171 protein-coding genes, 3 tRNA genes and 3 pseudogenes (1 of these 177 cut by a window edge) are annotated in these 230,686 nt (G+C 45.9%); 65 read left to right on the forward strand and 112 right to left on the reverse strand.

The window, feature by feature from the left end:
* Nucleotides 1-149: 149 nt before the first annotated feature.
* From ACQRBJ_RS00005 to ACQRBJ_RS00025, 5 genes are all read right to left on the reverse strand, one after another.
* Nucleotides 150-482 (reverse strand): hypothetical protein, encoded by a 333-nt coding sequence (locus ACQRBJ_RS00005; protein ID WP_445302568.1) that lies wholly within the window; start codon nt 480-482, stop codon nt 150-152.
* Nucleotides 483-552: 70 nt separating this feature from the next.
* Complete coding sequence (locus tag ACQRBJ_RS00010) at nt 553-1,506, reverse strand: virulence RhuM family protein (RefSeq protein WP_445302569.1); 954 nt, start codon at nt 1,504-1,506, stop codon at nt 553-555.
* A gap of 186 nt (nt 1,507-1,692) precedes the next feature.
* The gene (locus ACQRBJ_RS00015) at nt 1,693-2,088 is read right to left on the reverse strand and encodes an ASCH domain-containing protein (protein WP_445302570.1); all 396 of its coding nucleotides are present in this window, start codon (nt 2,086-2,088) and stop codon (nt 1,693-1,695) included.
* A complete protein-coding gene (locus tag ACQRBJ_RS00020) occupies nt 2,066-3,421 on the reverse strand; it encodes an N-acetyltransferase (protein WP_445302571.1) in 1,356 nt (451 codons plus the stop codon). Before ACQRBJ_RS00020 ends, ACQRBJ_RS00015 begins: the two co-directional genes overlap by 23 nt.
* A gap of 373 nt (nt 3,422-3,794) precedes the next feature.
* On the reverse strand, nt 3,795-4,217 hold the full coding sequence (locus ACQRBJ_RS00025) for a hypothetical protein (RefSeq protein WP_445302572.1): 423 nt from the start codon (nt 4,215-4,217) through the stop codon (nt 3,795-3,797).
* A gap of 192 nt (nt 4,218-4,409) precedes the next feature.
* Here ACQRBJ_RS00025 and ACQRBJ_RS00030 point away from each other — a divergent pair, with 192 nt between their 5' ends.
* The 3 genes from ACQRBJ_RS00030 to ACQRBJ_RS00040 are packed head-to-tail and all read left to right on the forward strand — an operon-like array spanning nt 4,410 to nt 5,683.
* Nucleotides 4,410-4,964: an HU family DNA-binding protein gene (locus tag ACQRBJ_RS00030; RefSeq protein ID WP_445302573.1), complete on the forward strand. Its 555-nt coding sequence runs from the start codon at nt 4,410-4,412 to the stop codon at nt 4,962-4,964.
* Between the two features lie 36 nt (nt 4,965-5,000).
* The gene (locus tag ACQRBJ_RS00035) at nt 5,001-5,129 is read left to right on the forward strand and encodes a smalltalk protein (protein WP_217762215.1); all 129 of its coding nucleotides are present in this window, start codon (nt 5,001-5,003) and stop codon (nt 5,127-5,129) included.
* A 29-nt stretch (nt 5,130-5,158) separates the two neighbouring features.
* Nucleotides 5,159-5,683, forward strand: a complete 525-nt coding sequence (locus ACQRBJ_RS00040) for an N-acetylmuramoyl-L-alanine amidase (protein WP_445302574.1) — start codon at nt 5,159-5,161, stop codon at nt 5,681-5,683.
* 421 nt (nt 5,684-6,104) lie between these two features.
* Here the strand turns inward: ACQRBJ_RS00040 and ACQRBJ_RS00045 are convergent, their stop codons facing one another.
* The 8 genes from ACQRBJ_RS00045 to ACQRBJ_RS00080 all read right to left on the reverse strand — a co-directional run bounded on the left by ACQRBJ_RS00045 (nt 6,105) and on the right by ACQRBJ_RS00080 (nt 11,851).
* Nucleotides 6,105-6,515: a type II toxin-antitoxin system VapC family toxin gene (locus tag ACQRBJ_RS00045; RefSeq protein WP_445302575.1), complete on the reverse strand. Its 411-nt coding sequence runs from the start codon at nt 6,513-6,515 to the stop codon at nt 6,105-6,107.
* Nucleotides 6,512-6,775 carry a hypothetical protein gene (locus tag ACQRBJ_RS00050; RefSeq protein ID WP_119229824.1) on the reverse strand — a complete coding sequence of 88 codons (264 nt, stop codon included), beginning with the start codon at nt 6,773-6,775 and terminating at the stop codon, nt 6,512-6,514. The genes ACQRBJ_RS00045 and ACQRBJ_RS00050 overlap by 4 nt, the downstream gene beginning before the upstream one ends.
* 510 nt (nt 6,776-7,285) lie before the next feature.
* On the reverse strand, nt 7,286-7,534 hold the full coding sequence (locus tag ACQRBJ_RS00055) for a hypothetical protein (RefSeq protein WP_295409677.1): 249 nt from the start codon (nt 7,532-7,534) through the stop codon (nt 7,286-7,288).
* A gap of 262 nt (nt 7,535-7,796) precedes the next feature.
* Nucleotides 7,797-8,507, reverse strand: a complete 711-nt coding sequence (locus ACQRBJ_RS00060) for a hypothetical protein (protein WP_445302576.1) — start codon at nt 8,505-8,507, stop codon at nt 7,797-7,799.
* A 503-nt stretch (nt 8,508-9,010) separates the two neighbouring features.
* Nucleotides 9,011-10,027, reverse strand: a complete 1,017-nt coding sequence (locus ACQRBJ_RS00065; RefSeq protein ID WP_445302577.1) for a tyrosine-type recombinase/integrase — start codon at nt 10,025-10,027, stop codon at nt 9,011-9,013.
* A 104-nt stretch (nt 10,028-10,131) separates the two neighbouring features.
* Nucleotides 10,132-10,572, reverse strand: coding sequence for a DUF5056 domain-containing protein (locus tag ACQRBJ_RS00070; RefSeq protein WP_445302578.1), 441 nt, complete (start codon nt 10,570-10,572; stop codon nt 10,132-10,134).
* Entirely contained in the window at nt 10,562-11,101 is a 540-nt protein-coding gene (locus ACQRBJ_RS00075; RefSeq protein ID WP_294972380.1) for an RNA polymerase sigma factor, read from the reverse strand. Before ACQRBJ_RS00075 ends, ACQRBJ_RS00070 begins: the two co-directional genes overlap by 11 nt.
* 33 nt (nt 11,102-11,134) lie before the next feature.
* Nucleotides 11,135-11,851, reverse strand: a complete 717-nt coding sequence (locus ACQRBJ_RS00080; protein WP_445302579.1) for a DUF6249 domain-containing protein — start codon at nt 11,849-11,851, stop codon at nt 11,135-11,137.
* Nucleotides 11,852-11,988: 137 nt separating this feature from the next.
* On the opposite strand from ACQRBJ_RS00080, the gene ACQRBJ_RS00085 reads away from it, so the two are divergent.
* Together ACQRBJ_RS00085 and ACQRBJ_RS00090 are read left to right on the forward strand one after the other, a co-directional pair.
* Nucleotides 11,989-13,416, forward strand: a complete 1,428-nt coding sequence (locus tag ACQRBJ_RS00085; protein WP_445302580.1) for a methyltransferase RsmF C-terminal domain-like protein — start codon at nt 11,989-11,991, stop codon at nt 13,414-13,416.
* A 50-nt stretch (nt 13,417-13,466) separates the two neighbouring features.
* Nucleotides 13,467-13,991, forward strand: a complete 525-nt coding sequence (locus ACQRBJ_RS00090) for a dihydrofolate reductase (RefSeq protein WP_295347117.1) — start codon at nt 13,467-13,469, stop codon at nt 13,989-13,991.
* 3 nt (nt 13,992-13,994) lie between these two features.
* Here ACQRBJ_RS00090 and ACQRBJ_RS00095 read toward each other — a convergent pair whose 3' ends face one another.
* From ACQRBJ_RS00095 to ACQRBJ_RS00140, 10 genes are all read right to left on the reverse strand, one after another.
* Nucleotides 13,995-14,504 carry an Lrp/AsnC family transcriptional regulator gene (locus ACQRBJ_RS00095; RefSeq protein WP_153124283.1) on the reverse strand — a complete coding sequence of 170 codons (510 nt, stop codon included), beginning with the start codon at nt 14,502-14,504 and terminating at the stop codon, nt 13,995-13,997.
* 104 nt (nt 14,505-14,608) lie between these two features.
* Nucleotides 14,609-15,073 carry an ExbD/TolR family protein gene (locus tag ACQRBJ_RS00100; protein WP_153124286.1) on the reverse strand — a complete coding sequence of 155 codons (465 nt, stop codon included), beginning with the start codon at nt 15,071-15,073 and terminating at the stop codon, nt 14,609-14,611.
* A complete protein-coding gene (locus ACQRBJ_RS00105) occupies nt 15,070-15,651 on the reverse strand; it encodes an ExbD/TolR family protein (RefSeq protein WP_441931705.1) in 582 nt (193 codons plus the stop codon). Before ACQRBJ_RS00105 ends, ACQRBJ_RS00100 begins: the two co-directional genes overlap by 4 nt.
* Before the next feature lie 48 nt (nt 15,652-15,699).
* The gene (locus ACQRBJ_RS00110; protein WP_294971124.1) at nt 15,700-16,200 is read right to left on the reverse strand and encodes a hypothetical protein; all 501 of its coding nucleotides are present in this window, start codon (nt 16,198-16,200) and stop codon (nt 15,700-15,702) included.
* Nucleotides 16,201-16,212: 12 nt separating this feature from the next.
* Complete coding sequence (locus ACQRBJ_RS00115) at nt 16,213-16,875, reverse strand: MotA/TolQ/ExbB proton channel family protein (protein WP_294971149.1); 663 nt, start codon at nt 16,873-16,875, stop codon at nt 16,213-16,215.
* Between the two features lie 80 nt (nt 16,876-16,955).
* A tRNA-Ser gene (locus tag ACQRBJ_RS00120) sits at nt 16,956-17,043 on the reverse strand.
* A gap of 170 nt (nt 17,044-17,213) precedes the next feature.
* Entirely contained in the window at nt 17,214-19,751 is a 2,538-nt protein-coding gene (locus ACQRBJ_RS00125) for a beta-N-acetylglucosaminidase domain-containing protein (protein WP_445302581.1), read from the reverse strand.
* Between the two features lie 41 nt (nt 19,752-19,792).
* Nucleotides 19,793-20,569, reverse strand: a complete 777-nt coding sequence (locus ACQRBJ_RS00130) for a TatD family hydrolase (RefSeq protein ID WP_297158871.1) — start codon at nt 20,567-20,569, stop codon at nt 19,793-19,795.
* Between the two features lie 19 nt (nt 20,570-20,588).
* Nucleotides 20,589-21,563 carry a polyprenyl synthetase family protein gene (locus tag ACQRBJ_RS00135; RefSeq protein WP_445302582.1) on the reverse strand — a complete coding sequence of 325 codons (975 nt, stop codon included), beginning with the start codon at nt 21,561-21,563 and terminating at the stop codon, nt 20,589-20,591.
* A 68-nt stretch (nt 21,564-21,631) separates the two neighbouring features.
* A complete protein-coding gene (locus tag ACQRBJ_RS00140; protein WP_294971134.1) occupies nt 21,632-22,369 on the reverse strand; it encodes an energy transducer TonB in 738 nt (245 codons plus the stop codon).
* 160 nt (nt 22,370-22,529) lie between these two features.
* On the opposite strand from ACQRBJ_RS00140, the gene porQ reads away from it, so the two are divergent.
* Both porQ and cmk read left to right on the forward strand, forming a co-directional pair.
* Nucleotides 22,530-23,480: a type IX secretion system protein PorQ gene (gene porQ / locus ACQRBJ_RS00145; protein WP_445302583.1), complete on the forward strand. Its 951-nt coding sequence runs from the start codon at nt 22,530-22,532 to the stop codon at nt 23,478-23,480.
* A gap of 27 nt (nt 23,481-23,507) precedes the next feature.
* Complete coding sequence (gene cmk, locus ACQRBJ_RS00150; protein ID WP_217761610.1) at nt 23,508-24,200, forward strand: (d)CMP kinase; 693 nt, start codon at nt 23,508-23,510, stop codon at nt 24,198-24,200.
* Between the two features lie 250 nt (nt 24,201-24,450).
* Here the strand turns inward: cmk and ACQRBJ_RS00155 are convergent, their stop codons facing one another.
* Genes ACQRBJ_RS00155 through ACQRBJ_RS00165 form a run of 3 tightly spaced genes read right to left on the reverse strand, consistent with a single transcriptional unit; the run spans nt 24,451 to nt 31,946 of the window.
* Nucleotides 24,451-25,329 (reverse strand): 4-hydroxy-3-methylbut-2-enyl diphosphate reductase, encoded by an 879-nt coding sequence (locus tag ACQRBJ_RS00155; RefSeq protein ID WP_294971139.1) that lies wholly within the window; start codon nt 25,327-25,329, stop codon nt 24,451-24,453.
* Between the two features lie 48 nt (nt 25,330-25,377).
* A complete protein-coding gene (locus ACQRBJ_RS00160) occupies nt 25,378-26,442 on the reverse strand; it encodes a DUF1573 domain-containing protein (RefSeq protein WP_295347132.1) in 1,065 nt (354 codons plus the stop codon).
* A 41-nt stretch (nt 26,443-26,483) separates the two neighbouring features.
* On the reverse strand, nt 26,484-31,946 hold the full coding sequence (locus ACQRBJ_RS00165; RefSeq protein WP_445302584.1) for an alpha-2-macroglobulin family protein: 5,463 nt from the start codon (nt 31,944-31,946) through the stop codon (nt 26,484-26,486).
* A gap of 158 nt (nt 31,947-32,104) precedes the next feature.
* Here ACQRBJ_RS00165 and ACQRBJ_RS00170 point away from each other — a divergent pair, with 158 nt between their 5' ends.
* From ACQRBJ_RS00170 to ACQRBJ_RS00180, 3 genes are all read left to right on the forward strand, one after another.
* Nucleotides 32,105-34,600, forward strand: coding sequence for a GH36-type glycosyl hydrolase domain-containing protein (locus ACQRBJ_RS00170; RefSeq protein ID WP_294971147.1), 2,496 nt, complete (start codon nt 32,105-32,107; stop codon nt 34,598-34,600).
* Nucleotides 34,601-35,254: 654 nt separating this feature from the next.
* Nucleotides 35,255-35,680 (forward strand): hypothetical protein, encoded by a 426-nt coding sequence (locus ACQRBJ_RS00175; RefSeq protein WP_445302585.1) that lies wholly within the window; start codon nt 35,255-35,257, stop codon nt 35,678-35,680.
* 697 nt (nt 35,681-36,377) lie between these two features.
* Complete coding sequence (locus ACQRBJ_RS00180) at nt 36,378-36,800, forward strand: hypothetical protein (protein ID WP_153124402.1); 423 nt, start codon at nt 36,378-36,380, stop codon at nt 36,798-36,800.
* A 20-nt stretch (nt 36,801-36,820) separates the two neighbouring features.
* Here ACQRBJ_RS00180 and ACQRBJ_RS00185 read toward each other — a convergent pair whose 3' ends face one another.
* The 10 genes from ACQRBJ_RS00185 to ACQRBJ_RS00230 all read right to left on the reverse strand — a co-directional run bounded on the left by ACQRBJ_RS00185 (nt 36,821) and on the right by ACQRBJ_RS00230 (nt 58,376).
* Nucleotides 36,821-39,229, reverse strand: a complete 2,409-nt coding sequence (locus ACQRBJ_RS00185) for a glycosyl hydrolase 115 family protein (protein ID WP_445302586.1) — start codon at nt 39,227-39,229, stop codon at nt 36,821-36,823.
* 385 nt (nt 39,230-39,614) lie between these two features.
* Complete coding sequence (uxuA, locus tag ACQRBJ_RS00190) at nt 39,615-40,886, reverse strand: mannonate dehydratase (RefSeq protein WP_006847799.1); 1,272 nt, start codon at nt 40,884-40,886, stop codon at nt 39,615-39,617.
* Nucleotides 40,887-40,928: 42 nt separating this feature from the next.
* Nucleotides 40,929-42,518, reverse strand: a complete 1,590-nt coding sequence (locus tag ACQRBJ_RS00195) for a mannitol dehydrogenase family protein (protein WP_294970527.1) — start codon at nt 42,516-42,518, stop codon at nt 40,929-40,931.
* 245 nt (nt 42,519-42,763) lie between these two features.
* Nucleotides 42,764-44,179 carry a DNA recombination protein RmuC gene (locus ACQRBJ_RS00200; protein ID WP_445302587.1) on the reverse strand — a complete coding sequence of 472 codons (1,416 nt, stop codon included), beginning with the start codon at nt 44,177-44,179 and terminating at the stop codon, nt 42,764-42,766.
* Nucleotides 44,180-44,370: 191 nt separating this feature from the next.
* Nucleotides 44,371-46,689: a glycoside hydrolase family 3 N-terminal domain-containing protein gene (locus ACQRBJ_RS00205; RefSeq protein ID WP_445302588.1), complete on the reverse strand. Its 2,319-nt coding sequence runs from the start codon at nt 46,687-46,689 to the stop codon at nt 44,371-44,373.
* A gap of 52 nt (nt 46,690-46,741) precedes the next feature.
* Entirely contained in the window at nt 46,742-47,728 is a 987-nt protein-coding gene (locus ACQRBJ_RS00210; RefSeq protein ID WP_445302589.1) for a hypothetical protein, read from the reverse strand.
* A gap of 72 nt (nt 47,729-47,800) precedes the next feature.
* The gene (locus ACQRBJ_RS00215; protein ID WP_294970534.1) at nt 47,801-49,576 is read right to left on the reverse strand and encodes a SusD/RagB family nutrient-binding outer membrane lipoprotein; all 1,776 of its coding nucleotides are present in this window, start codon (nt 49,574-49,576) and stop codon (nt 47,801-47,803) included.
* A 59-nt stretch (nt 49,577-49,635) separates the two neighbouring features.
* Entirely contained in the window at nt 49,636-52,812 is a 3,177-nt protein-coding gene (locus ACQRBJ_RS00220) for a SusC/RagA family TonB-linked outer membrane protein (RefSeq protein WP_445302590.1), read from the reverse strand.
* A gap of 27 nt (nt 52,813-52,839) precedes the next feature.
* A complete protein-coding gene (locus tag ACQRBJ_RS00225; RefSeq protein WP_445302591.1) occupies nt 52,840-54,063 on the reverse strand; it encodes a glycoside hydrolase family 5 protein in 1,224 nt (407 codons plus the stop codon).
* Nucleotides 54,064-54,242: 179 nt separating this feature from the next.
* Nucleotides 54,243-58,376 (reverse strand): ATP-binding protein, encoded by a 4,134-nt coding sequence (locus tag ACQRBJ_RS00230; protein ID WP_445302592.1) that lies wholly within the window; start codon nt 58,374-58,376, stop codon nt 54,243-54,245.
* A 124-nt stretch (nt 58,377-58,500) separates the two neighbouring features.
* Here ACQRBJ_RS00230 and ACQRBJ_RS00235 point away from each other — a divergent pair, with 124 nt between their 5' ends.
* The gene (locus ACQRBJ_RS00235; RefSeq protein WP_445302593.1) at nt 58,501-59,787 is read left to right on the forward strand and encodes a M18 family aminopeptidase; all 1,287 of its coding nucleotides are present in this window, start codon (nt 58,501-58,503) and stop codon (nt 59,785-59,787) included.
* 136 nt (nt 59,788-59,923) lie between these two features.
* Here ACQRBJ_RS00235 and ACQRBJ_RS00240 read toward each other — a convergent pair whose 3' ends face one another.
* Nucleotides 59,924-61,156: a RagB/SusD family nutrient uptake outer membrane protein gene (locus ACQRBJ_RS00240; RefSeq protein WP_445302594.1), complete on the reverse strand. Its 1,233-nt coding sequence runs from the start codon at nt 61,154-61,156 to the stop codon at nt 59,924-59,926.
* A 253-nt stretch (nt 61,157-61,409) separates the two neighbouring features.
* On the opposite strand from ACQRBJ_RS00240, the gene ACQRBJ_RS00245 reads away from it, so the two are divergent.
* Both ACQRBJ_RS00245 and pnuC read left to right on the forward strand, forming a co-directional pair.
* On the forward strand, nt 61,410-63,770 hold the full coding sequence (locus ACQRBJ_RS00245; protein ID WP_445302595.1) for a TonB-dependent receptor: 2,361 nt from the start codon (nt 61,410-61,412) through the stop codon (nt 63,768-63,770).
* 42 nt (nt 63,771-63,812) lie between these two features.
* Nucleotides 63,813-64,415, forward strand: a complete 603-nt coding sequence (pnuC, locus tag ACQRBJ_RS00250; RefSeq protein ID WP_153124425.1) for a nicotinamide riboside transporter PnuC — start codon at nt 63,813-63,815, stop codon at nt 64,413-64,415.
* A 130-nt stretch (nt 64,416-64,545) separates the two neighbouring features.
* On the opposite strand, the gene dnaA is transcribed toward pnuC, so the two are convergent.
* From dnaA to ACQRBJ_RS00275, 5 genes and pseudogenes are all read right to left on the reverse strand, one after another.
* Complete coding sequence (gene dnaA / locus ACQRBJ_RS00255; RefSeq protein WP_294970547.1) at nt 64,546-65,964, reverse strand: chromosomal replication initiator protein DnaA; 1,419 nt, start codon at nt 65,962-65,964, stop codon at nt 64,546-64,548.
* Nucleotides 65,965-66,275: 311 nt separating this feature from the next.
* A complete protein-coding gene (locus ACQRBJ_RS00260) occupies nt 66,276-67,175 on the reverse strand; it encodes an MlaD family protein (RefSeq protein ID WP_294970549.1) in 900 nt (299 codons plus the stop codon).
* A 2-nt stretch (nt 67,176-67,177) separates the two neighbouring features.
* On the reverse strand, nt 67,178-68,431 hold the full coding sequence (locus ACQRBJ_RS00265; protein WP_445302596.1) for an N-acetylmuramoyl-L-alanine amidase: 1,254 nt from the start codon (nt 68,429-68,431) through the stop codon (nt 67,178-67,180).
* Between the two features lie 54 nt (nt 68,432-68,485).
* Nucleotides 68,486-68,863, reverse strand: coding sequence for a dihydroneopterin aldolase (folB, locus tag ACQRBJ_RS00270; RefSeq protein ID WP_295418107.1), 378 nt, complete (start codon nt 68,861-68,863; stop codon nt 68,486-68,488).
* Between the two features lie 91 nt (nt 68,864-68,954).
* Nucleotides 68,955-69,404, reverse strand: a pseudogene (locus ACQRBJ_RS00275) (adenosylcobalamin-dependent ribonucleoside-diphosphate reductase); the annotation flags it as partial.
* Nucleotides 69,405-69,781: 377 nt separating this feature from the next.
* Between ACQRBJ_RS00275 and ACQRBJ_RS00280 the strand changes: the two are divergent.
* On the forward strand, nt 69,782-70,519 hold the full coding sequence (locus ACQRBJ_RS00280) for a nitroreductase family protein (RefSeq protein WP_294970555.1): 738 nt from the start codon (nt 69,782-69,784) through the stop codon (nt 70,517-70,519).
* A gap of 94 nt (nt 70,520-70,613) precedes the next feature.
* Here the strand turns inward: ACQRBJ_RS00280 and ACQRBJ_RS00285 are convergent, their stop codons facing one another.
* The 6 genes from ACQRBJ_RS00285 to ACQRBJ_RS00310 all read right to left on the reverse strand — a co-directional run bounded on the left by ACQRBJ_RS00285 (nt 70,614) and on the right by ACQRBJ_RS00310 (nt 80,719).
* Complete coding sequence (locus tag ACQRBJ_RS00285) at nt 70,614-72,074, reverse strand: MFS transporter (protein WP_445302597.1); 1,461 nt, start codon at nt 72,072-72,074, stop codon at nt 70,614-70,616.
* Between the two features lie 110 nt (nt 72,075-72,184).
* Complete coding sequence (gene kduI / locus ACQRBJ_RS00290) at nt 72,185-73,150, reverse strand: 5-dehydro-4-deoxy-D-glucuronate isomerase (protein ID WP_153124438.1); 966 nt, start codon at nt 73,148-73,150, stop codon at nt 72,185-72,187.
* 124 nt (nt 73,151-73,274) lie between these two features.
* Entirely contained in the window at nt 73,275-74,639 is a 1,365-nt protein-coding gene (locus tag ACQRBJ_RS00295; protein ID WP_295346780.1) for a PTS transporter subunit IIC, read from the reverse strand.
* A gap of 231 nt (nt 74,640-74,870) precedes the next feature.
* Nucleotides 74,871-77,348: a bifunctional UDP-N-acetylmuramoyl-tripeptide:D-alanyl-D-alanine ligase/alanine racemase gene (locus ACQRBJ_RS00300; RefSeq protein ID WP_445302598.1), complete on the reverse strand. Its 2,478-nt coding sequence runs from the start codon at nt 77,346-77,348 to the stop codon at nt 74,871-74,873.
* Between the two features lie 28 nt (nt 77,349-77,376).
* Nucleotides 77,377-78,198 carry a GSCFA domain-containing protein gene (locus ACQRBJ_RS00305; RefSeq protein WP_441931739.1) on the reverse strand — a complete coding sequence of 274 codons (822 nt, stop codon included), beginning with the start codon at nt 78,196-78,198 and terminating at the stop codon, nt 77,377-77,379.
* Between the two features lie 13 nt (nt 78,199-78,211).
* Complete coding sequence (locus tag ACQRBJ_RS00310; RefSeq protein ID WP_295346777.1) at nt 78,212-80,719, reverse strand: YfhO family protein; 2,508 nt, start codon at nt 80,717-80,719, stop codon at nt 78,212-78,214.
* A 200-nt stretch (nt 80,720-80,919) separates the two neighbouring features.
* On the opposite strand from ACQRBJ_RS00310, the gene ACQRBJ_RS00315 reads away from it, so the two are divergent.
* The 5 genes from ACQRBJ_RS00315 (at nt 80,920) to ACQRBJ_RS00335 (ending at nt 85,657) form a co-directional block, all read left to right on the forward strand.
* Nucleotides 80,920-81,597, forward strand: a complete 678-nt coding sequence (locus ACQRBJ_RS00315) for a porin family protein (RefSeq protein WP_295346776.1) — start codon at nt 80,920-80,922, stop codon at nt 81,595-81,597.
* A 135-nt stretch (nt 81,598-81,732) separates the two neighbouring features.
* Entirely contained in the window at nt 81,733-82,431 is a 699-nt protein-coding gene (locus ACQRBJ_RS00320; protein WP_294970829.1) for a 5'-methylthioadenosine/adenosylhomocysteine nucleosidase, read from the forward strand.
* Nucleotides 82,432-82,457: 26 nt separating this feature from the next.
* The gene (locus ACQRBJ_RS00325; RefSeq protein WP_153124453.1) at nt 82,458-82,943 is read left to right on the forward strand and encodes an S-ribosylhomocysteine lyase; all 486 of its coding nucleotides are present in this window, start codon (nt 82,458-82,460) and stop codon (nt 82,941-82,943) included.
* 265 nt (nt 82,944-83,208) lie between these two features.
* Complete coding sequence (locus tag ACQRBJ_RS00330; RefSeq protein WP_445302599.1) at nt 83,209-84,726, forward strand: alpha-L-fucosidase; 1,518 nt, start codon at nt 83,209-83,211, stop codon at nt 84,724-84,726.
* 22 nt (nt 84,727-84,748) lie between these two features.
* On the forward strand, nt 84,749-85,657 hold the full coding sequence (locus ACQRBJ_RS00335; RefSeq protein ID WP_297158094.1) for a hypothetical protein: 909 nt from the start codon (nt 84,749-84,751) through the stop codon (nt 85,655-85,657).
* A 764-nt stretch (nt 85,658-86,421) separates the two neighbouring features.
* Here ACQRBJ_RS00335 and ACQRBJ_RS00340 read toward each other — a convergent pair.
* Both ACQRBJ_RS00340 and typA read right to left on the reverse strand, forming a co-directional pair.
* Nucleotides 86,422-87,384 (reverse strand): bile acid:sodium symporter, encoded by a 963-nt coding sequence (locus ACQRBJ_RS00340; protein ID WP_294970836.1) that lies wholly within the window; start codon nt 87,382-87,384, stop codon nt 86,422-86,424.
* 96 nt (nt 87,385-87,480) lie between these two features.
* The gene (typA, locus tag ACQRBJ_RS00345) at nt 87,481-89,283 is read right to left on the reverse strand and encodes a translational GTPase TypA (RefSeq protein ID WP_294970838.1); all 1,803 of its coding nucleotides are present in this window, start codon (nt 89,281-89,283) and stop codon (nt 87,481-87,483) included.
* Nucleotides 89,284-89,463: 180 nt separating this feature from the next.
* On the opposite strand from typA, the gene rpsO reads away from it, so the two are divergent.
* A complete protein-coding gene (rpsO, locus tag ACQRBJ_RS00350; RefSeq protein WP_022122065.1) occupies nt 89,464-89,733 on the forward strand; it encodes a 30S ribosomal protein S15 in 270 nt (89 codons plus the stop codon).
* Nucleotides 89,734-89,818: 85 nt separating this feature from the next.
* On the opposite strand, the gene folK is transcribed toward rpsO, so the two are convergent.
* From folK to ACQRBJ_RS00405, 11 genes are all read right to left on the reverse strand, one after another.
* The gene (folK, locus tag ACQRBJ_RS00355; protein ID WP_295346773.1) at nt 89,819-90,223 is read right to left on the reverse strand and encodes a 2-amino-4-hydroxy-6-hydroxymethyldihydropteridine diphosphokinase; all 405 of its coding nucleotides are present in this window, start codon (nt 90,221-90,223) and stop codon (nt 89,819-89,821) included.
* Nucleotides 90,224-90,316: 93 nt separating this feature from the next.
* A complete protein-coding gene (queA, locus tag ACQRBJ_RS00360; protein WP_295346772.1) occupies nt 90,317-91,501 on the reverse strand; it encodes a tRNA preQ1(34) S-adenosylmethionine ribosyltransferase-isomerase QueA in 1,185 nt (394 codons plus the stop codon).
* Nucleotides 91,502-91,567: 66 nt separating this feature from the next.
* A complete protein-coding gene (gene truB, locus ACQRBJ_RS00365) occupies nt 91,568-92,284 on the reverse strand; it encodes a tRNA pseudouridine(55) synthase TruB (RefSeq protein ID WP_445302600.1) in 717 nt (238 codons plus the stop codon).
* 10 nt (nt 92,285-92,294) lie between these two features.
* A complete protein-coding gene (locus ACQRBJ_RS00370; protein ID WP_294971909.1) occupies nt 92,295-93,140 on the reverse strand; it encodes an undecaprenyl-diphosphate phosphatase in 846 nt (281 codons plus the stop codon).
* A gap of 39 nt (nt 93,141-93,179) precedes the next feature.
* The gene (locus ACQRBJ_RS00375; RefSeq protein ID WP_153124468.1) at nt 93,180-93,407 is read right to left on the reverse strand and encodes a DUF3098 domain-containing protein; all 228 of its coding nucleotides are present in this window, start codon (nt 93,405-93,407) and stop codon (nt 93,180-93,182) included.
* Between the two features lie 78 nt (nt 93,408-93,485).
* Nucleotides 93,486-94,364: a permease-like cell division protein FtsX gene (locus ACQRBJ_RS00380; protein WP_294971907.1), complete on the reverse strand. Its 879-nt coding sequence runs from the start codon at nt 94,362-94,364 to the stop codon at nt 93,486-93,488.
* A gap of 260 nt (nt 94,365-94,624) precedes the next feature.
* Nucleotides 94,625-95,407, reverse strand: a complete 783-nt coding sequence (gene lpxA / locus ACQRBJ_RS00385; protein WP_445302601.1) for an acyl-ACP--UDP-N-acetylglucosamine O-acyltransferase — start codon at nt 95,405-95,407, stop codon at nt 94,625-94,627.
* A gap of 37 nt (nt 95,408-95,444) precedes the next feature.
* The gene (locus tag ACQRBJ_RS00390; protein WP_294971901.1) at nt 95,445-96,839 is read right to left on the reverse strand and encodes an efflux transporter outer membrane subunit; all 1,395 of its coding nucleotides are present in this window, start codon (nt 96,837-96,839) and stop codon (nt 95,445-95,447) included.
* A gap of 27 nt (nt 96,840-96,866) precedes the next feature.
* Nucleotides 96,867-100,133 (reverse strand): efflux RND transporter permease subunit, encoded by a 3,267-nt coding sequence (locus tag ACQRBJ_RS00395; protein WP_445302602.1) that lies wholly within the window; start codon nt 100,131-100,133, stop codon nt 96,867-96,869.
* A 33-nt stretch (nt 100,134-100,166) separates the two neighbouring features.
* Nucleotides 100,167-101,378, reverse strand: coding sequence for an efflux RND transporter periplasmic adaptor subunit (locus ACQRBJ_RS00400; protein WP_445302603.1), 1,212 nt, complete (start codon nt 101,376-101,378; stop codon nt 100,167-100,169).
* Nucleotides 101,379-101,553: 175 nt separating this feature from the next.
* Nucleotides 101,554-102,996: a CCA tRNA nucleotidyltransferase gene (locus ACQRBJ_RS00405; RefSeq protein WP_441937295.1), complete on the reverse strand. Its 1,443-nt coding sequence runs from the start codon at nt 102,994-102,996 to the stop codon at nt 101,554-101,556.
* Nucleotides 102,997-103,265: 269 nt separating this feature from the next.
* Between ACQRBJ_RS00405 and ACQRBJ_RS00410 the strand changes: the two genes are divergently transcribed.
* The 5 genes from ACQRBJ_RS00410 to ACQRBJ_RS00430 all read left to right on the forward strand — a co-directional run bounded on the left by ACQRBJ_RS00410 (nt 103,266) and on the right by ACQRBJ_RS00430 (nt 108,227).
* Nucleotides 103,266-103,811 (forward strand): DUF1599 domain-containing protein, encoded by a 546-nt coding sequence (locus tag ACQRBJ_RS00410; protein WP_228117710.1) that lies wholly within the window; start codon nt 103,266-103,268, stop codon nt 103,809-103,811.
* A 19-nt stretch (nt 103,812-103,830) separates the two neighbouring features.
* Entirely contained in the window at nt 103,831-105,921 is a 2,091-nt protein-coding gene (locus ACQRBJ_RS00415; RefSeq protein WP_294967858.1) for a BT_3928 family protein, read from the forward strand.
* Nucleotides 105,922-106,025: 104 nt separating this feature from the next.
* Nucleotides 106,026-106,700, forward strand: coding sequence for an SPOR domain-containing protein (locus ACQRBJ_RS00420; protein ID WP_217761832.1), 675 nt, complete (start codon nt 106,026-106,028; stop codon nt 106,698-106,700).
* Nucleotides 106,701-106,788: 88 nt separating this feature from the next.
* A complete protein-coding gene (gene folE / locus ACQRBJ_RS00425) occupies nt 106,789-107,382 on the forward strand; it encodes a GTP cyclohydrolase I FolE (protein WP_294967861.1) in 594 nt (197 codons plus the stop codon).
* Nucleotides 107,383-107,471: 89 nt separating this feature from the next.
* Entirely contained in the window at nt 107,472-108,227 is a 756-nt protein-coding gene (locus tag ACQRBJ_RS00430; RefSeq protein WP_295346767.1) for an exodeoxyribonuclease III, read from the forward strand.
* A 231-nt stretch (nt 108,228-108,458) separates the two neighbouring features.
* On the opposite strand, the gene ACQRBJ_RS00435 is transcribed toward ACQRBJ_RS00430, so the two are convergent.
* Nucleotides 108,459-108,965 (reverse strand): VCBS domain-containing protein, encoded by a 507-nt coding sequence (locus ACQRBJ_RS00435; RefSeq protein ID WP_441931750.1) that lies wholly within the window; start codon nt 108,963-108,965, stop codon nt 108,459-108,461.
* A gap of 396 nt (nt 108,966-109,361) precedes the next feature.
* Between ACQRBJ_RS00435 and ACQRBJ_RS00440 the strand changes: the two genes are divergently transcribed.
* From ACQRBJ_RS00440 to ACQRBJ_RS00460, 5 genes are all read left to right on the forward strand, one after another.
* Entirely contained in the window at nt 109,362-110,588 is a 1,227-nt protein-coding gene (locus ACQRBJ_RS00440) for a zinc-dependent metalloproteinase lipoprotein (RefSeq protein ID WP_294967866.1), read from the forward strand.
* 36 nt (nt 110,589-110,624) lie between these two features.
* Nucleotides 110,625-111,866, forward strand: a complete 1,242-nt coding sequence (locus tag ACQRBJ_RS00445) for a 3-phosphoshikimate 1-carboxyvinyltransferase (protein ID WP_445302604.1) — start codon at nt 110,625-110,627, stop codon at nt 111,864-111,866.
* Nucleotides 111,867-111,948: 82 nt separating this feature from the next.
* Entirely contained in the window at nt 111,949-112,332 is a 384-nt protein-coding gene (locus ACQRBJ_RS00450; RefSeq protein ID WP_264950773.1) for a hypothetical protein, read from the forward strand.
* Between the two features lie 72 nt (nt 112,333-112,404).
* Entirely contained in the window at nt 112,405-113,208 is an 804-nt protein-coding gene (locus ACQRBJ_RS00455; RefSeq protein ID WP_445302605.1) for a metal ABC transporter permease, read from the forward strand.
* 15 nt (nt 113,209-113,223) lie between these two features.
* Nucleotides 113,224-116,403 carry a tetratricopeptide repeat protein gene (locus ACQRBJ_RS00460; protein ID WP_445302606.1) on the forward strand — a complete coding sequence of 1,060 codons (3,180 nt, stop codon included), beginning with the start codon at nt 113,224-113,226 and terminating at the stop codon, nt 116,401-116,403.
* Nucleotides 116,404-116,461: 58 nt separating this feature from the next.
* Here the strand turns inward: ACQRBJ_RS00460 and ACQRBJ_RS00465 are convergent, their stop codons facing one another.
* A complete protein-coding gene (locus ACQRBJ_RS00465) occupies nt 116,462-117,064 on the reverse strand; it encodes a lysine exporter LysO family protein (RefSeq protein WP_294967874.1) in 603 nt (200 codons plus the stop codon).
* On the reverse strand, nt 117,061-117,336 hold the full coding sequence (locus tag ACQRBJ_RS00470; RefSeq protein ID WP_217760773.1) for a LysO family transporter: 276 nt from the start codon (nt 117,334-117,336) through the stop codon (nt 117,061-117,063). The genes ACQRBJ_RS00465 and ACQRBJ_RS00470 overlap by 4 nt, the downstream gene beginning before the upstream one ends.
* Before the next feature lie 189 nt (nt 117,337-117,525).
* On the opposite strand from ACQRBJ_RS00470, the gene ACQRBJ_RS00475 reads away from it, so the two are divergent.
* Together ACQRBJ_RS00475 and tsaE are read left to right on the forward strand one after the other, a co-directional pair.
* Nucleotides 117,526-119,094: a T9SS response regulator signal transducer PorX gene (locus tag ACQRBJ_RS00475; RefSeq protein WP_218417755.1), complete on the forward strand. Its 1,569-nt coding sequence runs from the start codon at nt 117,526-117,528 to the stop codon at nt 119,092-119,094.
* A gap of 69 nt (nt 119,095-119,163) precedes the next feature.
* Nucleotides 119,164-119,574 (forward strand): tRNA (adenosine(37)-N6)-threonylcarbamoyltransferase complex ATPase subunit type 1 TsaE, encoded by a 411-nt coding sequence (gene tsaE / locus ACQRBJ_RS00480; RefSeq protein WP_293629680.1) that lies wholly within the window; start codon nt 119,164-119,166, stop codon nt 119,572-119,574.
* A 271-nt stretch (nt 119,575-119,845) separates the two neighbouring features.
* On the opposite strand, the gene trxA is transcribed toward tsaE, so the two are convergent.
* Together trxA and dnaE are read right to left on the reverse strand one after the other, a co-directional pair.
* Nucleotides 119,846-120,160, reverse strand: coding sequence for a thioredoxin (gene trxA, locus ACQRBJ_RS00485; RefSeq protein WP_294967877.1), 315 nt, complete (start codon nt 120,158-120,160; stop codon nt 119,846-119,848).
* A gap of 50 nt (nt 120,161-120,210) precedes the next feature.
* The gene (dnaE, locus tag ACQRBJ_RS00490; RefSeq protein WP_295346764.1) at nt 120,211-123,921 is read right to left on the reverse strand and encodes a DNA polymerase III subunit alpha; all 3,711 of its coding nucleotides are present in this window, start codon (nt 123,919-123,921) and stop codon (nt 120,211-120,213) included.
* A 165-nt stretch (nt 123,922-124,086) separates the two neighbouring features.
* Between dnaE and ACQRBJ_RS00495 the strand changes: the two genes are divergently transcribed.
* Both ACQRBJ_RS00495 and pssA read left to right on the forward strand, forming a co-directional pair.
* On the forward strand, nt 124,087-124,779 hold the full coding sequence (locus tag ACQRBJ_RS00495) for a phosphatidylserine decarboxylase family protein (protein WP_153124515.1): 693 nt from the start codon (nt 124,087-124,089) through the stop codon (nt 124,777-124,779).
* Nucleotides 124,780-124,782: 3 nt separating this feature from the next.
* Nucleotides 124,783-125,511: a CDP-diacylglycerol--serine O-phosphatidyltransferase gene (pssA, locus tag ACQRBJ_RS00500; protein ID WP_295346763.1), complete on the forward strand. Its 729-nt coding sequence runs from the start codon at nt 124,783-124,785 to the stop codon at nt 125,509-125,511.
* A gap of 79 nt (nt 125,512-125,590) precedes the next feature.
* Here pssA and pyrH read toward each other — a convergent pair whose 3' ends face one another.
* The 3 genes from pyrH to ACQRBJ_RS00515 form a co-directional block, all read right to left on the reverse strand.
* Nucleotides 125,591-126,301: a UMP kinase gene (gene pyrH, locus ACQRBJ_RS00505; protein WP_153124519.1), complete on the reverse strand. Its 711-nt coding sequence runs from the start codon at nt 126,299-126,301 to the stop codon at nt 125,591-125,593.
* Nucleotides 126,302-126,345: 44 nt separating this feature from the next.
* Complete coding sequence (locus ACQRBJ_RS00510) at nt 126,346-127,083, reverse strand: biotin--[acetyl-CoA-carboxylase] ligase (protein ID WP_218416917.1); 738 nt, start codon at nt 127,081-127,083, stop codon at nt 126,346-126,348.
* A gap of 71 nt (nt 127,084-127,154) precedes the next feature.
* Nucleotides 127,155-127,532, reverse strand: a complete 378-nt coding sequence (locus ACQRBJ_RS00515) for a YraN family protein (protein WP_445302607.1) — start codon at nt 127,530-127,532, stop codon at nt 127,155-127,157.
* A 103-nt stretch (nt 127,533-127,635) separates the two neighbouring features.
* Between ACQRBJ_RS00515 and ACQRBJ_RS00520 the strand changes: the two genes are divergently transcribed.
* A complete protein-coding gene (locus ACQRBJ_RS00520) occupies nt 127,636-128,082 on the forward strand; it encodes a nucleoside deaminase (RefSeq protein ID WP_153124525.1) in 447 nt (148 codons plus the stop codon).
* A gap of 92 nt (nt 128,083-128,174) precedes the next feature.
* On the opposite strand, the gene ACQRBJ_RS00525 is transcribed toward ACQRBJ_RS00520, so the two are convergent.
* Both ACQRBJ_RS00525 and rsmI read right to left on the reverse strand, forming a co-directional pair.
* The gene (locus ACQRBJ_RS00525; RefSeq protein WP_294967889.1) at nt 128,175-129,026 is read right to left on the reverse strand and encodes a Cbp1 family collagen-binding glycoprotein adhesin; all 852 of its coding nucleotides are present in this window, start codon (nt 129,024-129,026) and stop codon (nt 128,175-128,177) included.
* A gap of 148 nt (nt 129,027-129,174) precedes the next feature.
* Entirely contained in the window at nt 129,175-129,912 is a 738-nt protein-coding gene (rsmI, locus tag ACQRBJ_RS00530; RefSeq protein ID WP_153124529.1) for a 16S rRNA (cytidine(1402)-2'-O)-methyltransferase, read from the reverse strand.
* A gap of 95 nt (nt 129,913-130,007) precedes the next feature.
* On the opposite strand from rsmI, the gene ACQRBJ_RS00535 reads away from it, so the two are divergent.
* From ACQRBJ_RS00535 to ACQRBJ_RS00550, 4 genes are all read left to right on the forward strand, one after another.
* A complete protein-coding gene (locus ACQRBJ_RS00535; protein ID WP_153124531.1) occupies nt 130,008-130,589 on the forward strand; it encodes a thymidine kinase in 582 nt (193 codons plus the stop codon).
* A gap of 76 nt (nt 130,590-130,665) precedes the next feature.
* Complete coding sequence (locus ACQRBJ_RS00540; protein WP_294967890.1) at nt 130,666-131,874, forward strand: AI-2E family transporter; 1,209 nt, start codon at nt 130,666-130,668, stop codon at nt 131,872-131,874.
* A gap of 66 nt (nt 131,875-131,940) precedes the next feature.
* A tRNA-Lys gene (locus tag ACQRBJ_RS00545) sits at nt 131,941-132,013 on the forward strand.
* Between the two features lie 250 nt (nt 132,014-132,263).
* A complete protein-coding gene (locus ACQRBJ_RS00550; protein ID WP_445302608.1) occupies nt 132,264-132,914 on the forward strand; it encodes a DUF4840 domain-containing protein in 651 nt (216 codons plus the stop codon).
* A gap of 171 nt (nt 132,915-133,085) precedes the next feature.
* Here the strand turns inward: ACQRBJ_RS00550 and xylE are convergent, their stop codons facing one another.
* Complete coding sequence (gene xylE / locus ACQRBJ_RS00555) at nt 133,086-134,537, reverse strand: D-xylose transporter XylE (protein WP_445302609.1); 1,452 nt, start codon at nt 134,535-134,537, stop codon at nt 133,086-133,088.
* A gap of 159 nt (nt 134,538-134,696) precedes the next feature.
* Here xylE and ACQRBJ_RS00560 point away from each other — a divergent pair, with 159 nt between their 5' ends.
* From ACQRBJ_RS00560 to ACQRBJ_RS00575, 4 genes are all read left to right on the forward strand, one after another.
* A complete protein-coding gene (locus ACQRBJ_RS00560) occupies nt 134,697-135,653 on the forward strand; it encodes a methylenetetrahydrofolate reductase (RefSeq protein ID WP_295346759.1) in 957 nt (318 codons plus the stop codon).
* A 39-nt stretch (nt 135,654-135,692) separates the two neighbouring features.
* A complete protein-coding gene (locus ACQRBJ_RS00565; RefSeq protein WP_445302681.1) occupies nt 135,693-136,880 on the forward strand; it encodes an ATP-binding protein in 1,188 nt (395 codons plus the stop codon).
* Nucleotides 136,881-136,971: 91 nt separating this feature from the next.
* Nucleotides 136,972-138,321 (forward strand): regulatory iron-sulfur-containing complex subunit RicT, encoded by a 1,350-nt coding sequence (locus ACQRBJ_RS00570; protein WP_294967898.1) that lies wholly within the window; start codon nt 136,972-136,974, stop codon nt 138,319-138,321.
* Nucleotides 138,318-138,803: a gliding motility lipoprotein GldH gene (locus tag ACQRBJ_RS00575; RefSeq protein ID WP_445302610.1), complete on the forward strand. Its 486-nt coding sequence runs from the start codon at nt 138,318-138,320 to the stop codon at nt 138,801-138,803. The genes ACQRBJ_RS00570 and ACQRBJ_RS00575 overlap by 4 nt, the downstream gene beginning before the upstream one ends.
* Nucleotides 138,804-138,870: 67 nt before the next feature.
* Here the strand turns inward: ACQRBJ_RS00575 and rodA are convergent, their stop codons facing one another.
* The 6 genes from rodA to ACQRBJ_RS00605 form a co-directional block, all read right to left on the reverse strand.
* Nucleotides 138,871-140,334: a rod shape-determining protein RodA gene (gene rodA, locus ACQRBJ_RS00580; RefSeq protein WP_445302611.1), complete on the reverse strand. Its 1,464-nt coding sequence runs from the start codon at nt 140,332-140,334 to the stop codon at nt 138,871-138,873.
* A 33-nt stretch (nt 140,335-140,367) separates the two neighbouring features.
* Nucleotides 140,368-142,218, reverse strand: coding sequence for a penicillin-binding protein 2 (gene mrdA / locus ACQRBJ_RS00585; RefSeq protein ID WP_294967902.1), 1,851 nt, complete (start codon nt 142,216-142,218; stop codon nt 140,368-140,370).
* 17 nt (nt 142,219-142,235) lie between these two features.
* A complete protein-coding gene (gene mreD, locus ACQRBJ_RS00590) occupies nt 142,236-142,733 on the reverse strand; it encodes a rod shape-determining protein MreD (RefSeq protein ID WP_445302612.1) in 498 nt (165 codons plus the stop codon).
* A gap of 54 nt (nt 142,734-142,787) precedes the next feature.
* On the reverse strand, nt 142,788-143,666 hold the full coding sequence (mreC, locus tag ACQRBJ_RS00595; RefSeq protein ID WP_445302613.1) for a rod shape-determining protein MreC: 879 nt from the start codon (nt 143,664-143,666) through the stop codon (nt 142,788-142,790).
* Nucleotides 143,667-143,751: 85 nt separating this feature from the next.
* The gene (locus ACQRBJ_RS00600; RefSeq protein ID WP_006847875.1) at nt 143,752-144,774 is read right to left on the reverse strand and encodes a rod shape-determining protein; all 1,023 of its coding nucleotides are present in this window, start codon (nt 144,772-144,774) and stop codon (nt 143,752-143,754) included.
* A gap of 129 nt (nt 144,775-144,903) precedes the next feature.
* Nucleotides 144,904-145,497: an IMP cyclohydrolase gene (locus ACQRBJ_RS00605; RefSeq protein WP_294967907.1), complete on the reverse strand. Its 594-nt coding sequence runs from the start codon at nt 145,495-145,497 to the stop codon at nt 144,904-144,906.
* Between the two features lie 407 nt (nt 145,498-145,904).
* Between ACQRBJ_RS00605 and clpB the strand changes: the two genes are divergently transcribed.
* Complete coding sequence (clpB, locus tag ACQRBJ_RS00610) at nt 145,905-148,421, forward strand: ATP-dependent chaperone ClpB (protein WP_294967909.1); 2,517 nt, start codon at nt 145,905-145,907, stop codon at nt 148,419-148,421.
* A gap of 74 nt (nt 148,422-148,495) precedes the next feature.
* On the opposite strand, the gene ACQRBJ_RS00615 is transcribed toward clpB, so the two are convergent.
* Nucleotides 148,496-148,672 carry a hypothetical protein gene (locus ACQRBJ_RS00615; RefSeq protein WP_445302614.1) on the reverse strand — a complete coding sequence of 59 codons (177 nt, stop codon included), beginning with the start codon at nt 148,670-148,672 and terminating at the stop codon, nt 148,496-148,498.
* Between the two features lie 439 nt (nt 148,673-149,111).
* On the opposite strand from ACQRBJ_RS00615, the gene hflX reads away from it, so the two are divergent.
* From hflX to ACQRBJ_RS00640, 5 genes and pseudogenes are all read left to right on the forward strand, one after another.
* The gene (hflX, locus tag ACQRBJ_RS00620) at nt 149,112-150,359 is read left to right on the forward strand and encodes a GTPase HflX (protein WP_217760787.1); all 1,248 of its coding nucleotides are present in this window, start codon (nt 149,112-149,114) and stop codon (nt 150,357-150,359) included.
* Between the two features lie 22 nt (nt 150,360-150,381).
* On the forward strand, nt 150,382-152,238 hold the full coding sequence (locus ACQRBJ_RS00625; RefSeq protein ID WP_445302615.1) for a DUF4954 family protein: 1,857 nt from the start codon (nt 150,382-150,384) through the stop codon (nt 152,236-152,238).
* 35 nt (nt 152,239-152,273) lie between these two features.
* Nucleotides 152,274-155,180 (forward strand): M16 family metallopeptidase, encoded by a 2,907-nt coding sequence (locus ACQRBJ_RS00630; protein ID WP_445302616.1) that lies wholly within the window; start codon nt 152,274-152,276, stop codon nt 155,178-155,180.
* A gap of 49 nt (nt 155,181-155,229) precedes the next feature.
* A pseudogene (locus tag ACQRBJ_RS00635) lies at nt 155,230-155,595 on the forward strand (four helix bundle protein).
* A 20-nt stretch (nt 155,596-155,615) separates the two neighbouring features.
* Nucleotides 155,616-157,268 (forward strand): fumarate hydratase, encoded by a 1,653-nt coding sequence (locus ACQRBJ_RS00640; protein ID WP_445302617.1) that lies wholly within the window; start codon nt 155,616-155,618, stop codon nt 157,266-157,268.
* Nucleotides 157,269-157,935: 667 nt separating this feature from the next.
* Here the strand turns inward: ACQRBJ_RS00640 and ACQRBJ_RS00645 are convergent.
* The 8 genes from ACQRBJ_RS00645 to ACQRBJ_RS00680 all read right to left on the reverse strand — a co-directional run bounded on the left by ACQRBJ_RS00645 (nt 157,936) and on the right by ACQRBJ_RS00680 (nt 172,551).
* Nucleotides 157,936-159,756 (reverse strand): HD-GYP domain-containing protein, encoded by a 1,821-nt coding sequence (locus tag ACQRBJ_RS00645; RefSeq protein ID WP_445302618.1) that lies wholly within the window; start codon nt 159,754-159,756, stop codon nt 157,936-157,938.
* 403 nt (nt 159,757-160,159) lie between these two features.
* Entirely contained in the window at nt 160,160-161,050 is an 891-nt protein-coding gene (locus ACQRBJ_RS00650) for a carbohydrate kinase family protein (protein ID WP_294967922.1), read from the reverse strand.
* Between the two features lie 82 nt (nt 161,051-161,132).
* Nucleotides 161,133-162,284, reverse strand: a complete 1,152-nt coding sequence (locus tag ACQRBJ_RS00655) for an MFS transporter (protein WP_294967923.1) — start codon at nt 162,282-162,284, stop codon at nt 161,133-161,135.
* Between the two features lie 165 nt (nt 162,285-162,449).
* Complete coding sequence (locus ACQRBJ_RS00660; protein ID WP_445302619.1) at nt 162,450-164,168, reverse strand: DUF4980 domain-containing protein; 1,719 nt, start codon at nt 164,166-164,168, stop codon at nt 162,450-162,452.
* 44 nt (nt 164,169-164,212) lie between these two features.
* On the reverse strand, nt 164,213-165,949 hold the full coding sequence (locus tag ACQRBJ_RS00665) for a RagB/SusD family nutrient uptake outer membrane protein (protein ID WP_349225535.1): 1,737 nt from the start codon (nt 165,947-165,949) through the stop codon (nt 164,213-164,215).
* A 31-nt stretch (nt 165,950-165,980) separates the two neighbouring features.
* Entirely contained in the window at nt 165,981-169,094 is a 3,114-nt protein-coding gene (locus ACQRBJ_RS00670) for a SusC/RagA family TonB-linked outer membrane protein (protein ID WP_445302620.1), read from the reverse strand.
* 179 nt (nt 169,095-169,273) lie between these two features.
* Nucleotides 169,274-170,779, reverse strand: a complete 1,506-nt coding sequence (locus ACQRBJ_RS00675; protein ID WP_445302621.1) for a substrate-binding domain-containing protein — start codon at nt 170,777-170,779, stop codon at nt 169,274-169,276.
* Between the two features lie 5 nt (nt 170,780-170,784).
* Nucleotides 170,785-172,551, reverse strand: a complete 1,767-nt coding sequence (locus ACQRBJ_RS00680) for an ATP-binding protein (RefSeq protein ID WP_445302622.1) — start codon at nt 172,549-172,551, stop codon at nt 170,785-170,787.
* A gap of 161 nt (nt 172,552-172,712) precedes the next feature.
* On the opposite strand from ACQRBJ_RS00680, the gene ACQRBJ_RS00685 reads away from it, so the two are divergent.
* The 4 genes from ACQRBJ_RS00685 to ACQRBJ_RS00700 all read left to right on the forward strand — a co-directional run bounded on the left by ACQRBJ_RS00685 (nt 172,713) and on the right by ACQRBJ_RS00700 (nt 176,603).
* Nucleotides 172,713-172,865 carry a hypothetical protein gene (locus ACQRBJ_RS00685; protein WP_294967932.1) on the forward strand — a complete coding sequence of 51 codons (153 nt, stop codon included), beginning with the start codon at nt 172,713-172,715 and terminating at the stop codon, nt 172,863-172,865.
* 673 nt (nt 172,866-173,538) lie between these two features.
* On the forward strand, nt 173,539-173,925 hold the full coding sequence (locus ACQRBJ_RS00690; RefSeq protein WP_445302623.1) for a LytTR family DNA-binding domain-containing protein: 387 nt from the start codon (nt 173,539-173,541) through the stop codon (nt 173,923-173,925).
* Nucleotides 173,926-174,037: 112 nt separating this feature from the next.
* Nucleotides 174,038-176,092: a TonB-dependent receptor gene (locus ACQRBJ_RS00695; RefSeq protein WP_445302624.1), complete on the forward strand. Its 2,055-nt coding sequence runs from the start codon at nt 174,038-174,040 to the stop codon at nt 176,090-176,092.
* Nucleotides 176,073-176,603, forward strand: coding sequence for a hypothetical protein (locus tag ACQRBJ_RS00700; protein ID WP_153082304.1), 531 nt, complete (start codon nt 176,073-176,075; stop codon nt 176,601-176,603). Before ACQRBJ_RS00695 ends, ACQRBJ_RS00700 begins: the two co-directional genes overlap by 20 nt.
* Nucleotides 176,604-176,738: 135 nt before the next feature.
* On the opposite strand, the gene ACQRBJ_RS00705 is transcribed toward ACQRBJ_RS00700, so the two are convergent.
* From ACQRBJ_RS00705 to ACQRBJ_RS00715, 3 genes and pseudogenes are all read right to left on the reverse strand, one after another.
* Entirely contained in the window at nt 176,739-177,638 is a 900-nt protein-coding gene (locus tag ACQRBJ_RS00705) for a glycoside hydrolase family 32 protein (protein WP_445302625.1), read from the reverse strand.
* A 61-nt stretch (nt 177,639-177,699) separates the two neighbouring features.
* A complete protein-coding gene (locus tag ACQRBJ_RS00710) occupies nt 177,700-178,902 on the reverse strand; it encodes an ATP-binding protein (protein WP_445302626.1) in 1,203 nt (400 codons plus the stop codon).
* A 351-nt stretch (nt 178,903-179,253) separates the two neighbouring features.
* Nucleotides 179,254-180,907 (reverse strand): annotated as a pseudogene (locus ACQRBJ_RS00715) (TonB-dependent receptor); the annotation flags it as partial.
* Between the two features lie 374 nt (nt 180,908-181,281).
* On the opposite strand from ACQRBJ_RS00715, the gene dinB reads away from it, so the two are divergent.
* Nucleotides 181,282-182,403: a DNA polymerase IV gene (gene dinB, locus ACQRBJ_RS00720; protein WP_294970689.1), complete on the forward strand. Its 1,122-nt coding sequence runs from the start codon at nt 181,282-181,284 to the stop codon at nt 182,401-182,403.
* Between the two features lie 374 nt (nt 182,404-182,777).
* Here dinB and ACQRBJ_RS00725 read toward each other — a convergent pair whose 3' ends face one another.
* Nucleotides 182,778-185,579 carry a substrate-binding domain-containing protein gene (locus tag ACQRBJ_RS00725; protein ID WP_445302627.1) on the reverse strand — a complete coding sequence of 934 codons (2,802 nt, stop codon included), beginning with the start codon at nt 185,577-185,579 and terminating at the stop codon, nt 182,778-182,780.
* Nucleotides 185,580-185,840: 261 nt separating this feature from the next.
* Here ACQRBJ_RS00725 and ACQRBJ_RS00730 point away from each other — a divergent pair, with 261 nt between their 5' ends.
* The gene (locus ACQRBJ_RS00730) at nt 185,841-187,259 is read left to right on the forward strand and encodes an aspartate ammonia-lyase (protein WP_153124573.1); all 1,419 of its coding nucleotides are present in this window, start codon (nt 185,841-185,843) and stop codon (nt 187,257-187,259) included.
* A 116-nt stretch (nt 187,260-187,375) separates the two neighbouring features.
* Here ACQRBJ_RS00730 and ACQRBJ_RS00735 read toward each other — a convergent pair whose 3' ends face one another.
* Both ACQRBJ_RS00735 and ACQRBJ_RS00740 read right to left on the reverse strand, forming a co-directional pair.
* Entirely contained in the window at nt 187,376-188,221 is an 846-nt protein-coding gene (locus ACQRBJ_RS00735) for a helix-turn-helix domain-containing protein (RefSeq protein ID WP_445302628.1), read from the reverse strand.
* Between the two features lie 269 nt (nt 188,222-188,490).
* Nucleotides 188,491-188,564 (reverse strand) — tRNA-Met (locus ACQRBJ_RS00740).
* 258 nt (nt 188,565-188,822) lie between these two features.
* Between ACQRBJ_RS00740 and ACQRBJ_RS00745 the strand changes: the two genes are divergently transcribed.
* From ACQRBJ_RS00745 to ACQRBJ_RS00785, 9 genes are all read left to right on the forward strand, one after another.
* Entirely contained in the window at nt 188,823-190,715 is a 1,893-nt protein-coding gene (locus ACQRBJ_RS00745; protein WP_445302629.1) for an LptF/LptG family permease, read from the forward strand.
* Between the two features lie 21 nt (nt 190,716-190,736).
* Nucleotides 190,737-191,948: a bifunctional 3,4-dihydroxy-2-butanone-4-phosphate synthase/GTP cyclohydrolase II gene (locus ACQRBJ_RS00750; protein ID WP_153124579.1), complete on the forward strand. Its 1,212-nt coding sequence runs from the start codon at nt 190,737-190,739 to the stop codon at nt 191,946-191,948.
* 113 nt (nt 191,949-192,061) lie between these two features.
* Nucleotides 192,062-193,255, forward strand: coding sequence for a pyridoxal phosphate-dependent aminotransferase (locus ACQRBJ_RS00755; RefSeq protein WP_445302630.1), 1,194 nt, complete (start codon nt 192,062-192,064; stop codon nt 193,253-193,255).
* A 251-nt stretch (nt 193,256-193,506) separates the two neighbouring features.
* Nucleotides 193,507-194,343 (forward strand): MotA/TolQ/ExbB proton channel family protein, encoded by an 837-nt coding sequence (locus ACQRBJ_RS00760; protein ID WP_294970700.1) that lies wholly within the window; start codon nt 193,507-193,509, stop codon nt 194,341-194,343.
* Between the two features lie 30 nt (nt 194,344-194,373).
* Entirely contained in the window at nt 194,374-195,018 is a 645-nt protein-coding gene (locus ACQRBJ_RS00765; protein WP_294970702.1) for an ExbD/TolR family protein, read from the forward strand.
* Entirely contained in the window at nt 195,019-195,666 is a 648-nt protein-coding gene (locus ACQRBJ_RS00770; protein WP_293630521.1) for an ExbD/TolR family protein, read from the forward strand.
* Nucleotides 195,667-195,699: 33 nt separating this feature from the next.
* The gene (locus tag ACQRBJ_RS00775; RefSeq protein WP_294970704.1) at nt 195,700-196,548 is read left to right on the forward strand and encodes an energy transducer TonB; all 849 of its coding nucleotides are present in this window, start codon (nt 195,700-195,702) and stop codon (nt 196,546-196,548) included.
* 4 nt (nt 196,549-196,552) lie between these two features.
* Nucleotides 196,553-197,512, forward strand: coding sequence for a PstS family phosphate ABC transporter substrate-binding protein (locus tag ACQRBJ_RS00780; RefSeq protein WP_445302631.1), 960 nt, complete (start codon nt 196,553-196,555; stop codon nt 197,510-197,512).
* A 108-nt stretch (nt 197,513-197,620) separates the two neighbouring features.
* A complete protein-coding gene (locus tag ACQRBJ_RS00785) occupies nt 197,621-199,039 on the forward strand; it encodes a tetratricopeptide repeat protein (RefSeq protein WP_445302632.1) in 1,419 nt (472 codons plus the stop codon).
* Nucleotides 199,040-199,301: 262 nt separating this feature from the next.
* On the opposite strand, the gene ACQRBJ_RS00790 is transcribed toward ACQRBJ_RS00785, so the two are convergent.
* Nucleotides 199,302-199,469 carry a 4Fe-4S binding protein gene (locus tag ACQRBJ_RS00790; protein ID WP_006849139.1) on the reverse strand — a complete coding sequence of 56 codons (168 nt, stop codon included), beginning with the start codon at nt 199,467-199,469 and terminating at the stop codon, nt 199,302-199,304.
* Between the two features lie 197 nt (nt 199,470-199,666).
* Between ACQRBJ_RS00790 and ACQRBJ_RS00795 the strand changes: the two genes are divergently transcribed.
* Nucleotides 199,667-200,413, forward strand: a complete 747-nt coding sequence (locus ACQRBJ_RS00795) for a type IX secretion/gliding motility protein PorT/SprT (protein ID WP_218416888.1) — start codon at nt 199,667-199,669, stop codon at nt 200,411-200,413.
* Nucleotides 200,414-200,504: 91 nt separating this feature from the next.
* Here ACQRBJ_RS00795 and ACQRBJ_RS00800 read toward each other — a convergent pair whose 3' ends face one another.
* The 18 genes from ACQRBJ_RS00800 to ACQRBJ_RS00885 all read right to left on the reverse strand — a co-directional run.
* Complete coding sequence (locus ACQRBJ_RS00800) at nt 200,505-202,643, reverse strand: family 43 glycosylhydrolase (RefSeq protein WP_445302633.1); 2,139 nt, start codon at nt 202,641-202,643, stop codon at nt 200,505-200,507.
* A gap of 118 nt (nt 202,644-202,761) precedes the next feature.
* On the reverse strand, nt 202,762-205,185 hold the full coding sequence (locus tag ACQRBJ_RS00805; RefSeq protein ID WP_445302634.1) for a glycosyl hydrolase family 95 catalytic domain-containing protein: 2,424 nt from the start codon (nt 205,183-205,185) through the stop codon (nt 202,762-202,764).
* Between the two features lie 105 nt (nt 205,186-205,290).
* A complete protein-coding gene (locus tag ACQRBJ_RS00810; protein ID WP_445302635.1) occupies nt 205,291-208,251 on the reverse strand; it encodes a family 43 glycosylhydrolase in 2,961 nt (986 codons plus the stop codon).
* A gap of 94 nt (nt 208,252-208,345) precedes the next feature.
* Nucleotides 208,346-209,677 carry a glycoside hydrolase family 43 protein gene (locus ACQRBJ_RS00815; RefSeq protein WP_445302682.1) on the reverse strand — a complete coding sequence of 444 codons (1,332 nt, stop codon included), beginning with the start codon at nt 209,675-209,677 and terminating at the stop codon, nt 208,346-208,348.
* A 271-nt stretch (nt 209,678-209,948) separates the two neighbouring features.
* Nucleotides 209,949-210,251 (reverse strand): PD-(D/E)XK nuclease domain-containing protein, encoded by a 303-nt coding sequence (locus ACQRBJ_RS00820; RefSeq protein ID WP_294970716.1) that lies wholly within the window; start codon nt 210,249-210,251, stop codon nt 209,949-209,951.
* Nucleotides 210,252-210,295: 44 nt separating this feature from the next.
* The gene (locus ACQRBJ_RS00825; protein ID WP_295346665.1) at nt 210,296-210,787 is read right to left on the reverse strand and encodes a hypothetical protein; all 492 of its coding nucleotides are present in this window, start codon (nt 210,785-210,787) and stop codon (nt 210,296-210,298) included.
* The gene (locus ACQRBJ_RS00830) at nt 210,768-211,334 is read right to left on the reverse strand and encodes an ATP-binding protein (protein WP_294970720.1); all 567 of its coding nucleotides are present in this window, start codon (nt 211,332-211,334) and stop codon (nt 210,768-210,770) included. Before ACQRBJ_RS00830 ends, ACQRBJ_RS00825 begins: the two co-directional genes overlap by 20 nt.
* A gap of 389 nt (nt 211,335-211,723) precedes the next feature.
* Entirely contained in the window at nt 211,724-214,117 is a 2,394-nt protein-coding gene (locus ACQRBJ_RS00835) for a TlpA family protein disulfide reductase (RefSeq protein WP_445302636.1), read from the reverse strand.
* A gap of 56 nt (nt 214,118-214,173) precedes the next feature.
* Nucleotides 214,174-216,780 (reverse strand): xylan 1,4-beta-xylosidase, encoded by a 2,607-nt coding sequence (gene xyl3A, locus ACQRBJ_RS00840; RefSeq protein ID WP_445302637.1) that lies wholly within the window; start codon nt 216,778-216,780, stop codon nt 214,174-214,176.
* A gap of 113 nt (nt 216,781-216,893) precedes the next feature.
* Nucleotides 216,894-219,431: a TIM-barrel domain-containing protein gene (locus ACQRBJ_RS00845; protein ID WP_445302638.1), complete on the reverse strand. Its 2,538-nt coding sequence runs from the start codon at nt 219,429-219,431 to the stop codon at nt 216,894-216,896.
* Nucleotides 219,432-219,613: 182 nt separating this feature from the next.
* Nucleotides 219,614-220,225 carry an HU family DNA-binding protein gene (locus ACQRBJ_RS00850; protein ID WP_441936692.1) on the reverse strand — a complete coding sequence of 204 codons (612 nt, stop codon included), beginning with the start codon at nt 220,223-220,225 and terminating at the stop codon, nt 219,614-219,616.
* Between the two features lie 419 nt (nt 220,226-220,644).
* Nucleotides 220,645-222,135: a family 43 glycosylhydrolase gene (locus tag ACQRBJ_RS00855; RefSeq protein ID WP_445302639.1), complete on the reverse strand. Its 1,491-nt coding sequence runs from the start codon at nt 222,133-222,135 to the stop codon at nt 220,645-220,647.
* 20 nt (nt 222,136-222,155) lie between these two features.
* Nucleotides 222,156-222,860: an acetylxylan esterase gene (locus ACQRBJ_RS00860; protein WP_295348093.1), complete on the reverse strand. Its 705-nt coding sequence runs from the start codon at nt 222,858-222,860 to the stop codon at nt 222,156-222,158.
* Between the two features lie 12 nt (nt 222,861-222,872).
* On the reverse strand, nt 222,873-225,392 hold the full coding sequence (locus tag ACQRBJ_RS00865; protein ID WP_445302640.1) for a glycosyl hydrolase family 8: 2,520 nt from the start codon (nt 225,390-225,392) through the stop codon (nt 222,873-222,875).
* A 112-nt stretch (nt 225,393-225,504) separates the two neighbouring features.
* Nucleotides 225,505-225,711 carry a RagB/SusD family nutrient uptake outer membrane protein gene (locus tag ACQRBJ_RS00870; RefSeq protein WP_445302641.1) on the reverse strand — a complete coding sequence of 69 codons (207 nt, stop codon included), beginning with the start codon at nt 225,709-225,711 and terminating at the stop codon, nt 225,505-225,507.
* 267 nt (nt 225,712-225,978) lie between these two features.
* The gene (locus ACQRBJ_RS00875; protein ID WP_445302683.1) at nt 225,979-227,850 is read right to left on the reverse strand and encodes a sialate O-acetylesterase; all 1,872 of its coding nucleotides are present in this window, start codon (nt 227,848-227,850) and stop codon (nt 225,979-225,981) included.
* A gap of 207 nt (nt 227,851-228,057) precedes the next feature.
* Nucleotides 228,058-229,557, reverse strand: coding sequence for a glycoside hydrolase family 43 protein (locus ACQRBJ_RS00880; protein ID WP_445302642.1), 1,500 nt, complete (start codon nt 229,555-229,557; stop codon nt 228,058-228,060).
* Between the two features lie 633 nt (nt 229,558-230,190).
* Nucleotides 230,191-230,686: the end of a TolB family protein gene (locus ACQRBJ_RS00885; RefSeq protein WP_445302643.1), read on the reverse strand. Its footprint extends 935 nt past the window's final position; only the last 496 of its 1,431 coding nucleotides appear in the window; its start codon lies off the right edge, out of view; the stop codon is at nt 230,191-230,193.

Below are 230,686 nucleotides of genomic sequence, written 5' to 3' on the forward strand. Positions count from 1 at the left end.
AGACATCATCCGGAGTTGCTTGGCAGATGGGGCTTTGATGCCTTTGTTTGCCATATCCAAATAGAAGTTGAGACTGGTGGATAAAGTTTTGGTTAACTCTGATGGCATCAGCATATTCCATTCCTGGTTTTCCAATTGCTATCATAACATTATAATGTTTCCTGTCCCCAGACTGCTACCAGACGGTCTTTCCAGAGTTTCAGAGGACAGTGGGAATTGAGTTCTACATATAATTTATTGACGGCATCTATGAACTTGTCTAGACCTAACTCTACCAACGGATGGAAAGGAAGGTAAGTTGGAGCGAGAGGAGTAACGGAGTTTTCTCCGCCCAACATCAAATAGACATGGGCGTAGTAGGTCTTGCCGGATGGTGTCTTGGTCTTGTAAATGATCTCGACATCGTCTTTATGATAGACAAGGGTGCGGGAGCTACCTAAAGAGAAGGTTGCTCCTGGCTTTGTTGAGAAATAAGATTTCATGATTTTATATTTTGTTCCTCATTGCAGTATCGCTCTGCACTGGTCGTCGCTCGAATGAGGAATATTGTTTTTATTCTACTTTTGATAGGATTACCTCAGGAGAGGTACCCATCAGGGTTATGGCGGAAATCTTATGACCGCCATTGGCATTTAATGAATGACCACAATGATAGAGGCTGTCATCTATGATAAGCCAGCGGTCATGAGACTCGTTACGCCATTTTCTAATATCTATATGATTGTTGGGGAATAGGCGGTCATGCTCCTCCATCAAGCGTTGCATTCCTTGACCTACTCCAACCGTGTAAATTGTAGCTGTTACATTTGACTTACGGACATCAAGTACACTTAGAGTTAGCGATGAAACATAGCCATCTATGATGATTACTCGATGATTGGCAGAACGAACAAGGTTCTCCAAAGCAACTCTTGCAGTATAGAAATCACCTTCGAAGAAGACCATCTCTGCAGGAGGGGTCGAAGTCCGAATAAAGAAATCAAGCTGCTGTTGCTGCTTAGCCTGGACATCCTCAATATGGGTCATACGCTTGTCCATATTCTCCTGTAGGGCTATCAAGTGACGATTCACGGAATAACCTTGGAGAAGATAGTCACGTAAAACAACATTCGCCCAACGTCGGAATTGAATGCCTCTATTAGACTTGACGCGATAACCAACAGATAGAACAACGTCAAGGCTATAAAACTCAACTTGTCTAGTAACCAAACGTCCACCTTCATTTTGAACTATCGCAAATTTTGCGACAGTTGGATTTTTACGATTTTCAATTGTCGCAAAATTTGCGCCTGTTGGGTCAGAAGCTAGCTCTTCATGAAGAGCATTGTTGATATGCTTACCTATAGTCTTGATATCACGACCAAATAACTGCGCCATTTGTTGTCGATTGAGCCAAACCGTATCTTGATCCAGTTTCACCTCCAACCTAATGCTTTCGTCTGGTTGATAGAGTACTATCTGAGATTCATCAGTAGTTGCCTGTATTTTGTTATTGTCGTTTGCCATAATCATACATTTTTATTGCTAATATAGCGACAAAAGTACGATTTAATTTTGTAATCACCAAGGATTTAAGAGAAAATCTTCACTAAATAACTTTTTTCCAACGGGAGGGTCCTTACCCACTTTTGACCTGCTCAGTCTGAGGTGTTAAATCTCACGCAGACTGCGCTGATGACGCAGATATTTGACCTATTTGGTTTGATGAGTAATCTTATCTTCTGCATAGATGAACGACTGAGGGACCTTGAAATTTGGTATCAAAGACTCGGGATTAATTGCTTCCTTATATTCCTTACAATCCTTTATCTTCAATGCTACTGCCTTCTCCCTTCCCTTATAGTACTTATCAAAGAACTTCCTGGTAACGCCAGACTGACGTCTGGTTTCTTTCCAGATGTTCTCAGGGGTATCACAAAGGATTTCGTCTATCTTGAATTCACCGACTATCTTACTAATGGGACGACTGGCGTAAATATATACGGTATCTACCTTTTGCTTGAAGAGAATCTTGCGGTATTCATATTGCTTCTCGCCCGAAAAAATCTTCTCTACAAACTCAGGCTTAATCGATAATATAACGTTCATCTATTTCTCCTAATTCCAATAGTTTATCAAATTGAGCATCGGTAAGTTTAAAGAATCCCCAATAGTTAGGGTTCAGACCGACTTGTTCTTTCATTACTTTATTGATTACCTTTTTGGTGAAGGCTATGTTGTACACCATCTTAACAACAGTGAAGTGGTTCTTTGTGCGATACCAGCCTCTCAATTCTCTTTCGTTGAAAACAGAATAGCGATTGGTATAATTAACGAAAGCATCCTCGTTGGCAAAGTCCTTGATAGTCTTTACCTCGCAGACGGTACAGACTGATGTACATACGCTACGATAGGAGGCTGGTCCTTGATAGTCTGAAGTGCGGTAGATGACAAGTTTATCTCCTTCCTTCAAATCCTTGACTCCTCGCATCCAGCATATATATATCTTATAGATACTGTTGGTCTCCGATACATCCTGTATGAGGTCATACTTCTGTTCTGTTTTCAATATGGAGTCTGGGAACAGTTTTGTATGATATTCCGGATTGATAGAGAGTACATACTTTCCGGAACCTGCCTTCCGGACAAACGGATAGTCAAGCATCAGGTCGTTGACTTGTGTTCTCATGTCCCTAACCAATACATACTCGCTACTACCATCTTTGTGGTTCTTGTCTGCTATATGAGAGAAACCGAATTTTTCGAACATCGTTACCAGCTTCCGCAATTCCTCTGTCGGGAACATGGTGACATAGATTTCATCAACATCTTCAGCAATTGCCTTATCCATGATTTTCTTCATGAATCGCTCACCGCGTGTGGTATGTCGGTCTTCATTGTCCACCTTGAAGGTACCCACCTTCAGGCGTTTCTTGGCAGGAAGCGCTGGGGTAAGGTCGGAAAGTTCCTCTTCCTCTATCTTCAAATAAAGAAAGTCTTTCAACTCGTTATCTACATAATAGCAATAAGCTGTGGCTCCTGCTGCAGCCTTCTTGTTATACCATTCATTAAACTCAGGATAACTGGCTCTCAATGAATCGAAAAAGGAATCATTGAGATCGATATCTGAAAATCGTTGTACTTGTAAGTCCATAGGCCTTCGTCTTAGATTATTCCTTATCTTTTTTTTTATCTCATCTGCCGGTTTCTCCTCCACTTTCTGCTCTGCCTGGCTGGCAGTGGGCGCAATGAGATTGTTTCCTCCATGAATATTGAAGATGACATGAGGATCCTGGCACTCCTTGATTTGATCAATGAGGTCATGATACTCCTTGGGCATCATCTTGCGTAGCAGACAATGCACACGGGAGATGTCGGCAAAGTGGTTCTCATTCATGAACTCCTGTGCCTGTCGTATCATGTACAAATATTTATCCTCCATACTAAACTAACCATCTAGAATCAATAAAAGCCAATTTTCAGCAGCAATTGACCACAATCCGCAAGTTTCGCGAGTTGAAAATTCTATAGTTGTACGACTGTAAAGCTACAGTTGTACGACTATACATGCTATAGTTGTACAACTCTGGAGTTATAGTCGTACAACTATAGGGGTCATAGTCGTACAACTATAGATTTTCAAAAGCCCTAGCATATTTTTCATTTTCGTATACTGTTGACTACCAGCAACTTAACAAACCTTAGCATATTTTCAATTCTACAAATTGAATTTGGATTCATTGAAAATTCTGAAATTATGGAGTGCGTAAAAGTGCCTTTTGTCAGTATTTTTCCTCACGCTACTTCATTGGTGATCATTTCCACTTATACCAAGCTTCATTGATATACTTGCGGATATTACTGATGCCTGTAGTAACCTGAGGAGCCAAGGGCTTTAAGACTTCGATGAACTCCTGCTTCACCATAATATCTTGGTCAACCTTTACATCTGTATCATTCACCATATCCATCACCACCTGAGCCAATTCCTTGGCATTGGTGCATGCAGAGAGCTTGGCTACATATTCTGCTAATGCTTCCACATTATTAATATATAAGGAGAGACGGGTTGTTTCGTGTGAGAGAACAGGCTCTTGACTTTTGGTCTTCGCCTTCATCATCTCCTCTATGTACTTGTCGCCATAAAAGTTTTGCTCAGCCTTGATAGCATTGGGCAGAATCTGGTTGTTACCGCCAGAGATATTAAAGACGATATTTGCCTTATTATTATCTTCCATTGCATTGATTTTTAATAAAAGTGAACGTATAGTGAATGAGTAGTAAACAGATGGTGAACGTCAGTGAAGGCATTTGTTTTCGCCTCGCCAATGCTGTATCTTTGCAGCGTCAATCAGAACAAACGGGATTGCTAATCTCTTTGAACTGACGATGACTGAACTTTATTATTAATTTCTTTAATGTTTTAAATTATGAGTAAAAGCTACAAAGTTGCAAAGAAGACCATTAACATGGGTGACAAGAAGGGGCAGACCGTCTATAGCGTTCGCCCTTACAGTTACGGCACCTTGACTACCGAGGAGGTTGCTAACCAAATTGCTGTGGAGTCAACTGCTACTCCTGCAGACGTAAAGGCAGTGCTTGACCGCTATGCCTACTACGTGAAGGAGAACCTGAAGAAGGGTTACGACATCGAGTTGCTTGGATTCGGCAAGCTCTTCATTCGCTTCATTACCGGCAAAGCCGTAGAAGATGAGAGCAAGGCGAACGCCAAACTCGTCAAGACTCTTGTTCCTGCCTTCCGTCCTTCTTTCACCAAGTTGCAGAACGGTTCTCGTCTCTACAACCTGCTTCCTGTTTCCATAGAACTCGTCAAGTACGGTGAAGAGAAGAAGGACAAGACTACTGACGGTACTACCGATGAGGAGAAGAAGCCTACTACTGGGGATACCACACAAGGTGGTGGCAGTGAGAATACGGGAGGTACCGGTTCTGAGAACGGTGATAGCGGCGATCTTGGACTCTAAGCCGTATTGTTTAACCCTTTAAATTGATCCATGATGATGAATGATTCTAATGGTTCCAAGAAAATTTCTTGGGTACAGATTGTGAATGCCGTCGTGCAAGCTCTGATTGCTGCACTTACGGCATTGGGAGTAAGCTCGTGCGCGAGTGCAATTAATAGTTTATAATGTATAATTTATAATTAAGAATGACTCTTATGATAAAAGATACATTTCCAATGATCATCGGTGAGGAGAAGGTACGCTCAGAGCGTACACTCCTCGCCGGAGTTGAAAACGGCAAATACATGACGTCTGCCGACTCTGTGAGATTTCTGGTGCTGCATTGCTCGGCTACCCGATGCAATCAGGACTATAGTGTTGAACAACTGCGACGTGACCATAAGGCTCGTGGGTTTTATGATATCGGCTATCACTTCTACATCCGAAAGGATGGAACGATAACGCAGCACCGTAAGCTGCTGGAGGTGGGTGCTCATACCCGACCTTATAATAGATGCTCTATCGGCATCTGCTATGAGGGAGGGCTCGATGAGCAAGGCAAGCCTTGCAACACCATGACGGCTGAGCAGGAAACGAGCCTCATTGATCTTTTCAGAAATCTGAAGATTCTCTTTCCGAAAGCGAAGATCGTGGGCCATCGGGATCTGCCCGGGACTACTCCAAAGGAGTGTCCGTGCCTGGATGCTGGCAGCTGGGCTGCTCGACACCATCTTGATTAACTCTTATAACTCCTTTTGGCTGGCATTGCTAGCTAAAAGGAGTTTTTTCTTACTGTTAAAGGTAAGCATCCAACCCCTATAGCAATACAACTCCATCCCCAGTGTTTACTGGAGATACAGAGTATTTTAAAAAATTGGACTTTTCTGATTTTTAAACAGGTTTAACTAAAAGTACCTCTGTCATCAAGGCATAATCCCTTCTTCCAGCTACAATCATGTCAAAGAATCCCCTGAAGAAATTCTTGCTTACGTTCCATATCCGGTATATCACCAATACAGCGTCACCACTATATTACAAATAGTTACACCTATCAGTTTTTGAAAAAAGTTATATTTTGTTCCTCATTGCAGTATCGCTCTGCACTGGTCGTCGTTCGAATGAGGAATATTCAGCATTGTGACAGCAGTAGCTACGCCACCTTTATTGGTTTAAAATATTCAACAACTCAGCAGGAGTATAAACGGGTAAAGAAGAATTCGTAAAATCCTTCTTGTTACGAGTTACAATACAATCTCCCTTAGCTCGCAAAGCTGTGGCATTTTGAGTTGCATCTTCATAATCCTTCCAATCAGAAGAGAGCATTTCAATTACCGTATTGCCTTGCAAGTCCAAAACATCTACAAAATTCGACACCGCCAGAAGAGTTTCTTTTACATCTTGATACTCATACTTGTGTGCTATATACATGGTTGTAACATAAGACAAAGCTGATGTCATCAACTTTATGTCTCCTGTTATTCCAAGGGCAAAGAGTTTATCTGCATCTTCAGAAAAGCCCTCCCGATTTACAACGAAATCTATTAAGATATTCGTATCTATAAAAACTCTCATAATGCATATTTTTTATCAACCAACGCATCTAAGCTATTTTCATCTGCCGGTATCGGCTTGCCACCTTTTGCCTTTAATGTTTTAACATAAGACAAAGCATCATTAAACTCAGCAGTTTCTAATAGTTTTTGCTTAGGTTGTACCTTTTGCAAAAACAAAGAAATCGCCTTTTCTATTGCAGCTGTCACACTAATATTATGTAATTTAGCATAACTTTCTGCACCTTTATATATATTGCTGTCAATTGCTATTGTGTTCATAATTGTATCTCCTTTTTTGTCTGCAAATATAAGGGTTTTCTGTGAAACTACCAAATTTTCGGGGGAGTTTTTACAATTCAGACCAATTACTTGGCTTAGGGCTAAACATCACAATACACAAAATGATTCTGCTTCCTTATCTGCCTTTTTCCTTCTATGTTCATAACGTAAGTTCCTTATTAATTATTGTATTTTTTCGACTCCCCTGTCCCCCTCTTGCGAAGAGGGAGTCCTTACCCTATACCCAAGCCCTAAATCCCTACCATAGGGATTAGGGATGTAACCGCCCTCCGGTGCTCGGAACCGCTACGCTATAAGGTTGGCGGGGCATCAAAGCCCTGCGCCATATTGTGCGGGATGGGACCGCCGAGCTGTTACGGGAGTATTGTCTCCATTGATGAAATAGAAGTTTTTTACAAGTTTTCTACCAGAAACTTGATATAGTCATCATTGACATTGGATATTTCTCCATTATCATAACTACCAGTGTTTATGTTCACTTCCATACGGCTATGCTTCCTTCATTTCCCGAATGAAATCATCAACATCCTGAAGCTTTTTACCTTGCAATTTAGCAAGTTTTACCTCTTGCAAGGCCCGTGACAAGCTTTCCTTGACATAAGCCTTCTGCTTCTCTTCTATAGTCAAAGGTGATTCTTTAATTATAGACGCAGAAACAACTCCACGCAACATCTTAATGGCATTGCGAATACTAGCAGATGGCTGCGTATCATCTATTGTAACTAATATCTGTTCCATATCCTATCTTCTTTTTATTAAAATGATGGTGCAAATATAAGGGTTTTCGGTGAAACTACCAAATTTTTAGGGGAGTTTTTGCTTTGTGCTCTAATGTCCCACAGATTTGGCTTTCCCTTCAGCCGCCGATTTTCAATTCACAGATATCTTAGACCTGTACGGTCTGGGGGATTAAGGTCACGCGGATCTCGCTGATGACGCAGATCTTTGAGTTGTGCGGAATACAATGGTGTTTAATTTTATTTTGTTCCTCATTACTGTACTACTCTTCTACTACCTCAAAATCTTCATTATGGACACCACGGATGGCTACGGCTATTCCACCGAAATCGAAGACTAGCTGGCGGTCACGGTCTATGCGGACAATGTAACCTTCGTAGCCTTTGAATGGACCTGAAAGGACACGCAACTTCACGTGGTCTTTGGCAAAATTCTCAAAAGCATCTCGAAGGAATGTTACCTGCTCCGGATGGGTCTTCATCACATTCATAAAAGGTTGCATGATGGAGTCCTTGATGGAGGCAGGTCGTCTTAAACTGCGATCGTTGACTAAGTGAAATTGGGGAAAATGATCTGCAAGAAATCTTTGTAGGTCAATCACTGTACCTTGCAAGAAGATTAGTCCACTGACAGATTGCTCCCAAATCTTTTTCACTCCTTGTTGCTTTTCCTCATCCTTGTAGGAATAACGAAGGGTTTTATGAATGAAATAAGGTTGTTTGGTATTGTTCTCGTCAGCATTAAACTCTTCCAGCCATTTCTCCATCCCTTTAGCTGCCATGTGAAAAATAAAAAGATAACTCCACGAAGTGGGGTCGGTGGAAGGGTCTTCCTTCTTTTTTATCCGTTTACGTCGGGGTATTCCTTCTACACTCGGATCCGAAAGTCTTTCAGCCCCGATAACGTGGATGCCCTTTGGTAAGCGCTTGCTTACGTCGGCTGTAGAAGGTGAATCCAAGCAATCCTGCGTCATATTCTCGTTCTACTTTATGTTCTTAGCTGCAACCATACATGATAGTTGTAGAAGCTTAGTCAAGTTGTTATTGTTGTGCATAATCTTAATCTCCCATGAGTATTAGTTCATATAATCTTGCACATGTTTATTTACATTTATTGCACATTCTTATTATGAATGAGCAAAACATGCAGAACCAAACCCCAAATCAGCCATTTTGAGGAAGCTACTAATGCAGATTTGCAAAGCATTTATAGCATAATTTGGAAGATTTAAACAAAAAGTGATAAAATTTGACAGAAAATTCAGCAGAATTTCGTATCTTTGCAAATAGTTCTATCATTCATAATAAGAATGGGCGAAGTTGGTTGAACATTTTTCAAAGTGGTTTGGTGGCGAATTCGTGACAGTTTCTTTACAAGGGTTTACACTTTTTATATATAAAGAAAAAGAGTTATCAGAACAGGTCTAAAACAATGACCTGCTCTGATAACTCTTTTCCTATTATTATCTTTTTTGCTCTAAAAACGGGCTGTAATCACCTGTTGGATGATTTTCTTGTTGGCCTCATTGATGGTTGCTACGTCTATTGACTCCAGATAGATTTGGGTGGTCTTATAGGAGTTGTGCCCCATGCCCTCGCTGATGGTGGCTACCGGTATGTTCATGTGCAAGGCTACGCTTGCCCAGGTGTGGCGTGCCACGTATGTGGTCAATGGTATTTTCAAACCTACCATCTCACCGATTCTCTTCAGGTTGTAGTTCGTGTTATGCTCCTTCTTGCGGTATGCGGCGTATGGAGAGGATTCCCTGCCTGTCAAAATGGGTAGCATATACGGTGAATCCTTCGTTTGTTCGGTGTACTTGTCGATGATGGCTTGCATCGGTTTTATCCACTCGATGTTGATATTCTGGTGGGTCTTGCGACGGTTGTAGCTCACCATGCCACATCTCAGGTCGGTCTTCTTCAGGAATGCCATATCCACGAATGCCATCCCTCGCAGATAGAAGCTGAGCAGGAAGAGGTCGCGTGCCTTGTCAAGGGATGAACCTCTCGGCAAGTCCAATTTCTCGATTTTGCGAATGTCCTTTACAGTAATGGCTCGTTTGGCGGTTCTAACGCTGCCTGTCTGCACGTGAGCGAAGATGTCGTTGGGTGGAGCTTGCCCTGCTTCCACCGCCTTGTGGTAGAGAGTGCGGAGGGTTCGCAGATAGAAGGATACGGTGTTTTGCCCAACCCCTCTGTTGAACAGCCATGTCTGGTACATTTCCATCATCTCGCTGGTCATCTGAGAGAAGGTCAGGTCTTCCTGATTTCGGAATTCCATGAATCGGTTGGCTGCATTGGTATAGTTGTTCTTTGTACCAATGCACTGCATCTGCTCCTTCTTGGCTATCTGCTGGCGGAAGAAAGCAAAAACGCTCTGGCTTGGTGGCAGCTGCTGTCGCAGACTGCGCTGGTGGATGAGATGATAACACAATGTGCCTACCTTTCCCGACACTGAGGATGCTCTGAATTTTACTTTTACTTTTGCCATATTGCTTTAATTTTAATGGTAAATTAATGTTTGCTATTTGTTAAAGCAACGGCATGTCCAAGTATATCGTGTATTCGAGCTCCGAAACTTCAGTTTTTATATTCCTATTCCCTGGCATCCGCCAGCTCGTTATATCCCCAAACGATGATGAGGACAACGAAGCCTGCCAGCAGAGTCAAGAGATTCTGCGAATGACCGATGGACTCTGCCACATGCGTAAGAGCACGGGAGCCGGACAGCAGGAAATCTATCTTCATAGAGAAGAGCCAGCCCTGAATCTGTTCCCAGCCCTGACAAACCACAGCAGCAATCACGCCGACAGCCACACAGGCGGCCGTCCACAAATGCTCCAGTCTACGACGCTTAGCCAATGCCTTCTCCTGCTCAAGATCCGGCAAAGCCTGCATCACCCTGTCAGAGAATCCGTCATCAGGAATCCCTGCCATCATATTATCTGCAAAGAAAGCCTGCAAGAACTGCTCGTCTGAGGCGTTCAGCGGCTCGATATCCTGGCTTTTTATCTTATCATTTATCTTATCGGTCATAACCATTATGCTTTAAGTAACTTGCAAGTTTCTGTTTTCCACGAGAGAGATGCGACTTGATGGTACCTTGTGCCATTCCCGTCACGTCTGCAATCTTATCTATAGAGAGTCCATCCATCAGCTGCAGCGTGATGCATGTCCGTTCGTTATCGCTCAATATCTGTAAGGCTTTCATCAAATCCATCTTCAATCCGCTGTTTCCTCCCGGCGCATTCTGTCGGGAAACTGCCGGCGTATCGATGTCTTGCGTCTCCTTATGACTGCGGGTATAATCATACCATACATTATAGGCGATGCGATAAAGCCAAGTGGGGAAGTTGGCTGTACCCTTGAAGCTTGCCAGATGGGTATAAGCCTTCACAAAGGTATCCTGCGCCAAGTCGTCACTCAGCTGCGCATCCCCCAGCGTCTGCCGTAGGAAGAACCCACGAATGGGTGATTGATACTTCTTGACCAGCAGGTCGAACGACTTGCGGTCGTGAAGCATCACCACCTTCGTGACGAGAGAAATATCGGATAACTTTTCCACTATATATATTAACTAATAATTGTTGTTTGATTCTTACACCGGAGTACCATTATATCCTGTGCCCTGATTGTCATGACGGTTTTTCCACCAGTCCTTGATGGCAGGAAGCGAGCCTATCAGGGTCTGTCCCAATCCATAGAAGAAGACCAGGGCTCCGATACCTGCCAGGAAATCAGCTCCCCACCAAGCGAACATGGCGCACAAGCCTGCTCCGAGGAAGGCATTTCTCAATCCCCGCTTCACGAGATACTCATCGCTCTGCTTGTCTATCGGCCGGTCGCTTTCCGGAACATTGATGCCCTTCTCCATTGCCATCTCCGCCAGCTTCATCCGGTCGTTGTGTCTGCGCATCAGATAACGGACGATGAGAAATATGATAATCAACGGAGCGAAGACGAACAACAAGCCGAAGATTACACAAAAGATGATGATGACAGACAGCGCACCGCCACCAAACACCGAACCGATGAAATCGAACGGGTCATCATAGTTGCCCAGACTGTATTTGGAATGATAATCACGGGCATTATCATTGCTTTCATCGTAAACATTATAATCAGCCGTATCCGTACTGGCCGTATCAGAATACGCCTCCAATCCTTCATCCGTTTTATCAGCCGATGCAGCAGTCTTCTTGTCCACCTGCTGTGTGGAAGGTTGATAACGGTGTTTGGGAGCAGAAGATGCCAAAGATAGCTGTGTAGCTCCGATGCTCATGATGAGCGACAATGTCAATAACGCTTTCTTCATATCTATCAATATTTTTATTGTGTTACCTTGTTATTTATTAAATTTTCTATCTCTTAGACGCATCCGTTGCCAATTTAGTTGCAAAGAAACGAAAAATTTCTTATTTTTGCAAACAAATTAAAGAATATACGCATAAAATGAAGACATTACCAGAAGATTTCATCAAATATACACAAGAGTTGATGGGCGAAGAATTGTTCCTGCAGCTGAAGCAGGGCATCACCGAGGGAGAAGCTCCTACCAGCATCCGTCTCAATCCTTTCAAGTGCAAGGAGGGAGAAGATGCGCCGGGCGAACCGATTCCATGGTGTCCTTCTACCGGACGGTATTTATCCTCACGTCCCAACTTCACCTTTGACCCTTGGCTCCATGCCGGAAAGTATTATGTGCAGGAAGCTTCATCCATGTTTGTGGACCTGGTGGTCCGCCAGCTCGTTCACGAACCCGTGATGATGCTCGATCTCTGTGCTGCTCCAGGCGGAAAGTCAACTGCTCTCAGGGCTGCATTGCCTGAAGGAAGTCTGCTCTTCAGCAACGAACCGATGCGCACCCGCTCGCAGATTCTTGCCGAGAACATCCAGAAGTTCGGTCATCCCGACATGATTGTCACCAACAATTATCCACGTGATTACAAGAAGTCGAAGCTTCTGTTTGACGTCATCCTCACCGATGTGCCGTGTTCGGGCGAAGGTATGTTCCGCAAGGACGATGGTGCCATCGAAGAATGGAGTCTGCAGAATGTGGACAACTGCTGGCATCTGCAACGTGAAATCGTGAGCGATATCTGGAACTGTCTGAAACCGGGCGGTATCCTCATCTACTCCACCTGTACCTTCAATGCCCACGAAGACGAGGAGAACATCGCCTGGATTTGTGAGGAACTGGGTGCAGAACCAATTGCCTTAACCGGCATTGATGAGAGCTGGAACATCACCGGCAATCTCATCGGTACAGAAATCCCAGTCTATCGTTTCCTCCCTGGCAAGACCCGTGGAGAAGGCATCTTCCTCGCAGCACTCAGAAAAGAGGGTGAAGCGGAAATGGAGAAAGAAGACAAAAAGAAGAAGAAAGACAAGAACAAGGAGAAAGGAAAAAACAGAGGAAACAAGGGAAAGAGTCAGCTGGTTCCTACAGACTGGCTGAAGTCATCCGACTATGAAACGATAGCCGTAGAGGACAACTTCTATGCCATCCCAAGCCGATGGAAAGCCATCTATGAGGAGGCAGCCAGGAATCTGAAGGTAATACATGCCGGCATCAAACTGGGAACGAGCAAGGGGAAAGACATCATTCCCGACCAGAGTCTCGCCCTCTCCGTGATGCTCAACAAAGAGGTTTTTCCGCAAGTAGAACTGTCGTACGAAGATGCCATCCGCTACCTGCGCAAGGAGGCTGTCAATCTCCCTGCAGAAACCCCTAAGGGCTATGTGCTGGTTACGTACCGCCAAATGCCTCTGGGATGGGAAAAGAACATCGGAAACCGTGCCAACAACCTCTATCCACAAGAATGGAAGATCAAGAGCAGCCATGTGCCGGAGAAACAGTTAATAATTAATAATTTATAATTAACAATTAATAATTATACATTAAACATTATACATTATACATTAAAAAAATGCTCAGCATCATCGCCTGCATATCCAAAGCAAATAGAGCAATCGGCTATCAGAACCGGTTGCTCTATCATATTCAATCCGACATGACCCGCTTTCGCGAGTTAACTACCGGACATGTCATCATCATGGGCAGAAAGACCTATGAATCACTTCCTAACGGTGCACTCCCCCACCGCCGTAACATCGTAGTTTCCAGGAGCAGGAAAGAACTGCCGAACTGCGAGGTTTACGCATCTTTGGAGGAAGCGCTGGCTGCTGTCACAAATGAAACAGGAAAAGAGAAAGCAGAAAGAAATAATACCGTCATAGATAAAGAATGCTTTATCATCGGCGGTGAGAGCATTTATTCCCAAGCCCTTCCGTTTGCCGACAGACTCTATCTCACGATAGTGGATGATGAACCGGAAGCTGCCGACACCTTTTTTCCGGAAATCAACCCGGATGAATGGGAAGTAGCAGAAAAGGAAATGAGGAATGAAAACGACTTATCGTTCACATTCCTCACACTCTATAGAAAGCAATAAAAATTATTCTTCTTCTGTTGCCTCTTCCTCCACAACATCATCAAATCTCTGGATATCTGCCATAGAAAGCTGACGGTTGATAGCCGCATTGAATGAGATGATAGTCTCACTGCGAGACAAGCCCAGAGGCTGCAACTTATCATGAATGATTTCCAGGAGATGGTGGTTGTTGATGGCATAAATCTTGATAAACATATCAAAGCCACCTGTCGTATAATGACATTCTACCACCTCAGGAATCTTCTTGAGTTCTTCTACCACTTGGTCGAACTTTTCAGGTTCTTTCAGGTACAATCCCATGTAAGCACAGGTTTCATAACCAATCTTTTCCGGATCTATAATAAACTGCGAACCCTTGATAATGCCTAGGTTTGATAGTTTAGCTACACGCTGATGAATAGCTGCACCGCTCACATTGCAAGCGCGTGCTACTTCCAAAAATGGAATACGGGCATCTTGAGAAATCAACTTCAAAATCTGCCTGTCTAATGAATCTAATATTTGTTTTGCCATATCTTCTATTAATTTACTTGCAAAGATAGTACAAAATTTTAATAACAGCAACTTTTCTGAATAAAAAAATAATAAATTAATATTATTTTTCCTTTCAGGCCGCATTATTGACCTTTTTCAACAGCAGAATAGCTGATTTTGATGGCTTTTGCCTGTCTCAAAGCCTGCTTCACATCTGTGATGACTCCCATCTTGGTATCCTTATCTGCCTTGATGGAAACTGTCATCAACCGCTGGTCTTCTGCCGACATGCGCTTCTTCTCTGCTGCCATATAGTCCATCACCTCCGGGGCAGTAGCCAGCTTGTCATTCAGCTGAATCTGCGTTTCCTTGCCATATTTACCCTGCAAATCCTTGGTTGGTTTGCCGATATAGATATGGCTTACTGCAGACTTCTTGGTCAATCGGGTCAGATTCTTGCCCTGTGGCACTCTGCATTCCACCTTCAGGGTCACCTGACGCATGTGGGTAACAATCATGAAGAAGAAGAGTACGGAGAATATCAGGTCTGGCAGAGATGAGGTATTCAGTTCAGGCACATCGTGCGATTTCTTGCAGAAACGAATCATGGTTTACCTCCTTTCTCCTCCTGCTCCTCAGCATGGGCGTCGATGCTCTTATCCTGTTGAGTCATAGCGTTGGCATACGACTCCGTGATACGCTGAGGACTGATTTTACGTATCTCTTCCTTCTGCTCATTGGTCAGCAAAGCATAGTTTCTATGATATTTCTTCTGAGCTGCTTCATTACGCAGCTGGTCATAAGCCTCCATCAGCTGGTTTTGCATCTGAAAATAGAGATTGTAATCTGCATCACGGTCGCTCTCGATAGAGATGAGATGCTTCTTCCCCAGGCGATGCACAAAACGGACGGTTTCTTCCTTGAGCTGAGCAACCTTCATCGGCTTGTCGTTTACCAGCAAGGTATCGCCCGCAGTCAGATGAATGGCCATCAGGTTATTCTTGTCAACCACCGACTCCTGCCGTTCCTTTTTCTGAGGTTCCGGTGAAGGAAGTTGGCGCAATAATCCCTTATCCACATCCATCGATGTGGTGACAAGGAAGAATATCAGCAGCATAAACGAAATGTCGGCTGTGGAAGTGGTATTCAACCCCGGGATTTCATGACTTTTCCTTCTTATCAGCATTTTGCTTTTATCTTATAGAACCTAAAATCTTTATCAATTATCAGTCAATTACTTCTTCTTTCTGATATATCGGGTTCCGCCAAAGCAGACGGCACCGATGCCTGCCATCAGCATCAGAAGCGATGTGACGACAAACATATCAGAGAGTTTGAGCCAAATCCAGTCGGCATAGTTTTCACCATTGATGAGCATCGGGTCGGAACCTCCCAACAGGAAGGTAACAACCAGGATTGCCAGCAGGGAAAGCCATGTGATGCGGAAGATGCGGCGCACGGGCACTCCATTCACCACTGCCTCCGATTTCGTTGTGCGATAACCCTTGATCATCGAATAGACTGCCAAGCCCACTCCTCCAATCAGGAATAGCCACATCAGGACGATGAGCACATCCGTAAACAGAGGCGCATTGAAGTCTGGGTTCTCTACGAAAGGCATATCATAGCCCACCAGGAAGAACAATCCGAATACTAGCACCGCCAAGCCTATCAAGAGATAGAAAATGCGCTGAGAGATATTCTCCGATGACTTGTTACTTTGAACTTTAAACATTTCTCTATTCGTTTATTTATTCCTGGCAATAATATCCATTAAAGTTACAGCCGATTCCTCCATCTGGCTAGTAAGATGCTCCACCTTCGAAAGGATGTAGTTATAGAAGACCATGAGAATCAAGGCTACGATGATGCCGAAGATAGTAGTAATCAGCGCTACCTTCATACCCGATGCCACGATGGTAGGGCTGATGTCTCCCGCCTGCTGAATCTGATCGAACGCCATCACCATACCAATCACCGTTCCCAGGAATCCGAGAGATGGAGCCATGGCAATGAAGAGCTTGATCCAGGAGCATCCCTTCTCGAGATTAGCCGCCTGCACCGTGCCATAACCGTTCACGGAGCGCTCAATATCATCCAGCTTCTCATCAATATGCATCAATCCCTGAAAGCAGATAGAAGCCACAGGTCCACGGGTATTGCGACAGAGGTCCTTAGCCCCTTCCACATCTCCCGCAGTCACCTTCTGGTCAATGTCCTGCATCAGCTTCTTGGCATTGATTTCAGAAAGACTGAGATAGATGATTCGCTCGATACAGAAAGCCAATCCCACGATGAGTGCGATGGCAACGAGCGACATAAAGCCAGCGTTACCCTCAATGAATTTCGTTTTAAGAGCTTGATGAAATCCCATGTTCTCCTCCTGTGCCATCATAGGCAGAGAACACATTGCTGTGAAAACTAATATTGCGAAACGCGCAATAGATGTATTTTTCTTCATAATCATATATACCTTATTATATATATAAGCGGAAAGAGGGGGATTCGAACCCCCGAACCGGTTTTGCCGGTTACACGCTTTCCAGGCGTGCCTCTTCAGCCACTCGAGCACCTTTCCTTTATTTCGGAATGCAAAAGTATCAATTTTTATCCGAAATGCCACATATTCGCTTGCTTTTTATATTTCTTTAACGAAAATATAAGAGCGTAAACCCGCTAGGCGTCCCGGCAGATTTGCAATCTGGCGAGACACCTAGCGGACTTCCCCACTTGCGAAAGTTCTGTCCTTTACTTCTCAGGAATAATCTCGAAGATTTCGGCTGAGCCTTCTATCTGAAGCTTGGCTGCCTTCTTCACCAATTCTACCTTGCAGAATGAACTGTCGATGGTGGTAGTGGCAAGAACCTTGCCCTTGGCATTCAACTGACGACAAACCAAAGAACTGCCTGGAGTCAACTTCAGAAGCAGGGTGTAACTCTTTACATCCTTCTCAATACCCATAGTAAGGATGCCCTCGTTGGTGAATGAGGTGCAAGGATTCTCATCGAAACCATACATCGCTGCCTGAAGGTTGGTTGCCTCTACAGGGAAGCTCAAACGCTCTGGAGTGGTTGGATTCACCTCGAAAGTGCGGACAGCGGCCCAGTTGCGCTTGTCTGACTTCAACTTCTTGATACGGATATAACGAGCCTCAACAGGGGTATCGGTCTTCCAGTTGATGATATACTGCTTCTTCAACTCGCCTGTCAGCGCCTTCCATTCCTTTCTGTCTACAGAATACTCCAATACGGTGTTGTCGAAGTAGTCCACATCATCTACAGAGTTGCGCCCCTGAAGGATTCTTACCTCTGAAACTGAACGAACGCAGCCCAGGTCAGCACCAATCCAGTCGCCTGTATTCTGGCCGTTACCCGATGTATAATAGGTAGTAGAATCGTTGTCGAACATCGCCTTGCTCTGGGTAGTTCTCAAGGTAGCATAGGTACCGATACCCTTATAGAAGGCAGGCACCTTGCCGGTCAACTTCTTGAAGAAACCAGATGCCATATCGTCCATAGACTGCTCGTAGAATGGCTGCAATACCATGGTTCCTGACTTATGCTTCTCGTAAGCAGCCACATCTTCCTTGCTCATGCGGTTGTTGACATAGCCATCCCAGAACGCCTGGTCGTTGCCAGCCTTGTATTCCTTGATAAGACTCATGGTCTTCAAACCACGGTCGCCCAACTTGCCAAACTCTGTCAACCATGGGCGAAGTTCCTTCATCAGCAGGGCGTTCTTGCAGTTTGCCTCCATCTGGGCAGGAGCATTCTTCACCTTGACAAACTCATTCTGCAAAGCGTTGAACTGTGCATCTGTGAAGTTGTCGATACGGAAGCTCTTGGTCTCCCATGATTCGATGCGGCGATAACCGGTCTCGGTATCGCAAGAGTGCATGGCGAAGGTGCGATATGCCTCATGTGCTTCCGGGGTGAGATCAACCAGACCACGCTCCCAGTTATCGAGCGGATTATAGTTGGCGATATTCCAGCTATAGTCAGCTACACCATAGAGCGCCAGCTTGGATGCCTCACCATGCTCCATCGGGTTGCTCACGAAACCGCAGAGATCCTTGTTGGTCAGGTCGGTCTGCAATCCGTAGGTAGGACCCTGCATGATGATATGGCGGGCATAATCGGTTACAGGGAAGTTCCACCAGTAGTAAGCTGGGCGCTTGATGCGGGAATTCACCCAGTCGAGCGTCTCGCGGGTCAAGTCGCTACATACCACATCCCCTGTCCAGAATACGTTGATAGAAGGGTCGAGGGTATTTCCGAAGATGGCGAGAGAACCGGTTGGCTTTGGATTCGCCCAGAGACGGGTATAATCGGTAGGACACATCACGAGCGGAGTTACATCGCCCTTAGCCTTCACAAATTCCTTTGCCAGGCGGTTCAGGAGTTCCGACTGCTTTACCGGGTTGGCACCCTCGCCGGAAATATCATCGAAGAAGATAGCGAAAGAACGAACACCAAGGTCGTACATCAGATCGAGCTTGTGAACCAGGTTCTGATAGTCTTCCTCGTTCCACTTGATGTCCTGTCCCGGATGGATAGCCCACACGAAGTCTACTCGGTTGCGGCGACAAGCCTGAACGAGTTCGCTGATGTTCTTAGCCTCTTTCTCAGGATAAGGCAGACGCCAGTTTGGACAACTGTGATATGGGTCATCCTTCGGACCGTAGAGATAGGTGTTCATCTTATTCTTTCCGTAATAGTCGATGAGGGAAAGACGCACCTGATGAGACCAAGGTTCGCCATAGAAGCCTTCTACCACACCACGGTTTGGAAGATCTGGGTAGTCGTTGCAGGTGGTGTAAGGCATCTGTCCCTTTGCCATCTCGCTGTTAACAATCTGGCGCAGAGTCTGCAAACCGTAGAAGGCACCACGCTCGTCGAAACCCACAATCTGGATACCCTTGGCATCAGCCTTCAGGCTGTAAGCACCCGAAACAGGCTTTACGCCAGCCTTGGCAGCGAGTTTTTCACCGAAATCGATAGTCAGGCGAATGCCCTTGGCGTTGGCGGTAAGAAACTTCACGTCATCGGCAAACTTGCCTTTCTTGTCTATCACCTTGACACCTTTCTGCAGATCGAGTCGGTTAGCAGCATCCACATTCAGGAGATGTGGTGTAGGGCTCACGATGAGTCCGTGATGATCCAGTTTCTTACCCGGAATCATGTTTACGTCCTGCTTTTCAGAACGCTGGCCGCTCAGGTCTTGTGCCTGAGTGCCCTGTGCAAATGCAGCCATCAGGAGGGCTGCCATCAACATTTTTCTAGTCATAATGAATAGTTGGTTTAGGATTTATATTTATTAAAGTTTATTTATTTCAAGTGGAATACTCTTTCCACGGTTTCATTGGTTTGCTTGGCAAACTCTTCTTCGCTCACGTTGTAGGCTTTCGCCAAGGTTTTAAGAACTTCTACTACGAAGGCGCTCTCATTGCGCTTTCCGCGATATGGAACGGGAGCCATGTATGGAGAGTCGGTTTCCAAAACAATGCGGTTCATCGGAACCACGGCTGGAAGGTCTTCACGCAGATGACTGCTCTTGAAGGTAGAGACTCCACCGATGCCCAGCACGAAGTTGTCGAACGAGAGGAGTTCCTCGGCTTCCTTCTGATTGCCGGTAAAGCAATGGAACACGCCGCCCGGAAGGTCTTTCTGATACTGTCTGAGCAGATGTACCATCTCGTTCTGCGCCTTGCGGCAATGAATCATCAATGGCAAGCGGGTATCTACCGACCACTTCACCTGCTCTTCGAAAGCCTCCAGCTGCTCATGTTCGAACTCACGGCTCCAATAGTAATCCAATCCGATTTCGCCAATGGCGATAAAGTCGGAAAATTGCATCTTCCGGAGTTCTGCCAGCTGCTCCTTCCAGTCTTCCTTCACCTCCTCAGGGTGCAAGCCAATCATGGGATAGGCGTAGCCCGGATATTCCCGGCTCAAAGCCAGGACTGCGTGCGTGGTCTTCAAGTCGATGGCAGGCAAGAACACCTTGCCTACCCCCGCTTCACTGGCACGAGCGAAAGCCTCCGCCCTATCCTCATCAAATTCCTCCGCATCAAAATGCGTATGCGTATCTATTACTTTGAACATTGAACTTTGAACTAAATGATTAGTACTGGCGCTTCATCATTTTCTGTGCATACTTTGCCAACTCCTCCTTGCGCTCAGCAGGCACATTCACTGCATCCAGATACTTCCTGCTCTGCTCGAAGTAATAAGCTATCTTGTCCTGAGCCATCTTGTCAATACCAATCTCGTTGTAAAGACGGGTAACGGCAGCTACCTTTTCCTTGCGGTCGAATTCCTTGGCATCCACCCACTTCTGGAGTTCTGCACGCTGAGCGTCGTTGGCATGGTTGAAGGCATTGATGAGCATGAAGGTCTTCTTGTTGGAAGTGATATCGCCACCAATCTCCTTACCGAACACCTTGGTATCGCCATAGACATCGAGGAAATCATCCTGCAACTGGAAAGCCAGGCCAATCTGCTCACCAAACTTATACAGGTTCTCGGCATCTTCCTCAGAAGCATCAGCCAGAACAGCACCAATCTTCAGAGCACAAGCCAGGAGTACGCTGGTCTTGAGACGGATCATCTCGATATACTCCTCTTCCTTCACATCGTTGCGTGTCTCAAACTCCATATCATACTGCTGTCCCTCTCCTATTTCGAGAGCGGTGGTGGTGAAGAGTTTCAACACCTTGGCAAGATGCTTTTCGTCACACTGTGCCATGCGCTCATAGGCAAGAACCAGCATGCTGTCGCCCGAGAGGATGGCTGTATTGGCATTCCACTTCTTGTGAACGGTCTCGTGACCACGGCGCAGGTCGGCATGGTCCATCAGGTCATCATGGAGCAAGGTATAGTTGTGATAAGTCTCCAGGGCGATGGCATTCATCAGGATTTTCTCCGGGTCGTTCTTGAAGATGTTGTAACCCAGGAGCATCAGGGTTGGACGGATGCGCTTGCCCCCCATAGAGAGCACATACTTTATCGGCTCATATAGCGAATATGGTTTACGGTCGTATGGCAAGTTCTCCAAGAACTCGTTCACCATGTTTAAAATTTCATCAGCTGTCTTCATAATAATGTATAATTTATAATGAACAATTTATAATTTATAATGAATAATTTACAAAATAATTTATAATCCTATAACTGGAATACCACCGGAACGGCAATCATGGTACGGCATACCTTGTTTCTATCCATTCCCGGTTTCCATTTCGGCATCATCTTCATCACCCTGAGAGCCTCTGCATCGAGCACCGGATCTACCGAAGTGCTCACTCTCGTATCTGCTATACTGCCGTCCTTGTTCACGATGAAGGTGATGACAACGGTTCCCTGCACCTTGTTTTTCTGCGCTGCAGAAGGATATTTCAGGTTCTTGGTGAGCCATTGCATGAATGCCGACCATCCGCCCGGAAATTCCGGAATTTTCTGCACCACTGTAAATTTGATGGGTTCTTCTGGCGTATTGTCAGAATTATCAATCGCAGTCTCAGGTGCAGCTTCCTTCACATCGGCACCTTCCACCGCTCCCGAACCGTCACCGATAACCAGTTTGCTGGTAGTGGTACTGAGTTTATCGGGCGATTTAACCATCTGCTGTTCGGTAGGTTTCACCTCCTGCGTGATGGCTTCTGATGCAGGTGCCTTCGACATCGCCTCAGCACTCACCATGTCCTTCTGGTCGGGTGGTGTCTGCATATCCAGGTCTTGTGCCAGATCCTCAAAGTTCTCAGCCCAGTCATCTCCTCCCTGAGGTCCCTTCTGATATTGAAGTGCCACGAAGAGGAAGGTAAAAGCCAGAAGAAGCCCAAGCAGGAAAAAGGTGACCCGCTTGTCGTCCAACTGTACTTTCTTCGATTTTTTAATTTCCAACATTCTTCTATTTCTATCTAGTCTGCAGCCCCACTTCCCCATTTTTAGGAGCAGAAACTGCAATATTTCACTATCAATTCCGTTCTTTTCTACGAAAACAATGCAAATTTACTGTATATTCTTGAAAAAAGCTGTATCTTTGCCAAAGATTTATAGAATTTAAATGAAAAAAATAGTTTTTTCCCTCGTATTGACGCTTTTTGCGGCTTTTATGAACGCTCAGGAGAGCCAAACGAGTTATAACTTTCTGCGCTTACCGGTCAGTGCACATGCCGCAGCCCTCGGAGGCGATAACATCACCTTGATAGAAGATGATGAAGCCCTCGTATTCCATAATCCGGCGCTGCTGTCGTCGGTGAGCGATAAGACCATCAACCTCAACTACATGAATTACATGTCGGGGGTGAACGTGGCATCAGCTTCCTTCAACCGCATCGTGAAGGAAAAGGCATCATGGGCGGTGTCGGCTCAATACATCGACTATGGCAAGATGAAACAGACGGATGAGAACAACATCGAGATGGGCGAATTCTCGGCAAAGGACATTGCGCTTGCGGGCCATTTCTCCTATATGCTTGCCCAGAATCTCGCAGGTGGTATCTCTGCCAGATTCATCACCTCCTATATCGGTGATTACAACTCCATCGCCATGGGCGTAGACCTGGGTTTGAACTATTACGACCCAGAGCAGGACCTTTCTATCTCTGCCGTTGCCAAGAACCTGGGTGGACAGCTCAAGGCGTATGATGAGGAATATGAGAAGATGCCGATAGACCTGCAGGTGGGAGCCACCAAACGGTTTGAGAACACCCCGTTCCGCATTTCTGCCACCCTGGTGAATCTGAACCATTGGGACAGCGGACTGAAAAACCATCTTGTGGTAGGAGCAGAACTCCTCCTGGGCGAGAGTCTGTGGCTGGGAGCAGGATATAATGCCCGCCGTGCTGACGAGATGACGATTTCTACAGGCGAGGAGAACGAGGAGAGCAGTCATGGAGCCGGATGGTCATTCGGTGGAGGCATCAACCTGGAGCGCTTCCAGCTGAATGTGGCCTATGGCAAATATCACGTCAGCTGCAATAGTCTGGTGCTGAGCGTGAATTATAAATTGTAAATTATAAATTATAAATCAGTTCGAAATATGAAGAAGATAACAATAGCAATTGATGGTTATTCATCATGTGGCAAGAGTACCATGGCTAAGGACCTTGCCAAGGAGATTGGATATGTGTATGTAGATACAGGCGCCATGTACCGTTCTGTTACGCTCTACGCCTTGAGAAACAAGCTGTTTGATGCAGAGGGCAATGTCAAGGTAGATGAGCTGGAGAAGAAGATGCCTGAAATCCACATCTCGTTCAAGTTTAATGAAGCTACCGGTCGCCCGGACTGTTATCTCAATGGCGAACTCGTAGAGAAGGAGATTCGCTCATTGGAGGTTTCCAGCCACGTGAGTCCGATTGCCGCCATCCCATTCGTCAGAGAGGCTTTGGTGGCACAGCAGAAGAAGATGGGTGAAGACAAGGGCATCGTGATGGACGGCCGCGACATCGGCACCACCGTTTTCCCTGACGCAGAACTCAAGATATTCGTCACCGCCAGCTCCCAGGTGAGAGCACAGCGCCGATATGATGAGCTGCAGGAGAAGGGAATGCCAGCTGATTTCGAGGACATCCTGAAGAACGTAGAAGAGCGCGACTACATCGATACCCATCGAGAGACTTCTCCGCTGCGCCAGGCAGAAGATGCCATCGTTCTCGACAACAGCCAGCTGACCATCCCTCAGCAGAAGGCATGGCTCATGGAACAGTATCAGAAAGCCATCAAGGCATAGGTGTTTGCAAAAATTAGTTAAAAAAGAATAATTTAACGAGAAAATAGAATTATTCATTGACACTACCTTGCAAAAAAAGCAATGATTTATTATCTTTGCAACACTATTTAAAGGTAGTAATGATATAGATTATAAATTTTGAGTTAATTACTGTTTTTTGAAGGTGGTAAGTCTTCGGGAGAAGATTTACCACTTGTTTTGTTTTTATACATTCCAGAATTCCAAGAGATTACCCCTGAATTCAAAGAGATTACCCCTTGAATTCATTGATAATCTTTTCCTTACATTCTTCCATCAGCCATTTGGGAGTACTTGTGGCACCACAGATGCCCACAGTATTGACGCCCTGGAACCATGCCATGTCTATTTCGTCAGCACTCTCTATCTGATAGCTGTTGTCATTCACGCTCTTGCATTCCTTGAAGAGTACCTTACCGTTGCTACTCTTTCTGCCGCTCACGAAGAGCACCACATCATGCCTGCTGGCAAAGATGGCGATATTCGGCATGCGGTTAGCCACCTGTCGGCAGATGGTATCAAAGCTCTTGAAGGTAGCACCTTCCACGATATGCGCCTGACAGTATTCGATGATGCGATGGAACTCTTCCAGGCTCTTGGTGGTCTGAGAATAGAGATAGATGTCCTTGGAGAAATCCAGCCTTCCTATCTCCCTCAGATGTTCCACATCCTCCAGCTTCTCTACCACGAGCGCGTGACTCTCGGTCTGTCCTACCAAACCCAGAACTTCGGCATGTCCCTTCTTTCCGAAGATGACAATCTGCGCCTCCGGATTGTTGACATACTGCTTCTTGATGCGTCGCTGCAACTGCAGTACCACAGGGCAGGTGGCATCAATGATTTCAATGTTGTTGCGCTCGGCAAGGGCATAGGTCTCAGGTGGTTCTCCATGGGCACGAAGCAATACCTTCACGCCATGCAGTTCCTCCATCTGCTCGTGGTCGATGGTGATGAGTCCTGCTTCATGCAGTCGTTCCACCTCCATACCGTTATGCACGATATCTCCCAGGCAGTAGAGTTTACTGCCTTTCTCCAACTCTTCTTCAGCTTTCTTGATGGCAGTGGTCACACCAAAGCAGAAACCACTGCCGTTATCTATTTCTATCTGCACTTTTTTTAATTTATAATTTATAATGTATAATTATTCATTGTACATTATTCATTGTACATTAATCTTCACTACCACCTTTGCCTGGTCAGGATCATTCGTAATCATGAGGATACGAGGGGTCTTCACACGCGAATTCTTCAGTTCGGCAGCCACTGCCGTCACCTTCATCTTCACGGTTTCTCCCGGCTGAATCTTGCTCTTCTTCAAACTTACCTGCAAGCCCATGGTAAACATCTGCATGCTTCTGATGTCGAGTTCCGACTTACCCTTGTTGGTGAGGGTGATAAGTCCCTTCAGCTTCTTCTTGCCGTTGAAGCTGCCGAGGTTCAGTTCCGTTGCCGATATTTCCAACTTCGGAGCCTTTGCCTTCTGCTCGGCTGTCAACTTGTCAAAGTCAGGAAGGAGGACAGCAGAAACCACGATTTCCTTCTCTGGGGCAATCTTGTCGCCAGGACGCTCGCCCAGATAGATGGAAGTCTGATTCAGTCCCAGGTCACGCAGCTTCTTGGAATCCAAGCCCAATACGACGACGGCAGAATGATGAGGAGCCACCTTGGATGGAGATACCTGTGCCTGGAGATAATTAGGCAGATGCATCACCACCGGTTCCATCACACGGTCGGTAGGATTGAAGATGTGGATGCGCTGCACCGGACGGTCGCCACGGTTTACGTCATCAAACTCCACTTCCTGGACATCCGACTTGATGTCACCCAGAAGCTGGTCGTAAGAACCTGCGAAGTCTACCACGCTGCCCACCACCTTGCCTCTCATCATGACGATGAAAGGTTCGTCAGAGGCATTGCTGTAGAGGCATATCTGCTTCATGAAGGTACCCATCTGCTTGGAGTCGTAAACAGCTTTGACTGTGAAGGTCTCGCCTGCTGCGATACTCTTCTTTGGATATTCCACAGATGTACAGCCGCAGCTCTTCAATATATTGTTAATCACCAAAGGCTTGTGTCCTTCGTTCTTCATCACGAACTCAGCAGTTACGGGCTTGCGGAACAACACCTGTCCGCAGTCCACCACCTCGTGCTGGGTTGTTATCTTCTGTGCTGATGCCGGCAGCGCCAACAGCGCTGATAGTATCCATATATTCATTCGTTTCATACTATTCTATTCTTAATTATCAATCTATAAACTTTTAACTATCAATTATTAACTTTCAATTCATAAGTCTCTGTGCGGCCACCAAATTCCGGACTGTAGGTACACTCAGCGGTGCAAGTTCCACTCTGATAGTCGCCCTTTCTATCCACGTAATACTCCATTTCTACGATGTGCTTACCATTAGATAAACGATTGAAATAGAAATTTGTTGCATGATCTCTTGGAGAAACATAGCAGCCTATGCCCCACTGATAACCGCTCAACTGGTTGACCGGTTCCAGACATGCCGCACGCTTATCCGTAATCTGCACAAAGTCGTAGTCGCGGTCGGCGGTGATGATGAGCGTTACCTTCACCTTCTCGCCTACCTTCGCCTGCGCCTTGCCCTTGCTCTCAGATTCGGCTGGAACGATGACACGGCGCACCTTGATGCCCGATACCGCAGAACCGATTTCGCTGATAGGCTGCTTAAACTCTGCATAGACAGCACCCCAGCTGGTATAATCACTCTTTTTGTCGATGCTCAGCTTAGATGCCTTGCCCGGTCTTCCGGTCTTCACATAGCCCAAAGTAGTGGAATCCTGCGGCATCGGCAGCAGCTTGCCATCCAGTTTCAGCACGGCATTCTCAGCCTTCCTGCTCCAGTTGCTCTCATTGCCTTTCATAAAGGCATAGACAGCATCTACGGTGTTCACCGGCGTATCCCAAACCTGGGTGCGTTTCGACATCAGGAGCCAACGCTGCAGTTCCTCGATGGTCTGCTTGTCGTTCGGCTTCAGCATCTGCAGCGCCTCTATCACAGATACCTGGGTAGGAATCTTATAGTTTCTCCAGCTGTAGAGTGCCTTGCGGGTATCGTAGTAGCGGCCCATCTCCTCGCGGTAAACAGCATATTCGTTCACACTCTGCAGATATTCGCCTGCCTTCTTGCGGTAAGCAGCATTCTGCTGGCTGTTTCTGGCGAGTACCACGGCAGCACGCGCCTTGCCATAGATGGTGAAATCACCGGTCATCTTCGACATTTTGTCCAGGAGATAAGCCTTGTCAGCTTCCAGATTCTGCTTCATCTTTCTGCCATCCATCGAAAGGATGTAGAGATAATGCAGCGTCTGTTCGCTAGGACTCACCTTCTGCTTTTTCTCCTCCTGCTTCTTCATTTCTCTTACTTCCTGCGCAGTCTGCCAGGAGAGATAATCAATGGCGGAAGTCAGCATCCGGGCGGTTGATTTCTGCACACCAGCGATGGCATTCAATCGAACCATCATTTCGGCTACCGATGTAGTCATATACCGGCTGCCCTTCATACCTTTCCACCAGGAGAAGGAACCGTCAGCATTCTGCAACTTCTTCAATTTCTCCACCTGATTCTGCAAGCGGATGGTCTCCTGAGAGAGAGTCTTCTGAGAATGATTATCCAAAGAGAGAGTCTTCTGGATATGGGTGGTGATGGTATTGGCGTAGATGGCAGACATCAGCGAGATGGCATCCTCCTCATCCGGATTGCTGATAGCTGGCAGCGCCTTCACCATTAGCCAACTAGGATTGTTGGTGTACTCGATGGTTACCTTTGCCTCTTCAGCGCCCTTCACCTGTTTGCCCTCCTTGTTCAGGAAGAGTTTGCTCAGGTCGAAGTTCTGCTCGCCCTTCTGATGCAGGGTGATAGGCAGAGTGTTCACCACGAGTTCACGGTTGCTCAAAACAGGCAGATAGTGCTGTTCACCATCGCTGTACCCGTTTCCGGCAGCCACCACCTTATTAATATATACACCCTCTTTCAGTCCCTGGACATCAAAGGAGATGGTAGCAGAGCCCTCGGCATCAATGCTGTAGTTCTGCGTTTTCTGCCAAACCACCTTGTTGGTCTCCGGGTCGAGAATCTGCATACGGGCGTTGCCGCTCACCTTCTTGTCGGAAGTATTGAAGAGTTTCACCACGATGGTGCTCTTATCGCCCTCACGCAGGAAGCGAGGCATGTTAGGCTGCACCATCACAGTCTTCTGAGCCACAGCCTCATCCACCAACATACCATTGCGCATCTCCATGTCATGAGCCAAGCCCATGAATTTCCAGGTAGTCACGCTCTCTGGCAGGGTGAAGTTGATAGCCACATTGCCCTGGTTGTCGCTCTCCAAGGCAGGATAGAAGAAGGCGGTCTCGTTCAGGTTTTCGCGAATCTGAACATGGTTGAGTGCCGCTTCATCGGCAGAAGAAAGAACCTTATTAGAGCCTCCACCTCCAAATTCTTCATGCTTCACCATTTTTTCCTTCAAAGCCAGGTCCATCTCAGAAAGCAAAGGCTTCGAAGAAGCAGCTCCGAAACGGGTCATCTTAGAGCCACGAATTCTCATGACTTTCGCCTCATTTCGAACCTGCTCGTCTTTCTGTATACGAACAGCCTCAACGGTTGCAAAATAAGAACGTTCCACCGCTTCCATATAAGCATAATAGCTAAAATATTTGCCATCAAACTTATCTACATCCAGTTGTTTCTGGTCGAAATATTTAGTAGGATAAACACCCAACAAATCCATCTTATAATACTTCAGATTACTCTTCCAATAGCAGCTTGGCAACCACTGGCTTAATCCCAGCGACATTTTCCAGCTATGCTCAGCCAACTGGTCGAGCGACTTGTCATAGAGTACACTCATCAGCTGTGCCTTGGCTGGCTTGCCGTCAGGAGTGGTAATCTGCAAGGTCCACTTCTCCTTCTGTCCCGGAGTAAGACGGTCGCGGAAAGTCTTCCAGGCAATGTTCAGTTTCTTCTCCGGCAGAGGACGTGAGATACTGATGGTTCGGGCATAGCATTCTCCGTTCTTCACGAAACTATAGTTGATGACCACGCCCGACGCATATTCCTCCTTGTAGGTGAATGGCAGGGTCACGATACTGTCGCCCAACTCCCAGGCACCTTTCTCCAGCAGTTTGTTGCCGGCGATGATGGAATAAACGATGTGCGCTCCGTTTTCAGAAGAACCCACCTGCACGTATACCGGCTTTCCATCACGAGGGAAGGTCTTCGCCGTCTGATAATACCATTCGGTGGTTGTTTCCATCGGATGGGTATCCTTCATGCTGAAAAGGGTGAACTTCTGCTGCAGGGTATCTGTTCCGCAGATTGCCTCCAGCTGATGAACGCCCGATTTCCAAACCTGGGCAGAAGAAGCGTTATATTCCTTGATGGCGATAGGAGCATTTGCCTCAGCCACCTTCCATTCGCCTTTATCAATGCGATATTTCAGCTGGCTCGAAATCGGCATTCCGCTGGCATTTCTATAAGCAAAAGTCACGGTCTTCAAACTGTCTACCTCTATCCGCTTCGGCATATTCACCGAGAAAGCAGTAGACCTGGTGCCCAAAGGCAGACTCATCTCGCCTTCATGACTCTCGCCGCTGATATCCGTAACCACGGCAGAAACCGTGAAATTAAAGAAGCGGGCGATGCGCATGAAGTCGTTCTTCTCCGATTCTGCAACCTCCAATGGGATTTCCACCTCAAAGGTTCCGTCCTCGCGGGTCACGGTGGAATCTGTCTTTACCAGCTTATCGGAAGAACTGGCACCCATCCACCACATCTGGTTTCTGCGGGTCACCTTATATTCCACCTTGGCTCCCTGCACAGGCACACCAGCATAGGTCTTGGCTGAAGCCTTCACCACTATAGTATCGCCCCAGGTATATCGCTCGTTCACCTTCGGGAAAGTAATCTCGAAGGTAGGACGCTTGTATTCCTCTACTCTGACATATTCTGTTGCCGTACCATTCACGGAGATAGAAAACATTCCCGTCTTTCCCTCCTTCGGCAATTCGAAATCCACCGAAGCCGTACCGTATTCATCGGTCGTAGCCTTCTGCTCAGCCACCTGCTTCCATTCAGCGTCTCTCAGGATAAACTTCAGTTCCTTGCTCTTGCCCGGCACGCTGGCATCCAAGCCCTTCTTCACGATAAAGGAGACGGCAGTGGCATGCATCTTCTGTCCCGGTCGATAGATGCTGCGGTCGGTAAACAGCTGATATGCTGTCTTGTCATCTTTCTGCTCGAAATAGCGGTCACGGCTGAGATAAATGTATTTGGCTGGCGCAAACTTATCTGCAGAAGTGGAAACCAACACCTCTCCATCCACATTCTTGAAGTAAGCCTCACCATTGTTGTCTGTAGTCAAGCGGGCATGAACCAGTCGCTTACGCTTGCCCGTCTTCACATCATAATCCTTTTCGTAGAGTTCAACCTTTGCCCCTGCGACAGGCTGGCCATCGGTAGCATTCACTACCACATAGCGATGTTTGTCATCAGGCAACTGCTGGATCATCACCGCCAAATTGCTCACATAGAAGAGTTTGCGCTGCGGAGCGATGCCGTCATTGTCCGAAGTAACCTCCATCAGATAGGCACCCAGCGGCAGATTGCCACCGATTTCGATGGAATCCTTCACTTCTTCATAATCCGGACGACCATAGTAGTTGCGGCTGTAATCCTTCTGATGCAACTTCGTGGTCTTCTTCAGAAGCATCTTATAGGTAGCCTCATTCTGGGCATCATAATTATTATCAGCCGTGATGTTGAGACGGGAAATGCAGAACTTCAGGTTCTGTAGATTGCGCACATTCAGATGCACCCACACCTTCTCTCCTGGACGCAATACCTGCGGCATATCCTGCACCTGGAACATCGGTTCGGTGAGTCGCTTCTGCGCGTTTCTCAGTTCGTTCATTCTCGACCATCCGCCCCAGCGGCTCAGCGCATAGTTGATATAGTTGAGCTTATCCTGCGTTTTGGCATCGGAAGAACGCTCCATGAAGCGGTAGTGCTCCACGGCAAGTTCGCCTGCCTCCGGAATATCCTGATAAACGTGGATGAGCGAGTCGATGGTATGGAGATACTTCGACTTCTTCACCTCTCTCACGTCGTCCTGACTGTATTTTTCAATGAGCTTATAGGCACAGAGACAAGCCGCGCCCCGATTGCCCACCTTATTATAATAGGTATACATCAGTAGATACGCCTCCTTGCTGTCTGCTTCGAAACCGATGAGATGCAGCAGATCGTTGTTAAAGGAACTGCCATCCACGCCCTTCTGCGTCAATGGAACATACTCTGTAGATGTATGTCGAGCAAGAAGTTCAGGCTGTTCCAGGGCTTTCTTGAAGAACTCCTGGCTTTTCTTTTCACTGACCTTGCCCAGCACGGCATATCTCACCGCCTTCAAAACCGGGTTCTTCTCCTTCAGCACCTCGGCTTCCATCCGCTTCACGTTCGGTTCCAGCGAGTCAGCAGAAATCTCTTTCCAGAGAGTCATCTGCCTCATCTCAGCCGCCAGCAGCTGTCCGTAATCATTTGCCGCCGAAGCCTTGGCGATGATTTTCTTCATCACCGCGATTTCGCTCTTAGGCTGGTCCTTCTGAGCAATGATTTCAGCTTGCTTCCACAAGTTGTCGTATGTCTGTGCCACAGTTTGCTGCAGGGCAAGCAGGGCTATGAGGAGTGTTAGAATGTTTCTTTTCATAAGCCAACAGTATATTATGTTAATTACAATCTGTTAAACATCAAACTTTCTACTGCAAAAATACAAAAAAAAACTGTTTTCTAACCCCGAAACTGAAACTTTTTACTATCTTTGCACCAAAATAGTATATTTTACCAAGAAATAACATTAAAAAAACAATGGCAGAAAAAAAGTATGGTCATTTTGATGACGCCAATCGCGAATACGTGATTACTGACCCAAAGACCCCATGGCCTTGGATCAATTATTTGGGTAACGAGGATTTCTTCTCGCTCATCTCAAACACAGCAGGTGGTTATTCCTTCTACAAGGATGCCAAGTTCCGTCGCATCACCCGTTACCGCTACAACGGTGTGCCGATGGATAACGGCGGTCGCTATTTCTACATCAAGGATGGCGATACCGTATGGAACCCAGGGTGGAAACCTTGCAAGACACCGCTCGACAGCTACGAGTGCCGCCACGGCATGAACTATACCCGCATCACGGGCAGCAAGAACGGCGTGGAGGCAAGTGTGCTCTTCTTCGTTCCGCTCCATACATGGGCTGAGGTGCAGAAGATGACGCTGAAGAACCAGACTAAGGAGGTGAAGACCCTCAAGGTATTCTCCTTTGCCGAATGGTGCCTCTGGAATGCTGCTACCGACATGGAGAACTTCCAGCGCAACTTCTCTACGGGAGAGGTGGAGGTAGAGGGTTCTACCATCTATCACAAGACCGAATACCGCGAGCGCCGCAACCACTATGCTTTCTACACCGTGAATACAGAGATTCAGGGATATGATACCGACCGCGAGAGCTTCATCGGACTCTACAACGAGTTTGCCGAGCCTGAGGCAGTCATCGAAGGCAAGCCACGCAACAGCTTTGCCCACGGCTGGAGCCCTATCGCATCTCATTATATAGAGGTTACCCTGCAGCCGGGCGAGAGTCGCGACCTCATCTTCCTCCTGGGATATGTGGAGAACGAGCAGGACAAGAAGTTCAGCGCCAAGAAGGTGATCAACAAGGAGAAAGCTCATGAGCTTATAGCCAAGTTTGATACCACCGAAAAGGTGGATGCTGCCTTCGCAGAACTCAACCAGTACTGGGATAACCTGCTGAACATCTTCACCGTGAAGAGCGGCAACGACAAGTTAGACCGCATGGTGAACATCTGGAACCAGTATCAGTGTATGATCACCTTCTGTATGTCGCGTTCGGCAAGTTTCTTCGAGAGCGGCATCGGTCGAGGCATGGGCTTCCGCGATTCCAACCAGGACCTCGTAGGCTTCGTTCATCAGATACCTACCCGTGCCCGCCAGCGCATCATCGACATCGCCAGCACCCAGTTCCCTGACGGTGGCTGCTACCACCAGTATCAGCCGCTCACCAAACGCGGCAACAACGATATCGGTGGCGGTTTCAACGACGACCCTTGCTGGCTCATCTTCGGTACCGTGGCATACATCAAGGAAACGGGCGACTTCTCTATCCTCGCTGAGCAGGTGCCTTTCGACAACCAGCCGGGCACAGAAGTAAGCCTCTTCGAGCACCTCAAGATTTCAATGAACCATGTTATCAACAACCTGGGTCCACACAAGTTGCCGCTCATCGGCAGAGCCGACTGGAACGACTGCCTGAACCTGAACTGCTTCTCCTGGGATCCTAACGAGAGTTTCCAGACCACCGAGAACAAGGGCGAAGGCAGCAAGGCTGAAAGCCTGATGATTGCCGGCCTGTTCGTAGTAACCGGCAAGGACTATGTAGCCCTCTGCAAGCAGCTTGCCAAGGAAGCCGTGAACAGCCATGAAGGCGAAATCGCCGGACTAGCCGAGGAAGATTACCTGGCAGAAGCCGAGCGTATGCAGCAGGCGGTAGACGCAATGAGCGAAGCCGTGAAGCAGCATGGATGGGACGGCGAATGGTTCCTCCGTGCCTACGATTTCTTCGGCAACAAGATAGGTAGTGATGAGAACGAAGAAGGCAAGATCTTCATCGAGAGCCAGGGCTGGTGCACCATGGCTGGCATCGGACTGGAAGACGGTCTCTGCGACAAGGCATTGGACAGCGCCAAGGAGCGTCTGGAGTGCGAGCACGGAATGGTATTGAACAACCCTGCCTATACCACCTATCATGTAGAGATGGGCGAGATATCATCCTATCCTGAAGGTTACAAGGAGAATGCCGGCATCTTCTGCCACAACAATCCTTGGGTTATCATCGGTGAAACCGTAGCCGGTCGTGGCAACGATGCCTGGAACCATTATACCAAGATTCTGCCAAGCTATGTAGAAGAGAAGTATCAGACTCTGCACAAGGTAGAACCTTACGTAAACTGCCAGATGGTAGCCGGTAAGGATGCAGCCAAACCGGGCGAAGGAAAGAACTCCTGGCTCACCGGTACAGCAGCATGGATGTGGTATACGGTCAGCGAGTTCATCCTAGGCATCAAGCCAGATTACGAGGGTCTGAACATCGACCCATGTCTCCCAAGCACCGCCCATGAGTACGAGGTAACCCGCAAGTTCCGTGGTGGCGAATACCACATCGTGGTAAAGAACCCAGAAGGCAAGGAGAAGGGCGTCAAGCAGATAACCGTTGATGGCAAGGCTATCCCAGGCACCATCATTCCATGCCAGGAAGGCAAACACGAGGTAATCGTAGAAATGTAAATAAATAAAAGAGGATGCGTCATGAGTCCATGGCGCATTCTCTTTTTTATTTCTTTAATCGTCCCACAGATTTCACAGATAACGCAGATTTAGGATTTTAGAATTTGTAAAGAATTACAAGTAAAGGAACCCCTCTGAAAAACTGAAGGTTGTGAAGGAAGGGTCACAAAAAAAACTGAAATCTGAAATTAAAAACTAATTTTTATATGCAGCGTAGAGTAAAAGAGAGGTAATTATATGATTATCAGAACAATAACCGATATTTACATCAAGTGTTAAAATGCTGTTTTTGACATGAAATTATTATTTTGAAAAAGTGCCTTCAGTCCTTCATCCAACATTTTTGTCCATTCTCCTTACTTTTTAACCCTATTTTAACACTCCCAAAAACTTTGCCTTCAGTTCCTTCAGTTTTCGTGTCTTATTTTTTTATTTCCCCTCTTTTTCCAAAGAATCAAGATTTTTCAACACGCTATTATTTTATCTCTCAGAGATATAGTTTTATCTCACAGAGATATTTTATTATTTCTCAGAGATGTTTTCCCTATCTAATAGCTTCTTTAGAACACCCCCAAGGAAAAACAAAGAAATTCCAGAAAAAGCTTGCGGATTTGAAAATAAAGTCGTAACTTTGCGCTGTAGATTTTAAAACAGATGGTTATGAAGTACTTAGATCCTAAGGCAGACCTCACGTTCAAGAAGATATTCGGCAATCATCCTAATCGATTGAGAAACCTCCTGAATGCCCTTCAGTCACTCAACGAAGATGAACTGATACAACAGGAACAGTATCTGCCGACAACAGAAGAACTGGAGATTTCCGGTTTCACTGATGCCGAGCTCTGGGCCTACGACAAATTCTGGGATTCCGTAAGCGTTGAAAGAACCCTCATAGATGACAGCTACCAGAAAGGTAAGGAAGAAGGCATGGAAAAAGGCAGAGCTGAAGGTAAAGAAGAAGGCATGAACCAGCGAAGCCTTGAGATTGCCAGAAAGATGCTGGCACAAGGTATGGATGAAGCAATGGTCATGGATATGACGGGGCTGACGGCAGAGGAAATCAAGCTGATGAAACTCTAGTCATGCAGCGCTCCATCAGACCCCATGGCGTCATCCTTCGGCATCCCTGATACTACCAAAAGGGTCTATACGCCACCCGATTATCGTGGCATATAGACCTTTTTTTCTATTGTATCTGTGAAAATCTGTGGAATCTGTGGGACAAGAAATAACTCCCGCAGCTTTAGCTTTCCCTTCTGCCACCGATTTTCAATCCGCAAACGTCACAGATTTTTACCAAGCAAAAACTAGGAATCCAAAAACAATCTCATATTTTTTTTGTATTTTGGGGATAAAAAAATCCACAGCGAGCTTCAACAGCGGGCCGTGGACTTCTAGAATACAATTCTATAAACCTAAAAAACTAAACCTATAAACCTAAAAACCTAACTAACCTAAACTTAAAAACTTTTACCTTAAACTTAACCTAAAACAACTAAACCTAAACTTATAATCGTAAACCATATCATCCCGAAACGAATCGATTCACCGTAAGTAAACCAAACCTTTCTGAATTCTGGTGCAAAGATAAGGTTTTTCTGTATATAATAGGTGAAAAAATCGTTCAAAAAACAGCAATTTTTGGCATTTTTACGCATCAAGAACGATTTATAGTATCAAATGAACGAAAATTATTCGCTCAAAAGACTATCAGACGAAAAAGAAATTGGTTTTTCAGAGGATTTTTTGTAATTTTGCAGGCAAAAAACAGATAATCATGAAGAAGATTTTATACTTCGTGGCTGCCATTGCCGCCACAACCCTTATTACGACAACCGGTACCAGCTGCAAGTTCGCACCCGAACAGCAGGATGGTGACACCGTGGCTGCCAGCGAGTTCTATCCGGAAGACACATCGTCTGCCCACGCCAAAAAGATGGCGAAAAAGACAGCTGAGCAGGCTGCCATCGTGGACAGTACCGACATATTTTATATAGGCAGCGGTTCTACCAAGGATATCATCCAGCTGGTATCCTACCCTTCACGCCGCGACACCTTTATATATAGTAAGACCCTACATATCAAGGTGAAGGGTAATGCCGACATCAACCACGTGGTAAGAGTAGACTACTATCTGCTGAACGGCAAGGATTCGCTGGTGAAATATGTAGAGGAGGTGAAACTCGATGCGAAGAAATAATTCCCGTAAAACACGCCCTCTCAATACACACAAACCTGGTCAAGGACCAAGCCTTCGTCCAATGCCTTGATGAGAATGCGATGCTTCTTCATTCTGGCTACTGGCAATGTAAAGGATACGCGAGCCTGACATTGCAGGGTGTTCACCTTCCACTGCTCACTTCTGCCTCTGGTCTGAACCTCCCCTTCAACCGGTTTTCCACCGTCCAGCGACAGAGAGAAACGAAGTTTGTCATCCATAGGATGAGTCGGAACCCAGCGAACTTCGATGGTAACCGAATCACCCTTCACCTTCTTACCGTCGAAAACAAAACCTATCTCTTGATTTCGGACTATACCAATCGCCTTACATTCATAACCCAATCCCTTCCACAAGTAAAGAGGACTGGCTGAAATGCAATCGTTGGCGCTCAAACATGCTATATATTCAGGATCTTTTGCCAAAGGCTGGGTAGCCACGGTATGAGGCACACGGTTGAATACCGGCAGCCTGCGTGGCTGGAAATCCATCATGCGGTTCCACTTGCCCTGATTGTAATAACCCTCGTTGTATATCTTGGTGAGACTGATTATGCTGTCGTAAGCCGCCTCGCTCTTCTTCCAATACTCGGCAGAAACATCACGGGAAGAACCAGAAATTTCCTTTCCGTGGCGAGCCAGCTGCCCATAAAGGAGTTTATTGTTCATCTGGGCAGCAGCCTGCACGGGATATTTGAATAGCTGATAGAACTCATCCTTGCGTTCCTTAGGCAATTCGCCCTTGGCTATCGCCTTATCGAGCATTCCCCCTATCTTCTCTGCCTTGTCAGAAATCGACTTGTAATCAGCCAATCTTGCCCGGATATAGGCTTCGCTCCATGGCAGGTCGGTGATTACCTTATATTTCGGATTTCTTTCCTCGCATCGCGTATTCGCCATGAACTCCGGCTTGCGGATATACTCCAGCCGATAGCTCTCCTGCATCACCAGCAGCATCTCTGCAGCCAGCTTCTTGCCGAATTCGCGGGTCCAGAAGTTCCTCTCATGCTCTGCCAGCCATTCATTGTTAGGTTGCAGCTCCTTCTCTGGGGTATCGCCCGAATAGATGCGGTTCATATTCCACGCCATATCCAGGAAGAGCTCTATCTGATACTCAGCAGGCTTGATATCGCCCACATTGAGAATCCAGAACTTCTGAATGCCTTTGTGCCAGGCTTCAGACATCTGCTGGTAAAGTAAAGCTGGCGAGAAGGTGCCGAGCCAGAGATAATCATGAGGACGGCCCCAATAACTCACGTGATAGTAGATGCCGTTACCACCCTTGCGGGCACGCTCTTCGGCTGTAGGAAAGTGGCGCACCATACCATAATTGTCGTCGCACCATACGAGGCATACATCCTCAGGCACCTGCAGGCCTGCATGATACACATCGAGCACCTCCTTGTAAGGCACGAACAGCTGAGGTACCTGCGCCACATCCTTATTCACATATTTTCCCAATAACTCTCTCTGCGCCTTCAAGACGCTATCTAATACTGTTTTCTGTTCCTCAGTTGTCTTGGCTCCCTGCATGGCTCCATCATGAACGCCACGCATTCCGATGGTATAGAGGATAGGCTGACCAGCCACCTCCTTCACACGGTCTTCCCAGAACTGGAGCACATTCTCCCTGTTGTTCAGAAAATCATATTCTCCTACTCCTCTCATCTTCCATTCGCCAGCCGTACTCGAAGCCATCGGCTCACAATGGGAACCTCCGATGTAGATGCCATACTGCAGGGCCACCTCTCTGTTGCCTTCTGTCAGGAAGAAAGGACGGGTGCATTCGTGCATCGCCGGCCAGTAGGTATTGGCACGAAGGCGGAGCAGGAGTTCGAAGATGCGGGCATTAGTCTTCGGACCTATATGACCTGGAATATCCGATGGTTCATAGGTCTTTCCCGACCATGGCATCAGTCCCCAATCCTCATCATTGATGAAGATGCCTCTATACTCCACCGATGGTGACTGCTCATTGTGATATCCTTCCTTCAGGGAGAATGCCTTGAGCTGCTTAGGCTCGGCATCTGCCCACCATTTCCACGGTGAAACGCCCAAGAGGCGAGACACCTCTAGGATGCCGTAAGCCAATCCATGATCATCGCTACCTTTTATATATAGGCAGCCATTGGCAGACTTTAGCAGGAAAGCTTCCTTCTTGTAGGCGAAGGCAGCGGCATCCCTCTGCAGGATGATGGAACTATTAACAGAAGTATTAACAAGTTTCATTTCCGAGCCCAGCACTTTTCGGATATCGCCCTTCAACATCTTCAAAGCTGTCTTAGCCACGGGTTCCATCCGGGCAGTATCAGCAGAAACCACCACCATCTGCCCGCTCTTCACTTCGAAAGCATTCGAAGCAAGACTCATCAGCATCGCCAAACTCTGAGTTATAATATACTTATATGTCATATATGATATTCTTAATAATTAATAATTTATATTTTCTGTTACTATAACCGACTATATCTTTTGTTTTCTGCTGCAAAATTAATACGAATAATTGGAAGAGAACACCTAAAATTCGTATAAAAAACAGCAAAATTCGTCAATCCTGCTACATTTGAATGATTTGTATCATTGGGCGAACAAAAAACCTACATTCCTATTTAAAATAAGATCATTCCGGCTGCTTATACTCGATGCCGAGTTCATCATCAACTGTGGCGATGACACCCTGAAATTGCCCCATGGCCACATGCGGTCCAAGAGGGTGTAAAAACAAAAAGGCTAGCGTGCGCTTGTGCATGCTAGCCCTTTTTATATTTCATCAGAATTAATCACTAATAACTAATCACTAATCATAGAATCCCGGCTGCTTATACTCAATGCCCAGTTCATCATCTACTGTTGCGATGACACCCTGAATCTGACCCATGGCAAACATACGGCCGAGGAGAGTGTAACCGGCATTGTGACCATGATTGCTCTCATCGAATACGCCACCTGGCTCATCAGTGAAGGTCATACCGTGGTCTACTCGCATTGGCAATCGACGACCGGAATTGCACTTGCCTTCCTGCTCAGCCTTCTCGAAGATGCGGCAAAGTTCAATGAGATGGCCGCGACCACCCAAGTGAGAAGCCTCTGTAAAGTTCCCGTTAGGGAAGATGTAGCAAGAGCGCAGATGAACAAAATGAGTGCGGTCAGCAAACTGCTTAGCCATTGCCACACAGTCGTTGTGCTCGCCGGCAGAGAATGAACCTGCACAGAAAGTCAGACCATTGTGCTTGTTTGGCACAGCATCGAGCATCCACTGGATATCCTCGGCACGACCGATGATTCTTGGCAAGCCGAATACAGGATAAGGAGGATCGTCTGGGTGAACACACATGTTGATATCGTATTCATCGCAAATAGGCATGATAGCCTCCAGCCAGTACTTCATGTTCTCCTGCAACTTCTTCTTGTCGATGCCATCGTAAAGCTTCAACAGGTCGCGGAACTTCTGGACAGGAGCAGAATCGCCCTCACTGAAGTTACCCGATACGAAACCCTGGGTCTTGATGATGATATTCTCTACCAGGGCATGATCCTGCTCTGGTGTAGAAGTCTTCTTGATTTCATCAGCCTCAGCCACGAGGTCTCTGCCCCACTTGTGCTCCTTAGAGAACTCAGCCCAATCCTCACGGGCGCCTTCACGCTGGAGGATATAGATGTCGAAGTAGGCAAACTCGCCCCAGTTCATATAGAGGTTGTTGGCTCCGTTAGGATTGTCGTGAGACAAATCGGTACGTGCCCAGTCCAAAACCGGCATGAAGTTGTAGCAGATGCACTTGATGCCTTCCTCACCCAGGTTGCGGAGACTTTCCTTGTAAACCTCAATCTGATGGTCGCGGTCAGGACCGCCATATTTCAGGGTTTCAACCACAGGCAAAGACTCAACCACGCTCCATTTCATGCCATAAGACTCGATGTACTCCTTGAGTTCATGAATCTTCTCGCGTGTCCAAACTTCACCCAGAGGCACATCGTGCAATGCTGTCACGATACCCTCCACACCTATCTGTTTCAGCTGGGCAAGCGTAATCTTATCCTTCTTGCCAAACCAGCGCCATGTTCTTTCCATATATCTTTATATATAATGTATTGGTTAAATCAAAAAAATGAATTATCTTGCAGCAACGTACTTGTGCAATGTCTGTCTTACGGCACCCTTGCCGGCGAAGAGTTCCTTCACCATGCCTTCTATCTGCTCGCCGAAGCCAGCCTCGTAGAGATCGAGTCCGAATACATCCTTGCGAGAATAGAGGTTCTTGAGGCAAGAGTAGTCCTGATCAGCCTTGCCTACCTCCAGAGGAGCCACGATGGCCTGCAGTTCTGCCAACAATGGGTCGGAAGATGGCTCGAATGGCTTCAGATTATCATCCAATGCCTTGAGATAACGGGCATAACCTGCCAATACCAGAGGAATCAACACAAGGTTGCTCTTGTCGAGACCACGGTCGATATACTTCTTGATAGTCTCACCGAAACGGATAGAGAGTTTCTGGCTGGTATCGGTAGCGATACGCTGAGGAGCATCTGGCATGAATGGGTTAGGCAGACGCTTGTTGATAACGGTGCCGATAAACTCGTATGGATTCAACACACCTGGATCTGTTACTACTGGCATTGCCTCGATATAACCTATCTTCTGGATGAAGGCACGAAGATCATCATCAGCCATCTCTGCAGAAATCAAGGTATAGTCGAGCATGCAACCATAGATTGACATCGCAGTATGGAGAGGGTTCAGACAGGTGGTTACCTTCATGGTCTCAACCTCATCCACAGTCTTGCGGGATGTATAGAGCGCACCGCCCAACTCCAATGGCGGACGACCGTTGGTATAAGTATCCTCGCAAACAAGATACTGCACTTCCTCGGCATTTACGAAAGGAGCGGTGAAAGTATGCTTCTCGGTGATAATCGTATTGTTATCCTCGAAACCATCCTCAGCGAGCATCGCCTGTACCTTCTCGTGTGGACGAGGAGTAATCTTATCAATCATAGACCAAGGATAGGTAATCTTGCTGCTGTCATTGATATAATCTACGAAACCAGCCTCTACGACACCATCCTGTGCCCAACGCTCAGCATAAGCCTTTACGCCAGCCTTAACATGGTCGCCGTTGTGAGAACAGTTGTCGGTAGACTGAAGAGTAAGTGGCAACTTGCCTGCCTTATAACGCTCATAGAGAAGAGCGGTAAGCTTACCCATAGCAAATACTGCATCAAGACCACGTGCCAAATCTGCATCATTATAAGAATATCCCTTCTCGGTGATGGTAAAAGTAACCATCTGCAAAGATGGAGCCTGGAAAATCTGAACCAAACGCGCCCAGTCGTCAGCAAACTGCTTGTCAGCCTTGATACTTTCGGTAATAGATGCGATAACCTTCTTTTCGATAGTACCATTAGACTGGAGGCTTACGAGAAGAGAGAGATTATTGTAAGGACGATAAGCCTTATCGATAATTTCGTAGTCGAAGCTTTCAGCAACAATAACACCACGATCGTACTTGCCGGTGTTAAGTGCATCGTTAAGAATAGCAGCAGGGAACGCACGGAAGATGTTACCAGCACCAAAGTGAACCCAAGTAGGTTCATCATGCGTCTTCTTAGCTACAGCAGCAATATCATACTTAGGGAGCTCATAACCTTTGGCTTCCCATTCTGTAGTTTGAAAGTTGTTAGAAAGAATGTCATTCAGTTTCATAATTAATAATTATTGATGTTGTTTTATGTAAATTTTTGCCTTTTTATAAGCAATACAATGATTCCTCTTCTGTTGAGTCAGGGCAAAATTACGAATTTAATCTGAAATACCGCTCCTTTTTAGAGATTATTTCAAAATATTGAACAATTAGAAACTTAAATTGAACAATTAGAAATGTTTCGGTAACAAAAAATGCTTTTCGCCCTGTTTCCCTTTTAACCAACAGCAGACTATTTGTATACACTTTACAGATTATCCAGTTCCTTGATCTGCTTTTTCGGTGTCACTCCAAGTCCCTTCAGGCTCTCTACCCTTCTCATCACATTGCCGGTGCCGTCATAGAGTTGCTTCTTAGCCTTATCAAAAGTACCCGAAAGGCGGGTTATCAGATCCCCCACACTCATAAAGGTATCTTCGAAGCCAGCCACCTTATCATACAGGTCAGCTGCCGTCTTCACGATTTTCTCCACATTCTTGTTCTGCCGGTCATACTGCCAGAGATTATAGGCAAGCTGGAGTGCCATGAGCAGATTGCTTGGTGAGATGATGATAATCTTCTTCTGATAAGCATAACGGCTGAGATCCGGCTGCTGCTTCATCGCTGCGATATAGCTGGTCTCGTTAGGAATGAACATCAGTACGAAGCCGATGGCATCATCCACCAGTTTAGAATAGTCTTTGGCTGCCAGTTCATCGATGTGCTTTCGTACGCTCAGCGCATGTGCCTTCATCAGGCGTTCCTGTTCAGCCTCATCTTCAGCTGCCAGAGCATCGGAATAGGCGGTAAGCGAAACCTTGGAATCGATGACCACACTTCTGCCTTCCGGGAATCTGACGATGACATCCGGACGATAGTTCTTTCCCTCTTCATCTTTCGTATTCTCCTGAATGAAGAATTCCTCATCTTTACGAAGTCCGCTGTTCTCCAGGATGGTTTCCAGCACCATCTCGCCCCAGTCGCCCTGCATCTTGCTGTCGCCCTTCAATGCCTTGGTCAGGTTGGCAGCATCGGAGCCAATCTTCTCGGTCTGCTCCTTCAGGTTCAGTACAGCCTGCTGCTGTTCCTGCTGGAAGAGTTTCATCGTGGCTTCGAAGGTGTTCTGCAGTTCCTTCTTGTTCACCTCGTTCTGGGTTTTGCTCTCCTCTACCGATTTCTTGAAATCAGCAAACTGTTCCTTGATAGGTTTCAGGAGTTCATCCATCTGCAGACGGTTGTTTTCCTGCAGAGCCGACTGCTTGGCAGCCAACTGCTCAGCCGCCACCTTCTGCTGTTCTATCGTCATTCGCTGCATTTCCTGCTTCAGGCTCTCGAGTTTCTGTGCCCACTGCTGGTCGCTTTCCGCCCTGAGTCTGGCGGCATACTGTCGTTCGTTCTCCATCTGAACTTTTAAGGATTGAACTTCAGAAGCATGAGAATCCTTCAGACCTTGAACTTCAGAAGCATGAGAATCCTTCAGACCTTGAACTTCTACAGCATGAGATTGCTTCAAGGATTGAACCTCAGAAGCATGATGCAGATTGCTCTGTTCAATGTTAGCCTGCAGCACCTGCGCCTTCGCAACAAGCTGCGTTTTCTCCTCTCCCGCACTTTTTGCTTCCATCAGTTTTCCCACGAAGAATCCGATGGCAAGCCCTATGATGATTCCAATTACTATTTCCATTTATCCTTGTTTTGAATGATTCTGTAAATCTGCAAAAATTATGATTTGCAAAAGTAATCATTTCAAGACATAACACCAAACATCATGGGGGATTCTTGTAGATATTTAACTCTTCGCATTTTACTATGCAAACAAAAAGAGCGCACCGCTATTGGCACGCTCTTTTCTTTAACACATCTTTTAAATATACTTTATCGGTTGGCTGATTTCCATAGATAAGTATCAGTACAATGGATATCAGCACTCTGGTCAGCAATCATCAACTTGAAGTCACCTTCCTCCAATCTCCATTTACCATCCCAACCAACGAAGGCCAAATCGTCTGCCTTTAATTCAAAGGTCACGGTCTTGGTCTCACCAGGCTGAAGCTCTATCTTGTTGAAGGCACGGAGGCGACGACCATCAGGAACCATACTGGCGATGAGATCGCTGCTGAACAAGAGGACACTCTCCTTGCCTGCCACCTTTCCCGTATTCTTCACATCCACGCTCACCTTGATGATGTCGCCGTGGCGGAAATCAGACTGAGAAACCTTCAGGTTGCTATATTTGTAAGAGGTATAACTCAAACCATATCCGAAGCCCCACTGCTGGGTAATCTTCGCATTGTAGTCGTAAGCACCTTCCATCGTACCCACCTCCTCACTCTTCTTGAAGTCATAGTTGGCGAGCGAATTGATTTCCTTAGGATAGGTGTAAGGCATCTTACCACTGAAGTTTGACTTGCCCGATACCAAGTTTACCAAGGCATCGCCGCCCATGTTGCCAGGGATAAGGATGTCGATGATGCCCTGTGCCAATGGTTCGATGTCAGCAATGAGACGAGGACGACCTTCATTCAATACCAGAACGACAGGCTTACCGGTCTTGGCGAGTTCCTTCACGAGATTGCGCTGGTTCTCTGAGAGCCAAAGGTCGGTCAGATTGCCCGGAGTCTCTGTGTAAGAGTTCTCACCGATGCAGGCAACGATGACATCAACATTCTTTGCTGCATCAACTGCGCCCCGAATCTGAGGTTCGTTCTCCTCCCAGTATTTTCCCTTCTCATTATAGGTAACACCCTGGTTCAAGATAACATTCTCCTTGCCATACTCATTACAGAATGCCTCATAGATGGTATTGTACTTGCCGGCAAACTCATCAGCACGATGCCCCTGCCAGGTATAGCTCCATCCACCGTCCAGGCAGCGCATCTGATTGGCATTAGGACCCGTAAGTAGAATCTTCTTGCCATGCTGCAAAGGAAGGATATTACCCTCGTTCTTCAGGAGCACCATACTCTCGGTAGCTCCCTCCAAGGCGAGCTTGGCAAACTCCTCGCCACCAAACTTAGGATAATTCTTCAGTTTCTGGGTTGGTTTTTTGAAGAGGTCGAGACGGTACTTCATGCGAAGCACACGGCGACAGGCATCGTCGATGCGACTCATCGGAATCTTACCTTCCTTCACCAGTTCTACAAGGTAGCCACAAGCATCGCAAGAATAAGGTTCCATAATCATATCGATACCAGCATTGATGGCAATGCGGAGCGCATCCTTCTTGTCCTTTGCCACCATCTCACGAGTATAGAGATTGTTGATGTCTGCCCAGTCGGTGATGAGCACACCATCCCATCCTGTCTCTTCCTTCAGCCATCCTGTCAGGATGTCCTTGTTGGCGTGCATCGGCATACCATTGACGGAAGCGGAATTCACCATCACGGTCAAGGCTCCAGCCTGCAGACCCGCCAGGAAAGGAGCGAAGTGCTTCTCTCGCAAGTCGGCAGGAGAGATATAGGCTGGCGTACGGTCTTTACCGGTCCAAGGCACACCATAGCCCATGAAGTGCTTCATTGAAGTGGCAATGTGATACTGGTCGATGTTGTTTGGGTCCTCGCCCTGGAAACCATAGACCATCGCCTTGCCCATCTCTGAACTGAGGTAGCAATCCTCGCCAAAGTTCTCCCAGATGCGAGGCCAACGGGCATCACGACCGAGATCAACGGTAGGACTGTAAGTCCAAGGCACGCTCACTGCACGAGTCTCATAAGCGGTAGCCTCAGCCGAACGGCGAGCTATCTCACGATTGAAGGTGGCAGCCACATTGATGTTCTGCGGGAAGAGGGTTCCGCCCTGTGTATAAGTAGAACCATGGTTCTGGTCGAGACCGAAGACACAAGGGATGCCGATGCGCTTCATCGAGATCTTCTGGATTTGCGCGATGTACTTCTCCCACTGCTTGGCGGTTGGTGCGCAGGTATTTGGAGCGTTGAGGATAGAGCCAATCTTATAGCGGGAAAGGATAGAATCGGTCTTGTGCTCGTCGATATAGAACACACCGTTCTTGTCGTTGGCACCAAAGAGGTCGGTCACCAATTCCATCATCTGACCTATCTTTTCCTCCAAGGTGAGTTTCTTCAGGGTTTGTTCTACCTGAGCCTCAATCTTAGGGTCGCTCTTGATAACTGGAACATTGGCACTGGCTGTATAAGCCAATGCCAACATTGAAATAGAAAATAATATTTTCTTCATAAGTCGTAAAGGTTTGACGTTTTATGATAAAAACGGAAATCTTTCCAATATATTATTCAATAGTTACTTTTTTTACGGTGTAACCGTCACCCACGAGGAGGAGACCATTCTGCTCTGTCAAGAGTTGGATAGAGAGGTCGGTCAGTTCAAACTCCCATTTAGCAGGTCCATTCACCATAATGTCGCCACGCTCTGGGTCGCCCTTACCAGTAAGGATGTTGTTCCACCAAGCTGTGGCAGCGGTACCCTGACCGTTTCCATCCACATAAACACGGAGGATAGTACCCGCCTTCACCTTTGAGAGGAAGGTATCCTTCAAGGCATCGAATGGGGTACCCCATGTCACTGCAAACTCACCTTCCCAGAGGGTATTCTCCATAGATGGGCGAGCCTCGGTGGTTACCTTGATGGTACCGCCAGGGAACTGGTTGCCCTCACCATCTACCAAAGTGATATCATAGTCACCATTCTCCAAACCTGTAGGAGCTGTGAGCTTCAAGGCTGTGCCCTCTTCGTGAACCTCGAAGGCTACTTCCTTGCCACCTACCATTACTTTAGTAACTGTACCGAGATTCTTGCACTTATGGATAGTGGTCTCAGCACCTGGAGCTACCCAAAGCTCGATGGCATTGGTACCCAGGGCTGGGTCATCGGCAGCAGGAGTCACGGTAACGTTCAAGGTGCGGGATGTGCTCTTGCCCTTGGTGGTGGTTGCCACAATCTTCAGTTCATGATTACCTACAGGCAAAGTCTGGTCGATAGTGGTACCTTCATAAATCTGAGTGCCATCGAGCAACCATGTCACAGTGGTGTAGTGAACAGGAGTCACCTTGATTTCCAACTTATAATTAGTCTTGCGGTCTATCTTGGAATCAGCCAAGTCGGTGTTCAAGATACGTGGATCGTCATCTTCGCTGACAGTGAAGTATGGTTCATCGTCAGAAGAGCAAGAAGACAAGGTAGATGTACCAGCCAGTGCGAAACCCACGGCTAAGAGCATCATCATAGCCTTCAAGACTTTTCCCTTATATTGTTTCATTGTCTTATTCATAATTAATTATTCTATTCTATTGTCCTATAAGACTTAACATTTAACACTTAACATTAAACACTACTTGCTATATCCCTTTCCGAATGGAGGATTGAAGTCTGGCTGAAGGTTTACATCAGCCTTGTCCCACCAGAGGTGCTTGTGCCAATCGTCTGTACCACCCATGCGGTCGATGGCAGCCTTGTAGTTGGCATTGTTGTACTGAGCTTCCAACTCAGGATACTGCAAGCGGACAGGCATTGACCAATCGGAATCCGTATAAGTGAAACCATTCTTGGTCAAGAGATCACGATTCAAGATGGCAGGATAGTCAGAGCGGCGCATGTTAGCCCAACCCTCAGAAGGGTTCATCATGTGGAGAATCCAAGCCTGGGTGTTGATGGTCTCCTTAGGATTGTCACCCAACGGATTGTTAGCAATGAACGCATCTATCTCTTCCTTGGAAATCTTGTTGGATGTAAGATAGTAGTTGTTGAGCAACTCCATGCTGGCACGAACACCAGCCTCGTAGTGACTCTCTGCATCACCACCACCTACATTCCAACCCTTGGTTGCAGCCTCAGCCTTGAGGAACTCTACCTCTGCATAGCTCATCAAGTCGCCAGGACAAGAAGGCATCTCGAAGTCGATGTTCAGGCAAGGACGACTAGCTCGGGCTATATAATCAGAGTTGGCATAAGTGTTCTCGTCTATCTCTGCATACTTCTTCAAAGTAGGAAGGTCATCCAACGTTGCTGGATTCATCCAGTCTGTGTACCAGGCTGCACCAGGGTTGCAAGGCTCCTCACCGAGACCCTTGTTCTGGAAGTAAGCCAGGAAATCATCGGTCAAGTCGATATTCTGTTCCTTATCTGGCTTCACCTGACTACGCTTGATATTGTAGTAGTGACGGCAGATGCGATAGAGACGAGGGTCATTGGTATTCTGCAACTGATAAAACAAGGTAGAGCATACCATGGTAGGCGATGTGGCATCCTGACCATAGAGCGTCTCGCTCAATGCATTGGCACGGAAATCGTAGTCGTTGGCTCCATCATAATAGGTAAATGGAGCATCAGCATACTTGATATAAGCATCATCGGCTGCACTGGCGATGGCACCGGCAGCTACAGCCTTCTCAAACTCCTCCTTTGCCTTCTGTGGATTAACATCGGAAATGCGCATGGCATAGCGCATACGGAGTGCATTGGCATACTTCTTCCACTGAACTACATCACCACCCATGCTGGTAACATCACCAGAAATGTGGTCGGTACCTGTGCCAAGCTGCTTCTCGCAAGCGTCAAGTTCCTCGAAGAACCAGCTGTAGAGTTCCTCTACGGTATCATACTTAGGGGTGGAGATACCTGAGATATAACCCAGACCTGCCTCCGAACAAGGCACGTCACCGTAGGTATCTGCCAAAACTGCCGTGAGATAGACACGATGGATACGAAGTGCCGCATTCAAGTTTGCCTTGTCAGCAGAATTGTGGATGGCATCCACAAGGTTCTTGATACTGATTTCATAATAGCGGTCCCAGACACGACGGGTCATATCATCTTCTCTGAAATTAGAACCAGCGTAATTGGTTACATTCCAACCACCAGCGAAATACTGTGGAAAACCAGTTATATAGTTACGGTAGGTATCCATCAGACTGAAGTCACCGTAAGTCTGCAACAAAGCTGTTGTCAACTGTGCGTTAGGGTCGAGCTCGTTCACTTTGGTCTTGTCGGTATTGATGTTGCTCAAGGTATCATCTGAGCAAGAAGTCATCGCAGTGCCGGTTGCCATCAGGGCGAAAGCCATCATCAGGCTGCTCTTACCTATATATTTCTTGATTATATTGTTCATTTTCTTACCTTATTATATATTAGAACTCTTCTAAAGAAATTGATTCTATTTTTTCGAGATTAGAACTTCACGTTCACGTTCAAACCATAACTCTTGCGAGATGGCAGGGAACCATATTCCAGACCGAGACCTGAAGTATTGTAGCTGGAGTCTGGGTCGATGTTAGGAATGTTCTTCCAAACAATGAATGGGTTACGAGCCACGAAGGATACGGTCAAGCCCTTGACATACTTGCCCAGGATGCTCTCTGGGAAGGTATAGCCGAAAGTAATCTCACGACACTTCACGTAAGAGTTGTCGTAAACGAAGGCACTCTGCACGCCATTTGCCACATGCTTCCAGTAATCTTCAGGGTTCACGGCGATGTCGTTCTTGCGATAAGTACCATCACCATTGTCGATAACACCATCCACTACGAGTCCCTTGCAGTTGCCAGACTCACGCCATGCGGCAAGGTCCATACCCGAAGCCTTGCGAGCCTCCTCAGAAGTGTACCACTCCTCACGACCTGCCAATGTTCCCTTTGCCTTACCAGTCTGGTATGCAGAACGCATAGACATAGAGTAGATGTCGGCACCTACCTTCACATCGAATGCAGCAGAGAGGCGGAAGTTCTTGTAGCTGAAGGTTGAGTAGAAACCACCTGTCCAGTCCCAAGTAGAATTGCCGATGGTCTTGATTTTCTGGTCAACCTTTGGAAGACCAGTAGCTGCATCGACAACCACCTGACCCTTGTCGTTGTAGAGGAAGTCGTGTCCACGGATAGCTCCATAGTTCTCACCTACCTTGGCACCTACAGAAACACCGCACCAGTATGCCTTCGCCAACTCGAAGTAGTCCATGCCATCGGTGAGCGACTTCACCTTGTTGGTATTCTTCGAGAAGTTGACACCCAAGTCCCAAGCGAAGTCCTTGATCTGCAAGGCACGGGCATTGAGGGCAATCTCGATACCCTGGTTCTGAATCTCACCGGCATTGATGAGGCGGTAAGCATAGCCAGAGGTGGTGGTTGAAGCCAAACTCAAAATCTGGTCCTTGGAGTTCTGGTTGTAATAGGTGGCATCCAAGCCCAAGCGTCCGTTAAGGAACTTCATCTCCAAACCTACCTCGTAAGAACCTGTCATAGTAGGCTTCAAATCCTTGTTTGGCTGTGTTGAGTTGGCTATCATACCGATGGTATAACCCGAGTAGCTGTACTTGCCCGTGGTATAGTTGAGTGCCAACAGGTATGGATCGGTATCGCTACCTACCTTTGCCCAAGATGCGCGAATTTTACCGTAATTGATGAACTTCTTGTTCTTGATAAACTCAGAGAATACCAAGCTACCAGATACAGAAGGATATATATATGTATTATTGCCCGAAGGGAGCGTAGAAGACTTATCTCCACGGAGAGTTCCCTCCAGATAGTAAGTATGCTTGTAGCCGAGGCTCGCGCTGGCATAGAGAGAGCTGATCTGCTTCTTATACATGCTCTCGCGAGTATTCTGCTCCTGATAGTTCATGATGTTCTTGATGCCATTCATCTGCTGGTTGAGACCGACGTTGGTAATGGTCTTGTTGTTCACCTTGAAGATGTTACCACCAGCGGTAGCGTTGACATCGAAGTCGCCCCATGAGTTGTTGTAGAGGGCGAGTATCTCGGCGTTGAATGTGCGGTTGTTGAAGATTTGGTCGGTAAGCTTTCCGGCAGGAGTTCCTGGAGTTGTCTTAGCGATGAAGTCCTCGAAGTTCATGCTGTTGATATCGGTACCGATGGTACCCTGCAACTTGAGGTGCTTGTCGATGTTCCAGATGGCCTTACCCGTAAAACGGAACACGTCCTTGTCGGATGTATTGCTGTTCTTATAGAGATCCCAGTATGGGTTCTTGTTATACTGGTCGTTACCATTCCAGTTGGAGTAGTTGCCGTCGGCATCCTCATAGTGCTTCAACCAAGCCTGGTCGTAGGTACCCGCCAGGGTCATGAGGTTCTTACCCACGTTGCTCTGAGAGTCACCAAGGGCAGGACGATTCTTCACCTTCTCACGAGTATAGTTGGCGGTGAAGTCGAAGTCAATAGGACCTGCTGAGGTATTCACACGGAGGTTGAAGTTGTCACGACTCATATTAGTATTTGGCAAGATATCCTTGTTGCGCATATCGGTAACAGAGAAACGCATACCCGTCTTACCGGAATTAACTGAGAGGATGGCAGAGTTCTGGGCGGTGAAACCTGTGCGGAAGAAATCGGAGGCATTGTTAGGGTGCATCAGGAAAGGACGCTCCTCGCCATCGAAATACTTGAACATGAAGTCATCGGCCTTAGGTCCCCAACTTGAGTTCGTACCAGAAGTGCTCGAATTAGGAAGCTCGCCATTGTAGCCAGCGCCATATATCTCCTGGATGTCGTCCCATTTAGCCAACTGGGTATCGATAGTATAAGAACCATTGTACTCCACGGAAATCTTATCCTTCTCCGCCTTCTTGGTTGTAATCAAGATAACACCGTGGGAAGCACGGCTACCATAGAGGGCAGAGGCAGCAGGACCTTTCAATACGGTCATCGTCTCGATGTCGTCAGGGTTGATGGCAGAGATACCATCACCGAGGTCATAACCACCAGCTTCACCAGCACTGCCAAAGTTGGTATTATCCAAAGGCACACCATCCACCACATAGAGAGGCTGGTTATTGCCTGCCATTTCTGTATTACCACGAAGGAGCACGCGGGTAGAACCAGAAGCACCGCCAGCGGTGTTCTGCACAACAAGACCAGCCACCTTACCTGAAAGAGAGTTGATGACGTTGGTTTCCTTCGCCTTGGTGAGTTCCTCACCCTTCACTTCCTCCAAGCCATAGCCGAGGGCCTTGCGGTCTCGTTTGATACCGAGGGCGGTGACAACTACCTCATTCAAGGCTTTACCATCCTCTTGCATCGTGATTTTCATGCCATTAGCAGCTTTCACGGTCATCGTCTTGTAACCGATGTAGCTCACTTCGAGCGTTACTCCAGGCTTGCAGTTCAACGTAAAGTTACCATCTATATCGGTAACGGCACCGTTGGTTGTACCAGCCACCTTCACGCTAGCGCCAATCAAGGTTTCGCCAGTGGCATCCAGCACTGTACCCTTGATGCCCTGGTTCTGCTGCACGCTCATCGCAGCATTGTTCATCTGGGCAGCGAGAATGGCAGAAGCAGGCATCCACATCAAACCTGCACCGAGCAGGCCGAGAAACATAGTTTTCTTTCTCATAATTGATATTTTGTTTTTAGTTTAACATTATTCTTTCCCAAAGATTCCTTCGAGAATCCAAGGAGCATTCACCTTCATACTCTTGAAACGGTCGAAGATGCCATACTTCTCAGAGCCGTTGCCGAAGTGGTTGTTGTCCCAAACGAAAGTAGAGAAGCCTCGTTTGCGAGCCTCCGTAGTCAAGAACTTACAGTAGTAGGTCATGTTTTCATGCACTTTCTCTGAGTTTGACTTATAATGATCGGTTACTCCCCACTCTCCTATTACAATACCCAGTCCTTTGTTGCTCCAGGTATTCACCGCCTTGTCGAAGAAATCCGTCATCGTCTTCTCGTTTTCAGCAGGTATCTTGCCAGCATCCTTGTAAGCATCACCCCAGTAATCGTAGGTGCAATCGCCGGCGTAGCTCCATGGCTGATAGTAGTGGAATTCCACACTCATATAGTTGATGCCATTGCCTTCGGCATCCTTTGGAATGATGAAATCTCCATTCTCGATGCCAAACCAAGGGTTGCAAACGTAAGTCTGTAAGATGAGATGGCGCTTGGCATTGTTGCCGCCTGTGGCACGAACCATATCCACGAATATCTGATTGTAAGCATTCTGCACTTCGAGGTTTTCGGCAGTAGGCTTGCCCCAGTTGTCCCTGATGTGAACCTCATTGGTACCGGCAAAAGCCAAGCGACTGTCATAATTGGCAAACTCAGAGGCGATATTCATCCAGAGGAGCGCAAGCTTCTGGCAGTTTTCTTCCTTATATTGATAGGTAGGACGACCTTCGAGCCATTTTTCATGATGCACATTGATGATAACCTTCAAACCGTTGTCAAGGCACCAGCCCACCACCTCCTTGATGCGAGCAATCCAAGCCTTGTCGATGCTCATCGCCTGAGCGTTGGTAATGTGGCACTGCCAACGGATTGGAATACGGATGGCATTAAAACCTGCCTTCTTCACGGCTTGTATCATCTTCTTGGTAACAACGGGATTGCCCCAGGCTGTCTCTGCATGGATAGAACCATCAGGGTTGCCAATCTGCATCGACTCACCATCCTGTCCAGGAGCTGAGCACTCGAATTCGTTGCCAAGATTCCACCCCACAACGTCTTTATTCCATTGCTGGGCAGTAGGTATGGATTCGCCTACGCCATCAGAACTGCTGGATGATGAGTGCAACGTACTTGCTTCGCATGAGAGACATGTGAAGATGCCTATTAAAAAGAGGCTAAATTTCAAAAAGTTCCTTTTCATTTTTATGTTTATATTGTTATTGTTTCGTTTTTTTAATAACTGTTTGACTTACGTAACAGAATTTGGCTGCAAAGATAAAGAAAAGGAACTTTCAGAGGGTTAGATAACAAACATAAAAAGGTTTCAATTCAGACATATCGTCTAAACAGAAACCTTTTCTTTGAATTTAAAACTCTAATTTACAGATACTTACTTGGAGAAACTCCAAAGTGCTTTTTAAATACAGTACTAAAGTACTTCACATTTACAAAACCGGCTTTCACTGAGACCTCCAGCACACTATCCCCCTGTTTCAGGAAGATTGCAGCCTGCTCCAGACGTATCAAACGCATAAAATCCTGCGGACTTTGACCCGTAAGAGTCTTCAGCCTACCATAGAAAAGCGTTCTGCTCATCGCCATCTCTCTACAGAGTCGGTCGATATTAAAGTTTGTATCGCTCAGATGAGCCAACACCAAACGGGTAGCTTTGTCTACAAAAGCCTGGTCTTGTGGATTCAGAACAGCTTCTGCCACATTATCGAATGTCTGGCCTTGCTTATTCAAGACAGTATCATCTTTTTTCTTTTCAGAAGCTCCAGTAGGTTCCAAGAGTTCATAGGAAGAATCAGAACCCACAATCTGCTCGGAAGAAGCAGACTCAGAAGCAACCTCTCCTCTAACAAGAGCAAGGCTTCTGTCCATATAATACTGACTCAACCGGCGACGATTCTTCAAAATACTAGCAACCTTACTCGCAAGAATAGCAGTATCGAATGGCTTGGCTATATAGTCATCAGCACCAAGTCCGAGTCCCTCTATCATAAAGTCACGACCAGCCTTAGCAGTCAGCAGGATAACAGGCAGCCATGATGTTTCCTTATTTTCCTTGATGCTGCGACAGAACTCATCTCCGTGCATTCCCGGCATCATGACATCAGAAACAACGATATCACATACCCCGCCCTCTTTCAAATATTTCAAGGCAGCCTCTGCACTCTCCACATCAACTACTTGATAAGAATCACCAAAAGTCATTCTGATATATTTGCGAAGATCTTCATTGTCATCGACAAAAAGAAGTGTATCCGTTGAAACATCAGCATCCTGCAGAACCGCAGAAGAAACAGTCTGGCAAGTTTCATCATGCTTATCTTCAGCTAAAGAAGATTCAGTTGCAACATTTTTCTTTTCTCCTACAAGCCGAACAGAAGAATCTGTTACATTACCTAATGGCATCTTCACACAGAAAGTAGTACCCTTTCCTTCCTCACTTACGAAAGTAAGCTTTCCTCCTAATTTCTCTACAAGCTTTCGTGTAAGCATCAGTCCTAATCCACTTCCCATTTCCTGAGAATTTATCGCATTAGAAGCCCTGAAGAAGGTCTTGAAGATACTCTTAATTTCGGCCTTTGGGATACCTATACCTGTATCACATACATGAATCATAGCCATCTTACCTTCAATAGAAGCCGACAACGTAACCTTTCCACCTTGAGGTGTATATTTGATAGCATTCGAGAGAAGATTTTCCAATATCAAATCCATCATTTTGACATCAGAATGAATCTGTTGCTGCGGACACGTTTCAATACACAGTTGAATATGCTTCTCCTGAGCTGCCAATACAAACTTTTCCAACTGCACACGTAAAAGCATCGGCAATTCTATATCTTGCAGGCGAACCTGTTCGGCAGACTGCTCTGCCTTTTGGAAGTCAAGCAATTCTGTAACCATCTTCAATAGTTTGTTGCCGTTGCGATGCGCCATATCCAAGAATCCACGACTTTTCTCACTCAAGTTGGAATCATTAGCCAGATTATCAAGAGGAGCCAACACGAGACTCAAAGGAGTACGTATGTTATGGGCAGTATTAACGAAGAAATTGATTTTTTCATCATAATACTTTCGCTGTAAGCGCTCTTTGTAATACTGCCAGACAAAATATAAGATGGCAGCAAAAATACAGAGATAGATAATCCATGCCCACCAGGTTTTCCACCAAGGTTGGGCTATATGAATTTCCAAGGTTGTTTCTCCCAATTCTCTACCATTACTTCTGCAGATAGCCTTTACATGAAGCACATAGCTGCCCGAAGGCAAATTTACAAATCGTGCCAACTGATTAGAAGATGATTTACTCCAATTACGGTCGTATCCTTCCAAATAATATTGATATTGAATATCATACTGGTATTGATAATTGATACTCTCGAAAGAAACAACCAGCGTATTCTCGTTATGGCTAAGTTTCAATTTGCCTTCCTTCAACATTTCAAAGAGACATTCATTCCAGTGATCGGAACGTTCGACACCTTCAACCTCAACACTATGAATACGAAGTGGAGCGGCATAATTCAAACCTTTGGCAAACATAGGAGCCAAAGTGACAACTCCATCGTTGCTGCCAAAAAGCACCCTGCCATCTGAAGTACACGCAACAGACATTCGGTTATACTCACGTTCCATTCCCTTAAAGATGTTGAGGTTTACTATCTTACCCTGTTTCATGAACGCCAATCCTTTATCCGTACTTATCCACAAATTGCCATTAATACCTTTTATAAGTCCATAAACAGTATTAGAAGGCAAAGCGTCCTGATTAGTATAACGCTTAAACTTCTTTGTCAGGAAATCATAATCATAGAGTCCTCCTCCATCCGTTCCAATCCAGATATGACGGGAATCCTGAAAAGCCATACTGTTGACAAACAAATTAATGTCTTTATCGGGATACTGTTCAGGATAAAAGAAACGACGAGGATGCAAAGGTTCGCGCTTATCAATCAAATAGCCTCCATGCGAAGTTCCTACAGCAATAAAACGCTTATCCAATGATTCCGTGATGCATTGCACTTCGTTGACAGGCAGATAGAATACCGACTTTCCCGTTCCATTCAAATTATATTTATCTGAAGGGAAACAAGCCATATCTCCATCCAAACATCCCACCCAAATATTACCATCGCTATCAGTTAAAAGACTGAATACGTAATCACTCTTCAACATTCCTGTATCCACAGAATAAGCAGGCATACTAGTGCCATCTGCATTAACCTGATATACGCCATTACCATAGGTACCAACCAGAATTCTGCCGTCTACAGTCTGACAAATCGTAAGCGCCACTTTATTATATAATCCATGATGCCAAAGATGAGTCTGCGCATCATAAACACTTACTCCTTTATCTGTGGCATACCATATTTTCCCATCACGGCTTTGGAAAACATCGTTCACACAATTATCTATCAGTGATTGATTGTTGAGATATTCATGTGTGATATATTCCAAAGTATGTTTCATCGGTATTGCCAAATCTACTCCTCCCGAGTAAGAGCCAGTCCATAAATCGCCAAAACGATCGCAGCACAAGGTGTATAATCCATTTCCATTCAACACGTTACCAGGACGTCCATCTGTATCAAGCAAGAGTTTGGTTTGTTTATTCGAACTGTCATAAGCATATATTCCAGCTCCATCTACAGCCATCAGAAGAGTCTGCTTATCATATAAAATGATTGAACGTACGGGAATTTTAGGAATGTTTTGCAAAGATTGGAAATCAGCAGATTTTATCAGCTTCCAAGTACTATCATCCATCACTTTAACTCCTTCGTGAAAAGTACCCAGCCAGATACGATGTCCCACAATATCATGATAAGAGGATACTACAGAACTGCCACTAATCTTCTTTTCTAACTTCCGGGCAGGCATCGAATAGCAATAAACATCTTTAAAAGTTCCTATCAAGAGTTTCTCACCTATAAATTGGATATGATTAATATAGGTATTTTTCAATACAAACCTACCCTTAGCTGTCTCCCGAACTATCTCCTTTCCATCAGTAGCTGCTGATAAGCAATAAATGCCTCTATCCATAGCTAACCAGAAATTGCCCTTTTCGTCTACCAACAGTTCGTTCAACACGATACTTCCACCTAAAATATTCTGAAGATTACATTTCAAAACAAATGCATCTTTCCTCTTATCATATATATACACCTTTCCCTTGTTGTCGTAGGCGTAAATCAGATGTTGCGCATCCTTAGTCAGTTTAATACTTCTACCACTAGCATCACTATACGGCATCTCTGTGTATAAAGTATAATTGGTTACTTGTTGCCCATTATATCGGTCAACTCCACGCTTAGTACTTATCCACATGGCACCATCCTCTGCCTCGACAATAGAATAAACACGAGGGCTGGAAAGACCATTGTCTGCATTGAGATTGGAAAGCATGAACATATTTCTGGAAATATGCGCATATACCTGAAGAGCCGATGCCAACAGCAGCAATATAATTAGAGTACAGGATTTATGTCGTTTCATAATTCTTTCATTGATATTATTTGGGGACAAAGATAATACAAAAAAATGAAAAACAATTAGAATAATGAGATAAAATGAAAAAAATCTATTATCTTTGCAACATATTAATATAAAGATATAGACTATGATCAAAAGATTATTATCCTTTCTAGACGCATCGCCAGTGAATTTCCTGGCAGTAAAGAATATCTCCAAGGAATTGGAGAAGAACGGGGTCCGCCGTATGAACCCACAGGAGCCTTTGGGCAAGATTGAAGCGGGTGAAAAGTTCTTCGTTACCAAGAACGACTCTTCCATCTACGCCTTCCAAATCGGAAAGAAGCCTTTGGCAGATGCCGGTTTCCACATGATCTGCGCCCACTGCGACTCGCCTACCTTCCGCATCAAGCCAAATGCTGAGATGCTTTGCGAGGGCGGTATCGTAAAACTGAATACCGAGGTTTATGGTGGTCCTATCATGTCAACCTGGTTCGACCGTCCGCTCACTTTGGCTGGTAGAGTTATCGTGAAGGGCGAGAATGCGATGAATCCCCAGACGCTCCTTCTTCATGTGAAGCGCCCATTGCTGCAGATCAGCAATCTCGCTATCCACTTCAACCGCCAGGTGAATGATGGTGTGAAGTTGAGCAAGCAGAAGGATGTACTTCCTATCCTCGGCATCATCAATGATGAACTGGAGAAGGGTAACCTCCTGATGAATGTGATAACCGATGAACTGAATATCCAGAAAGAGGATGTTCTTGATTTCGACCTCTATCTGGCTGATGCCACTCCAGCCTGCACCTTCGGTGTACACGATGAGTTTATCTCTTCAGGCAGACTCGATGACCTGTCTATGTGCTGGGCTGGTGTAGAGGCGATGATTGCATCTGATGCCAATGATACCACCCAGGTTCTCGCCATCTTCGATAATGAAGAAACGGGGTCTCAGACCAAACAGGGAGCCGGAAGTCCATTCCTTTCATATATGCTCCAGCGCATCGCCCTGGCACAGAGCCATACAGAAGAGGCTTATTATCAGGCAGTAGAGCGTGCCTTCATGATTTCAGCCGATAATGCGCATGCCTGGCATCCTAACTATAGCGAAAAATTCGACCCTACGAATCATCCTAAGTTGGGCGGTGGTCCGGTCATCAAGTTCAATGCAGCCCAGAAGTATGCGAGCGATGCTGTATCAGCAGCCATCTTCGCCAACATCTGCGATGCAGCCGGTGTACCATGCCAGCGCTTCGTAAACCACAGCGATGTAGCAGGTGGCAGCACATTGGGCAATATCCTCGCCTCTTCCATCCCATTGAAGGGTGTGGATATGGGCAATGCCATCCTCGCTATGCACAGTTGCCGCGAAACCGGTAGCGTTATCGACCACGAATATTGCGTGAAGGCTTTCACCAAGTTCTATCAGCTGTAATTCCTACAGGAAATTAAGTTGTAAACCAATTTGCTATCCAAAGGAAATAAAAAAATAAATCTAGCGACGCTGTGAAACGCTGCGTTGCTGGATTTATAAAAAATGCTATTCCAACCACACGGCGTTTCACTCACCATTAGTCATAACGCATTGTTTTATAAGCAGATGAACCTTCTTCTTCATATCCCTTGTTCTGTACCAACTTAGGATTTAAATCGATACATTTCTGAGGAATCGGGAAAACGGTGATATAACCGGACGATTTGCCTTTCAGATATGGATAGAGATTGAAGGCATCAGTAAACATACCAAAGCGGATAAGGTCCTGACGATGAATATCTTCTCTTGACAATACGGCAAGACGCTCTTCGAGAATACGATTGAGCGTAGCCCTATGGGCAGGCTTGCCTTGACGGGCGCGAACCATATTCAGTTCAGTTCTGCCATCCTCACCATTACGGATATTTGCCTCTGACTTCATCAGCAAGACATCCGTATAACGGAACAGGAAACGCGCAACTGGGGTGCCGGTACGGCTAGGAAGCTCTGTGCGGCTGTCGATACTGCAGAATATCACATCCTCGTCCAAGGAATATCCCTCAGCAGCCAGAGCATCACAATAGTAAATACAGGTTTCCCACGCATTCAGCTTCTTGCTGCGATTCTCGCTCGCCTTGAGGTCATTCAGCAGGGAGGCACCATCGGCTGTCTGAACCATAAAATCAATATTACGACCCCTTGGACGCTTCTTATAACCCTTGGTCCAATCATCAAAAGTATAAATTTCTGCATTCAAAGCCATCTTTGCCAGCAGATAGTTGACCACCGGTTTCGTAATGCGACCGAAAAAACTGCCCTCCTTACCGCTATGCTGAGCGGAGAGATAAGGCAAAACCTGCTGTAACTCACTGAAAATAAACTGAAAGACCTCACTTCTCTTACTTTGGGAAGAAAGATAGACATCAGTAAAGGAAGCAGTGGAATCGGACTTTGCAGAGGCATAAATAGCAGATTCTTCCGAAGACAAAACCACCGGAATACGCCCAAACTTATCCATCGCCTCATAATAAAGCAAGGCTCTGATGGCTCGCACCTCAGCCTTCAACCGGTCTTTCTGGTCGGCAGTAATCAGCGAGGCGTTATCATCAATAAAATCAAGGGAATGATTGGCAAGAGAAATACCCTGATAGATATATTCCCAGACATGGTAAAGCGGGTCGGCATAAGAAGTTTCCTGGCTATCCTTGTCCATATAATCATATAGGGGCGCTACGGCATTGGAATAAATTTCGGACACAGAACCATTGATAGCATCCTCGCTGAGCAGATTCTTCTGCTGCTCATTCTGACACGAAGAGAATGCTAGCATAGTCCCCAAAAAGAAGACCCAAAGGTTTAGACGACAAATATTCTTGACCATATCTTCGTTTTATTTAGGTTCAATACAATTACAGCTGCAAATATAATAAAAAAGAATGATATAAAGACTGAAACCTTGAAAAAACTTACGAAAATTTTGCGCTTTCGGTTATTATTGCTAACTTTGCATCCAGTTAGCAGAGCGCTGACGAAGGGGTAGCTTTACACGAATGCCCCTTATATAAAGGTTTTAATTTAAATAAATGAAAAGATTCAACGGGATCACACTCGGTGTAGCATTTTGCTCTTTGGCAAGCCAAGCTGCACTGGCACAGACAAAAATCGACACCTTGAAGGTGCAACATTTGAATGAAGTAATCGTAAAAGGCGTACGTGCCACAAAAGAAGCTCCATACGCCATTGCCAACATCAAGAAATCAGAACTCCAACAATTTTCCTCTACAGGTAAGGAATTGCCTTTCCTCCTTTCTCGCACACCAGGTATCCTGGCGTGGGGCGAAAATGGTATCGGAACCGGTACTACCTACATGCGTATCCGTGGTGCTGCAGGAAGCCGCATCAACGTGACACTCGATGGCGTGGCTCTCAATTCTCCTGAAGACCAGACCGTTTTCTGGGCTAACATGAACAGTTATGCTTCGCTCCTGGGCAGTGTTCAGGTGCAGCGTGGCGTAGGTTCTTCTACCAACGGCGATGGTGCTTTCGGCGGCAGCATCTCTATGGCTACAGCTGCTCCTTCGCTCACTCCTATGGCAGAAGTAACTGGTTCTTACGGCACTTACAACACTTTCAATACGGGCATCAGCTTCTCTACCGGACTGATGGGCAACCACCTGGTTTTTGACGGTGCTTATCATGAGACTGCCACAGATGGCTATATCGACGGAACAGACGGCAGATCCGGCTCTTACTATGGTGGACTGACCTGGTTAGGAGATAACTTCAAGATCAGCTATAAGAACATCGGCAACTTCGAGAAGACCGGACAGGCATGGAATGGCGTGTTGGGAGGCGACTACAATACCAACTTCACATTGATGGATGATGGAATACGCACATACAAGGATATGTACGAGGCTGGACTGGGGAAATTCAATGTCCTGACTGGCGATTTGGTGCGCAATGGAAAGGGCGATTATAACATCAAGCCATATACCCTCAGAAACGGCAACAAATGGGAGAAAACTACGGATAATTTCTATCAGAACCACAATATTCTCTCTGCAGCCTGGACTCCTAACAGTCACTGGAGCCACAACATCGCCCTGCACTATACCTATGGTTACGGCTACTACAAGGAGTTCAAGAATCAGTATAAGTTTGCCAAGTTCGGACTAGTTTACAAGGATGCAGAGGGCAACAAGGTTAAAAAATCTGACTTCATCCGCAAGAAGGGATTGACCCAGAACACCTACGGCATGGTATATAACACCAACTATAAGGATGAACACTGGGACGTAATCGGAGGCTTGAACCTCCAGCAGTTCCGTGGCAACCACTGGGGATATCTTACTTATATCGCCAATCAGGATGCAGAGAAACAGTTCCTCGGCAGCAACGGCAAGTATAAGTACTATGATTCTGATGCCCACAAATACGACTACAGCGCCTTCATCAAGGCAAGCTATCGCTTTGCAGACTACTGGAATGCATTCGCAGACCTGCAATACCGCCGTGTGGAATACAAGACTGATGGTATCAACGATAAGTTTATCGCTCAGAAAGACGGCAGCTACAAGAATCAGGAGTTGAACATCGACGAGAAATTCAATTTCTTCAATCCTAAGGCAGGTATCAGCTTCAACCAGGACGGTCATAAGGCTTACGCTTCCGTAGCTTACAGCAACCGTGAGCCGGAGCGCAACAACTATACCGACAACCTCAACTATCCTTTCCCTAAACAGGAGAAGTTACTCGATGTGGAATTCGGTTATCAGTATGAGGGAAGCAACTGGCATGCAGGTGCCAACTTCTACTACATGGATTATGACAACCAGCTGGCTCAAACCGGACAGTTGAGCGAAATCGGTGAGCCATTGACTACCAATATCAAAGATTCTTATCGCATGGGCGTTGAGTTGACAGCAGGTTGGGCACCATTGTCATGGTTGTCCTTGGAGGGAAATGCTGCTTTGAGCAAGAACAAAATCAAGGATTTCGATGAGTATGTAGATAATTGGGATGGTGATGCATTGAAGATACACTACGACAATTCAACCTTGTCATATTCTCCATCAGCTATTCTGAATGGTTTCATCGACCTGCACTATGCCGGATTCTCAGCAACCTGGCACACCAACTTCGTAAGCAGTCAGTATCTCGACAATTCTGAGAGCAAAGACCGTTCTTTGCCTTGCTATTCACAGAGCGACCTGAGCCTCAACTATCAGACAAATGTAGCTAAGAAGCTGGGAATCAAGCAGATGATTTTCGGTTTTGATATCAACAATATCTTCAACCGTCATTACGCAGCGAGCGGTTCCGTATGGTACAATGCGGTAAGTCAGAGTGCCGGTTACACTCAGGATCACCGCCTCAGTGCCATCAGCTATATTCCTATGGCAGGCACCACTGTAATGGGACATGTAACATTGAAGTTCTAATTATCACGGTTTCTAGAAAGTAGATTCAAAAACTAAAACATCATGATGGATTATATTGCATCACATGGTTTAGACATCTTTACCACGGTACTCGGCTTGATTTACATCTTGCTGGAGTACCGTGCCAGCATCTGGCTTTGGGCAGTGGGCATCATCATGCCGGCTCTGGATGTCTGGCTATACTGGAGCCATGGTCTTTATGGCGATGCAGGTATGGCAGTATATTATACGGTGGCAGCCGTCTATGGCTATGCTGTTTGGAAATTCGGCAAGAAACACAACCAGACAGAAAAAGAAGAGCTTCCGATCACTTATATGAAAAAATCGCTCTATCTCCCTACCGCTATTTTCTTTCTGGCAGCATGGGGAATCACCTATTATATTCTGATTACCTTTACCAACTCCACGGTACCATTGCAGGATAGCTTCACCAATGCCCTGAGCTTTGTGGGTCTGTGGGCCTTGGCACGGAAATACATAGAACAATGGTTCTTCTGGATTCTTGTAGATGCCGTTTGCTGCTATCTCTATATAGTAAAAGGTATCCCATTCAAGGCTGGGCTCTATGGTCTCTACGTCATCATCGCCGTAGCCGGATATTTCAAATGGAAAAAGATGATGAAAAAAGAGCAAAAAGAAAACTAATCATAAAGCTCAAAGTTTAAAGTTCAAAGCAAATAAACAGGAAAAGGAAGCCTGAGCATATGCAAAAAGCTCGACTTCCTTTTATTTCATTTATATAAACAGAACCACTATACCAAGGTTCCGTGCATTTCTAACCTTTTTTTATCTTCAATCCGTTCTCAATACTATTGATTTCATCATTGAATGCAGCATCAACCTTCAATCGTTCTTCAACCTTGGAACAACTGTGGATAACTGTGCTATGATCGCGATTACCAACGAGTTTGCCGATGCGTGAAGCAGGCATCTTGGTAAATTTCTGCGCCAAATACATAGTTACCTGTCGTGCCACCACATAATCACGCTTACGGCTCTTACTGTTCACAGCCGTAACAGTTACATTATAATGGTTACATACGGTCTCGACGATGTCATCAATTGTGAGTGGTTTATCATCTACCTTCACAGCACGCTTGATAACACGCTCAGCTAATCGGATATCAATATGACTGTTGTACACGATGCTATAAGCCAACAGACCATTGATAGCACCCTGCAAATCACGCACACTGCCATTGCAGGTCTGAGCAATAAAGGCCACAACATCATTAGGAATCTTCAAACCTTCGCGACGAACCTTGTTGCTGACAATATCTTCACACAACTCCACATTTGGTTTTTCAAGCTCACATACCAAGCCACAAGAGAAACGGGTAATCAAGCGGTCTGGCATATCCTTCAACTCCACCGGTGGACGGTCGCTCGCCAAGATAATGCGTTTGCCATTACGGAAGAGATGATTGAATATATGGAAGAAAGTGTTCAATGTCTTAGCCTTTCCTGCCCAATCCTGAATATCATCCACTATCAGAATATCAATAGACTGATAGAAATTGATGAAATCATTGCTGGAATTATGCAAGATAGCATCCGTATACTGAGTCTGGAAAAGACGGGCACTGACATAAAGCACACGCTTCTGAGGATATATCTGCTTTGCCTTCAAACCGATAGCATTCACCAAATGCGTCTTACCACTTCCCGATGGACCATAAATGAACATAGGGTTGAACTGAGTGGTATTAGGATGCTCAGCAATAGACAATCCCACAGAACGAGGCAACTTATTGCTCTCACCCTCGACATAATTATTGAATGTAAGCTTAGGATCGAGCTGGGTATCAATGTCATCCTGCTGAAGAGCCTCAGGAACGACACCTTGGGCTTGAGCCTGCTTCGCTTTTCTGTTGCGCTCAGCAACCTCTTCGTCAGCAGGATCAGCCTCTAAATCTTGTGCAATCTTATGTTCCTTATCGGTAACAACACGATAAGTGAGTCGGATTCCATCACCAAAATTGCGATGTAGCACCTTACTCAACAAGCCAACATAGTTCTGTTCCAAGTATTCGTAAACAAACGGACTTGGAACTTGCACCAACAAAGTCTTTGTCGATGGCTTGTACGACTCAAAGACTATTGGCTTAAACCATGTATTATATTGCTGCTCTGACACATTATCCTTTATAAGCAAAAGACTATTATCCCAAAGCGCTTTCGGACTTGCTAACATTGACTATTTTATATTAATTATTTTTTAGATATTGATTGTGTTCACACCACTAAAGATGCGAAATCAGTTGCAAAATTAAGAAAAAAAAAGGAGAACAGCAAATCTCCCCATTTAATTAATTTTAATACATTAAATGTAACCAGTTGATGCTCTGCATTTTACAGAGTTATCCACAATCGTTAATATTCTTGCAGTGAAACATTTATGTACCACCCCCGAAATAGCTAACAAACAAACAGTTTGGCAGTTATATCGGGGCGTGAAACATCTATTTTGTTATTTAGATAATATTTATATAAGTAAAATCAAGTTTACTTATCTTTTTTTCCAAATATTGAGAAATGCACATAGCGCTTAGGATGCGCCTTCAGATCTATCATCAATGAATCTGCATGCCCCATGGTTGAGTTCAAATTCTCATAGAGTTGGGTATCATTCATCAACAAACCGAGAGTTCCCTTATTGCTATTCAGCTTCTCAGTAAACTGCTGTGCATTTTCCAAGGTAGCATTCACCTTGTTCAATGTCCCCTGTACATCCAAAGCAGCCAAATTGGCTGTCAATTTATGGGTATTATCGAGCACGCCATTCGCCTTACCAATCATACCTGGTATCTGCTTGTTCAAACCTGCCATCAAGGTATTCAACTCTCGAGTAGAAACTGTCAAGTTGCTGGTAATGGTCTCAGCGTTATGAAGTGTAGCTGCCAAAGCAGGGTCTGCCAGGAGAGCATTCACACTAGTCAAGATTGAATCGAGCTTAGGCAACATCTTTTCCATAACAGGAATAAGTTGCTCAGCCTTTCCCATGATACCTGCATTGATAGAGCCTGGAATAGTTCCACCAGGTTCAATACGCTCACGTGGATTATTAGCCAGGAGCAGGTTCACCTGAAGGTTGCCCATCATATCTTTAGAAATCTCAGCCTGACTACCAGCCGGAATCCTCAGATCCTTGACAATATCAGCCGTCACTCTGATAGGTCCGTTTTCCTTGTAGTCGTAACTGATGGCATCCACAGTACCCACCTTGTAACCATCCGCATAGATAGGCGTAGAAGCGCCCAATCCCTGAATGTTATCAAACGTCATATAATAGGCATTGTTGGTAGAAAACAGATTGATACCTTTCAGAAAATTAATTCCGAAATACATAATCAAAATACCTACAACAGCAACCAGCGCTATCTTTATTTCCTTTGTCAGTTTCATTTTTATCTATTTTTATTCTGCTTAAATTCACGTATCGCCTGATTTACATCATACTTTTGTCCATTTTTGAAAGCGATGATGAAAGCCTCAGGGAATTTTTCCTGCAAACTCTTACGCAAACGATATATCTCATTATAATTAGAAGAGGCACCCATGGTATACTTCACCAGATTACCTTCCCTGAATGATTCATAATCAGTCTCGCCCTTGAAATGGGCATCTCCCTTGCGCAGGATTCGGTCACTCACGAAGATTTGAAGCTTGAAAACAGGAGCATCCTTTGGCTCTGGCTTTTTCTGAGCTACTACTCTTTTCTGAACTTCAGCCTTTTTCTGAGGTTCAGTTCTCTTTAGAGCTTCTGTTTTTTTCAGAACTTCTACCTTCTTCTGAGCTTCATTTTTTCTCTGAGGTTCAACTTGATGTTGAGATTCTTGCTCCTTCAATTCCTCTACATCACCAGATTGTAATGGGCGATAAGGTACAGTGACCCTCTTATCATATTTATTCCGATATTGAGCAAAACCATCATAAATAGATTTCGCTATATCATTAACACGATCAGAATTATTGAGAATTCTTTCCTCATCAGGCGTTGTGATGAATCCCAACTCAATCAAGCAACTTGGCATAGATGTTTCACGCAACACCAGGAAACCTGCCTGATGCACCCCCTTGTCAGGACGATTGGCATTATCGCAAACCTTACGCTGAATCATTCTTGCCAACTCTACACTGCGCTCCATATTCTTGCCCTGAATGAATTCGAAGATGATATAACTCTCCGAAGATTTCGGGTCGAATCCCTGATAAGTCTGCTTATAGTCCTTCTCCATCGAAATTACAGAGTTCTCCCGCATAGCCACATCAAGATTATCCTTGGCACGGTGCATACCGAGCGTATAGGTTTCAAATCCACGTGCTATCTTACCTGCAGGCAAAGCATTGGTATGCACAGAGATGAAAAGGTCTGCATTGGCACGATTAGCTATATTGGCACGTTCTATCAAAGAGACAAACTTATCTGTTTTACGTGTATAAATCACTCTTACCTCTGGCATATACTTCTCTACATATCTGCCGAATTGTAACGCCACAGACAGATTGACATTCTTTTCCATGGAAATAGCTCCACGCGCACCCGCATCATGACCACCATGTCCTGCATCTATCACAAGTGTAAAGTTTCTATTGGCAGCAAACGAAGTCATTGCCAACATCCACAATACCACCCATATCAGTGTTATTTTTTTATACATACTTTCTGATGACTTTGCAAAATTACTACTTTATTATCAGAAAACCTAAACTAACTAGTAAGTTTTATCATTTGTTAATACAACTTCAACTCCTGCACCGTCACAATCAGCTCCAAAAGGAGGATTCTCTTTAGTAATAGCCAGTTGTATTTGACGAATAGCGGAAAATTCAGAAAAGAGTCTTTTACCGATTCTTCCCGCTACATGTTCCAGCAGCTTACTTGGTATAGCCATCTCCTCTTTGATGATTTCATACAATTCTGCATAATTAATGGTAGCAGACAGTTCATCCGTTTCCATAGCATCAGTGAAATCATAATCTACGACTAGATTCACCACATAGTTGTTGCCGACAGTTCTCTCCTGCGGCAACACGCCATGATAAGCATGAAAACGAGCATTCTTCAAATAAATCCTACTACTAACAGACATAGTTTAATTTCATAAATAGTTTAGTCTTCTGATTCAATAGACCTCAGCATTAAGCCTCTTCCTCCATGTCGTCGTCCCCCCTATCAAAGGCACTCCCATCATTGAGATATCTCTTGAGGGCTTTCTCTACACCTTTCTTCCAGGTATTGATACTATCCGAGGTAAGCTGAAGCTGATTCACAAGCTTGATTACATGCTCAATAGGCATTCGATAACGCAATACACCAGAAATCAACTTAGCATAATTCCAGTATTCAGGGTTGAACTTCTCACTAAGACCTTCAATAATCATCTTATAACCGCGCTTGTTGACAAACTGGAAGTCATAACGCTTCACACCATCCTCAAGAACGGTTTTCACGATTTTACCCTTAGTAACAGACTTAGGGAGCATGATTCCTTCATCCTCATCCTGCAAGCCGGTGAAGATTTCATAAGGATGTCCATTGAGCAATCCAACAAGAGCCACCCACTTTTCCTTATTATTCTGATATCTTACGACATCACATTCCAATTCTCTAGGACGCACTTCTACCACCTCTTCAGGTACATAAGGAATTTGAGTTTCCTCAGAAACTACTTTCAACAGCTGATCATGCATCTTGCTCCATTCAGCCGGACGCACTTCATATTGTTTATGAAGAGCAGCTAAATTGTTTTTCAACTCATCTAGCAAGACCTTTGTAGCCTCTTCAAAATTTGTATTTTCTTTATTCATTCTATCAAACGTTTAATATTATGGTGCAAAATTAAGATTTTATTTCTAAAATATGAAACGTTTTACCATATATTTCACTAAAAATATAAAAGATATGTACCATTTAGGAAAACTTTCACTAACTTTGCATCAAAATAGGGCTCTAAAACAACACGGAGCTACTATATATAATAAGGTAGAATAACATAAATAGGAAAGTTATGACATCAATCAAGAACAGAACAAGCATTAGAAAATATTCAACGAAGGAAGTTTCTGACGAACTTCTGAATCAATTGCTGGAAGATGCAATGCGTACCCCAACCATGGGTAATCTTCAGCTTTACAGCGTTGTCATTACCCGTAGCGAGGAAGGCAAGAAGGCATTGGCTCCAGCTCATTTCAACCAGCCGATGGTGACAGGTGCTCCCGTTGTACTCACCATCTGTGCCGATTATCGTCGCACCACCCTATGGGCAGAAAACCGCAAGGGAACTCCTGGCTACGACAACATTCTCTCCTTCATGAATGCAGCCACAGATGCTCTCCTCTTCACCCAGACATTTACCAATCTGGCAGAAGAGGCTGGATTGGGTACTTGCTTTCTAGGTACAACGGTCTATATGCCAAAGATGATTATTGATACCTTGAAGCTTCCTAAGCTCGTAATGCCTGTAGCTACATTAGCCATCGGCTGGCCAGATGAAAATCCTGCACAAACCGACCGTCTGCCATTACGCAGCATCGTTCACAATGAGACCTTTGAAGATTACACTCCAGAAAAAATAGATGATTTCTATTCAGAAAAGGAATCTCTGGAAGAGAACAAGGAATTTGTCCGCATCAACAATGTAGAGACTCTCGCCCAAGTTTTCACAGACATCCGCTATACCAAGAAAGACTGTGAAGCGATGAGCGTAGGATTCCTGGATGCCCTCAAACAGCAAGGATTTATTTAAAAGTAAAAGGGTAAAAAGGTAAAAAAGCCTAGCGGAATGTTAGCCAGCGAGGTGCTTTTTTTACCTTTTTACCCTTTTACTTTTTACCTTTTCATTATTCAACCACAATTGGCTTGTACTTAGGAACCAGTGCCTTCATGATGCACCAACCAACGAGGTAAGCAACACTACAGATGCAGAATACAATCATGTAAGCACCAGGCTTGCCGTCAAATCCCATGAAGCTGAAGGCAGAACCCTGACCCTCTGCGTAGGTGAAGAGCATACCAGAACCCTTGTTGATAAGGAAAGAACCGATACCACCCGCCATTGCACCAATACCAGTGATTGTAGCAACAGTTGACTTAGGGAACATATCACCGATGGTAGAATAGAGGTTAGCTGACCAAGCCTGATGACCAGCACCGAGCAAACCAATGATAATAGCTGGCCACCATGCACTGTACTCACCCATAGGCTGAGCAATCAGACCAAGCAATGGGAAGCAAGCGAAGATCAACATCGCACGCATTCTACCGATATATGGATTCATACCCTTCTTGTCAACAAAGTAGGTTGGCAAGTAACCACCACCGATACTCAATACGGTTACAATCGCATAGAGAGTGAAGATAAGGGCAATACCCATACCAGAGTCAGAAGAGTAACCATACTGATCTGAGAAGTAAGCTGGAGCCCAGAAGAGGAAGAACCACCAAACACCATCAGTCATCAACTTACCAACGATGAATGACCATGTCTGACGATAGCTGAAACACTTGAGGAAGCCGATGGTCTTCTCCTCTTCAGTAGTCTCAGCATTCTCAGTCTCAACCTTATCGAGATCTTCATCCTGTTCAATGTAAGCAAGCTCAGCCTTGTTCACATGCTTACTCTTTGATGGTTTCTCATAAAGCCATATCCAGAGACCCATCCATACATAACCGAGCACACCGATGATGATGAAAGCCCACTCCCAGCCCATGCTGCGAGCCAACAATGGAATAGTAGCTGGAGCTGCCAAGGCACCTACAGATGCACCACTATTGAAGATGGCAGTAGAGAAAGCACGGTCCTTCTTTGGGAAGTACTCTGCCGTTACCTTGATAGCAGCAGGGAAGTTTCCAGCCTCACCCACAGCAAGGATTAAACGGCAAGAGAGGAACAACCATACGCTGATGGTAGCAATAGCAACAGCTGCATCGCTACCAGCCTGTACCATGCGGAGTGCCTCGATAGAATCGTAACCCTCTATCTGCATAGCTACCCAACCGCAACCTGCATGCATAACGGCACCTGTTGACCATACGAAGATGGCAATGAGATAACCCTTCTTAGTTCCCATCCAATCCACGAACTTACCAGCAAAGAGGTTAGCGATGGCATAGAAGATAGAGAAAAGACCAGTAATCGTACCGTAGTCGTCATCAGTCCAGTGGAATTCTGGAGCGATGAAGTCTTTCCATGTTAATGACAGAACCTGACGGTCCATGTAATTGACTGTGGTAGCAATGAAAAGCAATGCACAGATAACCCAACGGAAGTTGGACATTTTACTCGTTGAAATAGGACTCATTTGTCTAAGTTTTTAAGCGTTATTTTTATATTTATTATTTATTCCAGTTATTAGACGGCAAAGCCTGGCTTGTATCTTCAAGCCAGGTTATGCCAATATTTCTCACTCTATTATTCCAATGTAGGAATCTTCACTACCTGCATATCGTTATAGATAAGGTTTTCACCTGCCATACCCCATATAAAGGTATAGTTGCTGGTACCTGCTGCACAGTGGATAGACCACTCAGGAGCAATAACTGCCTGCTCGTTGTTCAACCAGATTGGACGTGTCTCCTGTGGTTCACCCATGACGTGGAGAATCTTCTGTCCCTCTGGTACATTATAATAAAGATAAGTCTCCATACGACGGAGATGAGTATGAGCAGGCATGGTATTCCATACAGAACCCTCCTTCAACTCTGTTACACCCATCTGCAGCTGGCAAGTACGAACGCCAGCCACGCCATCGATAATCAACTGATGGATAACACGGTCATTGCTCTCCTTCAAGCTACCAGCCTTGATGTTGTTGGCATCCTTCAGAGTCACCTTCTTGTTTGGGAATGTCTGATGAGCGCAAGCACTGTTCATATAGAACTTAGCTGGCTTAGCTGCATCCTTGCTGCTTACCTCGATGTTCTTGGCACCACGACCTACATAGAGAGCCTCCTGGAAACCAAGAGTATATTTCTTGCCATCTACGGTAACAGTACCCTCACCACCGATGTTGATGATACCCAGTTCACGGTTGTCGAGCAGATTCTTCTGATCGTTTGGCTTATCTGTATAAAGAGGAGCGATAGAAGTCAGCTTCAAAGGAGCAGTTGTTGGCTCTGCACCACCAATAAGGAAACGGTCGAACATAGTGTATGTCCAGTTTACCTCACCTGGAGCGAATACCTTCTCGATAGCGAACTCGCTGCGAAGGCGGTCTGTTGTGTAATGCTTGGCATCCATTGGGTTGCTAGCATAACGAACGTTGTAGTTGGTGTAGGCATTTTCTGCCTTTACCTCGTATCCACACTTACCACACTGGCCAAAAGCCTGACTTGCTGTTAATACCATTGCTGCTAATATTAATGTTAATTTCTTCATAATTATCTTGTTTATTATTGATATTTTATCTTTAGGGGACCAGCGATGGAATCGCTGGGAACGGGGGGTGCAAAGAGGGAGGAAGGGGTTAAGGTTCTTTTTACCCTTTTACCTTTTTACCTTTTTACCCTTTTACCTTTCTCTCTTCCTTCACGATGCGCTGACGGTTGAGAACCAACAAGGCGATAGTGATGATGGTAAGCACACCCATACCGATGTATGAAAGCTTCACGCCACGATAGATGACCCATCCAAAGAGAGATGAAGCAAAATCGAGTGCACCACCCGAAAATCCGTTAGGAATATGAGCGGCATTATCACCAGTAGCTGCATAAACCTGATTGGCTGCCATTGTAAAGTCTGGAGCCATATCGGTTACAAAGTAGAGACCGATGATGAGGGCTATCAAACCAATGATAAGAGTCTTCACCACATTTCCCTTGGTGAATGGTAATATCATTGGAAAGAGGTAGAACATACCTGCCAATGATGCCAATGGCAAGAACTGGTTGCCTGGCAAGAATACAGCGATAGCCAGGATGACAGGAATCAGAATGACTGATACTACCAGGGTCGTAGGATGACCAATCACCAAGGCAGGACTCATACCGATGTGAACCTTCTTACCGTTGAACTTGGTCTTTACCAACTCCTGAGTCTTCTCAGAAATTGGCTTCAAACCATCGATAAACAAAGAGGTGATACGAGGAATCAGCTCCATCACTGCTCCCATGGTTACACCGAGGAAGAGAATCTTCTTGATATCGAGCTGTGCAGCCCAACCAATCAAGGCACCTACGATGACACCGAGAACCAATGGTTCGCCGAGCACGCCAAACTTCTTCTTCAATCCCTCTGCATCAACATCAAGCTTAGAGAAACCAGGAATCATATCCAGGAGTTTATTGAAGATGATGGCGAATGGCATGAAACTCTGGCAGAATGGCTGCGGAATAGAGATACCATCCAAATCGTAATACTTCTGGAACTTCTCTGCAGTGAAGTCTGCACATACCAATGTTATCATATAGCAGACGATGGCTGCAAAATATCCCCAAAGCAAACTTTCACCCATTACGAAGTAAGCCACGGCACCGATAAATGCAAAGTGCCAGTAGTTCCAAAGATCGATGTTCACCGTACGGGTGGTTTTGGTTATCAACATCAGGAAGTTGACACCCAAGCAGATTGGGATAATCAGAGCACCCACTGCTGTATTATAAGCTACGGCAGCTGCTGCAGGCCAACCCATGTCAAACACGTTCAACTGTAGGTGATAGATGTCGGAGATTGCCTTCAGCGGGTCATTGAAGTTAGTAGTCAACAAAGCAGTGACCACACCCAAACCCACGAAACCCACACCTACGAAGAGTCCCGATTTCAACGCTTTTCCGAATTTCATGCCAATACATAGTCCTATAACCGTGAAGATGATAGGCATCATCACGCTTGCACCCAGACTGATGATATAGCTAAATACCTGTTCCATTATTACTTTTTGAATTTGTTAAATAGTTAAGAAAATACACCAAAAGTGCACCTCCACCTGTTTTTAGATGATTTGTTGGCTGCAAAGATACACTTTTTTCTTCATATTCAATACGTTTTGATGGAAAATATTACTTAAAAAAAATCCCATCCGAGCTTTTCGGATGGGATTTATCGATTTTTATCCGTTTTTGCACGATTTATTGACGAATTGAACGTCGTTCTTCACTTCCTAGTCCTGATAATAAACTCTCTTCACTCGGTTGCTGATGGTAGTCAGAACTTCGTAAGGAATAGTTTCCAGAATATCACTCAGCGTCTGAACAGGAAGATGCTCTCCGAAGATTTCCACAGAATCACCTTCCTTGCAGTCGATGCCTGTCACATCTATCATCGCCACATCCATACAGATGTTGCCTACATAATCAGCTTTCTGACCGTTGACAAGGCAATAAGCATGTCGATTGCCGAGTCGGCGGTTCAAGCCATCGGCATAACCGATAGGAATGGCTGCAATCACACTATCCTTATCAAGAATGGTCTTGCGACTGTAACCTACACTATCTCCCGCCTTCACATGGTGCATCTGCAGGATGGTAGTCTTCAGGGTGCTCACGCAGTTGATTGTCTTATTGTTGCGGGAGTTGATTCCATAAAGGCCAAGACCTAGGCGGCACATGTCCAACTGACGCTCCGGGAAATGCTCGATACCTGCAGAATTACAGATATGACGCAGAATTTTATGGTCGAAGGCAGCCTGCAACTGTTTGCTTCCCTTATCGAAGAGTTCAAACTGATGGGCAGAGAAGTCATCGAAGCTGTCATCATCACTTCCCACGAAGTGAGAGAACACAGAACGAGGGATAATGGCATTCTGATGCTTCAGCTTGCCGATCAATTCCTCCATATCGTTTTCCGGATCAAAGCCCATGCGGTGCATTCCTGTATCCAGCTTGATATGAACAGGGAATCCTGTTACTCCCTCCTTCTCTGCAGCCTTAATCAGTGCATCGAGCAAACGGAATGAGTAAACCTCTGGTTCCAAGTCATAATCGAACATGGTCTTGAAGGCGGTCATCTCCGGATTCATAATCATAATATTGCTGGTGATTCCGTTCTTGCGCAGGGTTACACCTTCATCGGCAACAGCCACAGCCAGATAATCTACACGGTGATCCTGCAAAGTCTTTGCGATTTCAACAGCTCCAGCTCCATAACCGTCAGCCTTAATCATGCAGACAAGCTTTGTCTCAGGCTTCATAAAGGCACGATAGTAATTCAAGTTGGCTACCACTGCATTCAAATTCACCTCAAGAGTGGTTTCATGAACCTTCTGAACCAGCAACTCGGTCAATTGGTCAAAACCAAACTGGCGAGCGCCCTTCAGCAGAATGACCTCATCACGCAAGGAAGCAAAGACCTCGCTGGCTATGAATTCCTCTACATCCTGGAAGAAGAACTTTTCAGAAATCTGAATAATATCATGCTGCTTGCAGAGTTCAGGACCAATACCGATGAATTTCACAACTCCACGCTTGCGGGCGAGATCGCTCACTTCTTTATATAGCGCCTCTGGAGTCTGGCCGCTCTGATAGATATCGCTCAATATCAAGGTATGACGGCGTCCACGATGATCCGGACGACGATTCATGAAGTCGAGAGCAATGTCAAGCGAATTGATGTCGCTGTTGTAACTGTCGTTGATAAGAGTACATCCGTGCTGTCCCACCTTCACTTCCAGTCTCATAGCCACTGGTTCGAGTTTCGCCATACGCTTATCAATATCCTCAGCAGAGATTCCGAGCTTAGAAGCCACCACAGCGCTGATGATAGAGTTCTGGATAGAAGCATCATCGATGAATGGGATGGAGAAACTATCCACCTCACCTTTATATATATAGGTGATGACGCTCACGCTCTGCTGCTTCTCGATGCTCTTGACAAAGAAAGGAGCCTCAGGATTCTTGAACGACCAGAAGAGTTTTTCACCTTTATAATCAGGATATTCTGCCACCACCTTGGTAATCACCTCATTATCTCCATCATAAACCACGGTATCAGCATCATGGAAGAGGATGAGCTTCTCACGGCACTTCTCCTCCAGGGAAGAGAAGTTCTCCTGATGGGCAGAACCTAGATTGGAAAGAACAGCAATGGTAGGCTGGATGATGTCGCGGAGGGCAAGCATCTCACCTGGCTGACTGATACCAGCCTCGAACACGCCCACCTGAGTCTGTTCGTTCATTAACCAGACAGACAATGGCACACCTATCTGGGAATTGTAACTTCTAGGACTGCGGGTAACGAACATACTTGGTGAGAGCAGCTGATAGAGCCACTCCTTGACCATGGTCTTGCCGTTGGAACCCGTAATCCCCACGATAGGGATATTGAATTCATCACGATGACGCTCTGCCAGACGCTGCAAAGCCTCCAGCGTATTGACAACCTTCAGGAAGTTTGCCTCCGGATAATCAGAAGCGTACCCCTTAGGAACATCAGTCACCACAAAGTTTTTCACACCTCTGCGATACAGCTCAGGTATGTAGTTGTGACCATCATTACGCTCCGACTTGAGCGCAAAGAATAGAGTTTCCTCTGGGAAACAAAGTGAACGACTATCGGTCAGGATAAAACCGATGTTGGTATCATTGTCTCCATAGCGACGCGCACCTATCAGTGTGGTTACCTTTTCAATAGTATATGTCATTGTCTTAATACTTTAATGATTCTATATTTTATAAGAGAAGATACTTCTCCTCAAATTCTCTTTTCCTTTCTTCCGTCCTGGCGATGAACTTTTTGTGTTCCTCGCTATCAGGATTGAAGGGTTTATGCCCTAGCGCTTCCCGGATGGGTCTCCAGTCTTCCAGAAACTGCTCGGCTGCTTTTCCGAAGTATACTGTCCGGAATTTCTCCCAGATATACTCCACAGCCTGGTCGCTCGGATGCAGCATGTCTTCCTTGTAGAAGCGATAATCACGAAGTTCATCGTTCATGATTTCGTAAGCCGGGAAATAGCTCACCACTCCCGGATTCGCCTTTACCAGCTTATCGGCAGCCAACAGAAGCGTAGCCTTGGAAAGCTGACTTCCATGATAGCCATACTTGGCATATCGGATAGGACTCACCGTGATGATAACCTTCAAGCCACCGTCTGCTGATGAAGTTTGCTTTCTTTCTGCCTTCAGCAAATCTATCGCCTTTTGCAGATAGTCCGCACATTCATCCACGCTCAGTTCCCTTTCTTCGAAAAGACGCTGTGGGCGTTTCTGGCAGTTGTCCACTATTTCGCCCGTCTCCTTCAATATATACACATGGTTTGTCCCCAACGTAAAGACCGCAACCCGTGGATGAACATCCAGGCTCTTCTCCACCGTATGAAGAATACTAGCCGGATTATACATCACTCCGAAAGGATTCACCGTAGCCCGGAAGCGATTCTCTACAAATCTGCGCCCCAGATTATCGGCAAAGCAACTGCCCACAAAGAGCATTTGCTCTGCCGGCTGTATCTCAAAGTCAGCCTTAGGAATATCGATTTCTGTCCGAAACAGCATCTCTTCTACTCCTTTATTCCTTAACTACTTCAGTATTCTTCTTGCGTTTCTTGACTTCCACTCCTATACCTATTATAATAAGGAGTACAAGAACGCCATAACCTACGTATGCTACAGTCTCTGTATTCTTGAGCGACTGTGGATGGAAATCGAGTACCACCTTATGGTTACCAGGTTTCACATTGAGCGCACGGAGAATATAGTCTACTCTACCGAGTTCTACAGGCTCTCCATCTACGGTAGCAGCCCAACCCGGATAGTAGATTTCAGAGAATACGATAACACCACCCTTGGTCGATTTCACCTCGTAAGTCAAGTTGTTTGGCTTATAGGCAGTCATCTTCACAACCGAAGTATCATCCTGCTTTACACTCTGATTCAGCTGCTCCTTGAACTTGGCATCAGCCACGGCTACATGACGGAGGTTCACCTTGCCCACGCCCTCGATTTCCTCGTTGGCATTGTTCACATACTTCACCTCGTCAACAAACCAGGCATTGCCGTAGGCGTATGGATTCTGAACAGGAACAGTCTGACCGCCCTGCAAAGGCATGATGAAGTACTTGGCATTCAGCATATTCAATACAGGGAAGATACTATCTCCATTCACCTTGGTCATATCACCGCCAGCCTCAGCCACAGCCTTCATTGTCTTCTGCATCTCAGGAGCGATGTGAGCATCAATCATCTCCTGATAACGGCGCAACTTAGCTGGATGATATCCACCGATACTCTTATGATAATAAGAAGTCTCGTTCTCATTGAAGGTATTCGATGCGAGATTGAGCACACGATAGTCGAGTGCCTTATCGCGACAGATGATCTTATCGGTCTCTGTCATCTGCTGAGGAGCATCACGCTCTACCTTGTCCACGAACATATCGTCATAGAGATAACGCTTGTTCACCATCCACATGTCCACGAGACAGAGCACGGCGATACCCGCAATCATGAATTCTGCACCGAGCTTCTTCATCTTATAAAGCAGCAGGAAGGCTGAACCGATAACGATAATCCAGAACGAACGCCAGCAATCAGAAGTAAAGATACTCTTGCGAATCTCTACCAGATTGCTGATAATAGGACCCTGATATTCAGCAGGCAACTGCTGCAGCGCCTGAGTCTCCTGGGCTGAGACGAAATCAGGGAAGAATACGCTCGGCATGATGGCAAAGAGCAAGCAGAAACCTGCAGTCAGACCAAAGCTGGCGTATACATATTTAATTTTAGAAGTCAGCACTTCCGGTTCATCCACAATCTTCTTCAACGCCATCATCGCCAGCAGCGGAATGGTAAACTCGGCGATAACGAGGATGGAAGCCACCGTTCGGAACTTGGCATACATCGGAATATAATCCAGGAAGAAATTGGTGAACGGCATGAAGTTTCTACCCCATGAGAGCAGGATGCTCAGAATGGTGGCAGCGAGCAAAGCCCACTTCATCGGACCCTTTACGATAAACAGCCCAAGGATAAAGAGCATACATACGAATGCTCCAACATATACCGGACCGCTGGTACCAGGCTGATTACCCCAGTACTGACCCAGCTGCTGATAAATCTGAACAAAGTTAGGGTCTGCCTTCTCCATTGCCTTCTCGTTTTGGGCAAGAGGCACGGAAGCACCGCCCTTGGCATCTGGAACCAGGAGCGTCCAAGTCTCGTCAATACCATAACTCCACTGAGTGATATAGTCTCTATCCAGACCGCTACTGGTCTGATTAGCAGAGTTTTTCTTGACCAGTTCACTCTTTCCGCGCATGGTTTCCTGACCATACTGCCAGGTATGATAAAGGTTGGACAGGTTGAGCGAGATACCGATGAGGGCACCCACTGCGCATACCGCTGTAGCCTTGCCAAAACGAGCCAGCTGCTTCTTCTGAATGGCTTCTACCAGGAAAGCAATCACCATGAAGAGGATGATGAAGAGATAGTAATAAGTCATCTGCACGTGGTTGGCGTACACCTCGAAAGCCGAGAAGATGGCTGTCAGGAGCAAACCTTTCAGATACTTGCCGCGATAAGCCAGCACCACTCCCGCAATCATAGGAGGCAGATAAGCCAGTGCCCATACCTTCCAGATATGACCGGCTGCAATAATGATAAAGAAGTAGGACGAGAATGCCCAGATGATACTACCCAATGCCGCCAGCGATTGTCGGAAATCGAAAGCACGCAACATGATGTAGAAGCCAAGAAGATATACGAATACATACCATACATAATCTGGCAGCCACAGGTGATAAGCCTTAGTTACCTGGTCGAGCACCTTGGTACTGCCATACGAAGGCGACATCTGATAAGTTGGCATTCCGCCGAATACAGAGTTGGTCCAGCGAGTAGTCTCGCCAGTCTGCTGCTGGTAAAGTTCCTTCTCATGTCCCAGTCCCTTGCTTGCCGCAGAGTCATGACGGAACAGGATTCGTCCGTCCATGTCAGCTGGCATGAAGTAGGCGAAGGAGATTACCGCAAAAATAATTACTACCAGAATATCCAGTAGATACTTCTTCAAAAATTTCATATTTTCTATAAACGTTTATAATTTTGGGGACAAAGTTAGCACAAATCGAAGACACTACAAAATAAAAGAAGAAACTTTTTACTTTTTTTATCGTAGAAAAGTCACAATAGGGGTTTCCCCCTAACTTTTAGGGAAACTATCTTGGTTTATCTGCCGATAAGCCATACCTTTGCACCCATAAACATAAAATGAGTAAGATTATGAAAAAAATCGTATTTATCTTGATGGCGATGCTGATGGCAGTCATCCCATCTACTGCACAGAATTACAAGCACAGTAAATATTATAACCAGAAGACGGGGCATCTCGACTATGGATTCAACAATAAGGGCGTCGATACCTATTACGGCATCCGCATCGGACCCGGATTCTCATACATCACTTCTGACGACAGCCGTCTCGATGGTGGCGACTGGCAGACAGGTCTCAACGTAGGTGTTGTAGCCGGCTTCCCGCTTACCTATTCTGACCCACTCTATCTGGAGACCGGTCTCTATTATATAGAAAAAGGTGGAAAGAAATCCTTAGGCGGAGGCAAGAAGATGACCTACGACCTCAACTATCTGGAGATTCCGGTAGTAGTAAAATATAAATATGAGATAGATGATGACTTAACCATAGAGCCGTTTGCCGGTGGATATTTTGCAGCAGGCGTGGGTGGCAAGATCAAGAACTTTGCTGAGCGCGAGGCTCAGAGTTCATTCCGAAGCAACAACTTCCGTCGCCTGGATGGCGGTCTCCGCATCGGTTGCGGTATCGGCTACGACATGTTCTATGCCGACCTCACCTACGACCTCGGTCTTGCCAACATCTGCCACGATACATTTGACAAGGCACGCAACAGAGCCGTCATGCTCAATTTTGGCGTAAATTTCTAACAGAAGAAAACAACCATACGTTTTGTAGTTAAAACTTGATATACATTTCCCTGCCTGTTATAAAATATAGGTGGGGAATTGTTCTTTTATGGGATTTATTTTGTAACTTTGCACCCAAATTTGAAATAAATCAGTATGAGAATAGGAATTATCGTTGCGATGGACAAGGAGTTCACGCAGCTCAAGACATTATTGACAGAATCGCAGACAGAGCGAAAGAATCATAAGGACTTCGTCATCGGAAAAATCGGCGAGAACGAGGTGGTGATGCAGCAGTGCGGCATAGGAAAGGTGAACAGCGCCATCGGAGCGGTGGAAATGATTGATAATTATCACCCGGACCTCGTGATTTCTTCGGGAGTGGCTGGCGGTGCAGACATCAACCTCAATGTTACTGAAGTAGTAGTGGCAACCAACTGTGTTTATCACGATGCCTACTGCGGTGATGAATGCGAGTTTGGACAGATTCTCGGTATGCCAGCCACCTTCAAGACTCCAAAGGAGTATGTGGAGAAAGCACTTGCCATCAATGAACTGCCCGCCAACCAGCATCCGAAGATTCATGCCGGACAGATTGTTAGCGGCGAATGGTTTGTAGACAGCAAGGAGAAGATGCGCTCCATCCTGGAACATTTCCCTCATGCCATGGCTGTGGATATGGAAAGCTGCTCTATCGCACAGACCTGCCACATCTACAAGACTCCTTTCATCTCCTTCCGCATCATCAGCGATGTTCCTCTGAAGGATACCAAGGCACAGCAGTACTTCGACTTCTGGGCTAAGATGGCAGAAGGCTCATTCAATGTCACCAAGGCTTTCCTCGAAAGTCTGTAAACTATAAATTGTAAATTATAAACTATATGAATAAGATTCCAAGTTTCACAATCAATCATAACAAGTTGCTCCGCGGCATCTACGTAAGCCGCAAGGACGAGGTAGGCGGAGAAGTAGTCACCACTTTCGATATCCGCATGAAGGTGCCTAACCAGGAGCCTTGTCTCCACAACGGTGCCATCCATACCATCGAGCACCTGGCTGCCACTTACCTGCGTAACGACGAGGAGTGGAAAGACCGCATCATCTATTGGGGACCAATGGGATGCCTTACCGGCAACTACCTCCTCATCCGTGGCGATCTGGAGAGCAAGGACATCGTAGAACTGATGAAGCGTACCTTCCAGTTCATTGCCGATTTCGAAGGCGAAATTCCTGGACAGGCAGCCAAGGATTGCGGCAACTATCTGCTCCACGACCTGCCTATGGCTAAGTACGAATCGAAGAAATATCTCGAAGAGGTGCTCAACTGTATCACAGAAGCTAACTTGATTTATCCTACACAGGATTAATCATATATGAACGCCCGCAACCACAAATTGCGGGCGTTTATATTTAATTAACCAGAAAAGTTTTGAAACTTTTCCGAAAACTCATATCTTTGCATAAGATAAGCTACACTCGGCAATTTGGAAGCAAGCTTTCATTGCGCTCGTTTGCATTATCTTTGCAAAAGATAATATATATTAACGACAATCACCAATAACGACAATAACTAACAATTATCAACTTCTTTTTGTGGCAAGAATAAAGTGTATCGATTTTAATACAACAACCATGAACATCAAAAAAGTTTTGTTTGGAGTGACCTTCATCATGTCTACCATGGCTGGCCACTCTCAGAGTGTATTCCAAGTTAAGCAGCAGTCGTTGCCTAATCCGGACAACGAGCCTACAGCTGTGTTCCCTGTTCCTAGCGATCGCCAGATGAAATGGCAGGAGACAGAATTCTATGCCTTCTTCCATTACGGAATGAACACCTATACCAACAGAGAATGGGGCTTGGGAAGTGAAGACGTAACCCTTTTTGCACCTACCAAGAAGCCTAACCCTACTCAATGGCTCAAGGCTGTAAAGGCTGCTGGCATGAAGGGCGGTATAGCTGTAGTCAAGCATCATGACGGTTTCTGCCTCTGGCCTACATCTACTACTGTCCATTCCATCGTCAATGCCGGCAATGAGAACGGTAAGACCACCAACATTCCACGCGACTTTGCCAAGGCTGCCCGAAGCTTGGGAATGAAGTATGGTTTCTATGTTTCTCCATGGGACAGAAACAGCAAATACTACGGCACAGAGAAATATGTCAACGACGTTTTCCTCCGCCAGTGCGCTGAATTGGCTCAGTATGGTAAAGACCAGTTCGAAATGTGGTTCGACGGTGCCAACGGTGGCGACGGATACTACGGCGGACGCAATACCACCGTCAATGTAGACCGTTCTACCTATTATGACATTCCTAACCTCAGAGACTCTATCCACAAGGTTTGCCCAGACATCATCCTCTGGGGTGTGGGCGCTGAGTCAAGATGGATTGGTAACGAGGCAGGATGGGCTGGCGAAACAAACTGGCTCACCGACGAAAGAGGTTATGCTCCTGAAAGCAACGGTATGTATGGTACCGAAGACGGATGGCAGTGGGACCCGGGAGAGAGCGATGCCAAACTTACTGACAAGGGATGGTTCTGGCACGAGGGCGAGAAGCCTCTCTCTGTAGAGCGACTCTTCCAGATGTATCTGGAGACTGTAGGTAGAAATGCTACCTTGATTCTCAACTGCCCTCCAGACAAGAGTGGTCTGTTGCCAGAGATCGACGTCCGTGTCCTCAAGGATATGGGCAACATGATTCGTACCCGTCTGGGCAAGGACCTGGCACAGAAGGCAAAGGTTACTGTAAGCAACACCCGAAAGGCTGGTGCCAACCGCAACTATGCAGCCAAGAACCTGACCGATAACAACAAGAATACCTATTGGGCTACTGATGATGGCGTGAAGCAGGCTACCATCACCTTCAACTGGGACAAGCCACAGACCGTTCGCTATGTGGATATGATGGAGTACATCCGCAAGGGTCAGCGAGTAAGAAAGTTCCATATCGAAATCTCTGAAGACGGAAAGACATGGAAACCTATCGCAGAGAAGTGCACCACCACAACCATCGGATACAAGCGCATCATCCCGTTGAACGGCAGCACATCCGACAGTTACGGCAAGGGTTATCAGGTGAAAGGCCTGAAGGTTGTCATCGACGACAGCAAGGCTTGCCCATTGTTACATTCCATAAAAGTATTTTAAACTTTGACTCTACACTAAGAATATGAAGAAATTACTCATAGCATTGTGTTTGTTACCATTGGCTGCAATGGGACAAGAAATTAAGTTCGACACCCAGGATTACAAATCCGTGGGAGTTTACGACAGATGGGAGCATTCCCCATTCCGCACAGGAGAACTGGCGGGCAACTGCGAGGTTGTGGATAATCCTGACCTCACCAACAATCCCAACAAGAAGGTGCTTGCCTTCCAGCGTTCACGCCTGGCATCCAACATCTTCGGTGCAAGAATAGATCTGAAGAAACCGATTGCACTGGGGCCTTCAGGAAAAGTAGTTCATGTACTTATCAACCGTCCGATGGAAGGCAGAGTGATGCTGGTAGGACTTGGAAAGCGTAGAGACAGAGCCGGACAGTCTAACGAAGTGGAGCAGTTCTGGATCAAGTCAACCACTCCTGTTCCTGCAGGACAGTGGGCTGATGCCGTTTTCCCAATCAAGAGTGCAGAAGGTGTAGACATCTATAGCCTGGTTGTGGTTCCTCATGCTGAGTCACCTCACGAGATGAAGCAGGATGAAGTAGTATATATTGACGACATCAATATCCACCTGACCAACGCTCCCCGCATCACCTTGCTGAAGACCGAAGGTGCTGCAAAGAAGAAGGCTCACAGCGAGTTTGTTTCTGTAACCGAGGCTAACCGCAACGGTATGGTGACCGCAGCAGACGGCACCACCCTCAACAACCACAAGGTGGCATACGGCAAGCCATTCAAGGTGAAGATGGTTCCTGCTCCAGGATTCACCTACGGTGACTTCACCATTACCCATGGTGACCAGATAGAATCGCTCAAGAAGACAGATATCGCCAAGGATGGCACCTACACCATTCCAGCCAAATGGATGGATGACAACGTAACCATCGAGTGCATATTTATCTCTACGAGCAAATAAACAAGGAATACAACCCAAATACGTTTTTACTCTTCACTCTTCACATTTTACAGATAACCTTCTGTGTTACTGTAAGTTGGAAGGGTGAAGAGTTATTTTATCTCTTCACAACTCTTCACCACTCTTCACATCAAGTGATTTTGAGCAGCTCAGAAAGGGCTTTCAGAGTCTCCTGGAATCGGAATAAGACTCAAGTAAACTTTAACAAAGCCCCACGTAAACTTTATCTAAGGCTTAAACCAAATTCAAAGAAGGCTTAAATCAAATTGGAAAAAGGCTTATTCCAGAAGCAAATGAGACTTAAAGCGAGCCTTAATAGATGGCTGAAGCAAGCCTCAATAGATGGCAAAGACAAGCCTCAATAGAAGCCATTTTCCCACTAAAGTGAAGAGTGGTGAAGAGTGGTGAAGAGTGACCATCTACTCTTCACCATTTCAACCATCAGTAACACAGTAGGTTATATACAAAACGTGAAGAGTGAAGAGTAAAATCGAAACTGGCTCTTAAACACCCGATATACTGTTTTTCAGTATACCACGCCCTACTCTTTTTTTTTCATCCCGAGATATAAAAAATTATCTCGGTACGGCAATTTATTGCCCTAGAAGGGGGCAATAAATTGCCATGCCGAGGCACATTCAGAAACATCGTATTATATTCTGCCAAAGTACGGGCAGAATATAATATTACCCAGTACGAATATAATATTACTCAGTCCGATTTCTATAATTCACAGTATTACCGCATCATTATAACTTAGCGTCCTACCATTTCAGTTTTCCGTATTTCTCCTTATACCACAGTTGCCAGCCATTCACCAGGTTCTGCCAAACCACATAAGCACCCGGTGCTACGGCAGCAAGCGGATTCAGGAAAGTAAGGGTTAGCCAGATACCCACAATGGTATTCTTCTGTCCCAGAGCCTGACCGGCACTGATGCTCGCATCATAATGTCTGCCCACCGCCTTACCGATGGCGAACTGGACAATACAAACAAAGAGCGGAACAATGAGCAGCAAGGCAAGAATCCATCCCGAAACCTCGGCATGGAGGATATTGCGAACCGTCTCGCCCATCAGGATAGTAAGGTTGAAGCACCACATATAGAAGCCCAGATCCTTCACGCTCTTCACCTTATCCACCCATTTAGGCAGAAACCTGCGGCTCAGCAAAGCCAGAAGCAAAGGAACCACCAGTACCGTGGTTACGTTTCGGAACACCATCGCACTCATGAAAAGAAAGGAAACATCTGCCCCCTTCTCCACCATCGGGAAAAGACTAGGAATGATAACCATCGTAAAGACATTGGCTATCACCGTATAAGTTGTCAATGAGCCGATGCTTCCACCCAACTTCTCCGTCACCACAGCCACGGCAGCCGCCGTAGGACAGATAAAACAGATGAAAGCACCTTCGAGCACCAGCTTGGTTTCATAATTATCTCCGAATTCGAAGATAAGCACCACCATCATCAGTGCCAGACTGGTTCGGATGAGCTGCAGGATAAAATGCCAAGCCTTCGGTTTCATCTCCTTGATCTCAATCTTACAGAAGGTAACATAGAGCAAGGCAAAGAGCACCACCGGCATCATATCCACCAGCTTCGGTCCCACCGCATCGCCCAAAGGTTCCAGAAAAGGAACATTGGCGAAAATCAGATAGCCCACGGCTCCCAATACCAGAGAACAGGGCAAAGAAAACTTTCTAAAGAATTTCCACAACCACATACGCATACATTAAAAAAGAATCCCCTGCAAGCAGACTGCCCAGGGCAATCGGCAAGAGGAGATTTCTCACGGATCCATTTATATATAAGCTATAGCTTAATCCTTATTACTACGCTTGCGCTCCAAGTGATCGAGAATCACCTTGCGCATACGCATACTCTTAGGAGTTACCTCTACGTACTCATCCTCGCGGATGTACTCCAGACACTCCTCAAGGCTCATCACGGTCTTTGGAATCACGCGAGCCTTATCATCAGAACCGGAAGCACGCACGTTGGTCAGCTGCTTTGCCTTAGTTACGTTAACCACCAGGTCGTTGTCGTGAACATGCTCACCAACAACCTCGCCGCCGTAAACCTCCTCACCTGGGTCGATGAAGAACTTACCGCGATCCTGCAGCTTATCGATGGCGTAAGCATAGGCAGTACCTGTCTCCAGCGCAATCATGCTACCGTTAGAACGGCGGGTAATCTCGCCCTTGTATGGCTGATACTCCTTGAAACGGTGGGCCATGATAGCCTCACCCTGAGAAGCAGTGAGCACATTGGTACGAAGACCGATGATACCACGTGAAGGAATATCGAACTCGATATCCACACGGTCGCCCATGTTCAACATAGAGGTCATATCACCCTTACGACGGGTAACCATATCAATCATCTTAGAAGCGAACTCCTCTGGTACGTTGATGGTCAACTCCTCGATAGGCTCACACTTCACACCGTCAATCTCCTTATAGATAACCTGTGGCTGGCCTACCTGAAGTTCATAGCCCTCACGACGCATGGTCTCGATGAGCACAGAGAGATGGAGCACACCACGGCCCGAAACAATCCACTTATCAGTGGTATCCTCGTAAGGCTGAACACGAAGAGCGAGGTTCTTCTCCAACTCCTTGTTCAAGCGCTCCTGGATATGACGAGATGTACAGAACTTACCCTCCTTACCGAAGAAAGGAGAATCGTTGATGGTGAAGAGCATACTCATGGTAGGCTCATCAACAGCGATTGGAGGAAGTGGTTCTGGGTTCTCGAAGTCGCAGATGGTATCACCAATCTCGAACTTCTCCAAACCGACAACGGCACAGATGTCGCCAGAATCCACATGGTCTGTCTTCTTATGACCCATACCCTCGAAGGTATGGAGTTCCTTGATCTTAGTCTTCTCCTGGGTACCGTCACGATGGCAGATAGTGATGTTCATGCCATCCTTCAAAGTACCACGGTGTACACGACCTACGGCGATACGACCGGTGTAAGAGCTATAGTCAAGAGATGTGATCAAGAGCTGAGGAGTACCCTCCAGCTGCTTAGGAGCAGGGATAATCTCCACAATCTTGTCGAGCAGATAATCGATGTTGTCTGTTGGCTTGTTGTAGTCATCGCTCATCCAGCCATTCTTGGCAGAACCGTAAACTACAGTAAAGTCAAGCTGATCCTCAGTAGCATCGAGGTCGCACATCAGGTCGAACACCATCTCGTACACCTCTTCAGGGCGACAGTTAGGCTTATCTACCTTATTAACGACAACGATAGGCTTCAATCCGAGCTGCAAAGCCTTCTGCAGCACGAAACGGGTCTGAGGCATAGGACCCTCGAAAGCATCGACGAGGAGGAGGCAACCGTCTGCCATGTTGAGCACGCGCTCAACCTCACCACCGAAGTCAGAGTGTCCTGGAGTATCGAGAATATTAATCTTTGTACCTTTCCAATTGATAGACACATTCTTTGAGAGAATGGTTATACCACGCTCGCGCTCCAAGTCGTTGGAATCGAGCACCTCGCCGCTGTTATCCTGGCCGTCACGGAACAGCTTACCAGCGAGCATCATCTTGTCAACCAAGGTAGTCTTACCATGGTCAACGTGTGCAATAACTGCAATGTTTCTAATGTCTTGCATTTCCTTTACCTTAAATACTTTATGAATTTGGGTGCAAAATTACAAAAAATTCCCGAAAAATTTGCATAATTCACTGAAAAGTTGTACCTTTGCACCGCATTTTAACGGAAACCACCGTGAGGAAGGTCCAAAAGATGCATAACATTCATTCATAATAATTAAATTTTAAGTATCACAGCTATGTATTTAGACAAAGCAAAAAAAGAAGAGATCTTTAGCAAGTACGGAAAGTCTAACTCTGATACTGGTTCAGCTGAGAGCCAGATAGCATTGTTCTCATACCGTATTGCTCATTTGACGGAGCACGTTAAGAAGAACCGTAAAGATTATACTACAACACGTGCGTTGACACAGCTTGTAGGAAAGCGTCGTGCATTGCTCGATTACTTGTATGATCGCGACATCAATCGCTATCGTGCTATCATCAAGGCCCTCGGTCTTCGTAAGTAATCAGCGAAAGCAGACACATTGCTTAACAGAATTAAAAATCCCATCGCTCACAAGAACGATGGGATTTTTCTTTTTTTCTCATTCTTTATAATATTTCCTTCAAGGGTTTCATCACGAAGTCACGCTCCTCCATCAACGGATGAGGAACCTTGAAATCAGGCTCATCGATTTTCAAATCATCAATGAGCAGGATGTCGATGTCGATGATACGGTCGAAATACTCTCCATCCACCGACTTCATCGTACGCCCCATCTCTCGCTCTATCTTCTGAGTGGCTTCCAATACCTGGCGAGGAGCCATCTCGGTCAGCACCAACACACAGGAATTGATGTAATGATTAGGCGACGAATAGCCCCAAGGCTCTGTTTCGTAAAGAGCAGACTGGCGCTTAACCACGCCAATCTGCTCTCCTATTTTATCTATTGCCTCACGAATATTGCGCTTTCTATTGCCCAAATTCGTTCCGAGACCTAAATATACTTTATACATACTTATTCACACTTTTGCAAAAACTGTGGATAACTCAGTCTAAACCCTGTATATCAGTGACTTAATTATACACAAAAAGCGTTTGTTTCGCAATTAATCAGGAAGTATCAACAATGAATCGCCGTAACAACCGAACATATAACCATTCTTCACTGCCTTCTTATAGCACTCCATAACCATGTCGTAACCGCCAAAGGCAGCAGTATTCATCAGGAGTGTAGACTCAGGCTGATAGAAATTGGCTACCATAGAGTCTGCCAATCCGAAATCGTATGGAGGGAAGATAAACTTGTTGGTCCAGCCATCAAATGCCTTCATCATACCATCTGTACCCACAGCTGTCTCTGTAGCCTTGAGCACACTTGTTCCAATGGCACAGACATGATGACCCGACAACTTGGTGTTATTCACCAATTCACATGCATCCTTGGTGATAATCATCTGCTCTGAATCCATCTTGTGCTTGGTAAGATCCTCCACCTCAATCTCGTGGAAGTTGCCAAGTCCGCAATGCAAAGTAATGAAAGCCTTGTTAATGCCATCAATCTCCATACGCTTCATCAACTCTCTAGAGAAGTGGAGACCAGTAGCAGGAGCAGTTACAGCACCTTCCTTTTCTGCAAACACGCACTGGAAGTCGTCCATATCATCCTCTGTAGCGTGATGCACCTCACGGTTATCAATCACATAACGAGGCAATGGAGCCTCACCCAATGCAAAGAGAGACTTCTTGAAGACATCATGCTTACCTTCTTCATCATAGAGGAAACGAAGAGTACGACCACGGCTGGTGGTATTATCGATAACCTCAGCTACCATCTCGTTCACATCGTCAAAGAACAACTTGTTGCCAATACGAATCTTGCGGGCAGGCTCTACGAGTACATCCCAAAGACGCATCTCCGGATTCAATTCACGGAGCAGGAACACTTCAATCTTGGCATCAGTCTTCTCCTTGGTACCATAAAGACGGGCTGGGAAAACCTTGGTGTCATTGAATACAAAGGTATCACCCTCGGTAAAGTAGTTGACAATATCCTTGAACTGCAAGTATACAGGATTGCCGTCGGCATCCACCATATCCTTGCCTTCCTCATCCTTCTTATACATCTCAATGGTTTCAGACTTCTTATGGAGCACCATGAGACGAGACTCGTCACGGCGAGTCACCTCGAATACACGTTCTCCACTTGCTGTCTTAACCACACGTCTTGCTTTATGTGGATAAAGTGCCACCTGCTCTTTTGGCAACTTGAAATTGAATTGTGATAGTTTCATGTTATATATTTTTCTCCTTTCTAAATGATTACTAATTTCTATTTTATTATTCTCAAAAGACAACACTTACTTTGCGGCCTGGGTGCTGTCTTCTAAAGTCTGGACATCCAACCATTCCTGGAAATGATCGAAGTCGATACAGTTCTCAACGGCAAAACTTCCAGCCTTGGTACGGCGAAGGGCTGTAAGGAATGCTCCACTATCCAGAGCACGACCGATGTCACGTGCCAGAGAACGGATGTAGGTTCCCTTACCGCAAACTACACGAATGCTTGCCGTCTTCTCCTCGTCGTTGTAGTCGGTGAGTTCAATCTCGTCCACACGTACGGTCTTTGGCTTCAACTGCACGTCTTCTCCCGCACGACGAAGTGCATAAGAGCGGTCACCATTCACCTTCACGGCACTGTAGGTAGGTGGAACCTGCTGGATTTCGCCCACAAACTGCTTGAGTGTTTCCTCTACCAGTTCACGGGTGATGTGCTTGGTAGGGAAAGTATGATTCACACTGTGCTCCTTATCATAGCTAGCCGTAGTAGCACCCAGCTGTAGAGTTGCCGTATACTCCTTGGTATGCGCCTGCAACTCTTCTATCTGCTTGGTACATTTTCCTGTACAGAGCACCAACACGCCAGTGGCAAGGGGATCGAGCGTACCGGCATGTCCTATCTTCACCTTAAAGCCGAGCTTCTTGCTGAGCAGATAGCGAACATGCGCCAAGGCTCCGAAACTCGACATGCGATAAGGCTTGTCGATGGCAATAATTTCTCCTTTTCTGAAATCCATTATGAAATATTTAATCCACCATCTGCATGTCTACACCACAAAGGCCGCAGATGATGATGATGAGTCCTACAACGATACGATACCAGCCGAAGGCTGCGAAACCGTACTTGGTGACATAATTGATGAAAAACTTGATGGCGAGGATGGCAACGACGAATGCTACCACTGAACCTAAAATCAATGTTACCAGATTATTACCCTGGGTGAGCAACGAACCGCCACCATGGCTGATGAGCTTATAAACCTCCAGACAAGTGGCACCAAACATAGTTGGAACCGCCAAGAAGAATGAGAACTCTGCAGCAGCCTTACGAGTAAGACGCTGAGACATACCACCCACGATGGTTGACATAGAACGAGACACACCAGGAATCATCGCAATACACTGGATAAAACCGATGGTCAAGGCGCGCTTGTAAGTAAACTTAGTCTGCTCACTACCTTTATTGAATATCTTATCGCAGAAGAGCATGAAGACACCACCAATGACAAGCATCCAACCTACCAACTGCACATTGCCAAGGTTAGACTCAATAAAATCATTAAAGGCAAGACCCAACACCACCGCAGGCACAGTACCCACTACCAATCGTGCATAGAAATCGAACATTGCCTTCCAATAGGTCTTCTCGCCTGTTTTCACTGAATCCGGATAGAAAAATCTCTTCCAATACAAACAGATAACAGAGAGAATAGCACCAAACTGAATGATGACAGTAAAAGCGTTAACAAACTGATCCTGAATATCTACGCCCAACAAGTTTTCGGTGATAATCATGTGACCTGTACTTGACACAGGCAAGAACTCGGTCAATCCCTCTACAATAGCGATAATGATTGTCTGAATAAAATCCATCTAATAATAATATGTATATTAATTATAAATTATTAATTATTAATTGTCTTTCGGCTTGCGTATTACAGCATAGATGATAGAGAGGAAGCCAATCAATGTAACGGTTGGTGCCACAACGATACGACGAGTACTGAAGATATCAGTATCGAAAGTATGCTCATTAGAGCCAGCTCCGCTCATCAAGAGGAAACCGATAATGACAATTGCCATGCCAATTGCCAACAAGATGAAGTTCATCTTGTCAAATGCTAAATTCTTCTTATCCATTATTTTAATGTTTAATGTGTAATGTTCAATGTTTAATAAAGCAAGAGAATTCTTCACTCTTCGTTCTTCACTCTTCCCTTATATTTTATACAGGTCGCCTGCCTTCATCTTCAGGAACTTATTTACAGAGATGCTTGCGCACAAAGCCGTGATGATGATACCGAAGAGGAACACCGATCCGCCGGTAATAGCCAGTTCCTGCCAACCCAACACATTGAGCAACTCAGGCTCATGCAACGACCAGGCATAAAGACAGCCACCCAGGAATCCATCTGCCAGCAAAGCTGCCACCACGCCTATCACCATCGCTTTTTTCAGGAATGGCTTACGGATAAAGCCCCATGAAGCTCCTACCAGTTTCATCGTATGAATAGAGAATCGACGGGCATAAATACCTAAGCGTACCGTATTGTTGATAAGCGAGAAGGATATGAAAGTAAGCAAGACTGCCACAATCAACAAACCAATACTGATCTTAGCGAGCGTATTGTTGACCTGCTCTATCAAATCATGCTGATAACTGACCTCAGTTACACGCGGATAAGCCTTCAATTCCTTGGCAATCCATGTCAGGGAATCATTATTGGCATAATCTGCCTGAGTCGTAATTTCAATAGAAGGCTGGAATGGGTTTACACCGGCAAACTCACTAGGATTGGTACCCAATTCCTTGGTAGCTTCCTTCAACGCCTGTTCTTTCGTAATATAAGTCAAATCCTTTACGTAAGGACGGGCATTCAAGCGTTTACACATCTGCAAACCTTCCGGATTGGTCATATCCTGCTCCAGCATCACCTGTACCACCAGGTTCTCCTTCACATACGACGAGAGGTTCCGCCCCATGAGGACAGAGAAGATGACCAAACCCAACAATACAAGCACCATAGCGGTGCTGATGCATAAAGTAACAACCTGCAATCCACGATGATTGCGAGGTTTATATTGTTTCTTTCTCATTATCAATTCTATTTATTTCTGACTGAAAAGAGCGTAATTACCCAAATTGTCTGCAAAGGTACATATAAACGAAGAGATAACAAAATAAAATTGCATTTATTTACATTTATTCGGAAAAATAAGAATAACAGAAACGAGAAAAAGGGCCGACCTCACGGCCAGCCCTTCCTATACAGAGTAAAATTCAAATAGGTATGACTTGAACTTTTACTTAATTTAATCTATTTGCTTTTATGGGACTTGCTAATCCCTAACAAATCTTACAACTTGGTGATGACACCCTTCTCTGAACTCTCCAGGAACTGGATGATGTTCTGAATCTCCGGTCCATCTGGCACCTGATCCTTGATCTGGTTAATGGCATCGAAGAGGGATGTCTGGCCATGGAATACCAATCGAAAGGCATTAGCAATATGCTTGCGAACCTTCTCGGTAAGCTCGGCTGCTTCCATGATGATGGTGTTAGGACCTGCATACTTCACAGGCTTTCCACCGGCAATGATATAAGGAGGAATATCCTTAGAGAAGGTAGTACCTGCCTGAATCATCGCCAGGTCGCCTACTCTAGTCTTGGCGTTCTCTACTACAGATGTTGAGTAGATGACACCGTTACCAATCACGCAGTCGCCCGCAATCTTGGTACCATAACCGAATACGCAACCGTTGCCGATTACAGTATCGTGAGAGATATGGGCACCTTCCATCAAGAAGTTGTTGTTGCCCAGAACGGTCTTGCCACCCTTGTGAGTACCACGGTTGATAACCACGTTCTCACGGATGGTATTGTTGTCGCCAATCACTACCTCACTCTCCTCACCGGTAAAGTTGAAATCCTGTGGGAGGGCAGCAATAACGGCTGCCTGGAACACCTTATTATTATTACCCATGCGAGTACCGTTCATGATGCTCGCAAAGGGATAGATGGTACAGTTGTCGCCGATGACCACATCGTCCTCGATATAGGCGAATGGATAGATCTTGCAGTTGTCTCCAATCTTAGCTTTTGGAGAAACCTCTGCCTTTGGACTTATTATACTAGCCATAATTATTAATTATCAATTATTAATTATTAATTATCAATTACTTAGCTCCTCCACCCAATGCATAGTAGAGGTTTACCACTGCCTGCATCTTGTAGAAGTCATCAGCTACCTTTGAGAGTTGTACGTTGAGCAGTGAAGACTGTGCCTGGATTACTTCCAGATAAGAACCGCCAGCCTCTGACATCAACTTACGTGTATCCTCCACATTCTTCTCGAGTACGGCGATCCGCTTAGCCTCCACCTTACCCTTCTCGTCAGAATAGTTGTAGAGCACGAGGGCATTGCTCACCTCGCTACCAGCCTTCAACACGGCATCCTGCCAAGTGTTGTAAGCCTGCTCGTACTGTATCTTAGCCACCTTCAAGCCGGCAATGATTCTACCATTCTGGAAGATTGGCTGAACCAATGAACCAACAGCAGAAAGCAACCACTTGCCTGGATTCACGATGCCTGCACCAGCAGAATTGGTGAATGCACCTGTACCAGAAATGGTGATAGATGGATAGAACTTGCTGCGGGCAGTCTCAATGCCATAGAAGCACTGAGCCAGATTCATCTCGGCTGCGTGAACATCGGCACGGTTGTTGAGCAACTGGATGCCTACACCGGTAGAGAATGTTGTAGGAAGACTCTGATTCTCCAACTTGCCACGGGCAATAGAATGAGCCTGGTCACCGATGAGAAGACTCAGGGAGTTCTCTGTCTCACGAATCTGACGCATCAGGTCAGTCTTCTGAGTCAACACTGCATAGTAGTTGCTCTCGGCAGCCTGAACAGAAGTTCCGCGATAACCAATCTTGGTATCCTTCAGCACCTTCATGGTCTCCCAGGTATTCTTGGTCAAACCTTCCATATTGTTAACCAGCTCCACCTGCTTATCGAGCATCAACAAGGTATAATACATGTTGGCGATGTTGGCGATGAGGTTGGTCTTTACAGATACCTGATAGTCCTGCAACTGGAGCAGAGCCATCTGGGCACTGCGCTTCTGAGAGAGCAGATTGCCGAAGAGGTCTACCATCCAGCTGGCAGTAACAGGCATCGTGTAAGTCTTGGTGGCAGCCTGACCATCCCAGGAAGCGATAGTTCCCTGAGGAGTGAAAGACAAGGCTGGCACGAATGCCAACTTAGCACACTTCAGCTGCTCTTCTGCCATCTTCACGTTCAAAGCCGCATTGAGGAGGTTGACATTGTTGTTCAATCCCTTCTCGATGAGCGACTGAAGCTGAGGGTCGGTAAAGACACTGCGCCAAGGGATATTGGCGAAGGTAGTAGTATCCTTAACAGCCAAAGTATCTGTATCAGAAGCTACATCGCGAACGATACCGCTGGTCTTCACATCCGGACGCTCATACTTTCCGTAGAGAGTCTTGCAGCTGCTCAGAGAGAGCGCTGCGAGACCCAATATGATGATATTTAAATTCTTTTTCATTGTTTCCTTTGAAGTTACATTGCGTTATTACTTCTTCTCGATACCCTTCTTCTGATGAGCTGCGTTGGCATACTGCTCCAACTCGGCAGCTACCTCCTCGTTCAACTCATCCTCGAACTTCATTGGGGTCAACTTCTCCTGCAACCACTGGAAGACTGCGAAGAGAGCAGGAACCACGAAGATCTGACAGATAGTACCAATCAACATACCACCTACGGCGGCAGCACCCAAAGTCTGGTTACCATTCTTACCTACACCAGATGCGAACATCAGAGGCAGCAGACCGATAACCATCGCCAGAGAGGTCATCAGGATTGGACGGAGACGGGCACCGGCACCCAAGATAGCTGAGTACTTGATAGCCATACCCGTACGACGACGCTCGAGGGCGAACTGTACGATAAGGATGGCATTCTTAGCTAACAGACCGATCAACATAATCAACGAAATCTGCATGTAAATATCGTTAGAGTGACCGAAGAGGTTGGTGAAGATGAACGAACCTGCCAAACCGAATGGGATAGACAATACTACAGACAATGGCAAGATGTAACTCTCGTACTGGGCACTCAAGATCAGGTAAACGAATACGATACAGAGTGCGAAGATCAAACCTGTAGAGTTGCTGGATTCAGCTTCAGAACGGGTCAAACCAGAGTACTCATAACCATAGCCTTCTGGCAATGTCTGCTTGGCAACCTCAGCAATCGCCTTCATACCATCACCGGTAGAGTAACCGCTGTTAGGAGTTACAGATACATCCATAGAGGTAAACAGGTTGAATCGTGTGATGTTAGATGGACCATAAATCTTCTTCAAGTTCACGAACTCGCTTACAGGAGACATGGTGCCATCAGCACAACGAACGTAAATCTTGCTCAGATCGTCTGGACGCATACGACTCTCAGGACCAGCCTGAATCATGACACGGTAGAGCTTACCGTAGGCATTAAAGTTAGATGCGTAGAGACCACCGAGGTAACCCTGCATTACAGACAATACTGAAGATGGAGAGATACCAGCCTGCTTGGTCTTGGCAACATCTACATCTACCATATACTGTGGGTAGTTAGGGTTGTACTGAGTCTGGGCGGTCTGAATTTCAGGACGCTTGTTCAACTCAGCCAGGAACTTCTTCACATTGTCATAGAACTTGTTCAAGTCACCACCGGTCTTATCCTGCATGGTCATGGTGATACCATTCTGTACAGAGAAACCGGAAATCATAGGTGGAGCGAAGGCAAGAACCTGTGCATCCTTGATGGCAGCAGTCTGCTTGTAGATCATACCCAACACAGAAGTATATTCCATTGGGTTGACAAACAACGCCTCAATACCGCCACCCGTACAAGCCTCCTTGATACGGTGGAAGAATCCACCCGGACGCTCCTCGAATGGCTTCAGCTTCACGATGATGGTACCCTGGTTAGAACCGGCACCGCCGATAAAGCTATAACCCATGATGGCGTTACGGGTTGCGATGGCTGGGTTGTTAGCCAGCATCTTATCTACCTGCTTAACCACCTCTGCTGTACGTTCCTGAGAAGTACCAGGAGCTGTAGAGATACAAGCGAAGATAGTACCGGTATCCTCATCAGGCACCAGACCCGTCTTGGTAGTACCCATCAGGGCAACCAGACCTACGATACTGACTGCCACGAGGCTACCAGCGATGATGCCATGATTGATAACCCACTTGACACCACCCTTATACTTATTGGTAATCTTCTCAAACTGATAGTTGAATCCTGCGTGGAAACGGTCTACGAAAGACATCTTCTTCTCGTGACCCTCCTCGTGTGGCTTCAGCAACACGGCACAGAGTGCAGGAGACAGCGTCAACGCATTGATAGCCGAAATAACGATAGATACAGCCATGGTTACACCGAACTCACGGTAGAAGTAACCGGAAGTACCACCGATGAATGATACAGGAACGAACACGGCAGACATCACCAATGTAATAGAGATGATGGCGCTGGAGATTTCGTTCATCGCATCGATAGATGCAGTAAGGGCACTCTTGTAACCCTGGTCGAGCTTGGCGTGAACCGCCTCGACCACCACAATGGCATCATCGACCACAATCGCAATAGCCAGCAGCAGTGCTGACAGCGTAAGCAGGTTGATGGAGAAACCGAAGATCCAGAGGAAGAGGAAGGTACCAATCAAAGCCACAGGTACGGCAATCATAGGAATCAACGTAGAACGGAAGTCCTGCAAGAAGATATACACTACGATGAACACCAGTACCAGAGTGATGATCAAGGTGAAGATAACCTCCTCGATAGATGCGAACAAGAACTCGGTAACATCCATCAGGATGACATTCTTCAACCCAGGAGGATAACTCTTCTCCAGTTCATCAAGCGTTTTCTTTACGTCGTTTGCAATCTGGGTAGCGTTGGAACCGGCAATCTGCTGAACCATACCCATCACGGCAGGCTGACCATCATTGAGCAGGTTTACATTATACTGCAAACCACCCAACTCAATCTTGGCAACTTCGCCCAGACGGAGCGTCTGACCTGAAGTATTGCTCTTGATGAGGATATTCTCATACTCCAATGGAGTCTTCAAACGACCCTTGTAACGCAAGGTATATTCATACTGCATATCAGAGCTCTCACCAAAGCTACCAGGGGCAGCCTCGATATTCTGCTCTGCCAAAGCCTGAGAAATATCAGAAGGAACCAGTCCGAACTCCTTCATCTTCTCTGGTTTCAACCAGATACGCATAGAGTAGTTACGGGTAGAAGGGCTCTGCACATCACCCACACCATTGATACGCTTCAACTGAGGAATGACGTTGATCAAGGCGTAGTTGGTAACAAACTGGTCGTCGTAACGGCCATCGTCTGTAGTCAGAGCGAACATGATGACGTTGGAACTCTGTCGCTTGGTTACGGTGACACCCACCCTAGTAACCTCGGCAGGCAACAGAGACTGCGCCTGAGACACACGGTTCTGTACGTTGACCGCAGCCATATCAGGGTCAGAACCCTGCTTGAAGTAAACGGTGATCTGAGCAAAACCAGAGTTAGACGCAGAAGAGGTCATATAAGTCATGTTCTCCACACCGTTGATACTCTCCTCCAGCGGAGCAACGACTGAGTTCAACACCGTCTGGGCATCTGCACCCGTATAGGTAGCAGTTACCGAGATGGTAGGCGGCGCGATATTCGGATACTGCTCGATAGGCAGCGATACCAAGCCGATAATACCCAGCAAGACGAAGAAGATGGAAACCACCGTCGAAAGTACCGGGCGTTTTATAAAGTTTGTAAATGACATAATTTACTATTTTTCTTTATACCTTATTATATATTACTTCTTTCCGCCCATAGCAGTAGCGAAGGCATGAGCGTTATCCTGAGACTCAGCCAACTTGGCAGCCTCAGCAATCTTCTGATTGTAGCGCTCCAGAGTGATAGGCTTGATCTGCTGACCATCGGTCAACTTGGTAATACCCTTCAAAACAATACGATCGCCTACATGAAGACCTGCAGTTACGATATAGTTCTTGCCATCATCCTGTGGATTTACCTTGATCTCAGAATACTTCACCTTGTTATCCTTGGTTACGATGTAAACGAAGATCTTATCCTGAACCTGAGAGCAAGCCTCCTGAGGGATAACGATAGCGCTGTTATGATCGTTAGGAACCACGATAGAACCTGCACCACCACTCTTCAGCAACTTCTCTGGGTTAGCGAAGTGAGCGATGAGAGAGATAGAACCGGAAGTAGCATCGATGACACCACTCATCTTAACCACCTTACCTGGGTGATTATAGATAGAACCGTCTGCCAACTGCAACTTAACAGCTGGGAACGCTGCGATGGCTGCCTGAACGCTACCATTGGTCTTAGACATGTTCAGAATCTGAGACTCAGAGAGTGAGAAGAATACCTCCATGGTGCTGATGTTAGAAACAGTTGTCAGAGCCTGACCAGAAGCGCTTACCAAAGCACCAACCTTGAAAGGAAGGCTACCTACAACACCTGCAGAAGGGCTGGTAACGGTACACCAAGACAACTGCTCGCGGGCTGAAGCCAGAGCAGCCTCTGCCTGAGCTACCTGAGCCTTAGCTGTTGCATAGCTGTTAGCTGCTGTAGAAAGTTCATATTCACCGATAATCTTGCTATCATACAACTTCTTGTTATTCTGATAAGTCAACTTAGCTGTATTTGCCTGTGCCTTAGCTGTATTTACAGCGGCAGCAGCAGAACGGACAGCAGCCTGATAGGTCTCGCTATCAATAGAGAATAAAGCCTGACCTGCTGATACAGTCTGTCCCTCGTGTACAAAAACCTTAGTGATAAAACCAGAAACCTTAGGACGTACCTCTACATCCTGGATACCCTTGATGGTAGCAGGATAGGTAGTCTGCAATGCGGCGCTGGAAGTACCGATAGTAGCCACAGCGAACTCATCGTCGCTGAAGTCAGGCAGACCGCCCTTCTTACTTCCACCACATGATGTCAACGCAGCAAGAACACAAACTGCTGCAACAAACAAAACGCTTTTAATTTTCATACCTATTTTTATATTATAATTTATTATTTAATCTTTTTACTTCCTTAAGTTACAACGCTTTTCCGCCCTCCGGCGAAAACTAAGAAACACCTCTAAGTTTTAAAGGCGCTGCAAAATTACTAATAATAAACGAATAACGGCTCGCATGGAGCCGTTATTTAACAAAAATTATTCTCTATTTTAAGTTTTCTGCATTTACAAGTCCCATCTCCTGTGCCTTCTTCATCAAAAGCTCCATCAATGGTTCCCGCTCGTTAGCCACTTTATTGTCCAGTACAGCATCCTTAAGATACTGCTTCAAGGTACCAACCTCGCGACATGGAGTAAGGTGGAACATCTCCATAATCTCATTGCCATCGATACATGGCTGGAGCAGACGTTTGTAATCACGTTCCTGCAAATCAACAAGTTTCTCACGCACCATCTTGAAATTATCCAGGAAACGCTGCTTGCGAACCTGGTTCTTGCTGGTTATATCTGCTTCGCAGAGGGTCATCAGATCGTTGATATCATCGCCTGCATCATTCAACAGACGGCGAACGGCACTATCCGTTACCTCTTCATCAGCAATCACAATCGGACGCATGTGGAGTTCCACCAGCTTCTGTACATACTTCATCTTTGCATCCATCGGCAGTTTCATACGGCGGAAGATGTTCGGAATCATCTTGGAGCCTATGATATTATGGCTATGGAAGGTCCAACCGATGCTGTTATCCCATCGCTTGCTTTTCGGTTTGCCGATATCATGGAAGAGTGCCGCCCAACGAAGCCAGAGATTATCAGAATGCTTGCATACATTCTCAAGCACCTCCATCGTATGGTCATAATTGTTCTTATGCGCTCTGCCGTTCCGTGTTTCCACCTTATCCATCACTACCAGTTCCGGCAGGATAAGGTCAAGCAGACCTGTATCCTTCAAATAATAAAATCCACTGCTAGGATGCTTAGAGAGCATAATCTTGTTCATCTCGTCACAGATGCGCTCGGCACTGATGATCTTCAGGCGCTCGGCATTACGGGAGAGAGCATCATAGGTCTCATCTTCTATCTGGAAATTGAGCTGAGTGGCAAAACGCACACAACGCATCATACGGAGCGGGTCATCAGAGAAGGTAATATCTGGGTCGAGAGGAGTGGCAATAATACCATCTTCCATATCATAAACGCCATCGAACGGATCTACAAGTTCGCCGAATCGCTTTTTATTCAAGCAGATAGCCATTGCATTGATAGTGAAATCCCGGCGGTTCTGATCATCCTCCAGAGTTCCATCTTCTACAATAGGCTTTCTGGAATCATGGTTATAGCTCTCCTTACGGGCTCCCACAAACTCCACTTCCATATCATGATACTTCACCTGAGCAGTTCCGAAATTCCGGAACACAGAGAGATATGCATTCTTTCCGAGCAATGTTTTCAAGGCAGAAGCTACCTCAATACCACTACCCACCACAACGACATCTATATCATTGGAAGGTCGCTCCAAGAAAAGATCACGCACATATCCACCAACCACATAACATTCCACAGCCAACGAATCCGCTACCTCTGAAATCTTATGAAATATATCCTTATCCAGTATTTGTGCCAGTTCGGCATTGGTCAAATTTCTCATACTCTTTTTTCTTTCGGGGTGCAAAGTTACTGCAAATCGAAGACAATACAAAATAAAAAAAGATTTTTTTTGTTTTTATTGTTGAGATGCAGCGTAACTTATCAAAAGTTACTGCAAAATGAGCGAAAAACAAAATAAATTGCGATTTATTTTTTCTTCCGAATGCAGCGTAACTTATCCAAAGTTACTGCAAATTATGTAAAATACAAAATAATTATTTGGCTATTTCATAATAAATGCGTAAATTTGCACCGAATTTCGAAATTATTATGGCAGATTTATTAAAAACAGAACAGCAGTTTAAGGCTGTCATGGGTGAATGCAGGGCATTATTTGAGAAGAAACTTCATGATTATGGAGCCTCTTGGAGAATCTTGCGCCCTTCTTCTCTGACAGACCAGCTCTATATCAAGGCTAAGCGTATCCGCTCGCTCGAAATCAAGAAAGAATCTTTGGTTGGCGAAGGCATACGTCCGGAATTCATCGCCCTTATTAATTATGGTATTGTGGGACTCATCCAGCTGGAAAAGCCATTCGTGGATGAAGTAGACATGACGCCAGAAGAGGCAATGAAGTTATATGACCTCCATGCACAGGAAGCACTGGAACTGATGCTCAGGAAGAACCATGACTATGACGAGGCTTGGCGTTCGATGAGAGTCAGCAGCTATACTGATTTCATCCTTACCAAGATTCAGCGCGTAAAGGAAATAGAAGATATCGCTGGTGCCACGCTCGTGTCAGAAGGCATTGATGCCAACTATATGGACATCATCAACTATGCCGTGTTTGGAGCCATCAAGATGAGCGAATAAGGGTAAATGAATAAATCAAATGGAGAATAAGGCTACTCATATCTTAACCAAGATTGCGGTGAATATCGGGCGATTGCTCATGGCGACAACCTTCATATTCTCAGGATTCGTGAAGGGAATGGACCCATTGGGTACGCAATACAAGATAACCGACTATCTGGAAGCACTGCATATTGACTGGATATTCCCCTCATGGAGTACACTTGGCATGTCGGTTCTGCTAGGAATGATAGAGTTTGCCATCGGTATTTTCCTGCTGTTTGCCATCCATAGGAGGCAGGTAAGCCGGATTACTCTATTCATCATGAGCGTGATGACGCTGATTACTTTATGGATAGTCATCGCAGACCCTGTAAAAGACTGCGGATGCTTCGGTGATGCCATTATCCTATCGAATACAGAGACTTTCATCAAGAACATCATCCTCCTAGCGATAGCTCTCTTATTGTGGAGAAAGCCGTTCGAAATGAAACGACTGATATCCAAGCCGACTCAATGGATCGTAATCAATTATACGTTCATCTTCTCTATCTGCGTAAGCTTATGGAGTCTGTGGACACTTCCACAATTCGACTTCCGCCCATATCATATCGGTGCCAACATCGCTAAAGGGATGGAAATACCTAAGGGAGCCAAACAGCCTAAGTTTGATACGACCTTCATTCTGGAAAAGAACGGAGAGCGAAAGGAGTTCACGATAGACAACTACCCAGACTCTACCTGGACATTCATCGACAGTAAGACGGTACAGACAGAAGAGGGATATGTGCCTCCTATCCACGATTTCAGTATCGAAGACACTCAGACGGGGCTAGACATCACCCAAGAGGTGATCCATCGTAAGGGATACACCTTCATCTTGGTTTCGCCCCATCTGGAATTTGCCGATGATGCCAATTTTGGGAACATCGATGAGATCTATGAATACGCCAATGATCATGGCTACAAGTTCATCTGCCTTACGGCAAGTACCGAAAAAGGGATCAAGCACTGGCAAGACATCACAGGCGCAGAGTATCCGTTCTATCTCACTGACGAGACCACGCTGAAGACTGTGATCCGCAGCAATCCGGGTCTGCTCTTGCTAAAAGACGGAACCATTATCCAGAAATGGAGCCACAATGATCTCCCAAATATGACGGAGATAGCAGGCAAGCCGCTGGAGCAGACAGAGATAGGTAAGATGCCGGAAGTAAGTGCAGCCAAGAAGATAGCAGGCATGGTTTCATGGTTCGTCATACCATTGGTATTACTCACCATCGCCGACAGGCTCTGGGCATGGGGCGCATGGATTAGAAAGAAAGAGAATTCAAACAGAATATTATCAACTTTTAAAAAGAAAAGAAAAATGAGAAAGAAAATTGTAGCAGGTAACTGGAAAATGAACATGAACCTGCAGGACGGTGTTGCTCTCGCTAAGGAGATCAACGAGGCATTGGTAGCAGACAAACCAAACTGCGACGTAGTAATCTGTACTCCATTCATCCACTTGGCTTCTGTAGCTCAGGTTTTGGATTCAGAGATTGTAGGTCTCGGTGCAGAGAACTGCGCAGACAAGGCTAAGGGTGCTTTCACAGGTGAAGTTTCAGCTGAGATGGTAAAGAGCACAGGTGCTCAGTACGTTATCCTCGGCCACTCAGAGCGTCGTCAGTATTATGGCGAGACAGCAGAGATCTTGAAGGAGAAGGTAGAGTTGGCTTTGGCTAACGGTTTGAAGGTCATCTTCTGCTGCGGTGAGACTCTCGAGGAGCGTGAGGCAGAGAAGCAGAACGAGGTTGTTAAGGCAGAGTTGGAGGGTTCAGTATTCCACTTGAGCGCTGAGGCTTGGAAGAACATCATCCTTGCTTACGAGCCAATCTGGGCTATCGGTACAGGTAAGACTGCTACTTCTGACCAGGCTGAGGAGATGTTGGCATACATCCGCTCTATCGTAGCTGAGAAGTATGGCAACGAGGCTGCTGAGGAGACATCAATCCTCTACGGTGGTAGCTGCAAGGCTAGCAACGCACCTGAGCTCTTCGCTAAGCCAAACATCGACGGTGGCTTGATTGGTGGTGCTTCTTTGAAGGCTGCTGATTTCAAGGGTATCATCGACGCTTGGAAGAAGTAATTAATAAGTCTACAGACTTAATAAAAAATTGAAGGGATGTTTTCTAAGTGAAGAAGCATCCCTTCTTCATCAAAACTACGATATTAATAATAAAAGGAATAGTCATGAAACAATTCGTCACATTATTGATTATCATCCTCAGTACTAGCATGACCGCTCATGCTCAAACTTACCTGGATCATCTGAAAGAGAAGAATCAGGGACAGGGTGTTGTGACCGTTCACCAAAGCAAGGCAATAGATGAATTGGTTAACGGAAAGAAGATTACGCCCCAAGACGACAAGACCAAGACTACACCACAACCACAAAAGAACGGAACAGATACTCAGCAGAAGGGAGTAACTCCTACTACTCAGCACAAACAGGGTCCAGACTCATTAAAGAAGACTGAACCTCAGCGCCATGAGACAGCCAAAGAAGGTGTCCATACAAGTAACGCGCAAAAATCAGAAACCCCAAAAGACGAAACAGACAACACTGTTGTAGACATGCGCAAGAAAGTGATGCGCAAGAGCTATAAGGTTACAGGATATAGAGTACAGGTTTATGCCGGAGGCAATTCACGCAACGACCGTCTGAAAGCAGAACAGACTGGCAATACACTCAAGATGAAATTCCCGGAACAGCCAGTATATGTTCATTTCTACTCACCAAGATGGATTTGCCGCATGGGCAACTTCCGCAACCTTAACGATGCCCGGAAGGTATTGATTAAGGTAAAAGCACTTGGATACAAGCAAGCCTGCCTCGTAAAGGGACAGATTACAGTGCAGTATTAAAAAGTGAAGAGTGAAGAATGAAGAATTCAACAGCTTTACTAATAATAAAGTTCAATGTTCAAAGCTCAAAGTTCAAAGTAAATAAGATATGAATCCAGAAACAGAATTTCGCGAGGGATTAGACGAACTCGCAGGCCACTATAAAGAAGTATTGAAACTCTTGGGTGAAGATCCTGAGCGTGAAGGTCTTGCAAATACTCCCATGCGTGTGGCTAAGGCTATGCAGATATTGACCCGCGGCTACACCCAGGATGCTCATAAGGTATTGACAGATGCCTTGTTTGATGAAAAGTACAACCAGATGGTAATTGTAAAGGACATCGACTTCTTCTCGATGTGCGAGCACCACATCTTGCCTTTCTACGGAAAGGTTCATGTAGCCTATATCCCAAACGGAAAGATTACCGGTCTCAGCAAGATAGCACGTGTGGTAGATATCTACAGCCATCGTCTGCAGGTGCAGGAACGCCTTACACAACAGATTAAGGACTGCATCCAAGAGACTTTAAATCCACAGGGAGTGATGGTTGTGATTGAAGCCAAGCACATGTGCATGCAGATGAGAGGTGTGGAGAAGCAGAATTCCATTACAACAACAAGTGATTATAGTGGCGTATTCAATTCCCTGAATACCCGTCAGGAGTTCATGAACCTGTTGAGAGGAGAAACAAAGAGAATTTAATTATTATAATGATTAGTTATTAGTGATTATTGATTGGCATGAGAGTCTATTAGTAATCACTAATCACTATAAAATAATCAATAAACACGATGTTAAGGTTTATATCCTGGAATGTAAATGGCCTTCGCGCTTGCGTTGGCAAGGACTTCGAGAACCAGTTTAAGGCGCTCGATGCAGATTTTTTCTGCCTGCAGGAAACAAAAATGCAGGAAGGACAGCTCGATCTGACCTTTGAAGGCTACGAGAGTTATTGGAACTATGCAGAAAAGAAAGGATACTCAGGTACGGCCATCTATACCAAGCACAAGCCTTTGAGCGTAAGCTACGGTATGGGTGTGGAAGAACACGACCACGAAGGCCGCATCATCACTCTGGAATATGAGCAGTTCTATCTCGTTACATGCTATACCCCCAACTCTCAGACAGAATTAAAGCGTCTGGATTATCGAATGACTTGGGAAGACGATTTTCACAAGTTTCTGAAGGCTCTTGACGCCAAGAAGCCTGTTGTAATCTGTGGTGACCTGAATGTAGCTCACGAAGAAATCGATATCAAGAATCCGAAGACCAACCGTCGCAATGCAGGTTTCACCGACGAGGAACGAGAAAAGATGACCATCCTCCTCAGCGACGGCTTTACCGACAGTTTCCGTTATCTTCATCCGGAAGAAGTAACCTATTCGTGGTGGTCTTACCGCTTCAAGGCCCGTGAGAAGAACGCAGGTTGGCGTATCGACTACTTCCTGGTATCCGACAGCATCAAAGACAGGATAACAGAAGCCAGGATTCATACAGAAATCATGGGCAGCGACCACTGTCCTGTAGAAGTTGATTTAGACATCTAATCAGATATCCCTAGAGAGACAAAAGATTCAGATATCAAATACAAAGGCAAAAGAAGGGCTGGCGAGATTTCGCCAGCCCTTTTCAGTTACGCACATATCAGAAAAAAGATGGGGATGTACCTTCCTCACGGAAGCCATCCCCATATTGGTCATATCAACATAAAATTTTAATTTATATAAGAGAGATTTTCTTTAATTCCAATGAAGAAACCGTTTCCAAGGTTTTAAATCTTACATGAACTGCTGGATTTCAGAGAGATTTCTCTTCTCTGTAGTACCATCCTTGTAAGTTACCATGAAGTAATCGTGAACAGACTTACCATTCTTGAACTGAACGACAGCCGCACCGCCTTCACGGAGCTGGAGAGTGAAGTAACCCTCACGCTTGCCATTGACATACTTGCCATGCCACTTCTCCTTACCATTCTTATAGTAGGTAGTAACCTCACCATTGAAGATAGTATTGCGATCGTTACCGAGATCTACAAAGCTGTAGCCACCCTCAGCACGGAGATTACCATTCATATAGAAGTCTTGGAACACATCCTTCTTATTGACGCCTGTGCCAGTAGTCATTAGCAGTCTGTAATAACTAGCCTGCTCTGCACTTGCTACGTTACTCATATTTTCTGCATAGAAAATAGTGTCAGCTACTACTGTTGCATTCTCTACGTGCTTACGACCGAAAGCTGCTACAGTCATAAAAGCCATCAATGAGAATAATATAACTCGTTTCATATTCTTAATTTTTTAGATTGAATTTGTTGTTGTTTATTTCTTTTTTCTGGTGCAAAGATACAATGAAATTCTCAATGTTGTATATTCTCTTAACGCAATTTTATTTTATTTTTTGCCCCAGTTTTACTTTTTCCGTGAAAACGTACACAGAATTACAATTTGTTATTTTTGCACCTCCAATTACGCACTTTGAAAGTAGTTACAAGAAATAATACCCTATTTTACCTATCATCTCTTTACATATTGTAAACTCATTTATCATTTCATGTCGTATAAAAGAAACTTTTTTTCATCAGAAACATAAACTTTTTCGCCCGTTTGCTAGCTTATGTTCATTTTATTTTGTACTTTTGCAGAAAATATATCATAAATTATATCATATAATAAGGTATACGCATGAAACATTTTACAATTTTCATCATCATATTGGCCACACTTGGGCTTTGGTCTTGCAAAGACTCAGAGGGAACCATCGGAGATTCACCCATCACTGCCAACGGACAGGATAGGGATAGTGACATCATTACGGGAGATGACTACATCTACCATCTCCCCGTCATATTCCATGTATTCTACAAAGACAGCAAAAACCCGAAACAGTATATATCCAATGCCCGACTCAAGGAGCTGCTAGACAATGTCAACGAGCTATATCAAGGCAATGTATATAATATCAGTCTCGACACCATCGAGAGTGAGAACCTCCATATACAGTTCGAACTTGCCGAATACGACCTCAATGGAAAGAAACTGAAGACGCCAGGCGTAGAATACATCAAGATAGCAGAAGACTCCCTAGACTGTGAAGAGTTCATGCGCAGCAAGTCGAACGCCAAATACTCCTGGAACCAAAACGACTACATCAATGTGATGGTCTATACCTTCAAGAATACCGATGCAACGTCGACAACTCTTGGCATCAGCAATGTACCCTACAAGGTAGCCGGTTATCCTGATTTGGAAGGCTTGACCAACGGCAAGAATTATCCGCTCAGCAAGCCAAACAGTTTCCCATACTGCGTATCCCTCAATGCCATCTATGTGGATAAGAAATACGAGGGTACCCGATATACGACCGACAAGAAGCAGAAGAATTATCAGTATAATACAGCAGATCCGAATGCCACGCTGGCCCACGAACTGGGGCATTATCTGGGACTTTTCCACACATTCTCCGAAAAGCCAGACAAGAAAGACAAATCAGAGCCGGCTGATGACGATGATGATTCAGACTATTGTCAAGATACACCTAGCTACAACAGAATAGCGTATAACAAATGGCTCGTCAGCTACATGGCAGAAGCCAAAAAGATCAAGCCAGATACGACATTCACGGTGAAACAACTTGCCAAACGCTCCAACAATCAGGGAAAAGAATGGCAGGCAGACAATCTGATGGATTACAGCATCTGCTACAGCATGCGGTTCACTCCAGATCAAGCCTATCGAATAAGACAGGTATTGTACTATTCGCCGCTCATTCCGGGTCCGAAGAAGGCAAGAACCACCACAAGAGCATGGAATGAGATGCCAGAAGAAGAATTCGACCTTCCGAATGTCTTGGCCAAGGGAAGAACCATCAGGCTGAAAGACATTCAGACCCGCACCTTCCATGACAAATAAACAGATTCAATATCATCAAACAGCAGAATATAGAATATGAAATATACAATCAAGGCTCCAAGCCAACTCAACGCAAGCATCAACTTGCCTGCATCCAAAAGTATCAGCAACAGAGCGCTCGTCATCAGTGCGATGGCAGGAAGCAACATCCAGCCCGACAACCTGAGCGACTGTGATGATACAGAGGTGATTATTGTAGCCCTCAAGGATATGCCAGAGGTCATCAACATCAAAGCTGCAGGTACTGCCATGCGATTCATGACTGCTTACCTGGCTTCTACAGAAGGTGAACACACCATCACGGGTACCGAGCGCATGCAGAGCCGCCCTATAGGCATTCTGGTAGATGCCCTTCGCTATCTGGGCGCAGACATCACCTATGAAAAGAAGGAAGGCTATCCCCCACTCCATATCAAGGGCAAGCCGCTGGAAGGAGGCCATCTGGAAATTGTGGGCAACATCAGTTCGCAATACATCTCAGCCCTCCTCATGATTGGTCCTATCCTCAAGAACGGATTGGAACTGAAACTGACAGGCGAAATTGCATCCCGACCATACATCGACCTGACGCTCTGGACGATGAGGGAATATGGTGCTGAAGCAGAATGGACTGATATGGATACCATCACCGTCAAACCGCAGCCATATAAAAGCACTCCTTATCAGATAGAAAACGACTGGAGCGCCTCTTCTTACTGGTATGAGATGATGGCCCTCAACAGCAATTCCAATTCCCTCATCAAGCTCGAAGGTCTAATGGACAGCTCCAAGCAGGGCGATTCGGTTGTGAAATACATCTTCAGTCTGCTGGGTGTAAAGAGCGAATTCGAAAGTCGCGACACCCTGAGCACTGTTGCCTTGAAGGCGAATCGCTGCCTGTTGCCGAAATTCGAATATGATTTCACGGGCTCACCAGATTTGGCTCAGACCATCGTAGTAGCCTGCTGCGCCCTTGGTGTCAAGTTCAAGTTTACCGGTCTTGCCAGTTTGAAGATCAAGGAAACCGACCGTATCGAAGCATTGAAGACGGAACTGAAGAAGGTGGGTTATGTGATTCGCGATGAGAATGACAATACGCTCATCTGGGATGGTGAAACCTGCGAGCCTACGTTCGCTCCTATCGACACCTACGAAGACCATCGCATGGCTATGGCTTTCGCTCCTCTCGCTTTCAAGTTTCCACAGATAGAAATCAACAACCCGGAAGTTGTGAGCAAGTCTTACCCACAATACTGGGAGGACCTCAAGAAAGTAGGGTTTGAAATAAGTGAAGAGTGAAGAATAAAAAGTGAAGAATTCTACAGCCTTTGCTAATCATAAAGTTCAAAGCTCAAAATTCAAAGTTCAAAGTTCAAAGTAAATGCTATATTTAGTTTTAGCCTTGGTGGTATTAGGCCTGATAAGCGCCCTGTTCGGTATCTTCTCTCATCGCAAGGGAGAGGAAGAGGAACCTTTGCAGGAAGGAGTATCGTGCAACACCTGCAATGGGGAAAACTCTAAATGCGAACAGGACTGCATGATGGAAGCAGCCATCAAGGAAATAGAATATTACGATGACGAAGACCTCGACCGGTTTGCTGGTCGCGAAGCCGATTCCTATACCGACGAAGAGGTGGAGGAATTCTCAGAGGTGCTCTATACGATGCAACCAGAAGAAGTAGCCGGCTGGAACAGAAGCCTCATTCTGCGGGGCATCAACCTTCCTAACCAGCTGAAAGATGAAGTCATCAACTTTTTAAGCTAGAATTTTACAGTTCAAACTTAAATGTTCAGCAGCTCCGCTAATTATAAAGTTCAAAGCTCAAAGTTCAAAGTAATGGATATACTGCAGTATACATTTTTCCAGAATGCGCTCATAGGAGCTTTCCTATCCAGCATCCTATGCGGATTCATCGGAACCTATATAGTTACCCGCCGACTGGTTTTCATCAGCGGCGGCATCACCCATGCCTCTTTCGGTGGCATCGGAATCGGTGTATATGCGGGGCTCAACCCCATTTTCTCAGCCATGGCTTTTGCCATACTGAGTGCTTTTGGCGTACAATGGATTTCCAGGAAGAAAGACGTGCGCAAAGACTCTGCCATCGCCATGTTCTGGACACTGGGAATGAGTGTGGGCATCATCTGCTGTTTCCTTACACCCGGATTCATGCCCGATCTTCCCTCCTTCCTCTTTGGCAGCATCCTAGCCATCGATAGTGCTGACTTGTGGCTGCTGGGCGGTCTCACCCTCATCGTTGCGCTGCTCTTCACATTCCTGCTGCGCCCCATTCAGAACATTGCTTTCGACAGCACGTTTGCCAGGTCGCAGCACCTGCCCGTCACAGCCATAGAATATTTGATGATGACGCTCATCGCCATGACCATTGTAGCCACGCTGAAGATGGTGGGCATCGTACTCGCCATCAGCCTGCTTACCATTCCGCAGATGAGCGCCAATCTCTTTACCAACAATTACAGGAACATGATTGCCGTCAGCATCCTGCTGGGATGGATAGACTGCCTGGTGGGATTATATGCCAGCTATCTGCTCAACGTGCCTTCAGGCGCCACCATCATATTCGTCAGCATCATCCTCTTTGCCCTCGCCAAGGGATATAAGATGCTCCGGCATTCATAAAGATAATATAATAAGGTGAAACAACAGAATACTTTTCATTACGCCCTAGGCTTTGTCTTCCTGACGACAGCCCTGATTCTTACCGGATGCTCTACGCAGAAGAATACAGCGCAGAGCAGATGGTGGCACGCCTTTAATGCAAAGTACAACACCTATTATAATGGTACACTCGCCTATATCGATGGTTCGCTGGAGAAAGAGACGGGAAACAAGGACAACTATACCGAGCAGATTCCGCTCTATACCGTGAGCAACAAGAACAGCCGGGAAATCGGCAAGGCCAACTTCGACCGCGCCATCGAGAAATGCGAGAAGGCCATCCATCAGCACAGCATCAAGCGAAGACCGGAATGGACCAAAAACCGCCGCAAGACAGCCAAAGACATCGAATGGCTGAGTCGCCGGGAATACAACCCGTTCCTCTGGAAGGCATGGATGCTGATGGGCCGTTCGCAGTTCTATCAGGGAGATTTCGAGTCGGCAGCCGCCACCTTTTCCTATATGAGTCGCCTCTACGCCACCCAGCCCGCCATCTACGGCAAAGCCCGGGCCTGGCTCGCCAAATGCTATATCGAGCAGAACTGGAATTACGATGCCGAAGACGTGATTCGCAACATACTTCGCGATTCCATCCACTGGCGTGCCCAGAAAGAATGGGATTATACCTTTGCCGATTACTATATCCACACCGGCAATGCCGAGCAGGCCATTCCTTACCTCAGGAAAGTAATCAGCCACGAGATGCGCCGCAAGCAGAAAGCACGCGAATGGTATCTGATGGGACAGCTTCAGGCATCCATCGGCAACAAGAAAGAAGCCTATAAAGCCTTCAGGCACGTGATTCGCCAGAATCCACCTTACGAACTCGCCTTCAACGCCCGCATTGCCATGACCGAAGTGATGGCGAAAGACAATGCCGGCAAGATGATCAGCAGGCTGAAACGAATGGCTGCCTCCGACAACAACAAAGAATATCAGGACCAGATATACTATGCCATCGGCAATATACACCTCAGCAGGAAAGATACCCTGCAAGCCATAACGGCATACGAGAAAGGCAATCAGAAATCTACCCGCAACGGCATAGAAAAAGGCGTCTTGCTGCTGCATCTGGGCGATTTGTACTGGACCAAGGAGAAATTCTCCGATGCACGCAGATGCTACGGAGAAGCCATCGGACTGCTGGATAAGGACAGAAAGGACTACCAGCAACTCGCCAACCGATCCAAGGTGCTCGATGAACTGGTGCCCTATACCGATGCCGTGCAGTTGCAAGACTCATTGCAGCAACTTGCCAGGATGAGCGAGAAAGAACGCAATGCTGCCATCGACAGGGTTATTGACGCCCTGAAAAAGAAGGAAAAGGAAGAAAGAAACAGAAAGGCGGAGGAAGAAGCGGAATCAACCCTCCGGCAGGACGGCGGCAACCTTGCCAACAACAACAACTTTGCCTCCAGCAACAGCCCGCAGAAAAACAATGAGAATAGCGCCAACACCCCTGCCAACGGGCAATGGTATTTCTACTCTCCGCTGACCGTAAGCCAGGGAAAGGCGCAATTCCAGAAACTCTGGGGCAAGCGAGATAACGTGGACAACTGGCAACGCATCAACAAGACCGTTGTTGCCAACGCTGCCGGAGCTGAAGAGATAACAGATGAACAGAGAGACTCGCTGGCACAGGCTGCCGAACAGGAAGATTTACTCAAGCAGACTTCAGACAGTGCCGTCAACGATCCGCACAGACGCGAGTATTACCTGGCACAGATTCCGTTCACCCCAGAACAATTGGCTGAGAGCAACAAGCTGCTGGAAGACGGTCTGTATCATGCCGGAGTCATCTTCAAGGACAAGCTCGACAACCTGCCACTGAGCCGGAAATCCCTGCTGAGACTGGTCAACAACCATCCAGACTATGCACATCTGGATGACGCCTACTACCATCTATATCTGCTCTATTCCAGAGAACGGAAACCAGAGATGGCACAGACCTATCTGCAGAAACTGAAGGCAGAATACCCGGAAAGCCAGTGGACTACCCTCCTTTCCGACCCATACTATGCAGAGAATGCCAAGCGGGGGGTGCAGATAGAAGATTCTCTCTACACGCTCACCTATCAGGCTTTCAGGGACGGGGAATATGAAAAGGTGGAAAGGAACGCCCAGATATCACGGAACCGCTTCCCTGATGGGGCAAACCGTGATAAATTCCTCTTCATCGGCGGCCTCAGCAAGCTGAACGACGGCGATATCAAGAGCTGCCTGGCAGACCTCAAGGAAGTGGTCAGCAAGTATCCCGACAGCCGTCTGAGCGAGATGGCAGGTATGATCATCAACGGCGTGGATGCCGGCAGACGACTCTATGGGGGCAAATTCGACCTCAACGACGTATGGACCCGCAGAAGCATAGAGCTCAACGACCGGGATTCCACCAGGCAGAAGGGATATAGCCCGGAACGCAATGCCAGCTTCGTGTTCCTCCTTGCCTACGATCCGGACAAGACCAACGAGAACCAGCTGCTCTTCGAGATGGCGAAGTACAACTTTACCTCCTACATGGCACGCTATTTCGATATTAATATCGAGGACTTGGAGGGACTGCATCGCATGCAGATTAGTGGTTTCAACAGTTATGACGAAGCCCGCCAGTACGCCAACGCCGTATACCAGCAGCCCGCCATCAAGCGTCTGCTGGGCAATGTACGTGCCTACGTCATCAGCGAGCCGAACCTGAAGCTCCTGGGTACCAGCCATACCTACGAGGAGTATGAGAAGTTCTACAGCAAGCATTTCGCCCCTCTCCCTGTCAGCAAGCTTCCATTGCTTCTCGAACCTGCCGAAACAGCTCCAGCAGCAGAAGAAGAGCCTTCTTCAGAAGAGGCTACTTCTGAAGAATCGCCCAAAGCGGAACAATCACAAGAAGATAACACGCTGACAGTTCCAATAACCCCACAGGACGAACCGCTAAGCAGCGGAGAACTCGAAGTAGAAGGCAAGAAGGAAGAGATTCCGGAAAAGAAAGACGACGGAATCCTCGTGATTCCAAACCAGAAGGAAAAGAAAGACGACGGAACCCTCGTGATTCCAAACCAGAAGAAAGAGAAGAAGGAAGAAGATACCGGCATCTATTTTGATGACAGCAACTCTTCAGAAAGCATCGAACTGGAAGATGAATATTTCGAACTGGAAGGGTTCTAATGAATTGCCCATAGCGCCTGATGCATAACCAATGCACAGCGCTATGGGCAAGTTTCGTTTACAGAGAACAGAAGAATGTCACCAGGAACGGTACGGAGAAATCCACACAGAAACCATGGAAGATGGAAACGACGATGAAGCTCTCGCCCGAACTGCGGGTGATGATGGGCAACGTGGTATCCATCGTGGTGGCGCCACCTACGCTGATAGGTGCCAGTTTGCCGAAATACCTAGCCAGCAGCGGAGCACACAGCAGGGTGAGAATCTCGCGGCAGATGTTGGCTAGAAGGGCGATGGTACCCAGTTCTGCACCACGATACTGGGTGATGAAGATACTCGACAGCGAGTAGTATCCGAAGCCCGAACCGATGGCAAGACAGTCGCTGAGCTGGCGATGCCCCAATACCAGGGAGGCAGCAGCACATCCGGCAAAAGTTCCCAGAATGGTCATCACCGGCAGCATCATCAGCCGGGGATTCACCTTTCTGAAACTCTTCAATATAGAGGTATCGCAACCGATGCTGATACCCACGCAGAACATCAGGCAGCAGAGCGCATAATAGCTCACGTCGCTCGCCGGGAAGCTGGACGGAATCACATCACACAAGCCCACGATGATGCCCAGCACGAAGAAACCCACGATAATCAGACTACCTTTCATTTCCCAGCCTCCTTTCTGCAGACGTATCTCCACAATGCCCAGGCAAAGATTGCACTACCCAGACTTCCGGCTATCGTCAGCACGATGGCCTCAAGACCTAGAGTCTGCAGACCATTGACGATATGCGGGTTAGCCCCCACCTCGATACCGAGCAGGAACAGCAGCACCCATATCAGCGCTGTGATAACCCGGCCAATAAAACTCATTTTCCTGTTGCGAAGCAGATATCCCGTACCTATTCCGCACAACATAATCATTACAATCTTGAGCATTGTTTTCTTCTTTCTTCGTTTATTTTTCGTTTATTCATTACTAAATAATAATAACGGATTCCCGGTCTTTATATTATATCCTAACCCAAGAATACAACACTTTCAGCCCTATTAACATACTTTAATAGCAAGAATCGTTCTCCATTCAAGAATTCTTTGTACTTTAGCATCTTAAAAAAAGATACATTTATGAGCAACGGATTATTACTTTGGGTAGACGACGAGATAGAGCTTCTCAAAGCCCATATCATCTTTCTGGAAAAGAAAGGATACGAGGTGGTGACGGTGAGCAACGGGGCCGATGCCATCGACCAATGCAGGCAGCAGACCTTCGACCTCATCCTCCTCGACGAGATGATGCCGGGACTGAGCGGACTGGAGACCTTGCAGCATATCAAGGACATCCAGCCAGCCACACCCGTTGTGATGTGTACAAAAAGTGAAGAAGAAAACATCATGGACCAGGCTATCGGTTCCAAGATAGCCGACTATCTCATCAAGCCCGTAAACCCGAACCAGATTCTCCTGTCGCTCAAGAAGAATATACACCGCAAGGACATCGTGACGGAGGTAACGCAGAGCGGATACCAGCAGGACTACCAGCAGATAGCCATGCAGATGATGGACTGCCGCAACTTTCAAGACTGGATGGAAGTATACCGCCGGCTGGTGAAATGGGAGCTGGAACTGAGCGATACCGACAGTTCGATGACCGAGATGCTCTCCATGCAGAAGGAGGAGGCGAACATCGGCTTTGCCAAATACATCGCCAGGAACTATATGGACTGGGTAGACCCGAAGAATCTGGGCAAGGTGGTGGAAGGCAGACCCGTGATGAGTCCGGACATCTTCAAGACCAAGCTCTTCCCGATGCTCGACAAGGACGAAAAGGTGTTCCTCATCGTGATAGACAACTTCCGCTACGACCAGTGGAAGATGCTGGCGAAAGACATCGGCGACATGTACGACATCGAGGAAGACATGTATATGAGCATCCTGCCCACAGCCACCCAGTATGCCCGGAATGCCATCTTCAGCGGACTGATGCCCAACAAGATAGCCGAAATGTTTCCGGAACTGTGGGTGGACGAAGACGAAGAGGAAGGCAAGAACCTCAACGAGAAGCCGCTCATCCAGACGCAGCTGGACAGATATCGCAAGCACTACAGCTTCAGCTATCACAAGGTGAACGATTCGGCTGGAGCCGACAAGTTCCTGGAGCATTACAATGAATGCAAGGGCAACGACCTGAATGTGCTCGTCATCAACTTCATCGACATGCTCTCGCATGCACGAACCGAATCCAAGATGGTAAGGGAGCTGGCGAATACGGAATCTGCCTACCGCAGCATCACCCGGAGCTGGCTGCGCCACTCGGTACTGGCAGAGCTGTTCAAGCGGCTTGCCCAGAGCGATTTCAAGGTAATCATCACCACCGACCATGGCAGTATCCGCGCATCGAAGCCCATCAAGATTGTAGGCGACCGCAATACGAACACCAACCTGCGCTACAAGCTGGGCAAGAACCTGGCGTATAATGCCAAGGAAGTATTCACCATCAAGGAGCCCCACAAGGCACAGCTGCCTGCTCCTAATCTGAGCACTGCGTATGTCTTCGCCTACGGTGATGCCTTCTTCGCCTATCCGAACAACTATAATTATTATGTGTCGTACTACAAGGACACCTTCCAGCATGGTGGCATCTCGATGGAGGAAATGCTCATTCCACTCATCACGCTGACACCGAGAAAGAGATAAGCAAAGACTCCAGCAGCCTTAGCTAATCATAAAGTTCAATGTTCAAAATTCAAAGTTCAAAGTAAATATATGAAGATTAAGATTGATTCATTAGACAACATCCATGTAGCTGCCAGAGAATTTCTGGATAACATGGGCGACGGCAAGGTCTTTGCCTTCTATGGCAAGATGGGTGCCGGAAAAACAACATTTGTCAAAGCTATCTGCGAAGAGTTGGGAGTAGATGACGTCATCACCTCTCCTACCTTTGCCATCGTCAACGAATATACCGCTGGTAATGGCGACCCTGTCTATCACTTCGATTTCTATCGCATCAAGAAGCTGGACGAGGTATACGATATGGGCTATGAGGACTATTTCTACAGCGGAAACCTCTGCTTCCTGGAGTGGCCGGAGCTGATAGAAGACCTCCTGCCAGAAGACTGCACCAAGGTGACTATCACCGCCGAGGAGGATGGCAGCAGAAGCGTAGAATGGTAAGAAAAATACGTCCCGACGCAGACTTTACTACGTCCCGACGCAGTTCTCAGTACGTCCCGACGTAGCACGGTCTGCGTCGGGACGTATTTTCATACCCCTCGTGATGCAGTTGCCCGCCCCTCGCCGTGCAGCTACAGCCCCCTCGTAACGCTACCCAGCGGGCATGCAAAAAGTGACAAAGTCACTCGTCACCTTCTGCCAACAAAAAAGCACCTGACCAGAGACGGAAAATCTCCAGCCAGATGCCTTTAACCATTTTGCTTTCAGGACTTTACAAGAGAGCCTGGAACTTCTCAGTCAGGGTTGCCTTTGATGTAGCACCTACGAACTTGTCTACCAGCTGACCACCCTTGAAGAAGAGGATAGTAGGGATGTTGCGAACACCAAACTCCATAGCGATGTCGTCATTCTCCTCTACATCACACTTACCAACAACGATTTTACCATCAAACTCCTCAGCCAATTCTGACACGATAGGAGCAATCTGACGGCAAGGACCACACCATGTAGCCCACAAATCTACTACCAATGGCAACTCGCCATTCTTGTAACTCTCGAAATTCTCTGTTGTAATTGTTACTTCCATTTTCTGTACTTTTTATTTTATTTATGATTAATATTATCTGAGTATATTAACTAGTTAATCTGATAAGACATCTTCGGGTTGTCGTTCACGAACTGAATCAGTTCCCGGCTCACTCCTATCGCCCTGTCCTGTGCACGCATCGTAAAGTTGGTGTTGGTCTCAGAGTCATGAATCTGTATGAAGAGCTGCGCATGGCCCTCATCGTTCTCAACCAGCGTCTTGAGGTCGTTCACCAGCGTATCATCAACGATAGAGCTGTCGATGGAAATCGTAAACTTCTCCAATCTGTTCTCCTTCACGGTCTGCAGATATTCCACCGTACTGATCTTGAAGTCGAGATAGTTGCTGTTGCCATAGCGGGCTACGCACTTTGCCGTAACAAAGATGGTACTTCCCTCCACCATGACGCCTCGCCAGGTGCCCCAGTCCTCACCGAAAAGTGCCAGTTCGCCCGACCCCTCAAAGTCTTCGAGGGTAACGAATCCACAAGGCTTTCCGGTCTTGGTAAACTTGGATTTCACCTCGGTGATGATGCCGCCGAAGACGATGTCTTCCTTCTTGGCAAGCGCAACCTTGTCGCCCAGCTCCGCACAATGGGTATTGCAGAGGTTCTTGAGGATAATCTCATAATCATCCAGCGGATGAGCCGAGAGATAGATGCCCACCAGCTCGCGCTCCCTGTTCAGTCGCTCGATGGTGCTCCAGCCTTCCACCTCAGGAATAGGCGGAGTGGCTATCTCTACTGCTTCGGTTCCTCCGAAGAGCGATGTAGCCGCCTCCTGCTGCTCGCGCTGATAGAGCTGGCCATAGCGCACCAAGGTATCGAGGAAGGTCTCACCCTTGCTGTTCTTGCCGAAGAACTGCTCACGGCGGATGCCGAAGCTGTCGAAACCGCCACTCAGCGCCAAGGTCTCGAAAGCCTTGCGGTTAACGCAGGAGAAGTCTACACGTTCTGCAAAATCGAAGATGGTCTTATAGGGACCGTTCTTCTCCCTTTCTGCCACGATGGCATCGGCAGCCGGAGCTCCCATACCCTTGATAGCAGAAAGACCGAATCGGATTTCGCCATGTTCGTTCACACCGAAGGCACGGTAACTCTCGTTCACGTCAGGTCCCAGCGTCTTGATATCCATCGACTGGCACTCCTCCATCAGCTTGGTGATTTCGGTAATCTGGGCAAAGCGGCGGGTCATCAGCGCTGCCATGTATTCGGCAGGATAGTGAGCCTTGAGATAAGCCGTCTGATAGGCTACCCACGAATAGCAGGTGGCATGCGACTTGTTGAAGGCGTAGGAAGCAAACTTCTCCCAGTCGCTCCATATCTTCTCCAACACCTTCGGATCGTGTCCGTTCTCCTGTCCCTGCTTGATGAATTTAGGCTTCATTGCATCTACGATTGCCTTCTTCTTCTTACCCATCGCCTTACGGAGGGCATCAGACTCACCTCGGGTGAAGCTGGCAAGCTGACGGGAAAGGAGCATCACCTGCTCCTGATAGACCGTGATGCCGTAGGTATCCTTCAGATACTTCTCCATGCACGGGATATCGTAGGTAATCGCCTGCTTACCGTTCTTGCGGGCGATGAAGTCAGGGATATAGTCCATAGGACCCGGACGGTAGAGGGCATTCATGGCGATGAGGTCCTCAAACACCGTAGGCTTCAGCTCGCGGAGATACTTCTGCATGCCAGGCGACTCGAACTGGAAGGTTCCGATGGTCTGTCCGCGCTGGTAGAGCTGATAGGTCAGCTCATCATCGATAGGGATGGCATCGAGGTCTACCACGTCGCCCGTGGTCTGCTTGATGACCTTGCATGCCTCCTTCATCTCGGAGAGGGTCTTCAAGCCCAGGAAGTCCATCTTGATGAGTCCGGTGGTCTCGATGACGTGACCGTCGTATTGGGTTACTGCCGTCTTCAGTCCCGGAAAATCAGGGTCATCGGCAGTAGATACAGGCACCCAGTTGCTGATAGGGTCTCGGCAGATGATGAATCCGCAGGCATGGATACCCGTGCCACGGATGGTGCCCTCCAGCATCTTGGCATATTTGATGGTATTGCTCTCGCGGGGGTCGGTGGAGTATTCTGCCTCTCTCAGCTCCGGCGTATACTTGATGGCATTGGGAAGATTCATCTTCGCGCCGTCAGGCAGACGGTCTGGAATCGCCTTGCAGAGCGCATTCGCCTTGTCGAGCGGCAGCTTCTCTACTCGGGCCACGTCCTTGATGGAGTTCTTCGTTGCCATCGAACCGTATGTAATAATGTGGGCACAGTTCTCATGACCGTACTTATCCATTACCCAGCGCAAGACCTTGCCTCGTCCATCATCATCAAAGTCGGTATCGATATCAGGCAGGTTGACACGGTCAGGGTTCAGGAAACGCTCAAACAGGAGGTCGTACTTCAAAGGGTCAATCTTGGTAATGCCCAGGCAATAGGCCACCACGGAACCAGCCGCAGAACCACGGCCCGGACCCACCATCACGCCCAGCTCCTCGCGAGCCGCCCTGATGAAGTCGCTCACGATGAGGAAGTAGCCAGGGAAACCCATGGTCTTCATCACGTGGAGCTCGAAGTTCACATGCTCGTCCACGTTCGCCGGCAGCGGATCTCCATAGAGCTGCCTGGCTCCCTCGTAGGCAAGATGGCGCAGATACTCGGCCTCAAACTTGATGCGGTATATCTTGTCGTAGCCGCCCAGACGGTCAATCACCTTCTGTCCTTCCTCCGGCGGCAGCTGATTCTCGCCGTTCTCATCGCTGGTGAATTCCTTGTAAAGGTCTTCCTCTGATACCTTCTGGCGCAGTTGCTCCTCGGTACCGAAACTCTCCGGAATGGGGAAGAAAGGCATGATTGGTCCGTGGTCGATGCTATAGATTTCCACCTTGTCAAGCACCTCCAGCGTGTTAGACAGTGCCTCGGGAATATCCGAGAAGACATCATTCATCTCCTGACGGGTCTTGAACCACTCCTGCTTGGAATATCGCATACGGTTAGGATCGTCCAGGTCCTTGCCGGTAGCTATACAGAGCAGGTGGTCGTGGGCCTCAGCCGTCTCCTTGTCCTCGAAGTGGCAGTCGTTGGTGCATACGAGCTTGATGCCGTATTCCCTAGCCATCTCTATGAGCACCTTGTTGGCCTTCTGCTGCAGCTGGAAAGCCTCGCGGTTGGCCAGGAAAGGAAGCGGTTCCTTCACCTCGTGGCGCTGAAGCTCCAGATAGTAGTCGTCGCCAAAGAGATTATGATACCACTCGCAAGCCTCGCGGGCTCCCTCGATGTCGCCATGCAATATCTTAGACGGAACCTCACCGGCAATACATGCCGAACAGACTATCAGATCCTCGTGGTATTTTTCCAGGTCGGCACGGTCGGTTCGCGGACGCATATAGTATCCATCCACCCAGGCATTGCTGACCAGCTGGATGAGGTTCTTGTATCCATTATAGTTTTTGGCAAGCACGATGAGGTGGTAACCACTCATATCGCCCTTGTCTTTCTCACGGTCTTCCTTTCTTCGGCGGGCCACGTACATCTCACAGCCAATGATAGGCTTGAAGGGCTCCAGTCCCTCTTTCTTGCGATCCTTGTTCACCTTGGCGCAATAATCCGTGAGTTCCTTAATACCGAACATCACACCATGGTCGGTAACAGCCATACCCTTCATGCCGTCCTTGATGGCCTTGTCAACGAGATGCGGAATCTTAGACTGACCGTCGAGGATGGAATACTGCGTATGCACATGTAAATGAACAAAATCTTCCATTATACGTTCTAAATTTCAAAATTTGAGTCCAAAGTTACGGCTAAAAGTTGATATTCCAAAAGAAAAAAGAGAAAAAATTGAAAAACATAAAAGAAACGCCCAAAAAATTTGCTAAAACGACAAAAATACAGTACCTTTGCACCAATAAAAACTTAATCCTACCTTATGGGACAAAAAATAAAGAAACTGAAAAAGATAAGACTGCATCGCGAAGGCACTGATCAGCTGGTGGGCGGAGCGATAGCGTTAGTAGCCATTGCGGCGATATTATGGGGAGCTTTTGACACCAAAATTCCATTCTGGATTTTCTTGGTTGTCTTCGGTGTGGTTTACTGCATCGTGCTCAATTTCTATCGCTGCCCTATCCGCTACCTGAACGTAGAGGATACAGAGAAGCTCGTCGTAGCTCCTGCCGATGGCAAGATTGTGGTAATAGAAGAAGTAGATAATGCGCCATATTTTAATGACAAGCGATTGATGATTTCCATCTTCATGAGCCTTTGGAACGTACATGCCAACTGGTTCCCGGTAGACGGAAAGGTGAAATTCGTAAAGCATGTGGATGGCAACTACCACAAGGCTTGGCTGCCTAAGGCAAGCGAGGAAAACGAGCATGCAGACGTCATGATCACTACCCCTGAGGGCGTAGATGTATTGTGCCGTCAGATTGCCGGTGCCGTAGCGCGCCGTATCGTAACTTATGCAAAGGAAGGCGAAGAGTGCTATATCGACGAGCACCTTGGCTTTATCAAACTAGGTTCACGTGTGGATGTTTACTTGCCTCTCGGAACAGAAGTATGTGTGAAGATGGGACAGTCTACCACGGGTGACCAAACCATCATTGCAAAATTGAAATAAAAAATGAGCATGAAGAAACATATCCCTAACACGATAACATGCTGCAACCTGATATCAGGCTGCATTGCTACATCGTTTGCCTTCGGTGGAAATCCAGAGATGGCTTTGTTGTGGATAATCATTGGAGCCACCTTCGACTTCTTCGACGGTATGAGCGCACGCCTGCTGCACGTTTCATCACCTATCGGCAAGGAGCTGGATTCGCTGGCTGACGACGTAACCTTCGGCGTGGCGCCTGCCACCATCGTATTCTCTCATCTACAGGTGATGGAATACCCTGAGTTTCTGGAGCCGATGCGCCCATGGCTGCCTTATGCAGCCTTCATCATCGCAGCCTTCTCGGCATTGCGACTGGCAAAGTTCAATCTTGATGAGCGCCAGACCACCTCTTTCATCGGGATTCCTACTCCAGCCAACGCCCTGTTCTGGGGGTCGCTGGTAGTATTCAATCCTGCCTGGCTTACAAACCTGAGCTGGTCGGTATATCTCGTCCTGGCTCTCATCCTCATCACCAGCTACCTGCTGGTATGCGAGATGCCATTGTTTGCCCTGAAGTTCAAGCAGTGGTCGTTCAAGGGCAATGAGGTGAAATATGGTTTCTCAGGCTTTGCCGTGGCAATTCTTGCCCTCTCGGTAGCAGACGAGGGCGCAAGAGGATTCCTGCAGGGCTGGTGGATCATCATCCTGATGTATGTTCTCCTCTCTGCCATCCTATTCATGAGAAAGAAATAAAGGATTTAATCAAATAAAACAAAAGGCTTACTCCCCAGACAGGGATGTAAGCCTTTTATCGTTTGCCGGGACTGGCAGATTAATTGTGCACAAGCGTACCAATCTCCTCACCGTCCATCACCTTCTTCAGGTTACCTACAACATCCATATTGAATACGTAGATAGGAAGGTTGTTCTCCTTACACATGGTAGTAGCTGTCAGGTCCATAACCTTCAAGCCCTTTGTATAAATCTCATCGTATGTAATGTCGCTAAACTTGGTTGCGGTAGGATCCTTCTCCGGGTCGGCAGTATAGATACCGTCCACACGGGTACCCTTCAACATGACATCTGCCTCAATCTCGATACCACGGAGAGAAGAGCCGGTATCAGTAGTGAAGTAAGGACTGCCTGTACCGGCAGAGAAGATGCAGATATAGCCATCCTCCATTGCCTCGATAGCCTTCCACTTGGTATAGAACTCACCGATTGGTTCCATGCGGATGGCTGTGAGCACCTTGTTCTTGACGCCCAAAGCTCCGAGCGCACTACTCAAAGCAAGAGAATTGATAACTGTAGCACACATGCCCATCTGGTCGCCCTTCACACGGTCGAATCCCTTCTGGCTGCCACTCAATCCACGGAAGATATTGCCACCGCCGATAACGATGCCAATCTGCACACCCATCTCGTGAACTTCCTTGATCTGCTTAGCATAATCACTCAAGCGCTCAGGGTCGATACCGAAGCTCTGCTTGCCCATCAGGCTCTCACCGCTCAACTTCAAAAGAATTCTTTTAAACTTTGCCATAAATATTTTGTTAAATGTTTATTGTTTAATGTTTACTTCAGGGATTAAGTATTTATCAGAAACTTGATTTCGCCGAATGCATACGAACGGATCACTCCCTTCTTGTCGTGAAGGATAAGATGACCGTCGTCCTCAACCTCAACGAAGGCTCCCTCGAACTTGCCATCCTTGTCCTCATACCAATGATAGCCCTTGCGACGGTAGAGCGAAAGATGGTAGATGCCCGACACATCCATATAGTCGGCACGGCGCAGGAGTTCGTAGTATCTGCAGAAAGCCTCAATCACCTTCTGCAGCACCTCTTCCCTATCCACCTCATGCCCCAGGATCTGAGCCAGAGATACAGGGTTAGGCGCGTCGCTCCTGAACTCCATCTGATTGATATTGATGCCGATGCCGAAGATGCAGCGCTTGATGCCCCTGGAATCGATAGACGTCTCTATCAGCGTACCACTGATTTTCCTGTCGTTCCAATACACATCGTTAGGCCATTTCAGCGTAAACCCGTCAGCATAGGAATCCAGGGCATCCTTGATGGCAAGGGCTCCCACCTCGGAAAGCAGGAACTGCTGACGAACCGGCACCCACACAGGGCAAGCCAACATACTGAACAGGAGGTTCTTGCCCTCCTCGCTCTCCCAGGTATGCGTGCCCTGTCCCCTGCCGGCTGTCTGGAAATCAGCCACGGCAATGGTGAGTGCAGTCTCATCGTATGAACTTAATTCCTTCAGGAAGTGATTGGTAGAATCCACTTCCTTCAATCTTATTATCTTCTTTTCCATTTTATCTTTTTCCTAATATAGATAATGTATAGACCGTACTTATATACATAGGTACACCCCTCATGACATGATTACAGTATCAGCATCGGATTGAAGGCATCCTTGAGATGTTCGAGGCACTTCACCTGATGGCCTACACCTACCACAGAGATGATATCGAAGCGCAGTTCCTTCTCCACCTGATGCTCCTTGACATAAGCATTGGCAGCTATCGCCAGATTGCGCATCTTTCTGCCATCAACGGCTTCCTCCGGCCGCTGGTAATCATCACCGGAACGGGTCTTCACCTCTACCACCACCAAGGTCTTTCCATCTGGCGAAAGAGCCAGGATATCCAGGTCTCTCTTACCTATCTTCCAGTCCCGGTCGATGATAACATAGCCTTCGCCTTCAAGGTAAAGAGCCGCCTCGTCTTCTCCCCATACACCTAATTCATTATGCTCTGCCATAGTCTATTTCCTTTATTTTGCATCAAAAGATACTTTTACCTTGCAAAAATAATAAAAATAGTTCACACTTCAAACTTTTTTATGTAATTTTGCACTAAAAACAATGGAAGATATCAAGAAAAAAGACGAAGCCTACATGCGCCGTGCCCTGATAGAGGCACAAGCGGCATTTGATGAAGACGAAATACCGGTGGGCGCCATCATCGTATGCAAGGACCGGATCATATCCCGTGCCCACAATCTTACCGAGATGCTGACCGATGTCACAGCCCATGCCGAAATGCAGGCCATCACATCGGGCGCCAACATGCTGGGCGGGAAATATCTGAAGGACTGCACGCTCTATGTCACCGTAGAACCTTGCGTCATGTGCGCCGGAGCATTGGGATGGGCACAGATAAGCCGGGTAGTATACGGAGCAGGAGATGAGAAGAGGGGGTATACAAAATATGCGCCCGATGCACTGCATCCTAAGACTACAGTTACATCGGGCGTACTGGAAGATGAGTGCCGGGCACTCATGCAGGAATTCTTCGCCAGAAAGAGATAGGAATCTTTTTCTCTATCTCTTCCCGGCTTATCACTTGATTGTAAAATCCGGATGATAATTCAATCTCCGGATGATTACCTTATTTCTACTGATTACTTAACCAAAACAACCAGGTACTTGCTGGTGCTCCAGAAGAGCTGTGAGTTGGTGATGTGGAGAGTATACTGCTTGTTGGCATCACGAACCAGAGAATAGCTGCTTGATGGGTGGATAGTAAGCAACTTAGCTGACTTAGAGTACAACTTAATCTCTGAGAGGTTGCGGATATCCACCTTGGTGAAGTAATTCTTGTTGAAGTTGCCAGTCATGACTTTACCGTCCTGAATGATACTCTGCTCCTTCAGCTCCTTCTTGGTACCGAATACATACCATGCGGTATGGATCTGCTTATCCTGAGCATTGATAGTCTCAGTCTTCTGATTGCTCTCAGCAGTAAGACGGTTGGTCTTGGTATTGAGGTTATTTACTGTCTCATCGAGTGCAGCAATATGAATATCTTTCTTGTCAAGTTCCTCACGCAGAGTCTGGAGCTGTGCATCCTTCTCCTCCAACTGCTTCTGCAAGCCCTCGATGGTCTTCTGCAGCTGAGCACCCTTCAAGGTACCGTTGGCAAGCTGCTTCTGGAGCTTGGCAATGAGTTCACGGTTCTGCTTCATACGGTCAGCAATGAACTGGATGTCTTCCTTGAGCTTCTGCTTCTTGTTGACACCCTCGCCATCCTTAGCAAGACTAACGCGATGCTCAGCCTCACTAATCTGCTGGAAACCTTCCTCGATTTCGTTCAAGGTACCCAGCAAATCGTTAATTTCACTGTCTTTCTGTGCAATAATGCCATTAAGAGAATCTGCCTGAGCAGTGTTTTGAGCAGCAGAATCATTCTTGCCGTTGTTACAACCAGTCAAACAAAATGCTGCTACGCATGCTACTAAAAAAAGCTTTTTCATAATCTGTCTCCTTAATATGATTTAATAATTCGTATTTATACTACATGAAAGAATGCGTGTATACGCCTTCCATACATAGTAATTACGCTGTCGCTTCATTATTATTACGTGATAAACCCGCATTTATTATATTTAAACACGAATTTATTTACTGATTCATGTTTTTTCTACGTTCTTCACGCTTTTTTTCCTTCAATTCCTCTTTTAATTGTTTAGGATCCTTACCAGCCAGCACGATGACGAACTCACCTCTAGGCTCCACCTCCTCAAAATGGGCGATGACCTCAGCGAGGGTTCCTCTTACGCTCTCCTCGTGTATCTTGGAGATTTCCCGACAACAACTCACCTGCCTGTCTTCACCGAAATTCTCGGCAAACTGCTGCAAGGTTTTCACCACACGATAAGGCGACTCATAGAATATCATGGTCCGCACTTCGTCCTTGAGAGATTCCAAATAGGTTTGTCTGCCCTTTTTCTGAGGAATGAAACCCTCGAAGCAGAATCTATCACAAGGCAATCCCGACGACACGATGGCTGGAATGCAAGCCGTAGGTCCCGGAAGGGTCTGAACGGTGATGCCCGCCTTTGCCGCCTCGCGAGCCAGATAGAAACCCGGATCGCTGATGCCTGGTGTTCCTGCATCACTGATAAGAGCGATGGTCTCACCAGCCTTCAACCGCTCAACGATGGAAGCCGAAGTGCCATGCTCATTAAACTTGTGATGCGCAACTAATCGATTTCGAATATCGAAATGCTTCAGTAGGACACTCGATGTCCGAGTGTCCTCAGCGAGTACCAAATCAGCTTCTTTCAAGACCCTGATAGCTCGCATTGTCATGTCCTCCATGTTACCAACAGGAGTAGGTACGATATACAATATGCCCATATAGGGTACAAATGTAGTTAATTAATCTTTCTAAGCAAAAAAAAATGCGTTTTCTTTGCATTTTTTAAAACCTTATTAGTAATTTTGTCCCCGAAATGACAGAAAATCTAATTGGGGAGGCACATCGCCCCGGAAGAATTGAAGTGGTGTGCGGATCAATGTTCTCTGGAAAAACAGAGGAATTGATTCGAAGAATGAAGCGTGCGAAGTTCGCCAAGCAGAAGGTAGAAATCTTCAAACCTGCGCTTGACACTCGTTACTCCGAGGAAGACGTAGTGAGCCATGATCTGAACTCTATCCGATCTACTCCTATCGAGTCCTCAGGATCTATACTCCTTTTGGCCTCTGATATCGACGTGGTCGGTATTGATGAAGCCCAGTTCCTAGACAATGGCCTGGTAGATGTATGCAACCAGCTTGCCAACCGTGGCGTCCGTGTGATCGTTGCCGGTCTCGACATGGACTTCAAGGGCGTTCCCTTCGGACCAATCCCTGCCCTCTGCGCCATTGCAGACGAAGTGACCAAGGTTCATGCAATCTGCGTGAAATGCGGAGCCCTGGCTTACGTGAGCCATCGACTGGTGCATAACGAAAAGCGGGTGCTTTTGGGTGAAAAGGATGAATACGAGCCGCTCTGCCGCGACTGCTATCAGAAAGCCCTCCACAAGGAGGAGTGAAAAGTGAAGAGTGAAGAATTCAAAAGCCTTTGCTGATCATAAAGTTCAAAGCTCAAAGTTCAAAATTCAAAGTAATATGCCTAAGGAGATTACATTCGATAAGTTTATACGATGGGCAGGCGTTACGCTCATCGTCTTTGCGGTGTTATATATCACCAATTACTTGAGCGAGGTACTTTTACCATTCGTCATAGCATGGTTTTTTGCCTACCTGCTCTATCCGGTCGTGAAGTTTATCGAGAACAAACTCCACATCAAGGTTCGTGCCCTGTCCATCATACTGGCAATGGGAGCTGCCATCGCAGTCATCGGTGGCGTACTGTGGCTCATCATTCCACCGATGATCGACCAGTTTGACAAACTAGGGGAAGTCTTGACCCGCTGGCTGCACCAAACCACCCACACCAACAACCTGACGGCGATGATCAAGGAGTGGCTGCAGGAAAATCAGGCACAGATAGAACATTTCCTGAAGAGCAAGGACTTCAGCGATGCCCTCAAGACAACGATGCCCAAGCTGTTCTCCGTTGTAGGACAAACGGCAAACATCATCATCAGCATCGTGGCATCCATGATTACCTTATTATATATGTTCTTTATCCTGCTCGACTATGAGACATTAACCGCCAACTGGGTTCGCATCTTCCCTAAGAAGAACCGCCCTTTCTGGCAAGAGCTGATGAAAGATGTAGAACGAGAGCTCAACAACTATATCCGCGGCCAGGGAATGGTGGCCCTCTGCATGGGTATCATGTTCTGTATTGGCTTTACCATCATCGGCTTCCCGATGGCTATCGGTCTGGGCATTCTTATAGGTATCATGGACCTGGTACCTTACCTTCATACCTTCGCCCTCATCCCTACCGCCTTCCTTGCCATGCTCAAGGCGGCAGATACCGGTCAAAACTTCTGGATGGTCTTCGGACTTGCCTTCCTGGTATTCTGCGTGGTTCAGGTGATTACGGATATGGTGGTTACACCAAAGATTATGGGCAAGGCGATGGGCTTGAACCCAGCAATTCTGCTATTAAGTCTTTCCATCTGGGGTGCCCTGCTGGGCTTCATCGGTCTGATTATCGCACTACCTCTCACCACCCTGCTCATAGCTTATTGGCAGCGGTATGTGACGAGAGAAAAGCCGCAATACCAAACTCCAGACACTCCGCCTGATGAGATTCAGCAAAATGCGGAAGAGATAGCTCATTCCCTCAAAATGAGTGGAAAATTGGCCGAAAAAGCTATCCCAGAGAGCGAAAATGAAGAAAAACAGCAAAAAAACGACTAAATATTTGGTTATTTGAAAAATATGTCGTACCTTTGCACTCGCTTTTGAAACCAAAGGTTGGAGATTGACTCGCTAGCTCAGCTGGTAGAGCACAACACTTTTAATGTTGGGGTCATGGGTTCGAGCCCCATGCGAGTCACAGATCTCAGAAAAAGGACTTTCCGTTATGGCAAGTCCTTTTTTCGTATACATTTAACTGAGACGCCCAGACTAAACTGGGATATCCTGCAAGACAACCATTGCACATCAGAAGGAATAAAAAGAATAAAAAACAGAACCTTTTAATATTTCTTAACAAATACAGATGCAAGATTCATGTAAAGTCTCGTTTTATTATACGGAAATACTGATAATAAACAATATTATAGCAAAATAAATTAGAAAACAAAATGAAGAAATTTACATTACTCACTGTTTTGGCAGCTTTCGTTGCTGCATTCTCTTTCACTTCCTGTAACACTGATGGCGACAGCTACACACCATTGACTCTCGAACAGCAGAAGTCTTTTCAGGCAGCAATGGCTGTAGGTTCATACAACAACATGATGCTTCTCTTTGAGAAGAAGAATGAAGCCAATGTAAACAAGCAGATTGACTCTGTTGCAGTATCTTGCAGAGTAAGCATGTACGGTGACAGTACAATCACTATGACCAACTTCCCTATCGCTCAGCTCGCAGAGCACATCTCTAACAAAAATCTGGCTGAAGCTCTCGCAAAGGAAGCGCCAAGAACCATTACATGCAAGTATCAGGTTGCACCAAACAGTACATCAGCTATGGCTTACTTCCTGGCATGTCCTAGCGTAATCGAGCTGAACCTGACTTACGGTACGGACAACAAGAGCCACAAGGTACAGTTTGCCTTTGCGCCTAACCAGATGTATTACGGCTACTGCACACTGAACGAGCCAAGACAGTTAGGATTCCAGTTCTATCTTGCCCAGCTTTGGGTTGACGGAGCACAGACATCTTATCTCAAGAACTCTGTATCCGGCAACAGCTATGTACAATTCGCTTGCCGCAATGCATTCAAGAAATAAAAATAAGATTAGAAACAAGAATCAAAAGTAAAAAAGAATATAGTTAATACTCTCTTATAAAACAACTTACAAATATATGTTCTGAAATCACTCAGTATGAAAACTAAATAAAAGGCGCGACAGTCGGGATTGACTATCGCGCCTACTTTTTTATTAATATACCACTATCAATTAATCTTTCTTCCAAAGCTTGGTCATATCCTCCAAAGTCTTACCCTTTGTCTCAGGAACCAACTTCCATACAAAGACAGCAGCAAGGATACAGATAACGCCATACAAACCGTATGTGAACCAATAACCCATGCTATTGGCAAGTGGTACGAACGATGTAGAAACAATCCAGTTGAAAATCCACTGGAAAGCTACAGCGATAGCTACAGCTGCACCACGGATGGTATTAGGGAACACCTCGGCAATAAGTACCCAGCAGATAGGTCCCCAAGAGAACATAAACGATGCAGAATAAACCATGATGGAAACCATGCAGAAAAGCTGCATATTAGGATTTCCAAAGGTTATTGCCACACCAATAGCACCCAAAGCCATACCCAGAGAGCCCGCAATGAGCAAAGGCTTGCGACCCAACTTCTCTACAGTAAAGATAGCAACACAAGTGAAACTGAGGTTCACAATACCATTGAATACGGTAAGCACCATAGGATTGTCAAATCCCATTGCCTCATAAATACGTGGTGCATAGTAAAGCACCGCATTGATACCTACAGCCTGCTGGAATACAGAAAGCATCACACCTACGAAAATACAGAGAAAACCGTAAGTCATCAGCTTTTCTGTCGTCTCGGTTACCGTATTCTTGATTTCATCCAGAATCTTCTTTGCCTCTGCAGCACCATTAATACGGGCAAGAATACGCTCTGCCTTCGCATCCTGACCTACCATAGCAAGATAACGTGGAGTCTCAGGAACAAAGCAGATAAGCAAGGCGAACAAACCTGCAGGAATCATCTCTGAACCAAACATGTATCTCCAACCAGTCTCGATAGCCCAAGCAGCTTCGCCACCATTGAGAATCTCATTCATACCATTACCCACACTCTGAATAGCAGGAGCTATATGATCGCCAAGGATAAAGAAGTTGACGAAATAAACTACCAGCTGACCAAAGATGATGGCAAACTGGTTCCAGCTAACCAACATACCACGGATATTACTTGGGGCAATCTCACCAATATACATAGGACAAACTGCAGAAGCCAAGCCTACACCAATACCACCAATAACACGATAAAGATTGAAGACGATAAGCAAGGTTAGATTTGGTTCTCCCTTTGGCAAGACTAAACTTTCAGGACACATAGAACCCCATGCAGAGATGAAGAACATCACACCCGCAAAGATCAGCGAGCGTTTACGTCCCCAGCTAGAAGCAAGCACTCCGGAAAGTGCCGAACCTATGATACAGCCAATCAAAGCACTGGAACTGGTAAATCCATGCCAGAAATCTGTATATACGAAATCACTTGCACCCATGAAGAATGCCTGTAAGCCCTTTTCGGCACCTGATATCACTGCGGTATCGTAACCGAAAAGCAAGCCGCCTAATACTGCGACCATCACAATTGAGATAAGATAGGCTTTAGAGCCCGTTTGTTTTTGTTCCATTATTTTTTAGGTTTGAATCTGTTTTGTTTTTGTAGTTCAGCGAAAATATTCTATATATTAACGCCTCTTCTCTTAAAATATTACGTATAAAGTGCACTTTTCCCCTATTTTTTTTGTAAATTTGCAACCAAATTATAATTTCAACAGAGATTACGTCATATGAATATAGCAGGTTTTCTACAAAATGAGGGCAATAAGCGAGGCTTTTCTTTCGAAGTTCTGCCTCCACTCAAGGGTAACGGAACAGCAGCCTTGTTCCGCACCATCGACAGCTTGAAGGATTATGCCCCTAGGTTTATCAACATTACGACACATCACAGCGAATACGTTTACAAGGAATTGGAAAACGGTTTGTTGTCGCGCCAGCGTGTACGCCGACGTCCGGGTACCGTTGCCATTGCAGCTGCCATCCAGAACAAGTACGATATTCCTGTCATTCCGCACGTCATCTGCAGTGGCGTCAGCAAGGAAGACATTGAGTACGAGCTGCTCGATCTCCAGTTTCTGGGCATCAGCAATATTCTGGTACTTCGCGGTGATAAGGCTAAGGATGATAGAGTATTCACCCCAACCCTGAATGGTCATGCGAATGCAACCGACCTCTTGAAGCAGGTGAACCAATTCAACGAAGGTTTCTTCTGCGACGGTACTCCTATCAAGCATCCTGGCGAGAAATTCTGCTGCGGCGTAGCTTGCTATCCGGAGAAGCACGAAGAAGCTCCTAATCTGGAAATGGATATGCAGCACTTGCTGGAGAAGCAGAAGTTGGGCGCAGCATACGCTGTAACCCAGCTCTTCTACGACAACCAGAAATTCTATGACTTTGTAGACAAGGCTCGGAAGATAGGTATCACCATTCCTATCATCCCCGCCCTGAAGCCATTTGCCAAGCTGAGCCAGCTCACTGTGGTACCAAAGACCTTCCATTGCGACATTCCTGAGGATTTGGCGCAGGAGGTATTAAAGTGCAAGACGGATGAAGATGCCAAAGCTCTCGGCATCGAATGGACAACCGCCCAGGTGAAAGACCTGTTCGAGCACGGCTACAACAATATACATTTCTTCACCGTTTCGGCTGTGGAAAGCGTAAAGCAGATTACCAAAACTCTGTTTTAGGGTAGAGGAACCTGCTACAGGAAGGTAAAGGTTAGGTGCCTGGAGCAAAAACTTCAGGCTACTAATCATAAAGTTCAATGTTCAAAATTCAAAGTTCAAAGTAAAAAGAGTTCAATGTTAAAGAAGGAAGTGATAGGTCAGCAAGAAGTATGGAACCGTCTGATGGAGATGGTTCAGGAGAACCGCATCCCCCATGCTTTGATGTTTTGCGGACCGGAAGGTTGCGGTAAACTGGCGATGGCACTGGCTTTCGCCAGCTATCTGCTTGGAGATTCTCCGATGCTCAACAAATGGGAACATCCCGACCTTCACTTCACCTACCCAACCATCAAGACGTCCGATATGGGCAGCGACCATACTCCGGTTAGCGATGATTTCATCAAGGAATGGCGCGAGATGCTGCTCAAGGATGGACCTTACATGCTGATTGGTGAATGGATGCAGAAGATGGGCAAAAGCGATGCCGACTTAAACAAGCAAGCCATCATCACCGCCGAAGAAAGTGATGCTCTTGCCAAGAAACTCATCATGATGTCGAGCCAGGGCGGTTACAAGATCAGCCTGATATGGCTGCCGGAAAGAATGAACCAGCAGAGTGCCAACAAGATATTGAAACTCCTGGAAGAACCACCTCGCCAAACCCTCTTCCTGCTCGTTAGCGAACAGCCTGAACTTCTTCTGGAAACTATCAGAAGCCGAACCCAGCGCATCGATTTCAAGAAGATTGCTACAGAAGACATTGAGCAGGCATTGATAGAACGCAGGGCTTTGGAACCCGACATGGCACACCGGATAGCCCGCATCGCCAACGGCAACTGGAATGCAGCACTGGAAGAACTCAATGCCGGCAATGAGAAAAGACAGCATCTCGACATGTTTATCATGCTGATGCGACTCGCCTACATGAGAAATATTCACGACCTGAAGAAATGGAGCGAAGTGGTTTCCACCTTCGGAAGAGAGAAGCAGAAGAGAATGCTCGATTACTTCATGCACATGCTCAGGGAAAGCTTCATGTACAACTTCCGACAGGCAGAACTGAGCTACATGACGCAGGAAGAGGAAAACTTCGCCAGGAACTTCGCCCGCTTCATCAACGAGGCGAACATCATCGACATATCCAACCTCTTCGAGGAGAGCAAACGGTTCATCGGGCAGAATGCCAATCCTAAGATTGTATTCTTCGACCTGGCACTCAAGATTATCGTACTGCTCATCAGGAAGTGAGGATAGAATCAAGAAGAGCGGAAAAATGAAGAGAAACAAAGGGCGTAAGCCTATCAATATACATTAATAATATTATAAAATAGATTTTATCGTGGATTACAAGAATATGAAATTCAGATTGTGGAACGGCTGCGACCGAGGACTCTGCTGCAAGGCGGTGGGACGACAGGACAGACAGCTGAACACATACGACTGGCTCGCAGACGTGCCAGGTAACGCCGAGAGCACCGACCTCGTAGAAGTGCAATTCAAGAATACCCGAAAGGGATATTACCATAATGTGAATAACCTCGACCTCAAAAAGGGCGACATAGTGGCTGTAGAAGCCAACCCTGGTCACGACATCGGTGTGGTTACACTCACCGGTAGACTCGTGAAACTGCAGCTGAAGAAGGCAAATCTCAAGTCGCAGGACGACATCAAGCGCATCTATCGCATTGCCAAGCAGGTAGACCTCGACAAATGCAAGGAAGCAAAGAGCCGCGAGCATGCTACCATGATTCAGAGCAGACAGATTGCCCTGGACCTGGGATTGAAGATGAAAATCGGAGACGTAGAGTATCAGGGTGATGGCAACAAGGCTATTTTCTACTATATCGCCGATGAGCGAGTAGACTTCCGTCAGCTCATCAAGGTGCTTGCTGATACCTTCCACGTGCGCATCGAGATGAAGCAGATTGGTGCCCGTCAGGAAGCAGGCCGCATCGGTGGTACCGGTCCTTGTGGTCGCGAACTCTGCTGCGCTACATGGATGAAGAATTTTGTGAGCGTCAGCACCAATGCCGCACGCTATCAGGACATCTCGCTCAACCCTCAGAAGTTGGCAGGTATGTGCGCCAAGCTGAAATGTTGTCTCAACTATGAGGTAGACAACTATGTAGAAGCAAGTCGCAAGATGCCTCCAAAGGATGCAGTTCTGCAGACTGCCGATGGCGAATTCCATCAGTTCAAGGTAGATATTCTGGCTGGTCTCATCACCTATTCTTCTGATAAGAATCTGGCTTCAAACCTCGAAACTATTACCGCAGCACGTGCCAAGGAAATCATCGAGATGAACCGGAATGGCGAAAAGCCTCTCAGCCTGTTGGAGAACGGAAAGATCAAGGAATCTTCCAAGCCTATCGATTTGCTCAACGAATCAGACTTGAGCCGCTTCGACAAGTCGAAGAAAAAGAAAAAGAAAAATAACAAGAATCGTAACCGCCAGGACGCAGACAATAAGGCAAACAAGCAGCAGAACGAGAACCGACAGCAGCAGAACGGCCAGCAGGGCGAGAACCGACAGCAGCAGAACGGTCAGCAGGGCGAGAAACAGCAGCAAGGCGAGAACCGTCAGGGCAACCGTCATCAGAACGGCAACAACAATCGCCGTCGCGACAATCGCAATCGTCAGCCACGCCAGCAGCATGGTGGTGATAAAAAGCCAGAAGACAAGAAATGAAACGACTGATATATTTGATATTGGTAATGGTAGCAACCATGTCGCTCCCTTCCTGCAAGCATTCTACCGTATTCGACAGTTATGCGCATACCCCGATTGCAGGATGGGAGAAGAACGACACGCTCTCGTTCGAGATTCCACCTCTTCTGGAAGGCGGCTATTACAACCAGAGTCTGGGGCTCCGCATCACGGGTAATTATCCTTTCATGGGACTTACCCTCATCGTGGAGCAGAACATCTACCACAACAACAAGCATGTGCCCAGCGCATGCAAGACAGACACCGTAAACTGTCAGCTGATAGACAAGAACGGTGTAAGCAAAGGGCAAGGCATCAGCTACTATCAGTACAACTTCCCTATCAACGTCTACAGGTTGAATCAGGGAGACTCTATCCACATCACTGTGCGTCATGACATGAAGCGCGAGATTCTGCCTGGCGTAAGCGATATCGGAGTGAAGATAACAAAAAATGACCAATGAGGATTTCCCATTGGTCATTTTTCTTTTATCCCAGTTTCTTAGCAGAATTCTAGCTCTTTACCAGATTCTAGCTTCTTACCAGATTTCTACCTGCATCTATTCTCAGGAAGATGAAGAGCAGAATGGTAAAGCCCCAAAGCGAACTACCGCCATAACTGAAGAACGGCAGCGGAATACCGATTACAGGCGTCAGTCCCAGCACCATTCCTACATTAATAAACAGGTGGAACAGGAAAACACTCAGCACGCAATAGCCGTATATTCGTCCGAACTTGAAAGGTTGTCGCTCTGCCAGGTGTATCAGTCTCAATATCAACGCCAGGAAGAGCAGCAAAACACCTGCCGAACCCAGGAATCCTTCCTCCTCTCCTACCGTACAGAAGATGAAGTCAGTATCCTGCTCTGGCACGAACTTGAGCTTAGTCTGGGTTCCATTCAGGAATCCCTTACCCTGCAAACCTCCCGAACCGATGGCAATCTCGCTCTGATGAACATTATATCCGGCACCCGCCAAGTCTTCATCCAGACCCAGAAGCACGTTGATACGAACTCGCTGGTGAGGCTCCATCACATTATTCAGTACGTAGTCGGCACTATAGAAGAAGGCGATAGAACCGAGAGAGAATAACGAGATGAAGAAATAGTTTCTGAATCTCGTTCTCAAACCATGGTAAACCAGGAATCCTATCATCAGCGCACATAGCAGGAGCTGTATCCACACGATATCGAACGGAATGACATAGGTGGAGAAAAGGGCAAATATCAGCGTAATACCCAGGGAATAGCCCAGGATGATAAGCGCATGTTTCTTATTGCCCGTATACGAATAGACCATACCCGAAGTAAAGATCTGTACCAGCAAAAGCACCACAAACTTGCCCACCGAGGTATAGGTATCCCACATCATCACGTTCTCATACTTCACTCCCAACACGAAATAAGCCACCATCGAAACTCCCGTAAAGAGCACGGCACCCGGCATTCCTTCGCGATAGAGCATCAGGAAGAAGGCTGAATAAACCAGCGCCGAACCCGTTTCACGCTGTCCCACGATACATACCATAGGAAGCATGATGATACCTACTGCCGCCATGAAATGCTTCATGTTGTGGATATTGAATCCATAGCTCGACATGAATTTCGCTACAGCCAAAGCCGTTGCAAACTTACCGAACTCGGCAGGTTGCAGTCGGAGCGGTCCCAGGACGAGCCACGAATGCGAACCCTTGATGCTATGCGGATTGAATATCGTGGCAAAAAGCAGCAATATCAGTACCGCATAGATCACATACGAGAATGTATCGTAAATCCGGTCATCGAGCAAAAGAAGAACCAAACCCAATGCTATCGATGTTCCAATCCATACAATCTGCATACCCGAACGAGCACCTAAGCTGAAGATTTCATTGTCACCGTATGTGTAACTGGCACCACAGACACTGATCCAGCCAAAAGCCAGAAGTGCCAGATAGATGCCTATCGTCCACCAGTCGAGCGAACGCAGCACACTAGGTTGTTTATTATCGCTCATAATAATATAATTTATACATTATCAATTGTTCCCTTATCTACTGCTAGAACCGTATGCAATTCTGCGTGCCTGCATCTGGGCAGCCTGACTTTCAGAAGCAGGCGACAGTTTACCCTTCAGATATTGCTCCATCATCAAACCTCCGATAGGCACACCATAGTCGGCACCCCATCCACCATTTTCTACGTATACCGCAATGGCAATCTTCGGGTTGTTCATTGGTGCAAAACCCATGAATACAGAGTGGTCATGGCCACGGTTCTGGGCAGTACCCGTCTTGCCGCAAGGCTCGAAATCGTAACGGGAAAGCATCTTACAGGTTCCCTTCAAGGCAGAACTTCTCATACCGGCAATTACATAGTTGTAAGCTCTGCGCGAAGCCTTGGTTACGTGCCTACGGGTGTAGAGCGTATCGAGCGGTTCACCCTTTACCTTGCGCACCACATGAGGCACATAGTAATAACCTCGGTTGGCAATAGTAGCACCCAGGTTGGCTATCTGCAACGGTGTCAGGTTCACCTCACCCTGTCCGATAGAGATACTGATGATGGTAAGTCCGTTCCATGATCCCTTGTAAGCCTTGTCATAGAACTGTGCATTCGGGATCAGTCCTCGCTTCTCACCCGGCAAGTCAATACCCAGCTTATAGCCGAATCCCATACTCACCATATAGTCTTTCCAGGTTGTCATGGCGTTCTGAACAGAACCATACTTACTCTTATTACCTATCATGTAGTAAAGTCCCCAACAGAAGTAACCGTTACAGGAAGTACTGATGGCATCCACAAGCGCAATAGGCGATGGGTGACCGTGACATCCTACGTGCAATCCTCTGTAAGAGAATCCGTGATTACATGGGAAGGCTGTACCTGGAGTGATGATACCTTCGGTCAGGAAAGTCAACGCCTGCGTGGTCTTGAAGGTAGAACCCGGAGGATACTGTCCCATGATACTACGGTTCAGGAGCGGTTTCCAAGGATTCTTGGAGAGCCACTTATGCATCTTTCCTCTGTTCTTACCCACCAGCTTACGAGGGTCGTAGGTTGGTGAAGAAACCATCGCCAGGACTTCACCGGTACGAGGGTCGATTGCCACGATACTTCCAATCTTGCCCTGGAGCAACCGTTCCCCGAGTGCCTGCAGATTGATGTCGATACCCAGGGTAAGGTCTTTACCTGCAATCGGCTTCTGGTCAAGCTTACCATTCTGATAACTGCCCTGTATTCGTCCGTGGGCATCTCGAAGCATAATCTTCACGCCCTTCTGGCCTCTGAGCTGCTTTTCATAATGTTTCTCCAGTCCCAGCTTTCCGATATAGTCACCAGGCTGATAGTAATCGTCCTCCTCAATATCGCTTTCCGAGACCTCTCCCACATCACCCAGCACATGGGCTGCGTAAGGATAGGTATATTCTCTCACGCTTCGTTTCTGAACATAGAAGCCAGGGAAACGGAACATCTTTTCCTGGAATACCGAGAAATCCTTGTCAGACAGCTGGCTCATAAAGAGCTGCTGCGTATATCTGGAATAGCCCGGATTCTTGGAACGGTCCTTGATGGTTTCCATACGCTTGTCAAACTGTTCCCTTGTAATTCCCAAGGAATTGCAGAAGTCCAAGGTATCGAGTCTTCCTTCCTGTTCCTTCATCACAACCATGATGTCATAAGAAGGCTGGTTATACACCATCAGCTTGCCGTTACGGTCGTAAATGGCTCCACGGGAAGGGAACTCAATCTGCTTCAGGAAGGCATTACTGTCGGCATTCTTCTTATAGTCGTCGCTCATAATCTGAAGCGTAAACAGACGAATGGAGTAAATGACCACAATAGCTATGGCCACTCCCCCAATAACAAATCTACGCTTTTCAAGATTGTAATCTATCATACACCTTATTTAATATATTATTTTCTGAAGCCCTCGATGGCCATGACCATCACCATAGTGATGACCGTACTGCCACCAATACACATGAGCCACTGCATCCAATTGAAGAAATTGAATGTTTCGAGTGTAAAAAACAAGAGATTATAAACGAGTACTATAATTAATACATACAGGAAATACGAACCCATACCGATGGTTCGCACCGACGGCTCCAGGTCGTCGGAACTATCACGAGGCACGAAGAGTTCGAAAAGATACGGTTGCAGCAGGCCTACCAGAGTCATGGAAGCAGCTGCAACACCAGGGGTATTGGCGAACACGTCAATACAAAGTCCCATCATGAAGCACCAGAGCAGCACCGCCCAGCGAGGGTGGTTTCTGCGGAAATGGAGCACCATGATGATATACAGCAAGGGGGTAGCGCAGTTGAAAAGGTGAATGTGATTAAACACCAATCCCTGCACCAGCACCAGCACCACGAAGATGCCGAGTCGTTTCATTAAATCTATACTCATTGCCAATATATCTCCTCTAAATTCTGAGTTTTTCTCCTCTTACTATATTTTATATTAATTATTATCTCCAGTACTACCATCTGGCTTGATGCTATCCTGGGCAGCACGCAGAATCTCCAATCGCTCCTTCATGGCAGCATCATCGATGACGCAGACATCACGAAGACGGGCGAAATCGGTAGAGAGTCGCAACTGTACACGATAACTAAGTCCGTCGGCAGAATTGAAAACGTGCAGAATCTTGCCCACTCTTATGCCAGGAGGGAACACAGCCGAATATCCGCTGGTCACCACAAAGTCGCCCAATTTAAAGTGCGCATGTCTAGGCACATCTTCCAGATAAGCCAACTCAGAAGAGCCGCCTTTCCATCTCAAATATCCGAAATATCCTCTGCCCTGGATGGTACAACTGATATTCGATTTTACATTGAGCACAGGAATCACGATGCTGTAATGCTCAGCCACGATATAAACGATGCCCACGACACCGGTTCCGCTGACCACACCCATATCCTTATGAATGCCCTCAGCACGTCCCTTGTCGATGGTCATGAGATTGCCTGGCTTATCGATACTGTTGTCCACCACCTTGGCTGGTATCAATCTATAGCTCTTCAGCATGGCAAACTGGTCACGTTTCAGGAAACTGCTGTCTTTGGTCAGGCTGACCAGACTGTCGGAAAGCTGCTTCACCTGATGTTCCAGATACACATTTCGCTGTGTCAGTTCCTGGTTCACCTTGGTAAGCGAGAAGAATGTCTCAACGTTCGAATTCCATTCGTAGAGCTTGCCCGTTACGACGTTGGCTGTAGAAAACCATGCGCTACCCTGATAGCTGTTATACTGAAACAAGAGCACCATGCTCACCACCTCAAGAATCAGGAAGAGAAACCAATGGTTGTATTTCTGTAAAAACTCTAAAAGGTTGTGCATATACTACTTATATATGATTAAAATTCCGCAAATGGGCACTATAGAATTAATGTCCAAATGCGGAACTTACCTTATTTTATTCTTATTATCTCATCAAGAATGAGAAGCGATCCACATTCTTCAATGCAATGCCTGCTCCCTTAGCCACACTGTGCAAAGGATCCTCTGCAATATGGAATGGAATGTTGATCTTGTCCTGGAGTCGCTTGTCGAGACCGCGGAGCAAAGCGCCACCACCAGAGAGCCAGATACCGTTCTTCACGATATCAGCATAAAGCTCAGGAGGTGTGTTCTCCAATGCTGAGAGCACAGCGTTCTCTATCTTTGCCACTGTCTTATCCAGACAATGTGCGATTTCCTGATAGCATACAGGTACCTCCATAGGGAGAGCGGTGATGCGGTTTGGACCGTGAACGATGAAGTCCTCTGGAGCCTCATCACCCAGGTCGGTCAATGCAGAACCTACATGAATCTTGATACGCTCAGCCATACGCTCAGAAACCTTCACGTTGTGCTGACGGCTCATATACTCCTGGATGTCTGCAGTAAGATCATCACCTGCAGTACGGATAGAGTTGTTGGATACGATACCACCCAGAGAGATTACTGCAATCTCGGTGCTACCACCACCTATATCAACTATCATATTACCCTCTGGTGCCTCTACGTCGATACCGATACCGATAGCAGCAGCCATAGGCTCAAAAATCAAATAAACATCACGACCGTCGGCATGCTCAGCAGAGTCGCGCACGGCACGAAGCTCCACCTCGGTAGAACCAGAAGGTACACCGATAACCATACGGAGAGAAGGTGAGAACAGACGGCTTCCTGTGTGAACCATCTTGATGAGTCCACGCATCATCTGCTCGCAGGCAGTAAAGTCGGCGATAACGCCATCTCGCAAAGGACGGATGGTACGGATGTTGTCATGAGTCTTCTCGTACATCATCTTAGCCTTCTCGCCCACAGCAATCATCTTGTCTGTTCTGCGGTCGAGGGCTACAACGGAAGGTTCGTCCACTACAATCTTATCATCACTGATAATGATGGTATTGGCAGTACCCAAGTCCATTGCGATTTCCTGAATAAATGAAAAAAATCCCATTTGTTGTAATGTAATACTAAAAATATTCTAAGCTTAAAATTTCATCGTATATAAAGACACATCCGAGAAGCCTCCGAAAGCATTTTTCAGAGACACCTCGGATTCAGCCTTGTCTCTACATGAGAGAGATTACTTGGCAAACCAAGCGTGAATAGCAGTATCGTAGTGAGAGCTTACACCGAATGCGCGCTCAGCAAACATCTTACGATCCTCAATGTCAGTCTCAGCACCCTTCTTCTTCAAGATATCGAGAAGCACGCAGTACTCTGCCTTGCTAGGTACGATGACTACATCCTTGAAGTTCTTGGCACCGGCACGGATCAGAGAGATTCCGCCGATATCAATCTTCTCGATGATGTCTGCATCGCTGGCACCGCTAGCTACAGTCTGCTCGAATGGATACAAGTCAACGATCACGAGGTCAATAGAAGGAATTTCATACTCCTTCATCTGCTCCTGATCGCCCTCGTTGTCACGACGAGCCAAGATACCACCGAATATTTTTGGGTGAAGAGTCTTCACACGACCACCAAGGATAGATGGATATGTGGTAACGTCCTCTACTTTCTGACATTCATAACCAAGAGATTCAATAAATTTCTGGGTACCACCAGTACTCAAGAACTTAACACCCTCTTCATTCAGCTTAGCGAGCAACTCGTCTAAGCCATCCTTGTGGAAGACAGACACCAAAGCTGTCTTAATTTTCTTTGTTTCAGCCATTAACTATTTATCTATTTTGAATTAGACTTCAATCTATTTTTTAAATCGCTGCAAAGTTACGAAAAACATTTGAAATACGCAAATATTTAAGAGCTATTATCACAATTTAAAGCTATTATTTAATAATTTGCGGTAAATCAAGAAATGGCTCAGACATTTTGACAGAGAAACCGAGAAAAAAGAGACGAGTTTCTGGAAAAATCAGACAAAACGTCAGAAAAACACAGAAAAAGCCCAACAGGGCACACTATTCGCTTCCTGGGTTTGCGATGCTGAAAGCCGGACGGGGCTGAGGTTTCAGAAGCTGAAAGTCCAAAAGGCCGAAGCTTTCCCGAAGCAGAAAACCCACAAAGGCTGAAGCATCCATAACATAAGTAGAAAATAACAATTAGAAAGGAGATTAAGATATGACATTCGACAAATTTACAATCAAGGCGCAGGAAGCGGTGCAGGCCGCTGTGAACATAGCGCAGAGAAATGGTCAGCAGACCATCGAACCGGTGCATCTTCTCAGTGGTATCATCGAGAAAGCACCTGATGTAACCAACTATATCTTCCAGAAGCTGGGCATGAACGGCAATCAGATTGCCATGCTCCTTCAGCAGGAGATGCAGCATCTGCCTCGCGTGCAGGGTGCCGGTCAGCCATACCTCTCGGGCGATACCAACCAGATACTGATCAACGCCGAGGACATCGCCAAGAAGATGGGAGATGAATTCGTAAGCGTGGAACCTATCCTCCTCGCTATCCTCAAAAGCAACTCTACCGCTGCCCGAATCCTCAAGGATGCGGGTGCCAACGAAAAGGACCTTACCGCAGCCATCCAGGCTTTGCGACAGGGTCAGAACGTGAAGAGCCAGAGTGCCGATGAGAACTATCAGAGTCTTGAAAAGTACGCCAAGAACCTGGTAGAACAGGCTCGCAGCGGCAAGCTCGACCCGGTTATCGGACGTGATGAAGAGATTCGCCGTGTGCTCCAGATTCTCTCTCGCCGCACCAAGAACAACCCTATCCTCATCGGTGAGCCTGGTACAGGTAAAACCGCTATCGTAGAGGGACTTGCAGAGCGTATCGTTCGTGGCGACGTACCGGAGAACCTGAAGAACAAGCAGCTCTATTCGCTCGATATGGGTGCACTGGTTGCCGGTGCCAAATACAAGGGTGAGTTCGAGGAGCGTTTGAAGAGCGTCATCAAGGAGGTAACCAATGCCAATGGTCAGATTATCCTCTTCATCGATGAGATTCATACCCTGGTAGGTGCTGGCGGTGGCGAGGGTGCCATGGATGCAGCCAACATCCTGAAGCCAGCCTTGGCTCGTGGCGAATTGAGAGCCATCGGTGCCACAACCCTCAACGAGTATCAGAAGTACTTCGAGAAGGATAAGGCTCTGGAGCGCCGATTCCAGACCGTGATGGTGAATGAACCAGACGAGGTAGATGCCATCAGCATTCTCCGTGGTATCAAGGAGCGTTACGAGAACCACCACAAGGTTCGTATCCAGGATGACGCCTGTATCGCAGCAGTCAAATTATCAGAGAGATATATTTCTGATAGATTCCTCCCGGATAAGGCCATCGACCTGATGGATGAAGCCGCGGCCAAGCTCCGTATGGAGCGTGATTCCGTGCCAGAGGAACTGGATGAAATCACCCGCCACTTGAAGCAGTTAGAGATTGAACGTGAGGCCATTAAGCGTGAGAACGACCAGCCTAAGATTCAGCAGCTCGACAAGGAGATTGCAGAGTTGAAGGATAAGGAACATGACTTCCGTGCAAAGTGGGAAGGCGAAAAGGCTCTCGTCAACAAAATTCAGCAAGACAAGCAGGAGATGGAGAATCTCAAGTTCGAAGCTGAGCGCATGGAGCGTGAAGGCAATTACGAGCGTGTAGCCGAGATTCGCTACTCTAAGCTGGTAGCCCTTGAAGAGGATATCAAGAAGATTCAGGAGCAGCTGAAGAGCACCCAGGGCGGTGAGGCTATGATCCGTGAAGAGGTGACTGCCGATGATATTGCAGAGGTAGTAAGCCGCTGGACCGGAATACCAGTAAGCCGAATGATGCAGAGTGAGCGCGAGAAACTGCTCCATCTGGAGGAGGAGCTCCACAAGAGAGTCATCGGCCAGGACGAGGCTATCACAGCCGTAAGCGATGCCGTTCGCCGCAGCCGTGCCGGTTTGCAGGACCCTAAACGTCCTATCGCCAGCTTCATCTTCCTCGGCACCACCGGTGTAGGTAAGACCGAGCTTGCCAAGGCGCTTGCTGAGTATCTCTTCAACGACGAGTCAATGATGACGCGAATTGATATGAGTGAGTATCAGGAAAAGTTCAGTGTCACCCGTTTGATTGGAGCGCCTCCGGGGTATGTAGGATACGATGAGGGTGGCCAGTTGACCGAGGCTGTTCGCCGCAAGCCATACAGTGTGGTTCTCTTTGATGAGATTGAGAAGGCTCATCCTGATGTCTTCAACACCCTGCTCCAGGTATTGGACGATGGCCGATTGACCGACAACAAGGGCCGTGTGGTAAACTTCAAGAACACCATCATCATCATGACTTCCAACGCAAGCCGTGAGATGTTGCGAAAGACCTTCCGTCCGGAGTTCCTGAACCGTATCGACGACATCATCACCTTCCAGCCATTGACCAAGGATCAGATTGCCAAGGTTGTGGAGTTGCAGATGAACAGAGCCAAGAAGATGTTGGAGCCTCAGGGCTTCGATCTCCGCTGGACTCCAGCTGCCATCGGTTATCTTGCCGAGGTAGGTTACGATCCAGAGTTTGGTGCCCGTCCAGTAAAGCGTGCCATCCAGGATTACGTCTTGAACGATTTGAGCAAGAAGATTCTTTCAGAGGAAGTAAGTCGTGAGAAGCCAATCACCATCGATTACGTCAAGGATCACGGTTTGGTTTTCAAGAATGACTAAAGCTTCCCTCCGGAAGTCTCAAGAGAACCATAAGATTCAATAGGTTCTATAATATATACACAAGAAAGGTTCCTTCAAGAAGTAACATCCTTCGAAGGAACCTTTTTTATGCTTGACAGCAAACCCTTGCCCCCTTCACACGATACATTCACTGCCAATTTGCCATCAGGCGATTTGACGGTATAGTTGCCCGCCTGTGCTGCGAGAGCACCGAGCAAATAAATACCAGCAATACCAATTTTTTGCTTCATCTTGTCTACATTTATAGATTTAATAATTCTGTCAGTTGTCGGAAATACACCCAAGAAAAGCGAATCAGCTTCAGTTTTCTTCCTCAGATGCAAACCATTTGGTTGCAAAGATAAGCAAGAAAACCAAAAGCCCCGACATCACGTCGAGGCTCTTGAAGTTTTTGAATGTTTCAGCAGTTGTGTTTTTTATGTAGTTATGATTTATATCTTTGAAAATCAGTTTTTCTTTCTGGGTGCAAAAGTAATAATAAAATTGATGCAAATCAAAAAAAAGACAGTTTTTTATGCAAAAAAGAACGTAAACGTTTGCAAGTTTTGCTCTACCGATAAGGGACCATTAGCAATAAAAAATCAAAAAACATTCGGTTTTATTTTGTATTGTCTGCATTTTACAGTATCTTTGCACCTAATTATATATATAATAGACACGTATACGTAAATGAAAGAATTTGTAATATCAGAAGTCAAGGCGGAAACCGCTGTGCTCGTGGGTCTGATTACCAAGACACAGGACGAAGCCAAGACCAAGGAATATCTCGACGAGTTGGAATTCCTTGCCGATACGGCTGGCGCAGTCACCGTGAAGCGATTCACGCAGAAGGTGGTTTCGCCTAACCAGACTACCTATGTGGGCAAGGGTAAGCTCGAGGAAATCAAGCAATATATCAAGGAAGAAGAGGAGGAAGACAGAGAAATCGGTATGGTTATCTTTGATGATGAACTCTCTGCCAAGCAAATCCGAAATATCGAGCAGGAACTGCAGGTGAAGATTCTGGACCGTACTTCGCTCATCCTCGACATCTTCGCCATGCGTGCACAGACGGCAGCTGCCAAGACCCAGGTAGAGCTGGCACAGTATCGCTACATGCTGCCTCGTCTGCAAAGACTCTGGACTCACCTGGAACGCCAGGGTGGTGGTTCCGGCTCAGGTGGCGGAAAGGGATCGGTAGGTCTGCGTGGACCGGGTGAAACCCAGCTCGAGATGGACCGCCGTATCATCCTGGGCAGAATGAGCCTGCTCAAGGAGCGACTGGCTGAAATCGACAAGCAGAAGAACACCCAGCGCAAGAACCGCGGAAGAATGATCCGCGTGGCTCTCGTGGGCTATACCAACGTAGGAAAATCCACCATCATGAACCTGCTCTCGAAGAGCGAGGTGTTTGCCGAGAACAAGCTCTTTGCTACCCTCGATACCACCGTGAGAAAGGTGGTGGTAGACAACCTGCCGTTCCTCCTCGCAGATACCGTAGGATTCATCCGAAAGCTGCCTACCGACCTGGTGGACTCCTTCAAGAGCACCCTGGATGAGACCCGTGAGGCAGACCTGCTGCTCCATGTAGTAGACATCTCCCACCCTGACTTTGAAGAGCAGATACAGGTGGTAGAGAACACGCTGAAGGAACTGGACTGTGCCGACAAGCCATCGATGATTGTCTTCAACAAGATAGACAACTATTCCTGGATTGAGAAGGAGGAAGACGACCTCACCCCTATGGAGAAGGAAAACATTCCGCTGGAAGACCTCAAGAAGACCTGGATGGCAAAGCTCAACGATGACTGCCTGTTCATCTCGGCAAAGAACAAGGAGAACATCGACGAGTTCCGTGAGGTGTTGTACAAGAAAGTAAGAGAGCTCCACGTACAGAAGTATCCATACAACGACTTCCTGTACCAGGATTATGAATAAACTATAAAAACGTATCAACAATATGAATGACTACAGACCCCTAACCTCCGAGGAAATCGAGGTACTCAAGAGCAACGACTGCTGGGCTGAAGACTGGACATCCATCAATGTCTCAGAAGATTTCAAACCGAACTTCATGCACCGCGTGATGCTCTACGGCGAAGTGAACATCGGCGCCTTCAACAAGAATGTAGAGGTGAGCCAAGGCTTCGTAAAGCACTCTGGCATCAACAATGCCACCCTGCGCAATGTAACTATAGGTGATGACTGCCTCATCGAGAACGTAGGCAATTTCATCAACAACTACAACATCGGGGATGATTGCTACATCTCGAACATCTCTACCATGGAAACCACCGAGGGAGCAACCTACGGTGAGGGCAACCTGGTGAGCGTGCTCAACGAGGTGGGAGAAGGCAACGTCATTCTCTTCAGCGATCTGAACAGTCAGCTTGCCGCCTTCATGGTGAAGCATTTCTCCGACAAGGAACTGAAGGAGAAGATCAGACAGCTCATCAAGACCGACATCGACAACAAGATGCCGGAACGCGGACAGATAGGCAACAACGTGAAGATTGTCAACACCAAGGAGATTACCAACTGTGTCATCTACGACCTCTGCGAGGTAAACGGTGCCTCACGACTCAGCGACTGTACGCTGCTCGGTTCGGTTCACGGCAACGTATATGTCGGCACGGGAGTCATCATCGAGAACTCAATCATCGCCGAGGGTTCCAGCGTTATCAACAGCGTGAAGATACAGGACTGCTTCGTGGGAGAAGCCTGCCAGCTGAGCAACGGTTTCACAGCCTCAGCCTCCGTATTCTTTGCCAACAGCTATATGAGCAACGGTGAGGCGTGCGCCGCCTTCTGTGGTCCATTCACGGCATCGCATCACAAGAGCAGCCTGCTTATCGGCGGCATGTTCTCGTTCTACAATGCCGGTTCAGCCACCAACTTCTCCAACCATGCCTACAAGATGGGGCCAATGCACTGGGGCATCCTGGAGCGCGGTTCGAAGACAGCCAGCGGTGCCTATCTGCTGATGCCAGCCACCCTGGGTTCGTTCTCAGTATGCTTCGGCAAGCTGATGCACCACCCTAACACCCGCAACCTGCCATTCGCCTATCTGATAGCCGATGGCGACAAGATGTTCCTCATTCCGGGCAGAAACATCACCACCGTGGGCTTGTACCGCGACATCAAGAAATGGCCTAAGCGCGACCTCCGTGCACCGGAAAACCGCAAGAGCATCGTCAACTTCGACTGGCTCTCTCCGTTCTCCGTAGGCGAAATCCTGAAGGGCAAGAAGATATTGGAGAACCTGCGCGAGGTGACGGGCGACAACGTTTCGCAGTACCTCTACCACGAATACATCATCCCGGCTACATCGCTCCACAAGGGCATCAAATACTACGATATCGCCCTGCGCATCTACATGGGTGCCGTGCTGAAGCGAGTTTTGAAGCGCGATCCTTCCATCACCCCTCCTACCACGGAGATAGGAACCAGCGACTGGGATGACCTCTCCGGACTCCTCCTGCCGGTTAGCGAGGAAGAGCGCATCATCTCCGACCTGAAGGATGGAACCATCGAAACCATCCAGGAGCTCATCAGCCGCTTCGAGGAGATTGATGCCAACTATCGCGAATACCAGTGGGCATGGACCTACAAGATGATCTGCGACTACTACCACATCTCCGAGATTACCCTGGAGGATGCCAACCTCATCCACGAGGACTACATCAAGGCACGCCGCTCATGGATAGCGGAAATCAAGAAGGATGCCGAAAAGGAGTATGCCATGGGCGATGTGGAGGAAGAGGTTTTCAGAAACTTCGTCAACAGTCTGGACCAGGAAGTGGAATACGAGAATTAATTCATAATGAAGAATTAACAATTTATAATTAAGAAATGAAGATCAAGCACGTTTTGCTGGCAGCTGTCCTGATGGGCAGCCTCAGCGCCACAGCTAAGGATTATCATTACACCACCATCCCCGGTGATGCGATGAAGACACGCATCTATACCCTCGACAACGGTCTGACGGTGTATATGTCAGTCAACAAGGAAAAGCCTCGTCTGCAGGCAAACATCGCAGTGAAGACAGGTTCCAGAAACGACCCTGCCGAAACAACCGGTCTTGCCCACTATCTGGAGCACCTGATGTTCAAGGGAACCCAGAAGTTCGGAACCACAGACCATGCCAAGGAAAAGCCTTATCTCGACGAAATCACTCGCCGATATGAGAGCTACCGCAAGCTGACCGACCCTGCACAGCGCAAGCAGGCTTATCACGAAATCGACTCGGTTTCGCAGCTGGCAGCCAAGTACAACATCCCGAACGAGTACGACAAGCTGATGGCGAGCATCGGAAGCCAGGGCACCAACGCCTATACTTCCAACGATGTGACCTGCTATGTAGAGAACATCCCGAACAACGAGATAGAGAATTGGGCTAAGGTACAGAGCGACCGATTCCAGAACATGGTGATCCGCGGTTTCCATACCGAGCTGGAGGCTGTATACGAGGAGAAGAACATCTCCATGGCTAGCGACAACACCAAGGAGTTTGCTGCCCTCTGGAAGCTTCTCACCCCTACCCATCCTTACGGTACCCAGACCACCATCGGTGAGCAGGAGCATCTCAAGAACCCTAGCATCATCAATATCCAGAACTATTTCCATCGCTACTATGCACCGAACAATGTGGCTATCTGCCTGGCAGGTGATTTCGACCCAGACCAGACCATCTCCATCATCGACAAGTACTTCGGTTCATGGAAGAAGAACGAGAATCTCTCCCGTCCTGAGTTCAGCCTGCAGCCGGACATTACTGCCGTCAAGGATACAGCCGTAGTGGGCAAGGAGGCTGAGAACGTGATGCTCGCATGGAAATTCAAGGGCGCCAACGACAAGGAGAGCGATGTGCTCGATGTCATCGAAGACATGCTTTCCAACGGTAAGGCTGGACTGATGGAGGTTGACCTGGAGCAGCAGATGAAGCTGGCTTCTGCCGGAGCCTTCGTCTACGGTCTGCACGACTATTCTGCCTTCATCCTTGCCGGTAATCCTAACAAGGGTCAGAAGCTGGAAGAGGTACGCAGTCTCATGCTCCAGGAGATGGCGAAGCTGCGCCGTGGAGAATTCGACAACGACCTCCTGCCTTCGGTCATCGCCAACAAGAAGCTGAACTTCTACAGAGGTCTCGACAGCAACGACAACCGTGCCAGCATCATGGTAGACGCCTTCATCAACGACGAGAAATGGGAAGACGTAGCCGGCAAGCTGGAACGTCAGAGCAAGCTGACCAAGCAGGACATCGTGGATTTCGCCAACAAATATCTGCGCGACGACAACTTCGTATGCGTCTACAAGCGCATGGGCGAGGATACAACCTTGAAGAAGATTGAGAAGCCAGCCATCACTCCTATTCCGGCAAACCGCGAGTATGAGAGTGCTTTCGTCAAGGAAATCAAGAACGCCCAGGTGCCTGAAATCCAGCCTCAGTTCCTCGATTTCAAGAAGGATCTTACCGTAGGCAAGACCAGCAGAAAGCTGCCTCTCGTATACAAGCAGAACACCCAGGACGACCTCTTCAACCTCGTATTCCGCTACGAGTTCGGCGATGAGGATGATATCCGCTACAGCTATGCAGCCCAGTATCTCGACTATATCGGAACCGACAAGAAGAGCGTTTCTGCCATCAAGCAGGCTTTCTACAAGCTAGCTTGCAACTTCAGCGTCTCCCAGGGTTCCAAGACTCTGCAGATCAGCCTCAACGGTTTGAACGAGAACCTTCCTGCAGCTCTCCAGCTGACGGAGGAAATCCTGCACCATGCCAAGGCAGACAAGACCTCATGGAACCAGTTCATCGACCTCATCGAGAAGCAACAGCAGGATGCCAAGACCAACCAGCAGTCAAACTTCAGCCATCTCTGGAGCTACAGCACCTACGGTGCCTACAACCCAATCCGCAACGCCATCAAGACTGCAGACCTGCGCAAGATGGATCCTCAGGAGCTCGTCAATCTTCTGGGTGGACTGAACAACATCGAGCACACCGTGGCTTACTACGGTCCTTACAGCGAGAAGCAGCTCAACGCCCTGCTCGCCAAGGAGCACAAGACAGCCAAGAAGCTTGCTGCCGTTCCTGAGGGCAAGGAGTACAAGATGGAGGAAATCAAGCAGAACGAGATTTATATCGCTCCTTACGATGCCAAGAACATCTATCTGCGTTCTTACCAGAACACCGGAAAGAAGAGCGATGTGAAGGACGGGGGCCTGATTTCTCTCTTCAATGAATATTATGGTGGCGGCATGAATACCATCGTCTTCCAGGAGCTTCGTGAGACCCGCGGTCTGGCTTACAATGCCGGTGCTGCCTACTACACTCCAGTTCGCAAGGACGAGAAGGATTACTTCATGCGTCACGTCATCACCCAGAATGACAAGATGATGGACTGCATCCACGTCTTCGATGAGATTACCGACAATCTCCCACAGAACGAGGCTTCCTTCAATCTTGCCAAACAGAACCTGATGAAGTCTATCCAGAGCCGTCGCGTTACCAAGGCTGGCGTCATCAATGCCTACTTCAATGCCAAGCTGATGGGTATCGACTATGATGTAACCAAGCTCTACTACGAGCAGCTCCCTTCTCTGACTCTCCAGGACATCACGAACTTCGAGAAGCAGAATATCGTAGGCAAGCCATACCGCATGGTGATCCTCGGTGATGAGAAGAATCTTGACATGAAGAGTCTGGAGAAGATTGCTCCTATCAAGAGATTGAGCCAGGAAGAAATCTTTGGATATTGATAATGTATAATTAATAATGTACAATTAATAATGTATAAATTCAGCAGTTATGAAAGAGTATAATTTAATTCTCATAAAATCAAAGCAGTTTGCCCTAAGAATCATAAAACTGTATAAATATTTATGTGAACAAAAGAAAGAATATATTCTTTCAAAACAGATTGTTCGCAGCGGCACCAGTATCGGTGCCAATGCGAAAGAAGCTAGCGTAGCTCAATCCAAAGCTGATTTTTACGCAAAATTAAGTATCTCACTTAAAGAAGCAGCAGAAAACGAATTTTGGTTAGAGACTCTTCACTAAAGTGAATATATTGACGACAAACAATTCGAAAGCATCAATGCCGATTGTACAGAATTATTAAAAATACTTACAAGTATTTTAAAAACAAGAGAAAAAAATAATTATTCATTATAAATTATAAATTATAAATTAATATGACTCCAGATTTTAAGTATGCTCCAATGTTCCAGATTGGAGAGGACAAGACAGAGTATCGCCTTATCTCTAAGGAAGGCGTAAGCACAGCAGAGTTCGAGGGTAAGACTATCCTCAAGGTTTCTAAGGAAGCTCTTACCTTGCTGGCACAGCAGGGTTTCCACGACGTAGAGTTCAAGCTCCGTCGTGAGCACAACCTCCAGGTGGCTAAGATCCTCAGCGACCCAGAGGCTTCAGAGAACGACAAGTACGTAGCACTCCAGTTCCTCCGCAATGCAGAGACTGCCGTTAAGGGCATTCTCCCATTCTGCCAGGATACAGGTACTGCTATCATCCACGGTGAGAAGGGTCAGCGCGTATGGACTGACTTCGAGGACGAAGAGGCTTTGAGCCTGGGTGTATACAACACCTTTACACAGGACAACCTCCGCTATTCTCAGAACGCTCCTCTCAACATGTATGATGAGGTAAACACCCGTTGCAACCTGCCTGCTCAGATTGATATCGAGGCTACAGAGGGCGACGAGTACCGCTTCGTGATGGTAGCTAAGGGTGGTGGCTCTGCCAACAAGACCTACTTCTACCCTATGACCAAGGCTACTATCCAGAATGAGGGCACCCTCCTCCCATTCCTCGTAGAGAAGATGAAGAGCCTGGGTACAGCTGCATGTCCTCCTTACCACATCGCCTTCGTTATCGGTGGTACTTCAGCAGAGAAGAACCTCCTTACCGTGAAGTTGGCTTCTATCAAATATTACGACGAATTGCCTACAACAGGTGATGAGACCGGTCGTGCTTTCCGCGACATCGACCTGGAGAACAAGCTCCTCAAAGAGGCTCACAAGATTGGTCTGGGTGCACAGTTCGGCGGTAAGTATCTGGCTCACGATATCCGTGTCATCCGTTTGCCACGCCACGGTGCAAGCTGCCCTATCGGTATGGGTGTAAGCTGCTCTGCCGACCGCAACATCAAGGCTAAGATCAACAAGGACGGTATCTGGTTGGAGAAGATGGATGAGAATCCAACAGAGTTGATTCCTGAGGAGCTCCGCAACCCAGGTGAGGGTACCAAGGGTATCGAAATCGACCTCGACAAGGGTATCGATGCAGTTCGTGCTGAGTTGAGCAAGTATCCAGTAAGCACCCGTGTCAACCTGAAGGGTACCATCATCGTGGCTCGTGACATCGCTCATGCTAAGCTCAAGGCTCGCTTGGATGCTGGCGAGGAGATGCCAGAGTACTTCAAGAACCACCCTATCCTCTATGCTGGTCCAGCCAAGACTCCAGAGGGTTATCCATGTGGCTCTATGGGACCTACCACAGCCAACCGTATGGACCCATACGTAGATGAGTTCCAGGATCACGGCGCTAGCTTGGTAATGATTGCCAAGGGTAACCGCGGCGATGTTGTTACAGAGGCTTGCAAGAAGCACGGTGGTTTCTACCTCGGTACTATCGGTGGTGTAGCTGCCGTTCTCTCTCAGAGCTCTATCAAGAGCATCGAGTGCGTAGAGTATCCAGAGCTCGGTATGGAGGCTATCTGGAAGATTACCGTAGAGGACTTCCCAGCATTCATCCTCGTAGACGACAAGGGCAACGACTTCTTCAAGCAGTTGAAGCCTTGGAATCCATGCAAGGAATGCCAGAAGTAAATGATTTAAGAAAAATCATGACAATAGTAAGCTCAGGGTGTTCTGCCCTGAGCTTTTTTTATGATAAGACTGCGCACCACACTTGGCAGGGCAAGCAGCCTTGCTGCCCCCCACCTTCTGACTTTTTGAATTTGTCATAATTAATAAATTTCTACGTCATTTTCGGAAGTGGGCGAAGACGGTTATAGTGGTTACGGTTACAGAAGTTACAGTTTTCAGCGGAGGGGGTACAAGGGATTTTGAGTACTTACAGATTGTAAGTAATAATAATAGATAATAATAATATATTATATATTATTATTATCTTCTTCTAAAGAGGGAAAAGGAAACTGACTCATGAAAAACTGTAACTTCTGTAACCGTAACCACTTTTGGGGGAAAATCGGGGAAGAGGGCGCAAAGGACAAACGTAGAGTTGGGATGTACAAAACATAGAGAAACTATTTACAGAATATAGTTTTCTTATCTCAAAAATTACGACTTGTTTTTATTAACAGGATTCTCCACAAATGTTAAATCCGTTTAACAGAACCCTGCAGGCCGTTTTTTGGCAGTACCGGGAAAAAGTCGTATCTTTGCACTGTGTTTTAGAGAAAGCACGGGATTTTTTCCTGCACCATCATTCGGAGGACAAGGCGCCAATCTGAGGAGTGAAGCTAAATGGACATTATCTCATATACTTACTATAGATGTTGAAGTAGATATCCACCCAGGCATCACCGACGAGAACAGCCAGATCACGGGCCACGTCCTCATGGGAATCGATGAACTTCACCAGGTCGGGATTATACTTCGTACCGGCATCCCTGCGGAACTCCTCCATCACCATGTCGAAGGTCTTGCCATCCTTGTAATTCCTGCCTACGCGCTCGGTAGCAGCCTGCATGCAGTCGCTCAGAGTGATGATGTCTATCAGGATGCGCTTAGGCGACTTCGTGTTGTCGAAATCCTCAGGATAGCCGCCCTTGCCATTATACCACTTATGATGACCCAAGGTGGTATCACGAAACTTCTCATAGAGCGAAGGAGCAATCTTCAGCAACTCGGCTCCCAAAGAAGGATGGGTCTTGATGATGGAGAACTCCTCATCCGTCAACGGACGGTAGTCGTTGTTCACCACCGAGATGATGCCATTCTTGCCAATGTCATGATAGAGGGCTGCCTGATAGATGAAGTTGAGACACTCCTTAGGATCCAGGAAGACTTTACCATGATGGCGCTCACCAAGCGCTCCTCCCAACAAATTGGGCTGATAGGCCAGAATGCCCTCCATCAGCTTCTTGGCTATCATCGCCACATGTACGGAATGGGCATAGGTGGTGACCTGGGTAGCCACATTCAACTCATTGAAGTTGCGGATGCGCTCCACTTCCTTCAGGTACTTGATGGCACGGGGATAGGTAGCAAGGACATTCAGATATTTCACATACGAATTCTCCATCTGCTGGTCCAGACGATGGTGATAGATGGTGATGATGTCCCGATACATCCGCTTGACGGCAGCACGCTTCCTGCGGTAGGAAACATCAGACAGGTCGTTCAGATAGAAATAGTTCATGAAAGGCTGCAGGGCGGTCTGAAGCTGACGGTAGTCATAACGGGCAGTACTGAATTCCTTCTTCATACCATTACGGTTTCTCCTGACAGCCTTTCCCATCGCTTCCGTCGCCGTGATCTGTCCCATCTTCACCTGCATCACCAGGGTACGGGAATAGGAGAGCTCCGACAGATGAGGATTGGCAAGATTCTGTGCAACAATCACCTGCATCAGGGAGTCGGCAAACTGCTTTTCCAGGACGGTAGAATCAGCCAGATAAACATTACGGACCAGACTTTCCTCAGTATTTTTCGCCTTTTCGTTCAGGCGACCGTAATCCTCCTCACTCATCAGCTGGCAGGTATGGGGCAAGCTGAGCAATCTCCTGAGTTCAAGCACATAGGCACGACGTTCTTTCACGGTCTGCATCTTGTAAATCAGCCAGTTGGTAACCGTCAGATTTTCAAGCGCCATCAGGGAAGACTCCACAGGATTAGGCGAGCGATACCGGTCTTCCGCCACGGCACGCTTCAGATACTCGTAGGATTTCTTCAAGGCATCAGGTTCCTTACCCAGAGTATGGATTTCATAAAGGAATTCGCCCTTGAAGTTATCCACCAATCCGGCAAAGTTCGATGCCTCTGGACATCTTCCGCTTCCATAATATTCCAGAAGAATATCACAGAGTTGATTGCCCAGGAACGGGTCTACCTTTTCCTCCATATACAGACGCTGCAAGCCGTCGCACAACTGCTGGTAAGCTTCATGGGGAATCTGCTTACGGTCTTGCTTGAAGTAATCGAAAACGATGTTGATAATCTCCCTGTTAACCAGGAAGAGATGCGTATTCTTCAGGGCACGGCGCTTGAAGAAATTGGTCCATGCCACATGGTCCTTGAACAGGAAGATGCTGTCATTGTATCGGTTATAGACACTGCGATTCTCTTCCAACAGTCTGAAACACCTCTCGAAATCAGGGATTTCAGTACTATCGGAACGCACTGGGGTCTGGCAGAAAACGGGGATGCCAACCAACCAGAATATCATTACAAAAAACAACTGCCTCAAAATCAAAAAATACTTTTACTTAAGTTTATTATGCTATCTTAGAAAGTGCAAATATATCGATTTTCTTTCAGAAAACCAAATTTTTCGGTTTATTTATCTTTTTTAAACTATATCCGTTGCTATTCATGCCTTGGCAAAACAAACTTCGCCATCATGCTCACACACCATAATAAAAAACTGCAACCTACTCTTCGCGAGCAGGTTGCAGCTGTAGTTAACTAACTGTTATCAACTATTCATTACTAACTCTACCTATATATTATTATGTTTTGACCAACACGGGGGCTTACTTGATATACTCCTCAGGAATCTGAGGCATTGCACCATTCTGGGTACAAACGTATGCACTCACCTTTACAGCCAATTCGTGTGCCTCCTGGATGGTCTTGCCCTTCAGGATGCTGGCGCAGAAAGTACCGGTGAAGCTATCGCCTGCACCTACAGTATCAGCCACCTCTACCTTTGGAGTCTCCTGGAATGACTTCACGCCTGGGGCAAAGACATAGCTGCCGTTCACACCGCAGGTCAATACGAGCATATCGAGATTGTACTTGCCGAGAATCAACCAGCACTTGTTCTCGATATCCAAACCTGGATAACCGAAGAGGCGGCCGATGGTAATCAACTCCTCATCGTTAATCTTCAAAACATTGCAGCGCTTCAAGCTCTCGGTAATCACCTCAGGAGTATAGAAGTTCTGACGGAGATTGATATCGAAGATCTTCAGACAATCTTCTGGAGTATGATCAAGGAATGTATAGATGGTCTTGCGGCTAACCTCACTGCGCTGAGCCAGAGAGCCCCAGCAAACAGCACCGGCATTGGCAGCAATCTCCTTGATATCATCAGTGAATGGGATATTGTCCCAAGCCACACCCTTCTTGATATCGTATGTAGGAACACCCTCCTTATCGAGCTGCACCTGAACGGTACCGGTAGGATAATCTACCACAGGCATCACATACTTCAACTTCTTCTCATCGAGAATACGAAGGGCTGTATCGCCCAAGACATCCTTACCTATCGCACTGACGGCTACAGAATGCAAGCCGTGCTGACCAGCGTGGTAAGCGAAGTTGGCAGGAGCACCGCCGAGTTGAGAACCACTAGGGAGAACATCAAAAAGTATCTCACCCAAACCTACACAATATTTTGTATTTAAATTCTTTGTTTCCATAATTACACCTTATTATTAGATATAGTATAAAAGATTGCGAATGAATATTAGATATAGTATAAAAAATTGCGAATGAAGATGATTATAACTTGCGGATATAAGTGAAGAGATAAACTACACCTACTGCCATGACAGCCACGGCACCAGTCTGACCGATAGCATCGCTGGCGAATCCCATGAACAATGGGAAGATGGTACCACCAAAGAGTCCCATGATCATCAATCCGCTCACCTCGTTCTTCTTATCAGGCAAAGCAAGCAGCGCCTGAGAGAAAATCATGGAGAAGACGTTAGAGTTGCCGTATCCCACGAGGGCAATAGCGATGTAGAGCACATAATGGCTTGTTCCTACCCACATGCCTATCATACTCAAAGCCATCATCACAACGCTGATGATGAAGAAAGTGCGGGTCTTCATCATACGGAGGAAGGCTGTACCGGTGAAACATCCGATGGTACGGAAGATGAAATAGAGCGATGTGGCGAAAGCTGCATCATTAAGACTCCATCCCAAACGCTCCATCAGAATCTTAGGAGCTGTGGTATTGGTACCTACATCAATACCCACATGGCACATGATACCTATGAAAGAAAGTAATACGATTGGCTTACCAAGCAATTTAAGGCAATCCATGAAGCCCGAAGCTCCTCCATCCTGCTTCTCTTCGGTGATAGGTGTGCCAGCCAGGAAGAAGGTGGCAGCAATACCGATAATCATATAGATTGGGAAGAGAATGCGCCAGCCCAGACCGAAGGTTGGAATGCTTGCCATGGCGCCCCACATAGCGATGTATGGAGCCAGGAAGGAAGCTATCGCCTTGACAAACTGACCGAAGGTCAATGTGGATGCCAGGTTCTGACCTGATGTAACCACTGAAACCAGAGGGTTCAGGGAGGTCTGCATCAAGGCATTTCCGATGCCGAGCAATGAGAACGACACGAGCATCAACTCAAAGTTTTCGCCGAAAATGGGCAAAAGGAGTGAGATGACGGTAACGAGCAAAGACAGGACTACTGTCTTCTTCCTACCGATCTTATTCATCAGTATTCCTGTTGGAACCGAGAATATCAAAAACCAGAAGAATACCAATGAAGGGAACAGATTGGCTGTCGAATCATTGAGGTTGAGATCTTCCTTTACGTAGTTGGAGGCGATGCCTACCAAATCTACAAATCCCATGGCGAAGAAACAGAGCATCACCGGGATGATTGTCAATTTTGATGATTTATTCATAATTGTTAGCGTTATTGTTTCTATATTTTGCTGGTGCAAAGGTAGCGATAAACGATACTATATATCATAAAATATCGTTCATCGGCTACCATTTATGTTGCTTTGTTACATCAGTAACACGCTAAGAAACAATTATCTTATAGATTCAGTTCTTAACAGATGAGGTTACTTGATGTCGTAAATCTGATACTTACCCTTTCCCTTTACAGTAACCTTGTTGTAAGGCTTGCTTGGGAACACGAGATTGGTCATGGACATCTTGCCGTCAGCATCCAGTGCCTCGATGCTGCTCTTGTCGATGAAGATGCGCAGCTGGCTGATATTGCCATAGGTTGGAGCCTTGGTGACTGCAGCGAAGTCCTTGCTGAAATCCATCTTACCGCTCTTGGTTCTATCCATTGAGAAGGTTTCTGCCTTGGCATCGTAGTTCATCACTACCTTCTCGCCCTTGTCGTTGCTCAGGGTGATAGTGGCATTTCCCTTCAGGTTTACTACCATCTCGCAAGATTCTGTGAGTTTCTTGCCAGCCTTCTTGCTTCTTGCAGCTGTCATCTCTGGAGATGGAACCACACTGCAATACGTTTCACCCTTATACTCGAAGAGACCTAAGTCGCGAGGAATAGAGTTGCCTGAACGGTACTGCTGGGTAGGAACCTGGTTGGCATACTGCCAGTTGCTCATCCAGGCGATAGCCACACGGCGACCTTCCGGGGCGTTATCAAAAGTAACTGTAGCATAATGATCCTTTCCGTAATCCATCCACTTGGTTACCTCAGGCTTGCTGTCACAAGTAAACTTATGACCGTCGAAATCACCTACGAAATACTGGGTAGCAGAACCGCCGAATGGACCACCAGGATTGATGTTGCAGATGAGCATCCACTTCTCCTTATCGGTGCCACGAACCTTCAACTTCATCAGGTCTGGGCATTCCCAAACACCGTCGTGGTTGCCATACTTCTCACCGAAAGAGCTTTCAAGTTTCCAGTCCTTCAAATTATCAGAAGTATAGATTTCCATGTGCTGACCGGCAGCCAGAATCATATTCCACTTCTTGATGTCCTCGTTCCAGAACATGTGTGGGTCACGGAAGTCTGGCACATTGCTGGTAAGAATAGGATTTCCTGCATATTTTGTAAAGGTCTTGCCGTTATCTGTACTGTAAGCCATGCTCTGTGTCTGGTTCTCACCAGCCGAAGTGTAGAGAGCCACAACAGCACCCTTGCCCAAACCAGCGGTATTATTCTTATCCACAACGGCAGAACCGCTGAAAATGGTACCAATTGCATCTGGCTGGATAGGGGCACCCTGGAACTTCCAATGTATCAAGTCGGTAGATGTAGAATGTCCCCAGGTCATATTCTCCCACTGTGATCCGTAAGGATTATACTGGAAATAGAGATTCCATACGCCATCCTTATAGAACATACCATTTGGGTCGTTCATCCATCCGTAAACAGGAGTGTGATGGAAAACTGGGCGATACTGTTCACGATTCTTCATATCGAAAGAATCAGAGAACTTCATGTTCTCCCAGCAAGTGAGGGCGTTCAAACCCTCCTTGCTATAATCGCCGTTTACATGGATATCGAGAGCCAGGCCCTTCAAACCGGCAAACTCATCCATATAGAGAGGCACGTAATAATCTACGTGATCTTTAGCCAACTTCACATTGAAGGCTTTCACCTGCTTGTTGTCGGCAATCACCTTAATATTGGCTATCTCTGCATTTTCCTGCACAGGAAGCAAGAGACACTTCTGGTTCTGACTCTCCTGGCTGATGCGATAGAGACAGTGATTATTGCTCAAGAAGGAAGCCTGCTGGGCATAACTGGCGGTGAAACCGCAAAGAGCAACAAGCGCCGAAATAAATATCTTTTTCATTGTCTAAGTGTCTGAAATTATTATCTAAAAATACCGATAGGTAATTACTCGTATCCCTTATTCTGCTTATACAGACCAGGAATGTAATACAGCTGGTTATATGGAACCGGATAGAACTCGTTCTTGCCTGGAGTAAACTTGGCATCCTTCAGGTATTGAGCGTATGTCTGCTCTCCATACTTATCGTTCTGCTCTGATGCAAAATACTTGTTCAATGTCTCAGAAGCAATGCCCCAGCGGCGCAGGTCGAAGAATCGGCCGTTCTCCATAGCCATTTCCAGACGACGTTCCCAGCGCAGGCACTTTCTTGCCGTCTCCTTATCCTGGAAATAAGACTCCGGATAGAGGGCTATATCACATTGATCCTTGGCATATTCAATATGCTTATCCACAGAATTCTTGGCTCTCTGACGGATATCGTTGATGATGGTACGAGCCTCAGCCAGACGGTCCAACTCTATCAAAGCCTCAGCACGCATCAACATAATGTCGCTATAACGGAGCACATAGTCGTTCATCGCAAACGCCTGCCAAGAGCCATTGTAAGTTTCACCCTTTGAACGCTGTGGTACTTCCTTCAGAGAGGTATAGTAACCGTAAACGTTTGGTGTACGAGAGTTGGCTGTAGTCATCGTGTATTCTGACTCATATTTATATGGGAAGGTAGGCATTCCAACGGTGTGGAACAAACGTGGATCCCATTTCTGACTATTAGGCTCACCGTTTACAGGATAATCACAAGTCTTGTTGTAGTCATCAAACTCAGGAAGTCCGTTCTTGGTCTTGAAGGCATTCACCAGGTCCTGTGAAGGCTTGTGGAAATCCCATCCGCAAGACCAAATACCCCAACAGCCATTCAGCATATTAGACCAGTTGGCACGTCCGAAGTTGGTATGGTCCTCGCTATAGTCGGAAGTCTGGACAGCAAAAACTGACTCCTTGCTGTTCTTATTGTCAGGCAGGAAGATATCGCCAAAGTCTGCCATGTAACCATAGTCTGAATTCTTCACCACATCAGTATAGTCGACAACCTTCTGCATATACTCCTTATTAATATGGTCAACACCATCGGTTGCCTCATAGCCATCACCCCAGGCAATGGTAAGATAACACTTAGCCAGATAACCTGCGGCTGCAATCTTGTTGACACGACCGCCATCCTTCTGCTTAGCAGGAAGTACATCGTATGCTGTCTGGAAGTCAGCAATCACCTTTTGCCACAATTCCTCGTAAGTAAACTGAGTGTTTGATGTGCTTTCTGTTGCTTTATCCTCATAAACCTTCTCGTCTATCCAAGGAATCTGGCGATACATGGTAAGTAACTTGAAATAGAAATGAGCACGGAGAAAGCGAACCTCAGCCTCACGCTGCTTGGTTACCTCAGCACCCAGTGTGCTCTCACCATTCTGCTGTAAAGAAACCAAGGCACGGTTGCAACGGGAAACGGCACAATAGAGTCGATACCATAACTCGTCGAGTTCGCCCTTAGTAGAGGTTAAGGTACTCCAGATTTCCACATCGTGATAACCGGTGTCACCGGTACCACCACCGCCTTTCAAGCAATCGTCTGAAGAAAGGTCACCGTATGGCCAAAGGTTGAATGGGTAAGAATACCAACAGTCGCCCAACATCGCATAGGCACTGTTTACCATCTTGTCTGGCTCGCTGAAAGCCTTGTCTTCATCAACCACAGCTGTTGGGGTGTAATCCAGGAAATCATCACAACTGGTGAATGTTCCTACCAGTGCTGCTGCAAGCACCATTGTATATAACTTTTTCATCTTAAAATTCTCTTTAAAAATATGAAACATTTTAGAAACCTACCTGAAGTCCGAATGATACGGATGTTGAAAGTGGATAGTTCCAGTTTGGATTCTCTGGGTCTGAACAGGTCAGGCTATTGCTCTTGATGGTCAAAAGATTCTGACCTGAGAGATAGACACGGGCACTGGTCATCTTCAACTTAGAGAGGATGCTGCTTGGGATGGTGTAACCCACCTGCAAGGTGCGCAACTTCAAGTAAGATCCATTCTCAACGTAGTAAGAGGAAGCACGACCCTCATCGGCTGTGTTCATGGTGCTCAGACGTGGGATAGAAGAACCGGTATTGTTGGTATTCCAGGCATCGAGCAAACGGGTTCCCTTGTTAGAACCACCATCAGTAATAGCCCAGAAGTCGGTCTGGAACTTTTGGTTGTTATACACATCCTGGTCATAGACACCCTGCCAGAACATACTGAAATCAAAGCCCTTGTAGTTGAGAGCAATATTCAAACCATAAGAGAAGGCTGGCACTGGGTCGAAAATCCAAGTCTGGTCATCTGAAGTAATTCCATTTTTACCATCTAAGTCCTTGTATTTCAATCCACCGACACGTGCGTTTGGCTGTCCAGACTTATCTACTTCTTCCTGATTCTGGAAAATTCCATCGGCTACATAACCTACGATAGAACCATATGACTTGCCACTCTGCACCAGGTTTTCCTTAGATGTGTGAGCGTAAGCACCTGTTGTTGTTTCTGGCAAATAAGTAACCTTGTTGCGGAAGAAATCCAGATTGCCGTTCACATCGATGCCAAGTCCATTAGCCAAGGTCTTGCGATAACCCACGGTGAACTCCATACCCCAGTTGCGGAGCGAAGGACCATTCTGCCATGAATTTCCACCTTCACCTGTTGCACCCAGATAAGCAGGATTAATCAACATATCCTTTACATTCTTAATATAGGCATCCACTGTACCATAGAGGGTATTGCCAAACAGGGTGTAATCCAAACCTACGTTATACTGGGTAGCAGCCTCCCATTTCAAGTTAGGGTTAGCCAACTGTGTGGCACGATAACCAGAAGGGAAGGTACCTGAACCTTGCAGGAAGAGATCGTATGCAGTAGAGGTTACACGGTCTAATCCGTAATCTACTACATAAAGACCAAACTGTGCATTGTTGTCGATAGCCTGGTTACCCGTCTGACCCCAGGAAAGACGCAGCTTGGCATCATCCAACCAATCCTTCTTCAGGAGATTCGAGAATCTGAAACCGAGTGATGCAGCAGGGAAAGTACCCCAGCGATGTGCCTTACCAAATCGGGATGAACCATCATGACGGATAGTAAAGGAAGCCAGGAGGAGATCATCCCAGTTGTAGTTCACCTTTCCAAAGAAAGAAGCCAGGCGATAACCAAACTTTGCACCCGAGTTACGCATCGTTCCCGTGGCAGCATTTGGCCACATATAATCTTTATCTTCCAGCGCATAACCTTCTGAATAGGCAGAGAAATCGATACACGACTGCTTGGAAACTTCCATACCACCGAGTACATCGATGTTGTGCTTACCAATCTGGGCAACGTACTGGGCTGTGTTAGACCATGTCCAGTTAGTCTCATTGTTGTTTGACAAGGTTGTCTTCGCGATGTCGTTGTTGACGATATCGGAATGATAAGTATTCGTCATCGCATTGATAAACGATGTCTTGAAATCCAAACCGAAGTTAGAGCGCAGGGTCAATCCCTTGACAGGCTTCAATTCTACGAAAGCATTACCGAAGATGCGCCAGTAGTCGAGGTGATTGTTGCGGTTCTGATACTGCTCACGACAAGGGTTCTGACGGTCGGCCATACTACCCACAGGACCTGCGAAGGTCTTGCCATCTTCTTCGTAAACCGGAACGATAGAAGGCATCTTCAAGGCATTCTCCATCGGATGGCAATCTACCTGAGAGGTATAAGTCAATGTCAAATTCTCACCTACGGTTACGATCTTGTTTAAATTCCAAGAGGTGTTCAAACGAGCTGAGATATTCTCGAAATTGGTATATTTCAAGACACCCTCATTGTTCTTGTATCCCAAGGAGAACATAGCGCTATGCTTGTCATTGGCATGAGATACAGAGAGGTCGTAGTTCTGCGAGAAACCTGTGCGAGAGATTTCATCGAGCCAGTCGGTATCGGAGAATCGCATGGTCTTCTTGGCATTGATGTAGCCGTCGTATCGACCATTGATAGTATAGTTCTGATACTGGTTGGTAGATGGATTCCAAACGGTGATTGGAGTTCCAGAGGCCGCATTCAAGTCGATGCCGTAGTTGGCTGCATAAGCCACAGGATCGAGTCCATCGTTCAGGGCTGCCTGAGCCATCGCAGTAGCATACTGGCTGGAGTTCATCAGCTTCATCTTCGACTGGTTGGAATAGAACTGTGCAGTTAGGTTGGCAGAGAAGTCAACAGCAACCTTGCTACCCTTCTTACCTTTCTTGGTGGTGATGATGATGACACCATTCGATGCACGGGAACCATAGATAGAAGCCGAAGCGGCATCCTTTAAAACCTGCATACTCTCGATATCATTCGTATTGAGGGTATTCAATGCCATATTGGTAGGCACACCATCTATGATATAAAGAGGATCCTGAGAAGAGTTGAAAGAACCGATACCACGAATACGCACGGTTCCAGAACCAATAGGAGAACCATCAGTAGTAACAGTCATACCAGGAACACGACCCTGCAAAGCACGCATCGGGTCTGTCTCTGAACTTGTCTTCAAGTTCTTGGTTGAAACCACAGCCACGGAACCGGTCAAGTCTGCCTTCTTCTGAGTGGTATAACCTGTTACAACTACTTCCTGCAAGTCGTTGGCATCTTCCTGAAGTGTTACCTCCATATTGTCTGAAGCCTTTACTTCTTGCGTCTTATATCCAATATAAGATATAACAAGTGTGGAACCAGGAGCACATTCTACATGAAAGTTACCATCAAAGTCGGTAACAGTACCAGTCTTTGTGCCTTTCACCATAATAGATGCGCCAATGACTGTCTCACCGGCAGCATCCTTTACGATGCCATTTACATTTACCTGTTGTGCACTAGCTACGGTGCAAACAGCACAGAGCGCAGAGCTCATTAGTAATTTTGAAAGATTGTTCATACTATTATAACGTTTTAAGTTTCAAAAATTGTTATTGCTTGATTTCTGCCGCAAAATTAGAGAAAAGACTGTTATATAAATAGAAAAAATCGTTCCTGTAACAGTAATTATGTTACATGAAACGATTTTCAAATCTTTCGTCAAGATTTTAAAGTACTTATTGTAAAGGAGTTAGAAAACTATTCCTTATTAGATGCCTGTTCATTTCTAAAATCGGTAGGAAGTACACCAAACTGCTTCTTGAAGCATGATGAAAAATAGCCAGGAGCAGCAAAGCCTACTTCTGCCGAAACTTCAGAGATTGTCTTGTCTGTTTGCTGCAAGAGAGTATAGGCTCTCTGCAGGCGCATCTCTTTCAGGAGCTCGGCTGGCGTTTTTCCTGTCATAGCCTTCACCTTGCGATAGAGCTGCACCTTGCTCAACTGCATCTGGGCTCCCAAATCATCCATCTTCATATCAGCATTGCCCATATTCTCAAGTATCTTCTTCTTGAAACGGTCCATGAAGTAACGATCACTCTCATCCAGGTGATTCAGTTCAGCAGCCCAGCCCTCCTTGTTCTCGATGAAGCCACGAGCCACAACTTTCTGTTTCTGCAGCTTCTTTCTATATACCTTATACATATAGTAGATGACAAAGAACAGAATCAGAACTACAATAAAGGCGACCACAAGCATCCATTTCTGGATGCGGGATACCTCTGAATAAGAATTAAGACTGTCAGAAATCTGATCCAGATTCTTCATCTTGGCTTCCAGATCCTGATATTGTAGGGCGATGGCATCGCAGTTTTCAGGGGTAGCAAGGAATGATTTCATCACATTATCCTTCCTATAGGGTTTACCCTGAAGGATATTCATCGCCAATTCCATAATCTTTTCACCCTGGGTAGGATAGACATAAGAAGCAGCAAACTGCCCTCTCTTCACTCTATCCACTCCTTCCCATTCTCCAGGCAATCCATCAATGCCTACTATCAGCATCTGCTTATCAATGCCTCGTTTCTCTGCTTCCAGAAAGGCTCCTATGGCTCCCAGGTCGCTATGTCCAAACACGCCATCCGCATGTCCGCCCTTATCCAGATATTGCTTCATCAACTCCTGGGCTCGCTCCAACTTCCAGTTACTGTCCAGGGTAACCACCTTGATTCCCGGACAATTCTTCATCACCTCGTGGAAACCACGATGGCGCTCAATGACAGGAGAAGCATCTTTCAAGCCCGTAATCTCAACAATGGTACCTTTTCCATCCAGTTTCCTGACAAGAAAGCGGGCTACTTCCCTACCCGCTTCTACATTATCGCCACCGATGGAAGCTGTATAATGGGGTGTCTTTACCTTTCTGTCGAAGAGAATAACCGGGATATGCGCACGATAAGCTCGCTCGATGGCAGGTGTTACATCATTCACGTTATCAGGGGCAACAACGATCAAATCTACCTTTTTGGCTATCATACTGTCTATCTGACGAGCCTGACGTTGCCCGTCATTCTCTGCAGTAGTAAACAGCAAATCCACATTCTTATATTGATACTGCGCCAGTCGCATCTCATTATTCACCTTCTCGCGCCAAACGCCGCTACAACATTGCGACACACCTATCACCACATTCTTCTGGGTGCAAGCACCAAGAAGAAGGAGCATACTAAAAGATAGTACTATTAAGATAATATTGATTCTTTTCATTGAATTTATACTTCTTCCATCCGTTTAAGTTCCCACCCCTCAAACTGCATGATGATGAGATGGAGTTTTGTACCTTGGCGCAAAGCTTCAACCCTTGGAGCCTCGGCATATCGATGAATCTGCTCTAGAGCCTCACGCCACTGTTTCTCTGCCTTGGTCATAGGCTTGCCATCTTCCGTGAACTCACCTTCAACTATCGCTGAGAAATCTTTCTTCGAAAGAACCTTCAACTCCAGAATGTAGCTATGCTGACTGGCATAATGGGTAAGGTCTGGCAAAAGGAAGAAATCACAATAACCATAATTCAACTCCAACTCTGGAGCCGTGATATAATAATCATTCAGATTCAGATAAGCCATGAAGAATCCCTGCAGGTTTCGCTCAACCTCAATGCCATCACGCACCGAAGAAACCTTGGCATAGGCATCCGCCATAAAGCGCAATCCTTCTTCCCACTTACCATCGTATGCCATATCATAATAGTAATCGGTGAGCTGGTTGACATCCACATAAGCCTTTGCCTGATACTCCTCTTCCAGATAACCATAATACTGCTTGCGGACATTATTGTTCGGAATGCCCAGAATGAGCTTGGATCCACGAGTTCCCTTGATGGTCAACATGCCATAATAGAACAGAAGACTTGGGAATATCTCTGCCTTTGGAATCTGATACGCAGAAAACGACTCATAAAGCTGGGTAACAATCTGCTCCTCTTCTGCTATCTTGCGGATAATGCCCTTACGCTCTCCATCCAGCTTGTCAAACTGCAAAAGTTTCTTCATCTTGCCGTAATCGGTACGGGTATTCGGGTCTATCATCTGACGAGGAGAACATCCGTTATCCATGTAATTACGAAGGTAATAAAGAACCATATCACAATTAAACATACGAGTTTTCTTCTTCAATGCTTCTTCTGCAAAGCAATAATTGTCATACCATGGCTTCATATCATTGACGATGGCATCAATATCACTATCGGCAGGAATACTACCATGCTCCTTATAATAGGTTAACATCTCCACCACATCAGTGGTAGAGAAGCCCAGCATCTCATCAAACTCCGGCTTGATAGAAATGTTCCAACCTATATTGAATCCACTCGTCACATCATCCAGGGTTACAGGGCTCACACCCATCATGAAGATACGCTCAAAATTACCCTTGAACTTCTTGAAGACATCACGATAAAAGCCGTCGGCATGGGTAATCGCATGATACACATTCTCACCACGTTCGTTGAGTATGACATTCGTGAAGTTGTCATACTCATCGATGATGAGATACAGATGATACTGGTGCGCCTTGGCAGCCTTGAATATCAGTTCCATCTTTTCCTCAAAATCTTCCTGCGCCAGGATTTCTTCCATCTCTGCCTGATAATATTCTGAGTATTGACGGACAAAAGCATCAAGGTTGATGCTGAGATAAGAATTAAACTTAGTCTCAAGCTTGTCGATATTACCCGTAATCTGGGAGAAATCGAGGAACAGCACCTGATACTTTCCCTGCAAAGGAGTAGGATGCTGGCCTATCCACAGATTTCCAAAAAGACTCTGGAACTTATGGCTCTGCGTACAGTCATAGTAAGAATAGAGCATACTCAAGAATATGCTCTTACCAAAACGACGAGGGCGGATGAAGAAGAGATTGCGAGGCTGCTTCTCCAGCTCTGGGATAAACATCGTCTTATCCACATAATATAGATTCTGCTCTATTACCGTAGCAAAATCTGCCACCCCATAAGGTACTTGTTTAACTTGCTGTTCCATCATGATCTATCCTTAAAAACACTATCTGTGTGCAAAGATAGCATAAAAAAACGAAAAAGCCACAGTTTGCGTTTACAAATTGCGGCGTTTATTATATTTTATCCGAAACACACGTTCCTACCATACGACTTTCTTGTTGCCCATAATATAAAATTGCTTCCTTGCATCATATAAGTTGCGTTATTGTTATCATCCATCTCACCCTTGCCAATTCGCAAGGCGAGGTATGTGATGAGGAAGAGGCTATCTATTACACCTTCGGACCAGGGAAGGCGCAGAAAGTTACAGATGTCATCAAGAAAAAAAAGTCCTGAGACATCATAAGAAAATGCTTCATTACCAAAATAAACGTCTCCAAAAGTGCGTTTCTCAAATTTTATTTGTACTTTTGCAGTGTCATTCAGAACTTTGTTTTATTTTTACAGCACGATAATAAACAAAATGTCTGGATATGGCAAGCATCCCGGTGCACCAACAGAGTAGCTTAGGTGCACCCTGATAAAGAAGATAAATGATAGTGCTGCGTTAATTAAATAAATCAGATTCAACATGTCGTTTCTAACTCGAACATATCCTTTTAAACAGAGTAAACACTTGCTAAAAGATAGTAGCATCTTTGGCTTCATCATTTGGGTAATTTTATATTTTCTGCAGCCATTTGGACTCTGCTTATATCAAGGTAACAAATGCTTTGTTGCTACATTATTCGGACTGGTAACTTTTGGATGCCACATAACATACGCAGCAACGATATTGAAGTATTTGCATCAAACTATCAAGCCCTGGCGTATCTGGCATGAAGGAGTAGCTATACTCGGACTGATTTTCATCATTGCCTTCGGTAATTTCCTCCTATTCTCATACTTGTTTCATTATACGATTACATTCAGTCTGTTTCTCTTGTTTCTAAATTGGACTATTATCATAGGCATATTTCTTACGACATTATCTATCGGAATGCAATACAACAGAACATTACGAGAGAGAATGGAAGAGTTGTTGCGCAATACAACAAAGGAACAGGAAGAAGTATCTATTACCATCCATGATACTAACGTAAGAGGAAACAATCTGTCGATTGCCATCAACGATCTACTTTATATGGAAGCACAGAAAAACAATGTATCCGTCTGTTTTCTAAAAGAAGGTAATGTTGTTGCTGTTGATATCCATACAACACTAACCCATGCTCTTGAAGAGTTGAAAGAGTTTGAGAACATTTTCCAATGTCACCGTTCTTTTGCTGTCAATGTGAATAATATCACTTCGGCACGAGGCAACTCAAATGGTTATCAACTGACTCTCGGAAATTGCACAAACATCATACCCGTTTCCCGAAGATTTGTGCCCAAGTTAAAGACTTATCTTACATAGTTATTTGTCCTTCAACTTAGTTATTCGGCATCTTAACTAGCTTTCTATCATAAGTTTTAGTTGTATATCCTAAGAATTTGGTAACTCCAGTTTCATGCAGTATCTTTGCGGCATGAAACATCGAATAATACATATCGCATTGCTGCTGACTTCAGTCTGCAACCTGGCTGCACAGACCATCATATCAGGCATGGTAAAAAGCGGTCAGGAACCGCTTGCTGGTGCCAATGTTTTCATCATGGGCACAATTGATGGATGCCTGACAGATTCTCTGGGCAGGTTTTCCTTTTCCACATCAAAAACCGGAGAAGCGTCTATCAAGATTACCATGATTGGTTTTGAAGAATATATACAGACTACAGATGCCTGCAAGTTACATAATCTTTCTATCCAAATGAAAGAAAAAGCTACGGCAATCCAAGAAGTTGTAATATCTGCCAGCACTTACAGTTTCGGGAAAAGTGACAACTTCAAGACTATGGATGCCTTAGATGTTGTGATGGCAGGTAATTCATGCGGGGACATTGTTGCAGCCCTGCAAACTTTACCCGGTACTCAAAAAGTGGGAGAAAATGGAAAGCTCTATGTCCGTGGTGGAGAAAGCGAAGAATGCCAGACTTTCATTAACGGAATGCACGTCCTTGTTCCATATAGTACAAACACAGAAAATACTGCTGTACGTGGACGATTCTCTCCTTTTATATTTAAAGGTATCAACTTTTCTCTTGGTGGATATAGCGGAGAATATGGACAAGCACTTTCCTCCGTTCTCCCTATGGAAACATCAGATGCTGCAACAAGTGACAAATATGGAGTCAGCGCATCATTGGTTGACTGGAACATCGGTGGCACCAAGGCATATTCCCACAGCAGCTTATCCTTTAATGCCGCACTGACAAGTTTGGGAATCTACAATCAGTTATTTTCAGAAAGGCTTGATTTCAACAAGCCTTATCTAAAACTATCTGGCGAATCACAATACAAGAATGAGTTCCGAAATGCCGGAATATTGAAAACATACGTTGGCTATGATTTTACATCTGTAGGGCAGCATATAGACAACCAAAACGTTTCGCTCAAAGAGAATAATATCTATGCCAACACAACCTATAAGGCACAGTGGGGTGCTGGCTACACGCTCTTTTGTGGTATGGCAAGCTCATCGGTATTCAACGATATAGAAGATGCGAAGATTGCTGGTGACCGATATTACAACTTCAGGAATGAGATACATCTGAAAACAGGAATACGCAAAATTTGCTCGGATGCACTAAAAATATCGGCAGGAATGGAGGACTATCAGCGAAACAGCCTCATGGAGTACGAAAACGATTGCTACAAGTTGGATTATAATATTCTTGCTGCTCATATTGATGCCCAATGGAGGATGATGTCCCATGTGTTCCTGAATATTTCGACAAGGACAGAATATATGGCTCATGCCAACTGGCTGTTTATGCCAAGGGCTACACTATGTTATATTCCTAACAAGAATTTTCAGCTTTCATTTGCTACCGGTCGGTATAGCCAGACTCCAGAAGATGACTATCTTGCAACAAACAAGAAATCTCTTGGACAAAGTACGGCAGATCATGCTATCCTATCCATACAATATAAGTCGCCTGGTACACTCATACGAATAGAACCCTACTGGAAAAAATATCAGCGATTGCCTTTATGGGAAAAGGGTATTTACCAACCGAAAGGATATGGAAAGAGTAAAGGTATAGACATTTTTGTAGAAGAGCATTCGCTTTTCAAACATCTGACCACAGCATTTTCATATTCCTACAACGATTCCAAGCGATTCTATCACGAATACACAGAAGAGCGAATACCTGACTACGCCTCAAGGCATAATCTGAGATTGACAGCAAAATATTCATTCGGCAAAGCAATCATCGGGCTGACTGAATCGTATGCAAGCGGACGTCATTTTCTTATTGGCAAGACACCACATTATAATAGCGTAGATATAAACCTTACTTATCTGCTAAGTCCCAAGGTCATTATCTATTCTTCTCTGAACAACATCCTCGGCCGTACAAACATTTTCGGATATAATACTAACGGACGTTCGATAGTTCCATCTAGAGACAGTTTTTTATATATAGGCATATTTGTTTCACTTAAAAATAATAAAGCATATGACATTTCAAACTTTTAAACGATTCGTATTGATGTCTGTCTTCTTCATGACAACATCTGTAGTTATCTATGCCCAGCAATCCACAATGCAGGGGCTTATCGGACAGTCGCTTGCTAAACTTCAGCAACCGACATCAGAGAGCATACTTAATTGTATTGCAGAGATGAAGCGTATTGATGATATGTTTCCTGATAGCATCCAGCCCAAGTTTCAGATAGCTTTGCAAAGTCTCAATTATTCCGTGATGAATCCGCATGCTCCACAAACAGAAAATCTTCTAAAAGAGACTGAAGAAACCATTGCCAAGATGGAGAATATAAAGCATGCTGACCCGTCTGACATCTGTACCCTTCGCGGTTTTCTCTATATGGTACGCATCGTACAGAATCCAGGGCAAAACGGTCAACGCTATTATCTGGAAGTGATGCAGGATTACGAGAAAGCTCTCAAACTCAACCCTGATAATCAACTGGCCAAACAATTGCAGCAAAAGTTTTTTGAGGGAATGAAACAGCAAACAGGTAAATAAGAAACAGAGGTTATTTTATCCACGGACAATCTCCCCTGAGCCCCAAAAAAGAGTCGCAACCTAAAATATTATCAGGTTGCGACTCATTACTATTTACATTTAAACCTACAATTCGACCATACAATATCTACGTGATTACAAACTAAGCTTATGAACCTTCAGATTCTTGAACTCTGCCTTGCCACCCTGGGTGTAGAGCTTCACATTCTCGTATGGAGCTACAGGGAACACGAGGTTGGTCATGGCGATGCGGGCAGGCTCCTTGCCTTCAGCTGCACGCTGCTTGTCCCAAGCCAACTCGATATCGTGAGGAACTGCCTGCTTGCCAAAATCGGTCAAACCACTCTCGGTTCTATCCATTACCACCTTGCCCTGCTTCATATCGAAATAAATCATGGTGCGCTCACGCTTGTTGTTTGAAATCTCAATACCGGCAATGCCGTTGGCATCTGGAGTTACATCGGCCTCAATCTCGAATGCACCTTCCATATTGGCTGCAACACCCTTCAAATCCTTGGCATCGGCTACAGAAGCATCTGCCAGATTCTTGGTATCCTTTCTCAAAGCATATACTTCAGGAGCTACATTCTCAGAAACATAATACTTGCCGTTATTCTCGTAAAGCTTCAACTCACGAGGCAAACCGTTGGCACCACGATTCTGCTTGAACGGAGTAAGGTTGGCATACTGCCAGTTGCTCATCCAGGTGATACCCAGAACTCGGTCGCCTGTGTTTGAGAAGGTAACGGTAGCATAGTGATCCTTACCCCAATCGAGCCACTTTACTTCGTTGGCATCAGGACAAGTAAACTTCTTGCCATCGAAATCGCCTACGAAATACTCGGTAGCGCTTCCACCAAACCAGCAGCCAGGGTTGATATTCATCGTCATCACCCACTTCATCTTCTTCTTATCACCATTTACAGGCAACTGGAAGAAGTCTGGGCACTCATACTGGCATGGCTGCTGACCCATTCCTTTGCCGAAAGCACTAACATAATTCCACTTCTTGAGATTCTTTGACTTGTACATCATGCAACATCTTTTGCAGTGCATGAACGATTCTTTTCCTCACACCTCCTTGGAGGCAACAAGACTATACTTCCCCCATCAGCCATTTCAACGCATTGATTCGCTTGATACCATCATAATCTGCCGTTGGGTCTTCATCGAGCGTCAAGATATACTTGGGATATTGGTCCTTGATTTGCTGAAGCGAAGCGAGTTCACGCTTCAAGGTCTTCTCATCCCTTACCGTTGCAGCTACCTGATAATAGGTTAAGTCATTCTCGTCGATAGCAACAAAATCAACCTCCAAGTTATCCATCTTGCCTATATACACTTTCTTCTGCCGACGCAAGAGTTCCAGAAAAACGATATTTTCCAAAATGCGCCCTGCATCAAAAGAGCGAGAGCCAAGCAACATACGTCGCAACCCAATATCTACCAGATAGTATTTTCCCAAAGTTTTGAGGAGTTGCTTACCCTTGATGTTATATCGCTTCACTTCATACAAGAAGAAAGACTCGCAAAGGGTTGACAGGTATTTCTCAACTGTCTTTTGGTCAATCTTTCGCCCATCAGCCGACATCAAGTCTGCAATACGCTTCGTCGAGAGAATATTGCCGATATTATCTGCCGTGAAACGTATCACGCTCTCCAACATCATCACATCGGAAAGTTTATTACGACTCATGATGTCCTTTACCACTATCGTATTGTAAACAGCATTCAAGTAATCGCTAATCTCATTAGCCGTATCCAACTCCAATGTATATGGGAAACTGCTCTTGCTCACATATTCTGTATATGTCTGTGAAAGATGGTCCGTACCACCGATACCTTCCGCATACTCCTTGAAAGACAACGGAAGCATCGCAATCTCTACATACCTGCCAGACAAGAGTGTAGCTATCTCGCTAGAAAGCATGTAGGCATTCGAACCCGTCACATATAAATCAACTGTTGGCTTCAAATTAAGACTATTGATGATATCCGGAAAATCCGTGACATGCTGTATCTCATCAAAAAAGATGTAAGTCATCTTATCTTGCTGTATCAAAGGTTTGACATAAGAATACAGTTTTCTTGGGTCTCGCAATTCAAAATAGTCATAGTCCTCAAAGTTGAGATAGATGATTTGCTCTTGCATGACTCCATGAGCCACCAGCCAGTCACGATAAATCTCCATAATGGTCGATTTACCACAACGGCGGATGCCTGTTATCACCTTGATAAGCTTTTTATCCTTGAAAGCTATCAGCTTTTGCAGATAGTTATGTCGTTCTATTCTCTTCATTTTTTGTATTTTTACATGTCACGCTGCAAATATACATATTTTTTAGGAATCTACATACTAGAAGTACGATTATTTAGAAAGTTTTAGGAATCAATTCCTAAAACTTTTCTTTTAGAGACGTTTTTAGGAAGACAAACACTAAAACTTCTAATATAGCTTCACAGACCAACGAAGTAGTACTTCATCCTCCATCGAAGTACTACTTTGCTGGTTTATGAAGTATAACTTCATTTCCAAACCAAAAATCGCATATTTTTCGTGCATTTCCAAACCAAAACAAGAAAAAGGCAGCACTATACATTATTATATAGCACTGCCTTATCTTATTATGTTTTATTATGTTTGAACTAATTAGAACTTCAGCGATGCTGTAAATTCTACTGTGAATGGACGGAGATAACTACCCGTCATTATCTGGTTCTTGATTCCCTTAGCCTCATCCTTGGTAATCAGCTCGGCACCTGCGATACTACCCTTGGCACCAGTCTGATTGAGGAAGTTGACTACGGTGCAGCCGAGAGCCAGACGCTTGGTTGCCTGCCAGTTCAAACCTCCGAAAGTCTCCCAGTGACCGTTGAAGTAATATGCCTCGTTGATGTTGGCATAGGTCTTACTGAAGTAACGGAAGCTGGTCCAGAGCTTGATATCCTTGGTAATCATGTAGCTTGGGTCCAACTCGATGAGAATCTGAGGAATCTCTGCTACGATATTGCCTGTGGCATTGATGTTGCCAACATAGCCATCGCTGAAGTTGATGCTGGTTTCATACTTCTTGTAAGTTGGCTTCTGATAAGTGAAGAGGAAGTGGAAATCGAATCCCTTGAATGGATGAGCCACAGCATCGGTTGTCCAACCCCATGTCTGGATATCGTAAGTCATTGGCGCAGCCTTGATCTCCCTGCCATGCTGCAGGTTCAGAGTTGAGTTGTTGTTGGTCTTTGAGATGTAAGAGAACAACGATGTCAAACTCAACCATGAGTTATTGTAGTAGATACCTGCACGACCGAGTGGCACAGAAATCTTACCTGTATTTGGCAATGTAGCTGGAGAGAAAGCCTCGAACTTAGGATGCTGCACGATGTAAGTGAAATCGCCAGTGAAGCCGAAATTGTCGGTCAACTTATAAGTTGCTGCAACTGAGAAATCGTAGTTCAACCAGTTGTAACTCAAATCTACCGGAGCAATCTTGGTTCCATCTGCTGCCGTAGCACCGAGATAGTAATCAGTGAAACGACCAACGTAATCCCCCCTGCGCATTCTTCACTGCAGCGTTTTCACCCTTCAGCTTCTGCCACTCCAGACGGGCACCATAGTAGAGATTCTACTTGTTGGTAACATCCCAATCGTGAGTGAAGTAGAGAGCCAGTTTGTTTTCGCTTCCCTTGTAATACTCAGATGCATTCTTGTTGAGATCGTAGAAGTAGCTGTTGCGCTAGTTGGCATCCCAAACGCGCAGGGCAAAACTGCCATCTGCAGGAACACTCTGATCATACATGGTTGTATTTGAGCAATAATCGCTATGGCTGTTGGCATATCTATACATGGCAGTAAACTCACCACGGTTGCCGTTATACTTCTTGGTAAGGAGCGCCTTGTAAATCTGAGTACGGTCCTGATAAGGAGTAGCCTTAATCTTGAAGGTACCTGGGTCGAAATCCTGATACATATTAAAGCTGTAGTACCAGTCGCTTCCCAAATCGCCATTCATATTCAAAGAGAATTCCTGCAATCCGAAATGATTGCTCTTATAGTTCAGAGTACCATTGAATCCTTTCTGACCCTTCTGGGTGAAAGAGTTCACGGCATAACCGATATTACCGGTAGTGATAGCTGTCTCTGCAATCTTGAGCAATCCCTGATGGCTCAAACTTGCATCACCACGCCAGATGGTATTGACAGAATGAGGATTGGTAGCGTAAGTAACAGGCAAACCATTCTCCAAAACATTGACATCGGCAGAAGGCAAGTCGATCTGAATCTCACGAGGACCATTCGCACTGGCTGCATTGAGCATCACATTACGATTACCTTCTTCCTTAGCACTTGAATTATCACCTGTGCAAAAGCTGCTGTAACATTTACCAATGAAAGTGCAAGCACCATGGCTGCGCTCTTTCCATTTAAAAAGTTGTTCATACTTTAAATGTTTAATTTGTTAGCGTTATTTTTTATTTCTGCTGCAAAATTAAATAATAGTATCATCAAAGGCTTTAAAATTCATATCATTAAATAAAAAAACGTTCATTGTAACATAATTACTAGCTGATGAACGATTATTATCAAGAACAAGAAGAAAGATTTGCATAAAAAAGAAATAATTCGTAATTTTGCAGATACATAAAACAGGCTTTTAATAAAAAGAGTATAATATATCAAACAATGACTGAGCGAAAGATCATACATATCGACATGGATGCCTTCTTTGCAGCTGTAGAGCAAAGAGACAATCCGGAACTTCGGGGCAAACCGGTAGCGGTGGGCTTCGACGGACCTCGCGGTGTGGTTTCTACAGCCAGCTATGAAGCTCGAAAATGGGGCGTTCACTCGGCGCAATCCATCGCTCAAGCCAAGCAGCGCTGTCCAGATCTCATCATCGTGCCGTGCCGGCATTCTTATTATGCAGAAATATCTCATCAGATACATCAGATATTCCAGGAATACACCGATCTCATTGAACCCATCTCCATTGATGAAGCCTTTCTGGATGTCACTCACAACAAGAAAGGGATAGAACTGGCGGTTGACATCGCCAGGGAAATCAAGACTCGCATCAAGGAAACAACCGGGCTCACCGCCTCGGCAGGAATCAGCTACTGCAAATTTCTAGCCAAAGTGGCATCCGATTACCGGAAACCCGATGGAATCTGTACCATTCATCCCGATAAGGCACTCGATTTTATCGCCAAACTTCCGGTAGAGGATTTCTGGGGCGTTGGCAAGAAAACCCTTCAGAAGATGCACTTCATGGGCATCTATAACGGTGATGACTTGAGGAAAGTGTCCGAAGAACATCTTGTTGAAGTATTCGGGAAAGCCGGACACATCTTCTACAATTTTGCCAGAGGAATAGACGAACGCCCCGTCATCACCTATCGGGAACGCAAATCGGTAGGCTGCGAGCAGACCTTCCTGGAAGACATCTATACCAAATCGGCGGTAGTTATCGAACTATATCACGCAGTTCTTGAACTAGCAGGACGTATCGAGAAGAGTGGATTCGAAGGGAGAACCTTAACCTTAAAAATAAAGTTTGCCGATTTCACTCAGATTACCCGCAGCATTTCACAAGAAAAGATTCTGAAAAAGAAGGAAGACATCCTGCCCCTGGCGAAGCGTTTACTGCAACAGGTAGATTACTCTTCAATCCATCCCATCCGTCTTATCGGTCTATCCGTAAGCAATGCTACATCCGAAGAAGCAAGGATGGAGGATAAAGAAAACAGTACACAAAAGCCTGAATACAAAGAGCTTGAACTGGAGTTTAAGGATTGGGAGAGATAAAAAGAAAGCAGCTGACGGCATTTTTGCCCCAGCTGCTTTTCCTGATTTTACTCTATTTCCCAAAACTAACTTTTTACCTTAAAGAAAACTACTTACCGCTTGAAACTCAATCTTATAACCTAAAAACATAAACCTATAAAATGCAACAACTAATGCACGAAACAATTATTTAACTTTTAAACTCTGGTGCAAAAGTACAAAGTTTTTTCGAAACCCTTGGACAATTATCGTTCAAACAGTGACAAAAATGATACAATTTCCCCTTTATGTTAAAAAATGAACGATTTTTATCCTTCTTATCGCATTTTTTACATCAATTCTACTATATTTTTAGAAAATAAGTATTGTTTCCTCATAAATAAATTTCCGACAGCTTAATTATTTCCAACGTCGCCCGGCAATATTCCGTATTCTTCTTTGAAACATTTCGTGAAGTAAGAAGGCGCAGAAAAACCGACATCGTAAGCAACCTCAGAAACACTCATACTGCGAGTTTCGAGCAAACGCTTAGCCTTAGCCAAACGAGCCTTACGGAGCAAGTCAACGACAGAAGAACCCGTCATCGCCTTCACCTTACGATAAAGCTGAACTCTACTCAAGCCTATCTGCTTACCGATATCCTCTACACTGAACTCACTATCCGAAAGATTCTGCTGAATGATAGCATGAAGTTGCTTGAGGAACTGCTTATCACGATCTTCAAGATGAGATTCTGCAATCTCCTGCTCTGCCTCTTGAGAACCTTGGAACAGTTTCTTCAGAAGCTTTCGCTGCTTCAACAGGTTTTCAATACGAGCAAGGAGTACCTTACTGTGGAATGGTTTTGTTATATAAGAATCGGCACCATGTTCATAACCCTCGGCACGATGTTCCTCCAGATTCTTGGCGGTAAGCATGATTACAGGAATATGAGAGGTTGCCGTTATCGTCTTCAATTTTTCTGTGAACTCCAAGCCATCCATCACAGGCATCATCACATCGCAAATCACCAAATCAGGAACTTCCTTTTTGGCTATCTCCAATCCTTCCTTACCATCTACTGCTTCCATAACGATATAATCATCCTGCAAGAGTGTATGCTCATACTGGCGAATATCATTGTTATCATCTATGACTAAGATAGTAGGTTTATTGGTTGTCTCGCTAACCAATTGCTGAACTTTTCCACTTTTACGTTCTCCATCGTCGATATATTGCAAAACGGACTCGTTTATCACATGATTATTACCTGACAGAGAGTTACTTACAGAGTTATCCACATTTACCACATCAGTGTGGATAACTTGTGAATCTCCCTCCTGCTGGCGCGGAATCACCACGACAAAATCGGAACCCTTACCAAGCTCGCTCTCAACCCAAGCCTCACCATGATGCAGTTCCACAAAGGATTTGACCAATGCCAAACCGATACCAGTACCACTGGCTGCCCCTTTAGCCTGGAAGAATCGTTCGAAAATCATAGTTGCTTCATCTTGAGAAATCCCCTTACCAGTATCCCGAACATCAAGGCGCAGCTTTTCATTTTCGTCCTTTAAAGAAACGAAGATATCACCGCCTGCAGGGGTATATTTCAAGGCATTACTCAAGAGATTGAAAACTACACGGGCAATCTTCTCCTTATCTGCAATCACCTCGTGACTACCCGAAAAATCTGCCATATCCAAATGGAGCTTGATACGTTTGCGTTCGGCTGTGAGCTGGAAATCCCCCACCCATATCTCTAGAGCCTTCACGATATCAAAACGATAGAGCTCTAAATCCATTTTACCATTCTGTATCTTGCGGAAATCAAGAATACTGCTCACCAACTGCTGTAGGGCAACGGCATTTCGCTGTACCATCTTTAACAGTTCGCGACTTTTTCCCTTGATTCCACTATCCTCTAAAAGCATCTCTACAGGATCAGCTATCAAGGTTAATGGAGTTCGAAGCTCATGACTGATATTCGTAAAGAACACCAGACGGGAATTAGTCAGCTCCAAAACCTCCTCATTCAATCGCTTCAGCTCGCTGTTCTTATCTTCCAATTCCTCATTCACTCTCTTCAATTCCCCATTGGTCTTAGCCAATTCCTCGTTCAGCTTCACCTTGACTACATAACCCCGGAATATCATAGCAGCAGCAGCAATACATACCAGAAGGAATAGAGCCAAACCTATCAGCATGATTTTCTGAGAGTTATAATCAGCAAGGTATCGGTCCACCTGCTTATGCAACAGCTTCAGATTATGCGCCTGACGCTCAGCATCTCTAGCCTCCATCAGGGTGAGTTCGGCATTTGCCCGAGTAATGATAGAGGTGCTCAGATAGTTGTCCCTCTTATATGGCTGGTGTTTTAAGATCTTCATAGCCAAGGCTATAACTTCATCTCCCTTGGTTGGATAAAGATAAGATGCCTCAAAGATGCCATCACGTACCAACTCCAAACCACCACCTTCGGTAGCCATGCCGTCTACTCCGGTATACTTATAGTTACGCTTTACCCTCATCTGTCGGGCAGCCACATAAGCTCCCCAGGCAAGACAGTCATTATGGGCAAAGACATAATCAAAGTCCTGTGTCTGTTTCAATATGCGTTTCATCGCCTGGATTCCACCCTCTTCTTTCCAGTTTCCTTCCTCCGAGGCTACAACCTGTAACCCAGGATAAGGCTTGATAGCATCCATAAAACCACGATGACGCTCCAAAGCAGGCGAAGAACCCTCCAAACCGCTGATTTCAACGATGCGGCCCTTTCCCTGAAGCTGCTGGGCGATAAAAGTTCCCATCGATTTACCAATCGTATAGTTATCGCAGCCGATAAATGCCGTATACTTATCAGAATTGGTCTTCCTGTCATAGAGAATCACAGGAATACCTTTATCGTAAGCACGCTCTACCGACTTGGATATAGCACTCAGCTGATTAGGAGATACGATAAGCAGATCTACGCCCTCATCGATAAACTGGTTAACTTGCTTATTCTGCAACACATTATCATCGTTGGAAGAAGCAAGCTTCACGATAATGGAATCGTTGAGATATTCACCCATCTTCAGCTCGTCATTGAGTTTATCACGCCAAATGTCCTCAGAACATTGTGATACACCAATGACAAACTTCTTTGGCTGCTGATGACAACCGGTCAGCAACATCCCAAACACTATATATATATAAAGGTATAGATATCGTTTCATACTTACTTATCTATCTATTTTTGACATTTAAAAGATTGTTCACCTTGAAAAAATCTAAAAATAAGACTTTCCGGTGCAAATTTACATTTTTTTTTTGAAATTATTTACTTTTGGTTCGTTTTTTACAAATTCTGGTTCATTTTTTATAAATGAAATATACAAAAAACATCGTATCTTTGCAGCGGATAAAGGAAACTACTCCTTCTTCAGAAAAACAAGAATAGTAATAACAAGAATATTAACATCAAAACTGACAATATTATGGCTGAAGAGAAAAAATTTAGAGTAGAGTCTGACCTTTTAGGTGAACTCAAAGTTCCTGCTGGAGCACTTTATGGTATACAAACACAGCGCGGTATCAATAACTATCACATCTCACGCAAGACAATGTGCAGCTATCCTGACTTCATCATCGCTATCGCTTACGTGAAGTTGGCTGCTATCGAGACAAACCATACTCTCGGTGTTATCAATGATGAAATTTCAGGTGCAATCTCTCAGGCTTGCCGAGAAATCATCGAAGGCAAGTGGCACGAGAACTTCCCTATCGACATGGTACAGGGTGGTGCTGGTACATCTGTCAACATGAACGCCAACGAGGTAATCGCTAACCGTGCCCTCGAGATTATGGGTCACGAGAAGGCTGATTATCAGTTCTGCTCCCCTAACGACCATTGCAACTGCGGTCAGAGCACCAACGACGTTTACCCAACTTCTATCCGCCTGGCTTTGATTCGCATGAATACCCATCTGGTAGGTGCCTTGACTGGTTTGATCAGCGCATTCCGCTATAAGGCAGACGAATATGCAGACGTTATCAAGATGGGACGTACCCAGTTACAGGATGCTGTTCCTATGTCTTTCGGTCAAGAGTTCAATGCTTATGCCAACAACCTGGAGGAGGAAATCCTCAATTTGGAGCGTAACGTGAAACTCTTACACGAAATCAATATGGGTGGTACAGCCATCGGTACAGGTCTGAACGCTGTTCCTGGCTTCGCTAAGCTCTGCGCAGCTAACCTCAGCAAACTGACAGGCGAAAACTTCGAGACAGCAACCGACCTGGTAGAGGCTACACCTGATACAGGTGCTTACGTAAGCTACTCTTCTGCTTTGAAGCGCTTGGCTATCAAGTTGTCAAAGATTTGCAACGACCTCCGTCTGATGGCTTCCGGTCCTCGTTGCGGCTTGAATGAAATCAACCTTCCTCCTAAGGCACCAGGTTCTTCTATCATGCCAGGTAAGGTAAACCCAGTTATCCCTGAGGTAACTAACCAGGTTTGCTTCAAGGTAATCGGTAACGATGCTACCGTAAGCTTCGCAGCAGAGGCAGGACAGTTGGAGCTGAACGTAATGGAGCCAATCATCACAGAGAGCCTCTTCGAGAGCTTGACATGGTTGAAGAATGCTATCGAGACTTTGACATCTGAGTGTATCCTCGGCATCACAGTCAATAAGGAGCGTTGCTACGAAATGGTAAAGAACAGTATCGGTATCGTTACTGCCCTCAATCCTATCATCGGTTACAAGAAGAGTTCTAAGGTAGCTAAGGAAGCTCACGCAACCGGACGTTCGGTATACGATATCGTCATCGAGCAGGGCATTCTGAGCAAGGAAGAGCTTGACAAGGCGCTCGATCCTAAGGAGATGTTGCAGTCACACAAGTTTACGCTGAAATAAATTTTTCCATAACCAAGTCAGCTGATTAGTTGACAATACAAAAACCTGTAAGCGTATTCCTTTTTGGGAATAATGCTTACAGGCTATTTTTATGCTATCATTCTAACATTTACTCTTTATAATTGATTACGATACGCTAACGGGGTCATCCCGGCACGAATCTTAAAGAAATTCGTCATCGCACTCTGATCGCAGAAATTCAGATAGGTAGATATCTCTCCCAGCGACATATCCGTCTGGTGCAAGAGATTACATATCTCCTTGTAAAGTAAGGAAGAGATATGATCATTCACCGTAATACCAGAGATCTCCTTTATCATTCTTGAAAGATAAGGAGCAGAAACATTCAACTTATCAGCATAAAAGCGAATCTGACGTTCTGTTCTGAAATGTCGATACAAAAGATGCAGAAATATCTCATAAACATCTTTCTTATGCTTCAAATCACGGGTGATGGTAACATTCTCGTAAGGTAATTCTGATACCAAAAGCTTTAAAACATTTACCATCGACTGTATCATCTCCACCTTATTGATATGTTGCTGACGCACAATGTCGCCAATCATGTGGAAGATATCAAGTGCAGACTTCAGTTTGTCATCAGATAACTGATACACAACATCGGCCGCAATCTCCTCGTCCACAAAGATGATTTCGGCCTCAAAATCATCAGACATATCAGAAAAAGTAACGATATGCTTGGGTGATACGACCAGCAATTCGCTGGCCGAAAGCATTCTGTCGGATTTTTCCGTTTCAACCCCATGCTGAAGAATACCCATTCTGATACTTCCCCTATTCACCAACATCAGTTTAGTGAACAAGGTGCGCTCTAGAGCCATCTCTATAAAATCCTTTTCGCATAAATCGTCTATATGAATGTGTGAGGCATAAGCCCCATATATGCTTTCAAGATGGTGTCGAGCAGCAAACTCCTTTAAATTATATACTTGCTGCTTCATTAGACTCATATTTTTAGTTGGGCACAAATTTACTATTTTATTTTGAAAAGGACAATAGAAAAAGGGATAAAAAATGTGAAGAACTTGATATCCGAATGTTATCAACAATAGTTTTCTAACCAAATATCTGCTGAATATCAAAAAGTTAAGATAGTTATCCACACTTATCAACATCCTGTTGATAACTTTTATAAAGACATTTGTGGAAAAGTACAGAAAAGTTCAGAGCATAAAAAAGACACTAACTAAAAAGTTAGTGTCTCATGAAGTAGCGGGAGGGGGCCACGATCCCTCGACCTCCGGATTATGAATCCGACGCTCTAACCAGCTGAGCTATCCCGCCATCCTTACAAGTCATTTCTGATTTGCGGGTGCAAAGGTAATACATTTATTTGAATTGAACAAATTTTTTCGAAGAAATTTTCAAAAAAAAATGTTTTTTCTTATTTCACATCGCATTCATCACCTTTTTTCACCTATTATTAATATAAAAAAACGAAAAATGAAGAGATTCTTATTTTTTTGTGTTACCTTTGCACTCTGAAATAGTATGCACTTCATTCCAATTCATGGATAAAGGCACAGAACAACAATTATAAAAATGCTTAGAATTAAAAAATTAGACATATTCATCGCCAAGCAATTTGGCCTGCTCTTCCTGGGAACCTTCTTCATCTGCCAGTTTGTGCTGATGATGCAGTTCTTGTGGAGATACATTGATGACTTGATCGGCAAAGGACTCACGATTGACGTCATGGCACAGTTCTTCTGGTACATGGGACTCATGCTGGTTCCACAGGCTTTGCCATTGGCAATCCTCCTCGCCTCGCTCATGACTTTCGGAAACCTGGGCGAAAGTTCAGAGCTTACAGCCATCAAGGCTGCCGGCATATCTTTGATGCAGGCGTTCCGGTCTCTCATCGTCATCACCTTCATCATCATGTTTGGCTCTTTCTATTTTCAGAACAACGTGGGGCCTGATTCCAACCAGAAACTTGCCCAACTGCTCATCTCCATGAAACAGAAGAGCCCGGAACTCGAAATTCCTGAAGGTATCTTCTATGATGGCATTCCTAACTGCAACCTCTATGTGCAGAAGAAAGACCTGAAGACAGGCAAACTCTACGGTATCATGATTTACCGTATGACCGACAGCTACGAAGATGCCGCCATCATCCTTGCCGACTCGGGTATGCTGCAAAGTACTGCAGAAAAAAAACACCTGGTGCTTAGTCTGTATAGCGGAGAATGGTTTGAGAATATGCAAAGCAGCGAATTGGGAAACAGTGCAGCTGTGCCTTATCGCCGAGAAACATTTGTATCCAAGAAAATCATTCTCGACTTTGACGGTGGCTTCAACTTGGCAGATGCTTCTTCTTTATCCAATAATGCAAAGGCAAAGAGTCTGTCCAAAATCAAACACGATGTAGACTCTATCAATCACACCTATGACTCCATCAGCAGAAGTTACCTGCAAGAATACAACGTCAGATACTACAATCTGGCACGACTTAACAACAAGGCTGATTCATTGAAGGCTATCAAGGAGGGTGACAAAGTCAACTTCGACACGATTTACAACAAACTGCCTAGCGACAGAAAGTTAATCGTAACCAACGATGCCTTGTCGACCGTACAGCAAGAGCTGTCGGATCTGGACTTCAAGTCGATGATGACCAGCGATGCCGACTATATTATCAGACAACACGATATCGAGGCAATCCGCAAGTTCACGCTCGCTCTCTCCTGCCTGATATTCTTCTTTATCGGTGCTCCATTAGGAGCCATCATCAGAAAGGGAGGATTGGGTATACCTGTCATCATCTCGGTATTGGTATTTATTGCCTTCTTCATCCTTGACAACACTGGATTCAGAATGGCACGAGGCGGAATGTGGGCAGTATGGTTCGGCATGGGACTTGCTCCTGCCGTTCTATCACCACTGGCAATCTTCGTGACTTACAAAGCCACCAACGATTCTGCCGTATTCAAGATAGAAGCATACCGCGATTTCTTCATGCATCTATTCGGCCTGCGAATGAAACGACACATCTTTGGTAAAGAAGTAATCATCGAAGACCCGGATTACCGGAAGGACGCAGAAGCTTTGGCACAAATCTCAAATGACATTACTATATATAATAAGGTGCATAGACTGAGAAGACTGCCAAACTTCATCAACGTATTCTTCAAGTACCAGCCAGACCATGAGATAGAACGTATCAGTAACGAACTGGAGAAAATCATTGAAGACCTCAGCAACACGAAGGACAAATATCTTCTCCATTCCATCAACCAATACCCTATCCTGTCTACCAAGGCACATACCCGACCATTCGAAAAGAAATGGCTCAACATCACTGCAGCCATTCTCTTCCCAATCGGAACGGGACTGTATCTGAGAATGTGGCGTTTCAGAATGCGACTGTATCGCGACCTGAAGCTCATTCTTCAGACCAACGACAACATCATTAGAAGAACAAAAGAAATGTAACTATAAAAAAGTATCACAAACATGGGAGAATATAAGTTAAACAGCATCGAAGATGCAATCAAGGATTTCAAGGAAGGTAAATTTGTCATTGTTGTAGATGACGAAGATCGCGAAAACGAAGGCGACCTCATCATCGCTGCAGAAAAGATAGACGCAGAAAAGGTAAACTTCATGCTCAAAAATGCAAGAGGCGTACTTTGCGCACCTATTACCCTCAGTAGATGCGACGAACTCGACCTGCCTCATCAGGTATCAGACAACACTTCCATGCTCGGTACTCCATTCACCGTAACCGTAGACAAGCTGGAGGGATGTACAACAGGAGTTTCTGCTCACGACCGCGCAGAGACCATCAAGGCGCTCGCTGATCCGGCATCAACCCCACAGACATTCGGCCGTCCTGGTCACATCAACCCACTCTATGCACAAGACAACGGTGTGTTGAGAAGAAGCGGACATACAGAAGCAGCCATTGACCTCTGCAGAATGGCAGGTCTCTACCCAGCAGGTGCACTCATGGAAATCATGAACGAAGATGGAACCATGGCACGACTTCCACAGTTGATGGAGATGGCAAAAGAATGGCACCTCAAGGTGATTTCCATTAAAGATATGATAGAATACCGCCTTAAGAAGGAATCACTCATCGAAGTGGGTGAAGAGGTGGATATGCCAACAGAATACGGCCACTTCCGCCTCATTCCTTTCCGTCAGGCTAGCAATGGACTCGAACACATGGCCCTTATCAAAGGCGAATGGAAGGAAGATGAACCTATCCTGGTTCGCGTTCATTCATCATGCGCTACCGGCGACATTCTGGGAAGCAAGCGATGCGATTGCGGACAGCAGCTGCACAAAGCTATGCAAGCCATCGAAAAAGCAGGCAAGGGTGTTGTTATCTATATGCAGCAGGAAGGACGAGGCATAGGACTCATGAACAAGATTGCCGCATATAAATTACAGGAAGAAGGATACGACACCGTAGACGCCAATACCCACCTTGGCTTCAAGCCAGACGAGCGCGACTACGGCTGCGGCGCACAGATGCTCCGCCACCTCGGCGTACACAAGATGAGATTGCTTACCAACAATCCCGTGAAACGTGTAGGACTGGAAGCATACGGCTTGGAAATTGTAGAAAACGTAGCTATCGAAGTAACACCAAACGAGTACAACGAACGTTATCTCAAGACCAAGAGAGACCGCATGGGGCACACTCTGCACCTCGGATAATGAAAATTATGTTATTATTTCGGTACAATACGTAAAATAATGCTCAATTTTCTTCCGAAAAAGAAATAATTTGCTTAATTTTGCAAACGATAAACAAATAGTAAAAAAGAATTATGGCACAATTATCTGATCGTTTAAACAGATTGGCACCATCAGCAACGCTGGCGATGTCACAGAAGAGTAGTGAAATGAAAGCTCAAGGTATTGATGTTATCAACATGAGCGTAGGTGAACCAGACTTCAACACTCCTGACAACATTAAACAGGCAGCAAAGAAAGCTATTGACGAGAATTTCTCCCGTTACTCACCAGTCCCTGGTTATCCAGACTTGCGAAAAGCAATTGTTGCCAAATTGAAAAACGAGAACGGCTTAGAATATACAACCAATGAGGTAATTGTAGGTACCGGCGGCAAGCAGTGTGTCTGCAACGCTGTCCTTGCTCTCGTTAATCCAGGCGACGAGGTTATCATCCCTGCTCCTTATTGGGTAAGCTACCCACAGATGGTAAAATTGGCAGGTGGTACACCTGTAATCGTAAACGCAGGATTCGACCAGGACTTCAAGATGACAGCGGAACAATTGGAAAATGCCATCACAGACAAAACCAAGATGCTCATCCTCTGCTCTCCAAGCAATCCTACTGGTAGCGTATATTCCAAGGAAGAATTGGCTGCATTGGCAGAAGTTCTCAGAAAGCACCCTGAGGTTTTCGTGTTGGCAGATGAAATCTACGAACACATTAATTATATAGGCAAGCACCACAGCATTGCTCAGGAACCAGGCATGAAGGAACAGGTCATCATTGCCAACGGTGTATCTAAAGCATACGCCATGACAGGATGGAGAATCGGTTTCCTGGCTGGTCCTGAATGGATCATCAAGGGCTGCAACAAGCTCCAGGGTCAATACACCAGTGGCACATGTTCTGTTAGCCAGAAGGCTGCAGAGGCTGCCTATACACTCGACCAGAGTGCAGTAGAAGAAATGCGCCAGGCATTTGAGCGCCGTCGCAATCTGATTGTAAAATTGGCAAAGGAAGTACCAGGACTCGAAGTCAACATGCCACAGGGAGCGTTCTATCTCTTCCCTAAGTGCAACAACTATTTCGGCAAGAGCAACGGTACTCACACCATCAATAATTCTACAGACTTCGCCATGTATCTCTTGGAAGAGGCACATGTTGCTACTGTAGGCGGTGATGCATTTGGAGACCCAGACTGTTTCCGCATGAGTTATGCTACTAGCGATGAGAACATCGTTGAAGCAATCCGACGCATCAAGGAAGCTTTGGCTAAGCTCAAGTAAGAAGTGCAAAAAAACGTCCAAATATTGGCAATTTTGTAAGAAAAAAGCGAGATATTGACAAAAAATGCGTCAATATCTCGTTAAAACTTCTTAATTAGGGTGATAGTTAACCAATAATTATTATCTTTGCCATTGGAATTTGAATAACCGACTGTGTTTCGTGACAACAACACATACAAGGTCTACAAAGCAACCAAGGAAACAAGAAAATATTAATAATTTATTAACTAATAATTTAAAAAAGTAAAATTATGGCAACTACAAAACAAGCAGCCCCAGCTAAGAAGTCTGAGGGCTTTCAGGGAGTAAGAGGCGCATTCTGGATCATCGTGGTTTGTGCTATCATCGCATTCACATTGTTCTTCACATGGTTCGGAAACGACATGCACTTCCAGGATCCAGGCATCCAGGATCACCCAGCAGACATTTGGGGTACAATTTACAAGGGTGGTGTTATCGTACCAGTTATCCACACTTTGTTGCTCACAGTGTTGGCTATGACAATCGAGCGTTGGTTGGCTCTTAAGACCGCTACAGGTACAGGTGCTCTTCCTAAGTTCGTTGCAAACATCAAGGCAGCTTTGAGCGCTAACGATTTCGCTAAGGCTGAGCAGCTCTGCAACAAGCAGCGCGGTACAGTAGCTAACGTTGTTTTGGCTTCTTTGAACGCTTACAAGTCTATGGAGTCTGGTGCTAACGCATCTTTGAAGAAGGCTCAGAAGGTAGCTAAGATCCAGCAGGCTCACGAGGAGGCAACTCAGTTGGAGATGCCAACTTTGACAATGAACTTGCCTATCATCGCTACAATCGTAACTCTCGGTACATTGACAGGTCTTCTCGGTACTGTAACCGGTATGATCAAGTCATTCCAGGCCATGGGTGAAGGTGGTGGCGCTGACTCAGCAGCACTTTCTGTAGGTATTTCTGAGGCGTTGATCAACACCGCATTCGGTATTTTGACATCTTGGTGTGCTGTAGTATCTTACAACACATTTACAAACAAGGTTGATAAGTTGACATACGCACTCGACGAGGTAGGTTACTCAATTGCTCAGACATACGAAGCTAACCACGCAGAAGAGGCTTAATTTTTGCTAACCCTTTAAAATTTTATCGCTATGGGTAAAGTAAAAATTAAGAAGAGTGACGTCTGGATCGATATGACTCCTATGTCAGACGTTATGACCCTGTTGCTTACCTTCTTCATGCTCACTTCTACATTCGTAAAGAATGAGCCTGTAAAGGTTAACACACCAGGATCTGTGTCTGAGATTAAGGTGCCAGAGAACGGCGTCTTGACTATCTTGGTAAGTCCTGAAAAGGACAAGGCTGGTAAACCAACCGGCGAGGGCCAAGTATTTATGAGTATTGATAATACCGATCAGTTGGGAGCAACACTGAGCACAATGACAGGCAACTTCGGCGTATCATTGACTCCTAAGCAGATTGAAACTTTCAAGAGCGAGGGTATGTTCGGTGTTTCTATGAGTGACATGAGCACTTACTTGTCTATGAACGCTGCAAAGCGTCCACAGTATCTCCAGACTAAGGGTATTCCTCTCGACAGTATCAAGGGTGGTATGAGCGAATTCCAGCAGTGGGTAGACGCTGCTCGTAACGTAAACGAGGACATCAAGATAGCCCTCAAGGCAGATGCTTCTACACCTTATAAAACAGTGAAGAGAGTGATGAACGAACTCCAGGACATGGATGAGAGTCATTACTATATGATTACACAGTTAAAACAACAGGGGGACGAATAAATGGCAAAGAAAGAAAGCAAACAAAAGAAAATGAATGTCCGCGTAGACTTTACGCCTATGGTGGATATGCTCATGCTTCTTATCACGTTCTTCATGCTGTGTACATCATTGAGCAAACCTCAGACAATGGAGCTGACTATGCCAAGTAATGATGACCAGCAACCAGAGGACAAGAGGAACGAGGCGAAAGCTTCTGAGACTATTACCCTCTATGTAACAGCTGACAACAAGATTTACTACGGTGCTGGTATCCCTCAATACAATGATCCTACATGGATCAAGGAAACTACATGGGGCAGCCAGGGAATCCGTAAGGTCTTGAGAGAGCACGCTACAGAGAATGGTACAAGACCAGTAGAAAGAATTTCGCTCGCTGTTAAGGAGTTGAACATGGATCGTCAGAAGAATCCTAAGCAGTATCCTGATAGCATCTATCAGAAGAAACTTAGTGATTTGAAGGCAGGTATTTTGAAGGATGGCAAGATTCCTACTCTTACCATCGTCATCAAGCCTACCGACAACGCTTCTTACAAGAATATGGTTGACGCTCTCGACGAAATGCAGATTTCAAACATTGGTACTTACGTCATCGATAAGATTAACGCAGACGACGAGAAACTTCTCAAGTCTAGAAACGTTAAGATGTAAGATGAGTAACAAACAATTTTAAACAAGAAAGAAATGGCAAAAATAGATCTTTACGATCCTAAATGGGTCGATATGGTTTTCGCCGGAAAGAACAAGGAGTATGGTGCATACCAGCTCCGTAAGGGTACTTCTGGTCGAAACATCAAGGCTCTTCTGATCTTGGTCATTGCTGCAGCTCTCGTGGGTGGATTCTTGGCTTGGAAAGTCATCGAACAGAAAAAGGCCGAAGAACAGCAGGCATATATGGAAGCTATGGAGTTGGCTAATCTCCAGAAGCAGGCTAAGAAGGAAGAAAAGAAGAAGGAGCAAGTGAAGCCAAAGATTGAACCAAAGAAGGAGATACCTGTGGCTCGCGAAACTCAGAAGTTTACTGCACCTGTCATCAAGAAGGATGAACTCGTAAAAGAGGAAAACCAGGTTAAGCAGATGGATAAACTGGACGATAAGGTAGCTGTAGGTTCTGAAGACAAGGAAGGTGTGAAGGACCGTACAGTGGAAGCTGTAAGAAGTGAGATTGCAGTAGCAGCCCCACCTCCACCACCAGCTCCAAAACCTGAGGTTGCAACTAAGGTCTTCGATGTTGTAGAGGAGATGCCTTCATTCCCTGGTGGAAATGCAGCTTTGATGTCTTACCTCAATAGCAATACAAAGTATCCTGTTGTAGCACAGGAAAATGGCGTACAGGGTCGTGTAATCATATCATTCGTGGTAGAGCGTGATGGTTCTATCTCTGATGTTAAGGTTGCACGCTCAGTTGACCCTTCACTCGACCGCGAGGCACAGCGTGTTGTTAAGAGCATGCCTAGATGGACTCCTGGTAAGCAGAATGGTCAGACTGTACGTGTTAAGTATACTGTACCAGTTGTATTTAGATTGCAGTAATAGAATGAAAAGAATATCTTATATTTATATAGGATTAACAGTACTATCAATGGCTTTCTTCTCGTCTTGCGGCGAGAAGAAAGCCAAAGATGGTAGAACTGACACTCCTACTTCAGGCACAATACAATTTGTGGCTGACGAAAGTTTGAGTCCTATCATTGAGGAAGAAAGGAGTCAATTTGAGTTTGAATTTCCAAAAGCCAAACTCAAAGCAAAATATACTGATGAAGTCACAGGACTTCAGATGATTAAAGATTTCAAAACAGCCCTATTATTCACAACAAGAAATTTGAAAGATAGTGAAATAGCATACTTGAAATCAAAAAGTAATGTTATTCCTTCTGTATTCCCTATCGGTTACGATGGTTTGGCATTCATTGTAAACAAGAACAATACGGATACTTGTATTACAGTAAATGAAATCAAGAACATCTTAACGGGAAAGGTTACAAAATGGAGTGATATTAGACCAGGCTCTAAAAGAGGTTATATCGAAGTCATTTTCGACAACACCCGATCAGCTACTACTAACTACGTGGTAGATTCTGTATTACATGGAGCTAAAATGGGAGCCAAAATCATGGCTGCCAAAACCAGTAAACAGGTGATTGACTTTGTTGATCAAAATCCTGGGTCTATTGGTGTGATTGGTTCTAATTGGTTAAATGATCGTAGAGATTCAACCAATACCACATTCAAAAAGAATATTCATGTCATGAGAGTATCCGTGAAAGATGAGGCAAAGCCTTCAAATAGCTGGCAACCTTATCAGGCATACTTGTTGGATGGAAGATATCCGTTCGTCAGAACTATATATGCTATTGTAGTAGACCCTCATAAGGCTTTGCCTTGGAGTTTTGCCAACTACATTTCCAACCCTAAAGGACAGCTTATTGTGTTCAAGTCGGGTTTACTGCCATACAGAGGTGACATCACTATAAGAACTGTTAACGTAAAACGGTAACAAGACAAGAAAAAGAAAGCGAAGAAAATATACGATAAAATTAAAATAAAACTTACTAACTGGAGTCAAAGCATGTTTTGATAAAGGAAAGTATTTAAAAATAGAATTATGAAAGCAGTTAAATATTTAGTAGCAGGTTTGCTCGTCATGGGTTTGGCAGCTCCTGCAATGGCTCAGGATGTGAACTATAAGGATGCACTTAAGCCAATTGAGACTACATTGAAAGCAGGCAACGTTGATGCTAAAGAATTTGCTAAGGAAGTTAAGGCCTATCAGAAGACCTTCAAAAAAGATCCTAAGGCTCTTGTTGCATTAGGTAATGCCCTTGTTATCAACAAGAAGTATACTGAAGGCAATGCAGTAGCAGATGCTGTTATCGCTAAATTCAAGAATTATGGTGATGCATATATCTTGAAAGGTGATATCTTCGCTATGCAGGACAACGGTGGTGAGGCTGCTAGCTGGTACAAGCAGTGTATGATTATGGATCCAAAGAATCCTCAGGGTTATATCAGCTATGCTCGTGTATACCAGAAGATTGACCCAAATGGTAGCGCAGAAGCTTTGCAGAAATTGAAGACAATCAATCCTGACTATCCTGTAGAGGCAGAGACTGGTCATACATTCTATGCTAATGGTAACTATGAGAAGGCTTATGAGAATTTCTCAAAAGCAAAACATAGCACCATGGAAGAGTATATCTTCTATGAATACTGCTTCACTGCTTACATTTTGAACAAGAAGGATGAGGCACTTCAGTTGTGCAAAGAAGGTATGCAGAAATATCCAAAGGATACAGCATTCCAGATTTTGGCAATGCGTGCAGCTGTAGATACACAGAACTTCGAGGATGCATTGAATTATGCAACAGCTATCATCAACAACGCTGATGTAAAGAAGAACTCTAGCATCTATTCATACTACGGTTTGGCCCTTGCTGGCAACAAGAAGTATGATCAGGCTTTGGAGCAGTACAACAAGGCATTGGAAATGAATAAGGAAGACGTTAAGCCTTACCAGTACATTTCTGAAACATACAAGGCTATGGGCAACGAAGATAAGGCTATCGAGTTCGCTCAGACTTATATGGAGAAGAACCCTAACGCTGCTCCTTCTGACTTCGTTAAGATGGCTGAAATTTACAATGCTAAAGCTCAGAAGGGTGGCGCAGATAAGGCTGTATGGGTAGACAAGGCTATCGGTGTTTACAACATCTTCGCTGAAAAGTATCCACAGATTAAGGCATACGCTGACTTGCAGGCTGCTAACATCGCATTCCAGAATGAGTTGGACGACAAGGCTCTTGAGAACTATGAAAAGGTAATCAAGGAACTCGAAAGCAAGCAGTATGATGAGGATGAAAAGGGTTACTTGATGCAGGCATACAAGAATGCTGGTTACATCTACTGGGGTTCTAAGAATGACTTAGACACTGCTAGACCATACTTCGAGAAGTTGATTAAGCTTGATCCTAACAACTCTCTTGCAAAGAAGGCTTTGGGTCTTGAAGAGGAAGCAGCTCAGTAACATGAAATTTCTCAAGAGAATTCTTTAACAGAAATCTTGATTAGAAAAAATATAAGGCGGTGAAGAACTTAGCTTCATCGCCTTTTTACGTACATTAAACAGCAACATATAATTGTATATACCTCTATAAGAACGAGAAACAGCCGTTTTTCTACATAAAGCAAGGATAAAGGGTGAATCAAAGTCCATATAAAAGAAAAGAGCGATTCCAGAGGAACCGCTCTCAATGTTTTATGTAACTAAAAGTATCTATCCTTAAAAATTAAGGAAGACTAATTGCCTCATTAGGGCAAACATCTGCGCAAGTACCACACTCTGTGCAGAGGTCTGGGTTGATAGAATACTTCTCGCCCTCAGAGATTGCACCTGATGGGCACTCATCGATACATGTACCGCAAGCGATACAATCGTCACCAATTACGTATGCCATAATTCTTAATGTTTTATAATGTTAATAATATGTATTCGCATCAATAGTTTAATACCTAATTTTGATGGTGCAAAGATAATAATATTTTCCGGAATACCTACAAATAGGTATAAGTTTTTTAAGAGAAAACTTCAATTTATACATAATCGAAATAGAGAACAAAGCAATAAGTAGACTACTTATCCGTTAATAATAATATGAAAAGATTGATAATGACCATATTAGCAGTCATGACTATAAGCATAGTAATCATGGCACAAGAAAGGACTGTAGAAAACCGTCCTTATACTGATTTGCGCCCATTCCATTTTGGCGTTATGGTTGGAACCCACTTCCAAGATTTAGAATTTACGAATACAGGACTAACTTCTTATATAGATGCAGATGGTAATGAGAAGGAATCCAATGTTACGGTAGATCAAGACAGATGGGATGCGGGATTTACGGTAGGAGTTTTGGGAGAATTCCGCCTAAACAGCCACTTCCAGTTTCGTATTGCTCCTGCCATGTACTTCGGTACGAGACATCTCACATTCCATAATCTGATGGAAAAAGATGGTATAGGAAATCCCATAGAAGAAAAGCAGGAAATGAAAACGGCATATATTTCTTCAGCTTTTAACCTCATTTTTGGCGCACAGAGATTTAACAATCATCGACCTTACATCATGGCAGGATTGAATCCGATGATCAATCTTAGCGGAAACAACGATGATTACATCAAACTGAAGAAGTCTGAAATGTTCCTCGAAATTGGTGCCGGATGCGATTTCTACCTACCATTCTTTAAGCTCAGACCAGAACTTAAGTTCATGTATGGATTAACAGACTCATACGACAAGAATTATATCAATAAAGTGAAAGACAAAAGCATGTTGCCTTATACGAAGGCGGCAAAAAGTGCTCATAGCAAGATGATTGCATTGACTTTCTATTTTGAATAGAACGTAAGAAAAATAAAACAAAAGATAAACAAGAAGAGCTTGACTCCTAGCCAAACGAGTCAAGCTCTTTTTATATATTTTCAAGAACAGATTACTCTACAATCTCCCACGAGAAGACACACCCATTTTTCATTCCTGCATCAGCACCCTGAAAATCAGCAGAGTAAGGACTACCATCCACAGGATTCTTGCCCACATAGCGTTGCGTTTTCAGAGAAAGAAGCATGCAGCGGTTATAAAGCATATCCTGCCATAAAAACTCCTCTGCCTTGGAAGAGTCGGAAGTCAGACGAACATCACCAGACAAACCAGCACCAGCAATATAAACATATCGTCCGTCAGCCGTCTTCAAAGCAATCTTTCCCTTACCTCTATCCTCCACAATAAACTTCACCTGATTTCTCATGTCCTTTCGGTTACCGGAACTATGCATCAATCCATGTCCGGTAGCATCCATCAGACTGGCATCAGCGAGATTAAAGAATCTTATGGTCTTGCCTATAGGCAGATTGGCTGTTCTGTCAGCCATCGGCTCCTCTACCTTGAAATCATCGAAATCAGCCACACCGCCATTCACATCCTTCTTATTGAAAGCATAAAGTGCCACACGTACCCCCTGGAAGGTCTTCAACTGATAAGGCGAAAGCATCTGCTCGCCGATATTCTCCCAGGTCTTGCCATCCAGAGAATAGGAATATTGCAACTGGCTCTTGTCATAATCACCCCAAAGGCGCAACCAAACTACCTTGCTTTTAGCCAACGGTTTCAACACTTCCTTGTTGGTATTCTGGTCATAACATCTCAAGTTCAACCCCTTATCCGTCTTGACAACGCCCAATGAAGCGTATGGCGTATTGATGGCACCCAAACCAGCCTCATCACCTACCTTCAAGCGGGATGCATCCAATTTAACAGAAGTATAAGAAACAGGTCCGATGGCACGCTGCGTCAATGTATTCTTTGCCCAAAGCAGTTGCTTGGCAGGCATGGAATGCAAACGGAGCCATCCCTTTCGCTCCTTATTCAGCGACCACATCTTGTCGTTCGGATTATGATTCCACTGCCAAACCGGCTTGAAAGTCTTGCCAGAGAAATCATCACATCTTTCGTATGGTGCCTGAGGTGCTTTTACCGCATCATTCGGTTTGAACCAGGTACGAGGCGAACGTCCCAGGTTCTTCTCCAATCCGAAATAAGGCCAGCCGTCAACCCAAGTGATAGGCGACAGGCATACGGTTCTGCCCACGGCATTGAAGTCTTGCATCGAAACGCCCCACCATTTCCCGTCAGGAGCCTGCACGATGCCACCCTGGTGAATCGTAGCACAGCCCAGGTTCAAGCCATTTGGTTGGTTGTTTTGGAATTTGAAGCCATCTTCCGGCAAAGGACGACCGATGCCCATGTTACCTACGCTCCATCCCGCAGCATAACCATACGATTCTCTCTCGCTGATTACGCAGGTTTCGTAAGGTCCCCAGATACTCTTGCTTCGGGCACACTGCATACGACCCATCGGCGAATAATCGGCAGAGAGGATGTAGTACATACCATTGATTTTATAAACATGATGTCCCTCACCCATCGCATTGCCTTCCGGAATCACCACCTTGCTGCTGCCCTCTACCGGACCACTCAAATCGGGCTTCAACTCCGTAACGGTCACGTTGCCATACTTGTGCACGGCATAAATCTTGCCATCCTCATCGAAGAGCACAGAGAGGTCGTAGATATCACCATTAACTTTATGATGCGTCCAAGGTCCCTTGGCGCTGTCCGAAATATACACCTGCAAACCATGTCCGTTGATGTTAGAGAAGATATAGAACTTGCCGTTATGATATCGGATGGCAGGCGCCCAGATACCCTGTCCGTAAGCCTCCTTGCCGTTTCTGAGATTGAAATCATCAGAATCATCGAATCGGTCGAAACAGTAGGAAGAAAATTCCCAATTCACAAGATCCTTGGAATGGAGAACCACCAGTCCCGGAACACTGTGCATCGTGGTACCCGCCAGATAGTAATCCTCCCCTACTCTGATAATATCAGGGTCAGAAAACTCATCATAAAACAAAGGGTTTGTAAAGGTACCATTACCATTATCAGCAGACCAAGACTTCCCTTTCAAAGTCTGTGTCAGAACATTCTTGGCTGCAGATTTTTTCTGCGCCGCAGCTCCCAAAGAACCGCTCAAAAAAGCGATGCAACAGGTTGCAAATAATAATTTCTTCATTCTCATTTATAGGTCTAAAAGATTATTATAAAAAATATTGCCACAAAAGTACGAATAATTATCCAACCAGAGGTGGACAAAATGATACTTTTATGGCAACAAATGTGATTTTAGGACATTATTTAATCAGATAAGCCTTTCCTGGTTCTGTTTCCAAGTCATATTCATATACGTCAGGAATAGGGACCTTCACTCCCTCTGCTATCCGATGCTGTTCCATTACAGGCTTCACTTCTGCAGATGCAAAAAGGATATTTGGACATTTTCCTTCTGCCTTCTTCAGTTTTTTCGCCTTCAGCGGTACGTATGAGCGAAGACGCAGGATGCCTCCAATGGTGGATCGAATCTTCGCCTGCTTCAGTTTTCCATTCTTCCATTCCATGTCTACCACAAAACCGCCACGGGCACGAAGTCCTTTTACGCATCCCTCTTTCCAGGCATCAGGCAAGGCAGGCAAGAGATGCACGGCTCCATCATGACTCTGCAGGAGCATCTCTGCGATGCCGGCTGTTACTCCGAAGTTACCATCAATCTGGAATGGTGGATGGGCATCGAAGAGATTCGGATAGGTTCTGCCATCAGGATACTCCTTTACCTGCGCATCAGATGGCAACAGGCGAAGCATATTGCTGATGATTCTGAAAGCATGATTGCCATCTAGCATGCGTGCCCAGAAGTTCGTCTTCCAACCTAGACTCCAGCCCGTAGCCTGGTCGCCACGATGCTTCAGAGTGGTGGCTGCGGCATGGAACAGTTCCGGATGAGAAAAAGGAGAAATCTGATTGGATGGATACAATCCATAGAGATGCGAAATATGGCGATGCTCATTCTTCGGATCATCCGCATCCACAAGCCACTCCTGCAACTGTCCGTACTTTCCTATCTGCATTGGCGGAATCTGAGAAATCAGCTGCTGCATCGCCTTGCGTTCAGCCTCATCAACACCCAATATTTCAGAAGCCTTCACGGCACTGGTCAGGGCATCGAAGGCTATCTGGTTATCCATCGTGCAACCTGCCGTTACGGCAGTTCTCTTACCCATAGGTCCCTGTTCCGGACTCACCGACGGCACAGTTACCTTCCATTCGGTGCCCGGCAACTTCTGCATATAGTCGAGATAGAACTCAGCGGCACCTTTTATTACCGGATACCACTGCTTGAGGAAAGCCTTGTCGCCCGTATAGAGATAATGCTGCCAGAGATGGGTGGTGAGCCAGGCCCCACCATTCGGGAACATGCCCCACTGCGCACCATCCACCGGACCCGCTATGCGCCAGATATCGGTGTTATGATGTGCCATCCAGCCACGGCAACCATACATTTCCCTAGCCGTCTGTGCTCCCGTTACACTCAAATCCTTAATCAGCGAATACAGAGGCTCCGTGGTGTTACTGAGATTCGTTACCTCGGCAGGCCAGTAGTTCATCTCCGTATTGATGTTGATGGTATATTTGCTGTCCCAAGGCGCATTTTTGCTGTTGTTCCAAACACCCTGCAGGTTTGCCGCCTGTCCACCAGGCTGTGAAGAAGAAATGAGCAGATAGCGACCAAAGTTATACATCAGTGCCACCATCGCCATATCCTTGCTGCCTGCAAATTTCTCCAGGCGCTGATTGGTAGGCAACGAAGCATTGGCATCGGTTGGCAGAACCAGGGAAGAAGTAGCGAACTGCTTCTGGTAAGCCTCCACATGGCGTTTCTCCAACTGTGCATAGCTCATCAGTTTCACCTTATTTATATAGTCAGCATTGCGCTGGGCTGCATTGCCCGACACATCGTGATAGTTCACAAAATTAGTGGCAGCACTCACGATGATGGTTGCCTCGGTGCCATCCGCCCTTACATCTGCCACACATTCGGCAGCGAGAGCTGCCTTGATGCCTTCCTGATCTTGTCCCTTCACCTTCAGCATAACCCCGGAAGACGTTTTCTGAGTCTGATGTTCAAAAGGCGAATCCAGGGTAACATCGATATTCAAAGCCCCCTTTCTGCTCGCCTTGATGTGGCAAACGATAACGCCATCAGCCAGCGAAGCAAAGGTGGTGCGGGTATATCTTACGCCATCCATCACGAAAGAAGTCGTGGCAATCGCCTTCTTCAAATCCAGGTTGCGCACAAACTGCTCAGCCTTTCCCTGATTCTTCATGCTGATATGCAGATTTGCCATCGGCAGGAAGCGCATGCCATGAGGACCTGGGATGAAAGTCTGGTTGATGAGAGCCGCTGCCTCCTCTTCCCTGCCATTGAAGATGAGTTCCCTCACCTTTGGCAGATTCTCCAGGGATTTCCTGCTATTGTTGCTATGGGGACCGCCACTCCAGAAAGTCTCCTCATTCAACTGGATATTCTCATCCGTGGTTCCGCCATACACCATACCTCCCAGATGTGAGTTTCCGATAGGCAGAGCCTCCAGCCACTGCTGGGCTGGGGCGTTATACCAAAGTCGAGTACTATTATCTGTGCAACTTGTCTTAGCCATCATCTCTATTGGAAACAAGAGTCCCAAGACCCAAGCCCCCAAAATCATCTTATTTCTGTTCATAAAATCAGCATTGATTAGTTATTAAAAACGGCACAAAGATAAGGAAACTTTTTGATTTTCCTTCACTTTGTGCCGTTAAAATTTAAAAAAGCTCAAACTTTAAACCTATTTTCTTTTAGAATACTCAAAAGAATCAACATCTATATATCCGCCAGCAGCCTTTGTGGCATAGTTATAGATGGCAATACGGGTGCCCATGAAGAAGCGGCGATAATCATACTGCATCTTGAAATCCTTGATGGCAGGAATCCAGGTCTTGCCGTCTATACTATATAATAAGGTGGCGAGATCCTGATGAAGACGGAAATCGCAACTCATCTTCAGATAGATGATGCTTGATTTCGTTGCCTTATCCTGCTTCAGATTCAAAGGCTGGCGATACACCTCCTCACGCTTCACATCGGTCACAGCCTTTTCCTTTTCAGTCAAAGCTACACTCTCCTTGGTACCTACCACAAAGAGTTTCTTGCCTTCCCTTACGATAGAAAGCAGGGCTGCATCACCCTGGAAGGCTGACAGACCAGCCACATCGCCATCCTTCATCTTGCTTACATCCATCTTGATGATTCCCTCGCAAGCAGGTCCCTCGGTACGGGTACTGATGGTATTTGGAGCCAGGAAAATATTAGGAACGATACGGGATGTCTTCAGGCGGAGCCAGCCCTTACGCTCTGTGAGCGACCAGGCATTATCCACAGGATTGTGGTTCCACTGCCACTGCAGTTCCAGTTTATCCTTCGAGAAATCGTCGCTATACACGAGTCCCTTGCCATCGTAGCCCAGCACAGGCTTCTGCATCTCGGCAGGAATATTGCCCTTCTCATCGGTCAGTATAGGCCATCCGTCCTTCCAGGTACATGGCTCCAGCGTGAGCACTCTGCCCACACCACCACGGTCTTGGAATACGATGCCATACCAGTTGCCATCCTTATCATCTACAATCGTACCTTGTCCCACGCCGTTGAATCCGGCAAACTCCGTTTCCAGAATCACCTTCTTTTCGTAAGGACCCGTTATCTTATCAGCACGATAACAAACCTCACGACGAGGATGTCCCTGTGGCCACGAAATCATCAGGAGATAATACTTGCCGTTGTGCTTGATCATGCGGGAGCCTTCGAGCAAACCCGTTTCATCAGCATCACGCTCAAAGAGTTTACGATGGCTGCCAGGCACTACATTAGTTAAGTCTGCATTCAGCTGCACCATCTCTCCTGTACCATAAACCACATACGCCTTGTCATCATCATCAAAGAAGAGAGCGGCATCATGGAAATGCTGCAAACGGCTGTGGATAGTCCATTTGCCCTCGATATCATCGGCTGTACAGATATAAGTCTCTCCACCAGGATTATCATTCGGAGCAAAGAGCGCATAGAACTTGCCACGATGATACTGCAGCGAAGTGGCCCACTGACCACGACCATACACCGTACCCTCCTTCATGTCATACTTAGGCGAATCGGTAAGTTTAGGGAAGATATAGTTCACGGTTTCCCAGTTCACCAGATCCTTCGATTTCATGATAGGCGCACCCGGCATAAGATGCATGGTGGTGCTTACCATATAGAAGCTGTCACCCACACGGATTACATCCACATCAGGCACATCAGCCCAAACCACAGGATTGGCGAAATTCTTCTCAAACTTCCACCAGTCGAAATTGAAGAGTTTGCTTCCCTTCAATCCCTTGAATACGAAGTATATATCATGCTTTCCTGTCACTTTCTTTAGCATTTGTGCCGAGAAAGTCTTCCACTTTTCCCAGCCACCCGTCTTGGTAACATCAAGTTTTGCCACCAGTTCGCCATCTTCCTTATCAAGATGAACCTCCAGCGAACCTCCAAGCGAAGAGCACGCTGCAGAGATGGCAAATGCATCCGGACTTTCATTTCCGAAATCCACCTCGCGCACCTTGATATAATCGCCTGTATGAATTTCTGAGATATAAACACCCGTATCGTCGGTCTGCTCCGACTTCACTCCCTTAGAGAAAGCGATGGTTTCTGCTTCCTGGCGCTTGTAAGGATTGAGGGTTGCGATAGGAGCCACTCCTTCCTGAGTATGGTGGATAATTGGGAATGTGCCGTCGGCATTGTATTTGAATTCTTCCACAGCCACGCTGCGTCCGAATCCGCCTCCCAGTTTACCCGTATGATAGAAGAAATAAGACTTGCCCTTGAAGTCGGTCACACCGCAATGGTTAGTAAAGGAACCCGTATCTTCCAATGGCATGATTTCGCCCATATACTTCCATGGTCCGAAAGGCTTCTTGCTCATGGAATAAGCAATATGCTCAGGCACTCCACCTGCAGCATAAAGCATATAATAGTTCTTGCCACGCTTCATGAACCAAGGTCCCTCTGTGTAGCAATCCTTATATTTTCGGGTAGAATCACGCTTCTCCACGTCAGGCGAACCGAATCCCTCCTCAGTCATCACGATTCTGCCCACTTCACGCTTTTCATCAACAGCTGACTTAGCATCTATACCACCCTTGAAGCTGATCATATCTTCATTCAGTTTGGCATAGTAAAGATGCGGATTACCCCAATAGAGATAAGCCAGACCATCCTCATCCATCCAAACCGTTGGGTCGATATTGTCCCAACTTCCATTATCGAAAAGCGGTTTGCCCAGCGCATCCTTGAACGGACCGGTAGGAGAATCTGCCACAGCTACGCCGATAGCCATTCCGCCCGTCAGTTTAGAGTGCGCGCAGATATACCAGTAATACTTTCCATTTCGTTCGATGGTCTGTGCTGCCCAGGCACGGTCGTCTGCCCAGGAAAAAGAACTGAGGTCGAGCGGAGAACCATGGTCTGTCCAGTTCACCATATCCTTGGTGGAATACACACGCCATTCGTTCATCCAGAAGAAGTCAGCCTTATCTTCATCATGACCGGTATATACATAGAGGCGGTCTCCGACAACCAGAGGTGCTGGGTCGGAAGTTAACTGTGTTTGCACGATTGGGTTCTGTGCATAGGTAGCACCCTGCATGGCAAGCAGCCATGCACTCATCAGTAACGGCTTTCTTAGAGCCAAGTTTTTCGTTGTATTCATCATTATGATTGTTTATTCGTTTAACGCTGCAAAATTACGAAAAAACAATCATAATGACTTTATCGAATGTTTCAAAAACTTTATTAAGTTTATCTTACTCCCCAAACTTCCACCAGTCCAGGAAGAAGAGGTTCTGCTTCTGGATGTCGCCTCCCTTAAAGACGAAGTAGAGATCATGAACACCCTTTACCTTCTTCACCTGAGTAGAGAAGGTTTTGTATTCATCCTTGGTGTTCTTGATATCCACCTTGCCGATGCACTGGCCGTTAACCCCATCAAGACGGATTTCGATGCTGCCGCCCAACATGTGGCAGGAGGCAGAAGCCTCAAACTTACTTGCACCTTTCTTGAAGTCAACACCCTTAACAAGGATATACTTTCCCTCATCAACATTCGTAACCACCTGGTTCCATCTGTCCTTCTGCGCCCATTCGTTCTTAGGCTGCGTCTTCAAACCATAGCCCCAAGCCATCGTCTCAGCCTCCACCTGGCGATAAGGGTTGAACCATTCTATCTGCTCCAACTTGCAGTCCTGGAAGTATGGCAACTCCTGGATGGTTCCGTCAGGATTGTAAGTCATCTCGGCAGCAGATACAGAACGCTGCTCGGCATGACGTCCCGTCTTCAAACGGAAGATGTCATAATTCAAACCGAAGCAATAACTCTTGCCCTTATAGTCGATAATGCCCGGATGATTGCCACGAGTACGAGGCGTATGGTTCATGATATGTCCCTTATATTCCCACGGTCCGAGCGGATTCTTGCTCATCGCATAACCGATGCCCTCAGGACAGCAGGTAGAAGCATAAGCCAAGTAATAATTGCCATTGCGCTTCCAGAACCAAGGACCTTCCTGATAATCCTGAATCTTCGGGAAGTGCATGATGGAATCAGAATAAGAAATCATGTCCTCGTTCAGTTTCACTGCCTTCAACTCCGGGTTGCCCCAATACATGTAAGCCTGGTTATCATCATCTATCCATACGGTAGGGTCGATGTCGAACCAGTCACCCTCCCATGCCAGAGGCTTTCCGATAGGATCCTTGAAAGGTCCGAATGGACTATCTGCTACCAGCACTCCGATGCCATGACCGTGGATAGGGCAATACATATACCATTTGCCATTGCGCTCGATGACCTGCTCTGCCCAGGCACCATTCTCGCCCTTGAACCACTTGAAGTCTTTCAATGAAGCCACGGCACCGCGATCTTGCCAGTTTACCATATCCGTTGAGGTATAGAGCAGCCAGTCTTTCATCAGGAAGCCCTCAGCCCCATCCTCATCGTGGGTGGTATAGAGATAAACCGTATCGTTGTGCACATAAGGTGCAGGATCGGCCGTGTACTTGGTCTGGATGATTGGCAAGTTGATGTTCTGTGCTGTTGCTGCAGTTCCCATGCCAGCCAAAAGCAGGGATAAAATCATTCTGTATCTGGTCATTTTATGATTTAAATTAATTATTAGTATATTAAAATTGTTATTTGTGGTTGCAAAGGTAAGCCAAAAAACTGAATTCTACTTTTTCACATGTTTCAAATAGTTTATATGATGTAACACTTGTATCTGTAGCTTTACTGTCTTTCTGTCATATTCCACACTCTTGCTTGCCAGCATAGGCTGATAGCCTGCACTGCTATCAGCATCCAACAAGAAAAAAATGAGGATGTGTCATGGACTTATGACACACCCTCATTTTTTAGCAGGAATATTTTACCCAATCCAATACGATAGTCTTATCTTCATCAATCATAAAGTTCATACCAATCTTTTCCACGTTTTTGCCTTTTAGGGCAAAAGCATCAGCATAATGCTTATTGTTAATTTGGTCAAGAGCCTCTTGTGCCGACTTATTAAATTTCAGTTCTATCACATAGATGGTATCCTTTGTTTCCATCGTAATGTCTGTTCTTATACCGAGACTTAAAATCTCTTTTATGAAATATAGGAGTAGAAAAAGAATACTGAAAAAAGAAAGTCGCTGATTATTAGCCCAATACATGATTTTTAACAGTTTTTTCTTTTTCAGACCTTTTTTTTATGCCATTACTTTATATAATATTTACTATCAAATCGAGTGCCCTCTTTTTCTATCTCCTTCCCAACCATAGAATAGAGCATCTTTCGAATCTCTTTCATATCTATATCAGGAATGCGCTCTGCTATATCAGATATTTTACTCAAAGGATGCACACGGAGATCTTCCATAATTAGTGCCTTAAGAACATGTGGTTCTATAGTCTTCAAACTAGTAACAATGTTAGATTTTGCATTTTTCAGCAAAGTTGTATTGATTTGGAAAAATGATCCTTTCTTGACGCCACCTTTCGTTATCAGATTGCTTTTGTCTAAGTTATCGATATAGCTTCTCAATCGTTCTTCTGCAGATAGCTGGAGGATTTTAGATAAATCAGTTGCGGCAATGCGTTTCTCTCTGGCTATGATGCCGAAAGCTATCTTGTTCTTTTGGGAAAGCTGATAATTATGGTCAACATAATCCATCAGGCGAACAACTTCTTTATCCGTACTGTTCGCCAATTTCCATATCATCGAGCTGCTTGATATGCTGCTTCACTCTATCAGATTGGCGTATATCATTAGCGAATTTTGAGAGATTCGTCTTATTCTCATCTTCCAACTCAAACTGTGTTGGTACAAGTTCCCATTGGAAAGCTCCTTTCTCTTCTCCAACACGTTGGATATCCTCACTACGAACCGGCTCACATTTGTCAGCGACACGGATATACATCTTGCCATCAGAAGTGGTGGCATATGAATGGAGTGAAGGGAATACTGTGATGGCAAAGTACTGGCTGCCAGTTTCGTCTGCACATACGTCGCCTACTGCAAGACCAACATTGAAACAAAGTCCACGCAACCTTGTAACGGCACTATTTGCCTCTTCTTGCGATATAACTTGATTGGGAGCAGGCTTCTTGGTCTTGTCTTCTACGCCAATCATAATTTGTCCACCTTGTGCATTGGCTAAAGCCACACAAGTAGTGGAGAGCTCCTTGAATCCTTTCTCTCCTGTTCGAATCTTTTGCAGACTCTTGTATTCTATCTTTTGTTGCTCTGTATTCATGTTTACTTGTTAATCTTTAAACAGATACAAAGATAATATTTTTCTTTGAGAATAGGGAATATATTCAGGAGTAAAATGTATTTTCTTTGTGATTTTTTTAGTTTAGGGCGAAAACCTCTATGTATGGGGCTAAACTAAATGAAAGTATGTGAAATGAAGCCTTACTTTTGGCAATCACTATAGATAGGCATCGACCACATACGTGAAAAAAGTTTTTTAGCGAAAAAAGTTATACGTGTGCGAAAAGAAGGATTAATTGCACTGAGCAGAGTGCAATTTCGTATTTAATTTGTATATTTGCACCCATTAAGAACAATATGGATGCTCTATTGATAGATAATCCTTAATAATAGAAAAGATGACCCCGCGTTTTGCGAGGTCATCATTTTTTATTTACTCAGTTCCTTGATGATTTTCTCCAGATTGTCAAGCTGGCGGGCATCCACTTTCACATCTACCAGATTTCCTTCCTTGTCGAAGAGGCGATAGGATGGGAAGGAGTGAATGTTGAGATAGTTCTCGATGGCACTCTGCTGAGGCGCTGGCAAATTGTAGTGGGCGATATTGTCGCCAACCAGATCATTCAGTTTGATGATATTTTTCCATGACTCTTCAGGACTGTTGCTTGCCATGTATAGATATACCACATCGTATGGCGCCAGGCGTTCGAACTCTTCCTTCGAATGGGCTAGAGCCTCCTTGCAAGGGGCACACCAGGTTCCCCAGACATCCAGCAATACAAGCTTTCCCTTATAAGGTTCCAATATATGGCGAAGAAGTTTCTCACCATCGCTCATACCCTGAGGAGCTGTCTTGAGACTAGCTGTTATATCCCTGTTCTGCAAAGACAGGTACTTACGGTGTTCTGCCAATACTTTCTCCCTGAGAACTTCAGAACTGATGCTGTGTTCTGCCAGGTCAAGACCATAACTATTGAGTGGCATGGCTAGTCTTTCCAACATCTGAAGAAGGGCTTTGGTGATGATGACATCTTTCTGCTGCTGGCTGCATCCCATGCTATCAGCTATATGCTGGGCATAATATACATCGATGAGAGGAGTCTCATCCTTAAGCATCTTGGCAATATCTTCTCTACCAATGATAGCCGTAGCGCGCTTGTCAAGGACTGAGTTGGAAAAAGCTTTTACTATTTTCTCCTGCTCCTTGGCATCTGTCGTCTGATATTGCTTGATAGTTATGGCATCCAGATTCTTAGCCCATTGTTCCACCGTAGCAATTTCTGAATCGGTTATCGCAATATCCCCCAGAGCCTTGTGCTTTCTCAACAGTTCCGGATAAGAATTGGTGGATAAGAATCCATAGGTCCTTCCCATGGGGGTACTGTACTTTAACCTTCTTTCCTGGCCGATGAGATCATTAGTCAGCATATTATAGTCACGAAACTGAGTATAAGGCTGCGGAATCTCCTTCCATATTTTTTCCACTTGGCTCACATATTCCTGAGGGAAAATATGGTCTTTTACGTGATATGCTCCTTGTAAGATTGATGATGCATAATTACAGAGAAGATATCGGGCAGTATAGTCCTGATAACATTTGGAGATAGATGCCGATTCTCCTATCAGTTTTCGTAAGTTCCCTTCAGCCTCCTTATATCTGGATTCAAGAATCTGCATCATCTCCTGGGCTGGAACCTTATTCTCATTACCTGCATAGTCTGCGTTAATCATTGGGATAGGATGCGCCAGCAGTTCGTTTTGCAAGCGACAGTTCTTACCCATGAAGATGGAATGTCCAGACTTGAAGTCATAGAGCAGATAATAGGTCTCACCTGGCTCCAATACCGTGTTGATATAAGTATGTTTCCAGTCCATGAAAACCTCGGTAGAGTTGATGAGTGGTACTTTGATTTCAAATCTGCCAAGAGAATCGAGCTTGCTGTAACTGCTCACTTCCTTGAATGTGGAAAAGAGATCATAATACGTCACACTATACTCCTGTCCTCTATCCCAAAGTTCCTTAGGCATATTTCTGAGCCATCCCACAACAATAGCCGTATCGGGCTTGTTGTGAGTATCCTTCACACTTGTGGTTTCATCTTTCTGCGGATAATCCGGAAGGGTGGAAGTGGTAATGAGCGAATATTCGGCTTTCTTGCCGTTGATGCTCATCGTGCGCTTGCCATGTTGAGGTTTGTCGATGTTGACAGCCAGGTCGCTCTTGCCATCGGTAAGGATGAAAGAGTACTTGTCGCCCTTCTGATTCTTCTGCTTGTATTGCCAGTAACGGCAGTCGTAGATGGCGAAATCTTCATAGAATCCTATCTCCCAATCGCCGGTCGCATCGTTGCGCCAAAGCGAGGAGAAGAGCTGTTTGATGCGGGTATCGATACTCTCGATGCCAAATATCTTGAAGTTCTGTTCGCCGTCACCTTCCAGGAAGTCAAACTTTCGGGTCTTCTTGGGGAGCGGTGCGAAATGGAAGACCACATCCTCCTTGCCAGAGCTAGGCATATAGTGTTCTTCGTCAAGTTTCAGTCCATCACAGCTCTTGACGAGATATTTCTTGCCATCAGCAAGGAGATAGGTTTCCTTCACAAACTTTACCCAATAGTGTGGGCGAAAAGTGATGTGCATGAACACTCGTGTTTCATCATCTGCGAATTCCACACGATAGATGTTGAGTTGAGATTGAAAAGGATCATTAAATAGCTGATTCGATTCTGCCATCGGCTGTTCCCAGACAATGGGTTTCTTGCCATTCCCTGCCCAGCAAGTGCAGAGCCAGATGGCTGCAATAAGTAAACAAAGGATTCTTTTCATAATTCGATTATTTTATTGGATTGATACTATTGAAAGCAGTATATGTATACCATTACTTAATATTCAATAGAAACATCCAGTTTCTTCAAATCCTTATCAGCCGAACTGCTGCCGTAATAAACCTCATACTTTCCTGCCTTGGCACGCACGGTATTGGTGGCAGCATCGAAGAGTTCGAAGTTTCTGCTATCCAGCGTGATGACAGCCTCAGCAGTCTTTCCTGCCTTCACCTCCACTCTCTCGAAAGCCTTCAAGCTCTTCAATGGTCCTTCGGTATCAGCAGGATCCTTCACATACACCTGCACAATCTCGGTTCCATCCTTCTTTCCAACATTACTTACCGGTACCTTCAGCGTAATCTTTTCACCCTTCTTCAAGATAGAGTTGGAAAGTGTAGCATCACCTATACGGAAAGAAGTGTAGCTTAAACCATAACCGAATGGGAAGAGCGCATCGTTCATATAACGATAGGTTCTGCCCTTCATGCTGTAATCCTTGAAATCAGGCAACTGCTCTGAATTCTTATAGAACGTAATAGGCAACTTGCCAGCAGGATTATACTCTCCGAAGAGTACACGAGCCACAGCCTCACCACCTTCCTGACCAGGATACCAGGCCTGGAGGATGGCATCGCAACTCTCTGTCTCTGGAGTCAAGGCAATGGCAGAACCCGAACAGTTGACAAAGACAACCTTTTTGCCAGCCTCCTTCAAAGCCTTCAGGAAATTGCGCTGAACCTTAGGCAATTCGATGTTGGTGCGGTCACCACCCTTGAAGCCAGAAATCTCGATAGGCATTTCCTCACCTTCCAACTGTGGAGAGATACCACCTACGAAGACTACAGTCTCGCAATCCTTCAACTGCTTGAGCGAAGCCTGATAGTCGATAGGATTCTCATGACCGATATTGAACTTCATGTCCGCATTATAGGTTGGCATCTCGTGATAGCGAATCTCTATCTTATACTCCTTGCCCTTCTCGGCTTGGAACTCGATACGACTCTCGGTAGTGCGCCAGATAGAATGCTCTGCCTTCTTCTCACCATTCAGATATACCTCGTAGTGACCGCAACCAGCCACGTCGAGCAACACCTTGTCTGTCTGCTTAGGACGGAACACGGTTTCATATTTTGCAGAAAAGCCCACCAGCTTCACATTAGGAGCGAAGGAGTGCTGACCATAGGTCGTTACCTGCACAGGATTCTTCTCCTGGGTGATGGTAACAGGCTTGCCTTCCATCTTGCGATTGTTCCAGAAAGTGCCCTTAAAGCCCATCTTGCCATCCATGCTACACTGGTCGAAGTAAGAATTCAAAACTTGGTCGTTCACCAAGTCGCATCCATTAAAGGTGACAACCTGGTTTTTCTTCAAACGACTCCTGATACCATCCTGGATGGTAATTGTCTGTCGTGGAGTACCATTATAGTTTCCCCACATCATCGGTTCGTTATCCACATTTGGTCCGATGAAAGCAATCTTCTTTACTTTTTTATTGAGAGGCAAAACCTCATTATTGTTTTGGAGCAGCGTCATGGTCTGCAGAGCCATATCGAGCGAGAGCTGGCGATGCGCCTTACTGCAAAGCACAGATACTGGAATCTTCGACCATGATACTATCTTGTTGTCATCCATCTCACCCAAGTCGAAACGACCTTCGAGCAGACGAATCACATGCTTATCAACTTCATCTTCTGTCAAGGCACCATACTTCACTGCCTCAGGCACCGACTTATATACATAATTATATCCACACTCCACATCCGTGCCAGCCAGCACGCCCTTAGCTGCTGCATTTCTGGCATTGCTCGAAACCTTATGATTCTCCCAGAAATCAGTAACAGCGCCACAGTCGGAAACTACCAGGTACTTGAATCCCCACTCATCCCTGAGAATCTGCTGCAAAAGACGGGTGTTGCCGCAGCATGGTTCATCATCCCAACGCTGATAGGCACACATCACCTCGCGCACCTTGGCATCCTGCACCAGCGATTTGAAGGCAGGCATATAAGTTTCCCAAAGGTCACGCGGCGTGACATCGGTAATATTGTCTGTATGGCGAGCCCATTCTGGTCCGCTATGAATTGCATAGTGCTTGGCACAAGCCCAGAGTTTGCGGTATTTAGTATCTTCAGGTCCCTGCAATCCGCGCACCACGGCACATCCCATCCTACTGGTAAGATAAGGATCCTCACCATAGGTTTCCTGTCCACGTCCCCAGCGAGGATCACGGAAGATATTCACGTTTGGAGTCCAGACAGAGAGGGCATGGAAACGGGTTACATCTCCTCCCTTCTGCTGCAGTTCATTCCATTTGGCACGCATCTCATCAGATGTTGCATCAAAGACTCTATACACCATTCTGTCGTTAAACGAAGCTGCCATTCCGATAGGTTCCGGAAAGACGGTTACATCTCCCATGTTCGCCACACCATGCAGTGCCTCGCTCCACCACTGGAATCTCTTGATTCCCAATCGCGGGATAGCCGGTGAATCATCCAGCATCAGAGAAGCTTTCTCTTCCAAAGTGAGACGACCACATAAATCTACCGCTCTTTCATGAGCCGAGAGGGCTGGATTCTGATAAGGCAACTGCTGCGCTGAGGCATTGCCGGAGGATATAGTTACCACAAACATCAAAGCTGCGTATATAACATTCTTGTTCATTGTAATTACTATTAAGCTATTAGTATATTAAATTGTTATTTGCACTGCAAAGGTAAACAAAAAAAGCAGAATACTATTTTATCACAAGTATCAAATACTTTCAATTATGTAAATTACATCTGTACCTTTACAGCCTTTCCGTCATATTCCACACTCTTGCTTGCCTGCATAGGCTGATCGCCCGCACCACTATTGGCATCCACCAGTACGATGTGGAATCTGCGATGCTGGAGCATTCCCTTATAGCTGCCCTTACGTGGAGCGATGTTCAGGGTTCTGTCTGCTTCATTCCAAACAAACTTGATTTCAGAGAATTTACCCTTCTCATAGTTGTAGTTGTCACCCTCGTCCTCATAGAGCGTAAACGAACCGTCTGCACCAGGATAGACACGGATTTCCAGCTCATCCCAAGGCTTCTCTGAACTATACTGCACTTCAGGACCGAATGGCAGGATGGTACCTGTCTTGATGAATACAGGCATGATGTCGATAGGACAAAGGCGCTGGATATCCTGACCGCCCTCATACTGGGCATTGCTCCAGAAATCATACCATTTATTACCCTTCGGCAAGTAAACATTCACAGGCGCAGCTGCCTTCCTTACATCAGGATAGATGGTATGACCCTTCTTCTCCTTATCCTTCCAGGTGTATAAAGGATCGGTTACCGGCTTCACCAGAATGTTGCGGCCGAAGAGATACTCATCGTTCAGGCGGGAAGCCTTCTTGTCGTGGGCGTAATCCATCACCAGGGCACGCATCATGCTTCCGCTATTCTGTACACAGTCGCCAGCCGTACTGTAGATATAAGGCAAAAGGCGATAGCGCAGCTTGATGGCCTTAATCATAGCATCATAAGCCCAGTCGCCCGGCTTTCCGAATTCATACAGTTCGCTTACCATCGGCGAAGAACAGTGGTTGCGCATCAATGGCATGAAGGTTCCCCACTGCATCCAGCGGGTCTGCAGTTCCTGAATGGCAGGGTTCTTTGGATTCTGTTCAAACTCCCAGTAGAAGAAACCACCCAGGTCGGTGTTCCAGAATGGGATACCGCAGAGCGAGAAGTTCAAGCCCGATGGAATCTGATTCTTCATCTCGTTCCAGGAAGCCACCACATCACCGCTCCAGCAGATGGTGCCATAATGCTGAATACCGAGACTGCCGCTTCGGGTCATCTGGAGCGAACGCTTTGTGTTGCCCTTCATCGCTCTCTGGTGCTCGTAGATGCTCTTGTTGTGCAACAATGGGAAGGCGTTCTTCACTCCCAACCATGAACCATCGAAGGTCTGATAGTTCTCATCGCCCGGCTTCTCAAAATGGTCAGGCTCCGTAGAATCGGTCCACCAGGCATCAAAGCCGATCTGGTAGAGGTGGGTAAGATACTTCCAGTAGAGGTTGCGAGCCTTCGGATTGAAGACATCGTATGGCATCACGCCACTGTTTCTTGGCCAGGTATCGAAAGGAAGGAGGGCATTCATCTTCTTCAGTTCACGATACTGCTCTGTCCAAGGACCGAAACTTGCCCAGATGGAAATCATCAGATGGGCATCATTCTTGTGAACATACTTCACCATCTCTTCCGGACTCTTCAGGCGGGGTTCTCCCTGCGCCTTCATCTGCTTCATATCGGTAGGAAGATACTTGGCATAGGCTGGGTCGCCTACCTTATTTATATAATATGGATTCTGGAATTTCATCGCATTCCAGTTGGAGTCGCATCCCCAATACTGCCAGTCCTGCACGATGGCATCAGTAGGAATCTTCAGTTCGCGATACTTGTCCAACACGCCAGCCAGTTCATCACTGGTCTTATAGCGCTCGCGGCATTGCCAGAAGCCCATCGCCCATTTCGGGAACATCGTAGCCTGTCCGGTGAGTTCACGGATGCTGGCGATGACTCCATCCTGCGTACCATCCTTGTACATGAAATAGTAGTCGGCGCAGGTTCCCACTTCGCTGGTAAAGGAAGTGCATGATGGCCGGTTGCTATTGTTCTTGGATGCTACTACATCATTGAAATAGGTTTTTCCAGCATTGTCCCAGTAAAGACCATAGCCCTTCTCACTGGTGAAATAAGGGATGGCGATATAGGTGTTATGATTCCAGAGTTCGATGTTCTGGCGACCACGCTGATTCATGTAAACATCACGCAACTGTCCCAAGCCATAGATGGCCTCGTCATCAGCAAGGCGGAAGTCCTGCTCTATGCGGTACTTGCCCTTGTTGGCTTCATCCTTGCGGGCTTCCAGACGGGTCTTCGTATCGGTAAGCAGCAGCTTTCCATCCTTCGAAAGGAAGCGGATTTCGCCAGTCTGCTGATTCAGTTCAACGGAAATAAAACTAGAATTGATTTTTACAATATCTCCGTTTTCCTGTATTTGAATGCCCTTCATCTGCTGAGGTTTCAAGATGACAGAATAGCTTTTCTTCTGAACGGGAGCACCAAGTCCAGCATCAGATTTAAAGATGCGGACGATGGATGGAGAATAGAATTCAATGGTTACATTCTGCTGAGCCACCTGACGGGTGACAGACTTGGCAGCCGTACCTTTCTGAGTGCCTGCCACCTTTACGCTCTTGGCGCTGAGTTCACTTGGAACGCCAACTACAGCGATGCCCAAAAGGGCAATGAGAGATAAATTCTTTAGCATACTTTTGTTTATTTTATTAGAGGGTTTATGATTTGTACTGTTCCAAATACTTAAGATAGTATTTCGACTGCAAAAGACAGCATCATCTGTAGAATACAATTATCAGAAAGGCTCTGTCGGGTATTGAGCACATAGAAATAACCGTTTGATGATATATGGTTTATTTCCCTTCATATTCTCAACTATTCCGTTTTATTATTCAAGAAATAAATCGGTGAACGGGGAGTACCATCCTTTACCAACAAGCCTTTGGCTATGAAGTGATTTATCCACTTTTGTGCCATATGACGAGACAGTCCAAACAGTATCCTCATGAGTTTGATGGTGAGATAACGGTTCTTCTGGAAATATTCCTGCAATTTTGCCCAAAGCTTCTCTTCTGTAAAAATTGTTGAACGACTGGAATACTGGGAACGGACGAAATGGATATTTCTATCTATTTCCCTCAACAGCCCAGCCTCCGGACGGAAATTGATTCCCCGCAAACGTACTTCCTTTCCCGTAATCTTCTTATTAGGCTTATCCGCAGGCATTTCCAGGTTTACAGCAAGCGAGAAATATCCCAGTTCGGGAATATAAACCCTGCGTCCCATAGAAAATTCAGACACGACAATGTCATGAAGTTCAGACAACACTGCAGCCACATCACCCTTGGTGAGTGAACATCTTTGCTGGATGGTGGCTTCCAGTTCGTGAGCCGTCATCGCCTCATACTGCTTCAATCGAACGTATTTACGTTCCTCACCACTACCCTCAGCATTGGTAATAGTATAAACATCATACTTTAAGTCCATAGTTGCTTTGTTTTATTATCTTCTGCAAATATATGAAATAATCACAGAAGCTGTATCTATTGATCATAAGAATTAGATTTATTTAATAGTTGGCAATTGCCAGCAAGGTTGCTGGCATATGGCAGCAACCTTGCGGATATATGACAGCAAGATTGCCGGCAGCTGCCGACAACCACACAGAACTGTATTTAAGAAGTAAATAATACAGGTTTCTAAGACCATTAAAATAACTTATTCCAGTTTTGAAGTTCAGGAGTTAAAGGTGTTATCGCTCCCTACGGTCGCTGAGGAGTTAAGACAATAGTCTTTTTTAGCATAGTTTTTAAACTGAAAGACATACGTCTTAACTCCTTAACTTCCTTAACTCCTTTAACTTCCAGATATGCGAAAGTTCAGTAACTTATCAAATCATCATGAATTTATTGTTGTCTGAAATTCCATTTAGAATTGTCGCTGTTGAAATCAAAAGGAGCCAAGCCTGGGGTACAGTCGCCTAATGAAACCAATGCCAGTTTCTCTTCTGTGCCTGGTATAGCCTTCGGCATAATGCGATAGGTGCCATCGGTAAGTTGTTCGATGCGCCAAAGCTGGGCATCTTCACCAGTAAACTCAGATTTGGCAATGACATCATGCTGAGCGGTTGCGGTAAGATAACGGGTAGTGCCTTCTATGCAGATCTTATAATAAGGGCCACCCAGATAACCACCCTTTCCGGCAGGCATGATACTCCACTTCTGATGAGGACGGAACATGTAATCGTTCATTCTTACCTTCACCTCGCCCTTAGGCCATCCTGCTTCTACCTCCTTCAAGGTTTGAGGTCCGATGTTCTTCAAAGGTTTGGTTGGCTTTATCCAGAAAGGTTCGATATCCCGCTGCATTCTCACGAAATCTACGGCAATCTCCAGGGCATAGCCTCTTCGTTCCGATTCTATCTCGTAGGTTCCGGCATGAAATTCATCACCAGCCACAGGCCAGTCGTTCTTCCACAACAAAGGACGGATAGCCAACACACTTCGTCCTCCCTGTCTGAAATCAGACTCATAGTGGAACGACATCTTTTCCACACCTTCTTCCTCAATATAGCGTCCGAAGTGACCGGGACCCGTCTTCAGATTATTGGCTGCAATCACCATCTTTCCTCCGCCCTGCAACATTTCTCTGCCCACATTATCTACGTATGGACCGGTTATCTTTCGCGAACGTCCCACCACGATATTGTAGGTAGAATTAGGACCATCGCAACAGGTGCCATGAGTGCCGAGAAGATAATACCAGCCGTTGCGGTAAATCAAATCAGTAGCTTCACAGTCGATGGCGATATTGACGGGTTCGTTGCCTTCCATCCGCTTACCTGTCTTCGGATCAAGTTCTACCAGACGGATAAATCCGAAATAGGTACCATAGCTGAGCCAGAGTCTGCCGGTAGTAGGGTCGAGCAACAAGCCCGCATCAATGGCATCACAATCTTCATCATCCAATGAAGAAGCTACCACCACCGGTTCAGTATATTTGAAATCAGGCGATTTCGGATCGAGCGTTTTGTTCCACATCGTCAGGACATCACCACGATGACTGCCTCCCAATCCACCACCCGTAGCACTGTAGGCTACAAGATAACGGTCGCCAATCTTCAACACATCAGGAGCCGCTCCTCTTCCGGGACGAACAGCACCACCCTGCCAGGTCCAGCCATCCTCCGACCAGATTCCACCTTCACCCGTTCCAAAGGTATAATACTTTCCATCACACTGGGCAATGGTAGAAGGATCATGAATGAAAGGTTCGCCAACCTGGGCTTCTGCCTCGTAAGCAGAAGAAGACAACAAGGCAACCCAAGCAGCGGCATAAAGTTTCTGCTGAACAGCAACCGGGCTAAAATATCTGAAAAATATATTGTTCTGTTTCATAACTTTCTTTATTGATTGCACTACTTCACGTGAATAGACAGGTTTCTGACAGGCTTGCCCTGTCCGTCGATGAATCGGACACAGAAGTCGCTCATGCCAGGGCCATTGATGACTGCACCACGAAGGATATTTCTACCTTTCTTCAAGGTAAGCTTCTTAGAAACCACATCATCGCGAACCATCCTTCGGTCGCCTTCCAGCATCACCGCCTCCTCACCATTGAGCCACCACATGGAAGCACCATTCGAGCCAACAGCCAAGCGGACGTTTTTCATCTCCTCAGGGCAATCGATAATGGTAACCGCCCAGAACAAGACACCATACTTGGGTTTTTCGAACGAAGTAGCGAAACGGAAGAGTTTCACATTAAACAGTTTACTGTCCAGCGCATGCCATTTCAGTTTTTCCTTGCCCACCTTCACGACGGCTCCATCCTTAGGAACTGTTTCCATCTGTTTAGGGAAATACTGCGTATGGAATATCTCCTTCAGATAAGAATCAGTAAAAACGACATTGCTTTTGACCGGCATCGAGATTGGCTCCAGAAGCAACCATCTCTGTATAAAGCCAGCCGCATTGGGCACGACAGGCTGCTTGCCGACAGGTCCGAAATAAGGATTAATGTCTACAGGTAATTCCTTATTTTGGGCATCCGCAGAGGAATGTCCAAAAAGGAATACACATAAACAAAACAATCTTACTATTTTATTGAAAAAGTTGTTCATAGACTATTCTTTTTATTTTTGAGGTTCGATAATCTGATAACGGCCACTCAGATGCATGAAGGCGAAGAGACGCAACAGTCCGTCGTAGTAGCCATCGAAGAAGCCTTCTTTATCTGGCTCATGCTTGGCATTCCAGAAATGACTGACGAATTCCCTGCCCTTCACATGATTGCTGACCAATGAAGCCGCAGCCGCAGTGGCAACAAAACCGATAGAATGGCGGAGCGCCTTAGGAGCCGTACCTGCCGGCAGAATATCTTCTACCATCGTTCCATCTACATTATACTGATCCAGGAAAGAATCAATACCCTGACTATACAGGAAGTTCTGCAGCGTATTGGCATATTTCTGCTGCCACTCCTTATCCTTACAAGCCCATGAATAATCGAGCGCTATGTTCATTGGCACTCGCCATGAATCGTAGCGGAATGCATCACCCAGCAACTGCCCCGTCTTCATCAGACTGCCATCATAGTTGCAATAGTCCGGGTTCAAGCCCGTCTTCTCATTGATGCACGTATGCAGGAACTCACGGCTTTTCTCAGCACATTCCTTCCAGAACTGAGAACGTCCGTCGTTAGCCCATTTTGCCCAAACCTCGTAAAAGGCAGGGAGATGGTAAGAAGGATCGGTAAACTTCCCGCCCCAATGATCGGGCGTAAAGGTGATGAGCTGATGTTCAAGATTGATAAGCGGAGCTGTGCGGTCCATTCCCGCCTTCTGCATGCTGCAATCCAGAATATTCTGCGCTTCCTTCAGATAGTTGATGCCCGTATCATTGCCCCATCGGTTGGATGCAAAGATGAGCGAAGTTACGAAATAGAGTTCACCATCAGATGCGGCTCCCTGCGCATTTCTCGTTCCATCAGTCTTGCAGCTCCATGCGAAATAGCCCTTATAAGGTCCTTCCTGATGCTGCATGTATCTCTTGCTCCATCGCCAGAGGCGGTCGAAGATGTCCTTCTTGTCAAACTGCACGGCAGCCATCATTCCATACGACATGCCTTCGGTTCTCACATCATTGTTCTTTATATCGCTGACATATCCCATGGAATCGCCTACTTCGAAATAGACCTTATTCTTACCATAGAATACATCATTGAATACTTCGTTCACCTTCCTGTCAATATCAGCCTGCTTATAGCCCATTTCGGCAAAGAGATTGCGATACTGATGAGTTTCGAAAGCACCCTTTTCCCAAGGCAACGCATCAAAGCCCAGCCAGTCAACCTCTACATCGGCACCACTCTGCAAGGATACGTGTAGAGCATGGACGCCTAGAGGAGCATGAAGCACCTGGGTACGGATATTCTTCCAGCCTGCCGACTTCGGAATCTTCACTTTAGCGATGATATTTCCCTTCTTGCCATCGGCTCTGACTACGAGCACACCGCCCTTAGCCGACTTGGCACGAACGGTGATTTCTTCCACCTTCTCATTACCGAAATCCACCTTATTATATATAAGAGCTGCATTCGATTTTGAGAAGAGAGTCTTCCATCCGGCAAAACAATTGTTTTTATCCAGATAATCAATACCAATACCCTTGCCTTTCAGTGCAGAATAGCGGTCTATCTGAATGCGCGAGCGAGCGTTCGTCAATCCCACACCTCTTAGCGTAGGTATCACCTTCTGTATCGTTCCGTCAGGATTGAAGTTCAGAGAGTCGATTCGTACCGAGCGGTTCTTGTCGAACTTTGGGGAATAATCATTATGATGATAGAAGAGATACCACTGTCCCTGATATTCCACGATGCTATGATGATTGGTCCAGCACTTCGTAGGCGACTCATCCATGATGATGCCCTTGAATGTGAAAGGTCCCATCGGATGGTCAGCCATGGCATAAGCCAGCGTTTCGGTGCCATTCTTTTCACGTACCCAAGGGAAGGTGAAATAATATTTGCCGTTACGTTCGAAGGCAAACGGTCCTTCCTTGAATCCTTCAGGCAATCCCTCTACCAGTTTGGGTTCCGAGGCAAGTTCCGTCATGTTTGGTTTCAGCTTAGCCATGTGCAAACCAGCTCCAGCCCAGTAGATATAAGCCTGTCCGTCTTTATCTATCAACACACAAGGGTCTATACCATGAACTCCCTCTATGGGTTTCCACATCGGCATAAATGGTCCTTCCGGCTGGTCGGCAACAGCCACACCTATTCCAAATCCCTTCTCCTCCCCTTTCGGAGCGGCAGGGAAATAGAAGTAATATTTCCCGTCTTTCTCTACACAATCAGGAGCCCACATCGTATAACTTCCGTCTTGTACCCAAGGTACCTTGTCCTGCGAAACGATGACTCCATGATCCTGCCACTCAGTAAGATTGGTAGAAGAGAAAACGTGATAATCTGCCATACAGAACCATTCCTTCAGTTTCTCGATAGGACTCGGAATGTCATGAGAAGGATAGAGATATATCTTCCCGTTGAATACGCGAGCCGTAGGATCAGCAGAATACTGTCCGCTGATAATCGGGTTCTGAGCAGAAGCTCCTGTCGATAACGCCAGCATCAAGGCACACATCCATGTTTTCATACGCAAAATCCTTTAAAGAAGAAAAAAGGGGGTGCTTCTTTTCAAAACACCCCCTAATTGGCAAACTAATCTATAGTTCTAAAAACGTTATATTTACAAAACAACTTCATGATTACCAACCAGGATTCTGCTCCAGGTTAGGATTCTTATCCTTCACGGTCTGTGGATAAGGGAAGAACTCATGCTTGCCCTCCTTGAAACCTACTTCGAAACCGGCATCCTTGGCTGCACTGGTAGATACGGTATAGAAACGGCTGTTGGCCTCTGTACCATGTTCCCAGGTAACCTTGCGGTCATCAGCCTTAGGTGCACGGAACAACTAAGAGAATAGATTAAAATTATTTATTTTTATAAGTTTACGATTGTACATTTTTAAATAAATAGCTTTCTTTGTTAAAGAAGCACGCTGCAAAATTAAGATTTATTTTGTTACATAGCTTTGTTTTATGTTACAAATACTTTCTGAAAAATAACAAAATCCCAAATGATACATTTGATAATATAAATATAACATTAAAAAATCCCGAAGCAGCCATGCCGCTTCGGGATTCAACTTAAAATATCAGCTTATTGATTTTTTGTCGTGTTACTTAAACAGATGAGGAACGAATTCCTTGAAACATCTGCGCCAGGTGAGCCACTCGTGATGAGTACCAGGAGAAACATAGACATCAAGCTTGATGCCCAGATCCTTCAGCTCCTTCGCCATCTTCTCCGTGCCGAAGTTCTCTTCAGAACCGCAGCCCATGAACATATAGTTTATCTGGCTGTTGAACTTCTCTGCATCGGCAAAGACACCGTTGAAGCAGGTCTTGACATCCACACCGAAAAGTGCACCGCTGAAAGTTCCCAGGGCTGAGAACTTATCCAGGTTCGGCAACACGGTGTTGAAAGTCTGGCAACCGCCCCATGACAAGCCAGCCATCGCACGATGCTCTCTGTCGGTATAGGTGCGGAACTTCTTATCTACCATCGGAATCAGATCCTTGATAATCACATCGTAGAAAGAAGCACCATAGAGCTTGCGCTCCTCATCTACATCCTTGCCAGGACGTGGTACGAAAGGCTGCTTCACATCACCGCTCTCCATTACCACAATCATAGGCTCAGCCTTGCCTTCGGCAATGAGATTATCCATGATGTGCTGCATATAGCCCTGATGGCTCCAGCCCGTCTCGTCCTCTCCCATTCCGTGCTGCAGATAGAGCACTGGATAGCGCTTGGTGAGATTGGTTTCATATTCTGCAGGCGTATAAACCATGGCTCTGCGGAACTTGCCCTGAGATGCAGCATAGTAAGATACCGAACGAACCTGACCCTGAGCTACTCCCTGCTGAGGACGATAGTAGTTGCCTTCGGCTCCCTCAGGAACCTCCAGACCACTCGCCTCTCGGCAGCAGCCGAAATAGGTTTCGCTGGCTGGATCTACTACCTGTACACCATCCACATTCAGGAAATAATAGTGGAAGCCTACTACCAATGGGTCAGAAACACCATACCAGTCGCCATCCAGATCCTTCTTCATCGGATACTTCTTTCCGCAGATGTCGAAGATTACCTGCCTTGCCTCCGGTGCGTGAAGCTTGACGTAGGCACGGCGGTCTTTGTCCACACGCGGATAGTTGGCATCCGGAATGATACCGAGCAGCGAGAGCATCATGTTGGCATAACGCTTACCCATGGTGCGATAGCTTTCGGCAATGAAATGCAATCCGTCGCCACGCTGCGGACATCCCTTGGAAGAGATGACGTGGGCAGTAGGGATGGTCTTGGCGATGTCATCCACAATGGCGATATGCTGCCAACAGCTGCCGCCCTGGTCTTTCTGAACGGTTTCGCCCACGAGCAAAGGTACATCTTCTGCCTTCAGGTGCAACTCTTTCAGAATATCGTTATACACGGTCTTCACACGGTTAGGCCAGTTGACATCACCATTGTTGGTTTCTCCCTGATGCAGCAGGATTCCCTTGATGACACCCTGCTTCTGGGCAATCTTGGCAAGCTCGATGAGTCGGGCGTATGGATTGCCGTTATACTGGGAAGCGAAGTTCTTCATCCAGTCGGGCTGCTTCTTCAGGTACGCCTTACAGGTACGCTTGTCGAAGAGGTCGATGCTGGCACCGCCCACCGCCACGGTGATGGTTCCCACCTTGATGCTGTCTGGCAGGTTATCCACCATCTTTCTTCCGAAATAATCTACAGGAGTAAGGCCAGTGTCTGGTCGTGCCTGAGGAGGAACGGCAGTATGCCACTGTCCTTTTTTCCATCCAGCCTTTTCATCATCCACGGCATACATTGCCATGAATCTTGGATTCACACCTGTTCGGTCGATGTCTTCGATGGCGGCATTACCCTCCATGTTCGACTGTCCGAAACATAGATAAATTTGAAAATTTGGATCGGGGCTTACATTGCCCCCATTACTTGCCTGTGTCCCCATAGGAAGGCACAGATTCATGAAAAAAAATACGATAATTATTAAACGTCTCATTTGTTATATGTTAAATATCAATTACTGAATTATCTTTTTCTGATAACATTGCCTTTATAGTTATGTTTGATAGCACAGCTTCCATGCATAGTCTCCTCAGCGCAGGATACGTACAGAAAGTTAAGGAGAGTGCATCATAATGGGCAATGCACCCTCCTTGTCATCAGGAAGTTATCATTTGAACTTCCATTCGTCGAATGTGATATTGTTTCCTTTCAGGACAAAACAGAGGTCCATTGTGCCTGTCATATTCTTTTGAAGTTGGGATTCTATGAGTTTCATTTGCGGGGTACCAACTTTGATTGAAGCTATGACTTCTCCGTCCGGCCTATCCCGGCGAACTTCTATGATTCCGTTTCCGGATGCCTTAATTTCCAGACTGGAAGGTACTTTGTTGAATTCCACACCTCTGACAGCAATGATGCCAGTCTTGTTGGGAACGGTAACGGCATACATGTCCCCGATGCTTTTTCCATTTGTGAACTTGACGCCTTGTGTGGCAGCTGTGGTTTCGGCCTGCTGGATGATGAACGGATTCATAGGCTGTATCTGTTTTACGCCTTTCAGAGTCTGATTACCCATGTGGATATTCACAGTATTCTCGTCAACTTGTATTTCATCGACACAAACATTACGAAAACCAGCTGTTGTATTGAAACTATGTTGCAAACTCATTGTGTGATAGAATACATACCATTTCCCGCGGAATTTGTGTAGATGTGTATGATTGTTGCTGTAGTCAAATCCATAATCTCCAGGGTTTTTCATATAGTTGTGCTGGTATTTCCAACTTTTGGTTACCAGCGGAGTTTTGCTAGTCATGTAACTCATGCAACAGGTGGTTGGTTTCTCTGTCGGGAGAGGCCAGTCGCTAAAATCTTGCCAATCTATGTTATAAGTATAAACGTATGTGCCGTTGATGTAGTTTAATTCGTTAGCTTCGAAATGATGGGGAGCCCGGATGGGCTTTATCGGGCCATCCACACTAATCATGTCTTTTCCCAAACGCATAATGCGAGCACATCCTCCGCCTACTGTCAACCAACCTTTTCCTTTGTCATCGATGACTACACCCGGATCGAAAGCAGCTTTGCATTCTCCTGCTATGCCGGGAGTGTTTGTGTCTACCAAACTATGATTCAGCGGGCTTGACCACGGTCCTATGGGGGATGTGGATGTCAGCACTGCGGTTCCACCCCCGCTATTGGAGAAATAGAGGTAGAAGTGAGTCTTGCCGTCCGCTTCCTCACGTTTTGCAATCGACGGTGCCCATGATGTTTGTATCCATGGGGCGATGCTGTCTGTTTTAATAATTCCGTGATAGGTCCAGTTTGTCATGTCATCGGAAGACATCATCACCAGAGATTTGATGTATTCGTAGGAGTTTTTTCCGTAACCGCCTATTGAATCATATTGTTGCTGATCGTTTGTTGCGTACACATAAATTCTGCCATTATATTCTACTGCAGTTGGATCCGCTGTAAACATAAAATCCAGCAGGGGATTTCCATCTCCTGTGGTGAGTTTTGGGGAAACGTCCGGCATGGTTACATAAGGCACGGAATCATTTTGCAGGGACTGATTTTCTCCGGCCTGCGCATTTTGCTGGTGAGATATCATACATGCAGCAATGGCCATTGATAAAACGGGGGTCTGGATATTTTTCTTTTTCATACGTAAACTGTTATCGTCTTACATTAATATAGAACTTATGTTTTACACTAAATTTATATTTATGTGAGTATTTGTCACTAGAAAGAATAGCACCCATAATACCTATGAATGTTATGTTAGTCATGATAGTCTTGGCGATATCATCCACAATGGCGATATGCTGCCAGCAAAGTAAATAACTTTTTTCATAAGCACAATTTGTTATTAAGTTAATAAATTCAGTTATAAGATTGAGAGGTTACTCTAATCTGTTGGCAAAGATAGTATAAAAAGTCAGTTATAACTTTATGTGGTGTTACAAATAGTTTATGAAAAAAGGGAAAAGGGATATAAAATAATCTATTTCCAAATAAAGCAACATTTTATACTATATAAAAAAGGTTGACCGTGTCATCACAACACAGCCAACCTTAACGACTAACATCTTTTTTCGGTTAATCTTTGTATGATAAACCTAAAACTAATGTCTTTTAGAGTAATTACTTGGCGTCGTTCCAATATTCAGGAGCGCCAAGACCAGCAGCAAAACCTGCATAGGTATGCTTGCGAAGATAGTTGAGATCCCAGAGACCAGTAGGCTCACCCTTTGTCGTTCCCTATATTTTAGGTGGTGGTAACAAAATCGAGAAAAAATTATTTTTTCTCTATGTCTTTCAACTCCACTTTATCCTTCACGAACTCGGGAATATTGAATGATTTCAAGCACTTGTCGTAGAAATCAGGAGATTTTTGTGGCAGAAGGAATGGCTTGGAAGCCTTGCCGTTCTTGTCGATATGACAAATATAAGGCATCGTATAAAGCCCATTTACTCGGCGCGAGCCAAAGACGAGCCATCTACCATTGCTGCTCCATGAGTGATAACTCTCGGTATCTCGGCTATTGGCAGCCGACAAAGGTTGACATTCCTTGGTTTGGAGATTGATGATACAAAGATCTGCCTCATGATGCCAAATAGGGAAACAACCATAATCGGCTACCGTAACCACCAACCATTTGCCATCTGGCGAAATGCGAGGCATTACGGCACTTTTACCTGTCGTATGAGCTGAAAAAAGCGTATCAACCTCAGTGCCAAAAGCATGATGGGCAGCATCAAAGGCTATGGAACAAACGCTATATTTCACATCC

The sequence above is a fragment of the Prevotella sp. SGI.167 genome (genome assembly GCF_050313615.1).
Taxonomy (GTDB): Bacteria; Bacteroidota; Bacteroidia; order Bacteroidales; family Bacteroidaceae; genus Prevotella.

Coding starts and splice junctions, on each gene's coding strand:
- ACQRBJ_RS00005 (WP_445302568.1), bottom strand. CDS start 482: ATGAAATCTTATTTCTCAACAAAGCCAGGAGCAACCTTCTCTTTAGGT.
- ACQRBJ_RS00010 (WP_445302569.1), bottom strand. CDS start 1,506: ATGGCAAACGACAATAACAAAATACAGGCAACTACTGATGAATCTCAG.
- ACQRBJ_RS00015 (WP_445302570.1), bottom strand. CDS start 2,088: ATGAACGTTATATTATCGATTAAGCCTGAGTTTGTAGAGAAGATTTTT.
- ACQRBJ_RS00020 (WP_445302571.1), bottom strand. CDS start 3,421: ATGGAGGATAAATATTTGTACATGATACGACAGGCACAGGAGTTCATG.
- ACQRBJ_RS00025 (WP_445302572.1), bottom strand. CDS start 4,217: ATGGAAGATAATAATAAGGCAAATATCGTCTTTAATATCTCTGGCGGT.
- ACQRBJ_RS00030 (WP_445302573.1), top strand. CDS start 4,410: ATGAGTAAAAGCTACAAAGTTGCAAAGAAGACCATTAACATGGGTGAC.
- ACQRBJ_RS00035 (WP_217762215.1), top strand. CDS start 5,001: ATGAATGATTCTAATGGTTCCAAGAAAATTTCTTGGGTACAGATTGTG.
- ACQRBJ_RS00040 (WP_445302574.1), top strand. CDS start 5,159: ATGATAAAAGATACATTTCCAATGATCATCGGTGAGGAGAAGGTACGC.
- ACQRBJ_RS00045 (WP_445302575.1), bottom strand. CDS start 6,515: ATGAGAGTTTTTATAGATACGAATATCTTAATAGATTTCGTTGTAAAT.
- ACQRBJ_RS00050 (WP_119229824.1), bottom strand. CDS start 6,775: ATGAACACAATAGCAATTGACAGCAATATATATAAAGGTGCAGAAAGT.
- ACQRBJ_RS00055 (WP_295409677.1), bottom strand. CDS start 7,534: ATGGAACAGATATTAGTTACAATAGATGATACGCAGCCATCTGCTAGT.
- ACQRBJ_RS00060 (WP_445302576.1), bottom strand. CDS start 8,507: ATGACGCAGGATTGCTTGGATTCACCTTCTACAGCCGACGTAAGCAAG.
- ACQRBJ_RS00065 (WP_445302577.1), bottom strand. CDS start 10,027: ATGGCAAAAGTAAAAGTAAAATTCAGAGCATCCTCAGTGTCGGGAAAG.
- ACQRBJ_RS00070 (WP_445302578.1), bottom strand. CDS start 10,572: ATGACCGATAAGATAAATGATAAGATAAAAAGCCAGGATATCGAGCCG.
- ACQRBJ_RS00080 (WP_445302579.1), bottom strand. CDS start 11,851: ATGAAGAAAGCGTTATTGACATTGTCGCTCATCATGAGCATCGGAGCT.
- ACQRBJ_RS00085 (WP_445302580.1), top strand. CDS start 11,989: ATGAAGACATTACCAGAAGATTTCATCAAATATACACAAGAGTTGATG.
- ACQRBJ_RS00090 (WP_295347117.1), top strand. CDS start 13,467: ATGCTCAGCATCATCGCCTGCATATCCAAAGCAAATAGAGCAATCGGC.
- ACQRBJ_RS00095 (WP_153124283.1), bottom strand. CDS start 14,504: ATGGCAAAACAAATATTAGATTCATTAGACAGGCAGATTTTGAAGTTG.
- ACQRBJ_RS00100 (WP_153124286.1), bottom strand. CDS start 15,073: ATGATTCGTTTCTGCAAGAAATCGCACGATGTGCCTGAACTGAATACC.
- ACQRBJ_RS00105 (WP_441931705.1), bottom strand. CDS start 15,651: ATGCTGATAAGAAGGAAAAGTCATGAAATCCCGGGGTTGAATACCACT.
- ACQRBJ_RS00110 (WP_294971124.1), bottom strand. CDS start 16,200: ATGTTTAAAGTTCAAAGTAACAAGTCATCGGAGAATATCTCTCAGCGC.
- ACQRBJ_RS00115 (WP_294971149.1), bottom strand. CDS start 16,875: ATGTGTTCTCTGCCTATGATGGCACAGGAGGAGAACATGGGATTTCAT.
- ACQRBJ_RS00125 (WP_445302581.1), bottom strand. CDS start 19,751: ATGACTAGAAAAATGTTGATGGCAGCCCTCCTGATGGCTGCATTTGCA.
- ACQRBJ_RS00130 (WP_297158871.1), bottom strand. CDS start 20,569: ATGTTCAAAGTAATAGATACGCATACGCATTTTGATGCGGAGGAATTT.
- ACQRBJ_RS00135 (WP_445302582.1), bottom strand. CDS start 21,563: ATGAAGACAGCTGATGAAATTTTAAACATGGTGAACGAGTTCTTGGAG.
- ACQRBJ_RS00140 (WP_294971134.1), bottom strand. CDS start 22,369: ATGTTGGAAATTAAAAAATCGAAGAAAGTACAGTTGGACGACAAGCGG.
- porQ (WP_445302583.1), top strand. CDS start 22,530: ATGAAAAAAATAGTTTTTTCCCTCGTATTGACGCTTTTTGCGGCTTTT.
- cmk (WP_217761610.1), top strand. CDS start 23,508: ATGAAGAAGATAACAATAGCAATTGATGGTTATTCATCATGTGGCAAG.
- ACQRBJ_RS00160 (WP_295347132.1), bottom strand. CDS start 26,442: ATGAAACGAATGAATATATGGATACTATCAGCGCTGTTGGCGCTGCCG.
- ACQRBJ_RS00165 (WP_445302584.1), bottom strand. CDS start 31,946: ATGAAAAGAAACATTCTAACACTCCTCATAGCCCTGCTTGCCCTGCAG.
- ACQRBJ_RS00170 (WP_294971147.1), top strand. CDS start 32,105: ATGGCAGAAAAAAAGTATGGTCATTTTGATGACGCCAATCGCGAATAC.
- ACQRBJ_RS00175 (WP_445302585.1), top strand. CDS start 35,255: ATGGTTATGAAGTACTTAGATCCTAAGGCAGACCTCACGTTCAAGAAG.
- ACQRBJ_RS00180 (WP_153124402.1), top strand. CDS start 36,378: ATGAAGAAGATTTTATACTTCGTGGCTGCCATTGCCGCCACAACCCTT.
- ACQRBJ_RS00185 (WP_445302586.1), bottom strand. CDS start 39,229: ATGACATATAAGTATATTATAACTCAGAGTTTGGCGATGCTGATGAGT.
- uxuA (WP_006847799.1), bottom strand. CDS start 40,886: ATGGAAAGAACATGGCGCTGGTTTGGCAAGAAGGATAAGATTACGCTT.
- ACQRBJ_RS00195 (WP_294970527.1), bottom strand. CDS start 42,518: ATGAAACTGAATGACATTCTTTCTAACAACTTTCAAACTACAGAATGG.
- ACQRBJ_RS00200 (WP_445302587.1), bottom strand. CDS start 44,179: ATGGAAATAGTAATTGGAATCATCATAGGGCTTGCCATCGGATTCTTC.
- ACQRBJ_RS00205 (WP_445302588.1), bottom strand. CDS start 46,689: ATGAAGAAAATATTATTTTCTATTTCAATGTTGGCATTGGCTTATACA.
- ACQRBJ_RS00210 (WP_445302589.1), bottom strand. CDS start 47,728: ATGAAACAATATAAGGGAAAAGTCTTGAAGGCTATGATGATGCTCTTA.
- ACQRBJ_RS00215 (WP_294970534.1), bottom strand. CDS start 49,576: ATGAACAATATAATCAAGAAATATATAGGTAAGAGCAGCCTGATGATG.
- ACQRBJ_RS00220 (WP_445302590.1), bottom strand. CDS start 52,812: ATGAGAAAGAAAACTATGTTTCTCGGCCTGCTCGGTGCAGGTTTGATG.
- ACQRBJ_RS00225 (WP_445302591.1), bottom strand. CDS start 54,063: ATGAAAAGGAACTTTTTGAAATTTAGCCTCTTTTTAATAGGCATCTTC.
- ACQRBJ_RS00230 (WP_445302592.1), bottom strand. CDS start 58,376: ATGAAACGACATAAATCCTGTACTCTAATTATATTGCTGCTGTTGGCA.
- ACQRBJ_RS00235 (WP_445302593.1), top strand. CDS start 58,501: ATGATCAAAAGATTATTATCCTTTCTAGACGCATCGCCAGTGAATTTC.
- ACQRBJ_RS00240 (WP_445302594.1), bottom strand. CDS start 61,156: ATGCTAGCATTCTCTTCGTGTCAGAATGAGCAGCAGAAGAATCTGCTC.
- ACQRBJ_RS00245 (WP_445302595.1), top strand. CDS start 61,410: ATGAAAAGATTCAACGGGATCACACTCGGTGTAGCATTTTGCTCTTTG.
- pnuC (WP_153124425.1), top strand. CDS start 63,813: ATGATGGATTATATTGCATCACATGGTTTAGACATCTTTACCACGGTA.
- dnaA (WP_294970547.1), bottom strand. CDS start 65,964: ATGTTAGCAAGTCCGAAAGCGCTTTGGGATAATAGTCTTTTGCTTATA.
- ACQRBJ_RS00260 (WP_294970549.1), bottom strand. CDS start 67,175: ATGAAACTGACAAAGGAAATAAAGATAGCGCTGGTTGCTGTTGTAGGT.
- ACQRBJ_RS00265 (WP_445302596.1), bottom strand. CDS start 68,431: ATGTATAAAAAAATAACACTGATATGGGTGGTATTGTGGATGTTGGCA.
- folB (WP_295418107.1), bottom strand. CDS start 68,863: ATGTCTGTTAGTAGTAGGATTTATTTGAAGAATGCTCGTTTTCATGCT.
- ACQRBJ_RS00280 (WP_294970555.1), top strand. CDS start 69,782: ATGACATCAATCAAGAACAGAACAAGCATTAGAAAATATTCAACGAAG.
- ACQRBJ_RS00285 (WP_445302597.1), bottom strand. CDS start 72,074: ATGAGTCCTATTTCAACGAGTAAAATGTCCAACTTCCGTTGGGTTATC.
- kduI (WP_153124438.1), bottom strand. CDS start 73,150: ATGAAGAAATTAACATTAATATTAGCAGCAATGGTATTAACAGCAAGT.
- ACQRBJ_RS00295 (WP_295346780.1), bottom strand. CDS start 74,639: ATGGAACAGGTATTTAGCTATATCATCAGTCTGGGTGCAAGCGTGATG.
- ACQRBJ_RS00300 (WP_445302598.1), bottom strand. CDS start 77,348: ATGACATATACTATTGAAAAGGTAACCACACTGATAGGTGCGCGTCGC.
- ACQRBJ_RS00305 (WP_441931739.1), bottom strand. CDS start 78,198: ATGCTGTTTCGGACAGAAATCGATATTCCTAAGGCTGACTTTGAGATA.
- ACQRBJ_RS00310 (WP_295346777.1), bottom strand. CDS start 80,719: ATGAAATTTTTGAAGAAGTATCTACTGGATATTCTGGTAGTAATTATT.
- ACQRBJ_RS00315 (WP_295346776.1), top strand. CDS start 80,920: ATGAAAAAAATCGTATTTATCTTGATGGCGATGCTGATGGCAGTCATC.
- ACQRBJ_RS00320 (WP_294970829.1), top strand. CDS start 81,733: ATGAGAATAGGAATTATCGTTGCGATGGACAAGGAGTTCACGCAGCTC.
- ACQRBJ_RS00325 (WP_153124453.1), top strand. CDS start 82,458: ATGAATAAGATTCCAAGTTTCACAATCAATCATAACAAGTTGCTCCGC.
- ACQRBJ_RS00330 (WP_445302599.1), top strand. CDS start 83,209: ATGAACATCAAAAAAGTTTTGTTTGGAGTGACCTTCATCATGTCTACC.
- ACQRBJ_RS00335 (WP_297158094.1), top strand. CDS start 84,749: ATGAAGAAATTACTCATAGCATTGTGTTTGTTACCATTGGCTGCAATG.
- ACQRBJ_RS00340 (WP_294970836.1), bottom strand. CDS start 87,384: ATGTGGTTGTGGAAATTCTTTAGAAAGTTTTCTTTGCCCTGTTCTCTG.
- typA (WP_294970838.1), bottom strand. CDS start 89,283: ATGCAAGACATTAGAAACATTGCAGTTATTGCACACGTTGACCATGGT.
- rpsO (WP_022122065.1), top strand. CDS start 89,464: ATGTATTTAGACAAAGCAAAAAAAGAAGAGATCTTTAGCAAGTACGGA.
- folK (WP_295346773.1), bottom strand. CDS start 90,223: ATGTATAAAGTATATTTAGGTCTCGGAACGAATTTGGGCAATAGAAAG.
- queA (WP_295346772.1), bottom strand. CDS start 91,501: ATGAAACTATCACAATTCAATTTCAAGTTGCCAAAAGAGCAGGTGGCA.
- truB (WP_445302600.1), bottom strand. CDS start 92,284: ATGGATTTCAGAAAAGGAGAAATTATTGCCATCGACAAGCCTTATCGC.
- ACQRBJ_RS00370 (WP_294971909.1), bottom strand. CDS start 93,140: ATGGATTTTATTCAGACAATCATTATCGCTATTGTAGAGGGATTGACC.
- ACQRBJ_RS00375 (WP_153124468.1), bottom strand. CDS start 93,407: ATGGATAAGAAGAATTTAGCATTTGACAAGATGAACTTCATCTTGTTG.
- ACQRBJ_RS00380 (WP_294971907.1), bottom strand. CDS start 94,364: ATGAGAAAGAAACAATATAAACCTCGCAATCATCGTGGATTGCAGGTT.
- lpxA (WP_445302601.1), bottom strand. CDS start 95,407: ATGGCTAGTATAATAAGTCCAAAGGCAGAGGTTTCTCCAAAAGCTAAG.
- ACQRBJ_RS00390 (WP_294971901.1), bottom strand. CDS start 96,839: ATGAAAAAGAATTTAAATATCATCATATTGGGTCTCGCAGCGCTCTCT.
- ACQRBJ_RS00395 (WP_445302602.1), bottom strand. CDS start 100,133: ATGTCATTTACAAACTTTATAAAACGCCCGGTACTTTCGACGGTGGTT.
- ACQRBJ_RS00400 (WP_445302603.1), bottom strand. CDS start 101,378: ATGAAAATTAAAAGCGTTTTGTTTGTTGCAGCAGTTTGTGTTCTTGCT.
- ACQRBJ_RS00405 (WP_441937295.1), bottom strand. CDS start 102,996: ATGAGAAATTTGACCAATGCCGAACTGGCACAAATACTGGATAAGGAT.
- ACQRBJ_RS00410 (WP_228117710.1), top strand. CDS start 103,266: ATGGCAGATTTATTAAAAACAGAACAGCAGTTTAAGGCTGTCATGGGT.
- ACQRBJ_RS00415 (WP_294967858.1), top strand. CDS start 103,831: ATGGAGAATAAGGCTACTCATATCTTAACCAAGATTGCGGTGAATATC.
- ACQRBJ_RS00420 (WP_217761832.1), top strand. CDS start 106,026: ATGAAACAATTCGTCACATTATTGATTATCATCCTCAGTACTAGCATG.
- folE (WP_294967861.1), top strand. CDS start 106,789: ATGAATCCAGAAACAGAATTTCGCGAGGGATTAGACGAACTCGCAGGC.
- ACQRBJ_RS00430 (WP_295346767.1), top strand. CDS start 107,472: ATGTTAAGGTTTATATCCTGGAATGTAAATGGCCTTCGCGCTTGCGTT.
- ACQRBJ_RS00435 (WP_441931750.1), bottom strand. CDS start 108,965: ATGAAACGAGTTATATTATTCTCATTGATGGCTTTTATGACTGTAGCA.
- ACQRBJ_RS00440 (WP_294967866.1), top strand. CDS start 109,362: ATGAAACATTTTACAATTTTCATCATCATATTGGCCACACTTGGGCTT.
- ACQRBJ_RS00445 (WP_445302604.1), top strand. CDS start 110,625: ATGAAATATACAATCAAGGCTCCAAGCCAACTCAACGCAAGCATCAAC.
- ACQRBJ_RS00450 (WP_264950773.1), top strand. CDS start 111,949: ATGCTATATTTAGTTTTAGCCTTGGTGGTATTAGGCCTGATAAGCGCC.
- ACQRBJ_RS00455 (WP_445302605.1), top strand. CDS start 112,405: ATGGATATACTGCAGTATACATTTTTCCAGAATGCGCTCATAGGAGCT.
- ACQRBJ_RS00465 (WP_294967874.1), bottom strand. CDS start 117,064: ATGAAAGGTAGTCTGATTATCGTGGGTTTCTTCGTGCTGGGCATCATC.
- ACQRBJ_RS00470 (WP_217760773.1), bottom strand. CDS start 117,336: ATGCTCAAGATTGTAATGATTATGTTGTGCGGAATAGGTACGGGATAT.
- ACQRBJ_RS00475 (WP_218417755.1), top strand. CDS start 117,526: ATGAGCAACGGATTATTACTTTGGGTAGACGACGAGATAGAGCTTCTC.
- tsaE (WP_293629680.1), top strand. CDS start 119,164: ATGAAGATTAAGATTGATTCATTAGACAACATCCATGTAGCTGCCAGA.
- trxA (WP_294967877.1), bottom strand. CDS start 120,160: ATGGAAGTAACAATTACAACAGAGAATTTCGAGAGTTACAAGAATGGC.
- dnaE (WP_295346764.1), bottom strand. CDS start 123,921: ATGGAAGATTTTGTTCATTTACATGTGCATACGCAGTATTCCATCCTC.
- ACQRBJ_RS00495 (WP_153124515.1), top strand. CDS start 124,087: ATGGGACAAAAAATAAAGAAACTGAAAAAGATAAGACTGCATCGCGAA.
- pssA (WP_295346763.1), top strand. CDS start 124,783: ATGAGCATGAAGAAACATATCCCTAACACGATAACATGCTGCAACCTG.
- pyrH (WP_153124519.1), bottom strand. CDS start 126,301: ATGGCAAAGTTTAAAAGAATTCTTTTGAAGTTGAGCGGTGAGAGCCTG.
- ACQRBJ_RS00510 (WP_218416917.1), bottom strand. CDS start 127,083: ATGGAAAAGAAGATAATAAGATTGAAGGAAGTGGATTCTACCAATCAC.
- ACQRBJ_RS00515 (WP_445302607.1), bottom strand. CDS start 127,532: ATGGCAGAGCATAATGAATTAGGTGTATGGGGAGAAGACGAGGCGGCT.
- ACQRBJ_RS00520 (WP_153124525.1), top strand. CDS start 127,636: ATGGAAGATATCAAGAAAAAAGACGAAGCCTACATGCGCCGTGCCCTG.
- ACQRBJ_RS00525 (WP_294967889.1), bottom strand. CDS start 129,026: ATGAAAAAGCTTTTTTTAGTAGCATGCGTAGCAGCATTTTGTTTGACT.
- rsmI (WP_153124529.1), bottom strand. CDS start 129,912: ATGGGCATATTGTATATCGTACCTACTCCTGTTGGTAACATGGAGGAC.
- ACQRBJ_RS00535 (WP_153124531.1), top strand. CDS start 130,008: ATGACAGAAAATCTAATTGGGGAGGCACATCGCCCCGGAAGAATTGAA.
- ACQRBJ_RS00540 (WP_294967890.1), top strand. CDS start 130,666: ATGCCTAAGGAGATTACATTCGATAAGTTTATACGATGGGCAGGCGTT.
- ACQRBJ_RS00550 (WP_445302608.1), top strand. CDS start 132,264: ATGAAGAAATTTACATTACTCACTGTTTTGGCAGCTTTCGTTGCTGCA.
- xylE (WP_445302609.1), bottom strand. CDS start 134,537: ATGGAACAAAAACAAACGGGCTCTAAAGCCTATCTTATCTCAATTGTG.
- ACQRBJ_RS00560 (WP_295346759.1), top strand. CDS start 134,697: ATGAATATAGCAGGTTTTCTACAAAATGAGGGCAATAAGCGAGGCTTT.
- ACQRBJ_RS00575 (WP_445302610.1), top strand. CDS start 138,318: ATGAAACGACTGATATATTTGATATTGGTAATGGTAGCAACCATGTCG.
- rodA (WP_445302611.1), bottom strand. CDS start 140,334: ATGAGCGATAATAAACAACCTAGTGTGCTGCGTTCGCTCGACTGGTGG.
- mrdA (WP_294967902.1), bottom strand. CDS start 142,218: ATGATAGATTACAATCTTGAAAAGCGTAGATTTGTTATTGGGGGAGTG.
- mreD (WP_445302612.1), bottom strand. CDS start 142,733: ATGAGTATAGATTTAATGAAACGACTCGGCATCTTCGTGGTGCTGGTG.
- mreC (WP_445302613.1), bottom strand. CDS start 143,666: ATGCACAACCTTTTAGAGTTTTTACAGAAATACAACCATTGGTTTCTC.
- ACQRBJ_RS00600 (WP_006847875.1), bottom strand. CDS start 144,774: ATGGGATTTTTTTCATTTATTCAGGAAATCGCAATGGACTTGGGTACT.
- ACQRBJ_RS00605 (WP_294967907.1), bottom strand. CDS start 145,497: ATGGCTGAAACAAAGAAAATTAAGACAGCTTTGGTGTCTGTCTTCCAC.
- clpB (WP_294967909.1), top strand. CDS start 145,905: ATGACATTCGACAAATTTACAATCAAGGCGCAGGAAGCGGTGCAGGCC.
- ACQRBJ_RS00615 (WP_445302614.1), bottom strand. CDS start 148,672: ATGAAGCAAAAAATTGGTATTGCTGGTATTTATTTGCTCGGTGCTCTC.
- hflX (WP_217760787.1), top strand. CDS start 149,112: ATGAAAGAATTTGTAATATCAGAAGTCAAGGCGGAAACCGCTGTGCTC.
- ACQRBJ_RS00625 (WP_445302615.1), top strand. CDS start 150,382: ATGAATGACTACAGACCCCTAACCTCCGAGGAAATCGAGGTACTCAAG.
- ACQRBJ_RS00630 (WP_445302616.1), top strand. CDS start 152,274: ATGAAGATCAAGCACGTTTTGCTGGCAGCTGTCCTGATGGGCAGCCTC.
- ACQRBJ_RS00640 (WP_445302617.1), top strand. CDS start 155,616: ATGACTCCAGATTTTAAGTATGCTCCAATGTTCCAGATTGGAGAGGAC.
- ACQRBJ_RS00650 (WP_294967922.1), bottom strand. CDS start 161,050: ATGGAAACAAAGAATTTAAATACAAAATATTGTGTAGGTTTGGGTGAG.
- ACQRBJ_RS00655 (WP_294967923.1), bottom strand. CDS start 162,284: ATGAATAAATCATCAAAATTGACAATCATCCCGGTGATGCTCTGTTTC.
- ACQRBJ_RS00660 (WP_445302619.1), bottom strand. CDS start 164,168: ATGAAAAAGATATTTATTTCGGCGCTTGTTGCTCTTTGCGGTTTCACC.
- ACQRBJ_RS00665 (WP_349225535.1), bottom strand. CDS start 165,949: ATGAAAAAGTTATATACAATGGTGCTTGCAGCAGCACTGGTAGGAACA.
- ACQRBJ_RS00670 (WP_445302620.1), bottom strand. CDS start 169,094: ATGAACAATCTTTCAAAATTACTAATGAGCTCTGCGCTCTGTGCTGTT.
- ACQRBJ_RS00675 (WP_445302621.1), bottom strand. CDS start 170,779: ATGAAAAGAATCAATATTATCTTAATAGTACTATCTTTTAGTATGCTC.
- ACQRBJ_RS00680 (WP_445302622.1), bottom strand. CDS start 172,551: ATGGAACAGCAAGTTAAACAAGTACCTTATGGGGTGGCAGATTTTGCT.
- ACQRBJ_RS00690 (WP_445302623.1), top strand. CDS start 173,539: ATGGAAGAGTTGTTGCGCAATACAACAAAGGAACAGGAAGAAGTATCT.
- ACQRBJ_RS00695 (WP_445302624.1), top strand. CDS start 174,038: ATGAAACATCGAATAATACATATCGCATTGCTGCTGACTTCAGTCTGC.
- ACQRBJ_RS00700 (WP_153082304.1), top strand. CDS start 176,073: ATGACATTTCAAACTTTTAAACGATTCGTATTGATGTCTGTCTTCTTC.
- ACQRBJ_RS00705 (WP_445302625.1), bottom strand. CDS start 177,638: ATGATGTACAAGTCAAAGAATCTCAAGAAGTGGAATTATGTTAGTGCT.
- ACQRBJ_RS00710 (WP_445302626.1), bottom strand. CDS start 178,902: ATGAAGAGAATAGAACGACATAACTATCTGCAAAAGCTGATAGCTTTC.
- dinB (WP_294970689.1), top strand. CDS start 181,282: ATGACTGAGCGAAAGATCATACATATCGACATGGATGCCTTCTTTGCA.
- ACQRBJ_RS00725 (WP_445302627.1), bottom strand. CDS start 185,579: ATGAAACGATATCTATACCTTTATATATATATAGTGTTTGGGATGTTG.
- ACQRBJ_RS00730 (WP_153124573.1), top strand. CDS start 185,841: ATGGCTGAAGAGAAAAAATTTAGAGTAGAGTCTGACCTTTTAGGTGAA.
- ACQRBJ_RS00735 (WP_445302628.1), bottom strand. CDS start 188,221: ATGAAGCAGCAAGTATATAATTTAAAGGAGTTTGCTGCTCGACACCAT.
- ACQRBJ_RS00745 (WP_445302629.1), top strand. CDS start 188,823: ATGCTTAGAATTAAAAAATTAGACATATTCATCGCCAAGCAATTTGGC.
- ACQRBJ_RS00750 (WP_153124579.1), top strand. CDS start 190,737: ATGGGAGAATATAAGTTAAACAGCATCGAAGATGCAATCAAGGATTTC.
- ACQRBJ_RS00755 (WP_445302630.1), top strand. CDS start 192,062: ATGGCACAATTATCTGATCGTTTAAACAGATTGGCACCATCAGCAACG.
- ACQRBJ_RS00760 (WP_294970700.1), top strand. CDS start 193,507: ATGGCAACTACAAAACAAGCAGCCCCAGCTAAGAAGTCTGAGGGCTTT.
- ACQRBJ_RS00765 (WP_294970702.1), top strand. CDS start 194,374: ATGGGTAAAGTAAAAATTAAGAAGAGTGACGTCTGGATCGATATGACT.
- ACQRBJ_RS00770 (WP_293630521.1), top strand. CDS start 195,019: ATGGCAAAGAAAGAAAGCAAACAAAAGAAAATGAATGTCCGCGTAGAC.
- ACQRBJ_RS00775 (WP_294970704.1), top strand. CDS start 195,700: ATGGCAAAAATAGATCTTTACGATCCTAAATGGGTCGATATGGTTTTC.
- ACQRBJ_RS00780 (WP_445302631.1), top strand. CDS start 196,553: ATGAAAAGAATATCTTATATTTATATAGGATTAACAGTACTATCAATG.
- ACQRBJ_RS00785 (WP_445302632.1), top strand. CDS start 197,621: ATGAAAGCAGTTAAATATTTAGTAGCAGGTTTGCTCGTCATGGGTTTG.
- ACQRBJ_RS00790 (WP_006849139.1), bottom strand. CDS start 199,469: ATGGCATACGTAATTGGTGACGATTGTATCGCTTGCGGTACATGTATC.
- ACQRBJ_RS00795 (WP_218416888.1), top strand. CDS start 199,667: ATGAAAAGATTGATAATGACCATATTAGCAGTCATGACTATAAGCATA.
- ACQRBJ_RS00800 (WP_445302633.1), bottom strand. CDS start 202,643: ATGAAGAAATTATTATTTGCAACCTGTTGCATCGCTTTTTTGAGCGGT.
- ACQRBJ_RS00805 (WP_445302634.1), bottom strand. CDS start 205,185: ATGAACAGAAATAAGATGATTTTGGGGGCTTGGGTCTTGGGACTCTTG.
- ACQRBJ_RS00810 (WP_445302635.1), bottom strand. CDS start 208,251: ATGAATACAACGAAAAACTTGGCTCTAAGAAAGCCGTTACTGATGAGT.
- ACQRBJ_RS00815 (WP_445302682.1), bottom strand. CDS start 209,677: ATGATTTTATCCCTGCTTTTGGCTGGCATGGGAACTGCAGCAACAGCA.
- ACQRBJ_RS00820 (WP_294970716.1), bottom strand. CDS start 210,251: ATGTATTGGGCTAATAATCAGCGACTTTCTTTTTTCAGTATTCTTTTT.
- ACQRBJ_RS00830 (WP_294970720.1), bottom strand. CDS start 211,334: ATGAATACAGAGCAACAAAAGATAGAATACAAGAGTCTGCAAAAGATT.
- ACQRBJ_RS00835 (WP_445302636.1), bottom strand. CDS start 214,117: ATGAAAAGAATCCTTTGTTTACTTATTGCAGCCATCTGGCTCTGCACT.
- xyl3A (WP_445302637.1), bottom strand. CDS start 216,780: ATGAACAAGAATGTTATATACGCAGCTTTGATGTTTGTGGTAACTATA.
- ACQRBJ_RS00845 (WP_445302638.1), bottom strand. CDS start 219,431: ATGCTAAAGAATTTATCTCTCATTGCCCTTTTGGGCATCGCTGTAGTT.
- ACQRBJ_RS00850 (WP_441936692.1), bottom strand. CDS start 220,225: ATGGACTTAAAGTATGATGTTTATACTATTACCAATGCTGAGGGTAGT.
- ACQRBJ_RS00855 (WP_445302639.1), bottom strand. CDS start 222,135: ATGAAACAGAACAATATATTTTTCAGATATTTTAGCCCGGTTGCTGTT.
- ACQRBJ_RS00860 (WP_295348093.1), bottom strand. CDS start 222,860: ATGAACAACTTTTTCAATAAAATAGTAAGATTGTTTTGTTTATGTGTA.
- ACQRBJ_RS00865 (WP_445302640.1), bottom strand. CDS start 225,392: ATGAAAACATGGATGTGTGCCTTGATGCTGGCGTTATCGACAGGAGCT.
- ACQRBJ_RS00875 (WP_445302683.1), bottom strand. CDS start 227,850: ATGAATCTGTGCCTTCCTATGGGGACACAGGCAAGTAATGGGGGCAAT.
- ACQRBJ_RS00880 (WP_445302642.1), bottom strand. CDS start 229,557: ATGAAAAAGAAAAATATCCAGACCCCCGTTTTATCAATGGCCATTGCT.